Below are 228,550 nucleotides of genomic sequence, written 5' to 3'. Positions count from 1 at the left end.
GAGGTCCTCGGCATCGCCGGTGTCGAGGGCAACGGCCAGACCGAACTGGTCGACGCCCTCATCGGCCTGCGGTCCGCCGACAGCGGCACCATCCGGCTCGCCGACGAGGAGATCACCGCCTGGCCCACCCGCAGGCGCCGCGAGCAGGGCATGGGCTACATCCCCGAGGACCGGCACCGCCACGGCCTCCTCCTGGAGTCACCCCTCTGGGAGAACCGCATCCTCGGCCACGTCACGGAGAAGCCCCTCGCCAAGGGCGTCTGGCTGGACCCGAAGGCGGCCCAGGAGGACACCCGCCGGATCGTCACGGAGTACGACGTCCGCACCCCTGGCATCGACGTCACCGCCGCCTCCCTGTCCGGCGGCAACCAGCAGAAGCTGATCGTCGGCCGCGAGATGAGCCACAAGCCGCGCTTCCTCATCGCCGCGCACCCCACCCGGGGCGTGGACGTCGGCGCCCAGGCCGCCATCTGGGACCACATCCGTGACGCCCGCCGCGAAGGCCTGGCCGTGCTGCTGATCTCCGCCGACCTGGACGAGCTGATCGGCCTGTCCGACACGCTGCGCGTGATCTACAACGGCAAGCTGGTCGCGGACGCCGACCCGGCCACCATCACCCCCGAGGAGCTCGGCTCGGCCATGACCGGTGCCGCCACCGGGCACCTCGAGCACGACGAAACCCCCGAGATCTCGAAGGCCGACGCCCCCGAGTCTGGTGAAGACGAGGCCCGCTGATGAAGAAGTTCGACAAGGAGCGCGTGCTCCTCGCGGTGGCCGGACCGGTCATCGCGCTCGCCGTGGCCTTCGTCCTGAGCGCGATCGTGCTGCTCGCGTCGGGCAAGAACCCCGTCGAGCCGTTCGCCCTGATGTTCGAGCAGCTGGGCTTCTCCGACATCCAGGTGCTGATCATCAACCAGGCCTCGATGTACTACATCGCGGCCCTCGCGGTGGCCATCGGCTTCCGGATGAACCTGTTCAACATCGGTGTCGACGGCCAGTACCAGCTCGGCGCCATGATGGCCGCCGTCGTCGGCGCCCACATGAACCTGCCGGCTCCCCTCCAGGTCCCGCTGCTGCTCCTGACCGCCGTCCTCACCGGCGCCTTCTGGTCCGGCATCGCCGGTGTCCTCAAGGTCACCCGCGGCGTCAGCGAGGTCGTCGCCACGATCATGCTCAACGCGATCGCCACCTCCGTGATCGCCTACCTGTGGCTGCCGGACGTCTTCGGTGTGAAGGTCGGCAACAACAACACCACCGGCGAGATGTACGAGTCCGGCTGGATCCCCGGCATCCCCATGGGCGCGGCCGGCGAGATCTACGGCCTGGTGCTGCTCGCCGTCCTGCTCGGCATCGGCTACTGGGTCGTCCTCAACCGCACCCGCTTCGGCTTCGACCTGCGCGCCTCCGGCGCCTCCCAGACCGCCGCCGCGGCCAGCGGCGTCGACCCCAAGCGCATGGTGCTCAGCGCCATGCTGATCTCCGGCGGCATCGCGGGCCTCGCCGGCCTGCCGATCCTGCTCGGCGACACCCACACCTACAGCCTGAACTTCCCCACCGGCATCGGCTTCCTCGGTATCGGCATCGCCCTGCTCGGCCGCAACAGCCCCGTCGGCATCGCCTTCGCCGCCCTGCTGTGGGCCTGGCTCGACAAGGCCTCGCCGGAGCTGGACTTCCACGGCTACGACAAGGAGATCGCGGTCATCATGCAGGGCCTGATCGTGCTCTCGGTCGTCGTCTCCTACGAGGCCGTCCGCGAATGGGGTCTGCGCCGCCAGCAGCGTCGCGTCGGCGCCGAACTCGCCGCCGGACACGTCCTCGGCGCTCAGAACACGAAGGAGGTGGCTGGCCGATGACCACCGCGACCGACGTCAACCAGCCCACGCTGCAGCCCGCGGCGCCGACCGGCCGCCGCCTGTCGTGGCCCGTCCTGCTGCTCATCATCGCCGGAGGCCTGGCGCTCACCTCGATCGTCCGCCTCATCACCGGCGCCGACGGCATCACCAACGTCAGCCAGATGTCCACCGCGCTCCAGCTCGCCGTGCCGATCGGCCTCGCCGGTCTCGGCGGCCTGTGGGCCGAGCGCGCGGGCGTGGTCAACATCGGCCTCGAGGGCATGATGATCCTCGGCACCTGGTTCGGCGCCTGGGCCGGCTTCCAGTGGGGCCCGTGGACCGGTGTCCTGGTCGGCATCCTCGGCGGCGCGATCGGCGGTCTGCTGCACGCCCTCGTGACCGTCACGTTCAACGTCAACCACATCGTCTCCGGTGTGGCCATCAACATCCTCGCCCTCGGCGCCACCCGCTACCTCGCGCCCCTCGCCTTCGAGGGACACACCGGCGGCTCCGCCAAGCAGTCCCCGGCGGTGGACTCGCTCGGCCACTTCACCGTGCCGGGACTGTCCGACGCGCTGCGAGACCTCAACAACCAGGGCTGGTTCTTCCTCTCCGACATCGCCGGCCTGCTCGGCGGCCTGGTCACCAACGTGTCCTGGCTGACCCTGATCGCCATCGCGCTGATCCCCGCCACCTGGTGGATCCTGTGGCGCACCGCGTTCGGCCTGCGGCTGCGCTCCTGCGGCGAGAACCCGGTCGCCGCCGAGTCCCTCGGCGTCAACGTCTACAAGTACAAGTACATCGCCGTCGTCATCTCCGGCGGTCTGGCCGGCCTCGGCGGTGTCTTCCTGTCGACCGTGGCCAACCCCTTCTACCTGGAGGGCCAGGTCAGCGGACGCGGCTTCATCGGCCTCGCGGCGATGATCTTCGGCAACTGGATGCCGGGTGGCCTCGCCCTCGGCGCGGGCCTGTTCGGCTACACCGACAGCCTCAACCTGCGCGGCGGCTCCGCCAACGTCCACGCCCTGCTGCTGCTCGGCGCGCTGCTGCTCATCATCGGCGCCGTCTGGCTGGTCGTCCGCAAGAAGTACGTCCCCGCGATGATCACCGCGGTCGTCGCCGCCCTGGTGTTCGCCTGGTACGCGACCACCGACGAGGTCCCCAACCAGGTCGTCTCCGCCACGCCGTACGTCATCACCCTGGTCGTCCTCGCCCTGTCCGCGCAGCGGCTGCGGATGCCGAGGGCCAACGGCATGCCGTACCGGAAGGGGCAGGGCAAGTGACCGGCACCGGCCCGGACGTCGACTGGGAGAAGCTGCGTGCGGTGGCCCGGGACGCCATGTCCCGGGCGTACGCCCCGTACTCCGGCTACCCGGTCGGCGTGGCGGCCCTGGTCGACGACGGCCGGATCATCTCCGGCTGCAACGTGGAGAACGCCTCGTACGGCCTCGGACTGTGCGCCGAGTGCGGCCTGGTGTCCGAGCTGCACAACACCGGCGGTGGCCGGCTGACGCACTTCACCTGTGTCGACCGCGACGGTGCCACACTCGTCCCGTGCGGCCGCTGCCGCCAGCTGCTCCACGAGTTCGGCGGCCCGGACCTCCTGCTGGAGACCCCGGCGGGGATCCTGTCGCTGTCTCAGATGCTGCCCCAGGCCTTCGGCCCGGACCACCTCACCAAGTAATCCCCGTACGGCCCCCCTGAGTCGCTCACGCGACCGGCTCGGAGGGGCCGTGCGGCTTCTGGAACCCTCGGAAGGAAGCCAAGCCATGGCCATGGACGTCATCTCCGTCATCCGCACCAAGCGGGACCGCGGCGAGCTCAGCGACGCGCAGATCGACTGGGTCATCGACGCGTACACCCGCGGGGAGGTCGCCGACGAGCAGATGTCCGCTCTCGCCATGGCGATCCTGCTGAACGGCATGAACCGCCGCGAGATAGCTCGCTGGACGGCCGCGATGATCGCCTCCGGCGAGCGCATGGACTTCTCGTCCCTGTCCCGCCCGACCGCCGACAAGCACTCCACGGGCGGCGTCGGCGACAAGATCACGCTGCCGCTGGCCCCCCTGGTCGCCGCCTGCGGCGCGGCCGTCCCCCAGCTGTCGGGCCGCGGCCTCGGCCACACCGGCGGCACCCTGGACAAGCTGGAGTCGATCCCCGGCTGGCGCGCCCTGCTCTCGAACGAGGAGATGCTGTCGGTGCTGGACGGCACCGGCGCGGTGATCTGCGCGGCGGGCGACGGCCTGGCCCCCGCCGACAAGAAGCTCTACGCCCTGCGGGACGTCACCGGCACGGTCGAGGCGATCCCGCTGATCGCCTCCTCGATCATGTCGAAGAAGATCGCCGAGGGCACGGGCTCCCTGGTCCTGGACGTGAAGGTCGGCACCGGCGCCTTCATGAAGACGATCGAGGACGCCCGCGAGCTGGCTTCCACCATGGTCGGCCTGGGCACGGACCACGGTGTGAAGACGGTCGCTCTGCTCACGGACATGGCCACGCCCCTCGGCCTGACCGCCGGCAACGCCCTGGAGGTCCGTGAGTCGGTGGAGGTGCTGGCGGGCGGCGGTCCGGCGGACGTGGTCGAGCTGACGATCGCCCTGGCCCGCGAGATGCTCGACGCGGCCGGAGTGAAGGACGCCGACCCGGCCAAGGCCCTGGCCGACGGCTCGGCGATGGACGTCTGGCGGCGCATGATCGCGGCCCAGGGCGGCGACCCGGACGCGGCGCTTCCGGTGGCCCGCGAACAGCACGTGATCAAGGCCCCGGCCTCGGGCGTCCTGACCCGCCTCGACGCCTACGACATCGGCGTCGCGGCCTGGCGCCTCGGCGCGGGCCGCGCCCGCAAGGAGGACCCGGTCCAGGCGGGCGCGGGCGTCGAGATGCACGCCAAGCCCGGCGACCAGGTCACCGAGGGCCAGCCCCTGCTGACCCTCCACACGGACACCCCCGAGCGCTTCGACTACGCCCTCCGGTCGATCGAGGGCTCCTACGACATCGCCGCGCCGGGGACGGACTTCACGGCGTCGCCGGTGGTGCTGGAACGCATCGCCTGACCAGGCGGTTTCCCTTTCGGGCGAACGGGACCGGTGGACCCCCGCCGGTCCCGTTCGGCATGCTGGGACCGGTGACGCATCGATGGGAGACCGCCATGAGCGCACTCACCGTGAGCCGGGCGCTCTGCCTCCTCGTCGACCGCTGGGCTCCCCGGGGGCCGACGGCGACGCTGTACTGGGAGCCGAAGGGCGAGGTGTACCGCGTCCTGAGCGCCGTGAAGTTCGGTGATCCCCTCAAGCTGCCGGACCCGTTCGACGTGACGATCGACACCAGTGAGTTTCCGGTCGACCGACCGTCACCCCAGCACCGCCGCCACCACCACCAGCACCGGCACCGCCAGTACCGTCGACAGCAGGATCGCCTCTCTGGCCAGGACCTCGCCGACCTGGTAGCTGCTCGCGTACGTGAACAGGTTCTGGGCCGCCGGTAGTGCCGACGTCACCACCACGTCGAGCAGGGACGCCCCGTGGAGGCCGAAGACGCCCGCTGCGAGAGCCCAGGCGACCAGCGGCTGGACGACCGCCTTGAGGGCCACGGCGAGGAGGACAGGGGCCCGTTCCGCGCCGCGCAGCGGGAGCGTGCTGCCGCGCAGGGAGATGCCGAAGGCCAGGAGCACGGCCGGCACCGACATGTTGCCGATCAGGGTCAGGGGATCCATCAGAGGTCCCGGCACCGTGACGCCCGACGCCGAGACCGCCACCCCGGCCAGGGAGCCCAGGGCTATCGGATTGCGCAGCGGCGTGAGCAGCCGCTGCCACAGGGGCCGCTTCTCCCCACCGCTCGCCAGGTCCAGGACCGTCAGCGCCACCGGCGTGACCCCGACCAGCTGGAACAGCAGCACCGGTGCGACCAGCGACGCGTCGCCCAGCACGTACACGGCGATCGGGATGCCCAGGTTCCCGGAGTTGACGTAGCTCGAGCACAGCGCGCCGATCGTCGTCCGGCCCACGCCCCAGCCACGCGCCGCACCCACCGCCACGAAGACCCCGGCTGCCGCTGCCGTGCTCAACGCCGTGACCAGCAGCCGGTCGGAGAAGATCACGGACAGGTCGGCCTGCGCGAGGGTCGTGAAGAGCAGCGCCGGGGACGCCACGTGGAAAGCGAGCTTGGTCAGGACCTCGCGCCCGCCTTCGCCGAGATGGCCCCGGCGCCCGATCAGATAGCCGACGCCGATGACGACGGCGATGACCGCGAACCCGCTCAGCACCCCCTGCACGCTGCCTCCCCACCGGTGAGGAGGGCATCGGGCAGCACGGCCGGGGGAGATGGTTGGGGCATACAGCCAACCCTCCGGGGAAGGTGCTGCCCGGGTCAATGTGATCCTTACGGCGCCGACAGGACGGACAGCCGCGATGAGTTACATCCGCCCGCCCGGTCTACCGATCGTGGACGCCATGACACCGCCCGTACTCGTACTGCCCGGCCCCGTCACCCGGGACGAGGTGAGAGGGCTCAGCGACGATGTGCGGGCACTGCTGCACGGCAGCGGTGCCCGGGTCGTGGTGTGCGATGTCGCGGGCCTGGGGCCGCCGGGACTCGCCGCCGTCGACCTGCTGGCGAGGCTCCAGCTGGCCGCCCGGCGGGCCGGGGGCCGGATCCGGCTGCGCGACCCCGACCCGGCCCTACGCGCCCTGCTCGACCTGGTCGGTCTCCGCTTCGAGGTGGAGGGGGAGGTCGAAGAGCGGGAACCAGCGCTGGGTGTCGAGGAAGCAGTGGAACCCGGTGATCCGGCCCTCTGAGATCTCCAGCACCTGGACCGCCCACGGCGTGAAGCCGCCCTTCTCGGGGTCCGGCTTGTACTGGGCGAACCCCGGCAGGCCGTTGACCTGGACGGGCACCAGCCGGGAGCCCGCGCAGGGCGCGCCGAGGGTGGTCATGAAGCCGGTGATGTCCCGCGTGCCGGTCAGCCACAGGTCGAACGGCGGCATCGTCATGACGGCGTCCTCGTGCAGCAGGGCCGTCAGCGCCGTCATGTCGTAGCCCTCGAAGGCCGCCACATAGCGGTCAAGCAGCTTCTGCTGGTCCTCGTCCAGCGGGTCGGCGACGGCCGCGTCGGCGCCCGGCTCCTGCCGCTCGGCCAGGGTCGCGCGGGCCCGCTGCAGGGCGCTGTTCACCGACGCCACCGAGGTGTCCAGCAGCTCGGCGACCTCACTGGCCTTCCAGGCGAGGACCTCGCGCAGGATCAGCACGGCCCGCTGCTTGGCCGGGAGCTGCTGCAGGGCGGCCATGAAGGCGAGCCGCACGGACTCCTTCGCTATCGCCGCCTCGGCCGGGTCCTCGGTCGTGGGCAGCACACGGGCGTCCGGCATGGGCTCCAGCCAGGTGTTGTCCGGGCGGGGGGAGAGAGCTGCCCGGGCGAGCGGGGTGGACTCGGTCAGGTCCATGGGCCGGGCGCGCTTGTTGCCCGCGGTCAGCATGTCCAGGCACACGTTGGTCGCGATGCGGTAGAGCCAGGAGCGCAGACTGGAGCGGCCCTCGAACTTGTCGTAGCTGCGCCAGGCGCGGACCATCGTGTCCTGCACCGCGTCCTCGGCCTCGAAGGAGGAGCCGAGCATCCGGTAGCAGTACCCCGTCAGCTCGGTTCGGTGCGCCTCCAGCCTGATGTCCAGGTCCGTCGATGTCGCCGTGCCGTTCGCCATCTCCACCCACCCCATGTGGACGTTCTGTTCACGCGCCTTTGCGCCCCAGCACTCCGGAAGCTACCGCAGCCCACTGACAACGGCCCCTTGAGCGCACAAAGGCGCAGGTGGGAGCAGGTGATCCAGACCGGCGGCGACAGGCGTGCGGGCCTTCACACGAGCTCCTTGACCGACATGAGCAGATGCCGGTGCTCCCCGGCCTCCGCGCCCGCATCCGCCTCCCCGTCGCCCGGCACGGCGTGCAGCAGCGCCCGCTGCCCCGCCCCGAGCAGTTCCAGCCGTACCCGCGGGCTCTCGAAGGAGGCGAGCGCGTCCAGCAGGTAGGCCGGGTTGAACGCCACCGGCATCTCGTCGGCGCCGCTCAGCGTGGCGGGCAGCCGCTGGGCCGCCACGTCGTCGCCGTAGCCGGCGCGCAGCCGTACGGATCCGCCGGCCGAGAAGTCCAGCCGGACCGGGCTGTTCGCCTCCGCCACCACCGCGACCCGCCGCACCGCCTCCGCGAGGTCCTCGCGCTCCACCTCGGCGACCGCGGCCCCCGCCATGTCGAACAGCGACGTGTACGCCGGCAGCCGCCCGTCCAGCAGCCGCAGCGCGGTCCGCGTCCGCCCGCCCTCGAAGCCGACCAGTCCGCCGCCCCCGCCCGGCTCCCACCCGATCCGCACGTCCCCGCCGCGCCCCAGCGACCGCGCCACGTCCAGCAGCCGCCGCGCGGGCAGCAGCATCTCCACGACCCCGTCACCGGCGGCGGCCTCCGGCTTCCACTCCAGCCGCCGCACCGCGTACCGGTAGCGGTCCGAGGCCGACAAGGTCATCTCGCCGCCGTCGAGGCGCAGTTGTACGCCCGTCAGCAGGGGCAGCGTGTCGTCGCGTCCGGCGGCGACCGCGACCTGGGCGACGGCGGTCGCGAAGGCGGCGGCGTCGACGGTGCCGTAGGGCGCGGGCGGCCCGGGCGGGGACGGGTACTCCGCGAGCGGCAGCGTCGACAGCCCGAAGCGCGTGCCGTCCGCCTCCACGGTGAACCGGGAGGCCTCCAGCACGCAGCCCACCGGCCCGTCCGGCAGCACCCGGCAGACGTCCAGCAGCCGCCGCCCCAGGACGAGCACCCGCCCGGGCGCCGTGACCGCCGCGTCGGCCTCCACCCGGACCGCCGCCTCGAAGTCGAACCCCGTGACGGCCAGCCGTCCCGCGTCCGCCTCCAGCAGCAGCCCGCCCAGCACCGGCACCGGCGTCCGCCCGGGCAGCGCGCGTGCCGCCCGGCCCACGGCGTCGGCGAACTCCGCACGGTCGACCCGGAACTCCATGAAAACTCCCCCTGCTCGGTCCGGTGGTCAGTGGGTGCGGACGGTATCCGCACCCACTGACAACCGGCCCCGACCAGGGGGAGTGGCGTCGATGCTCAGGCAGCCGTGGCCAGTTGCCGGCGCTGCAGGCGTGCCGCCCGGGTCCCGAAGACGGTGATCGTCACGACGCCCAGGACCGCGAGGAGTCCGACCCCGACCGTCCCGGCCCAGCCGCCCGCGTGGAAGGCGATCGCGCCGACCGTGCTGCCCGCGCTGGAGCCGATGTAGTACGCGGACTGGTACAGCGCCGAGGCCTGGGCGCGGCCGTGCGCGGCCGTCTTGCTGACCGCGGAGGAGGCGACCGCGTGGCCCGCGAAGAAGCCGCCCGTGATGAGGACCAGACCCAGCAGGACCAGTGGGAGAGAGCCCGCCAGGGACAGCAGGAGGCCGGCCGCCGTCGTGCCGCCCGCCGCGTACAGCGCGCCCCGGCGGCCCAGCCGCCCGACCAGCCGGCCCGCCGTGGACGCCGACACCGTGCCGACCAGGTACACCAGGAAGACCGAGCCGATGATGCCCTGCGGCAGTGAGAACGGGGCTTCGGTCAGCCGGTAGCCGATGACCGTGTACACGCCGCCGAACACCGTCATGAACAGCGCGCCGATCGCGTACAGCCGGCACAGCAGCGGGTTGGACAGATGGTCGCGGACCGTCCGGCCCAGGACGCGCGGCCGCAGCGAACCGGCCTTGAAGTGCTTCGGGGCGGGCAGCAGCAGCCGGAAGGCCACCGCACACGCCACCGCGATCACCCCGATGACACCGACCGCGATCCGCCAGCCCCACTCCTGTGCGACCCAGCCGGTGATGACCCGGCCGCTCATCCCGCCCACGCTGTTGCCCGCGACGAACAGACCGATCGCCGTGACCAGCGCCTTCGGGCTGACCTCCTCCGCGAGATACGCGGTCGCCGACGCCGGCAGCCCGGCCAGGGCGGCACCCTGCAACGCCCGCAGTGCGATCAGCACACCGAGGGAGGGGGCGAGGGGCACCAGCAGACCGAGCGTGACGGCCACGGCCAGCGACGCGGTCATGACCGCACGGCGTCCGAAGCGCTCCGACAGGGCGCTCATCGGCAGCACGAACAACGCCAGCCCACCCGTCGCGGCGGCCACCGTCCAGCTCGCATCGCTCGCCGCCACCCCGAACTCGCCGGAGATCAGCGGGAGCAGCGCCTGGGTGGAGTACAGCAGTGCGAAGGTCGCGACACCCGCGAGGAAGAGGGCGAAGCTCATCCGGCGGTAGCCGGGGCCGCCCGGGGAGACACGTGAGTCGGCAGCAGGAGCAGAGGCATCGGCGCCCACGACGGTGGACGCCTTGGTACTGGCGGGAGACATGCCTCGAACCTACGGACGCCGTACTCATCCGTCCAATGCACGGAACGGTCATAATCGTTCCCATGGTGCATCAACCGAGCTCACAGCCCCGCCTGTCACCAAGCAGTGACACAGAAGACATGGCAGAGATGTCGAAGGTGCTGGCGCCGCGCCTCGCCTACTTCGCGGGCGTCGCCCGCACCGAGCACGTCACCCGCGCCGCCCAGGAGATGAACGTCCCCCAGTCGACGCTGTCCCGGTCCATGGTTCGCCTGGAGCAGGACCTGGGCGTCGACCTGTTCGCCCGGCACGGTCGCACGGTCTCCCTCACCCCGGCCGGCCGCACCTTCCTCGCCTCCGTCGAACGCGCCCTGGCCGAGGTCGAGCGCGCCGCCGAGGAGGTGCGCGCCGACGCCGACCCGGCCACCGGCAAGGTCGCCTTCGGCTTCCTGCACACCATGGGCGCCGAGACCGTCCCGGGTCTTCTGCACGCCTTCCGCGCCGACCACCCGCGCGTCCGCTTCAGCCTCGTCCAGAACTACGGCGAGGCCATGCTGGAACGCCTTCGCGCCGGGGAGCTCGACCTGTGCCTGACGTCACCGGTGCCGGACGCCCCCGACCTGGTGGCCCGCCGCCTGGACGAGCAGAAGCTGCGCCTGGTCGTCCCCGCCGACCATGCCCTGGCCGGTCGCCGCCGTATCCGCCTCGCCGAGGCGGCGGACGAAACCTTCGTCACCCTGGAACCCGGCTACGGCCTGCGCCGCATCACCGACGACCTCTGCAAGGAGGCCGGCTTCAAGCCACGTATCGCCTTCGAGGGGGAGGAGGCGGAGACCCTGCGGGGCCTGGTGGCGGCGGGCCTGGGTGTGGCCCTCCTGCCCCCACCGGCGGTCCCGCGCCCGGGCGTGGTGGAACTGACGGTCACGGCCCCCCGGGCCGCCCGCGAGATCGGCGTGGCCTGGCTGGAAGGCCACCCGGACACGCCCCCGGTGGCGGCCTTCAAGAAGTTCCTTCTCTCAAGGAGAGGCAGCTTGCTGCCCACCTAGGGGCGCGGGGAGCTGCGCGGCGAGCCACGAACGACCCGCACGGACTCCCTGGCAAGCACGCCAACGGCGCTACCGCCTCGAAGGGCTGAACCCCGCGGCCAGCGGCATCCGCAGCCCCAACGGCGGCGGCGCGGCGAACGCGTCCCGCACGGGCCGCGACACGGCCCGCCCGAACAGCGCCCCCATCACGAAGTCCTGGGCAAGGGCCAGAACTTCGTCCCGGTACTGACTCAACCCGTGTCCGTCCGCGTGTACTTCGAACCGGCACACGTCCCGGTTCGCCTTCTTCGCCCGCGCCGCCAGCCGGAACGACAGCTCGGGGTCCGTCCGCCCGTCGTTCGTGCCGTGCACGATCAGCACCTGGCGTCCGACCAGCTGCTTCACCGGTTCGGGTGGCGCCGCGACGTCCTCCTCCGGCAGCCAAGGGGCGAGCGCCAGCACGGAGTTGACGGCCTCGTGGCCACCCGCCCGCAACCCGGCCCGGCCGCCCATCCCGAGCCCGACGAGGCAGACCGGGACGTCCCCGTAGCGCCGTACGGTCTCGTCGGCCGCCCAGGTCGCGTCCTGCGCGAGATTGGCCTCGCTGCCGTTCCACCCACGGCAGCGGTAGTGCACCACGTGCACGGCGAGACCCTCGTCCCGGCCCGCGCGGGCCAGCCGTCGCCCGAGGCCGCGCACGGAGGCGGTCGCCAGCATGGAAGACGGTCTGCGGCCGGAGACCTCGTCGCCGCCCGGGAGCAGCAGTACCACGCCGCTCACCGCCGTCGGCTCCGGACCGAGTGCCCTGCCCAGCCGGGCCCTGCGAACCGGCGTCGCTTGGTGTGCCATGACAGAACAGTGTCAGAAGCGTGGGTGTACCCGACCCGTCCTTGGGATCACCGTTACGTATCGACGAAAACGCCAAGCATCCGGGAACGCGCCGTCTACGCGCGTAGGAGTTAGAGTGCGGAAATGACGAGCCAGACCATCGCGAACACCCCGACACCGGACCAGATCCGCCGGGCGCCCAAGGTTCTGCTGCACGACCACCTCGACGGCGGTCTGCGCCCCGGCACGATCGTCGAACTCGCCCGCGCCGGCGGCTACTCGCAGCTGCCCGACACCGACCCGGAGAAACTCGGCGTCTGGTTCCGCGAGGCCGCCGACTCCGGTTCCCTGGAACGTTACCTGGAGACGTTCTCCCACACCGTCGGCGTCATGCAGACCCGCGACGCCCTGGTCCGGGTCGCCGCCGAGTGCGCCGAGGACCTGGCCGCGGACGGCGTCGTCTACGCAGAGGTGCGCTACGCCCCCGAGCAGCACCTGGAGGGCGGCCTCAGCCTCGAAGAGGTCGTCGAGGCCGTCAACGAGGGCTTCCGGGAAGGCGAGCGGCGCGCCCGGGAGAGCGGACTGCGCATCCGCGTCGGCGCGCTGCTCACCGCCATGCGGCACGCGGCCCGCGCCCTGGAGATCGCCGAACTCGCCAATCGTCACCGCGACCTGGGTGTCGTCGGCTTCGACATCGCCGGCGCCGAGGCCGGCTACCCGCCCACCCGGCACCTCGACGCCTTCGAGTACCTCAAGCGCGAGAACAACCACTTCACCATCCACGCCGGCGAGGCCTTCGGGCTGCCCTCCATCTGGCAGGCCCTGCAGTGGTGCGGCGCCGACCGGCTCGGGCACGGCGTACGGATCATCGACGACATCCAGGTCCACGAGGACGGCCGGGTCGAACTCGGGCGGCTCGCCTCCTACGTCCGGGACAAGCGCATCCCGCTGGAGCTGTGCCCGAGCTCCAACCTCCAGACCGGAGCGGCCGCCTCGTACGCCGAGCACCCCATCGGGCTGCTGCGCCGCCTGCACTTCCGCGCCACGGTCAACACGGACAACCGCCTGATGTCCCACACCAGCATGAGCCGGGAATTCGAGCACATCGTCGAGGCATTCGGATACACGCTCGACGACATGCAGTGGTTCTCCGTCAATGCGATGAAATCAGCATTCATTCCTTTCGATGAACGGCTGGCCATGATCAATGACGTGATCAAGCCCGGATATGCCGAGCTGAAATCCGAATGGCTGTTCCGTCAGACCGCTTCCACCAGCGGTTCTGACACCTCGGAGGGCTGATCGGGGATATGCCGCGCACAGCGAGTGCGGACGGTGTTCACCATCCGTCCGCATTTCGATGTTTGCGGCGGACGGGGCCGCGTGAATACGGTCGCTGAACCGCTCACACCCGTCATCCCGTTACGAGGACGCATTTCATGAAGCAGTCTGCTGCCAAGACCCTCGGTGTCGCCGCTCTCGGTGCCGCCTTCGCCGCCGCCGGAGCGGGCTCCGCCAACGCCGCCCCGGCCCTCCCGGACACCGCCCAGGCGCTGGAGACCGTCACCGCGGCGCTCCCCGCGGAGCAGCTCTCCCAGACGCTGCCGGCGGGCTCGGGTGAGGCGGTGGGCCAGGGGCAGACCTTGGCCGGTACCGGTCTCGCCGCCGCCCAGCCGGTCGCCGGGCAGCTGCTCGCCCAGGGCCCGACCGGCCCGGCCGCCAAGCTGCTCGGCGGGCTCCCGACGCAGGGCCTGCCGGTGAACGGCGTGCCGGTCGTCTGACCCTCCCCGCCGAGGCGGACACACACGCCGATGGGGCGCACCTGCACGGGGTGCGCCCCATCGGCGTTCTCCAAGACCGGCGTTACCAGGCCGTCTGGGCCTTGCCGTGCGTCTTGTCCTCGGAGGGCAGCAGGATCCACAGCGCGATGTACAGAAGGAACTGCGGGCCGGGCAGCAGGCACGAGACCAGGAAGATCACCCGCATCGTCGTCGCGGAGGTGCCGAAGCGCCGTGCCAGCGCGGCGCACACGCCGCCGATCATGCGGCCGTGGGTGGGGCGGGCGGGGCGGGACATGTGCGACTCCTTCGTGAGGGTGTGTGGGGCCTCTTCTCCGAGTACCCCATCTGCACTCCACGCTACGGAGACGAAGGGGGCAAAGCGTCGCTCCACGGGGCGATCCCGACCCTGGGAATCGTCGGGGTCCGACCCTGAGCCGGCTCCTCCGGGGGGAGGGGCGTATGAAGCAGGCCGGTGGTACGGCGGCGCAGCCAGGAGCGGCCCGCCGGGACCAGCGCGAGATGCGCGAGGGCCACGCCCGCGGTGTTGAGGAACAGCGAGTCGACGTCGACGACCTGGCCGGGCACGCCGGTCTGGAGCAGTTCGATGCCCCACGACAGCAGGGCGGCGGCCGAGACGGTGCGCAGCAGGGACGCCAGTGGAGAGACGGCCAGCCTGCCGCTCACCATCGGCAGCAGCACGCCCAGCGGGGCGAGCAGCGCCAGCTTCTCGCCGATGTGGCGGGCCGCCTCGGGCCAGCCCAGGGCGAGATCGGCCCGGACGCCGGCGAACGGCCGCAGATTGGCGGGCATCACCCAGGGCACGTCCAGCGGACGCAGCGTGAACCAGGCGACGAACGCGAGATGGGCGACGAGGAGGACACCTCCTGTCACACGGATGCGGAACGCGGCGCTGCCGCCGATGGAGCCTTGACGCTGCACGCCCCCCTAGACGCCCCTTCCGGCCGGATCGGTTCCGGGAGGGGGCCCGGTTGGCGTGTGAGGCATGCGCCACAGCCCGGGCGGGTCACTCCCCGGCCACGTCCTTCGACGGCGGTTCCTTGCTGCCCGGCCGCGCCCGCACCTCGTCGGTGCACTCGTAGCGGCGCGGAGCCTCCGCGCCGGGTCCGCCCAGGACCACCGATCCGTCGCCCTCGGCCGCAGCCGAGTCGGAGAAGGTGCAGACGACCTGTGCGAGGGCGTACGAGGTGAGACCGGCCGGTGCCGTGCTCAGCCGCAGCGTGTCCTCCGGGTCGCCGGGACGCGGCCCGCCGACGGTGATGCCGTCGCGGACGTCCGTGCTGTAGCCGGCTTCCTTCTCGGCGGCCGACGGCGGTGTGGCGAGCTGGTCCAGCAGGCCCTGCGCGACGAGCATGCGCCGCTCGGAGTCGGCCGCGCCGTCCGGGACCCGCACGGTCCGGTCGACGGTCACCAGCGAGGACCCGCACAGCAGGAACACCTGCACCGGCAGTCCCCGGGCCGCCTGCGTCGAGACGTCCGGCTCGGAGAGCGAGCACTGCACCCGCGAGGGCGCGGGCCCGAAGTTCGTCGGCACCTCCGTGGCCCGGATGCCGCAGCCGGCCAGCAGCACGGCGAGCGCCGGTACGGCCAGCAGACGAGACACGGCCGCGACACGTGCGGTCCTCATGCGTTCCCCTTCGAGTCCTCGCCCCGCGGCCGGTCGGTGCCGCCCTCGGGCGCCGGCTCGTCCTCGGCGGGCTGCTCCTCCGCGGGGGACGTGCCCCGCGGGAGCCGCAGGGTGAACACCGCGCCCGAGTCGGGCGAATTGGCCGCGGTGATCTCGCCGCCGTGGATGTGGGCGTTCTCCAGCGCGATCGACAGCCCCAGGCCGCTGCCCTCGGAACGCGGCCGGGAGGCGCTGGCCTTGTAGAAGCGGTCGAAGACGTGCGGCAGGACGTCCTCCGGAATGCCGGGCCCGTGGTCCTGCACCTCGATGACGATCGAGTCGTCCGCCTCCCGCACGGACACCCGCACCGGGGAGCCGCCGTGCTTGAGCGCGTTGCCGATGAGGTTGGCCAGGATGACGTCGAGGCGCCGCGGATCCAGGCGGGCGTGCAGGCCGCGCTCGGCGTCCAGCTCGACCGCGTCCAGCCAGGCGCGGGCGTCGATGCAGGCGGTGATCTGGTCGGCGAGGTCGACGTCGTCCAGGACGAGCCGGGCGGTGCCCGCGTCGAAGCGGGTGACCTCCATCAGGTTCTCGACCAGGTCGTTGAGCCGCCGCGTCTCGCTGACCACCAGCCGGACGGCGGGCTCGATCATCGGGTCCATGCTGCCGGTCTCCGCCTCCAGCTCCTCCTCGAGCACCTCCGTCACGGCGGTGATCGCGGTGAGCGGCGTCCGCAGCTCATGGCTCATGTCCGCCACGAACCGCCGGGACGCGTCGTCCCGCGAGGCCATGTCGGCGACCCGCTTCTCCAGTGCCTCGGCCGCGTTGTTGAACGTCCGGGACAGATCGGCCAGTTCATCGGTCCCCGACACCCGCAGCCGGGTGTCCAGCTTGCCCTCGCCGAGCCGCCGCGCGGCCGCCCCGAGCCGCTGCACCGGCTTCAGCACGGTCGTCGCCGCGGCCTGCGCGAGCAGCGCCGAGCCGATCAGCGCGAGCCCCGTGGCGATGCCCAGCGACCAGGCCAGCGAGTTGAGATCCTTGGCCTCCGGCTCCAGCGACTTGAGCATGTAACCGGTCGGGCCGCCGCCGATCACCCGCGTACCGGCCACCAGGTACGGCGTGTCGTGGTCGACTATCCGCTGCCAGTACAGGTGGTGCGGGTGCTTGTCGGCCCCGTCGAGCTTCTGCGTCTTGTTGACCGCCGTGCGCAGCGAGACCGGCACGTCGCGCAGCGAGAAGCCGTTCAGCCCGCCGGAGCTGCCGTAGACGGTCCTGCCCTCGGTGTCGCGGCCGACCAGCAGCACGCTGAAGCGCTGGTCGCTGCCCGCCATCTGGCCCGCTGTGTGCTGCAGCTCGTCCTGCGTCGGGCGTGCGGGCAGCGCGCCCGCCCGGTTCTGCATCTCCTGCTCGAAGTCGCGCAGCACGGCGTCCTGGGTGCGGGTCAGCACGGCCTCGCGATTGAGCCAGTACGCGATCGCGGACGCGGACACGGCGGCCGTCAGGGCCACCAGGCCGAAGACGACGACCAGTCGCAGCCGCAGGCTGGTGAAGCGCAGCCGCGACAGAACTCCCTTGCGCGCCCCGGTCCAGCCGCGGGCCCCCCCTTGGTGCGCCTGGGTCACTGAGGCGCGTCCAGCCGGTAACCGACACCCCGCACGGTACGGATCAGCGTCGGGGACGACGGCACGTCCTCGACCTTGGCGCGCAGCCGCTGGACGCAGGCGTCCACGAGCCGCGAGTCGCCCAGGTAGTCGTGCTCCCACACCAGCCGCAGCAGTTGCTGCCGGGACAGCGCCTGGCCCGGCCGCCGGCTCAGCTCCAGCAGCAGCCGCAGCTCGGTCGGCGTGAGCTGGAGGTCCTCGCCGTTCTTCGTCACCGTCATCGCCGAGCGGTCGATGACGAGGCTGCCGAAGCTCGCCGCGTCGTTCGACTCCCGCTCGCCGCGCCGCAGCACGGCCCGGATCCGGGCGTCGAGCACCCGCCCCTGCACCGGTTTGACGACATAGTCGTCGGCGCCGGACTCCAGCCCGACCACCACGTCGATGTCGTCGCTGCGCGCGGTCAGCAGGATGATCGGCAACTGGTCCGTGCGCCGGATGCGCCGGCACACCTCGAACCCGTCGATGCCGGGCAGCATCACGTCCAGCACGATCAGATCCGGCCGCTGCTCGCGCAAGAGCTTCAGACCGTCCTCACCGCTGGCAGCGGTCGCCACGCGGTGACCCTGGCGCGTCAGTGAGAGCTCCAGGGCCGTCCGGATGGCGTCGTCGTCCTCGATCAGCAACAGGGAAGGCACGCGCTCATTCTGGCCCATGGAGGGCTCGGGGTTCGACCGGTGGGGCCCACTCGGTGCGGCCGGTACCGCCGACGCGTGTGCAGGACCTGTGGTCGACCTGTGGCCGACCCCTGTGACAGGTCTGTGACAGTCGGCGGACACGGCCATGAAAGTGCCGCGGCAAGCTTCTCGGCACAGGCAAGAAAGCCCGCCCGACCGGCGGGCCGCACAACGGAAGTCCACGACGGGGGGCGCGAGATGAACACGCTGCACGGCATCAGCACCAGCGCAGTTGTCACGCGTCTGCACGACGTGCACCGGGGTTCCGAGAAGTCCGGTGCCGTGAGCGGGCGGGGGTGCGCTCGCGGCACCGGGCGTCAGCACACCGCCTACATGACGGTGGTTGACGCACCCACGGGGGAGATCAACAAGGGGTCCGCGGCGGCAGCCGCCGCGGGCACCGCCGGGGGAGCAGCGTACGGGGAGGGCTCGGGGGAGCGCCGTTCGCTGACGGAGGCGGAGTTCACCGCCTACGTCCGGGAGCGCCGCGCCTCCCTGTACGCAACCGCCTACCACCTCACCGGTGACCGCTTCGAGGCCGAGGACCTGCTGCAGAGCGCGCTGTTCTCGACCTACCGGGCGTGGGACCGGATCAGTGACAAGGCGGCGGTCGGCGGATACCTCCGCCGCACCATGACCAACCTGCACATCAGCGCCTGGCGGCGCCGCAAGCTCAACGAGTACCCGACCGAGGAACTGCCGGAGACGGCCGGCGACACGGACGCGATGCGCGGCACCGAGCTGCGCGCGGTCCTGTGGCAGGCGCTGGCCCGGCTGCCCGAACTCCAGCGCACCATGCTGGTCCTGCGCTACTACGAGGGCCGCACGGACCCGGAGATCGCGGAGATCCTCGACATCAGTGTCGGCACGGTGAAGTCCAGCATCTGGCGGTCGCTCCGCCGGCTGCGCGAGGACGAGGTCCTCAGCTTCGGCCGTGACGAGGAGGACGCCTTCGGCGAGCTCGTCGCCTGAAGGCCGGGGGGGAGCACCACAAGGGGGCCCACGGGGGAACTGGGGAGACGCTGGGGGGCGTCTCCACAGGGGAGTGGGGACCAGGGGGAGGACAACGGGGGAGCACAGGAGCGGGGCTGGAGGGCCGGGGGGTCCGTCCAGTCCCGCTTTCTCTGTGCCCTGACCGACTAGGCCGCCGTACGGAGGCCCGCGCACCGGCCGGCCACCGCTGCCGCGAGCCGGCCCATCGCCTCGTCGCGGTCGCAGGCGTACGCGCCGAGCGCCGTCTGGCGGGCCACGATCGTGCGCTCCTGGCGCATCAGGCGCCAGCCGCGGCGCAGCAGGAACGGCACCGACTTGCGGCCCTCCTTCAGATCCCGCAGGAAGCGGCGGCGGAAGGTCTTCACCGGGCCGCGGCTCAGGCACAGCGCGTCGGCGAGGACCCCGAGTTCACGGCAGCGCGTGACGATCTCCGCGGCGAAGATACCCTCCGCGATGAACAGCGGGGTCCGCCCGATGTCCACCGTCTCGCCGCCGGTGCGGGCACTGAGCGAGATGTCGTAGACGGGAACTTCCGTACGGCCCGTGCGGCACAGCCGGGTGATCGCGGCGACGGCCGTGTCCGCGTCCCAGGAGTCCGGGTGGTCCCAGTCGATGTCGGAGCTCTCCGCCACCAGGGGCAGGGTCGGGTCGTCGCCCTCCTTGTAGAAGTCGTCGAGCCGCAGCACCGGGAGGCCGGAGCGGGCCGCGAGAAGGGACTTGCCGGAGCCGGAAGGGCCGCAGAGCAGCACGACTCGCGTCGGTATGGGCAGTGGAGAACTCACGGGACACCAGTGTGAGGCATCCAGCGGGGGCCGTACGCCCCGCGGGTCGCCTTTGATGCGCGCGTCACACCTCAACTACCCTGTGCGTCGATTCGATTACCCAGTGCATCAGAAGGTGGCAGCGATGGCCCGGTATGACTCTCCCAAGAACCCGACCCTCCAGCGCGTCCTGGTCGTCCTCGCGACCGCGGGAGTGGCACTGGGAGCGGGCACGGCGACGGCCGCGGCGGCCACCGACTCGGTCCTGGACGTGGTCCACACGTCCCTCGGCGAAACCGACCCCCAGACCGGCCTGCAGGCCGCGACGGACACCGTGGGCCACGCCACCGGCGCGGCCGCGGGCCTCAAGCCAAACCCCTTGGCCGGCACGGGAGTCGACCCGCTCGACAACAGCGTCGGCACCGAGGTCGCCGACTTCAAGCCGATGACGTCCCGGGAGGTGACGGGGCCGGTGGCGCAGGCCCCGTCGATCGAGAGCATGCCGGTGGTGGGGAAGGTGGCGGGGCTGCTCGCACCGTAGGTCCTCTACGGCGACAGGCGCGCACGGGAGAAGTCCCGGCCCTCCCGGACGGAGGAGGGCCGGGACTTCCGCTGTGAGGGGCGCCTGCCTAGTACGAGGAACCCGACGCGCCCAGTGACCCCGTGGGGTGCCAGACCGTTTTGGTCTCCAGGAACGCCGTCAGGCGGTCGATGCCGGGCGTCTCCGAATAATCCACAGGCTGTGGACGGAGAACGCGCTTGAGGTTGTCGGCCGCCGCGATCTCCAGTTCCTTCGCGAGGACCTCGTCGGCGCCCGCGAGGTCGATCGCGTTGACGTCCTGGTGGGCGGCGAGCGGGGTCGCGATCTCCGCCGTGCGGCCCGAGAGGACGTTGACCACGCCGCCGGGGACGTCCGAGGTGGCCAGCACCTCGGCCAGGGACAGCGCGGGCAGCGGGGCCTTCTCGCTCGCCACCACGATCGCCGTGTTGCCGGTGGCGATCACCGGGGCGAGCACCGACACCAGGCCCAGGAAGGACGACTCCTGCGGCGCCAGGACCGCGACCACGCCCGTCGGCTCGGGGGAGGACAGGTTGAAGAACGGGCCCGCGACCGGGTTGCCGCCGCCCACCACCTGGGCGATCTTGTCGGTCCAGCCCGCGTACCAGACCCAGCGGTCGATCGTGGCGTCCACGACCGCCGCCGCCCTGGACTTCGACAGGCCCTCGGCGTCGGCCACCTCGCGGGTGAACTGCTCGCGGCGGCCCTCCAGCATCTCGGCGACCCGGTAGAGGACCTGGCCCCGGTTGTACGCCGTCGCCCCGGACCAGCCGCCGAACGCCTTGCGGGCCGCGACGACCGCGTCCCGGGCGTCCTTGCGGGAGGACAGGGGCGCGTTCGCCAGCCACTTGCCCTTTGAGTCCGTCACCTCGTACACCCGGCCGCTCTCGGAACGCGGGAACTTCCCGCCGACGTACAGCTTGTAGGTCTTCAGGACGTTGAGCCGATCAGACATCGAGGTACGCCTCCAGGCCGTGGCGGCCGCCCTCGCGGCCGAAGCCCGACTCCTTGTAACCGCCGAACGGCGACGTCGGGTCGAACTTGTTGAACGTGTTGGACCAGACGACACCCGCACGGAGCTTGTTCGCGACCGCGAGGATGCGGGAGCCCTTCTCCGTCCAGATGCCGGCGGACAGGCCGTACGGCGTGTTGTTGGCCTTGGCGACCGCCTCGTCCGGTGTGCGGAACGTCAGCACCGACAGGACCGGGCCGAAGATCTCGTCCCGGGCGACCGTGTGCGCCTGGGTGACGTTCGTGAACAGCGTCGGCGCGAACCAGTAGCCGCTCTCCGGCAGTTCGCACGCCGGAGACCAGCGCTCCGCGCCCTCCGCCTCGCCCTGCTCGACGAGCGAGGTGATACGCGTGAGCTGCTCCTCGGAGTTGATCGCGCCGATGTCCGTGTTCTTGTCCAGCGGATCGCCGAGACGCAGCGTGGACAGGCGGCGCTTCAGGGACTCCAGGAGCTCCTCCTGGATCGACTCCTGCACCAGCAGGCGGCTGCCGGCGCAGCAGACCTGGCCCTGGTTGAAGAAGATGCCGTTGACGATGCCCTCGACGGCCTGGTCGATCGGGGCGTCGTCGAACACGATGTTGGCGCCCTTGCCGCCCAGCTCCAGCGTGACCTTTTTGCGGGTCCCGGCGACCGTGCGGGCGATCTCCTTGCCCACGGCCGTGGAGCCGGTGAAGGCAACCTTGTTCACGTCCGGGTGGGCGATCAGCGCCGCGCCCGCGTCGCCGTAGCCCGGGAGGATGTTGACGACGCCCTTGGGCAGGCCCGCCTGGCGGCAGATGTCCGCGAAGAACAGCGCCGAGAGGGGAGTGGTCTCGGCCGGCTTCAGCACGACCGTGTTGCCGGTCGCCAGCGCCGGGGCGATCTTCCACGCCAGCATCAGGAGGGGGAAGTTCCAGGGGATGACCTGTCCGGCCACGCCGAGCGGCTTCGGGTCGGCGCCGAAGCCGGCGTGGTCGAGCTTGTCGGCCCAGCCCGCGTAGTAGAAGAAGTGCGCGGCGACCAGGGGGAGGTCCGCGTCGCGCGTCTCCTTGATCGGCTTGCCGTTGTCCAGGGTCTCCAGGACGGCCAGCTCCCGGCTGCGCTCCTGGATGATCCGCGCGATGCGGAACAGGTACTTGGCGCGCTCCGCGCCCGGCAGCGCCGACCACTTCTCGAAGGCCCGGCGCGCGGCCTTCACCGCACGGTCGACGTCCTCGGAACCGGCCTGGGCGATCTCGGAGAGGACTTCCTCGGTCGCGGGCGAGACGGTCTTGAAGACCCGGCCCTCGGCCGCCTCCGTGAACTCGCCGTCGATGAACAGGCCGTAGGAGGGCGCGATGTCGACGATCGCGCGCGACTCGGGGGCCGGGGCGTATTCGAATACGGGTGCCATGGTGATCAGTCCACCGTCACGTAGTCGGGACCGGAGTAGCGGCCGGTGGCCAGCTTCTGGCGCTGCATCAGCAGGTCGTTCAGCAGCGAGGAGGCGCCGAAGCGGAACCAGTGGTTGTCCAGCCAGTCCTCGCCCGCCGTCTCGTTGACCAGCACGAGGAACTTGATGGCGTCCTTGGAGGTGCGGATGCCGCCGGCCGGCTTCACACCGACCTGGATGCCGGTCTGCGCCCGGAAGTCACGCACTGCCTCCAGCATGAGCAGCGTGTTCGCCGGGGTCGCGTTGACCGCGACCTTTCCGGTGGAGGTCTTGATGAAGTCCGCGCCCGCCAGCATCCCGAGCCAGCTCGCGCGCCGGATGTTGTCGTACGTCGAGAGCTCGCCCGTCTCGAAGATGACCTTCAGGCGCGCCGAGGTGCCGCAGGCCTCCTTCACGGCGGTGATCTCGTCGTACACCTTCAGGTATCGGCCCGCCAGGAACGCCCCGCGGTCGATGACCATGTCGATCTCGTCGGCACCGGCGGCGATCGCGTCGCGCACGTCGGCCAGCTTGACGTCGAGCGCGGCGCGGCCGGCCGGGAACGCCGTGGCGACCGAGGCGACCTTCACGCCACTGCCGGCGACGGCCTCCTTGGCCACGGCCACCATGTCGGGGTAGACGCAGACCGCGGCCGTGCCGGGGGTCGTACGGTCGGTCGGGTCGGGCCGGACCGCCTTCGCGCCGAGCGCCCGGACCTTGCCCGGGGTGTCCGCGCCTTCCAGCGTCGTCAGGTCGACCATCGAGATGGCGAGGTCGATGGCGTACGCCTTCGCGGTCGCCTTGATCGAACGGGTGCCGAGGGAGGCCGCACGGCCCTCCAGTCCGACCGCGTCGACGCCGGGGAGCCCGTGAAGGAAGCGGCGCAGCGCGCTGTCGGACGCGGCGACGTCCTTGAGGGGGTGAGCTGCGGTGAGTGCAGAACTGGGCATGGTCACCAGACGAGCATATCTACGCGCGTAGCGGCTGTACAGCCCTCCGAATGTCCTGGAGCCGATCCGGCGACTGCCGGCGACTGCCCTTGGGCGGATGCGGGACGTGCGGACGGGTCCGGCAGAATCGAGACATGACGAGCCCCGAATCCCAGTCACCGGCGCCGCAGCCTCCGGAGCCCGAGTCGAAGGACCGGGTGTACCGGTCGGCCCCGGCCATCGCCGGTGGCGTGCTGCTCCTCGCCATCGCCGGGTGGCTCGGCATCGACGCGGCGATCACCGGAGAGGGGCGCACGCCGTGGCTCGCGCTCGCCGTGCTGCTCCTGGTCGTCCCGCTGGTCACCGCCTTCACACTCCGGCCGGCCGTGTACGCCGGCGACGACCGGCTGCGGATCCGCAACCCCTTCCGCGTCGTCGTCGTGCCCTGGGGACAGGTCGCCTCGCTGCGCTCCTCCTACTCGAACGAGGTCCTCACCGAGTCCGGCGCGAAGTACCAGCTGTGGGCCGTGCCGGTCTCGCTGCGCGCCCGCAAGAAGGCCGCCCGGCGCGAGATGCGGGCGACGGCGCAGGCCCGGCGGGAAATGGGGCGGGAAGAGACCCGCGGCAGCGCCCTCGGGATGACCGCCGGGCTGGGGCAGGGCCTGAGCCACGAGCCCGTGTCGGACGGGCCCGCGCGGGCGGAGACCGACCGCATCATGGACGAGCTGCGTGGGCTGCACGAGGCACGGCACCAGGCGGAGTCGGCCCGGGGCGAGGTGACCGTGCGGTGGGCCTACGAGGTGCTGGCGCCGACGGCCGCGGGGGCGGTACTGGTGCTGATCCTGCTGGCGGTGGGCTGACCGCCGGGCCGGCGGGTCCGCCGCGAAAAGCGGTGGAACCGGCGCGCTCCACGAAGTCGGGCTCGGGGCGAGCACCCGTGCCACCGCGCGGAGCACGACGTCCTGCGCGTGGCCTTCAGGCCCGAGAGGGGCCTCACGTACGACGTTGCCGTGCGGCCCGCCATCGCCTTCCGCTTGCTGGACTCCCGGGAGGCCGAGGATGGCCACCTGGGAGCAGCGCGGGTACGGCTGCAAGAACCTCAGGTCCCCGCCGACGACCTCTCCCGGGCGCCTCTCGGCAAGCCGCAGCGGCGGGAGGCCGCCCGGAAGAGCACCTGGGTCATCGGCAGGGGGCGGTGCCGCGGGGCACCGCCCTCAGATGCCCGCCTCAGATGCCCGCCGCCGTCGACAGGTCGCGCTTGATCGACTCCAGGGCCTCCGTCGCCTTCGCCCGGGCCGCCGGAAGGTCCTTGTGGGACCCGACCGGGACCACGACCTCCAGGTAGCACTTCAGCTTCGGCTCGGTGCCGCTCGGGCGGACGATCACCCGGGCGCCGTCGAGGGTGTAGCGCAGACCGTCCGTGGGCGGGAGTCCGGCCGTGCCCTTGGTGAGGTCGTCGGTACGGATGACCGGCAGGCCGGCCAGCTCCGTCGGGGGCTGTTCGCGCAGGCGGCGCATCGCGGCGGCGATGAGGGAGAGGTCCTCGACGCGGACCGAGAGCTGGTCCGTCGCGTGCAGTCCGTGCTCCACCGCCAGGTCGTCCAGCAGGTCGAGGAGCGTGCGGCCCTCCTCCTTGAGCTGTGAGGCCAGCTCCGTGATCAGCAGCGCGGCCGTGATGCCGTCCTTGTCGCGCACGCCGTCGGGGTCCACGCAGTAGCCGAGGGCCTCCTCGTAGCCGTAGCGCAGGCCCTCGGCGCGGGCGATCCACTTGAAGCCGGTGAGGGTCTCGACGTGCGGAAGGCCCGCCTTCTCGGCGATACGGCCGAGGAGGGACGACGAGACGATCGACTCCGCGAACGTGCCGGTCGCTCCGCGGCGGACCAGGTGGGCGGCGAGCAGGGCGCCGACCTCGTCGCCGCGCAGCATGCGCCACTCGGCGCCTTCCTGTACGGCGACGGCACAGCGGTCCGCGTCCGGGTCGTTGGCGATGATCAGGTCCGGGGCGGACGCGGCGGCGCGTGCCGTGGCGAAGGCCAGGTCCATCGCGCCGGGTTCCTCCGGGTTGGGGAACGCGACGGTCGGGAACTCCGGGTCGGGGTCGGCCTGCTCCGCGACCAGGACCGGTTCCGGGAAGCCGGCGCGGGCGAAGGCGGCCAGGAGGACGTCCTTGCCGACGCCGTGCATCGCCGTGTACACCGTGCGGGCGGTGCGGGGGGAGCCCTCGGACAGTACGGCGTCCGTGCGCGCGAGGTAGGCGTCGAGGACGCTGTCGTCGAGGGTGTCCCAGCCTTCGGTGGGGCGCCGGACGGTGGTGAGGGACGGGACGGCGGCGATCTCCGCCGCGATGTCGACGTCCGCCGGGGGGACGATCTGGGAGCCGTCGCCGAGGTAGACCTTGTAGCCGTTGTCGCGGGGCGGGTTGTGGCTGGCGGTGACCTCCACGCCCGCGACCGCGCCGAGGTGCCTTATCGCGAAGGCGAGCACGGGGGTCGGCAGGGGGCGGGGGAGGACGGCGGCGCGCAGGCCGGCGCCGGTCATGACGGCGGCGGTGTCCTGGGCGAAGTCGTGGGACTTGTGGCGGGCGTCGTAGCCGATGACGACGAGGCCGTCGCCGTGGCCCTGCTTCCTGAGGTACGCGGCGAGGCCGGCGGCGGCGCGGATGACGACCGAGCGGTTCATGCGCATGGGGCCGGCGCCGAGTTCTCCGCGGAGGCCGGCGGTGCCGAACTGGAGGGTGCCGCCGAACCGGGCGGCGAGTTCGGTGTGGTCCCGGGCGTCGATGAGGCGGGCGAGCTCGGTGCGGGTTTCCGGGTCGGGGTCATCGGTGAGCCACGCCTGGGCCTGTGCGATGAGTTCGTCGTGCACGGTGTGGTGTCAGCCTCTCCGGTGTGGTGTGGGTGTGCCTGCGGCGGCCTGCGCGGGGTGGTGGGGGTGCGCGTTCTTGCCCGCCGCCGGTCTTGGGTCGGGGCCGCGCCGGGGGGTGTCCGTCCTCGGAACGGCGCGATGGGGTTGCGTACCGACTAACCCCCCGTTGACGCGCCAACCGCTGCGGGCGGACACCCCCCGACATGTCCCCTTCTCGCCGTACGCGGGGGCGGGAGCGCGCCGCGGCGGCTGCCTTCTCGCGCAGGCGACTGCAACCCCCTAGGGGCGCGGGGAACTGCGCGACCAGCCACCACGGGCCCGCAGGCGCCGGACGACCTGCAGAAGCGTCCCTTAGAGGCGGCCCAGGGCCTGAGCCAGCAGGGAGCCCATGCGGGTGGCGCTGTCGCGGCCCGCCTGGAGGACCTCTTCGTGGTTCAGGGGTTCGCCCGTCATGCCCGCGGCGAGGTTGGTGACGAGGGAGATGCCCAGGACCTCGGCGCCGGCCTCGCGCGCGGCGATCGCCTCGAGGACCGTAGACATGCCCACCAGGTCCGCGCCGATGACACGGGCCATGCGGATCTCGGCCGGAGTCTCGTAGTGCGGGCCGGGGAACTGGGCGTAGACGCCCTCCTCCAGGGTGGCGTCGACCTCCTTGCACAGGGCCCGCAGCCGCGGCGAGTACAGGTCGGTCAGGTCGACGAAGTTCGCGCCGATGATGGGGGAGGTGGCGGTGAGGTTGATGTGGTCGCTGATGAGGACCGGCTGGCCGGGGCGCATGCCCTCGCGCAGGCCGCCGCAGCCGTTGGTGAGGACGATCGTCTTGCAGCCGGCCGAGACCGCGGTGCGGACGCCGTGGGCGACCGCGGCCACCCCGCGGCCCTCGTAGTAGTGCGTACGGCCCAGGAAGACCAGCGCCCGCTTGTTGCCGATCCGGTACGAGCGGATCTTGCCTCCGTGGCCCTCCACCGCCGGCGGCGGGAAACCGGGGAGCTCGGTGACCTGGAACTCGGCCTCGGGTGCGCCCAGGGCGTCCACGGCCGGAGCCCAGCCGGAGCCCATCACGAGGGCGACGTCGTGGGTCTCGGCGCCTGTGAGTTCGCGCAGGCGGGCCGCGGCGGCGTCGGCGGCCGCGTGGGGGTCGCCCTGGATGTCGTCCGGAAGAAGAGATGCGTTCACGCCGATGAGGGTAGCCGGTGAAAGCCTACGCGCGTAGATGGCAGAGCTCACGGGGTGGCGATCGTTGTCTTGTCGTTTCCGACGAGGCGGCTCGCGCGGGCGGCCGTCAGCAGGGGCGCTTGCGGAGCTCCATCACGTAGTCGTGGGGGGCGCCGGCCGACTCGGCCGCGTCGGCGATCTCACCCAGGTAGCGGGCGGAGGGCAGGCCGCCCTCGTACGCGTTCAGGGTGAAGGCCCAGGCGGATTCCTCGCCGTCCAGGGTGTGGACCCGTACGCGCGTACGACGGTAGATGTCGAGGCCCACGCCCTCCCAGCGGTCGAGCGACTCCTCGTCCATCGGGGCGATGTCGTACAGCGAGACGAAGACCTGGGAGAGCGGGTCCTCCACGATCGTCGGCAGCGCGCCCTCCCAGCCCATGTGCTCGCCGCCGAAGGTCAGCCGCCAGCCGTTCAGCCAGCCGGTGGCGCGCAGCGGCGAGTGCGGGGCGCGGCGGGACATCAGCCGCGCGTCGAGGTTGCCGGCGTACGCGGCGTAGAGCGACATGGGGAGAGGGTACGGCAGGCGGCCCCGGCGTCACTGTCGTAACAACAGGCGCATCGGCGGGCCCCGGGGCGGTGGCACCTCGAGCGGTGCGGGACAATGGAGTACGTGACTCGGATCGTGATCATCGGTGGCGGACCCGGCGGATACGAAGCGGCGCTGGTGGCCGCTCAACTCGGCGCGGAGGTGACCGTCGTCGATTGCGACGGTCTGGGCGGGGCGTCGGTGCTCACCGACTGCGTGCCGTCGAAGACTCTGATCGCCACGGCCGAGGTGATGACCACCTTCGACTCCTCCTACGAGGAGCTGGGGATCATCGTCGCCGACGACACCCCGCCCATGGAGCAGGCCGCCCGGGTGGTGGGTGTCGACCTGGGCAAGGTCAACCGGCGTGTGAAGCGGCTCGCGCTCGCCCAGTCGCACGACATCACCGCCTCCGTGACGCGTGCCGGGGCGCGTGTCATGCGGGGGCGCGGACGTCTGGAGGGCATGCAGGCGCTCGACGGGTCGCGCAAGGTCGTGGTGCGCACCGCCGACGGGAGTGAAGAGACGCTTACGGCTGACGCCGTGCTCATCGCCACCGGCGGGCACCCCCGTGAGCTGCCCGACGCCCTGCCGGACGGCGAGCGGATCCTGAACTGGACCCAGGTGTACGACCTCGACGAGCTCCCGGAGGAGCTCATCGTGGTCGGGTCGGGTGTGACCGGTGCCGAGTTCGCCGGGGCCTACCAGGCGCTCGGGTCGCGGGTGACGCTCGTGTCGTCGCGGGACCGCGTGCTGCCGGGCGAGGACCCGGACGCGGCCGCCGTGCTGGAGGACGTCTTCCGGCGGCGCGGCATGAACGTCATGGGGCGTTCCCGCGCGCAGTCGGCCAAACGGGTCGGGGACCGGGTCGAGGTGACCCTGGCCGACGGGCGGGTCATCACCGGCTCGCACTGCCTCATGGCCGTCGGCGCCGTGCCCAACAGCGCGGGCATGGGGCTGGAGGACGCCGGCGTCCGGCTGCGCGAGTCCGGCCACATCTGGACGGACAAGGTCTCGCGTACGACCGCGCCGGGCGTGTACGCGGCCGGTGACGTGACCGGCGTGTTCGCCCTTGCCTCCGTGGCCGCCATGCAGGGCCGCATCGCCATGTACCACTTCCTGGGCGACGCCGTGACCCCGCTGAACCTGAAGACGGTCTCGTCGAACGTCTTCACCGACCCGGAGATCGCCACCGTCGGCTACACGCAGGCCGACGTCGACGGCGGGAAGATCGACGCCCGGTCCGTGAAGCTGCCGCTGCTGCGCAATCCCCGCGCGAAGATGCAGGGCATCCGCGACGGCTTCGTCAAGATCTTCTGCCGGCCGGGCACGGGCATCGTGGTGGGCGGTGTCGTCGTGGCGCCGCGCGCCTCGGAACTGATCCACCCCATCTCGATCGCGGTCGACAACAATCTGACAGTCGAACAGATCGCGAACGCCTTCACCGTCTATCCCTCCCTGTCGGGCTCGATCGCCGAGGTGGCACGGCAGTTGCACACCCGTAAGGAGAACGGCGACGGCTGAGGCCGAAACCGACTCCTCGCTGGTCACGGGGAGTGTTCGACCATTCGTACGGCATAGGCGGCGGGACTAGGCCTTATACCACTTCCCGCTGCACTGTGCGAACATCTTCTGCTATTCAGCGCAAACTGCTGAAAGCAGACGGTCGCTGGCGTTACTGTCAGTTTCGTGTTCGCTGCAGAACGTCGCCAATTGATCCTCGAAATGGTGCGAGCGAACGGGGCCGTGTCGCTCCGTGAGCTCGCCCGCGTCGTCCAGACCTCCGAAGTGACCGTACGGCGGGACGTGCGCGCGCTGGAGGCAGAAGGACTCCTCGACCGCCGGCACGGCGGTGCGGTACTGCCGGGCGGTTTCACGCGGGAGTCCGGCTTTCCGCAGAAGTCTCATCTCGCGACCGCCGAGAAGACCGCCATCGCCGACCTCGCCGCGAACTTCGTGGAAGAGGGGGAGGCGATCGTGGTCGGGGCGGGTACGACGACCCAGGAGCTGGCCCGCCGGCTCGCCCGGGTGCCCGGGCTGACCGTCGTCACCAACTCCCTCCTCGTCGCCCAGGCGTTGGCGCATGCCAACCGGGTCGAGGTCGTGATGACCGGCGGTACGCTCCGCGGTTCGAACTACGCGCTGGTCGGCAGCGGGGCCGAACAGTCCCTGCACGGGCTGCGGGTGTCGCGGGCGTTCCTGTCCGGGAGCGGGCTGACCGCCGAGCGCGGGCTGTCCACGTCCAACATGCTGTCGGCATCCGTCGACCGGGCGTTGGTGCAGGCCGCGGCGGAGGTGGTCGTGCTCGCCGACCACACCAAGCTCGGCACCGACACCATGTTCCAGACCGTGCCGACGGATCTCATCACGCGCCTCGTCACGGACGAGCCGCCCGCCCACGACGACCGTGCCGCCACGGAACTCCAGGCGCTTGCCGACCAGGGCGTGCAGATCGCCGTGGCCGGGGGGCAAGGGGGTTCGGCGGGGTCGGGCGCGGGGGGCCCCGGGGGTGATGCCGTCCCGGGTCGTCAGCAGCGCCGGGATGTGCCGCTGCCCGGGCCTCGGCGGCAGGTGCCGGGGGCTGGGGGGCAGTTGAGGTCTGCCTCTGCCTCGATGCTGGGTGAGCAGAGTCCCGGGGCGGAGCGGGCGCGGGTGGCTGATCTGCGGCGGCGTTGACGCCTACGGTGGGCTGAGCCGCGGTTGCTGTTCAGGCCCCCGGCGTTGTCGCTGAGGCCTGGTGGGTCCGCAGCCCGGCGGACCGGGGTGCCGCCTGCGCCCACCCGTGCCGCCCCAGGCGGCACGCATGCCCGCAGGCTACGGGGACCGGGGTGCCGCCTGCGCCCACCCGTGCGGCTGTCCTTGGCGGCACGGTTGCCCGCAGCTCGGGCGACCCGCACCCGCCGGACGACGCAAGGGGACGTGTCGGGGGGTGTCTGCCCGCAGCGGTTGGCGCGTCGACGGACGGTCAGTCGGCGTCCGACCCCATCGCGCCGTTCCGAGGACGGACACCCCCCGGCGCGGCCCCGCCCCCCGAGGGGTGGGTCTGCCGCGCCAGGGGGGGGGAACGTCAGTCCTTGATCTCGCAGATCGCCGCGCCCGACGTCACCGACGCGCCGATCTCGGCCGACAGGCCCTTGATCGTGCCCGACCGGTGGGCGTTCAGCGGCTGCTCCATCTTCATGGCCTCCAGGACGACGACCAGGTCGCCCTCCTTGACCTCCTGGCCCTCCTCGACGGCGACCTTGACGATGGTGCCCTGCATCGGGGAGGCCAGGGTGTCGCCGGAGGCCACCGGGCCCGACTTCTTCGCCGCGCGGCGCTTCGGCTTGGCGCCCGCCGCGAGACCCGTACGGGCCAGCGACATGCCCAGCGACGACGGCAGCGAGACCTCGAGACGCTTGCCGCCGACCTCGACGACGACCGTCTCGCGGCCCGGGTCCTCGTCCGCGTCCACATCGGCCGGCGCGGCGAACGGCTTGATCTCGTTGACGAACTCCGTCTCGATCCAGCGGGTGTGCACCGTGAACGGGTCGGACGAGTCCGTGAGCTCCGGCGCGAACGCCGGGTCCTTCACCACCGCACGGTGGAAGGGGATCGCCGTCGCCATGCCCTCGACCTGGAACTCCTCCAGCGCGCGGGCGGCCCGCTGCAGCGCCTCCTTGCGCGTACGGCCGGTGACGATCAGCTTGGCCAGCAGGGAGTCCCACGCCGGGCCGATGACCGAGCCGGACTCCACCCCCGCGTCCAGACGCACACCCGGGCCGGACGGCGGGGCGAACGTCGTGACCGTGCCGGGTGCCGGGAGGAAGTTGCGGCCCGGGTCCTCGCCGTTGATGCGGAACTCGAAGGAGTGGCCGCGCAGCTCCGGGTCGCCGTAGCCGAGCTCCTCGCCGTCGGCGATGCGGAACATCTCGCGCACGAGGTCGATGCCGGCGACCTCCTCGGTGACCGGGTGCTCCACCTGGAGACGCGTGTTGACCTCCAGGAAGGAGATCGTGCCGTCGAGGCCGACGAGGAACTCGACCGTGCCGGCGCCGACGTAGCCGGCCTCCTTAAGGATCGCCTTGGAGGCGGAGTACAGCTCCGCCACCTGCGCCTCGGACAGGAAGGGCGCGGGGGCCTCCTCCACCAGCTTCTGGTGCCGGCGCTGGAGGGAGCAGTCACGGGTGGAGACGACGACCACGTTGCCGTGGGTGTCGGCCAGGCACTGGGTCTCCACGTGCCGCGGCTTGTCCAGGTACCGCTCGACGAAGCACTCGCCCCGGCCGAACGCGGCGACGGCCTCACGGACCGCCGAGTCGTACAGCTCCGGCACCTCTTCGAGGGTGCGGGCGACCTTCAGACCCCGACCGCCACCACCGAAGGCGGCCTTGATCGCGATCGGCAGGCCGTGCTCCTCGGCGAACGCGACGACCTCGTCCGCACCGGACACCGGGTCGGGCGTACCGGCCACCAGCGGGGCACCCGCGCGCTGCGCGATGTGCCGGGCGGCGACCTTGTCACCGAGGTCCCGGATCGCCTGCGGCGGCGGGCCGATCCAGATCAGGCCCGCGTCCAGGACCGCCTGCGCGAACTCGGCATTCTCGGAGAGGAAGCCGTAGCCGGGGTGGATCGCGTCCGCGCCCGACTCGCGGGCGGCCTTCAGCACCTTCTCGATGTCGAGGTAGCTGGTGCCCGGGGTGTCACCGCCCAGGGCGAACGCCTCATCCGCGGCGCGGACATGCAGAGCGTCCCGGTCCGGGTCCGCGTAGACGGCCACGCTCGCGATACCGGCATCCCGGCAGGCCCGGGCCACGCGGACAGCGATTTCGCCACGGTTGGCGATGAGCACCTTGCGCACGATTGAGGCTCCCTCCTTGAAACAAGCCGAGTTTAGGGACTGCCGACACGGCACTACGACCCGTCCCCAGTGGTGAGCTTGCCCACACGGAGCGTGATGCGTGGCCGCTCAACCCGCGAAATCCCTTGTCGCACCGCGGTACGCAGTACTCCTCCGGGAAACCCTAGCCCTCTCCTGTGGTCAAGGTCTCTGTCATCACGTGCTGCGGGCCACTCGGTTTCTTTGTGGAGTCCCTACGAATGGCCCAATGATTCTTTGCCCGCGGTCGAACCCTTGTCCCGCGGTTTACCGGTTAGTAGCGTTCGCGATGTCTCATAACGGAAGAGGGTGGGCCCGGTGATACGCAGGCCGGTGGCGTGGGTCGTGGCGGTGGTGCTGTTCGCCGAGGCGTTCGGCGTCGCGGTGCTCAACTGGTTCCTGGGGGTCGTCGTCGACCGGCAGGACATGTCGCTGGCAGGGCTGGACCCGCACATGATGTCGGTGTCGTCGAAGATCGGCGGGATCGCCTTCGGCCTCTACTTCGCCCTGTGCGGCCTGGTCGCCCTGCTCGTGGCGCTGCGGGACCGGCCCCCGGCGGGCTTCGGACGCGTACTGCTGATCAGTGCGGCGGTCGTGCACGGGGTGCTGGGCGCGGTCACCTGGGGCCTGGTCGGCTGGCCCGCGTTCCTGTTCATGGTGCTGGTCCTCGCCGTGATCGTGCTGCTGCTGATGACGTACGACCGTCCGGCGGAGCCCGCCGACGCCGCGCCCGGGGGCGGGAAGAGCGGCGACGGGTCCCCGGTCACTTCTCCGCCGGCGCCCACAACTCCGTGATGCCCACGCCCAGTTCGGCCAGCAACCGGCGGACCAGGGGCAGGCTGATGCCGATGACGTTGCCGTGGTCGCCGTCGATGCCGTCGATGAACGGGGCCGAGCGGCCGTCCAGCGTGAACGCCCCGGCGACGTAGAGGGGTTCGCCCGAGGCGACGTAGGCGGCGACCTCCTCGTCGGTGGGCTCGCCGAAGTGGACGACCGTGGAGGCGGTGGCGGAGACGTAGCGGCCGGTGAGCGTGTCGTAGACGCAGTGGCCGGTCTGCAGGGTGCCGGCGCGGCCGCGCATCGACTTCCAGCGGGCGGTGGCCTCCTCGGCGTCCGCCGGCTTGCCGAGGGCCCGGCCGTCCAGGTCGAGCACCGAGTCGCAGCCGATCACGAGCGCGCCCTTGGCCTCCGGCCGGGCCGCCACGACGGAGGCCTTCGCCTCGGCGAGGGCGAGCGCCAGCTCGGCGGGGGTGGGGGCGGTGACGGCGTCCTCGTCGACGCCGCTCACGATGACCTCGGGGGCGAGGCCGGCCTGGCGGAGCAGTCCGAGCCGGGCGGGGGACTGGGAGGCGAGGACGAGTCGCCTGCGGCGCTGAGCAGTCATGCCCGTCAGGTTAGTCACCCGGGCGAGGCGGACTCACCTCACTCCGATCACGATCATCGCGAGCACCATCGCCAGGGCCAGGAGAACGCTCAGCCGCCGCAGCATGTCCTGCGTGTCACGCAGTTCTTCGGGCGGTTCGTTCTCGGGGTCGGACCACAGCATGCCTTCCATGGTCGGACGGGGGGTGGGCCGACGCCTGAGTACGCGTACTCAACTTGTCAGGCCCACCCCCACAGGTCACCCCGGCCAGTAGGTACGGCCCCATGCCGCCGGCCCCGGCTGGGGCAGGCGGTGGGCCGCGATACGGGACGGGTCGGACCAGGAGTCGCGGGTGGCCGGCGCGCCGGGCGGCGTTGCCGCCGCCGCCGCGGCGCGCGCCCTGACCACCGCCAGGGCGGCGGCCAGCTCCTCCGGGGTCGGGTTGCCCCGTACGACTTTGATCGTCATGTGGGCCTCCTGGGGGCTCGCGGGGGCTAGAGGGGGATGTTGCCGTGCTTCTTCGGAGGCAGGGATTCCCGCTTCGTACGCAGTTGACGCAGCCCCCGTACGACGTGCCGGCGGGTCTCGGACGGCATGATCACGGCGTCGACGTAGCCGCGCTCGGCTGCGACGTAGGGGTTGAGGAGGGCGTCCTCGTACTCCTGGATCAGCCGGGCCCGCACCGCCTCCAGGTCCTCACCGCCCGCCTCGGCCTCCGCGATGGTGCGGCGGTGCAGGATGTTGACCGCGCCCTGGGCGCCCATGACGGCGATCTGGGCGGTGGGCCAGGCGAGGTTCAGGTCGGCGCCCAGGTGCTTGGAGCCCATGACGTCGTAGGCGCCGCCGAAGGCCTTGCGCGTGATGATCGTGATGAGCGGGACGGTCGCCTCGGCGTAGGCGTAGATCAGCTTGGCGCCGCGGCGGATGATGCCGTCGTGCTCCTGGTCGACGCCGGGCAGGAAGCCGGGGACGTCGACGAACGTGATGACCGGGACGTTGAAGGCGTCGCAGGTCCGCACGAAGCGGGCGGCCTTCTCGCTGGCCTTGATGTCCAGGCAGCCGGCGAACTGCATCGGCTGGTTGGCGACGATGCCGACCGGGCGGCCCTCGACCCGGCCGAAGCCGGTGACGATGTTCGGCGCGTACAGCGGCTGCGTCTCGAAGAACTCGGCGTCGTCGAGGACGTGCTCGATCACCGTGTGCATGTCGTACGGCTGGTTCGCGCTGTCCGGGACGATCACGTCCAGCTCGCGGTCCTCGTCCCCGACCTCGAGGTCGGCCTCCTCCGGGAAGGCCGGCGCCTCGGAGAGGTTGTTGGACGGCAGGTACGACAGCAGCTGCTTGATGTACTCGATGGCGTCCTTCTCGTCGCCCGCCATGTGGTGGGCGACTCCGGAGGTCGCGTTGTGGGTCCTGGCGCCGCCCAGCTCCTCGAAGCCGACGTCCTCACCGGTGACGGTCTTGATGACGTCGGGGCCGGTGATGAACATGTGCGAGGTCTGGTCGACCATGACCGTGAAGTCGGTGATGGCCGGGGAGTAGACCGCGCCGCCCGCACACGGGCCGACGACCAGGCTGATCTGCGGGATCACGCCGGAGGCGTGGGTGTTGCGGCGGAAGATCTCGCCGTACGCGCCCAGCGAGGCCACACCCTCCTGGATGCGGGCGCCACCGGAGTCGTTGATCCCGATGACCGGGCAGCCGGTCTTCAGGGCGAAGTCCATGACCTTGACGATCTTCTGGCCGTAGACCTCGCCGAGGGCGCCGCCGAAGACGGTGAAGTCCTGGGAGAACACGGCGACCGGGCGGCCGTCGACGGTGCCGTACCCGGTGACGACCCCGTCGCCGTAGGGGCGGTTCTTGTCGAGGCCGAAGTTGGTGGAGCGGTGCCGGGCGAATTCGTCGAGCTCGACGAAGGAGCCCTCGTCGAGCAGGAGCTCGATCCGCTCACGGGCCGTCAGCTTGCCCTTGGCGTGCTGCTTCTCGACGGCACGAGCGGAGCCGGCGTGTGTCGCTTCCTCGATGCGTCGCTGCAGATCCGCGAGCTTGCCCGCGGTCGTGTGAATGTCGGGCTGCTGCTGCTCTTCCGGCTCGGACATCGGGATGCGGCTCCCTGCCTGCTCAAAAGGGGGGACGGTTACTCATCCGTAGAGTAGTGGGGTGCCTCCGCATCGGCAGTGCGGCGTTTACCACACCTAGGGTGGCTTGCATGACGCCGCGAGATGCATCAGAGCCGAACGGAAGCCGGTGGTCGGACCTGGACCGTCCGCCCCTCAACATCACCGCCCTGCGCCGGGGGCTGGTGCGGCAGGGCGGGCTGTGGTCGGAGGTGGAGGTGGTGCAGCGCACCGGCTCCACGAACTCCGATCTGGTGGCCCGGGCGGCGAAGGGCGAGGCGACCGAGGGCGCGGTGCTGGTCGCCGAGGAGCAGACGGCCGGCCGCGGCCGCCTCGACCGCCAGTGGACGGCACCGCCCCGCTCAGGCCTCTTCTTCTCCGTCCTGCTCACTCCGGGCGAGGTGCCGGTGGCGCGGTGGGGCTGGCTGCCGCTGCTCACGGGGGTCGCGGTGGCGACGGGCCTGTCGCGGGCGGCGGGCGTGGACACGGCCCTGAAGTGGCCGAACGACCTGCTGGTCACGGTGGGGGGAGCGGAACGCAAGGCCGGCGGGATCCTGGCCGAGCGGGCCGGCGACGACGGGGTCGTCATCGGGGTCGGCATCAATGTCTCCCTCAGGGAGGACGAGCTGCCCGTGCCGACGGCGGGTTCGCTGGGACTGGCCGGGGCGGTGAGCACGGACCGGGATCCGCTGCTGCGGGGGGTGCTGCGCTCGCTGGAGGACTGGTACGGCAAGTGGCGCGCCGCCGGGGGCGACCCGGGCGTGTGCGGGTTGCACGAGGCATATGCGGCAGGCTGCGCGACGCTCGGCCGTGTGGTCCGGGCGGAGCTGCCGGGGGACCGGGCCGTGGTGGGAGAGGCGGTGGCCGTGGACGGCGACGGACGCCTGGTGCTGGCCACCGGGGAGGGCGTGCAGGAGCCTGTCGGCGCCGGGGACATCGTCCACTTGCGGCCCGCCTGACAGGTGCTCGGCGTGGGGCGGGGGGTTGCGCAACCCGGCGGCCTTCGCAGCGCCGGTGGGCACCATCAGCCCGTCCGGCGATCGAGGACGAGGCCGTTCGGGCCGATCGGGGGTCCAGGGGGCGGAGACACCTGGGGACGGTGGGGCAACGCCGGGTGCCTCGGACACGCCGGGTACCTCACCTCACCCTCCTGCTGAACCTAACGGAGTGAGCTGGCGCACACCTGCCGTAGAGTTGAGGCCGGTCGATACATGACCGTGACAGATCGGAAGGGCAACACGCGTGACCGTCGACGACTCGGGTTCCGGCGAGGACGCGCAGGGCGCCGACTCCGGCGAGGATCCGCTCGCCCTGCGCCTCGAAGGGCTCATCCTGGGCGCCGAGCGCCGCTACACCCCGTTTCAGGCGGCCCGCAGCGCCGGTGTCTCCATGGAGCTGGCCTCCCGCTTCTGGCGGGCCATGGGCTTCGCCGACATCGGCCAGGCCAAGGCCCTCACGGAGGCCGACGTGCTCGCACTGCGGCGCCTCGCCGGCCTCGTCGAGGCGGGGCTGCTGAGCGAGGCGATGGCCGTGCAGGTGGCCCGGTCCACCGGGCAGACCACCGCGCGGCTCGCCGAGTGGCAGATCGACTCCTTCCTGGAGGGCCTGACCGAGCCGCCCGAGCCGGGCATGACGCGCACCGAGGTGACGTATCCGATCGTCGAGCTGCTCCTGCCCGAGCTGGAGGAGTTCCTGGTCTACGTCTGGCGTCGGCAGCTCGCCGCCTCGGCCGGACGGGTCGTGCAGGCGGCCGACGACGAGGAGATGGTCGACCGGCGCCTCGCCGTCGGCTTCGCCGACCTGGTCGGGTTCACGCGGCTCACCCGCCGCATGGAGGAGGAGGAGCTCGGCGAACTGGTCGAGGCCTTCGAGACCACGGCCGCCGACCTGGTGGCCGCGAACGGCGGGCGGTTGATCAAGACCCTCGGCGACGAGGTGCTCTATGCCGCCGACGACGCGGGCACGGCCGCCGAGATCGCCCTGCGGCTGATCGAGACCATGGCGCATGACGAGACGATGCCGGAGCTGCGCGTCGGCATGGCCTTCGGCACGGTGACCACCCGTATGGGTGATGTGTTCGGTACGACGGTAAACCTGGCCTCCCGGCTCACCTCGATAGCTCCGAAGGACGCCGTCCTGGTCGACACCGCCTTCGCCGAGGAACTGATCCGTACGCAGGACGCACCGGCCTCGGAGGCGGAGGCGGCCGACGAGGCCGCGGCGGCGGAGAAGGAGGGCGAGGAGCCCCCGGTGTACCGGTTCGGGCTGCAGCCGATGTGGCAGCGGCCGGTGCGTGGGCTGGGCGTCGTGGAGCCGTGGCTGCTCACGCGGCGGGACGGCGCGCCGTAACCGGCCCATGGGACGTCACCGGCGGTTGACCGGTGAGTCCACACACAGGCCGATGACCGGCAAGCACAGGCCAGGGTCGTGCGGCTTCTTCGGCTCCTCGGGTTCGGCCGCCGGGGCCGGTGCGGTCCGGCTCGGCGGTGCGGGCGGGGCCGGGGGCGTGTCGTCGCCACCCGGGTCCGCCGGCGCCGGGGCCGGCGCCGAGGCGTCCGGCGGGTTCGGTGTGTCGGGGATGGTCGTGGTCGTGGTCGCGGGGGCGGCGGCCGTGGAGGTCGCTGGGGTGCCGGTCGTGGTGGGCGGGGACGGCCGCGCGCCCTTGGTGGCCGGTGACGGGGTGAGGCCGCCCAGGGCCGTGGGCGACGTGGGGCTCGCGTCGGGAGCCGCCGGGAAGTTCGCGGCCGTGCCGGTGGCGTCGTCCGTGGCGGTGGTGACCGGGTCCGGGCGGGGCTGTGCCTCGACGGTGCCGGCGCCTGGGCCGGAGGTCAGGCGCAGGAGGCTCAGGCCGCCCGCGGCGAGGGCGAGGCCGCCGGCGGCGAGCAGGACCTTGCGGGGACGGGGCTTGCGGTGGCGGCCCCGGACCCGGGGGGCGACGGGGCCGGGTTCGGCCGGGGCCGGCTCGTGGGGCGCGGGCGGCTCAGGCCGGTGGGATGCCGTGGCGGTCCTGGTGTCCCCTTGCGGCCTCGTCGGCGTGTTCGTCGTCATCACGGTCCCTCCCCGAAACGGTCCCTCCCCGATGCACATGCGCCCCCTGTGCGCCGTGAGGGACGCACGTTATGCGCTGCCGTGGGCGGTTGGGCCGGAGTCGGGGGGTGATGTCACTCGAACGGGTGGGCGGGGGGTGGTGGGGGAACCGGACACGTCCGCCCTTTCGCGGGTGGGACGCTGCTGCGATGATCTGAGCGTCGACCTTGTTAACCCGCGTTAACCGGAGGGTGTCATGAGTGAGGAACGGTTCGGGGAGTTCGTGCTGGTGCGGCGGCATGAGCAGGGGCATGTCGCGGAGCTCGTCCTCGACCGGCCCAAGGCCATGAACGCGGTGTCGACGGAGATGGCGCGCTCCGTCGCCGGGGCTTGTACGGCGCTGGGGGAGGACAGGGACGTGCGGGCGGTCGTCCTGACCTCCACGCATGAGCGGGCGTTCTGCGTCGGGGCCGATCTGAAGGAGCGGAACTCGTTCAGCGACGCGGATCTGCTGCGGCAGCGGCCGGTGACGCGGGGGGCGTACACCGGGGTGCTGGAGCTGCCGGTGCCGACGGTGGCCGCGGTGCACGGGTTCGCCCTCGGGGGCGGGTTCGAGCTGGCGCTGGCGTGTGACGTGATCGTGGCGGACCGCACGGCGGTGGTGGGGCTGCCGGAGGTGTCGGTCGGGGTGATTCCCGGGGGCGGGGGCACGCAGTTGCTGCCGCGGCGGGTCGGGGCGGCCCGGGCGGCCGAGCTGATCTTCTCCGCACGGCGGGTGGAGGCCGTGGAGGCGGGCGAGTTGGGGCTGGTCGACCAGGTGGTGGAGGAGGGGCGGGACCGGGAGGAGGCGCTGGCGCTGGCGGGCCGGATCGCCGGGAACTCGCCGGTGGGGCTCCGGGCGGCGAAGCGGGCGTTGCGTCTCGGGCAGGGGCTGGATCTGCGGGCCGGGCTCGAGGTCGAGGACGCGGCGTGGCGGGCCACGGCGTTCTCGGGCGACCGGGCGGAGGGTGTCGCGGCGTTCAACGAGCGGCGCAAGCCGCAGTGGCCGGGGGAGTAAGGGGCCGGAGTGCCGCCGGGTGATATCGGTCGTCCCCGTTCGCGTCGTAAACAGGTCAGTCTGGCTGGAAACTCCCTAGCCTGGAGTGATGGGTGAGGACAGACGGCTGGCGGCCGTCGTCGCGTTGGCTCAGGGGATGGCGGCCGCGCACGGGTCGCGTGAGGCCTGGCGTGCCGCGGCCGCCGGGGCGTGCCGGGCGCTGGGTGGGAGTTTCGCCGCGCTGTCGGTGTGGGAGCGGGAGCTCGGGCGGCTGAGGGTCCTCGTGAACGTCGGCGAGCTGGCCGATGGCGAGGAGGAGTTCCCGGAGGACGAGGCCTACCCGGTGCACCAGTTCGCGGAGATCACCGAGTTCCTGCACGAGCAGTGGGCCGGTGGCGGGGAGCCCGACGCATGGGTGGAGACCGCCGAGGGGCCCGCCGCCGGGAGGCCCGGCTACTGCCATCAGCGGGTCGCCGCCCTGCGCCGCCGGGGCCGCGGCTGCTGCGTGGTCGCGCCCATCGTGTTGCACGGCCGGGCCTGGGGTGAGCTGTATGTCGCCCGGCCGGCCGGCGAGGCCGTCTTCGGGCGGGGCGACGCCGACTTCGCCACCGTCCTCGCCTCCGTCGTGGCCGCCGGCATCGCCCAGACCGAGCGGCTGGAGGAGGCCCGGCGGCTCGCCTTCACCGACTCCCTCACCGGACTCGCCAACCGTCGCGCCGTGGACGTACGCCTGGAACGGGCGATCGAGCGGCACCGCAGGGACGGGGCCGTCGTCAGTCTCGTCGTCTGCGATCTGAACGGGCTCAAGCGGGTCAACGACACCCACGGGCACGCCGCCGGCGACCGGCTCCTGGAGCGATTCGGATCGGTCCTGTCGCTGTGCGGAGCCATGCTGCCGGGGGCGCTCGCGGCGCGGCTCGGCGGGGACGAGTTCTGTCTGCTCGCGGTCGGGCCGGCCGCCGACCAGGTCGTCAAGGCGGCCGGTGAACTCTGCCGCAGGGCCGCCGAATTGGAGCTGGGGGACGGTGTGGCCTGCGGGGTCGCCTGCACCGAGGATCCGATCGGACCCGTGCGCTCCGCCCGGCGGCTCTTCCGGCTCGCCGACGCCGCCCAGTACCGGGCCAAGGCCGAGCGGGCGAGTAAGCCGGTCGTGGCAGGCCGGGCCGGGCCCGACGATCCCGTCGTGCGGCTCGCGGACGAGCCGTCCCAGGAGGCCGGCGGTGAGCGCCGGCGGTTCCGGGGCCGGCACGCGCCCTGACCCGGCCGGGCGGTGTGACGTATTCGGTAAGGGGTGAACGCCGCCCCCAGTGGTGACATCATCGAATTCACTGCGTACGCTCCTGAATATGGATATGCACACTGTGGTGGTGGGGACGTCCGGGGTGACCGCGTCCGACGTGCTCGCCGTGGCGCGCGGCGGCGCCCGCGTCCAGCTCTCCGAGGAGGCCGTGGCCGCCCTCGCCGCGGCCCGCGAGATCGTGGACGCGCTGGCGGCCAAGCCGGACCCCGTGTACGGCGTGAGCACCGGCTTCGGCGCCCTGGCGACCCGGCACATCAGCCCGGAGCTGCGCGCACAGCTCCAGCGCAACATCGTCCGCTCACACGCCGCCGGGATGGGCCCGGCCGTGGAGCGGGAAGTCGTCCGCGCCCTGATGTTCCTGCGGCTGAAGACCGTCTGCTCCGGGCACACCGGCGTACGGCCCGAGGTCGCGCAGACCATGGCCGACCTCCTCAACGCCGGTATCACTCCGGTCGTGCACGAGTACGGCTCCCTCGGCTGCTCCGGCGACCTCGCCCCGCTGTCCCACTGCGCGCTCGCGCTCATGGGCGAGGGGGACGCCGAGGGCCCCGACGGTGTCGTACGCCCGGCCGCCGAACTCCTCGCCGCGCACGGCATCCAGCCGGTCGAACTGCGCGAGAAGGAAGGCCTTGCCCTCCTCAACGGCACCGACGGCATGCTCGGCATGCTGGTGATGGCCCTGGCCGACCTGGACACGCTCTACCGGTCCGCAGACGTCACCGCCGCCCTGTCCCTGGAGGCCCTGCTCGGCACCGACCGGGTCCTCGCCCCCGAACTGCACGCCATCCGGCCCCACCCGGGGCAGGCCGCCAGTGCCGCCAACATGGCGGCCGTGCTGAAGGGCTCGGGCCTCACCGGGCACCACCAGGACGACGCCCCGCGCGTCCAGGACGCCTACTCGGTGCGCTGCGCCCCGCAGGTCGCCGGAGCCGGGCGGGACACCATGACCCACGCCCGGCTGGTCGCCGACCGCGAGCTGGCGTCCGCCGTGGACAACCCCGTCGTCCTGCCCGACGGGCGTGTGGAGTCCAACGGCAACTTCCACGGGGCGCCCGTCGCCTACGTCCTGGACTTCCTCGCCATCGCCGCCGCCGACCTCGCCTCCATCGCCGAGCGGCGCACCGACCGGCTGCTCGACAAGAACCGCAGCCACGGTCTGCCGCCGTTCCTCGCCGATGACGCCGGTGTGGACTCGGGCCTGATGATCGCTCAGTACACGCAGGCCGCGCTGGTGAGCGAGCTGAAGCGGCTCGCCGTACCGGCGTCGGCCGACTCGATCCCGTCCTCCGCCATGCAGGAGGACCACGTCTCGATGGGCTGGTCGGCGGCGCGCAAGCTGCGCACGGCCGTCGACAACCTCACGCGTGTGATCGCCATCGAGCTCTACGCCGCCACGCGCGCCGTCGAGTTGCGCGAGGGGCTGGCCCCGGCGCCCGCGTCGCGGGCGGTCATCGACGCCGTACGGGAGGCGGGGGTTCAGGGCACCGGACCGGACCGGTTCCTCGCCCCCGACCTCGCCGCGGCGGACGCGTTCGTGCGCGACGGGCGGCTGCTGGCCGCTGTCGAGAAGGTCACCGGACCGCTCCAGTAGGGCGGTGGGGCCCTGTCGTCCGGCGGGGCCCCCGCGTCAACGGCCGTCAGAAACCGAGGCGTTCCCGGCGTACCGAGTACACGACGAACCCGGCGCCCAGCGTGAGGCAGAAGGTCCCGCCGATCACGTACGGCGTGCTGTCGAAGCTGCCCGTGTCGGCGAGACGGGCGCCGGTGACGGAGGCGTCCGCGGTCGTGGCCGCGATCCGCGCCTGCTCCGTGACCTGCGGCGACGGGCTCGCCGAGACTGCGTCTCTCACCGGTGAGTCCGACGACGCGTTCGCGGAGGGAACGAACCACAGGGCGCCCAGCAGGGACGCCGCGGCGGTGGCGGTCAGCAACGGACGGCGAGCGGATGACACGGAATATCGATCCCCTTGTGGCGCTGGCGAATTGGCCGTGTGGAGCGATGTTAGTGAAAGTCGCGGGTCACAGGAAAGTCACGGGAGGGCCTGGACGTACGCTCCCGCCATGAGCACTCCAGAGACATCACGTTTTGTACGGCTTCGGGTGGAACTCGTTCTCGAGATCGACGACGCGGACGCGGTCACCAAGTCCGCGCTGCGCCGGATCGCCGACGAGGGTGAGATGCCGGCGGCGGAACGGGCGCACGCCGAGGGCGCTGTGACGGAAGACACCGCGGAGGCCCTCGCCTACCTCGTGGACCCCTTCGACCTGGTCAGTCAGGTGCCGGGGGTGCAGCTCCAGCAGGCCTCCTGGAGCAGCGAGCGGATCGACTACGACCCCGATTCGCCGGAGTGGGACCTCGACGAGGATGATGGCGACGACAGCGACGGCTGAGCTGTCCGGGAAACTCGTGACCCCGGGCGGCAACCGCCGCCCGGGGTCTTCGCGTCTCAAGCGGCGCACCGACCGCACCCGTATCGACCGGCCCCGTCCGTCACGGACGTGGTGATCCCCACACCTGCGCGACCTGGGGAACCGGGCGAACCGGTCGTAGCGTTGAAAGTTCCGGATGAGGACTCACGGGTCGTGACGGGGGCACTCAGTTTTCACGGGGACACTCGGGGTTTTGGGGAAATCAGCAACGATGGAGAAGCGTGTGATGACGGTCAGTAAGCGGCGCAAGGGCCTGACGGTCGCGTCCGCACTGCTCGGCGGAGTGCTGATGCTCTCGGCGTGTTCCGGAGGCGACGACAGCGCCTCCGGGAGCGACGGAGGCGACAGCTCCCAGTCGAAGGTCGACGAGGCCGCGGCGAAGAAGGCCTCCGAGGCCCAGATCAAGATCACACCCGAGGACGGCTCCGACAACGCCTCCATCAACAACTCCGCCGCCGTCACCGTGAGCAAGGGCACGCTCACCGACGTGAAGATGACGACGTCGGAGGGCGCGGAGGTCAGCGGTCAGATATCCGCCGACAAGACCAGCTGGAAGCCCACCGCACAGCTGGAGCGGTCCACCACCTACAAGCTGTCGGCCGAGGCGAAGGATTCCGACGGCCGCGTCGCCCACGAGAACGCCTCGTTCACCACCGTCTCCCCGGCCAACAGCTTCATCGGCAACTTCACCCCGGACGACGGCACCACCGTGGGCGTCGGCATGCCGGTCTCGATCAACTTCGACAAGGCGATCACCAACAAGGCCGCGGTCCAGAAGGGCATCAAGGTCAGCACGACCGGCGGCCAGGAGGTCGCCTGCCACTGGTTCAACGCCAACCGCATGGACTGCCGCCCCGAGGACTACTGGAAGGAAGGCTCCACCGTCACGCTGAAGCTCGCGCTCGACGGCGTCGAGGGAGCCAAGGGCGTCTTCGGCGTCCAGCAGAAGACGGTCACCTTCAAGATCGGCCGCAACCAGGTCTCGTACGTCGACGCGAAGACCAAGCAGATGAAGATCACGCAGGACGGCAAGGTCGTCCGCACGATCCCGATCTCCGCCGGCTCGCCCGAGAACAAGACCTACGAGGGCATCATGGTGATGTCCGAGAAGTTCAAGGAGACGCGCATGAACGGCGCGACCGTGGGCTTCACGGACGACGACGGCAAGGGCGAGTACGACATCAAGGACGTGCCGCACGCCATCCGCCTCTCCAGCTCCGGCACGTTCATCCACGGCAACTACTGGGGCGCGAAGTCCATCTTCGGCAGCGCGAACACGAGCCACGGCTGCGTCGGCCTGCAGGACGCCAAGGGTGCCGACGACCCGAACACGCCCGGCGCGTGGTTCTTCAACAACTCGATGCTCGGTGACGTCGTGGTCGTCGAGAACACCGGCGACAAGACGGTCGCGCCGGACAACGGCCTCAACGGCTGGAACATGAGCTGGGCCGACTGGAAGGCCGGTTCGGAGCTCTGACGGTCAGCCGGCTCCACTGACGAAAGGCCGCCGCCCACCCCCGACCGGGGGTGGGCGGCGGCCTTTCGGCTCTTCTCATCCATCTCCCTGACCGGCGGAAACCGCAACGCCATCACCCAGCTTCTGCCCCTGCTCGACAAGATCCCGGCCGTGGCGGGTGCCGTCGGCCGGCCACGGCGACGGCCCGACATACTCTTCGCCGACCGCGGCTACGACCACGACAGATACCGGCGACTCCTGCGGCAACGCGGCATCCGGCCCGCGATCGCCGAACGAGGACAACCGCATGGCACCGGCCTGGGCATCTTCCGCTGGGTCGTCGAACGCACCATCTCCTGGCTGCACGGCTTCCGCCGCCTGCGCATCCGCTGGGAGAGACGCGACGACATCCACGAAGCCTTCCTCGGCCTCGCCGTCTGCCTGATCAACCACCGGCACGTCCGACGCCTTTGCCAGGACCTCTTATGCGCGGCTCAAGCCCTCATCACAGACCGTCCGTGGCTTGCCGCCATGCCCTTCACCTCTCTGAGGCGCCCCTCGCCGCGAGCGTCGGCACGTGGCTGTCGGCCGTCTTCCGCGTGGCCGCGTTCCTGGTGGCGGGCCTGCTGACGTCCTCGGTGGTCTTTCGCCGGGCGCGAGTTCGGCACGCTCAAGGCACTGGGCTGGAGGTCGGGCCGGGTGACGCGGCAGGTGGTCGGAGAGGCGGTGGTCAACGGCCTGGTGGGCGGTGCGCTGGGGATCGCGCTGGGACTGGCGGGGGCGTATGCGGTGACCGCCGTGAGTCCCACGATGCAGGCACAGTTGGGCGGTGGAGGCGGAGCCGGTGGCGGCGGCTTCGGGGGCCTGAGGGGCGGTCCGGGCCGCGAGGCGGCGGCGAAGACCCTCGATGTCGCACTCACCGCCCTGGTCAGCCTGACGACCATCGCCCTCGCGGTCGCCCTGACCGTGGCGGGCTGGCTGACCGCCGGCGCGTTCGGCGGCTGGCGGGCCGCGCGGCTCCGCCCCGCGGACGCTTTGCGCCGAGTCGGACAGCGCCCCGTCAGGGGGCGTGCGCGACGAGATCATGGACGTACTGATCCGTATGTGGAACGAGCTCGGCCTCACTTTCGTGATGGTCACCCACGACTCGGCCCTCGCGGAAAGAGCCCCGCGCGTGGCGACCATCCGCAAGGGCCGGATCGCTGTCAAGAAGAACACGCGTGTGTAACCGCCCGGCCCTGTAACGGAGTTCCGGCGGCCGTGTAACAGTCGGCCGACGGAATTCCTACCTTGTTCTCATCTATTGAGCACCTGATCACCCCTCGGCATACTGCGTATTCCCGGGGGCGTACGGGCACGTGTACGAGACCACCCCCGGCCGGGTGAACGGGGAATTCACCCGGTTCTTCTGCAAGGGGGAAACTTGCGCAGACAAGTGAAAAGGGCGTGCGCGGCCACGGTCGCCACAGCGGCGGCCGTGGCCCTGGCGGCGGGTATGACCAGCCCGGCGTCGGCCAACGGCGAGCAGGCGGCAGCGGCCGCCAAGCCGGCGTCCCTCACCGCCAAGCACCGCGTCACACTGATCACCGGCGACCGCGTCGTCCTGGACGCCAAGGGCCGTGTCATCGGCCTGGAGCACGCCAAGGGCCGTGAGAACGTACCCGTCCAGATCCGCAAGGCCGACGGCCACACACTCGTCATCCCGGCCGACGCGGCCCGCCTGGTCGCCACCGGCAAGCTCGACCAGCGGCTCTTCGACGTCACCGAGCTCAACAAGTCCACGACCCGCAAGGCCCAGAAGAAGGGCCTGAAGGTCATCGTCGGCTACCGGGGCGGCGCCGCGGCCACCAAGGCCGACGTCCGCGAGGCCGGCACCCTGCGCCACGCGCTGAAGTCCGTGAACGCGGACGCGGTGCAGACTCCGCAGCAGGACACGCCCGAGCTCTGGGACGCGGTCACCAACGGCGAGAAGACCGCCTCCGGTATCGCGCACGTCTGGCTCGACGGCGTCCGCAAGGCCAGCCTCGACAAGTCCGTCCCGCAGATCGGCACCCCCAAGGCGTGGGCGGCCGGCTACGACGGCAAGGGCGTCAAGATCGCCGTCCTGGACACCGGTGTCGACGCCACCCACGACGACCTCAAGGGTCAGGTGGTGGGCGCCAAGAACTTCACCACCTCGCCCGACGCCACCGACAAGGTCGGCCACGGCACGCACGTCGCCTCCATCGCGGCCGGCACCGGCAAGAAGTCCGGCGGCAAGTACAAGGGTGTCGCGCCCGGCGCGAAGATCCTCAACGGCAAGGTTCTCGACGACGGCGGATACGGCAGCGACTCCGAGATCCTCGCCGGCATGGAGTGGGCCGCCGCCGAGGGCGCCGACGTCATCAACATGAGCCTGGGCGGCGGCGACACGCCCGCGATCGACCCGCTGGAAGCGGCGGTGAACAAGCTGTCCGACGAAAAGGGCGTCCTGTTCGCCATCGCGGCCGGCAACGAGGGCGACTTCGGCGAGCAGACCGTCGGCTCCCCGGGCAGCGCCGCAGCGGCCCTGACAGTCGGCGCGGTCGACGACAAGGACAAGCTGGCCGACTTCTCCAGCCGCGGCCCCGGCATGGACGGTGCCCTCAAGCCCGACGTGACCGCGCCCGGCGTGGACATCACCGCGGCCTCCGCCCCGGGCAACCAGATAGCCCAGGAGGTCGGCGAGAAGCCGGCCGGCTACATGACGATCTCCGGCACGTCGATGGCGACCCCGCATGTCGCGGGCGCGGCGGCGATCCTCAAGCAGCAGCACCCGGCCTGGAAGTACACCGAGCTCAAGGGTGCCCTCACCGGCTCCACCAAGGGCGGCAAGTACACCCCCTTCCAGCAGGGTTCGGGCCGCATCCAGGTCGACAAGGCCATCAAGCAGTCCGTGATCGCCGAATCGGTCTCGGTCGGCTTCGGGGTGCAGCAGTGGCCGCACACCGACGACAAGCCGGTCACCAAGGAGCTGACGTACCGCAACCTCGGTACGAAGGACGTCACGCTGAAGCTGACGTCGACGGCCACCAACCCGAAGGGCCAGGCCGTCCCGGCCGGTTTCTTCAAGCTCGGCGCCACCTCGGTGACGGTCCCGGCCGGCGGCAAGGCCTCCGTGCCGTTCACCGTCAACACCAAGCTGGGCGGCACCGTCGACGGCGCCTACTCGGCGTACGTGACGGCGACGGGCGGCGGCCAGACCGTCCGCACGGCGGCGGCGGTGCAGCGCGAGGTCGAGTCGTACGACGTGACGCTGAAGTTCCTGGACCGCGACGGCAAGGCGGCGAAGAACTACAGCGCCGACCTGACCGGCATCGCGGGCCTGGGCAAGGGCAAGGGGGCCATGCCGTACGACGCGGACGGCACCGTCACCGCCCGTGTCCCCAAGGGCACCTACGTCCTCAACACGAACATCTACGCGGGCGACGACCCGGAGACGTTCGAGGGCGTCGACTGGCTCGCCCAGCCGAAGCTGAACGTCACCAAGAACACGACGGTCACGCTGGACGCCCGCAAGGCCAAGCCGGTGGACATCACCGTCCCGGCCGCAGGCGCCAAGTCGGAGTTCGCCTCGGCCGACTACACGGTGGAGGCCGGCGACAGCAGCTACGGCTTCGGCTGGTGGCTGGACTCCTACGACAAGTTCCGCAGCGCCCACGTCGGCCCGCAGATCACCGACGGTTCGGTGACCCAGCAGTGGGACGGCCACTGGTCCAAGGGCGACAAGGAGGAGTACAACACCATCGCCGGCGGCCCGGTCAAGCAGCTCGCCACCGGATTCACCAAGCACTACAAGGCGAGTGAACTGGCCACGGTGAAGACCGGCCTCGGTGCTCCCGCGAGCGGCAAGAAGGGCGCCATCAACGCGGTGGGCTGGATGCCGTGGAGCACCGGCGCCTCCTCGATCGGCATCCAGCAGACCCTGCCCGGCACCCGGACGCTGCACCTGTCCGCCCAGGGCGGCGTGGAGTGGCAGCTCGAGTTCGCCCAGTACGGCGGTGTCGACCCGGACGGCTTCCCGGTCGACGAGGCCGCCTACTCGATGGGCACGCAGAAGTACGCGGCCGGCAAGAGCTACTCCAAGACCGTCAACACGGCTGTCTTCGGACCTCGCCTGACCGCCGACTTCGGCCTCTTCCGCGAGGGCAACGAGCTCTACGGTTCCCTGCCGCTGTTCGCCGACGGCAAGGGCAACGCGGGCTTCTCGAAGTTCTCCGCGGTGAACACGACCCTCCACCGCAACGGCACCAAGGTCGGCAGCAACGACGACCCGCTGTTCGGCGAGAAGCAGTTCAAGGTCCCGGCCGGTGACGCCGAGTACAAGCTGACGACGTCGGTCAAGCGCAGCGTCAAGGTCGCGGCGGCCTCCACCCGCATCGACGCCAGCTGGACGTTCCGCTCGAAGAAGACCACCGACATCACGAAGCTGCCCGCCTCCACGGCCCGCTTCCTCGCGACCACGGGTCTCGACAGCAAGGTCCCGGCCGACAAGACCGTCAAGATCCCGGTCACCGTCGAGGGCGCGGCCAAGGGCAGCAACCTGAAGTCGCTGTCGGTGTACGCGTCGTACGACTACGGCAAGACCTGGAAGAAGCTCACCGTCAAGGACGGCAAGGTGAGCGTCAAGAACCCGGCGAAGGGGAAGGCCATCTCCTTCCACGCCAAGATCGCCGACAAGAAGGGCAACAAGTCGACGATCTCGATCTACAACGCGTACTACGGCAAGTAAGCGGTAGCAAGCGCGTTGACGGCCCGTCGGAAGCCTCGGCTTCCGGCGGGCCCGCCGCTGTCAGTAGGGTCTTCGCATGACCGCCGCAGTGACCGCCATGATCACCGCCGTCGTGGGCGTCCTCGGCACGCTCTTCGCGCCGGTGCTCGGCCAGCGGCTCTCCGCGCGGCAGCGGGACGAGGAGACCCGGGCCGACGAGCGGCGACGGCGGTTCGAGGCGCGCAGAGACGCGTACACGGCGATGAACAGGGCCTCACGCCAGTTCCACACGCTCCTGAAGGACGCCCTGCACCGCCTGCGCGACGGGGTCTACGGCGACGCCGAGCGCGTCCAGCTCGAAGAGACCCGGCGCGACTACCGGGACCGGTACGCCGAGGCCCAGATGATCGTGCCGGAGCGGATCCTCGAGGCCTCGCGGTCCGTGAACGAGGTCCTCGCGGGCATCGACGCGGCGGTCAAGCGGCTCGACCGCGGCGTGGCCCGGGACGGCGAGAGCGCGGCGGGCGCGCTGCTGGAGCTGAAGGAGGCCGAGCCGCGGCTGTCCGCGATGCGGAGGCTGATGCGGGAGGACCTCGGCATCGTCGACTGAGGCGGGGTGGCCGAGGCGCGGCCGACTGAGACGGGGTCGACCGGTGCGGGCGCCTGTCAGTCCGACGGTGTGGAAGTCCTGGTGCCGGAGCGGGTCGCGTCCGTCCCCCAGCTCGCCAGCAGTCGCAGGGCCTCCGCCGACGGAGTGTCCGGTTCCGCGTGGTGGGTGATCAGGGACTGCTCGCCGTCGTCGACCAGGCGGAACGTCTCGAAGGAGAGAGTCAGCTCGCCGACCAGGGGGTGGCGCATGCGCTTGACGCCGTAGCTCTTCTCCTTGACGTTGTGGGCGGCCCAGAGGCGGCGGAAGTCCTCGCTCTTCACCGAGAGCTCGCCCACCAGGGCCGACAGCCGTGGGTCGTCCGGGTGGCAGCCCGCGTCCATGCGCAGGTAGCCGACCATGTCGGACGCCTTCTGCTCCCACTCCAGGTACAGCTCGCGGTACTCCGGCCGGAGGAACACCATCCGCGCCCAGTTCCGCTCCTGGGCCGGCATCTCCGCCCAGTCGCCGAAGAGGGCCGCGGCCATCCGGTTCCAGGCCAGGATGTCCGAGCGGCGCCCGACGATGTACGCGGGGACGCTCTCGATCGAGGCCAGGAGATGCCGCAGCGCCGGCCGCACCTGCTGGCTGCGCGCCACCGGCTTCTTCTTGTGCTGCTTCGGCTTCGCCAGATGCATCAGGTGCGCGTGCTCGGCGTCGCTCAGCCGCAGGGCGCGCGCGATCGCGTCCAGCACCTCCGCCGAGACGTTGTTCCCGTTGCCCTGCTCCAGGCGCGTGTAGTACGCCACGGACACCCCGGCCAGCTGCGCGAGCTCCTCGCGGCGCAGCCCGGGCACCCGCCGGCGCCCGAAGTCGGGCAGTCCCACGTCCTCCGGCTTCAGCCGGGCACGCCGGGTGCGCAGGAACTCACTGAGATCAGCGCGCCGGTCCAGGCCGCCACCGGCCGTCTGTGCGGGTTCGGGCTGTTCGTCCATGCGGTCCAGTATTCACGGTCGTACGCATACCAGCCTGACCCCGCCAGTGGTACGCACCGTGTGCGTACGCAAAAGCGTGGTCTGGGTGAGGGCTCGCGGATCGGGCAGGCTGGTGGTCGTGCCCGGTCAGAAGATCCAGAAGGCAGCCGGGCACACAACCCCGCTAGGAGAACCCCCGGCATGACCACTGCTGCTGCGTACGCCGCTCCCGCCCCCAAGGCTCCGCTGGAGCGCACCACCATCGAGCGCCGTGAGGTCGGCGAATTCGACGTCCTGATCGACATCAAGTTCGCCGGCATCTGCCACTCCGACATCCACCAGGCACAGGAGGGCTGGGGCGAGGCGATCTTCCCGATGGTCCCCGGCCACGAGATAGCCGGTGTCGTCTCCGAGGTCGGCCCGGGTGTCACGAAGTTCGCAGTGGGCGACCGCGTGGGCGTCGGCTGCATGGTCGACTCCTGCCGCGAGTGCGAGAACTGCAAGGCCGGCCGTGAGCAGTACTGCGTCCAGGGCAACGTCCCGACGTACAACGGCATCGGCAAGGACGGCGAGCCCACCTACGGTGGCTACGCGCAGAACGTCGTCGTCGACGAGAACTTCGTCGTCCGCATCCCCGACGGCCTCTCCCTCGACGTCGCGGCCCCGCTGCTGTGCGCCGGCATCACCCTCTACTCCCCGCTCCGGCGTTTCGGCGCCGGCCCCGGCAAGAAGGTCGCGATCGTCGGCCTGGGCGGCCTCGGTCACATGGGCGTGAAGATCGCCCACGCGCTCGGCGCCGAGGTGACCGTGCTGTCGCAGTCCCTGCGCAAGCAGGAGGACGGCCTGCGACTGGGCGCGGACCACTACTACGCCACCAGCGACCCGAAGACCTTCGAGGAGCTGGCGGGCACGTTCGACCTGATCGTGTCCACGGTGTCCGCCCCGCTGGACTTCAACGCCTACCTGTCGCTGCTGAAGACCGAGGGCACGCTGGCCAACGTCGGCGCCCCCGAGGAGCCCGTCTCCCTCAACCTCTTCTCGGTGATCGGCGGCGGCAAGACCCTCGCCGGTTCCATGATCGGCGGCATCGCGGAGACCCAGGAGATGCTGGACTTCTGCGCCGAGCACGGCCTCGGCGCCGAGATCGAGCTGATCCGAGGTGACCAGATCAACGAGGCGTACGAGCGGGTCCAGGCCAGCGACGTGCGCTACCGGTTCGTGATCGACACGGCGACTATCTGACGCCCGGCCTCGCCCGGCCTCCCGTGCAGCAGCCCTGAGGGCCCCGGCCGTGTGCCGGGGCCCTCAGGGCGTTCGTGATGCACGGCGGGGCGCACGCGGGTACACATGGGGGAGTGCACCAGGGGGTTCGCCAGGTACGTCAGGGGAGGCCCACCATGACCGTGCAGCTGAACCACACCATCGTCGTCGCCCACGACAAGCGCGCCTCGGCCCGGTTCCTCGCCGACCTCCTGGGGCTCGACGTGAGTCCGCCCTACGGCCCGTTCCTCCCCGTCGAGATCCCCAACGGAGTGACCCTCGACTTCATGGACATCCCCGGCGCCGTCACACCGCAGCACTACGCCTTCCTCGTCTCGGAGGAAGAGTTCGACGAGATCTTCGGCCGCATCCGGGAAGCCGGCCTGACGTACTGGGCGGACCCGTTCCACAGCCGCCCAGGCGAGATCAACCACCACGACGGCGGCCGTGGGGCGTACTTCGACGACCCCGACGGCCACCGTCTGGAGATCATCACGAGGCCCTACGGCAGCGGCGGCTGAACCGTCCGCACCCCTGCTCCGGGGGAGAAGCTGGGCTAGGAGCCCTGCCCCGACCCACCGGGCCGGTCCTGCTCCTCGAAGGTCCACACCGCGCGGGACCCCGGGCCGACCACCAGGGCCGAGTGGCCGATCCGCTCCACGTGCCGGTACGACACCGGCCGGTTCAACGACATCTCCACCTGCCTGAGGCCCACCTGGTCCAGGGGCACGGACTCGAACCGGATCGTGGTGCCGCCGCCCTTCGCGAGCCCGGCAGGGACCGGACGGCGAACCCGCCGGCCTTCAGCAACGGCACGGTGCCGGCGAGGTCGCGTGCGGTCACCGCGAGCCGGATGCCGGTCACGTCCCGCATCCGATGGTCGCGGTAGGCGTCGGGCAGGTAGCGCTCCCGGCCCACGTCACCGGAGTGGGAGGCGGGCTCGGTGTTGCCGCGCGGGTCGGCGAAGTACTCCGGCCGGTACTCCATCCCCCAGGCGCCGAAGAGGTCGTACTGGTCGGTGGTGAAGACGGCGTCGAACCAGGGCACGGGGACGCCGTCGCCGAAGTCGCGTGTCTGCCGGAACTCGACCGGGTCGGTGATCCCCGACGCGTGCAGCCGCTCGACGACCGTGGGCAGGTCCCCGGCGCGCTCGGTCGACACGCCCAGGCCGGCGGAGCCCAGGGTGCCGTCCTTGCCGGGCACGTCACCCACCCCGAACAACTCCAGGTAGGTCTCGCGTCCCATCAGATAGCGGCCGGTCCAGGTCTGCCCGCCGGAGCCGGTCGTGGTGCGGACGTGGAAGTCGGCGAAGTCCCGCAGAGAGGAGGAGTGCTCGATGGCGTCCGCGGTGGCCCGGTCGAGCACTCCGTAGGCGTGGTTGTAGAACAGCAGTTGCCGCCCGGCCGCCGTCCCGTTCTCGGCGGCCCCTGCGGTGCCCGCTCCGCCCTGGACCGCCCCCGCGAGGGCCAGAGCGATGACCATGATCAGCTGTAACGCCCGCCTGAGAACCATGTGAGGGAGCGTAGAGCGGGAGGAGACGCTTCCGCTGCGGATCGCGCCCTTGGCAGGTCAGGTCTTGGTCAGCGGGGACGCCGGCGGGGACGCCGGTGGTGAGGCGGGCGGGGGCTCCTGCCCGCCCATGTCGAGCCGGAACGGCGGGTACTGATCGGTCATGAGCGCGGAGTAGGCCGTCACCCGCGCCGCCCAGCGGGCGAGGCCGATCAGGAAGTCGAAGAGGTGCCGCGGGTAGCGGGCGGTGAAGAGCAGGATGACCACGGCGACCAGGGAGAGATAGGGCATCAGCCCGCCGCCCCGCCAGCCGTCTCCGCCGCCCCAGCCGCCACCGGCGATGATCGCGACGGCGATGTACTGGGGGATCGCCAGTAGCCACCACTTCACCAGCACCAGCCCGCGCGACAGCCGCTCGGGGTAGGCGATGTCGAAGCGCGCCGGGTAGTCGGGCACGTCGGCGAGGGTGAACGGCGGGTACCGGTCGGTGCCGAGCGCGGTGTGCGCGTAGTAGCTGACCCGCCAGTTCCAGCGCAGCACACCGACGTTGAAGCCGAAGAGGGGGCGCGGGTAGCGGGCGGTGAACAGGATGGCGAAGAAGGCGATCACGGTCACGACGGCGAACGCGATCCACAGGAACACCAGCACGATGTAGTGCGGGATGGCGAGCAGCCACTTCACCAGCCACATCCACCGGGACAGGCGAGGATCGACGGACGCCTCCAGACGCACGGGTGACGCGGTGGCAGGATTCATGGGGCGGCTCTCCCTTCGCCTGCACACTCGCAAGCGAGGCGAGGCCCCGCGACCTGAGCGGGGCCGTTCGCGCGTCGGGCCGCCCCACGGGGCGCTACGGCCGCTACGGGCCGCTATGACGGGACGGCGGCTCCGGCATCCGGTTCGCCGGCTCCCGGTGCGCCGGTCCCCGATTCATCCGCCGGGTCGACGAGTTGCTCGCGCACGTAGTTCCAGACCACCGCGATCAGCGCGGCGATCGGCACGGCGAGCAGGCTGCCCACGATGCCGGCCAGGCTGCCGCCCAGGGTCACCGCCAGCAGGACGACGGCCGCGTGCAGACCGAGGCCACGGCTCTGGATCATGGGCTGGAAGACGTTGCCCTCCAGCTGCTGCACCACGACGATGATGGCCAGCACGATCAGCGCGTCCGTCAGGCCGTTGGAGACGAGCGCGATGAGCACCGCGACGAAGCCGGCGAACAGGGCGCCGATGATCGGCACGAACGCCGAGACGAAGGTCAGCACCGCCAGCGGGAGCACCAGCGGGACGCCCAGGATCCACAGGCCCAGGCCGATCAGGACGGCGTCGAGCAGGCCGACGGCCGCCTGGGACCGCACGAAGGCGCCCAGGGTGGCCCAGCCGCGTGCGAACACGGTCGGGACGTCGGTGGCGAGCCGGCCGGGCAGCTGACGGGACAGCCACGGCAGGAACCGCGGGCCGTCCTTGAGGAAGAAGAACATGAGGAAGACCGCGAGGACGGCGGTCACGACGCCGTTCACCACGGTGCTCACCCCCGTGACGACAGCGCCCACCATGCTGCCGACGCCCTCCTGAGCGCGGGAGACCGCGCTGTCGAAGGCCTGGTTGATCTGCGCGTCCCCGATGTTCAGCGGCGGCCCGGCGGCCCACTCGCGCAGCCGCTGGATCCCCTCCACGACACCGTCGGTCAGCTCTCCCGACTGGGACGCGACCGGCACGGCGATCAGCGCCACCACACCGGCGGCGACCAGCAGGAACAGCACGGTCACGACCGACGCGGCCAGGGCGGGCGGCCACCCGCGCCGGCGCAGGAACCGGGCCGCGGGCCAGGTCAGCGTGGTCAGCAGCAGCCCGACCACGAGCGGCCACACCACGGACCACATACGGCCCAGCAGCCACAGGGTCACGGCCAGCCCGGCCAACACCAGCAGGAACTCACCGGACACCCGCGCGGATATCCGCAGCGCGGCACGGGATCTGGAGGTACTCAAGGGCGCAGTCACGAGGGCACCCTATGGGGTGCCCCGGCCCTGCCGGGTCACCCGGTGTCCGAGTCGGCTCTCAGCCGTCGGCCCTGGCCAAGCCGATCGGGCAGGAGACCCCTGTGCCGCCGATGCCGCAGTAGCCCGCGGGGTTCTTGTCCAGGTACTGCTGGTGGTAGCCCTCCGCCGGGTAGAAGGGGCGGCCCTGCGCCGTCACGATCTCCGTGGTGATGTCGCCGTAGCCGGAGGACGTGAGGACCTTCTGGTACTCCTGGCGGGAGGACCTGGCTGTGGCCTCCTGCCCGGGGGTGTGGGTGTAGACCGCCGAGCGGTACTGCGTGCCCACGTCGTCGCCCTGGCGGAAGCCCTGCGTGGGGTCGTGGGACTCCCAGAACGTCTTCAGGAGGCGCTCGTAGGAGATCTGCTCGGGGTCGAAGACCACGCGCACGACCTCGGTGTGGCCCGTCAGGCCCGAGCAGACCTCCTCGTACGTGGGGTTCTCCGTGTGCCCGCCCTGGTAGCCGACGAGGGTCGTCCAGACACCGGCCGGGAGCCGCCAGAAGGTGCGCTCGGCGCCCCAGAAGCAGCCCAGGCCGAAGTCGGCCGTCTCCAGGCCCTCGGGGTAGGGGCCGAGCAGCGGGTTGCCGAGGACGGTGTGGCGGTCGGGGACCGTGAACGCCGGCTCCGCGCGGCCGGACAGTGCCTGCTCGGGGGTGGGCAGCTGGGACGTACGGCTGTGCGGGAACATGCGGTCTCCAATCGGGGCGACGCCCTCTGCAACGAGCCCGGACGTCCCGGAATTCCGGCGGACGCGGCCCCGGCGGGGCTCAGTGCGGCAGGCTCGCCGGGCTGCCGCCGTTCGCCTCGTAGCCCGCCACCGCAAGCGCCCGGTACACCGCGAACTCCGCCGCCGGGTCGGCGGACAGGGTCCAGGGCAGGGCGCCCACGTGGCCGTCGATGTGTATCAGCTGGTTCATGGCCTCCGACCAGCGCTCGCTGCGGACCAGGAAGAACATCAGCATGTGCCGCACATGCGCCAGCATCGGGTCGTCGGGGCGGGCCGAGTGCACCGCGTGCAGCGCGCCGTGAACCGCCTTCGTGACGACCTCGCTCTGCCAGAAGCTGCCGACGAGGGTCACCTCGGGGAGATGCTCGAACACCGCGAAGAGGGGCATCGCCGAGAGAAGGGAACCTCGCGGCGCCCGGGCCGCCGCGGCCTCGGCGAACGCGTACGCCTCCGCACGGGAGCCGTGCCACTTCTCGCACCAGTAGTGCAGCGCGGCCAGGTGCGCCCCCATGTGGGCCGGGGCGCGGTCCAGGATCTTCAGCCAGACCTGCTCGAAGTCCTTCTGGGAATAGCCGAGACCACGGGCCACCGACAGTTCGACGATGTACGGGATCGGGTCACCGGGGGCCAGCAGCGCCGCGTCGCCGCACGCCGCCCGCGCCTCCTCCATGATGATCCGGAACTCGTCCGTCCCGGGCGTCGCCGTCCGCCACGCCTGCTGCACCAGGAACTCGGCGTGCACCGCCGCACCGCCCGCGTCCTTGGGCGCCTCGGCCCGCCACACGCGCAGCCACTGCCCGCCCGGCGCCTCGCTCACCCCGCCGGGCCGCTGCGACAGCTCCAGCGAGGCAGCGCCCGCGAAGGCCTGCACGCGCTGCCAGCGCCGCTCGCCCTGCGTCTCCGTGCCCGCCAGGAGCTGCTGTGCGGCGCGGTAGTCCTGCGTGCGCTGCACCACGTCCAGGACGTCCAGCAGGTCCTGGTCGGGGCCCGGCATGCGGATGTCGAGCTCCTCCTCCAGGACGAAGCCGTAGTTCGCCGGGTCCGCGGCGTCCGGGTGGTCGGGCGAGACCAGCCCTATCGCACCGCGCCTGCGCCGCAGGAAGGGGAGCAGCACGAAGCCCAGCATGACCAGCGCGATCAGGACCCAGAGAATCTCCATGCAACAAGCGAACCAGACGGCGCCGACAATTGGCCAACCTGCTCCCGGAACCTGTGGAAAACCTCGTGTCGCCCCGTCCCCCGGCACTCTTCGCGTCGGCGCACTACCCTCGGTGCTCATGAGCGACAGGCACATCAGTCAGCACTTCGAGACGCTCGCTATCCACGCGGGCAACACCGCCGACCCCTTGACGGGCGCGGTCGTCCCGCCGATCTACCAGGTCTCGACCTACAAGCAGGACGGCGTCGGCGGGCTGCGCGGCGGTTACGAGTACAGTCGCAGCGCCAATCCCACCAGGACCGCGCTGGAGGAGAACCTCGCCGCCCTGGAGGGCGGCCGCCGCGGCCTCGCGTTCGCGTCCGGGCTGGCGGCCGAGGACTGCCTGCTGCGTACGCTGCTCACCCCCGGGGACCACGTGGTCATCCCCAACGACGCGTACGGCGGCACGTTCCGCCTGTTCGCCAAGGTCGTCGCCCGCTGGGGCGTGGAGTGGTCGGTCGCCGACACCAGCGACCCGGCCGCCGTGCGGGCCGCCCTCACCCCGAAGACCAAGGTCGTCTGGGTGGAGACCCCCTCCAACCCGCTCCTGGGCATCACCGACATCGCCGCCGTCGCCCAGGTCGCCCGGGACGCGGGCGCCCGCCTCGTCGTCGACAACACGTTCGCCACGCCCTACCTCCAGCAGCCGCTGGCGCTGGGCGCGGACATCGTCGTGCACTCGCTGACCAAGTACATGGGCGGCCACTCCGATGTCGTCGGCGGCGCCCTGATCACCGGCGACGCCGGCCTGGGCGAGGAACTGGCCTTCCACCAGAACGCGATGGGCGCGGTCGCCGGCCCCTTCGACTCCTGGCTGGTGCTGCGCGGCACCAAGACCCTCTCGGTGCGCATGGACCGGCACAGCGAGAACGCGGCCAGGATCGCCGACATGCTCACCCGGCACGCGCGCGTGAGCAGCGTGCTGTACCCGGGCCTGCCGGAGCACCCCGGTCACGAGGTCGCCGCCAAGCAGATGAAGTCGTTCGGCGGCATGGTCTCCTTCCGGGTCGAGGGCGGTGAGGAGGCGGCCGTCGAGGTCTGCAACCGCGCCAGGATCTTCACCCTGGGCGAGTCCCTGGGCGGCGTCGAGTCGCTGATCGAGCACCCCGGCCGTATGACGCACGCCTCCGTGGCCGGCTCGGCCCTGGAGGTCCCCGGCGACCTGGTGCGTCTGTCCGTGGGCATCGAGAACGCCGAGGACCTGCTGGAGGACCTTCAGCAGGCACTCGGCTAGAGCGGCCCCCTCGGGGGGTCACCAGCCGGTGAGGGGTGGAGTCGTGTCGGACGGCGGCTCCACCCACGGGCGGGCCGTCAGCGCCCACACCGTGAAGGCCAGGGCCGCCGCGAACAGCAGCAGCCACATGACGCGGCGGGCGAGCGTGCGGCGCCGCAGCATGCGGCCGCCGCGGCGCACCGCCTCCGTGTGGATCTCGGTCGGCACGGGCCGTGGCGCCTGCTCCAGGAGCCGCCGTACGGCCGCCTCGCGGTCGTTGCCGCTCATGCCGCCCTCCGGTCGCCGGCCGGGTTCATGACGGCACCGCCTTCGTGGCCGTCACCGCGGGCGCAGGGCCCCGCGGCCGGTGCAGCAGGGTCGACGTCGCCCGGTGGGCGATCGCCCGTACGCGCTCCGGGGACAGGCCGAGCAGGGCCGCCGTCTGCTCCTCGGCGACACCCTCGTGGAGGTGGAGCACCAGGACCAGCCGTTCCTGCGGGGTCAGCGGAGCCATGGGGCTCGTGGAACGCGGCCGGGAGCGGCCGAGCGCGCCGAGATGGTGCCACGCGCCGCGCGCGAAGCGGGTGGCCAGGTACTGGCGGGTGCGGTCGTACGGATCCTCGCCGTGCAGCCGGTCCCAGCTCGCGTACGTGTGGGCCAGCGCCAGCGTCAGCAGGCGCCGCGCGCGGGGGTTGTCGTCGGGGGTTTCGGCGGTGAGCAGTGTGGCGGCGTGCAGCAGCCGCCCGGCCGCGCCCGCGACGAACGCCTCGAACTCCCGGGCGCGAAGGGCTGCCCGGGACGCCTGCCGCTCCAGCACCGCGCCTCCCGCCCTGACGGCGACCCTGAGGATGCGGGCACCCGGCCGTGCGCTTCGGGGCCCGGTCTCATATCAGGCCAGGGACTGCCCCGGGGTCAAGAGCCGCGCACGGCTCGGGCGGTACCGCGCACGCGTGGGGCCCCGGTCGTCGTGCCGTGCGCCGTGCGGATCCCGCGCCGTGAGGCGTTCAGGCCGTCGACTGCGCCTCCGGCCCCGGCACGCCCTGCGCCGCCATCCGGGAGGACAGCGCGGTGTTGAAGCGCGTGAGGAGGTCGCAGAACGCCTCACGCTCGTCCGGCTCCCAGTCGTGGGTCAGCTCGGCCATCAACTGCCGCCGGGAGGAACGCACTTCCTCCAGGCGGGCCTGCCCGCGCGGGGACAGCTGCAGCACCACCGCGCGCCCGTCCTCGGGGTGCGAGGTGCGCTTGACCAGGCCGGTGTCGACGAGCGGAGCCACCTGCCGGGTGACCGTCGACGAGTCGATCCCCATGCTCGCGGCCAGCGCCTTGACGCCCATCGGGCCTTCCTTGTCGAGGCGGTTGAGCAGCAGATACGCGGCGCGGTCCATGGAGTTGCGCACCTGTCCGACTCCGCCGAGCCGGGTCTGTTCGGCACGGCGGGCGAAGAGCGCCACCTCGTGCTGCAGCGTGTCGAGAAGACCGGTGTCACCGACGGTCGTCATGTCCATCGACATTTCAGGTGTTGTGGGCATGGCCGGGGGCTCACTTCGTGGAGGGCTGGCAGATTGGGGGACAGGGTACGCGGCCGGAAGGCAGGCCGTACCGGCGCTGCGCAAAGCGGGTCTCGGAGGTTGGTCACAACGGTCGTTCCCGCCTGTGAACTGCGATGCTGGAGTCATGAGCTACAGCACGGCTGACTCCTTTCGGCCCGTCACCCTCGACGACGTGCGCGGCGCGCAGAAGATGCTCTCGGGTGTGGCGCGGGTGACCGCGATGGAGGGCAGCAGGCACCTGTCCCAGATGGTCGGTGCGCCGGTGCATCTCAAGTGCGAGAACCTCCAGCGGACGGGCTCGTTCAAGCTGCGCGGCGCGTACGTGCGGATCGCCGGTCTGCTGCCGGAGGAGCGCGCCGCCGGTGTCGTGGCCGCGAGCGCCGGCAACCACGCGCAGGGCGTCGCCCTGGCGTCCTCCCTGCTCGGTGTGGGCTCCACGGTGTTCATGCCGAAGGGCGCCCCGCTGCCCAAGGTCAGCGCCACCCGGGACTACGGGGCGGAGGTACGGCTGCACGGCCAGGTGGTCGACGAGACGCTGGCCGCCGCGCAGGAGTACGCGGCCGGGACGGGCGCGGTGTTCATCCACCCCTTCGACCATCCCGACGTCATCGCGGGCCAGGGCACGGTCGGCCTGGAGATCCTCGAGCAGTGCCCCGAGGTACGCACGATCCTGGTCGGGATCGGCGGGGGCGGGCTGGCCGCCGGGATCGCGGTGGCGGTGAAGTCCGTGCGGCCGGACGTGCGGATCGTGGGTGTCCAGGCGGCGGGCGCGGCGGCCTACCCGCCCTCGCTGGCGGCGGGCCGGCCGGTGACGGTCGAGAATCCGGCGACGATGGCCGACGGCATCAAGGTCGGGCGGCCCGGCGACGTGCCGTTCGGGCTCATCGGTGAGCTGGTGGACGAGGTGCGCACGGTCAGCGAGGACGAGCTGTCCGCCGCGTTGCTGCTGTGTCTGGAGCGGGCCAAGCTGGTCGTGGAACCGGCCGGGGCGAGCCCCGTCGCGGCGCTGCTGAGCGAGCCCGGCGCCTTCGAGGGCCCGGTCGTCGCGGTGCTGTCCGGCGGCAACGTCGACCCGGTGCTGATGGAGCGGGTGCTGCGGCACGGCATGGCCGCGCAGGGCCGCTACCTGGCGGTCCGGCTGCGGCTGACGGACCGGCCCGGTGCGCTCGCCACTCTTCTGGGCGCGTTGTCAGTGGTCGACGCTAACGTCCTGGATGTGAGCCACGTGCGAACCGACCCACGGCTCGGGCTCACGGAGGCGGAGGTCGAGCTGCACCTGGAGACGAAGGGCCCGGCGCACTGCGCCGAGGTGGGTCAGGCGCTGCGCGAGGCGGGCTACGCGGTCATCGGCTGACCGGGTACCCGAGTCGGCCGAAGATCGTTTCGTCTCGCGGAGTGCACCGTGGAGAAACTCGTTGTGAGACGCGATACATCGCGTTATGGTGTGTCGGTGAGAACCTGCCGGACGCGTCTGTCCGGTCATCCCCGAAGACGTGGAGACTCATATGCCAGGCGCCATCTACGCCGAAGGTCTGGTCAAGACCTTCGGCGACGTAAAGGCCTTGGACGGCGTCGACCTCGACGTGCCCGAGGGCACGGTCCTCGGCCTGCTCGGGCCGAACGGCGCGGGCAAGACCACCACCGTCCGCTGCCTGACGACCCTGCTGCGGCCCGACAGCGGCCGGGCGGTCGTCGCGGGCCTCGACGTGCTCAAGCAGCCCGACGCGGTCCGCCGCTCCATCGGCCTGTCCGGCCAGTTCGCGGCCGTCGACGAATACCTGACCGGCCGGGAGAACCTCCAGATGGTCGGCCAGCTCTACCAGATGCGGGCGAAGGCGGCGAAGGAGCGCGCGGCCGAACTGCTGGAGCAGTTCCACCTCGCGGACGCCGCCGACCGCCCCACGAAGACCTACTCGGGAGGCATGCGCCGCCGCCTCGACCTCGCGGCCGCCCTGGTCGTCTCGCCGCCCGTGATGTTCATGGACGAGCCGACCACCGGCCTCGACCCCCGCAACCGCCAGCAGCTGTGGGAGGTCATCAAGCAGCTCGTCTCCGGCGGCACGACGCTGCTGCTCACCACGCAGTACCTGGAGGAGGCCGACCACCTGGCCCACGACATCGCGGTCGTCGACCACGGCAAGGTCATCGCCAAGGGCACGTCCGACCAGCTCAAGGCCCGTACCGGCGGCGAGCGCGTCGAGGTCGTGGTGCACGAGCGCGAGCACATCCAGGCCGCCGCCGAGGTCCTCGCCGGCTTCGGCAAGGGTGAGACCACGGTCGAGGAGCACATGCGCAAGCTCACCGCTCCCGTGACCGGCGGCGCCAAGCTCCTCGCCGAAGTCATCCGTGAACTGGACACCCGGGGTATCGAGATCGACGACATCGGCCTGCGCCGGCCGACTCTCGACGACGTCTTCCTTTCCCTCACGGGACACGTGGCCGAGGTCAAGGGCCAGGAGAACGAGAACGACAAGGAGGCCGCCCAGTGAGCGCCGTCACCGACACCGTGCGGGTCGCGCCGGCCGCGAACCCGGTCAGCCAGTCGATCCGGGACTCGATGGTCGTCGCCAAGCGCAACCTGATCCGCATGTCCCGGATCCCCGAGATGATCATTTACGGGCTGATCCAGCCGATCATGTTCGTGGTGCTGTTCACGTACGTCTTCGGCGGCTCCATGCAGATCGGCAACAGCACCAGCGCCGCCGACTACAAGAACTTCCTGATGGCGGGCATTTTCGCGCAGACCGTCACGTTCGCCACCGCCAGCTCCGGCGCCGGCATCGCCGACGACATGCACAAGGGCCTCATCGACCGCTTCCGCTCCCTGCCCATGGCACGCGGCGCGGTACTCACCGGGCGCACTCTCGCCGACTCGGTGCAGACGGCCCTGACCCTGGTGGTCCTCGCCGTGGTCGCCCTGCTGGTCGGCTGGCGCGTCGGGTCGGACGGCAGCACCAACGCCGCCAAGGTCCTCGCCGCTTTCGGCCTGCTGCTCCTGCTCGGCTACGCGTTCACCTGGATCGGCGCTCTGATCGGCATGTCCGTCCGGACCCCCGAGGCGGCCACGTCCAGCGGCCTGATCTGGCTCTTCCCGGTCACGTTCATCTCGAACGCGTTCGTGGACACCAGCCACATGACCCCCTGGCTGCGCCACATCGCCGAGTGGAACCCCTTCAGCGCCACGGTTCAGGCCTGCCGCGTGCTCTTCGCCAACCCGGGCCAGTCGCCCTCGGACGCCTGGCCCATGCAGCACCCCGTGTGGGCCTCGTTGATCTACTCGATCCTGATCCTGGTGGTCTTCCGGACCCTGGCGGTGCGCAAGTACCGCTCGGCGACGGCATGACAGTGCCCCCGGTGCCGCTGCGGCGCCGGGGGCAGATCAGGGCCCGGAAGGCCGGCCGGTCAGCTCTCGTACGGCTCGGCCTTGAGGATCTTCACCGCGGCCTTCTTGCCGTTCGGCAGTTCGTACTCGGCGTCCTCGCCGACCTTGTGGCCGATCACGCCGGTGCCCAGCGGCGACTGCGGCGAGTACGTCTCGATGTCGGAGCTCGCGTACTCGCGGGAGGCGAGCAGGAACGTCAGCGTGTCGTCCTCGTCACCGTCGAACGCGATCGTGACGACCATGCCGGGTGCCACCGCACCGTCCGCCGCGGGCGCCTCACCGACCTTGGCGTTCTCGAGGAGCTGGGTCAGCTGGCGCACACGGAGCTCCTGCTTGCCCTGCTCCTCCTTGGCCGCGTGGTACCCGCCGTTCTCACGCAGGTCGCCCTCCTCGCGCGCCGCGGCGATCTTCGCGGAGATCTCCGCCCGCGCGGGACCAGTAAGGTACTCAAGCTCAGCCCTGAGCTTGTTGTACGCCTCCTGGGTCAGCCAGGTGACGTTCTCGCTGGTCTGGGTCACAGGTGCTCCTCGTAGGTACTGGGATACAAAGCATCGCCCTACCCAGAAGAATGTTCCTTCACGGAAGGGCGAAACCACGAGCCTAACAATTCAGGGGCTAAAGGGGGAGGACATAAGCCACCAGAATCACGTCAAGGCAGGTCAGGCACTACGTATTCCAGGTGACGCCCGGTTGCCGTCAGCCGGCGTGGCAGCCGAGCAGCTCGGCCGTCGTCCCCGGGGAGGTCGTGCGGAGCGTGACCACCTTGTCGATGCGGGTCGCGTCCCCGTCGAAGCGGAAGTCGGCCCGGCCCACCTCGGCCCCGTTCTCGGCCTGTGAGCGCACGGTGCAGTAGCCGTCGGTGCCGGCGTCCTTGCGGACCTCCAGATGCACCTGCACGGACTCCTTGCCCGGCTCGAAGCTGATCACCTCGCCGCTGATCTCGCTCTTGGCCACGTAGTGGTAGCCGAACCAGCCGAGGAGCCCCAGCAGCGCCACCGCGAGGACGGCGCCCACGACCTTGAGTGTGCGGTCGGCGCGCTCGTCCGAGGAACGGCCGTATCGGCCCTCGGGCAGTCGCGTGCTCGCCGTACTCATGATCGTCCTCCAGGCCGGGCCGGGACGAAGGTCCCGGAAGGGGCTCCAGGGCCGGGCCCCGGAATTATTCGCCCCCCGATTCGGTCACTATAGAAGCCGCTGATTGCGCCGAGGCACACAGGGCGCCGACTTACTGAGGATTGAGTCTTGACTGACCAGTTGCGACTGATGGCCGTTCACGCCCACCCCGACGACGAGTCGAGCAAGGGCGCTGCGACCATGGCGAAGTACGTGTCCGAGGGGGTGGACGTGCTGGTCGTGACCTGCACGGGCGGGGAACGCGGCTCCATCCTCAATCCCAAGCTCCAGGGCGACGCGTACATCGAGGAGCACATCCACGAGGTACGCAAGAAGGAGATGGACGAAGCCCGGGAGATCCTGGGCGTCAAGCAGGAGTGGCTCGGCTTCGTCGACTCGGGCCTGCCCGAGGGCGACCCGCTGCCGCCGCTGCCGGAGGGCTGCTTCGCCCTGGAGGACGTGGAATACGCGGCCGGTGAGCTGGTGCGCAAGATCCGTGCCTTCCGTCCGCAGGTGATCACCACCTACGACGAGAACGGCGGCTATCCGCACCCCGACCACATCATGACCCACAAGATCTCGATGGTGGCCTTCGAGTCGGCGGCGGACACCGAGAAGTACCCGGAGGCGGAGTACGGCCCGGCCTACCAGCCGCAGAAGCTCTACTACAACCAGGGCTTCAACCGCCCGCGCACCGAGGCCCTGCACCAGGCGATGCTCGACCGCGGCATGGAGTCCCCCTACGGGGACTGGCTCAAGCGCTGGGAGGAGTTCGGCATGAAGCAGCGCACGCTCACCACCCACATCCCGTGCGCCGAGTTCTTCGAGATCCGCGACAAGGCGCTGATCGCCCACGCCACGCAGATCGACCCGGACGGCGGCTGGTTCAAGGTCCCGATGGAGATCCAGAAGGAGGTCTGGCCGACGGAGGAGTACGAGCTGGCGAAGGCCCTCGTCGATACCTCCCTCCCCGAGGACGACCTCTTTGCGGGCATCCGCGACAATGCCTGACATGAGCGCAAGCGCAAGCCTGGCAATGACGCACCTCGTCTCCTTCGCCAAGGAGGTCGACGAGGACAAGGTCACCCCCGGCGTCCTCGGCTTCATCGTCTTCGCGGCGATGGCCCTGGCGGTGTGGGCCCTGATGAAGTCGATGAGCCGGCACATGAACCGGGTCGACTTCACCCAGGTCCCCGACCCGAAGGCCGAGCAGCCGGAACCGTCCACGGCGGAGCCGTCCGGGACGGAAGCGGAAGCGGAGCCCTCCGGCCGGGGCGGCAAGAAGCAAGGCTGACGCCTCACCCGAGGAGACGCCACCCGTCGGTGGCCCGACACCAAGCGCCCCCGACGGGTTCCTCGCGCGTCGGGGAGCGCCGCCGACGGGTGACTTGCGCGTCGGGGACCGCCGCAGGGGGGTGCCTCGCCCATCGAGGACCGCCGCAGGGGGGTGCCTCGCCCATCGAGGACCCCGCCCACGGGTGACTTGAGCATCGCAGAGAGCCGCCGTGGGGTGGCTAGCGCGCGTTGGGGAGAGCCGCCGAGGGTGCCTCGCGCGTCGGGGACCGCCGCAGTGGGGTGCCTCGCGCGTCGGGGAGCGCCGCGGGCAGGCGGTCGGCGTGACCCGGGGAGCGCCGCCGACGGGGTTGTCCGCGTGCTCCCCAGGTCTACGCCTTCGACTCCACGGCCACGCCCATCACCTCGCGCGCGTGCCGGTTCGGCACCATGCCGAGCCGCCAGGCCTGCCAGCCCGCCTCCAGGGTCACGCCCCGCTCCAGCAGCAGCTGGTACGCGTCGAGGTAGTCGTCCAGCTTCCGGTCCCGCAGCCCATGGCTCTCGCGGGACAACTGCGTCAGCTCCTCCTGGGCCACCGCCGTACCCACCTCCATGCCGCCCGGGGCCGCGTAGGGGAGGAGGGTGCAGCGCAGGAAGCGGGCCCAGTCCTCGCCCCGGCGGTCGCCGTAGGACGCGAAGAGCTCCACCGCCTCGTCGCACAGGGCCAGAGCCTGCTGGGTGCGCGCGTTGCCCGCGTCGACGACCACCAGTTCCAGGCAGGTCCAGGCCTCGCCGTGGGCGACGCCGATGCGCTGGAAGTCGGCCCGGGCATCGACCAGCAACTGCCGTGCGAAGCCCGAATTCCGCAGGGAACCGGTCTGCGCCGCTCGCTGGTCGCGGGTGACCCGGGCCGAGTGGTGGCGGGCGCAGGCCAGACCGTAGACGTCCCGCATGCGGGAGAACATCGTGCGGGCGCGCTCCAGCTCGCGGACCGCCTGATCGAGATCGCCCGTCTCCTCCAGGGCCTGCCCGAGGTAGTACAGGGTCCAGGCCTCGCCGCGCGCGTCCTCGTTGTCGCGATGCCGGGCGGCGGCCCCGCGCAGCTCCTCCACCGCCGGGGACGCGTCACCGGCGACCAGCAGCGCACGGGCCAGCTGGGTCAGGGCCCAGGCCTCACCACGGGCGTCACGGGTGCGGCCGTACAGCTCGAGGGCCGCGCGCAGCTCGGACTCGGCGCGCGGGACGTCGCCCATGCGCAGACCCAGCTGGCCCAGCTGGAAGTGGGCCCATGCCTGGCCGTGCACGGATTCGCCGGCGCGGTGCAGCACCAGGGACTCGGTCAGCAGATCCAGCGCCTCCGCCACCCGGGCACGGTCCCGCTCCACCGCCGCGAGGGCGTGCATCGTCCACGCCCGGTCCACGGCCAGCGCGGGAGAGGCCTGCAACGCCAGGGCCTCGCGGAGCTTCGCCGACGCCTCCGTCAGGTTGCCCTGATGGTGCAGGGTGATGCCGAGGGAGCACAGCGCGCGGGCGGCCCCGGCGTCATGGTGGGCCTCCCGGTAGAGGTCCACGACCGAGGTGAGCGTCGTGCGGGCCTTGTCCAGCTCGCCCAGCTGCCGCGCGGCGATACCCGTACGCCACTGCACCGAGCGGACCAGCAGCCCCTCGTCCACCGCCTGAGCCAGCTCGCTGATCTCGCCCAGGCGGTACAGGTCGCCCCGCAGCAGGCAGTAGTCGCACAGGGCCCCGAGCAGGTTCAGCACCGCCGCCTGGTCCACACCCTCGGCGTGCCGCAGCGCCGCCGTGATGAAGCTCGACTCGTCGTCCAGCCAGCGCAGCGCCTCGTCGAGGGAGGTGAAGCCGTACGGGCTGAAGCGGTTGGTGCGGGTCGACATGTTGCCGTCGACCATCCGCAGCACCGAGTCGGCCAGCTCGGCGTAGTTCACGATCAGCCGCTCCTGCGCCGCCGTGCGCTCGGCAGGGTCCTCCTCGTCGAGCAGGCGGGCCTGGGCGAAGGAACGGACCAGGTCGTGCAGCCGGTAGCGGTCGCCCCGGACGTGGTCGATCAGCCCGGCACGGGTCAGGGTCTGCAGGTGACGCTTGGCCTCCGCCTCGTCCGTGGCCAGCAGCGCGGCGGCCGCGGCGGCGCCGAGCGAGGCCCGGCCGGCCAGGGCCAGCCGGCGCAGCAGCCGCCGTACGGTCTCCGGCTGGTCGGTGTAGCGCAGCCACAGGGCGCGCTCGACCGGTTCGACCGGGCCGTACGCCGCGAGGTCCGTGGCCAGCGCCCGCGGGGAGCGCGGGCCGAGGCACGAGCCCGCGATGCGCAGCGCCAGCGGCAGCCCGCCGCACAGCTCCCGGACCCGGTCCGCGGACTCCGCGTCGTACGGTCCGGAACGGTCCTGCGCCGCCGCGCCCAGCAGCTCCTCCGCACCGGCGGCGTCCAGCGGCGCCACCGCCAGCTGGTGCACCCGCGCGGGCAGGCCCTCCAGCTCCAGCGGGCCCCGCGCGGTCACCAGCACCAGGCTGTCGGACCGCTCCGGGATCAGGGCACGGATCTGCTCCGCGCCCGAGGCGTCGTCGAGGACGACCGTGACCGGCAGGCCCGTCAGATGCTGGTGATACAACTCGCTCAGCCGCCTGACCTGCTGGTCCGGGGAGGAACGCTCACGGAACAGCAGCTGCTCGCGGGGCGCGCCGAGCCGGTTCAGCAGATGCAGCAGGGCGTCCCGCGTGGACAGCGGGGACTCGCCCGGCCCGTCGGCGCGCAGATCGACGACACAGGCGCCGCGGAAGTAGTCCTTCAGATCGTGCGTCGCGTGCACCGCGAGCGTCGTACGGCCGCCGCCGGGCGTGCCGTGCAGCACGACCACCGTCGGCTGCGTCTCCGTGCTCGCCCGGGCCGACTGCACCCACTGCCGGATCTGCGCCAGCTCGTGCCGCCGCCCCGCGAACGGCTCCGCCGGCTCCGGGAGCTGTCCGAAGGACTGCTCCAGCACGTTGCGTCCGCGTGCCGCCGCGCTCTTGTCCGTGCCCCGCAGTCGCGGCCCGGTCTTCTTCGGCCCGGTGGAGGCCGCGAGCACCCGCTGCTGGTCCAGGAACGGCCGGATGCCCCGCACCTCCAGCGCCGTCAGCCACTGCAGCCGCAGCTGCTCCGGCCCGCCCGGCTGGCTCACGGCACCGGCGCGACGGCTCGCGGCCGGCAGATGCGACCCGACCACCTTCACCACCGTCGCGGCGGCACCCACGACACCCACCGTCACACCCGCGCCCAGCGCCGTCCCGGTGTCCGTGCCGAGTGCCATGTCGGCGACGACGGCCGCGACGGCCGCGACCCCGGCCACCAGCAGTGGCGTCCCGGCTCCCTCCCGGGCGTAACGCTGCCCGAAGGTCAGGTGCCCGGCCGCCGCCTCGTCCAGGGCGCGCGTGTAGGCCTCGTACTCCTCGCTCGCGCTCCGCGCCATCGCGTCGAGCCCTCCGCGTGCCCGCGCGAGCAGCACCTTCCCGTCGCTGCGCCCGCCAGAGCGGCGGACCTCCTCCTCCACGGCCCGCGCCAACAGCCGCTCGGCCTCCGCCCGATGACTGTCCCGCATGTCAGGTCCCCCTCCGGCGGCAACTCCTGTGCCTAAGAGTGTCCTTGGTGGGAGGCGTGAGCGCGAGGGGGCGACGATCAACGTTTGGGGTCCGGTGACCTACGAGCTGCTCGCTCGCCCGGGGGACGGGTTCCGAGGCCGGGTGGCCGCCGTGAGGCAGGATGGAAGCATGCCGAACCGACTGGCGCACGAGACGTCCCCCTACCTCCTTCAGCACGCCGACAACCCCGTCGACTGGTGGCCCTGGTCGGCCGAGGCCTTCGAGGAGGCCCGGAAGCGGAACGTGCCTGTGCTGCTCAGCATCGGATACAGCAGCTGTCACTGGTGTCACGTCATGGCTCACGAGTCATTCGAGGACCAGGAGACCGCCGAGTACCTCAACGCGCACTTCGTGAGCGTGAAGGTCGACCGCGAAGAACGCCCCGACGTCGACGCCGTCTACATGGAGGCCGTGCAGGCGGCGACCGGGCAGGGCGGCTGGCCCATGACCGTCTTTCTCACCGCGGACGCCGAGCCGTTCTACTTCGGTACGTACTTCCCGCCCGCTCCCCGCCAGGGCATGCCGTCCTTCCGGCAGGTGCTCCAGGGCGTGCACCAGGCGTGGGACGACCGGCGGGACGAGGTGACCGAGGTCGCCGGGAAGATCGTCCGGGACCTGGCCGGGCGGGAGATCTCCTACGGCGACGCGCGGACCCCCGGCGAGGAGGAGCTCGCGCAGGCGCTGCTCGGGCTGACCCGGGAGTACGACCCGCAGCGCGGCGGATTCGGCGGGGCGCCGAAGTTCCCGCCGTCCATGGTGCTGGAGTTCCTGCTGCGCCACCACGCCCGCACGGGTGCCGAGGGGGCCCTGCAGATGGCGCAGGACACCTGCGAGCGCATGGCCCGGGGCGGTATGTACGACCAGCTCGGGGGCGGCTTCGCCCGCTACTCCGTCGACCGCGACTGGGTCGTGCCGCACTTCGAGAAAATGCTCTACGACAATGCTCTGCTGTGCCGGGTCTACGCCCACCTCTGGCGCGCCACCGGCTCGGAGCTGGCGCGCCGGGTCGCTCTGGAGACCGCCGACTTCATGGTGCGTGAACTGCGCACGAACGAGGGCGGGTTCGCCTCGGCGCTGGACGCCGACAGCGACGACGGCACGGGCAGGCACGTCGAGGGCGCGTACTACGTGTGGACGCCGGAGCAGTTGCGCGAGGTGCTCGGGGAACAGGATGCCGAGCTCGCGGCGCAGCACTTCGGCGTGACCGAGGAGGGGACCTTCGAGGAGGGCGCGTCCGTCCTCCAACTTCCCGTGCGGGAGGGTGTGTTCGACGCGGAGAAGCTCGCCTCGGTCTCGGAGCGGCTGCTGGCGAAGCGGTCCGAGCGGCCCGCGCCCGGCCGGGACGACAAGATCGTCGCCGCCTGGAACGGCCTCGCGATCGCCGCGCTCGCCGAGACCGGCGCCTACTTCGACCGGCCTGACCTGGTCGAGGCCGCCGTCGCCGCCGCCGACCTCCTGGTCCGGCTGCATCTGGACGAGCAGGCCCGGCTCACCCGCACCAGCAAGGACGGCCACGCCGGCGCCAACGCGGGTGTCCTGGAGGACTACGCGGACGTGGCGGAGGGCTTCCTCGCGCTCGCGTCCGTCACCGGGGAGGGTGTCTGGCTGGAGTTCGCCGGGTTCCTCCTCGATCACGTCCTGGTGCGCTTCACCGACCCCGAGTCGGGCTCGCTGTACGACACCGCGGCCGACGCCGAGCGGCTGATCCGCCGTCCGCAGGACCCGACCGACAACGCCGCTCCGTCCGGCTGGACCGCGGCTGCGAACGCCCTGCTGAGTTACGCCGCGCACACCGGGTCCGCGCCGCATCGCGCCGCCGCCGAGAAGGCGCTCGGGGTCGTCAAGGCGCTCGGGCCGCGGGTGCCGCGCTTCATCGGCTGGGGGCTCGCCGCGGCGGAGGCCGTGCTGGACGGGCCGCGCGAGGTCGCGATCGTGGGGCCGGCCCTCGACCACGAGGGCACAAGGACCTTGCACCGCACGGCACTTCTGGGCACCGCGCCCGGTGCGGTGGTCGCCGTGGGCGCCCCGGAGAGCGATGAGTTCCCGCTGCTCGCGGACCGTCCGCTGGTCGGCGGTGAACCGGCCGCGTACGTCTGCCGTAACTTCACATGCGATGCCCCGACGACGAGGCCTGACCGGCTGCGTACGGTCTTGAGTGGCTGAAGTCACGTATCAACGGAAACATGGTCTTTATCTGAACAGCCCCCAGGCTTCACAGTTCCCCCCTAATCTCTGCACAGTGACGTGGCGGATGAGGCCGCACCGGCCCACCGTCACGATCGGGGGTTCTGGGATCTGGGGGGATCTGTTTGCTGACGTCTGTCTTCATCGCTGCCGTTTCACTGGCCCTGTTCTGGATGGCGGCCTTCACCCTGTGGTGGCAGATGCACGCCTGGCGTACGCCGGAAGTGCTCGCCTCCACCCGGTTCAGCAGTCCGGACGGGGACGAGCACGTCTCCTTCTCGCTGCTGCTGCCCGCGCGGCACGAACAGGCGGTGCTGGACCACACGATCCAGCGGCTGCTGGAGTCGAGCCACACCGACTTCGAGATCATCGTGATCGTCGGGCACGACGACCCGGAGACCACCGCGGTGGCCGAGCAGGCCGCCGCGCGTGACCCTCGGGTCCGGGTCGTCGTCGACACGCACGAGAAGAAGAACAAGCCGAAGGCCATGAACACGGCGCTGCCGCACTGCCGCGGCGACGTCGTCGGGGTCTTCGACGCGGAGGACCAGGTCCACCCCGAGCTCCTCGCCCACGTCGACCACGCCTTCCGCACCACCGGCGCGGACGTCGTTCAGGGCGGGGTGCAGCTGATCAACTTCCACTCCAGCTGGTACAGCCTGCGCAACTGCCTGGAGTACTTCTTCTGGTTCCGCTCGCGGCTCCACCTGCACGCGCAGAAAGGTTTCATTCCGCTCGGCGGCAACACCGTCTTCGTCCGCACGCACGTCCTGAGGGACGCCGAGGGCTGGGATCCGAACTGCCTCGCCGAGGACTGCGACCTGGGCGTGCGCCTGTCCAGCATCGGCAAGAAGGTCGTCGTCGCCTACGACTCGGACATGGTGACCCGTGAGGAGACCCCGGGCTCGCTGATGTCCCTGCTGAAGCAGCGCACCCGCTGGAACCAGGGGTTCCTCCAGGTCTACCGGAAGAAGGACTGGAAGCAACTGCCCACCCTCGGGCAGCGGCTGCTCGCCCGCTACACCCTGATGACGCCGTTCATGCAGGCCTTCACCGGCCTGATCATCCCGCTGAACGTGGCGATCGCGCTGTTCCTCGACGTGCCCGTCGGCATCGCCTTCATCACCTTCCTGCCGGCCGTCACCGCACTGGTCACCTTCGTCTTCGAGATCGTCGGACTGCACGACTTCGGCAAGCAGTACGGGCTGCGGGTCCGCTTCGCGCACTACCTGAAGCTGATTCTGGGCGGCCCCTTCTACCAGGTCCTGCTCGCCGGTGCGGCCGTGCGGGCCGTGTGGCGTGAGCAGCGCGGCCGCAACGACTGGGAGCTGACGACCCATGTAGGCGCGCATCTCGGCGGGACGGCCACGAGCCGCCAGGGCGTCCCCGTGACCCGAGAGGACGTGCCCGCGTGACCTCCACCCTTCCCGTGGTGACCGCTGCGAAGGTCCCCGCGCAGCGCCGGCCTGCGCCCGGCACCGGTGCGCACCGTCGCCCGGAGCCGCCGAGCCGGCTGCGCTCCTCCCGGCCCGACCTGATCCTGTGCGGTGTCCTCCTCGCGGCGATCCTCGTCGTGCAGGGCTGGAACATCGGCGACTACCCGGCCCTCAGCGACGACGAGGGCACCTATCTCGCCCAGGCCTGGTCGGTCCAGCAGGGCGACGGCCTCGCCCACTACACCTACTGGTACGACCATCCGCCGCTCGGCTGGATCCAGATCGCCGTGCTGACCTGGATCCCCGCGCTGATCAGCCCCGAGTCGATGACGGTGGGCACCATGCGCGCCGCGATGCTGGTGATCAGCGGCATCAGCGCGGTCCTCGTCTACGTCCTGGGCCGCCGCCTCGCCCTGCCCCGCTGGGCCGCCGGGCTCGGCATGGTGTTCTTCGGCCTCTCGCCGCTGGCGGTCGTCCTCCAGCGGGAGATCTTCCTCGACAACCTCGCGGTGATGTGGACGCTGCTGGCGTTCACGCTGGCCGCGTCCCCGAGCCGCCACCTCTGGCACCACTTCGGCGCGGGCATCGCGGCGGCGACGGCCGTCCTCACCAAGGAGACGATGCTCGTCGTCCTGCCCGCCCTGTTCCTCACCATGTGGCGCCACAGCCATCGGGACACCCGCAAGTTCGCCCTCACCGGAGCCGTCACGGCCTGCGTCCTGATCGGCTTCTCGTACCCCCTGTTCGCCCTGCTGAAGGGCGAGTTGCTGCCGGGCGCCGGGCACGTGTCCCTCTGGGACGGCGTCAAGTACCAGATGACCCGACCCGGTTCGGGCTTCATCCTCGACCAGGGCTCCGGCTCCTGGGGCGTGCTCCAGTCGTGGCTGTACTACGACAAGGTCCTGCCCCTCGGCGGCCTCGCGGGCGCGCTGCTCCTGCTCGTCACCTGGCGCTGGTCGGTCACCGCCCGCGCCCTGGCCGGACCCGCCCTGGCCGTGGCGATCTTCGCCGCGCTGGCCCTGCGCCCGAACGGCTACCTGCCCGCGATGTACGTGATCCAGGCTCTGCCGTTCCTCGCGCTGGTCCTCGCCGGAGGAACCGCCTCCGTCGCCCACGCGGTGCTGAGCCGCTGGCGCTCCGAGGCGGAGAAACGGTACGTCAGTGTGAGCCGGTACGCGCTCGCCGCCGTCCTCGCCCTGGCCGCCGGCGCCTACGTCGTCCCGCGCTGGTACGACGGTGCCCGCACGGCTGTCACCACCGACGCCAACGCTCCCTACAAGGCGGCGTCCAAGTGGCTGGCCACGGAGGTCGAGGACCCGGAGCGCACCCGCGTCCTGGTCGACGACGCCCTCTGGCTGGACCTGGTGCACCAGGGCTACCGGCCGGGCCTCGGCGTCATCTGGTTCTACAAGGCCGACCTCGACCCGGCGGTGACGAAGACGATGCCGCGCGGCTGGAAGGACCTGGACTACGTCGTCGCCTCACCGACGGTGCGTCGCGACGCGGCCGACCTGCCCAACGTCAAGGCCGCCATGGAGCACTCGGACCCGGTCGCCACCTTCGGCACCGGCGAGGACCGCATCGAGATCCGCCAGATCCAGACGTCCGCCGGAGGCGCGCGATGAGCCAGGAGTCCACCGTCCCCGGCGAGGTCGTCGAGACCGCCGAGATCCCCGAACCGGGCGCCGTCACCATCGTCGTACCGACGTTCAACGAGTCGGCGAACGTACGGCAGTTGCTGCGCCAGATCACCGAAGCCGTCCCCGCCCGGCTGCCCTGTGAGGTCGTCTTCGTGGACGACTCCACCGACGACACGCCCGACGTCATCGAGAAGGCGGCGCAGGACTGCCCCTTCCCGGTGACCGTGCTGCACCGGGAGGAGCCGGTGGGCGGGCTGGGCGGCGCCGTCGTCGAGGGACTGAAGGCGGCCACCTCCGACTGGATCGTCGTCATGGACGGCGACTGCCAGCACCCGCCGTCCCTCGTGCCCGACCTGGTCGCCACCGGTGAGCGGGCCAACGCCGGCCTCGTCGTCGCCTCGCGGTACATCAAGGGCGGCAGCCGGGCCGGACTCGCGGGCAGCTACCGCGTGGCCGTCTCCCGCGGGGCGACCTGGCTGACCAAGGCGCTGTTCCCGCGCCGGCTGCACGGCATCAGCGACCCGATGAGCGGCTTCTTCGCGATCCGCCGCAGCGCGGTCACGGCGGAGGTGCTCCAGCCGCTCGGCTACAAGATCCTCCTGGAACTCGCCGTCCGCAGCCGCCCGGGCAGGGTCACCGAGGTGCCCTTCGTCTTCCAGGACCGGTTCGCCGGGGAGTCCAAGTCGACCGCCCAGGAGGGCTTCCGCTTCCTGCGCCATCTGGCCGGGCTGCGCGCCGCCTCGCCGGTCGCGCGGATGATCGGCTTCGGTCTGATCGGGCTGACCGGCTTCGTACCGAACCTGCTCGGCCTGTGGGCGCTGACCGCCACCGGCATGCACTACGTACCGGCGGAGATCCTCGCCAACCAGCTCGGGGTCGCCTGGAACTTCGTGCTCATCGAGCATCTGCTGTTCCGCGAGCGGCGCCGGCACCGGCGCTGGTGGGACCGGGCCGGGCGGTTCGCGCTGCTCGCCAACGCCGATCTCGTGCTGCGCATCCCGCTGATCGCCCTGTTCGTGCACCAGTTCCACCTGGGCGTGCTGTCCGCCACCGCGCTCGCGCTGGTCACGACGTTCGTCCTGCGCTTCGTGGCGACCGAAGCGCTGGTCTACCTGCCGCGCCGGGCCGGTGAGGAGCCCGCGTGCGACGGCCGCACCGCGAGGAGAGCCGTGTGAACAAGTACCGGAGAAGGACCGCACTCGTCGGCGTGGGCGCGCTCACGGCCGGCCTCCTGCTGACCGCACCCCAGCCGGCCTCGGCCGCCAACCTCATCAAGAACCCGGGATTCGAGACCGCCGGCACCGGCGACATGCCGTACTGCTGGGAGAAGTCCGGCTGGGGCGACAACGACTTCACCTTCACCGCCACGGCCGACGCGCACACCGGCTCCAAGGCCATGAAGGTCGAGCTGACCCGCCGGGCCGAGGGCGACCGCAAGGCGCTGATCACCGAGTCCGCCGACTGCGCGCCGGTGGTGACGCCGGGCAAGCAGTACGACCTCGGGCTCTGGTACAAGACGACGACCCCGGACGCGGCGATCACCCTGTTCCGGCACGACGCCACGGCCGGCTGGCAGTACTGGACGGACCTGAAGACACTGGACATGGCCGGCGACTGGACCGAGGCCACGGTCCGCACCCCCGAGGTGCCGGCCGGCACGGACCGCATCTCCTGGGGCGTTTCCGTCTACGGCACGGGCTCCGCCACTACCGACGACTACACGATGGACCAGGTCCCCGACCCGGTCCTGCCACCGCAGTGCACCGGCACGGCCGAGCAGTGCGCGAACGGCGAGTGGGACGTACTGCCCACGCAGAACCCGGTCCGCTCCATGCACTCCGTGGTACTGCGGGGCGGCAAGGTGCTGCTCATCGCGGGCTCCGGCAACGACGAGTCGATGTTCGAGGCCGGCACCTTCACCTCCGCCGTCTACGACCCGGCGAACGGCTCCTACAAGGTCATCCCGACACCGAAGGACATGTTCTGCGCCGGCCATGTGCAGCTCCAGGACGGGCGCGTGCTCGTGATGAGCGGCAACAAGGGCTATCCCACGGCGGACGGCAGCGTCGGCTACCAGGGCTACAAGGACTCGTACATCTTCGATCCGGAGACCGAGACCTACACCAAGACCAACGACATGAACGACGGCCACTGGTACCCGTCGGCGACGATTCTCGGCAACGGTGACGTCATCTCCTTCGGCGGGCTGCGCGAGGACTCCACCGGCTCGGTCACCGCCGAACTGTTCTCCGAGGCCGAGCAGCAGTGGCAGCCGCTGTGGAAGGTCAACCAGACCTGGTCGTACTGGGGCCTGTACCCGTCGATGATCCTGATGCAGGACGGCCGCCTCTTCTACTCGGGCAGCCACGTCTTCGGCAACAACATTCCCGGCACCGGCTCGGCGATCTACGACTACGACGCCAACACCACCACCCAGGTCCCGGGCCTGCGGAACAAGGACGAGCGCGACCAGTCGGCCAGCGTGCTGCTGCCCCCGGCGCAGGACCAGAAGGTCCTCACCCTCGGCGGCGGCAACATCGACTCCAACCCGGAGGCCAACCGGCTGACCGACATCATCGACCTCAAGCAGCCCAGCCCCTCGTACGTGGCCGGGCCGCCGATCCCGCAGGGCACGGTCGACCTGGGCAACGGGCCCGTCCCGCAGACCGGGAACCAGGGCAAGATGTACGTCTCCGCGGTGCTCCTGCCCGACGGCAAGGTGCTCGAGACCGGCGGCGCGCTGCACAACCGCGCCAACCCCGTCTACGAGACGTCGATCTTCGACCCCGCGTCGGAGACCTTCGACCCGGTGGCCGTCGACCCCGAGGCGCGCGGCTACCACTCCTCGGCGTTCCTGCTGCCCGACGGCCGCGTGATGACCACCGGCGACAACCCGGGCAACGGCTCCTGGAACCACGACGTGTCGGTCTACAGCCCGCCCTACCTGTTCAAGGGCCCGCGTCCGCAGATCACTTCCGTCATCGACACCGAGTGGAACTACGGCGACACCCAGCGGATCACCGTCGACCGGCCCATCGCCAAGGCCGAACTGATCCGCCCGGCCGCCGTCACGCACTCCTCGGACCCGAACCAGCGGTTCGTGGACCTGCCGCTGTCCGTCGACGGTGACAACGTCGACCTGAACGTGACGAGCAATCCCAACCTGGCCCCGCCCGGCTGGTACATGCTCTTCGCGGTCGATGCCGACGGCGTGCCGTCGGTGGCGAAGTGGGTGCACCTCCAAGGCCCGCAGGCCCTCAGGGCGACCGACGCCTCGGCCCACGTCCACGACTTCGCCGACGCGCCCCGGGGCAAGGTCACGGGCCCCGGCAAGAAGCGGGCGGCACAGAAGGTCAGCCCGACGATCTCCGGCTGCGACCGCCACTACGGCTCGATCAACGTCTGCGTGCCGACCGACTTCCCGGCGGAGGTGAAGAAGACGACGGCAGCCCGCTGCGAGTGGCTGAAGGCGAACGACTACGGCCGCCTGAAGGTCAACGGCAAGGACGACCCACTGGGCCTGGACCGGAACCGGGACGGGACCGCCTGCGGCACGGGTGACGTGAAACGCCGCTAGCCGTTGCTGCGCGACTCCTCCAGGGCGCGCTCCACGATGGCTTCCAGCTGCTCGTGGTGCGCGCCCTTCCAATACGCCCGGCCGCACGCGGTGCACTGCGCGAACACGTCGTACGTGGCATGCGTGCCGTGCTTCAGCTGGTCCGCGACCTCGTCCTTGGTCGCCTTGCGGAGCAGCCCGTTGCACGCGGTGCAGCGCGTCCACGGAAGCAGCTCGGGCCGGAACCGGTCCAGGACATCGCGCAGCTGCTCCTCGGGACTCGTGCTGTACACGAACGCCCCCGCCCACAGCTCGCGCCTGCGCAGCAACCCCCGGTCGCGGCTCAGCAACACCCGCTGCTCGGCCGCCGAACGGGTCGCGAGGGCCGGGTCGCCGATGTCGGTCGACTCGTAGGCCGTGTCCACGCCGAGGAGCCGCAGCCGGCGGGCCAGTGTGCCGAGGTGCACGTCGAGGAGGAAGCGCAGGGGAGCGCCCGGGACCTTCTGGGGGCGCGTCACGGTCCGTACGGTCACCGACTCGCCGGCCGTCGGAACGTGCGCGAAGGGCACCTCGCGGCCGTCCACCAGCAGCGCGCCGACCTCGGTCAGCGGCACACCCAGCGACTCGATGACATGGCCGAGGCTGGAGAAGCCGTCGGTGGCGGCCCGCACGCTGCCCGCCTGCCGGGCCCGGGGCACGAACACCTGAAGCTCGGGGGCGAACTCGACATGGATCTCGGGACCGTTCACCCGGTCAGGATGCCATGGCGAAGGCGCCGGTCTCAGGGTCTTCCGGTCGGCAGGCCGACCTCCAGGACGTCCAGGGCGCGGTCGACGAGGTTCCGGATGTCGTCGCGGTGGCCGGTCTCGGCCCAGTAGTGGGAGACCTCCATCAGACCACCCATCACGGACATGGCGAAGACCCGGAGCTCCAGGCTGTCCGGGTCGAGCCCGGAGCGCTCGGCGAGGGCCTCGCGCAGCAGCCGGCCGGTCGCGGCCATGCTCTCCATCATCCGGGCGCGGACGGCCGGGACCTCGACCCCGAGCCGCGTCCGCAGCCGCGTCACCTCGGGCTCCTCGGCGAGGCTCAGGTCGAGGGCCGTGCGCATCACGTGCCGGAGGGTGTCGGCCCACGACTCGTCCAGCGGCCGGGTCCGCAGCTCCTCCATCATCACCGGGTCCCACTCGTCGGTGATGACGATGTCCTCCTTGGTAGGGAAGTACCGGAAGACGGTCGACGGCGACACCTCGGCGCGCTCGGCGATCTGCTCGATCGTCGTGGCGTCGTAGCCCTGCTGCTCGATCAGCGCGTAGGTCGCGGTGCGGATCGCCCGGCGGGTCTTGATCTTCTTCCGTTCCCGGAGTCCCGGCTGGGGGCGGTCGGCGGGGGTGGTGCGTGCGGCCGTCATGGAGGTCATTGTCGGGCATCGGCCTCGGGCCCGGCCATGGCCGGGGTGTCGTGCTCGCCGTCCGGGGCGGTCCGGGTGCCGGGCAGGAACGCCCCGGCGAGCAGCGCGGCGACCAGGGCCGCGACACCGCACACCAGCAGCACGACGCCCATGCCGTGGACGTAGGCGCTGTCCGCGGAGGTGGCCAGGCCGGCCGCGCCGGTGCGTTCGGCGACGAGGTGCGCGGCCACCACGGACTCCCCGGCGGTGTCGGCGGCCCGGGCGGGCAGTCCGGTGACGTCGAGGCGGTCCCGGTAGACGCCCGCGAGCAGGCTGCCGAGCAGGGCGATGCCGATCGCGCTGCCGACCTGGCGCAGGGTCATCAGGAGCCCGGATCCGCTGCCGGCCCGGTCGGCGGGCAGTGCGGCCAGCGCCCCGTCGATCGCCGGGACCACCGCGAAGCCGAAGCCGAGACCGGTGACGGTCAGCCACAACGCGGTGAAGCCGTAGCCGGAGTCGGGTGCCGTACGGCTGCCGAGCAGGGCGGCGAACGCCAGCACCACCAGGCCGCAGGTGATGACCGCGCGAGGGCCGAACCGGGCGACGACCGGCTGGGCGCCGCGCGCCGCGACCATCAGGCCGCCCATCATCGGCAGCAGCCGCAGCCCGGTGCCGAGGGCGTCGTGGCCGAGGACGGCCTGAAGGTAGGGCGGCAGCAGGAACAGCAGGCCCGCCAGGACGAAGGTGACCAGAGTCGCCGTGAGGGCGTTCACGAGGAAGCCGCGGTGGCCGAGGAGCTCCATGTCGAGCATGGGCCGTGCCGCCCGCCGCTCCCGCAGCACCAGCCCGGCGAGCAGGACGGCGGCTCCGGTGAGGAACCCGGCCACCAGGGGGTCGGCCCAGCCGCGGGTGGGCGCCTCGATGATGGCGCAGACCAGGGCGCCGAGACCGGCCGCGGTCAGGGCCGTGGCGATGATGTCGACCTTGGGGGAGGACGGGTCGCGCGTCTCGGGGAGAAGGAACAGGCAGGCCGCGACGCCGATGCCGACCATCGGGACGTTGATCAGGAAGACGGAGCCCCACCAGAAGTGGTCGAGCAGCCAGCCGCCCAGGACCGGGCCGAGCGGCATGCCCAGCGCGGAGGCGGCCGACATGACGCCGATCGCCTTGGAGCGCTCGTCCGGTCCGAAGAGCGCGGGCAGCACGGCCAGCGCGAGCGGCATGACCAGCGCGCCGCCGACGCCCATCACGGCCCGGGCGGCGACAACCCAGGTCACGTCCGGGGCCAGGGCGCCCATGACCGAGCCGGCCAGGAAGATCCCGAGCCCGGTGACCAGCATCAGCCGCCGCCCGAACCGGTCTCCGAGCAGCCCGGCGGGGAGCATCAGCGCCGCGAAGACGACGACGTACGCGTCCGCCGTCCACTGCTGTTCGCCCGTGCTCGCGCCGAGTTCCTCGGCCATGGTCGGCAGCGCGACGTTGAGGATCGTCATGTCGAAGCCGAGCGTGAGCATGCTCGCGACCAGGGCCGTCAGGGCCCACCAGCGGCGGGGGTCGGGCGTAATGACAGTAGCCATGAAATGAAAGTAACTATCAAAAGATAGCGACTGTCAACCTCTGGCGATCCCCGGGCATGCAAAAAGGCCACGGCTCGCAAGCCGTGGCCTTTCGCGGGCGAGAGGGGGACTACCCGTGCTGGTACGCCACCAGTGAGATCCCCACGTAGTGCGCGATGAAGGCTGCCAGGGTGAGGGAGTGGAACACCTCGTGGAAGCCGAACCAGCGGGGTGAGGGGTTCGGCCGCTTGATCCCGTAGACCACGCCGCCCGCGCTGTAGAGCAGACCGCCGACGATGACCAGGACGAGGACGGCGACACCGCCGGTCCGCATGAAGTCCGGCAGGTAGAAGACGGCGGCCCAGCCCATCGCGATGTAGCAGGGCGTGTAGAGCCAGCGCGGGGCGCCGACCCAGAAGACGCGGAAGAGGATGCCGGCCACGGCTGCGGCCCAGACGCCCCACAGCAGCCACTGCCCCTTGGTGCCGGGCAGCAGCAGCATGGTCAGCGGTGTGTACGTGCCCGCGATGATCAGGAAGATGTTGGCGTGGTCCAGCCGCCGCAGGACGCGGTCCATGCGCGGGCTCCAGTCGCCCCGGTGGTACAGCGCGCTCACGCCGAACAGCAGGCATGCCGTCAGGGCGAAGATGCCGCAGGCGATACGCCCTCTGGAGGAGTCGGCGAGGGCGGTCAGTGCCAGGCCCGCGACCAGAACGGCCGGGAACATGCCGAGGTGCAGCCAGCCGCGCAGCTTCGGCTTCACCGGGTGCGGCAGGGAGAGTGCCTGCGGACCGTGGCCGTCGGCCGCCGAGTCCGTGGGCGCGTCGGGGACGAACGCAGTCATGGCCAAATGGTAGCTACGGAACCGTAAGTGGCGTGTCGGTGCCACGGATCGACCGGCGAAGAGTGGCCATCCTCTCACTGTGACCTGACGATGGTCACGCAAACGGACTGCCAGGTGAACGCAATGTGCACGTAAAGCGGGCGCGGGAAACCGTGGCGAGCCTCACGTTGCTCACCTGTGCGCCCCTCTGGACAGATGGGCGCGAGCATCGGATGATCAAATGAGTGCGGTCGGCACCGGATGAGCGCCAAGATCTCCGTGAAGCATCCGGGTCGCAGCCCCCACGGGGCCTCCACATCACAAAAAATCCCTCATTTAGGAGCAATCGTGGCGCGCGATATCGCGGCTCCCACCGTCCCCACCACCCATCAGGGGCTGATCTCGTGGGTCAACGAGATCGCTGAACTGACGCAGCCGGACAACGTGGTCTGGTGTGACGGATCCGAGGCCGAGTACGAGCGGCTGTGCGAGGAGCTCGTCGAGAAGGGCACCTTCCGCAAACTCGACCCGATCAAGCGCCCCCACTCCTACTACGCGGCCTCCGACCCCACCGACGTCGCCCGCGTCGAGGACCGGACGTTCATCTGCTCCGAGAAGGAGGCGGACGCCGGCCCGACCAACCACTGGAAGGCCCCCGCCGAGATGCGGGAGATCTTCCAGGGCTCCGGCGGCAGTGGCGGTCTGTTCCGCGGCTCGATGCGTGGCCGCACCATGTACGTCGTGCCCTTCTGCATGGGCCCGCTCGGCTCGCCGCTGTCCGCGCTCGGCGTCGAGATCACCGACTCGGCGTACGTCGCCGTGTCCATGCGCACCATGACCCGTATGGGTCAGGCGGTCCTGGACGAGCTCGGCTCCGACGGCTTCTTCGTCAAGGCCGTGCACACCCTGGGCGCCCCGCTGGAGGCCGGCCAGGCGGACGTTCCCTGGCCCTGCAACCAGACCAAGTACATCTCGCACTTCCCCGAGGACCGCGAGATCTGGTCCTACGGCTCGGGCTACGGCGGCAACGCCCTGCTCGGCAAGAAGTGCTATGCCCTGCGCATCGCCTCCGTCATGGCCCGTGACGAGGGCTGGCTCGCCGAGCACATGCTCGTCCTGAAGCTGACCCCGCCGCGCGGCGAGGCCAAGTACGTCGCCGCGGCCTTCCCGAGCGCCTGCGGCAAGACCAACCTCGCCATGCTGGAGCCGACCGTTCCCGGCTGGACGGTCGAGACCATCGGCGACGACATCGCCTGGATGCGCTTCGGTGAGGACGGCCGGCTCTACGCCATCAACCCCGAGGCCGGCTTCTTCGGTGTCGCGCCCGGCACCGGCGAGCACACCAACGCCAACGCCATGAAGACGCTGTGGGGCAACTCCGTCTTCACCAACGTCGCCCTCACCGACGACAACGACGTGTGGTGGGAGGGCATGACCGAGGAGTCCCCGGCCCACCTGACGGACTGGAAGGGCAACGACTGGACGCCCGAGTCGGGCGTCCCGGCCGCGCACCCCAACGCCCGCTTCACCGTCCCGGCCTCGCAGTGCCCGATCATCGCGCCGGAGTGGGAGGACCCCAAGGGCGTGCCGATCTCGGCGATCCTCTTCGGCGGCCGCCGCGCCACCGCCGTCCCGCTGGTGACGGAGTCCTTCGACTGGAACCACGGCGTCTTCCTCGGCGCCAACGTGGCCTCCGAGAAGACCGCCGCCGCCGAGGGCAAGGTCGGCGAGCTGCGCCGCGACCCGTTCGCGATGCTGCCGTTCTGCGGCTACAACATGGGCGACTACATGGCCCACTGGATCGACGTGGCCAAGGACAAGGACCAGTCCAAGCTGCCGAAGATCTACTACGTCAACTGGTTCCGCAAGGACGACGAGGGCAAGTTCGTCTGGCCCGGCTTCGGCGAGAACAGCCGCGTCCTGAAGTGGATCGTGGAGCGCCTGGACGGCACGGCCGAGGGCGTCGAGACGCCGATCGGCATCCTGCCGACCAAGGACGCCCTCGACACGAACGGCCTGGAGCTGGCCGACTCCGACCTGGAGTTCCTGCTCGCGGTCGACAAGGAGGTCTGGCGCGAGGAGGCCGCCCTGGTCCCCGAGCACCTCAACACCTTCGGCGAGCACACGCCGAAGGAGCTGTGGGACCAGTACCGCGCGCTGGTGCAGCGCCTGGGGTGAAACAACCCTTCCAGAACTCCGCGGCCGGTCCACCGAGAGTGCCCTGACCAGCAACATCGTCACGGCCGGCCGCGGTGACAGCACACAGCACCACCGGGCAGGGGTCCGCACAACGGCGTGCGGGCCCCTGCTTTGGTTGTCACGGGTATGGCGGCGGTCGGCGGGGGTACCTGAAGGCTCTCACGAGGGTGATGGCGCCCGGTCCGCGCGTCGCTGCGGGTGCGCGCGGACCGGGGCCGTACGGGGGAGCCCCGAAGGGCTCAGCGGGACGCGAGTTCGCGCGGCTCCAGGGCCGCCGCGTGGGCGTCCATCCGCTCTGCGGCCAGGATCGCGGCCGCCGTGTCGGCGCGGGAGGCGGCGACGACCAGCGCGCGGCCCGCCAGGGCGTGCGCCCGCCGGTGCAGGTCCGTGGCGCTCCGCTCGCGCCGGGCGCCGGACACCCGGGCCGGGGCGGGTCCGCCCCTCAGCCGGCCGACCTGCTCCGCGAGCCGCTCCGCCGCCGCGTCCAGGTCGGCCGAGGCCTGTGTCGCGCGCAGCTCGTCCGTGACGGCGAGCAGGGCGGCGAGGTGGCCCGCGAGCTGGATGTCCAGCTCTTCCTCACGGGAACGGTGGGGGAAGTCGGGGTTGGGGCCGTCCACCGTGCTGTGGACCGACTTGGCGCGGATCGGTTCGTACATGGGAAGGCCTCCTGAGTTCTTACAGGAAACCATCCTAGCTTAGATTTCGTCTAAAGTTGAGTTGGTCACAAAATAGGACTGCCCGCGCACATAGTGTGAGCGGGCAGTCGGGTGAGGCCGGGCCTCGCGGGATCAGGGCTGGCTGTAGCCGTCCAGGAAGTGACCGATCCGCCCCATCGCGTCGGTCAGATCCCCGACCGTCGGCAGGGTCACCACCCGGAAGTGGTCCGGCTCCGGCCAGTTGAAGCCCGTGCCCTGGACGACCATGATCTTCTCGCGCCGGAGCAGGTCCAGGACCATCCGGCGGTCGTCCTTGATCTTGAAGACCTTGGGGTCGAGGCGCGGGAAGAGGTACAGCGCGCCCTTGGGCTTCACGCAGCTCACCCCGGGGATCTGGGTCAGCAGCTCGTACGCCGTGTCCCGCTGCTCGCGCAGCCGCCCGCCCGGCAGCACCAGGTCGTTGATCGTCTGCCGTCCGCTGAGCGCCGCGACGACTCCGTGCTGCCCGGGCATGTTCGCGCACAGGCGCATGTTCGCCAGGATCGTCAGACCCTCGATGTAGGAGTCGGCGTGGGCGCGCGGCCCGGAGATCGACATCCAGCCGACCCGGTAGCCGGCCACCCGGTAGGCCTTCGACATGCCGTTGAAGGTGAGGGTGAGCAGGTCCGGGGCGACGGAGGCGGTCGGGGTGTGCACGGCCTCGTCGTAGAGGATCTTGTCGTAGATCTCGTCGGAGCAGACGAGCAGGTTGTGCCGGCGGGCGATGTCGGTCAGGCCCTTGATCATCGCCTCGTCGTAGACGGCACCCGTGGGGTTGTTCGGGTTGATGATCACGAGCGCCTTGGTGCGGTCGGTGACCTTGCGCTCGATGTCGGCGAGGTCCGGCATCCAGTCGGCCTGCTCGTCACAGCGGTAGTGCACAGCGGTGCCGCCGGACAGGGACACGGCGGCGGTCCACAGCGGGTAGTCGGGCGCGGGCACGAGGACCTCGTCGCCGTCGTCCAGCAGGCCCTGCATCGCCATCACGATCAGCTCGGAGACGCCGTTGCCGATGAAGACGTGCTCGACGTCCGTCTCGATGCCGAGGGTCTGGTTGTGCATGACGACCGCCCGGCGTGCGGCCAGCAGGCCCTTGGCGTCGCCGTAGCCGTGCGCCGACGACACGTTCCGGAGGACGTCCTCCAGGATCTCCGGCGGGCACTCGAAGCCGAACGCGGCCGGGTTGCCGGTGTTCAGCTTGAGGATCCGATGACCGGCGGCTTCCAGCCTCATCGCCTCCTCGAGCACCGGGCCCCGGATCTCGTAACAGACGTTGGCGAGCTTGGTCGACTGGATCACCTGCATGTCTGGGAGCTTACGGCCCGGTAATGCCTCCCGGGCCGTGTTTTCCGCCACGTGAGACGCGGGGATTTGGGGCGATATCGCCACACGCTGTCCCACCAGCACCTTCGGTCCCTAGAATGCGCCGCCATGTCCGAGCCATTCGAGTACGCCGACGGAGTGACCGCTCGCGGGTCGCAGGACCCGCCGAACGTGTACCTGCCGCAGGCCGCCGCGCCGCCCGCCTACGACGCGTACGCGGATCCGGCGGCGGCGCACGGATGGCAGGACGTGTACGACGCGGCGGCCGCCGGCGATGCCGGGCACCCGGACGGCGCGGACGGCGCGGTCAGCTCCCGGCCCCGTGCCCGTCCCGGCGACGGTGCGGACGCCGCCGGCGCCCGTCCCGGCGACGCCCCCGGCCGCGTGCGCCTCGACGGCACGGGCGGTGCGGACGGCACCGGTGGCACGCGTGAACTGCCGTCGGTGCAGACGCGTGGCCGGTCCGGCGCGGGGCGCCGCGCCCGGCGCAAACCTGCTCCCCGGCTCGCGCGTCGTGTGGCGGTCGCCGTCGGTGCCGTGGGTGCCGTGTCTGCGGTCGCTCTGATCGCCGGGGCATCGCTCTCGGGCACGCCCTCCGGCGGGACGCGGGGCGGCGAAGGCGGCCGCAGCGCTCCGACGGCGGGGGAGTCGCCGACGGCGGAGCCCGCGAGTTCGGGCCCGGCGGACACCGCCGACGCTCCGCTCGTCGCCGGGCCGGGCGATCCTGACGACCCGTCCGGCGAGGTGTCCGCGCCGCCGTCCCCCACCGCGAGCCGAACTCCCTCCGCGTCCGCCACGGACGCCGCGTCACCCCCGGCCGGCAGCCCGACGGCCGGCGCCACGGCGGACCCCGTCCCCACCGCCACGACCTCCGCACCCGGCCGGTCCGGCGAGAAACCCGGGCGCGGCCCCGGCGGGACCAAGGGACCCAAGTGACCGGCCCGTAAGGGCGGTTGAGTAGGGTCGGACAGGACGCCGGAATTCCGGTTGTGGAACAGGTTCTTGTGTCACCCCCTCGCGACGATCACAATGCACATGACAACAGTGCAGGCGGCCGGAGGATTTCCGGTCGCCTCCGTCGCAAGAGGGGACCCCCCATGAGAAAACCTCTCGCCGCCGCGTTCTGCGCCCTGGCGATAGCCGGGGCCGGCGCGGCCCCCGCGACCGCCGCCGATGCCGCCCCCACGGGCGTCGGCAAGGTCGCGGACACGGGCTCGGCCACGTCCGCCGTCTCCGGCGTGGTCACGTCCGTGGAGCAGACGCTGTCCGGGCTCCGCGGTTCCCAGGCCAAGGCCGTGAACTTCGCCGGCACCGTCGCGCTCAGCAACTGCTCCGGCTCCGTCGTCCGCATGCCGGACGCCGAGGACAACGACCCGGCGCTCGTGATGACCAACGGCCACTGTCTGGAGTCCGGGTTCCCCGGCCCCGGCGAGGTCCTCGTCGACAAGGCCTCCAGCCGCACCTTCAGCCTGCTCAACGCCTCCGGCTCGCGCGTCGCCACCCTGCGCGCCGCCAAGCTCGCCTACGGCACGATGACCGACACGGACGTCGCGCTGTACCAGCTCACCACCACGTACGCGCAGATCAAGAGCTCGTACAACATCAACGCGCTGACGCTGAACGACGCTCACCCGGTCGCCGGCACCGCCATCAGCATTCCCTCCGGCTACTGGAAGCGGATCTACAGCTGCAACATCGACGGGTTCGTGCCCACCCTGAAGGAGGGCGACTGGACCTGGAAGGACTCCGTCCGCTACACCTCCGCCTGCAACACCATCGGCGGCACGTCCGGCTCGCCCGTCGTCGACCAGGCCACCAACAAGGTCGTCGCCATCAACAACACCGGCAACGAGGACGGTGAGCGCTGCACGGTGAACAACCCCTGCGAGGTCGACGCGAACGGCACCGTGACCGTCCGCAAGGGCATCAACTACGCCCAGGAGACCTACGGGATCCCGGCCTGTTTCGGGATCGACAGCAAGCTCGACCTGAGCGCGAGCGGCTGCACCCTGCCCAAGCCGTAAGGCAGGGTGCCGGCCGGGCGGTCACGCGGAAGGAGTCCTGCGGACCGCCCGGCCCGCCAGCACGTCCGTGCGCCGGCCGTCCTCGATCACGAACCGGCCGTCGACCAAGACGTGGGGGATGCCCGTCGGGAGGGCGCGCGGTTGCGCGAAGGTGGACCCCGCCGCGACCGTCGCCGGGTCGAAGAGCACCAGGTCGGCCCTGTAACCCTCGCGGACCAGTCCCCGGTCGGGCAGCCGGAGCCGCGCCGCCGGGCGGGACGTGAGGTGCGCGACGCACTCCTCCAGCGACAGCACCCCCAACTCCCTGACGTAATGCCCGAGGTAGTGCGGGAATGTGCCGTAGGCGCGCGGGTGCGGCTTCGCGCCCTGGAGGATGCCGTCCGAGCCGCCCGTGTGCACCCGATGGCGCATGATCTCCCGGACGTTCTCCTCGTGGCCCACGTGCTGGAGGATCGTCGGGGCCAGCCGGTCGGCCAGCAGCAGTGCGCGAGCGGTCACCCAGGGCGTCTCGCCCCGGACGGCCGCCGACTCCTCGATCGTCCGGCCGACGTAGCCGGCCAGGGCCGGGTCGTTCACGCCGGAGATCTCGATGGTGTCCCACTCGACCGGCACGCCGTGGCAGCCGTCGGACCCGGTGACCTCCAGGTCGTGGCGGATGCGTTCCGCCGTCCCCTCGTCCGCCAGCCGCCCGAGGGTCGCCTCCGGGCCACCCTCGCTCGCCCAGCTCGGCAGCACGGCCGCCAGCGTCGTACAGCCCGGGGTGTACGGGTAGGTGTCGAGGCTGATGTCGGATCCGGCCGCGAGTGCCTGGTCCAGCAGGGCCAGCAGGTCGGGTGCCCGGCCCTTGTTCACTCCGAAGTTCATGGTGGCGTGCGCGAGATGGAGGGAACAGCCCGCCTCCCGGGTCAGCGCGACCATCTCCTCGTACGCCTGAAGGGCACCGGCCCCGTAGGAGCGGTGGTGCGGGCAGTAGTAGCCGCCGTACGACGCCACCACCCGGCACAGCTCCGTCAGTTCGGCGTCCGGCGCGTACATGCCGGGCGTGTACGTCAGTCCTGACGACATGCCGACGGCGCCCTGCTCCAGGCCCTCGGCGACCAGCCGGCGCATCCGGTCCAGTTCGCCGGGTGTGGCCTCGCGGTCCTCCCAGCCGACGGCGAGCGCCCGGACCGTGCCCTGCGGGATCAGGTAGGCCGCGTTCACGGCGATCCCGCGGTCGAGCCGGTCCAGGTACTCGCCCACCGACCGCCAGTCGAAGTCGATGTCGTCCCCCGGGCCGTTCCACCCGGCGATGGCCCGCCGCACCTCGCCCAGCGTGCGGTCGTCGACCGGCGCGTACGACAGACCGTCCTGGCCGATGACCTCCAGGGTCACCCCCTGTGCGGCCTTGGCGCTGTGGTCCGGGTCGCGCAGCAGCGCCAGGTCGCTGTGGGCGTGCATGTCGACGAAGCCGGGGGAGAGGACGAGGCCCTCGGCGTCCAGTTCCCGGCGGGCCTTCGGCCGCTGGCAGCCGGCCGCGGCGGCCTCCTTGACGATCGAGACGATCCGGCCGCCGTCGACCACGACATCGGCCCGGTACGCGTCCGAGCCGGAGCCGTCGACGACGTCGGCGTCCCGGATGACGAGCTCTTCCATCGCGCCCGGCCTCCTAGAAGAACGTGCGGACGTAGTCGACGACCGTGCCGTCGGCCTCCGCGACGGGGATCAGCTGCCACTTGTCGAACGAGGTGCACGGGTGGGACAGCCCGAGCCCGACCCAGTCGCCGACCTCCAGATCCGCCTCCGGCGTGGTGGCCAGCCAGGCGTGCTGGTCGGACAGGGCGGTCACCGAGACACCGGTGGCCGGGCACTCGGCGCCGTCCCGGCGGATCACCTGGGCGAAGGGCAGGTCGAGGTCGTGAGCGGCGTCCCGCTTGCCCGCGTTGACGAAGGCCTGCTCGGCCGAAGGCCGCGACACCACCTGTGTCCACAGCCGGAACGCCGGCTCCAGGGCGCCCTCCTCGGGGACCCGGTTGAACGGGGTCAGCTTGCGGTAGTGGCCGTCGTCGTGCGAGACGTACGCGCCCGAGCGCAGCAACTTCAGCACCGGAAGGGAGAGTTCGGGGATCCCGGCGAATACCTCGGCGACCGCGTCGAACCAGGCGCTGCCGCCCGCGCTGACCACGATCCCGTCCAGCCCGGTGAAGCGACCCGCCTTGTCGAAGTCGGCGGCGAGCGCGACCAGCCGCCGCAGCCACGCCGTCACCCGCTCGGTGTCGGCCTTCGGCACCTCGCCCTCGTAGCCCGCGACACCGACGAGCCGCAGGGTGCGGGTACCCGCCACCGCGTCCGCGACCGCCGCGCACTCCGCCTCCGTACGCACTCCGGTCCGGGCGCCCTCCCCGGCGGCGAGCTCGACGACGACGTCCACGGGGCGCGTGGCGTCGGCGTCCCGCAGGGCGGCGTCCATCAGCTCGACGCCGCGCACGGAGTCGACGTAGCAGACCAGCTCGAAGTCGGGGTCGGCGTCGAGTTCGGTGGCGATCCAGCGCAGGGCCGCCGCGTCCACCAGCTCGTTCGCGAGGAACACGCGCCGCGTCCCGAAGGCCCGCGCCACCCGCACCTGGTGCGGTACGGCCAGCGTGATGCCCCACGCCCCGTGCTCGATCTGCCGCTGGAACAGCTGCGGCGCCATCGACGTCTTGCCGTGCGGCGCGAAGGCCAGGCCGTGCCGGGCCGCGTAGGTCTCCATCAGCCTCAGGTTGTGCTCCAGGCGCTCGGCGGACAGCGCGAGCACGGGCGTGGCGAAGCCGCCGGTGAAGAGGTTGCGGCGCTGCCCGGCCAGCTCGGCGACGGTCAGTCCGTCGGCGTCCGGCGGGAGGCCCTTGAAGCGGTGATCGACGCGCTCGGCGGCGAGCCGGGCGAGGGACTGGGCGGTGTCGGCCGTCATGAAGCCTCCCTGATCAGCGGTGTTGCAGTCTCTGCAACATTCATTGCGTATGGCGCTGAACGCTGTCTAACATCTCGGCCACCGCCGGTCAATGAAACCGCCACCGGCCGCCCCGACGAGGAGCTACGAGCATCGTGACCCCCACCGGACCCTGCAACGCCCCCGACGTCGTGGACGTCGTCGCGCTCGGCGAGTCCATGGTCACGTTCCTGCCCTCCCGGCCGGGGCGCCTCGCCGAGGTGCCGTCCTTCGAGCGGGGGATCGGCGGGGCGGAGTCGAACGTGGCGTGTGTGCTGGCCGCGGCCGGGCACTCCGCGCGCTGGGTCAGCCGGGTGGGGGCCGACCCGTTCGGTGACCACCTGGTCGAGGCGATCGGCGGGTACGGCGTCGACGTGGCGCACGTCCGGCGCGACCCCGGCCGCCCCACCGGCATCTACTTCCGCACCGCCGGGGACCGGGCCGGCGACGCCCACGAGGTGGCGTACTACCGGGCCGGTTCCGCGGCCTCCGCGATGACCGCGACGGACCCGGACCCGGCAGCCGTGCGCGCCGGGCGCGTGCTGCACCTCTCCGGTATCACCGCCGCGCTGTCCGGGACCTGCCTGGACCTGATGCGCGAGCTGACCGCCCGCCGCGCCGACCGCCCCCTGGTCTCCTTCGACGTCAACCACCGGCCCGGCCTGTGGCGCGACACGGCCGCCCCGGCCGTGCTGCGCGATCTCGCCCGGGGCGCGGACCTCGTGTTCGTCGGGCAGGACGAGGCGTGGGGGCTGCACAGCGCCGAAGCCGTCCGTGCCGCCCTGCCCGAACCCGAGGTGCTGGTCGTCAAGCAGGGCGCCGCCGGAGCCACCGTCTTCGAGGGGCGGCACGTCACCTTCGTGCCCGCACCCCGGGTCGACGTCGTCGCCGCCGTCGGTGCCGGGGACGCCTTCGCCGCCGGGTTCCTCTCCGCCACCCTGCGCGGACTGCCCGTCCGGCACCGGCTGCGGCACGGGCACCTGATGGCCGCCGCCGCGCTCACCGTGCCCGGCGACCTCGCCACACCGCCCGCGCGGGAGCACGCCGACCGGCTCGCCGCCCTGGACGACACGGCATGGGGGAGACTGCGACTCGGCCCGGGCTGGACCGAGCGGACACAGCGGGCCGACGAGGAGGTACGTACGCCATGAGCCAGACCGTCGACCGCGCGCTCAGCATCCTGCCGCTGCTCGCCGAGGGCCCCGCCGACCTGGGGCAGGTCGCCGACCGCCTCGGTGTCCACAAGTCCACGGCCCTGCGCCTGCTGCGCACCCTGCACGAGCACGGGCTCGTCTACCGCCAGTCCGACCAGCGCTACCGCCTGGGCGCCCGCCTCTTCGCCCTCGCCCAGGAGGCGATGGAGAACCTCGACGTCCGCGAGATCGCCCACCCCCACCTGGTCCGCCTCAACGAGAACTGCGGTCACACCGTGCACCTCGCCGTGTACGAGGAGAACGAGGTCCTCTACATCGACAAGGTCGAGAGCCGCTACCCCGTGCGGATGTACTCCCGCATCGGCAAACCCGTCGCCATCACCGTCGCCGCGGTCGCGAAGCTGCTGCTCGCCGACCTGCCCGAGCACGAGCGGCGGGCGGTCGCGGAGAAGCTCGACTACCCCACGTACACGTCCCGTTCGACACCCAACGCCGGCGCGTTCCTGCGCGAGCTGGACAAGGTGCGCGAACAGGGCTGGGCCACCGACCTCGGCGGCCACGAGGAGTCCATCAACTGCGTCGCGGCCCCCGTCCGCGGCGCCGACGGCCGGGTCGTCGCCGCGATGTCGGTCTCCGCGCCGAACGTCGTCGTCACCGCCGACGAACTCCTCACCCTCCTGCCGCTGGTGCGCCGCACGGCGGACGCCATCAGCGGCGAGTACTCCGGCAGGACACCAGTGAAGGGCACCGAATGACGGACAAGATCGCACTCACCCCGAAGACCCACACCACCCCGCCGGCGAAGTTCTCGCACGGTGTGCGGAAGGGCAACATCCTCCAGGTCGCCGGCCAGGTCGGCTTCCTGCCCGCCGAGGAGGGCAAGGCACCCACGCCCGCCGGGCCGACCCTGCGCGAGCAGACCCTCCAGACCCTCGCCAACGTCAAGGCCATCCTGGAGGAGGGCGGCGCCTCCTGGGACGACGTGATGATGATCCGCGTCTACCTGACCGACGTGGCCCACTTCGCCGAGATGAACGAGATCTACAACGCGTACTTCGAGGAGCAGGGCCTGACCCAGCCGCCCGCCGCGCGCACGACGGTCTACGTCGGCCTGCCCGCGGGTCTCCTCGTCGAGATCGACGCGCTGGCCGTCCTCGGCTGACCCTCCCCACCCCGCCTTCCCGGGGCGCGGCGCCGTTCGATGCGCCGCGCCGCGCTCCCCCCTGCCCAGAAGCCGTATGCCTTTACGCAGAGGACCCCCGAATGTCCCCTTCGCTCGCCGCGTCCGCCCCTGCCGAGACCCCACCCCACACCGGAGGACTGCTCCTCCTCGTCGACGGTACGGCCGGACTCCTGCTCACCGCCGCGCTCGGCATCGTGCTGCTGCTGTTCCTCATCATCAGGATGAGACTCCAGCCGTTCGTCGCCCTGCTCGCGGTCTCCATAGCCGTCGGCCTCGCCGCCGGTCTGTCGGTCACCGAACTCTTCGGCACGGTCCAGAAGTCGGACGCCGTCTCCACCATCGAATCCGGCATGGGCGGCATCCTCGGCCATGTCGCGATCATCATCGGCCTGGGCACCATGCTCGGCGCGATCCTCGAAGTCAGCGGCGGCGCCGAGGTGCTGGCGAAGCGTCTGCTCGGTCTGTTCGGTGAGCAGCGCGCGCCGCTCGCCATGGGCCTCACGGGCCTGATCTTCGGCATCCCGGTCTTCTTCGACGTCGGCATCTTCGTCCTGGCCCCGATCGTCTACGCCGCCGCCAAGCGCTCCGGAAAATCGATCCTGCTGTACTGCCTGCCGCTGCTCGCGGGCCTCTCCGTGACGCACGCGTTCCTGCCGCCGCACCCCGGCCCGGTCGCCGCGGCCGGCCTCCTCAACGTGGACCTCGGCTGGGTCATCCTGATGGGCATCGTCTGCGGTCTGCCGGCCGTGGTGGCCGCGTGGGGCTACGCGGCGTGGGTCGGCCGCCGCATCTTCGTGCCCGTCCCTCAGGACATGGTCGAGGCGGCCCAGGAGGCCAAGCAGGCCGTCGTCGACGAGCAGCGGGCCGCCGGGGTCGCCCCCAGCGAGCAGCCGGTCTCCCTCGGCACGGTCCTCGGCATCATCGGCACGCCCCTGGTGCTCATCCTCGCCGCGACCTTCTCCTCGATCGCCCTCGACCCCTCCACGCTCCGCTCGGTGATCGAGTTCTTCGGCAACCCGTTCGTGGCGCTGACGATCGCCCTGCTCCTCGCGTACTACCTGCTCGGCATCCGCCGCGGCTGGTCCCGCAAGTCCCTGGAGACGGTGTCGACCGCGTCCCTCAAGCCGGTCGGCAACATCCTGCTGGTGGTCGGCGCGGGCGGCGTCTTCGGCGCCGTCCTCAAGGCCAGCGGCGTCGCCCAGGCCCTCTCGGACACGTTCCACGACGTGGGCCTGCCGGTGCTCGTCCTCTCCTACCTGATCTCCGTGGTCCTGCGCGTGGCCCAGGGCTCGGCGACGGTCGCCATCGTCACGACGGCCGGCATCGTCGCCCCCCTGCTCTCCGAGGGCGACCACTCCCAGGCCTTCGTCGCCCTGGTCATCATGGCCATCTCGGCGGGCTCCATCGTCGCCTCGCACGTCAACGACGGCGGCTTCTGGATGGTGGCCAAGTACTTCGGCATCAGCGAGCGGGACACCCTCAAGACGTGGACGGTGCTGGAGAGTGCGCTGTCGGTGGCGGGGTTCGCGGTGGCGGCGGTGCTGAGCCTGTTCGTGTAGGCGTCTGATAACGAAGTCGGGGTCGACTGTGTGCGGCACAGGTTTGTCGACCATACTGCTTCGCTGTGGAGCAGCGCATAGGTTCGAACAGCCAGCCCCTGGAAGGCGCCGGATTCGACCCGGCATTCATCCCCGGGCTCACGTCACCCGCGTCCGCAGAGAAGGCGGAGGAGGACGGGCCGGAGAAGGAGCCTGAGGTCGCCGAGGCCGAGGAGGCCGCCCCCGGGCCGGGAGAGGCCGAGGAGGCGTCCCCTGCCGAGCAGGAGGAGGAGACCGACACCGACGGCCCCGTCTTCGAGGCGTCCGACCGCCGCGCGAAGATGGTCGCCGATCACAGAGGCGTACACCTGTCCCTGGACGATCAGGAGTGTGAGTTCCGCTGGGACGAGATCGGCGCGGTCGAGACGGAGACGGCCCGCTTCGGCAAGCGGTACACCGTCACCGTCCACACCCCTGACCGGCGCTGGTACCCGATCGAGATCGAGGCGCCGGCCAGGAGTCACTTCAAGGAGTGGGACGAGCAGCTGGACGCGGTGCTGGACGCCTACTTCGAGGAAGCGGAAGAAGCCGGCTAACCGCAGTACTGGCTCTCCTTGCCGATCGACCGGTACATGCAGTCCGCGTTCTCCAGCAGTTGCAGCACCGCATCGCGGTTACGGGAGGTCTCCCGCTCGATCACCTCGTCGGGCGGGTAGAACCCACCCCCACCGGACCTCGGATACATCTCGAACGTGTAGCCGAAGATCTTGTGCGCGCCCCAGAGGTAGTCGTCGATCGACCCGTCCGTGATGTACAGGTCGCTGGACTGCTCCGCCGTGTACCCGTTGCTCGCGGCCATCTTCTGCCCGACCGTCTTGAACGCCGCGTGGTCGTCGGCGGTCATCCCGGTCGTCGTGTCGGAGTACGTGTAGCCGAACGGCCACAGCACCAGCTCGCTGTACGTGTGGAAGTCGACCCCGGCCTTGATCTGCTGCTTGCCGCCGACGACCCGGCTGCGCACGAAGTCGGCGACGACCTTCACCTCGGGCGCCGACTCCGCCGACGGGCCCCGGTAGGTGTCGGAGGACGTGGAGCCCGAGGAGCCGCCGCAGCAGCCCCAGCGGTAGTTCCAGTTGCGGTTGAGGTCGGTGCCGACGTACGAACTGCCGGTGTTGGGCTGCCGGTTCTTGCGCCAGGAGCGGTACGAGCCGGTGGCGATGTCGTACTCGCCGCCGTCCGGGTTGATGTCCGGGACGATCCAGATCTCGCGGTTGTTCACCATGCTGGTGACACGCGAGTCGGAACCGTAGTCGGACGTCAGCTCGCGCAGCAGGTAGAGCGCCATCTCGACGGTCAGGTGCTCGCGGGCGTGCTGGTGGTGGGTGAACAGCACCTCCGGCTCGGACTCGTCACCGGCCACGTTGTCGCTGATCTTGATGGCGACGATGTTCCGGCCCTGGTACGACTTGCCGATCACGCGCTGGCTCGCGATGGACGGGTGGGCCGAGACGATCGAGTTGATCTCGCTCGTCATCTCCGCGTAGTTGTGGTACTTCGAGTCGGCCGACGGGAAGTCGAGGAGCCGGACGTCGTCCTCGCCGGCGGAGCGGTCGGGCACCGCGCCGAGCGGGGTGACCTCGTAGCCCAGCGCACGCAGCTTCTTGATCTGGTCCGCGCGGCCGGAGACGACGACACCGTGACCGTGCGCCTCGTCGACGGTCACGCCCGTGCGCTGAAGTGCCGTGCGGTCCTCGGCCGTCGCGTGCAGGTGGACCTCGTACTGCCGGACGTCGTCGGCCGAAGCGGCCGCTTTGCGGGCGCTGTCGGCGGTGGCGTCGCTCGTCGTCGCGGACAGGGGCGCCGCGAGGGCGAGGGCGAGGAGGCCGGCGAGGGCCGCGGTGCGTCTGCCGGTGCGGGCACCGGATGCTCGTATGCGAAGTCGCATGAAGTCTCCTTGTGGGAGGTGGGGTTGTTCCGTGCGACGTACTGGTGCGGGTGGCGCACATCGTTCTGCTAGTGGCATGAGCAGGTCAAGACTGAAAGCAGCCGCGCAGTGTACGCGCGCGGCGCCACGGTCGAGGTGTACCGGCGGAAGTACACCCACAGGTGTGGCCCCGGCGTGCATATATGTACGCACCGGGAGAGAGTGAGGGTCCGCGCAAGGGGAGCCGCAGTAACCGGGTCCCCGGACCCCCACCCCTCAGAGGACTGGCTGATCATGGGCGGATCAGCGCCACGACGGGACCACCACCTGCCGGCCGAGACGACCAGCTTCGTCGACCGGCGTGGCGAACTGACCCAGGGCCGCGAACTGCTGGCCCGCGCACGGCTGGTGACGCTGACCGGGCCGGGCGGCGTCGGCAAGACCCGGCTCGCCGCACGCATCGCGGCCCGGGTACAGCGGGCCTTCCCGGACGGCGTGCGTTTCGTGCACCTGTCCGGACTGCACGACCCGGCGCTCGTCCCGCTCGCCGCCGCCGACGCGTTGGGCCTCCACGACCGTTCCGCCCAGCCTCCCCTGGACGCCCTCGTCGACCAGCTGCGGGACCGGCGGCTGCTCCTCGTCGTCGACAACTGCGAGCATCTGGCGGGCGCGTGCGCCCGGCTGGCCGCGGCCCTGCTGCACGGCACCGAGGGCGTCCGGATCCTCGCCACCAGCCGGCACCGGCTCGGCCTCACCGAGGAGCACCTGCTGGAGGTACGGCCGCTGCCGGTGCCCGACCCGGACGGCGACCTGTCCGCCGCCGAGGGATACCCGGCCCTCACCCTCTTCGCCGACCGGGCCGCCGCCGTCGTCCCCGGCTTCCGCCTCACCCCCGCCAACCGCGCCTCCGTCGCCCGGCTGTGCCACCGCCTGGACGGGCTGCCCCTCGCCATCGAACTCGCCGCCGTCCGCATGCGCGTCCTCGACGTCGACCAGCTCCTGGACCGCCTCGACGACCGCTACCGCTTCCTCACCACCGGCAGCCCCGCCGCCCTGCCCCGCCACCAGACCCTGCGGGCGGCGGTCTCCTGGAGCCACGATCTGTGCACTCTCCCCGAGCGGACCGTGTGGGCCCGGCTGTCGGTCCTGGCGGGCGGCTTCGACCTGGAGACGGCGGAGGCGGTGTGCGCGGTCGGTACCCCGGAGGGCGACGCCCGGCCTTCCGAGGGTGACGTCCCGCCTCCGGAAGGCGGGGCCCGACACGTCGCGCTCCCGCACGCCGCCCTGCCCGCGCTGCCGGCCCGGCCCACGGACGGCTCCGGCGCACCCGCCCGGCCCGCGGCGGCGCCCACCGGGACCATCACCCTGCTCCCACCCCCGGGCCCGCGCACGGACGACGTCCTGGAAGCCGTCGCCGGGCTCGTGGACAAGTCCGTGCTCTGCCGTGAGCCCGGGCCCGGCAGCGTGCGGTACCGGCTGCTCGACACCCTGCGGCAGTACGGGCTGGAGCACTTGCGGCGGTGCGCCGGACAGGAGGAGGCCGCCCGGCGGCGGTTACGGGACTGGATGGTGCGACGGGCCGCGGAGTGCGAGCACGGCTGGTTCGGCCCCGGGCAGCCGGAGACCGTCGCCCGGCTGCGCGCCGACCGGGACAACCTGCGCGCCGCCCTCGACTTCAGCCTCTCCACCCCCGGCGAGGCCGTCGCCGGGCTGCGCCTCGCCGGCACGCTCTGGTTCTACTGGCACGCCTGCGGAGCCGCCCGCGAGGGCCTGTACTGGCTCGACCGCGCCCTGAGCGCCGCCCCCGAACCGACCCGGGAACGCGCCCGCGGCCTGTGGGTCGCCGGCCTGCTGGCCGCCGCAACCCGGGACTTCCCCCGGGGCCGCCGCCACGCCACCGACGCCCTCGCGCTCGCCCACGGCCTCGGCGACACCGCCGAGGCCGCGCACGCCGAGTACGTGCTCGGCGTCATCCGGCTGTTCGGCGACGACCTGCCCGGAGCGCTGCGGCACTTCGAGGCCACCGTCGCCCGCGGCCCCGTGCCCGGCCAGCACCTCAGCCTCTTCGGCCTCGACCAGGTCGAACTCGCCTGCGCGCTGGGCTTCCTGGGCGAGGCCGAGCGGGCCGTCGAGGTCTGCGAGCAAGCCCTGCGGCTGTGCGAGCGGCACGGCGAGCAGTGGGTCCGGTCCTACGTGCTGCGCATGCTCGCCCTCGCGCACACCGTGCTCGGCGACTGGCCCAGGGCCGAACGGCACGCCCGGGAGGCCCTGCGGCTCAAACTCGCCGTCCACGACGTCATCGGCATCGCCCTCACCCTCGACCTGCTCGCCTCGATCGCGGCCGAACGCGGCGCCCACGAGCACGCCGCCGTGCTGCTGGGCGGCGCCGACCGCGTCTGGGCCGACATCGACACCGGCCGCTGGGGCTCCCACACCCTCAACTCCGTACGCCGGGACAGCGAGGAGCGGGTGGGCCGGGCCCTCGGGCGCGAGGTGTTCGAGCGGGCCCACCGGCGGGGCGGGGCGCTCGGTCTCGCGGAGCTGGTCGGCCACGGGCTCCGCGAGCCGGGCCGCCCGCACCCCCAAGAGGCCTCCGTCCCCCCGCCGCCGCACGACGACACCACGGTCCGGCTCACCCGCCGCGAGACCGAGGTCGCCCGGCTCGTCGCCGAGGGGCTCGCCAACCAGCAGATCGCCGACCGCCTGGTGATCGCCCGCCGCACCGCCGAAGGCCATGTGGAACGCATCCTCAGCAAGCTCGGCTTCAGCAACCGCAGCCAGATCGCGGCCTGGATGACGGCACAGCGCTGACCCGCCCCGCTCCCGCCCACACCCACCCGAGGGGATCACATGACCACCGCTGAACTCAGCGCGTTCGACCACCGCATGGCCGTCTTCGACTCCGACGACGGCTTCCTGGCCGCCGCCCTGCCCTTCCTCGGCGAAGGCCTCGGCGCCTCCGGCGAACCCCCGCCGGTGGCCATCGCCGCCCCGCGCAACCTGGACCTCCTGCGCGACGCCCTCGGCCCCGACGCGAAGGACGTCACCTGCATCCCGCACACCGACTGGTACACCGGCTCCGCCGCCAACGCCGTCGCCCGGGCCGCCGCGTACCTCACCGCGCACGCCGCCCCCGGCGGCCGGATCCACCTCGTCATGGAACCCGTCTGGAGCGGCCGTGCCGGCCGCTCGGCCCGCGAGACCACCGAGTGGATCCGCTACGAGGCCCTCGCCAACCTCCTCTTCGCTCCCCTGTCCACGACCGCCCTGTGCGCGTACGACACCCGCACCGCGGGGCCCGCCGTCATCGCGGCGGCCCGCCGCACCCACCCCGACACGGAGGTGTACGAGGACCCGCTGCGGCTCGCCGCCGAGCTCGACGCCGTGCCGCTGCCGTTGCCCCCGGCCGGGGCGCGCACCCTCGCGGAGCCGCACGCCGCGGCCGTGCGGAGCTGGGCGGAGGGGCGTGGACTGCCCGTCGCGGACGCCGAGCTGTTCGCCGCCGCCGTGGCGGAGACCGCGGCCGCCCTCGCGCCCCTCGGCGGTGACGCCCTGCTGTGGGGCGAGGCACCCGCCTGCGTCTGCGAACTGCGCTCGGTCCGGCGGCTCGACGACCCGCTCGCCGGATTCGTCCCGCCGGGCGCCGGCCCGGAACCGGGCCCGGGGCTGTGGTACGCGCGTCAGGTCTGCGCGTACGTGGACATCCGCGACGACGCCGGGGGAGCGACGGTCCGTCTCCAGTACGCATAGCCCCCTGCCTGCACAAGCAGGTAGGGGATCGGGTAGTCCTCCCCCTGCGCCGGACCCCACCCCCGGATCACCCTGGACCCATGCTGCGACTCTCCGGGCGGCACCTCCCGGACCCCGACGCCCACTACGGCCCGTTCCCGCAACCACCGCTGGGAGCAGGCCATCTGAGTGTCGAGTACGCCCCGCGGCCCTCCGCCGTCCGCGAGGCACGCGCGGAGGTCCGCAGGCAGTTGGAAGGATGGGGGATCGCCGAGCGCGGTGAGGTCGCGGACGTGGCCGAACTCCTCGTCGGCGAACTGGTCACCAACGCCGTGGTGCACGCCGGGAGCCGCTTGCGGCTCACGCTCTTCGCCGCGCACGGCGTACTGCGCTGCGAGGTCGCCGACACCGAACGCCGCGTGCCGCGGGTGCTGGCCGCGGGCACCGGGGAGAGCGGCCGTGGAATGTTCCTGGTGGACGCGCTCGCCCAGCGCTGGGGCTGCCACCGGGACGGGCCGGGCAAGACCGTGTGGTTCGAGCTCGGCACGTGCGGGGCGGACGGCTGTGGTCGGCGACAGCCGTGACGCTCCGCCGGGTGGGCCCTGGCGGAGCGTCCTGCCCGCCTGGGCCCGTCCACCGGCCGCGGGTTCGTGTGGTTGATCGCGCAGTTCCCCGCCCCCCCCACGAGTGGGACGACTCCTGCGCTCTTGCCGGTTGGGGCTCTTTGCGGTTTCTTGATCTGCATGGCGGACACCACGGGCAACACCACGAACCACGAGGCCACACCGCAACCCCCGATGCGCAAGTCGAGTTGGAAGTACATCGGGCCGGGGATCGTCGTCGCGGCGACCGGGGTGGGGGCCGGGGACCTCGTCGCCACACTCATCGCGGGCAGCAACTTCGGCTACACCCTCCTGTGGGCGGCGATCATCGGCTGCCTGGTGAAGATCTCCCTGGCCGAGGCGGCGGGCCGCTGGCATCTGTCCACGGGCCGCACCCTGTTCGACGGCTGGGCGAGCCTCGGCCGCTGGACGACCTGGTTCTTCGCCGTCTACGTCGTGGTCTGGGGCTTCGTCTACGGCGCGGCGGCGATGTCGTCGAGCGCGCTGCCGCTGCAGGCGCTGTTCCCCGACGTGATGGACCTCAAGTGGTGGGGCATCGCCTGCGGTCTGGTCGGTCTGGTCTTCGTCTGGTTCAACAAGTACGCGGTGTTCGAGAAGGTCATGACGGTCCTGGTGGGCGTCATGTTCGTGGTGACGGTGTACCTGGCGATCCGGGTCACGCCGAACCTCGCCGACGCCTTCGCCGGTCTCCTCCCGGTCCTGCCCGACGAGAAGGACTCGATCCTCAACACGCTGGGCCTGATCGGCGGCGTGGGCGGCACGATCACGCTCGCGGCGTACGGCTACTGGGTCAACGCCAAGGGCTGGACCGACTCCGGCTGGATGAAGGTCATGCGGCTGGACAACCGCGTCGCCTACGCCACCACCGGCATCTTCGTCATCGCCATGCTGTTCGTCGGCGCGGAGTTGCTCCACTCGGCGAACGTCGCGATCGCGAGCGGTGACAAGGGCCTGATCCAGCTGGGCGACATCCTGGAGGACGAGTACGGCCCGGCGACGGCGAAGTTCTTCCTGATCGGCTTCTTCGCCACGTCCTTCACCTCGCTGATCGGCGTCTGGCACGGCGTGAGCCTGATGTTCGCCGACTTCGTGGCCCGCCTGTCCGGCAAGGGGCAGGCCAAGGGCGAGGAGGTCGCCTCGGGGACACGCGAACGCTCCTGGCCGTTCCGCGTCTACCTGCTCTGGCTGACCTTCCCGCCGATGATCCTGCTCTTCGAGGGCCAGCCCTTCCGCCTGATCATCATCTACGGCGTCCTCGGCGCGGCCTTCCTGCCCTTCCTCGCCGCCACCCTGATCTGGCTCCTCAACTCCTCCCGTACACCCCCCGAGTGGCGCAGCGGCCCCCTCAGCAACGCGATGCTCGCCATCGCGGGCCTGCTGTTCCTGACCCTGTGCGTGAAGCAGATCTGGGACCAGCCGTGGGGGGAGTTCTTCTAGGGGAGGGGGCCGGGGCAGGGAGAATGTCTCACCGCAGTACCGAGACGTTCCCAGCGAGCACGAGGACCGAGGACCCGACGGATGAGCCAGCAGTACCCACCACCCGGCCCCGGTCCCGGCTTCGGCCCGCCCCCGCCGCAGTACGCGCCCGCGCCGCCCCCGTACGGGCCCGCACAGCCTTCGTACGCCCAGGCTCCACCGCAGCCGGTGGCGGGCGGACCGGACTTCCTGGCCGTCGACAAGCGCAACGCGGTCGTCGTCGACGCGTCCGGCGTCGCCTTCGAGTCGTCCGGTCTCTCGATCGAGTTCCGCTGGCCAGAGATCCGCAGCGTCCACTACCGGGCGAGCCCGGACGGCAAGGCGCTGATGGTCGCCGTGGTCCACGTGGACGGCCGGTTCTTCGAGTGCGTGGTGGTGGCCAAGCCCCGGTCGCGGCTCCAGGAGTGGTTCCCGCAGCTGGCGTGGGTGCTCGGCCACTACCGGCCGACGGGGTGAGGGGAACGTCCCTCACCCCACGGTGATGTCGGCCCCGGCTACGGCAGCCCGTGCACATGCGGTCCCACCGCGTTGGACCACGCGTTGCCCGCCGTCGCGTCCCAGTTGGTCGACCAGGTCATCGCACCCCGCAGGTCGGGGTACGTCCGGGGCGGCTTGAAGGAGCCGCAGCCGGTGCCCTTGGCCAGGCAGTCCAGGGCGTCGTTGACCACGGTCGGAGAGACGTAGCCGCTGCCCGCCCCGCGTGGCGAGGCCGGGAGGCCCAGGCCCACCTGGGACGGGGCGAGGCCGTTCTCCAGCTGGATGCAGGCCAGGGCCGTCAGGAAGTCGACCGAGCCCTGGCTGTAGACCTTGCCGTCGCAGCCGAGCATGGAACCGCTGTTGTAGTACTGCATGTTGACGACCGTGAGGATGTCCTTCACGTTCAGCGCGGTCCGGAAGTACGCGTTGGACGTCGACTGCATGTCGATCGTCTGCGGAGCCATCGTGAGGACGAGCGACGGGCCCGCCTTCGCGGCCAGGGCGCGCAGCGCCTGCGTCATGTACGTCGCGTTCAGGCCGTTCTCCAGGTCGATGTCGACGCCGTCGAAGCCGTACGTCTGCATCACGGAGTACACGCTGTTCGCGAAGTTCGCCGCCGACGTCGCGTCGTTGACCGACACCGTGCCGCGCTCGCCGCCGACCGAGATGACGACCTTCTTGCCGGCGGCCTGCTTCGCCTTCACGTCCGCCTTGAACTGGTCGACGGTGTAGCCCTTCAGCCCGGCCGAGTCCAGGGTGAAGGACACTGCCCCGGGCGTGCCCGTCGCGTCGGCGAAGGCCACCGCGATGATGTCGTAGGCGGCGGGGACGTCCGAGATGCGCTGGACCGTCGCGCCGTTGTCGAAGTTCTGCCAGTAGCCGGTCACCGCGTGCTTGGGCAGCGCGGGGCCCGGACCGCTGGGCTTGTTCGTGGTACCGGTCACCGCCGCCGACTTCGGCGACTCACCCGCCGCGTTCGTCGCCGTGACCTGGAAGGAGTACGACGTAGAGGCCGCGAGCCCGGTCACCGTCGCCGACGTGCCGGAGACGGCCGTCCCCTTCGTGCCGTCGCGGTACACGGTGTACCCCGTCGCTCCCGGCACGGTGTTCCAGGCGAGGGACACCGAGGAGGACGTCGTCCCCGAGACGTTCAGGCCGCCCGGCGCGGAGGGGATCGTGGGGCCCGGGTCCGTGCCCCCGCCGCCGTCGGGGCCGAACACCGACACGTCGTCCGCGTGGTACGCCGCCTGCCCGTACCAGCCGTGCGTGTAGACCGTCACCGAGGTCGTCGAGGATCCCGTGGTGAAGGTGGTCGACAGCTGCTTCCAGGAGGAGGAGCCGGGCGTCCAGGTGGACACGTCCGTCGTGCCCGTGCCCGTCACGCCGAGGTAGGCGTACCCGCCCTGGACCCAGGCGCCCAGCGTGTACGTCGAGCCGGGCTTCACCCGTACCGTCTGGGCGCACCGGGCGTTGTCCTGCCCCGACGGGGTCGCCCGCAGCGCGGCCGTGCCGGTGTGAACCGGGGAGGAGACCGTCGCGCCGCTGCCCGCCGAGCAGGCCCAGTCGCCCAGGCCCGACTCGAAGCCGGCGTTCCTGGCGTTGTTGACGTCGGCGGCGCTGGCCTGGCCGACGGTCGTGACAGTGAGGGCCAGGGCAGCCGTGAGGGCACCCGACCACAGCCGCAGGGATCGTCTGTGTCTGGACATGACAAGAAAATGGTCCAGACCAGAGGTGGTGTCAAGAGGTCCAGACCAAGCTGTCGAGCGGCGGTCCCACCGCACCCCGTCGGCGGCACACCCGCGCCGCCGCCCTCGCCCGGGAACCGCCGAGCCCGCCGCGGCGACCGGCAAGATGCTCAACCTGCCCCGTTTTGACGCATCTTGTGCAACGGCAGTTGCTCCTCAGCTACACAAACGCTGTTCTCCGGTCACAGAGCCGTGGATACAGTGCTGAGGTAGTCACGCAGTGAAGTCGACACGGTGCGCCGGAGTGACACCCGGCGTTCCGGTGGGCATGGGGAAACGGGGAGCTGCGCGTGCCAACTGCCATTGCCGTGACCAGCGCCGACATGGCGCTGCCACCACAGGACGAACGCACCCTGCCCGCCGTCGTGCTGCGGGACGTCGAACGACGCCCTCTGGATCAGGCACTGGCGGAGATGCAGGCGCTGGTCGAACACCACGGCCATGTGATCGTGGTCTGCTCAGAGGCCGCGCCCACCGCGGTGCGGCGACGGCTGCACACCCTGCGCTCCCTCATGGAGAGCGACCGGATCGCCCTGTTCCGGCCGGACCTGCCGCCCCTCGGACTGGCCGTCCTGGCCCGCCAGTTACGGCAGCTCGCCTCCTGCGACATCAGCCCCGGCGTACTCGCCTCGGCCGGCCGGCTGCTCGTCCACTACATCCACGCCGGGGCGCTGCTGGGCTCCGTCGCCCGCCTCGACCGCGTCCCCGTCGGCCTGAAGTCGCACGCCAAGTCCTGGATGCCCGGGAGCCAGTTCGGCGTCCTCGCCCATCCCGAGCCGCACCTCGTCCGCATCACCCCCGAGGCCCACCTGCCCGGCCCCGAGTTCGGCACCTGGATGCTGGTCGCCAAGGGCCAGCTCCAGCCCGACTGGGTCACGGGCACCCTCGCCCCCTCCTGGAAGGTGCAGGGACTGCGCGAGACCCCGCTCCCGGCCGAGTCGCCCGGCTGGTGGGGCACCGGCAAGCTCATCGAGTTCTGCAGCTACCTGCCCGACCTGTCCGTCCTCTACCAGCTGGTCACCTCCGTCCGGCGCAGCCAGTGCCACTGGTGCGGCATCGACGTCATCGGCGACCGCTGCGTCTTCTGCTCGGCCACGCCACCCGTCCACGACAGCCCGCCCCGCAGACAGCTCGAGAGCCGAACGGCCGTCGGGTGAGGCCTGACACCGCTCGTCAGCACTGTTCCGATCCCGCTCGACCGATATCCACAACGAGGTTGTCCGGTTCATGAACTCCCGTCAGCGCCGCGGCGTGATTCTCCTGCTCCTTTCGGTCGTCTGCGCCCTCGGCGCCTTCGCCGGCGTGCTCTCCGTCATCAGCGACGTGAAGTCGAAGGTCGGCCCCGAGGTCACCGCCTACCGGCTCACCTCCGACGTGCCGCCCTACACCACCCTCAGCACGGGCCAGTTCGAGAAGATCAAGATGCCCGAACGGTGGCTGTCCGACAACGCGGTCACCGATCTGCGGGAGATCCAGGGCAAGATCGCCGTGACCACGCTGCGCGCGGGCTCCCTGCTCCAGTCCGACATGATCGTCCGCCGGCCGGCCCTCCAGCCCGGCCAGCAGGAGGTCGCCATCATGATCGACGCGGCTACCGGCGTGGCCGGCAAGATCACGCCCGGGGCCTCGGTCAACGTCTACGCCACGTTCGAGGGCGCGCGCGAGGGCGACCCCGACCAGTCGAAGATCATCATCACCGAAGCCAGGGTCCTCGACGTCGGCGAGATCACCGCCCTCAAGCCCGACGAGGGCAACCGCACCCAGCAGCCCACCGACGCAGTCCCCATCACCTTCGCGCTGTCCGCCCTGGACGCCCAGCGCATCACCTACGCCGAGTCGTTCGCCAAGCGGGTCCGGCTCGCCCTCGTCGCGCCCGGCAGCGACACCACCGTCCCCGAGCGGGACCGGACGTACGAACTCGCGAAGGACAAGTGAGAGGCTGCCATGCCCACGAGGATCCTCCCGGCAGTCGGTGACGCGGACGCGGTCCGGTCCGTCACGACACTGCTCAGCCAGCTCCCGGACGCCGAACCCGTCACCCCCGTGGTCGACTCCACCCAGCTCATCGACACCCTCGCGCGGCTGGCCGCCGAATCGGTCGACGAGCTGCCGGAGGTCGTGATCGTCCACGAGCGCATCGGCCCCGTCCCCGCGCTGGAACTGATCCGCGAAGTGGCCCTGCGCTTCCCGGCCGCCGGCGTCATCCTCATCACCTCCGACGCGAGCCCCGGCCTCTTCCAGGCCGCCATGGACTACGGCGCCCGCGGCCTGGTCGCCCTGCCCCTCAGCTACGAGGAACTCGCCAGCCGCGTCCAGGCGGTCGCCCAGTGGTCCGCCGGCGTACGACGGCACCTGGGCGCCGGCGGCGACGTGTTCACCGGCGTCGGCGGCACCGTCGTCACCGTCAGCGGCGCCAAGGGCGGTACCGGAGCCACCCTGACCGCGATCCAGCTGGCCCTGGCCGCCCAGGCCTCCGGCCGCAGCACCGCCCTGGTCGACATGGACCTCCAGACCGGCGACATCGCCTCCTACCTGGACGTCCAGTTCCGCCGCTCCGTCGTCGACCTGGCCGCCATCACCGACATCTCCCCGCGCGTCCTGGCCGACGCCGTCTTCCGCCACGACACCGGCCTCGCCCTGCTGCTCGCCCCCGCCGAAGGAGAACGCGGCGAGGACGTCACCGACCGCGCCGCCCGCCAGATCGTCAGCGCCCTGCGCTCCCGCTACGAGGTCGTCGTCATCGACTGCGGCGCCCAGCTCGGCGGCGCCGGGGCGGCGGCCGTGGAGATGGCCGACCGGGCCCTGCTGATCACCACCCCGGACGTGGTCGCCGTACGGGGCGCCAAACGAGCCGTGCGGATGTGGGACCGGCTGCAGATCCGCAAGGCCGAGGAGACGACCGTCGTCGTCAACCGGCACTCGCGCGCCACGGAGATCCAGCCGCCCCTGATCCAGAAGATCACCGGCACGGCGGTCGCGTCGACCGTGGTCCCCGCCAACTTCAAGGAACTGCAGAGCGTCGTGGACGCGGGCCGGGTCCACGAACTGGAGAGCAAGAGCTCGGTGAAGCAGGCCCTGTGGGGCCTGGCGGGCGAACTGGGCCTGGTCAAGGCCGCGGAGGGTGGCCAGAAGGGGGGCCGGTTCCGGGGCGGGGACCGGGGGTCGGTGAGCTTCCGACGGCGGAGGGAGGGGTGAACGTGCCTTCACGAGAGCGGGACGAGGGCCAGGTGACCATCGAGTTCCTCGGGATGATGCCGACGATCATCGTGACGCTGATCGCGCTGTGGCAGGTCGTTCTCGTCGGCTACACCTTCATTCTCGCGGGGAACGCCGCGGACGAGGCGGTACGGCAGGCGACGGCGGCCGAGCCGGGAGCACGGCAGGCCGCGTGCGAGGCGGCCGGGCTCAAGCACCTGTCGGAGGCGTGGCGCTCGGGTGCCGACGTGACCTGCGGGGGCTCCGGCTACGTCACGGCCGACGTGAACCTCCAGGTCCCGATTCTCTTCCCGGGCACGCTGTCCTTCCCCTTCACGGTCCACGGCCACGCCGGCGCGGTCGAGGAGGCGGACTGAGATGCCGTACACACGCAGAGCCCGCGACCGCGGCCAGGTCGCCATCGAGTTCATCGGCTTCCTGCCGATCCTGCTGCTCGTCGGCCTCGCGGCCGTGCAGCTCGGCCTGATCGCCTACACGGCCCAGCAGGCCGGGACAGCGGCCCGGACCGGAGCGCGCAGTGCCTCACTGGACGGACCGCACGAGGCGGACTGCCGGGCAGCGGTGAGCAGTTGGCTCGCCGACGGGACGAGCTGCCCCGCCTCGCTCGGCGCTGACGAGGTCACCGTCACGGCCACGGTGCAGATCCCGTCCCTGGTGCCGGGCTGGGACTTCGACCCGGCCGTCAAGACCGCGACGATGCCGCGCGACCACTGAACGGAGCACGGACTCATGAGCCTGCGAGCACGGATCAACACCCCCGAGGAGAACGGCAACCGGGGCGAGGACGGCCACATGGTCGCCTCCTACCGGGCCAAGCTCCTGGAGGAGATCGACCTCGCGGAGATGAGTTCGCTGGCCGCCGCCGAGCGCAGGGCGCGGCTGGAGCGGGTGCTCGGGCACATCATCAGCCGCGAGGGTCCGGTCCTGTCGACGGTGGAGCGCTCGCAGCTGATCCGCCGGGTGGTCGACGAGGCGCTGGGCCTCGGCATCCTGGAGCCGCTCCTGGAGGACGCGTCCATCACCGAGATCATGGTCAACGGACCCGACGCGATCTTCGTGGAACGCGGCGGCCGCGTCGAGCAACTGCCCCTGCGCTTCGCCTCCAACGACCAGCTCATGCAGACCATCGAGCGCATCGTCTCGACGGTCAACCGCCGGGTGGACGAGTCGAACCCCATGGTCGACGCCCGCCTGCCCTCCGGAGAGCGCGTCAACGTCATCATCCCGCCCCTGTCCCTGACGGGCGCCACCCTCACCATCCGCCGCTTCCCGCGCTCCTTCACCCTCCAGGAACTGATCGGCCTCGGCTCGCTCGACGAGCACATGCTGTACCTGCTGGCGGGCCTGGTGCAGGCGAAGTTCAACATCATCGTCTCGGGTGCGACGGGCACCGGAAAGACGACCCTGCTGAACGCCCTGTCGGGACTCATCCCCCAGGGCGAACGCATCATCACCATCGAGGACTCCGCCGAACTCCAGCTCCAGCAACCCCACGTGATCCGCCTGGAGTCGCGGCCCCCGAACGTCGAAGGCAAGGGACAGATCACGATCCGCGACCTCGTCCGCAACTCCCTGCGCATGCGCCCCGACCGGATCGTCGTCGGTGAGGTCCGCGGCGGCGAGTCCCTCGACATGCTCCAGGCGATGTCCACGGGCCACGACGGCTCACTCGCCACGGTCCACGCCAACAGCGCCGAGGACGCGCTGATGCGGCTCCAGACCCTGGCGTCCATGTCCGACGTGGAGATCCCCTTCGTGGCGCTGCACGACCAGATCAACAGCGCGATCGACGTCATCGTGCAGCTGACGAGGTTCGCGGACGGCGCCCGCCGCATCACCGAGATCGCCCTGATGGACAGCCACGGCAGCGACCCCTACCGCCTGGTCACCGTCGCCCGCTTCAACGCCCGGCCGATGAGCTCCGACGGCCGTATCCACGGCGCCTTCGAGTACTACCCCCTCCCACGCCGCACCGCCGACCGCCTCTACATGGCGAGCCAGCCCCTCCCGCAGGCCTTCGGCATCGCCCGGTCCGCGGACCAGCTAGCCACCCGAGAAGCCAGGTAGGACCGACCGATGGAACTGCAACAGCTCATCACGCTCACCACCGGCATCACCCTGCTGACCTGCGTCCTCGCGGTCGTCGGCCTGCACTCCTACGCCATGGGCAGGGCACAGCGGCAGGCACTGGTGGAGCGCCTTTCCGCCACCGGTCAGATCCCGGCGGGTGGCCGGCGCCGCAACTTCCGCGGGATCGACCGCCGTCTGCGGCGCACCAAGCTCGGCAAGAAGCTGGAACTGCGCCTGGCGGCGACCGGACTGGACATCACCCCGGGTGAGTTCTTCGTCTACATGCTCGCCACGGTCGCGGGTCTGTGGCTGATCGGCCAGGCGGCCCTGGCTCCGTTCTTCGGGCCGCTGGCAGGTCTGCTCGGCATCGGGGTCGCCGTCCAGTTCCTCAACTGGCAACGCCAGAAGCGCATCGAGAAGTTCATCAACCAGCTCCCCGAAATGGCCCGCATCCTCGCCAACGCCACCCAGGCAGGCCTCGCCCTGCGCACGGCGATCGGCATGGCCGCGGAGGAGATGGAGGCCCCGGCCGGTGAGGAACTCGGCAAGGTGTCCAACCAGCTGGCGGTCGGCGCTTCCATGGACGACGCCCTGGGGGAACTCGCCGACCGCCTCCCGTCCCGTGAACTGGTCGTCCTCGTCACCACCCTCGTCCTCTCGAACCGGGCCGGCGGTCAAGTGGTGAGCGCCCTGCGCAACCTCACGGAGACCCTGGAGGAACGCAAGGAGACCCGGCGCGAGGTCCGCACCCAGCTCTCCCAGGTCAACATGACGTCGTACGCCGTCCCGGTTCTGGGCGTCGGTTCGCTCTTCCTCATGAACGGGGTGAAGGACGGCGCCCTGGACCGCATGACCGGCTCCTCCTTCGGCCAGGCGGCGGTCATCATCGCCTTCTCGCTCTACGCCGTCGGCTTCGTCCTCATCCGCCGCCTGTCCCGCATCGACGTCTGAGAGCCCGGAGGCAACCATGGGACTGCTCCTCGCCCTGCTGATGGGTCTCAGCGTCTGGGGTGTCTTCGCCGGCCTCCGCATGTACCGCGCGGAGGCCAAACTGCCCGGTGATCTCGCCCTGGCCCTGGAGGTCGGCTCCACCCGCACCGGCGCGGTCGACTCGCTCATCGACCGCATGGGCATGCGCTACGCGCCCGTCGTCCTGCGCCTGATGGGCCCGAAGCAGGTGGCGAAGTACCGTCGCAAGATCGACCTCGCGGGCAACCCCGGCGGCCTGACGATCGACAGATACGCGGCGCGGCGGGCGGTCTACGGCTTCCTCGGGACCGTGGGCTTCCTGGTCTTCCTCATGCGGGGCCAACTGCTGGTCGCCCTGCTCCTGCTGGCCTTCGGGGCGTTCTGGACGGAGGTCGGCATCTGGTCGGCGATCCGCATCCGCAGGGACGTCATCGAACGGACCCTGCCGGACTTCCTGGACGTGCTGGCGGTCGTGGTGAGCGCGGGCCTCGGCTTCCGCCAGGCACTGGACCGGGTCGCGTCCCGTTACGAGGGTCCCTGGGCCGACGAACTGCGCATCACCCTGCGCCAGATGGACCTCGGCATGAGTCGCCGCCAGGCCTTCGCGGAACTGCGCCGCCGCAACGACTCCGAGCAGGTGGCGATGTTCGTGACGGCGCTCCAGCAGGGCGAGGAACTGGGCGCGCCCATCGTCGACACGCTGGTGTCCCTCGCGAAGGACATGCGCCGTACGGACGCGCAGAACGCCCGCCGCAAGGCGGCCCGGGCCGTCCCCAAGGCCACGATGATGATCACGACCTTCATGGTCCCGGCCACGATGCTGCTGCTCGGCGCGGGCCTGATCCTCGGCTCGGGCACCGACTTCGGCTCGGTGACGGGGAAGTAGGGGAGGGGCGACGGCATGCCGATGACAGGGGAACGGACGGGGCTGCTGGCGCGTCGCCGCCGCCGGGCCGAACAGACACCGGAGATCACGACGCCTCCGGCGGGGACGGTGCTGCCGGCTCATGTCCGCACGGGTGCGCCGGACGTCCCGGTGACGTCCGTGACGCCCGCGCTGCCGCCGGGGTGGGAGGCGGCCGGGGCCCTTGCCGGTGGGGAGCCGACCCTGCGGATCAAGGGGGGTGGGCGCAGAAAGGCGGGGCCGCCTCACGCGGATGCGGCAGCCTCTGCTCAGAGCCTGGTGCCGACGGCCGAGAACAGCGGACCGGCCGGAAACGGGACACGCGGTCCGGCAAGGCGGGCGAAGGACGGTCAGGCATCGCGGGCCGACTCCGGGCCGCAAGGGCCTGCGGACAGCCGGTGGGCCGGCGCCGCGCCCCCACAGGGCCCAGCCGCACCCGTCGACGACGGCGGCGCGGCCGGCGCGGCCGGGCACCCGGCCCCGACCGAAGGCAGGGCGAACGGCACGCCCGCCAACCCCGCGATCGACATCCAGGTCAACGCCCTACAGGCCATGTGCCGCCAGGTGTTCGGCTTTCGCCTTGCCATGATCGCCCTGGCCACCCCCACCGCCCTCGTCAACGCGAACGACGGCCTGCCCACCCGCCTCGTCGGCGCGGCCGTGGTCGTCACGTTCATGACCTCCTACGTCCTCTTCAGAGACTGGGAACGCTTCGGCCCCCTCCTTCTGCGCCACCCCTCCCTCCTCGCCGCGGACACCCTCTTCGGAGCCCTCCTCCTCATCGCCGCCGGCCACGACAGCACCCTCGCCTACGTCAGCGTCTGCACCCCCCTTCTGGCAGGCCTGGTCTACGGCTGGCGTGGCGCAGCGGTCTTCGCCTCGCTCCAGGCGCTCCTCCTGCTCCTCATCCACGCGGCGCAGGAGAACCCGGCCCCCGGCATCGCCGAGTCCGCCCTCCTGCCCGGCCTCTGCGTCATCGCCGGAGCCGTCGGCTCCAGCCTCCGCAACCTCATGCTCCGCTTCGGCGCGGCCACCCAGGCCCTCACCACCGTCCAGGCCCGCCTCGCCGTGACAGAGGCGGTCAGCGCCGAACGCGCCCGCCTGGCCCGCGAGATGCACGACTCCGTCGCCAAGACCCTGCACGGCGTGGCCCTGGCCGCCGACAGCCTGACCGGCTCGGCCGGTGCCGACCGCATGGACCCGGCCTTGATCAGGCAACAGGCGGCACTGGTCGCCCGTTCGGCCCGCCGAGCCGCGGCCGAATCCCGCGAACTCCTGGCCGACCTGCGCCGCGAATCGGACCCCACCCAGGCCACGGACGTCCTGGTCGAACTCGCCGCCCGCACCCGCGACTTCAGCACCCGCACCGGCCTGCCGGCGGTCTACCGCCCCACCGGCGCCCACGCCGTGCCCCCGGTCCCACCGGCGGTGGCCCGCCAACTGCTCACCATCGCGTCCGAAGCCATGGAGAACGCCCACCGCCACGCACACCCCACCCGCGTCGACGTCAGCGCCGGCGTCCACGGCGACCTGCTCCGCATCAGCGTCTACGACGACGGCCGCGGCCTCCCACCCGGCACCACCCTCGAACAGCTGCGCCGAGCCGGCCACTTCGGCCTGGTCGGCATGGTCGAACGCGCCGCCTCGGTCGGCGCCCGCATCCGCATAGGCCGCGGCGGCCACCCCCAGGGCACGGAGGTCCGCGTGGAACTTCCCCTGGCCGCCCTGACCACCCCCACCGCATGACCCCACGACCCGAGAGGAGGCCCCTGATGCCGGACCACACGCCCCACCCCACCGGTGCCCCGCAGCCGCCCCCGCACCCGCCCTTCGCCGACCTCCCGCTCCCGCAGCCGGCCCAACCGGCCCGCCGCCTGCGGGTCGTCGTGGCGGACGACAACCCCGTGGTCCGCGCCGGTCTCACCGCCCTGCTCTCCGGCCGCGCGGACATCGAGGTGGTGGCGGAGGCCGCCGACGGCCACCAGGCCTATGAGGCCGCCCACCAGCACCGCCCGGACGTCGTCCTCCTCGACGTCCGCATGCCCGGCGTGGACGGCATCTCGGCGCTCCCGTACCTGGTGGGGATCGCCCCGGTGGTGATGCTGACCTACAGCAGGGAGTCGGAGATCGTCCAGGAGGCCCTGCGCAGGGGAGCGGGCGGCTACCTGGTCCACGGCGAGTTCACGGCCGAACAACTGGTCGAAGCCGTACGGGACATCAAGGAGGGCCGGGCCCACTTCACCCCCACGGCGGCGGGCGCCCTGCTGGCCCGACTCCGCCAGGACCGGTCGCCGGCCCCACCCCTGCCGGAAGGCCTGGGCACGTCATCGAGTGCGACTGCATACGGAATTTCCGCCTCCGCGCAATCGTATAAGCAACCTCAACCACCCACTCCACCAGCGTATTTCGCTCCCCCCTTCACCTCACGCCCGCCCACTTCTCCGGAAAACCTTTCGCAAGTGCAACCGCATATGGGACAGTCTTCGTCTGAGTGGACGAGTGGCCGTCCGGCCGCTCCCGACAGGTCGCGGTTCCAACTGAGCACGAGGGAGGCGGAAATCATGGACCTCATCGCCTCCGGCATGAACAACCAGCAGATCGCCGCCACGTGCTTCATCAGCGAGAAGACCGTCAAGAACCACATCAACCGCATCTTCGCCAAACTCCACAGCACCAGTCGTTCCGAGGCCGCCGCGAAGTGGATCGGCACGGCGCCGGACGCACAGCGGGGACTGGGGTGACCTTCGGTGACGCCATGGAGGAACAACCAGTCGGGCCCGGGCGATTGGGCCCGGAATTGGGCCCAGGGGCCCTCTGGCGGACAGGGCGTTCCGCCGTACGTTCCTCGTGTCGAAAGCGACACAGCCGAACCCGGAGGGGAACACCATGAGCGACCTGATGCTGAAGACCGCCGTCGCGACCAAGGTCCGCGTGAACGGCTGGAAGAACACGACGGCCGCGGCGATGCAGCGCCGCGCCGGCGACAAGGGGCAGACGGCGGTCGAGTACCTGGGCATCATCGCGGTGGTGGTGGCGATCGTGTTGGCGATCACCGGCACGAACATCGGTCAGACGATCCTCAACAAGATCCAGGAGAAGATCAACGAAATCACCTGATGCCTCCGCGCAGGTGCGGTGACGCAGGGCAGGCCTTCCCCATCTACATCACGATGGTGGCAGGTCTGCTCTTCCTTGCGTTTGCGTACTTTGCGGTCGGTCAGGCCGCTGTGAATCGAAACGGTGCCCAGACAGCCGCCGATGCGGCGGCCCTCGCGGCAGCTCAGGACACCCGGGACAAGCTCGCAGGTGAGTGGCTTGAGAAGGTGCTCGATCCCGCTACGTGGCAGGACATCTTCGACGGCGATGGTGCAGAGCTGGACGGGTGCGGACACGCGGACCAGCTTGCGGCGCAGAATGACGCCGAAGTGCGGAACTGCGGGGCGGGTCCCTGGCCCTTGAGCTACAAAGTTGATGTCCAGTCCAGCGAACCTGTCGGAGAGTCCATCGTCCCGGGCACGGAGAACCAGTACGCGGCAGCCTCCGCTACAGCGGTGATCGAGAAGCGTTGCAGCGTCGAGTTGCCTGCGGAGAACGCCCCGGACGATTCGCTGCCTACGCTCGACTGTGCGGGTCAGAAGTGGAATCTCAACCCCGACGACCTCACAGATCTCCCAGAGCCCCAAGACCTTTTCGACGTCCACCTGGCCGACTGACTAGCGAACGACGAGTGATGAAGGAAGCCTACAGATGAGCATTCGGTTCACTGGGAACGCCCGCAGGGGGATCGTCGCGATGGCTGTAGTGGCCGGACTGGCCCTCGGTGCGGCCGGCTGTGGCGGGGGTGGTGACGGTGAAGACAAGAAGCCGAACTCTTCGGCGTCAGCTTCCAAGGGAGACGGATCCCAGCCCAGTGCTCAGGAGGGACAGTCCGAGACGCCCTTGGCCGAGCTCAAAGGTACTGAAGGACTTCTCCTGCAGATCACCTCCGCAGCCAGGGACGCGGGTGGGTTCATCACTGTGAGCGGGAACCTGAAGAATGATGGGGCAAAGTCGGTGGTCATCCCGTCCCAGATGAGTGGTGATGAAACGGAAGTCATCAAACACGGCCCCTCCCTGGGCGGCGCAACGCTCGTGGATTCCAAGGGCAAAAAGCGCTATTACGTGCTACGCGACACGGATGGGCGGCCGTTGACGACAACCGGATTCGGAACACTCGATGCCGGCCAGAATCTTCCGGTGTTCATGCAGTTCCCTGCTCCGCCGGCCGAAACGGCTGACGTCACCCTCCAAATCCCCACGTTCTCCAGCGGCACCATCAAGATCTCCGGGTGAGGCCGGCCATGACGACCCGCACACGTACCCGACCGGCGACTCCACGCCTGGCCCTCGTCCTCACCGCCGCAGGCCTCATGGTCGCCGCGAACCTCTACGGCGCCGTCTCGGCCCATGCCGACGAAACCCCCGGCGTCCCCCCTGGCACCGAGGCCTCCGCCTCTCCCCCCGTCGAGGTCGACCCCAACGACCCGGACCTCAAGCTGCCCGAAGGCGCCACCCTGGCCAGCGCCAAGGTCCTGGACATCAAACAGGTCGTGGAAGACCAAAGCGGCGACGAACGCCGTGAAGACACCAACGCCGACGTCAAGTTCGCCCTCCAGGCCGAGGTCCTCTTCGGCAAGGACAGCGCGAAACTCGGCGCCGAGGCGAAGGCCCGGATTTCCGCGATCGCCGAGGAGATCAAGACGCAGAACGCGACGAAGATCCGTGTCTTCGGCTTCACGGACAACCTCGGTTCCTCCGCCCACGGAGACGTCCTGTCCCGGAAGCGAGCCGACGCCGTACAGAACGTCCTCGACCAGGAACTGACCGACTCCAACGTCACATACGAGGTCCGTGGCTACGGCGAGCAGTACCCGATCGCCGACAACTCCACGGAAACCGGCCGTAAGAAGAACCGCCGGGTCGAGGTCTCCTTCCCCCGCTCGGAGGGCTGACCGGCGCCACCCCACCCCGCGTCTCCCTCGACCCGTTGGGCCTGCCCCTTGGGCCCCGATTTGGGGCCACGGACCCATCTCGCCCCGCCCGCCCCTCCCTACTCTCGGGCGGTGTCATAGACCGAGGGAGGGGGCGGGGGCATGGCCTGGAGCGGGCAACCATCGAACTCGGGGGCCGCAGCGGCGTGGCACCCGCCGGGCCCCGGCGGCCGCCGTCCGATGCCGGCCTCACTCGCGACGGCCCTGGTCCTCGTCCACACCCTCTTCGCGATCACGGTGCTCGGCGGTCTAGGCCTGCTGCTCACCGCGGCCTCGTACGACGCCGTCGACGGTCACCTCCTCGCCCTGACCGCCTACGCGGCAGCCCCGGGCACCCTTGGCTGGTGGCTCGCCCGCCGCACCCGGCAGGGCGGGACCAGGACCCGGGCCGCGCTGATCGCCGTACAGGCATGGCTGATCCTCGGCGCGTGCACGAATATCACCGACGGATCACCCCGCGGCTGTACCCAGCTCTTCCTCCCGGCGTTGGTCCTCTACTTCCTCACCCGCGAGGAAAGCCGCGGCTGGTACCGCCTCCCCGACAGGGAGCGCGCCGAACGCCGCCCCTTCTCTTTGCCCCGCATGATCCGCCGGCGCCGGGACGAGGGCCAGACGGCGGTGGAGTACGCCGGTCTCATCGCGGTCGTCGCCGCCGTCATCGCGGCCCTCGTCGTCAGCGGCCTGGGCCCCCAGATCTACGGCGGTCTCCAGTCGGCCGTCTGCAAGGTCACGGGAACGGCCTGCCACGAGACGTTGATGGGACGCGCGGATGAGTGAGTCGGGCCCGGAGCCGAATGCCGAGGAGACGTGGGATCCGCAGGTGGCGCGGTGGCGCGACCCGGAGGGGGACTACGTCCTGCCCCGCGCGCTGCGGTCCCTGCCCCAGCCCTGGGACGCGAGCGACTGGAGGCGGGTCGTGAAGTTGCCGCGCACCGGCGAGCGGTTGGCCGAAGCCCGGCGCGTGCTGACCGTGCTCCTGGAGGATCCGGCACTGGCTCCGCAGGTGCCCCAGCCCCCTTCACCCGGCCTGTTGTGGCACGTGTGGGAGGAATTCCACCAGGCCGTCGGGGAGACCATGCCCCGGCCGAGCCAGGTGACATGGTCCGGCGTCGACGAGCTGGTCCGCGCCTGGCGGGCTCGATCGCAGCTGTATCCGCTGCAGCGGCACGTCGTGCGGCATGTCGAAGCGGCGATGCTGGCCATGATTCCGTCGCTGCGGGACGACATCGCCGATTCGGTGTTCCGCTGGCTGGCTCTCGACCCTGCTCCGGGGCGCTTCGCCCCCTGGGCGGTAGACCTGGCCGAGCGTTGCGTCATCGAGGACATCGGTGCCGACCCGGCCGTGGAACTGCTGGGCGCGATGGGGGGCCCGGAGGCCAGGGCGGCACTGGAGCGCCTGTCGGTGAAGCCGGGCGGGCCGGCACGTTGGGAGAACGCGGACGCGGCACAGAGCGCGCTCTTCGACCTGGGGAGCGAAGGAACGAGCCACTGACAGCGCCACTCGGGTCCGAGATGCCGGGGCTGACCGATGCTCTGTGACCCCCTGCACGACGCCCTATCCGCCCTCCGCCGGCACGACCACCTCCACCCGGGCCCCTTTCCGCATCCCCCACTCGGCCATCGCCCCGGCCCCCGCCTCCACCACATGCCGGGCCCGCAGCCGCGGCATCCCCAGCCGCCCCGGCGGCATGGTCCGCACGGCGATGACGCGCAGGTGACGGTCCAGGTAGGCGACATCGATCGGGATGCGCATACGGAAGGTGTGCACGCTGTTGGCGGGGGAGAGCAGGATCGCCCCGTCGATGGAGTCCCGCCCCAACAGCCCCTTGGTACGGGCCCGATAGGAGGTGGCGATCTCCAGCGGCACTGTGACGGACGGCTCCCCGCCGCCCGCGTGCACGACCAGCTCCCCACGTCCGTCCCGCCCATGCCGCCCCATCCGGAACCCACCTCCGACCGTGCCGCCTGCCCATGGCTCTCCGGCCCCGAACGTACCGGCAGAGGGCAGTCCTCACATGGGCCCACAGACCCATGCCCTTTGCTCGTTCCTGACTGAAACGCCCCACACGGCACCACTGTCGGCGCCCGGCCTTGACGCGTTATGCAACCGTTATGGCTGGAACGGGACGACGAATCGCCGATTCCTCCCCATACGGCCCGCCAGTTGACAACCTCCACCCTGGTGCGGCCGCACCCCGCTGGATAGCTTTGGTTCGCTCAAGAGAAGCCTCGCCTCTGACCGGGAGCCGACCGTGAACCGCCGCCCCACCCTCCTCGCAGCGCTCACGCTGACCGCCGCTGCGGCCCTGACGCTGTCCGCGTGCGGGAGCGACGACAGCTCCAAGGACAAGGACAACGACAAGATCGCGGGCGCCGGCACGGGGAGTGAGGCCTCGGCATCCCCGACCGCTTCCGACCTCGCACCGGCCGAACGGCCGAAGATCGACCTGCCGTCCGACCTCTCCTACACCTTCGACTGGCCCAAGACCGGAGACAAGGAGAAGGACGCGATCCTGGCCGACGGCGAGCAGTCGATCAAGGCCGTCGACCTCGCGATCGTCAACCAGGATGCGCTCGACAAGCCGTACCTCTTCTACTACGAGGGCGAGGCCGCTGCCGGCACACAGAAGTTCGTCCAGAACTACGTCGACCACAAGGCGGCCGTCACCGGCGCATACCGCTTCTACGCTCCGCAAGTGGCTGTCGACAAGGACGGCACGGCGTCCTTCAGCTACTGCGAGGACCAGGGCAAGGCGTATGTGAAGGACCTCAAGACCAACAAGGCCAAGAAGACCGAGGTCACCGCCAAGAGTTACGTCATCTACCACACGTCGCTCAAGAAGAACGACAAGGGTGTATGGGTGATCCAGAAGATGGTGTCGCAGAGTGGGAGCCCCAAGTGCCAGCCCTGAAGCGCCCGGTGAGGACGTTCTCTTCGGTGGTCATGGCCGGCACGTGCTGGTCGCTCCTCGCCTCTACTGGAGTGGCGTACGCCGACGACACCCTCGGCGGCGCCACCCAGGGCACGAATCAGGAAGCCGACGCCGGTGAGGACGGCACCGTCTCCGTCACCGTGGGCGGCGTCGTCTTCGACCGTTCCAAGAACGGCAGCGGCAAGTCCGCCGGCGCACTCACCTCGTCCACCTCCTGGACCCCGCCCCCCTGCTGGTACGCCCCGAAGTACACCCCGGAACAGCTTCAGAAGTACCTGGAGCCGACCTGGGAGGCCGGTTCCACGGGCCACGAGTGGGACGCCGAGCAGCGGGACCGTTACGTCAACGGGCACCCCTACAAGGACTTCAACAAGGACAAGACCGGCAAGGGCTACTTCTGGGACTCGTTCGTCAACAGGGACTTCCCCCCGGGCTGGGACTCCTGCGACAAACCCGTCTTCTGGGTGGACCAGGGCGACCCCCCGCCCGCGAACATCGAGAACGCCGTCACTCCGAAGGTCCTGGCCGAACTCGCCTACGCCGAGATCCGCGTCCCCAGCACCGAGGTCACCCTCGCGCCCGCCGCCGCGACCAAGGTCAACCTGCCGACCTGGGCGTGGCTGGACGTCGCGGACTTCAAACCGGTGTCCGTCACCGCGTCCGTACCCGTCATCGGCATCACCGCGACCGCGACCGCGCGACCGGTGTCGCTCAGGGTCGAACCGGGCACCGAGGACGCCGTGACCTACCCGGCCTCCGGCGTCTGCGAAGTCGACGACGACCGCATCGGCGAGCCCTACGCCAAGGGCAAGGCCGACCAGGCCCCGCCCTGCGGAGTGAGGTACCTGCGTTCCTCGGGCAACGGCACGTACCCCCTCCAGGCCACCGTCACCTGGGAGATCGACTGGACCGGCACCGGCGGCGCAGGCGGCGACCTCCCCGACGGCACGTTCGGCGCGACCCAGGACGTGGTCGTGCAGGAGATCCAGGCCGTCAACCGCTGAGCCGACTGCCGACTCGGGCACAGCTCATAAGTGTGTTGCCCGGCACTCCCATTCCCGGGTAGGAAGCCACCATGACCACACTAGGCGCGGTCTTCCGCCCCCAACTCGCCCCCGAGCGACTCCGATCCGTGGCTCGGCTGGCCGATGAGGCCGGGCTCGAAGAGCTCTGGCTCTGGGAGGACTGCTTCAGAGAAGGCGGCATCTCCACCGCCGCCGCTGCCCTCGCGTGGACCGAGCGGGTGCGGGTGGGGGTCGGGCTGCTGCCGGTGCCCTTGCGGAACGTCGCCATCACGGCCATGGAGATCGCCTCGCTGCACCGGATGTTCCCGGGGCGGGCGATCCTCGGTGTGGGGCACGGCGTGCAGGACTGGATGGGGCAGGTCGGCGCCCGGGCCGAGTCGCCCGTCACCCTGCTGCGGGAGCATCTCCTCGCGCTTCGGGCCCTGTTGGGCGGCGAGCGGGTCACCGTCGACGGGCGGTACGTCAAGCTCGACGACGTTGCCCTCGACTGGCCGCCGGAAGGGCCCCACGGCGGGGTGCTGGCCGGGGCCACCGGGCCGCGGTCGCTGCGGCTCAGCGGCGAGGCCGCCGACGGGACCGTTCTCACCGCCTCCACGAACGCCGAGGGTGTGCGCAAGGCGCGGCAGCTCGTGGCGGAGGGGCGGGCGGCCGCCGGACGTGGGGACGGGCCGCACCCCGTCGTCGTCTATCTGCTCACCGCCACCGGGCCCGACGCCGCCGCCCGGCTGCGCGCGGAGATCGCGGACGAGGGGCTCGAAGCCGTTCCGGACCTCGGGGTCGCCGGAGACGCCGGGGCCGTAGCCAAGGCCGTCGGGCGGCTGGTCGAGGCCGGGGCCGACAGCGTCGTACTGCAGCCGACCGCGGACGAGCCCGACCCCGAGGGGTTCGTGCGGTTCGCGGCCGAGGAAGTGCGTCCCCTGGTTCCCTGAGGGGCCGTTGTCGGTGGTGGCCGCGAGCTCGCCCGGGAAGCCCTGGCCGGTGGCCGTCCGGCCGGGGCGTCCTCGTCGGTGGAAAATACCGGGCGTTCGCGCCCACCCCTCTGCCACCATCCCCTCCATGGCAGAGCACCCGGAAGGCCACCCCCCGCACCCCGCCACCTTCGAGGACCTCCTGGCCGAAGGCGCCTCCGTCCCGACGGACGGCTGGGACTTCTCCTGGTTCGAAGGGCGGGCGACGGAAGCACGCCCCTCCTGGGGCTACGCCGTGTCGATGGCCGAGCGGCTGGGCAGGGCGTGTGCCGTGCTCGATGTGCAGACCGGGGGAGGGGAGGTGCTGGACTTCGTCCTCGCCGAGGCCACGGACAGTGCCGCCGAAACCGCCGGGAGCGCCCCAGCGAAGCCACCCCTCCTCACCATCGCCACCGAAGGGTGGCCCCCCAACGTCGCCAAAGCCACCGCCCTGCTCCGTCCGCGCGGCGTCGCGGTCGTCGCGGCTGCCGAGGACGACCCGCTGCCCTTCGCCGACGGTGCCTTCGACCTGGTCGTCAGCCGTCATCCCGTCCGTCCGCACTGGGACGAGATCGCCCGCGTCCTCCAGCCCGGCGGGACGTACTTCGCCCAGCACGTGGGTCCGGGCAGCGTCTTCGAACTGGTCGAGTTCTTCCTCGGGCCTCAGCCGGACGACGTACGCAGCGCCCGCCATCCCGGCCGTGAGCGTGCCGACGCCGAGGCCGCCGGGCTCGAGGTCGTCGGGCTGCGGGCGGAGCGGCTGCGCATGGAGTTCCGTGACATCGGCGCGGTCGTGCACTTTCTGCGCAAGGTGGTCTGGATGGTGCCCGGCTTCACCGTCGAGGCGTACGAGCCGCGGCTCCGGGAGCTGCACGAGCGCATCCGGGCCGAAGGCCCCTTCGTCGCCCACAGCACCCGCCACCTCTTCGACGTGCGCAAGCCGGGTGGTCGCACACCGAGCTCGTGATCACGCGTGCGGGCCCACCGTCACCTCTCCCACCACCAGCTCCGCCGTCGCCTCCAGCACTTCACCCACGCGTTCCGCCTGCTCGCCCAGCTCCCGTTCCTGCCGTGCCGTCAGCCGGACGAGCGGCTCGACCGTGACGGTCGTACGGCGGCCCCGGCGGCGCTGGTGCCACACGCCCGCCACGACACCGTCGACGAGCAGCACCGGGTAGTTGCCCGCCTGGCCGCCGCCGAGGGCGCGTTGGTACGCCTTTCCGGGGAACAGCCGTTCGCGGGGTTGGCCGGCGACGACGTAGGCGTCGAAGTAGGGGAGCAGGCGCACACCGCGTGCCGGGCCGTCCGGGAAGTCGGTGTCGCCCGCCGCCACCCACGCGGGTGTCCCCTCGAAGCGGACCTCCTCGATACGGCCCGCCGCGGCCAGTCGGCCGAAGAGGGCCGTGGCCCAGCCGGGCGGCGCCGCCAGCCAGCGCGCGAAGTGCTGCGGTGTCGCCGGGCCGTACGCGTGCAGATAGCGGTGGACGAACGCGGACAGCGCGTCGCCCCCTTCGTCCCCGGCCTCCGCCCCTGGAACCCCGTACGCCGGGCGCGTGTACGTCGCCTTGCGGCCGCGGTTCGGGCCGAAGCACAGCGAGCCCGCCCAGCCGGCCCGGTGCACCACCTGGCGCCAGCGCGGCCACAGGTCCTGGAACGCCGGCATCACGCGGTCGCCGGCCCAGGGGCCCGTGCGGGCGACGACCTCCTCGGACAGCTCGTCGAGCGTCAGGCACCTGCCGTCGAGCGCTTCACCGATCGCCGTCACGACCTGGCCGGCCTGCTCCTCGGTGAGCCGTACGTCGGGCGGGAACCCGCCCGGTCCGGTCGGCACCGCGGTCAGCGCCGCCGAGAAGAGGGGGAGTTCACGGGCGGGGAGAAGGTGGACCGTGCCGCGTGGGCCGTACGTCTTGATCAGGGACCGGTCGTCCCAGAGCGCGGCCCGTACGTCCGCCCGTGTCACCCCGTCCGCCCGCATCCCCACCGATACCTCGGCCGCGGAGATCACCTGCGCGTGCGCGCCCAGCATCGCGCCGACCACCTCGTCGACCGGTGTGCCGGTCCCGGCCGGCCCGGCCAGGAACTGCCGCTCCGCCCGGCGTGCGCTCGCCGCTTCCCACGTGATGCCCACGGTCGTCGTCATGGCTCGACGCTAGAGGGGAAAGAGGACGGACCTTGTCCTAGATCCCGGAGCCGATCCCTTGCGGCGCCGGGTCACTCCTGTCACTCACTGCACTTGCGCATCTTCCGACGGGAGTTTTCACATCGTTATCGCCTGCGACTCGCCTCCGCGCCGCCACTCACGTAAATTCGGACCGAGGCGATTCGCGTGAGCAAAGCTGCGCGGGCGGTACCGCGCAGTGGAGGGGGCTGCGCGGTGCCAGGGCTTTCCCGCCGAGCCGGGCAGCGGCGATGTCGAGGCGGCAAAGCGGCGAATCGGAGACGGCCCGGTGGCGGCTCCGGGTCAAGTGAACGCTCGGGCCCGGTTCACCCGTCGGGGGGATGCCGGGACAAGTCACCCGACCGGCCCCCAAGGTGCGGCAAATCCTCCGGATCCTGCCCCAGGACGCCCGATTCCCCAGCGTATGCGCCATGTTTCGGCCAGAAGCGAGCCCTGAACGCGGGCCTCCGCGGGCATCGCGGCGTTGCCGGGCGGCTCCGGAGAGTAGTTGTGGCACGCCGATGCACGCAGCATCACTTACAAAGGGTTATGGTGGAAACCCCCCCTCGGGCCGGTCCGTCTCCCCCCCACGGACCGGCCCGTTTTTCTTGCTCCGCCCCGGCGGCTCGAACCACCGACCGGAACCGCGCGTTCCGCCCCGGTTGGCGGCCCGCGGGCGCAGCGGGGGTAGGCTTCGCCCCCGGGGACCGCCATACGGGCAGGGACCGCCCGCGGCCACGACCGGGCCGCACGCCGCGGCCTGTCCGATCCGTACGGAGGGGCTGACGATCACGTGAACCTGCGCGACAAGCTGCGCGGCCTGCTGGTCAGGCTGTACGCACGCCGGGTGGAAGGTCACCTGGACCACGCTCAGGTGCCCAAGCACATCGGCGTCATCATGGACGGCAACCGGCGCTGGGCGAAGGCCGCCGGATCCAGCACCGTCGACGGTCACCGGGCCGGTGCCGGAAAGATCGAGGAGTTCCTCGGCTGGTGCTCGGAGACCGATGTCGAGGTCGTCACGCTCTGGCTGCTGTCCACGGACAACTTCGACCGGCCACAGAACGAGCTCGGCCCCCTGCTCGGCATCATCGAGGACGTCGCCCGCACCCTGGCCGCCGACGGCCGCTGGCGCGTGCGCCACGTCGGCACGCCGGACCTGCTGCCCTCCGGGATGCAGACGGTCCTCAAGGAGGCGGAGGAGTCCACCGCACACGTCGACGGGATAGTGGTCAACGTCGCCATCGGCTACGGCGGCCGCCAGGAGATCGCCGACGCCGTGCGCTCGATGCTGCTCGACGCCCGGGACAAGGGCACCTCGATGGAGGAGCTCGCCGAGGCGGTCGACATCGAGATGATCGGGCGTCACCTCTACACGAGCGACCAGCCCGACCCCGACCTGGTGATCCGCACCAGCGGCGAGCAGCGGCTGTCCGGATTCATGCTCTGGCAGACCGCGCACTCCGAGTACTACTTCTGTGACGTGTTCTGGCCGGCGTTCCGCAAGGTCGACTTCCTGCGCGCCATGCGTGACTACGCGGCCCGCCACCGGCGCTACGGCGGCTGAACCACCCGTCCGCGGACCCCGCGGACGCGGGACGTCCCACGTCGCGACCCCTCCCGGTACCCCTTCGCAGACGCGCGTAACACGGAGTTCACCGGCTTGCCGTCATATGCCGTGGCATGGCGACGCTCGTTCGAGGGCATAACCCAGACAGGTCGACGCCCGAACCACGGGTGTCGGATCTCAGCGGACGGCACGGGGCCGTCCGCCCGGGAGGCCCTTTGCACCAGCCCGATCGTGCGGTCACAGCACGGACGAAGAGGCGGAGGGCCGGTTTTCGGCCCGCGCAGGGCGGCCGACGACCGGTCCAGCTCCATACCGTCGCTCCCCGACCTCATCCGAGGGGGTACGTCCTTCCGTGGTGACCAGCACAAAGCGCCACAAGCCCGACCGGCGCACCTATGTTCTCGACACCAGCGTCCTGCTGGCCGACCCGAACGCCCTGAACCGCTTCGACGAGCACGAGGTCGTGCTCCCCATCGTCGTGGTCACGGAGCTGGAGGCCAAGAGGCACCATCCCGAACTCGGCTACTTCGCCCGGCAGGCCCTGCGCCTGCTCGACGAGTTCCGCGTCCGGCACGGCCGCCTCGACGCCCCCATCCCGATCGGGGATCTGGGCGGGACCGTCCGTGTCGAGCTCAACCACTCGGACCCCAGCGTGCTGCCCAGCGGCTACCGCCTGGGGGACAACGACTCCCGCATCCTCGCGGTCGCCCGCAATCTGCAGGCCGAGGGGTTCGACGTCACCGTCGTGTCCAAGGACCTCCCGCTCAGGATCAAGGCCTCCTCCGTCGGACTCCTCGCCGAGGAGTACCGTGCGGAACTCGCCATCACGGACTCCTCCGGCTGGACCGGAATGTCCGAACTGACCCTGCCCGGCGAGCAGGTGGACATCCTCTTCGAGGAGGGGCACGTCTACGTCCCCGAGGCCGCCGGCCTGCCGGTGCACACGGGCCTGATGATCCAGTCGGAGCGCGGCAAGGCGCTCGGGCGGGTCACGCCCGAGGGCACCATTCGTGTCGTGCGCGGGGATCGTGAGGTATTCGGCATCAAGGGCCGCAGCGCCGAGCAGCGGATCGCGCTGGACCTGCTGCTCGATCCGGACGTGGGGATCGTGTCCATGGGCGGCCGGGCCGGCACCGGCAAGTCGGCGCTCGCGCTGTGCGCGGGGCTGGAGGCGGTGCTGGAGCGGCGTCAGCACCAGAAGGTGATGGTCTTCCGTCCGCTGTACGCGGTGGGCGGGCAGGAGCTGGGCTATCTGCCGGGTTCCGAGGCCGAGAAGATGAGCCCCTGGGCGCAGGCCGTGTTCGACACGCTGTCGGCGGTCACGTCCCGGGAGGTCATCGAGGAGGTCACCGCACGCGGCATGCTGGAGGTCCTGCCGCTCACCCACATCCGCGGACGTTCGCTGCACGACGCGTTCGTGATCGTGGACGAGGCCCAGTCGCTGGAACGGAACGTACTTCTCACCGTTCTGTCCCGGATCGGGGCCAATTCACGGGTGGTTCTCACCCATGACGTGGCCCAGCGGGACAACCTCAGGGTCGGCCGGTACGACGGTGTCGTCGCCGTCGTCGAGAAGCTGAAGGGGCATCCGCTCTTCGCGCACGTGACCCTGACGCGGTCCGAGAGGTCTCAGATCGCCGCCCTTGTGACCGAAATGCTCGAAGACGGTCAGATCTGACCGTCCCGATCAAATAGTGGCGGTTACACGACAGTTGGCGCCGTCCGGAAAAGGCGAAGAGCCTAGCCGGGCGGCGCCTTCGCATGTGGACCTTTCTGTGAATCTCCCGCGCCAAACGGGATGTGAGCTTTCACACGCGACTCGGAATTGCCTTGCCCCGTCGGGTTACGGCAGAGTCTCACTCCTGTCAGGCCCCGCATACGACACACCTGTACCCCCAGCGGTACGGCACCACAAAGCAACAGCATCAACTGCATAGCGATGTCGTATGCCGCCCGAGCAACACACGGCGCTCCCCCCGGGGGAGTTGCCCACCGGGCCCGCGCCTCCCGTGACCCCGCAGTTGGGGAGGCCTGTGCCAGGGGCACGATTGCGTCCGCGAGGGTCACCGAAGCGGGCGATGCTGGAAGGAAAACCGTGTGAGCCGGATCTCGGTCCGGGGATTCGCAGTGGCTTCGGCCACAGCGGTCACCGCTGTCGGAAGCGTCGTCGGCGTTGCCTCGGGCAGCACCGCGCAGAACAACGACGCCGAAGCGACGGCAAGCGGCGCGACGCTGCTCGCGGACATCCCCGCGGGCCAGCAGGCCCAGGTGCAGACCGCGTCGCTGACGCAGCAGGCCGACGCACAGGCCATCCAGGCGGACGCGAGCGCGAAGAAGGACGCCGAGGAGGCTGCCCGCAAGGCCGCCGCCGAGACGGCCGTCGCCAAGAAGGAGGCCGCCGAGAAGGCGGCCAAGGCGGCGAAGGAGGCCAAGGAGCGCGCCGCGGAGGTCAAGGCAGCCGCCGCCAGCCGCTCCAAGGACATCTCCGACTTCCCCGTCGCGAACTCCTACAGCATCGCGCAGCTCCAGGCGATGGCACGGCAGATCGTGCCGTCGGGTCAGTTCCAGTGCTTCAGCAACATCGTGGACCACGAGTCCGACTGGAACTACAAGGCGGTCAACCCCTCCTCCGGTGCCTACGGCATGTTCCAGGCGCTGCCCGGTTCCAAGATGTCGTCCGTGGGCGCCGACTGGCGGACCAACCCGGCCACCCAGATCAAGTGGGGCCTGAACTACATGAACGACCGCTACGGCAGCCCCTGTGAGGCCTGGTCGTTCTGGCAGGCCAACAACTGGTACTGAGCCGGCCGGCCCACGGCCCACCCCGTCCTTCGCGCGAGCCCCGCACCGTCGTCCGGTGCGGGGCTCGCGCGATGTACGGTCGGACGGACGGCTCCCCGGGGGGAGTGGTGCGCCAAGACGGGGGAAAAGGACGGATCATGTCGCGAGTGCCAGGGTGGCTCGGCCGGCTCGGTGCCGGGCTGACGGAAATGAACGAGCGGTACAACCAACGCCGTGCCGAGGCCGAACGGGATCAGGACGACTCCGAGTCCCGGACGCTCGCCGACGAACACGTGCCGCCGCCCCCGGACTACGCGCCCGACGTCCCCGCCCGCCCCGACCCCGCGCTGGCCGTGCCGTGGGGGGTGCGGGTCGCCGCCGAGGCCGGCTGGCGGCTCCTCGTTCTCGCGGGCACCCTGTGGGTGCTGATGCGGGTCATCAGCGCCGTCCAGCTCGTGGTGCTCTCGTTCGTCATCGCGCTGCTCATCACGGCGATGCTGCAGCCGACGGTGGCGCGGCTGCGGCGCCGCGGCGTGCCGCGCGGCCCGGCCACCGCGCTGACGGCGATCCTCGGCTTCGTCGTCATGGGCCTCATCGGCTGGTTCGTGACCTGGCAGGTCATGGAGAACATCGACGACCTCTCGGGCCAGATCCAGGACGGCATCGACGAGTTGCGGAACTGGCTGCTGAACAGCCCCTTCCACGTCACGGACAAGCAGATCAACGAGATCGCCAAGAACCTGCGTGAGGCGGTCGGGGCGAACACCGACCAGATCACCTCGGCGGGCCTGGAGGGCGTGACGGTCGTCGTCGAGGCGCTGACCGGGATCCTGCTCGCCGTCTTCTGCACGCTGTTCCTGCTCTACGACGGCAAGCGGATCTGGCAGTGGACGCTGAAGCTGGTGCCGTCGGCGGCGCGGCCGGGGGTGGCCGGGGCCGGTCCGGCGGCGTGGCGGACGCTGACGGCGTATGTGCGGGGCACGGTGATCGTCGCGCTGATCGACGCGACCTTCATCGGGCTCGGCATCTACTTCCTCGATGTGCCGATGGCCGTGCCGCTGGCGGTGTTCATCTTCCTGGGCGCGTTCATCCCGCTGGTGGGCGCGGTGGCCTCCGGGGCGCTGGCCGTGGTCGTCGCACTGGTCACCCAGGGGGTGTTCACGGCGGTCATGACGCTGGTGGTGGTGCTCGCGGTGCAGCAGATCGAGGGGCACATCCTGCAGCCGTTCATCCTGGGACGAGCCGTGCGGGTGCATCCGCTGGCGGTGGTGCTGTCGGTCGCGGCCGGCGGGATGGTGGCCGGGATCGGGGGTGCGGTCGTGGCCGTGCCGCTCGTGGCGGTGACCAACACGGTCGTGGGGTATCTGCGGTCGTACTCGCAGAAGGCGGCGCTCCGGCATTCGGTGCGGCCGCGCGGCGCCACGGCGGTGACTGCGGAGCCGGTCCCTCAGACGCCGTCGGAGTAGCCGGGCCCGCAACACCAACAGAGCCCCGCCCACCGGTCAGGTGGGCGGGGCCCTGTCGTACGGGCGTGCGGCCGGGGATTACTCGGCCAGAACCGCCTCGGCGTCCAGCGTGACGCCGACCGCCTGGATCACGGAGGCGATCTTGAACGCCTCCTGGACGACCTCGCGGTCGAGGCCGGCCTTGCGCAGCACCTGCTCGTGGGAGTCCAGGCACATGCCGCAGCCGTTGATGGCCGAGACGGCGAAGGACCACAGCTCGAAGTCGACCTTGTCGACGCCCGGGTTGCCGATGACGTTCATCCGCAGGCCGGCGCGCAGGGTGCCGTACTCGTGGTCCGACAGGAGGTGACGGGTGCGGTAGAAGACGTTGTTCATCGCCATCACCGCGGCGGCGGCCTTGGCGGCCGTGTACGCCTCCGGCGACAGGTTCGCCTTCGCCTCCGGCTCCAGCTCGCGCAGCACGATCGGGGAACGCGAGGCGATCGCCGTCGACAGCACCGTGCCCCACAACTGCTGGGCCGGCAGGTCGGAGTTGCCGATGACCGAGCCCAGGTTGAGCTTCAGGTCCTTGGCGTAGTCCGGTATGGCGGACTTCAGGGCATCCAGCGACATGTCAGATCACTCCCCGGAGAGCAGCGCGACCGGGTCGAGGGTCTCGTCGCCCTTCGACCAGTTGCAGGGGCAGAGCTCGTCCGTCTGGAGCGCGTCCAGGACCCGGAGGACCTCCTTCGGGTTACGGCCGACCGAGCCCGCGGTCACCATCGAGAACTGGATCTCGTTGTTCTGGTCCACGATGAACACCGCGCGCTTGGCGAAGCCGTCCTCGCCCTCGATGCCGAGGTCGCGCATCAGCTCGTGCTTGGAGTCGGCCATCATCGGGAACGGCAGGTCACGCAGGTCGTCGTGGTCCTTGCGCCAGGCGTGGTGGACGAACTCGGAGTCGCCGGAGAAGCCGAGGACCTGCGCGTCGCGGTCCGCGAACTCCTCGTTCAGCTTGCCGAAGGCGGCGATCTCGGTCGGGCACACGAAGGTGAAGTCCTTGGGCCACGCGAAGATGACCTTCCACTGACCCTCGTAGGTCTTGTGGTTGATCTGCTGGAACTCCTTGCCCTTCTCCAGCGAGACGCAGGCGGTCAGGTCGAACTCGGGGAACTTGTCACCGACGGTGAGCACACACACTCCTTGCAGCGAAGAAACACCCGGATTGCGGGGGTTTCCCATGGGTTGGACTGTGTTGATGTTGGCACAGGCTCGATTGATTACGGAAATAGCTACACTCGGTCGAGTTGATCGGAGGTAGTTATCAGTGACTGTCGGTAATAAGCGCAGGCAGCCCAGCCTGGCCCAGCTCCGCGCCTTCGCGGCGGTGGCCGAGCACCTTCATTTCCGGGACGCGGCCGCGGCGATCGGTATGAGCCAGCCCGCCCTCTCGGGCGCCGTGTCGGCCCTGGAGGAAACACTCGGAGTGACGCTCCTCGAGCGTACGACGCGCAAGGTGCTGCTCTCACCCGAGGGTGAGCGGATCGCCGTACGCGCCAAGGCCGTTCTGGGGGAGGTGGGTGCGCTCCTGGAGGAGGCCGAGGCGGTCCGGGCGCCCTTCACCGGGGTGCTGCGGCTCGGTGTGATCCCGACGGTCGCGCCCTATCTGCTGCCGACCGTCCTGCGGCTCGTCCACGAACGCTATCCGCACCTCGACCTCCAGGTGCACGAGGAGCAGACCGGCAGCCTGCTCGACGGCCTCGCCGGCGGCCGGCTCGACCTCCTGCTGCTCGCCGTGCCCCTGGGCGTACCGGGCGTGATCGAACTGCCGCTGTTCGACGAGGACTTCGTGCTCGTCACCCCGCTCGACCACCGGCTCGGCGGCCGCGAGGGCATTCCGCGCCAGGCGTTGCGCGAGCTGAATCTGCTGCTGCTGGACGAGGGACACTGCCTGCGGGACCAGGCCCTCGACATCTGCCGGGAGGCCGGCCGCGACGACGTGCCGGTCACCACCACCGCGGCCGGGCTGTCCACGCTGGTGCAGCTCGTCGCGGGCGGACTCGGCGTCACACTGCTGCCGCGCACCGCCCTCAAGGTCGAGATCTCCCGCAGCAACCAGCTCCTCACCGGGTACTTCGCCGACCCGGCCCCCACCCGGCGGATCGCCCTGGCGATGCGGATGGGGGCCGCGCGCGGCGCGGAGTACGAGGAGCTCGCGGCCGCCCTGCGCCAGGCGCTGTGCCCGCTGCCCGTACGGGTGCTGGAGCAGGACGCCTGACGCGTACGGGCTGCGGGACCCGCTACTCGGTGCGCAGCCCGTCCGGCCGCATCAGCCTCACCAGCGGGGGCAGGCTCAGCAGCGTCACCACGAGGACGACACCGGCGCCGATGCCGGTCATCGACAGCACGCTCGGCCAGTCCACCCGGACCGAGGTGTTGGTCATCCGCAGCAGGACCGCGCCCAGGGCCGTGCCCACCGCCGCGGCGAGCAGCAGACCCAGACCGATCGGGATCGCCGTCTGCCACAGCACCGACAGGCTGAGGGTGCGGCGGCGGGTGCCGAAGGCGACCAGGGCCGACAGCAGCTTGCGGCGCTCGCGCAGCTGCTCCAGCTGCGAGACCAGCAGGCTCGCCCCGATCAGCGCCAGCACGCAGGCGGCGCCGACGGACAGGCCGGTGCGGATGGTGGCGTAGCGGTCGTTGCTCTCGATGCTCTGCCAGGTCATCGGCTGGACCGCCGGGTCGAGCCGCGCGGCCGTGTTGCGCACGTGGTCGTACGCGTCCGGTATCGAGCTGTCCAGGCTCAGGAAGAGCTGCGGGGAGGTGAACGCCGCGAGCTTCTCGGGCAGCGCGCCGGGGGTGACCAGGAGGCCGCCGCGCTGGTACCCGGTGGGGTCCTCCCGGGACTGGGCCTGCCGGAGTTTCTGCGGCACGGTGAAGGAGGCCCGGCGGTCGCCGGAGCGGCCGGAGTCCTCCGGGTCGGCCCACAGGGTCGTGCCGGGCTTGGCCAGGTGGGCGCCCTCGGTGTCGTCCTCCGAGCCCTGGACGGCGAAGACCTCGCCGTCGCGGCAGGAGGGGAGTGTGGCCACCTCGCGCAGCGACGCGCAGTCGGCCACGGTGATCTGGATGTAGGAGTCCGCCTCGCCGCGCCGGTCGCCGAGATAGACGTCGGACAGTGCGGTGACCTTGCGTACGCCCTCGGTGTCGCGGTACTTCCCGATGACGGCCGAGGCGTCGGCGTCGTTCGGCAAGTCCACGCTCATCTGGGCCCGGGAGACGTCGTACTGCGACGCCCTGGTGTAGTTGCCCTCCACTCCGGCGAACAGCATCTGCAGCGCGATCGCCCCGGCCACCGCCACCGCGATGCCGTTGACCATCCGGGCCGCCGCACCACTGCTCAACTGGAGCCTGCGCACGGCGAGTTGCCAGGCGATCCCGCCCGAGCCGAGCCGGGCAACGACCGTCTCCACCACCCAGGGCAGCAGGGTCGTGACGCCGACCAGCAGGAGCATCACGCCGCCGACGACGCGGTACTGATTGAACTCCCCGCCGTCGTCGCCCTGCCCGACCATCGGGAAGAGCAGCGCGAGCCCGCCCAGCGGCAGCAGCAGCCGCCACCACAGCCGGCGCCGCGCGGGCTTGGCGGTGCGCACCACGCCGAGCGGCTCGATGACCACCCCGCGCAGGGCGAGGATCGTCACCACGACCGCGGCCGCCGGCACCGCCAGGGCGACCAGGACGGCCAGCACGGGCGAGGGGTTCAGATAGCTCGGGAACACGCTGACGTGGAACACCTCGGCGGACGCCGCCAGTTGCCGTCCGAGCAGGAAGAACCCGGTGCCGAGGACGAGCCCCAGCACCGAACCGGCGAGCGCCTCGCCGGCGGCGATCCGCCGGGTCATCCGGCTGTCGGAGCCGACCAGCCGCAGCGCCGCCAGGCGGCGGTCACGCCGCTCGCCGCCGAACCGCACGGCCGCGGCGATGAACACGGCGACCGGCATCAGCAGCACCACGAAGACGACCAGCACCAGCAGGAGCAGCACCGGGTCCCATGGGTCGGCCGACCCCAGGTCCGGATTGCCGAAGCTGTCGATCCGGGCCCCGCTGGCGAGGCCCTCGAGCCGTTCCGCGAGTCCCGTGCCGCCCGCGAAGTAGGCGAGTTCCCGTGGGCCGACGAGCCCCTCCTCGCCGATGGTGCCCGCAACGCGGTAGTCCAGCCGTTCCCGCAGCAGCTTGCCCTCGTCGGAGGCGAGCAGTTCCTTCAGCGCGGGGGAGACGACCATCTCGCCCGCGGCCGGGAACTGCGCGACCCCCGGGGGCAGCGGAGCCCGCGGGCCCTCCGCCTCCAGCATCCGGCCGCGCACGTCCTGGTCCCGGAACGTGGTGTCCGAGTCGAGGACGATCAGGGTGTCCTCGGCCTTCGGTATCTTCTGCTGGCTGAAGGTGTGGTCGCTGCGCGCCTCCTCCCGCCGGTCCCGCTCCGCCAGCGCGTTCGGGATGGCGGTGGTGAGCAGCAGCAGCGCGACACCGAGCCCGACGCCGACGGCCGTGAGCAGCGCCCGGGTCCAGCCCTCACGTCCGCCGGCGAAGGCGAACCGGGCCCCCATCGCCAGGTCCCGGGTCCACTGACCGACGCTCATACGACGCGCTCCATGTCCCGGGACCTGCCGTCCCGTACGACGATCTCGCGGTCGGAGTAGGCGGCCACCCGCGCCTCGTGCGTGACGAGCACCACGGCCGTGCTGGCGGACCGGGCGGCGTCCGTGAGCAGGTCCATCACGCGCTCGCCGTTGAAGGAGTCGAGCGCGCCGGTCGGCTCGTCGGCGAACACCACCCGCGGGTTCGTCACCAGCGACCGGGCGACGGCGACCCGCTGCCCCTGACCGCCGGAGACCTCGCCGGGCCGCTTCTTTCGCAGGTCGTCGACCTCCAGCCGTTCCATCCACGCCAGCGCGGTCCGTTCGGCCTCCTTGCGGGACGACCCGTTCAGCCGCAGCGGCAGCGCGACGTTCTCCACGCAGGTGAGTTCCGGTACGAGCTGCCCGAACTGGAAGACGAACCCGAACTCGGAGCGCCGCAGCGCACTGCGCTCGGCGTCGCTCATCGCGGTCACCTCACGCCCGTTGTACGTGATCGAGCCCGAGTCGGGCATGACGATCCCGGCGAGACAGTGCAGCAGCGTCGACTTGCCCGACCCGGACGGGCCCATCACGGCGACGACCTCGCCGGGGTGGATGGAGAACTCGGCGCCGTCGAGCGCGGTCGTCGGCCCGTACGTCTTGCGCAGGTCCTGGGCGGTGAGGAGCGAACCAGCGGGAATGGTCACCGGGTCACCGCCTCGCGGAGCTTGTCCAGACGCGCCGCGGTCAGCTCCAGCCAGCGCAGGTCCGCCTCCAGGTGGAACAGCGCGTGGTCGCAGATGAGCTGGTCGGCCAGATCGCCCTTGCGCTTGCGGTCGGTGAGGATCCGCATGCTGCGCAGGTGCTCCGAGCGCTGGGTGTCGAGGATGTCACCGGCGTCGCGGCCGGTGAGCAGCGCGAGGACGACCTTGGTGTAGAGGGTCGACTGGAGGTACGGCTCCGGCTTCTCGGGCGTGGCGAGCCAGCGCGCGACGTCGGTGATGCCGGCTTCGGTGATGGCGTACCGCTTGCGTTCGGGCCCGCCGCCCGCCTCGATGCCGTCGACCTCGACGAGCCCGTTCTTCAGCAGACGGGACATCGTCGAGTAGACCTGGCCGTAGTGGAGCGGCCGGTCGTGACCGAACTTCTCGTCGAAGGCCCGCTTCAGGTCGTAACCGTGGCGCGGGCCGGACTCCAGGAGCCCCAGGAGAGTGTGACCGATGGACATGACCAGGACTGTACTCGGGGTGTATACGCGGCATGTATACGCCGGGTGTGTAGAGCGGGGCGGACGGTACGGCTGCGCAGGTGGGGACGTGTTGTCACGGTTCCGCAACAGCCGTGATGTCCGTGCGTTCAGGTCGGCGGCGGTCCGGGGGCGGAACCTCCGGGAGAGCCGGGCGGCCGCCCGCGCCGGGGCAGCGGCCCGGTCTCCCGCGGCAGCCGCCCCGCCTCCGCCAGCGCCCTGCGCAACAGGAACTCGATCTGCGCGTTCGCCGACCGCAGCTCGTCGCCGGCCCACCGCGCGAGCGCCTCGTGCACCGCCGGGTCCAGCCGCAGCAGCACCTGCTTGCGCTGCTGCTGCGGCCGGCGCTGCGGGCCCGGACCTTCGGGAGGGACCGTCACTGGTAGAGGGACCCGGTGTTGAGGACCGGCTGCGCGGCCCGGTCACCGCACAGCACCACCATCAGGTTCGACACCATCGCCGCCTTCCGTTCGGAGTCCAGCTCCACGATGTCCCGCTCGGTGATGCGGGCGATCGCGGCCTCCACCATGCCCACCGCGCCGTCCACGATCTGCCGCCGCGCCGCGACCACCGCTCCGGCCTGCTGCCGCTGGAGCATCGCCGAGGCGATCTCGGGGGCGTAGGCGAGGTGCGTGAAGCGGGACTCGATGATCTGCACCCCCGCCGCCTCCACGCGCGCGTGCAGTTCGACGGCGAGCTTCTCGGTGATCTCCTCGGCGTTGCCACGCAGCGAGAGGCCGTCCTCCTCGTGGGCGTCGTAGGGGTACTCGATGGCGATGTGCCGCACCGCCGCCTCGGTCTGGGTGGAGACGAACTCGATGTAGTCGTCGACCTCGAAGGTGGCCTGGGCGGTGTCCTCGACGCGCCACACCACGACCGCGGCGAGTTCGATCGGGTTGCCGTAGGCGTCGTTGACCTTGAGGACGGCGGTCTCGTGGTTGCGGACGCGCGTCGAGATCTTGGTGCGCGAGGTGAAGGGGTTCACCCAGCGCAGGCCGTCCTGGCGGATGGTGCCCCGGTAGCGGCCGAAGAGCTGGACGACCCGGGCCTCGCCCGGCGCCACCATGTTCAGTCCGCACATGGCGAGGAACGCCGCGAGCGCGACCAGGATGCCGCCGATGATCAGCCCGGCCTTGGCGCCGTCCCCGTCGACCGAGGTGGCGAGCGCGATCAGCCCCGCTCCGGCCAGCAGCCCGAGCAGGCCGAGCAGCAGGGCGAGCCCGCCGCCGATGCTGTGCGCGGTGAACTCCCGCACGCGTGGCGCCGGCATCTCGGGCACGTCGGCGGTGACCTGCGTGTCGTGTGTGGACATGGGTGGTCCCCCGTTCTTCTGTCGAAGCCACTCCTGCATAGCTTCTGTCTAGCTAAGTGATATCACTTTATTGCGTCATGGCAACCCTGCGCGTGTCTCGTACGTCGGTTCCGTTGGGATGGGTGCTGATTGTCACGTCCGCAAAGGGCCGGATCGGCAGCCCTATCTCTTATCTCCCGGTGTTAGCTTTCTGAGCTGACCTGAGCGGCGAACCTGTGTGACATGTGAGCACACATGAACGAAGCGGAGCGGATCGGACCCATGGGACGAGCGGAAGAGAGACGCGCCCGACAGCGCGGTGGGCGCCGGGCGGCACCCAAGCGCCGCCGTTCGTCGGGCGCGGCCGGGAAGAGCGGCATACGCCGGCTCTTCACCTGGAAGAAGATTCTCGGCACCTTCCTCGGCCTGTGCCTGCTGGGCATGGGTGCCTTCATCGTGCTGTACATGATGATCGGCATCCCCGAGGGGAACGCCGACGCCAAGCGCCAGAGCAACATCTACAAGTACAGCGACGGTTCGATCATGGCCCGCGACGGCAAGGTCAACCGCGAGGTCGTGGACCTGTCCAGGGTCTCCAAGAACGTGCGGCTGACCTTCGTGGCGGCCGAGAACAAGACGTTCTACAAGGACGCCGGCGTCGACCTGAAGGGCACGGCCCGCGGTCTGCTCAACACCGTCACCGGCAAGGGTGCGCAGGGTGGTTCCACGATCACCCAGCAGTACGTCAAGAACTACTACCTGACGCAGGAACAGACCGTCTCGCGCAAGCTGAAGGAACTGGTCATCTCGCTGAAGCTGGACCGCGAGAAGTCCAAGGACTACATCCTCGCCGGCTACATCAACACCAGCTACTACGGCCGCAACGCCTACGGCATCCAGGCCGCCGCCCAGGCCTATTACCGCACCGACGCCGAGAAGCTCACGGTCGCACAGGGCGCCTACCTCGCCGCGCTGCTCCAGGCGCCGAGCCAGTACGACTGGGCCGTCGCCTCCGAGGACGGCAAGAAGCTGGTGAAGGCGCGCTGGAACTACGTCCTGAACAACATGGTCGACGAGGGCTGGCTGAGCCGGTCCGAGCGAGCGGACATGAAGTTCCCGGTGCCGAAGGAGCCCAAGCCCGCCCCCGGCATGGAGGGCCAGAAGGGCTACCTGGTCAACGCGGCCAACTCCGCGCTGGAGAAGCAGCTCGTCGCCGAGGGCACCGCCGACAGCACCAAGGAAGCCGAGGCGATGGTCAACGCCGGCGGCTGGACCCTCACGCTCAACATCGACAAGAAGAAGCAGGCGGCGCTGGAGAAGTCCGTCAAGCAGCAGCTGACCGGCAAGCTCGACCCCGCCAAGCGCAAGGTCGACGGGAACGTCCAGGCCGGTGCCGCGTCCGTGAACCCCAAGACCGGCGCGGTGGTCGCGATGTACGGCGGCGAGGACTACTTCAAGCACTACACGAACAACGCCACCCGCTCCGACTACCAGCCGGCCTCCACCTTCAAGCCGGTCATCCTGGCCGCGGCCCTGGAGGAGCAGGCGAAGACGCAGGACGGCAAGCCGATCACCGCGAACACGGTCTACGACGGCACGAGCAAGCGCCAGGTCATGGAGGGCGGCACCAAGGTCGGCTTCGCCCCCGAGAACGAGGACGACCGGAACTACGGACCGATCTCCGTCCAGACGGCGATGAACAAGTCCGTCAACTCCGTCTTCGCGCAGATGGGCGTCGACGTCGGAATGACCGACGTGGTGGACGTCGCCGGCAAGCTCGGCATGGACACCGAGAATATGGAGGCCGTCCCCGCGCAGACCCTGGGCAGCATGGGCGCGAGCCCCCTGCAGATGGCCGGTGTCTACGCGACCCTCGACAACCACGGCAAGAAGGTCACCCCGGCGCTGGTGAAGTCGGCCGAGCATCTCAACCGGACGGTCACCATGCCCGACGCGGTCGGCGACCAGGTCATCAGCCGCGAGGCCGCCGACTCGGTCACCTCGGTACTGACCGGCGTGGTCGACGACGGCACCGCCCAGGCTTCCGTACGGGACAACCCCCGGCGCGACGGCCAGCAGGTCGCCGGCAAGACGGGCACGTCCGACAACAACAAGTCGGCCTGGTTCACCGGCTACACGCCGGACCTGGTGACCTCCGTCGGCCTGTTCGGCGAGGACGCCAAGACCCACGCCCAGGTCCCGATGTACAAGGCGGGCGGCAAGCCCCGGGTCGACGGCGGTGGCTTCCCGGCGCAGATCTGGGCGGCGTACACCTTCGGCGTGATGGACGACGTCAGAAAGTTCGACCTGGACACCCAGCAGGGCGCGGCCGTCCAGCCGACCTGGACGCCGCCCCCGACGCGGGAACCGACCAAGGAACCCACCCAGGAGCCGACGACCGAGGAGCCGTCGTCCTCCCCGCCGCCGACCACGGAGGAGCCCTCGTCGTCCCCGCCGCCGAGCCCGTCGACGACACCGCCCACCTTCACCCCGCCCACAGCCCCGCAGACGACACCGCCGGGCGACGGCGGTGACCCGTTCGACCCGATCAAGCCGGGCGACGACGACCAGTAGGAGACGCCGAAGGGCGCCCGGTGCACACCGGGCGCCCTTCGGCTTGTTCGTACGCGGCTGAGTCAGCTGCGGTTGAGCTCGAACCAGACCACCTTGCCCGTGCTGAGCCGGGTCGCGCCCCAGCGCCGGGCCAGCCGGTTCACCAGGTACAGCCCGCGCCCGCCCTCGTCGGTGGCGCGTGCCTGACGCAGCCGCGGCAGTTGCGGCACGTCGTCGCCGACCTCACAGCGCAGCACGTCTGTGCGCAGCAGCCGCAGGGTCACCGGCCGGGACGCGTACCGCACGGCGTTCGTCACGACTTCGCTGACCAGCAGCTCGACGGAGTCGCTGAGCTCTTCCAGGCCCCAGCGCTGCAACGCGCGCCGGGCGAGGCGGCGGGCCCGGCCGGGGGCGGCGTCCTCCGGCTCCAGGAACCAGTACGCCACATCGCTGGGCGCGATCCCGTCGAAGCGGGCGGCGAGCAGCGCGATGTCGTCGTCCCGGTCGCCCGGGCCGAGCATGTCGAGCACCTCGTCGCACAGCGCTTCCAGGGGCGGCGGATGGTCCGGCCCGGTGAGCTGCGCGACCGCGGCGAGCTTCTCCCGCAGCTGCTCGATGCCGGTCCACACGTCGCGCAGCCGGGACTCGACCAGGCCGTCGGTGTAGAGCAGCAGGGTCGCACCGGCGGGCGCGTCCAGCTCCACCGCCTCGAAGTCCACGCCGCCGACCCCGATCGGGGCGCCGGCGGGCACCCGCAGCACCTCGGCGCGGCCGCCCAGGTGGAGCAGGACGGGCGGCGGATGACCGGCGTTGGCGATGGTGATGCGGTGCGATACCGGGTCGTAGACCGCGTAGAGGCACGTCGCCATGCGGTCCACGCCCAGGCGCTGGGCCTGCTCGTCGAGGTGGTGCAGGACCTCCTGCGGCGGCAGGTCGAGGCCGGCGAGGGTCTGGGCCGTGGTGCGCAGCTGGCCCATGATGGCGGCCGACGTCATGGAATGCCCCATGACGTCACCGACGACCAGGGCGACCCGGCTGCCGGGCAGCGGGATCGCGTCGTACCAGTCGCCGCCCACCCGGGCCGTCTCCGCGGCCGGCAGGTAGCGGGAGGCCAGCCGCACACCCGTCGGGCGGGGCAGCGTCTCGGGCAGCATGGTGCGCTGCAGCTCGTCCGCGATGTAGGCCTCGCGGCCGTACAGCACGGCCTTGTCGATGCCGAGGGCGCTGTGCGTGGCGAGCTGGGCTGCCACGAGCAGGTCGTCCGGCTCGAAGGCCATGCGTTCGGGCCGGCGCAGGAACAGCGCGGCACCGATGACCCGGCGCCGGCCGCGCAGCGGCGCGAGGATCGCGCGCTGCCCGTCCGGCACGGCGAACTCGCCGCCCTCACCCAGCAGTTCCGGCAGCGCGGCGCGAGCCGCGGGGGCGTCGGTGAACACCGGGCGCACGCCCCGCAGGACTTCGGCGAGCGCGCTGCCGGGCCGCACCTCGCACAACTCGGCGCCGACCGTGTCCAGCTCGTTCGGCTCGGGCTGTGCGGCCGGCAGGAAGCCGTTCTCGGTGTCGCGCTCCGCCGGTATCCGGTCGGTGCGGCGCAGCCGCAGCACCAGCGGGCCCATGGGTCGCTCGTCGCCGACGGGCAGCGGGTCGCGCAGATAGACCAGGATCGCGTCGGAGAAGGTGGGCACGGTGGCCCGGCACAGCCCCATCACGATCTCGTCGAGATCGATGCCGCGGGCGATCCGCCGGGTGGCGGCCCCCACGAACCTCAGCCGGTCGCCGTCCCGCCGCATGGGCGTGGGGCGGCCGGGCGGCAGGCTCTGGCCGCTGCGGCGCTCCTGTCCGTCGGAGTTCACCACCGGCCGGTCCTGTTCGTCGGCCGGCTGGACCGGAATGCCCTCGGGGGCGGGGCGCGGCCGAGGGGTCTCGCGCTCGGCTGTCTGCTCGGCACCCGGCTGGGAGTGCTCGGAGGCGGGGTCGCTCACGGTGTCCTTGCCCTTGCCGAACGGCGTGGAGGTGCCCGGCTCCGACGTGCCCGGCGTGCTGTGTGCCGTCGTGACCGGAACGGTGACGTCGCCGCCGGGGCGGCCCTGTACCGGTAAGGCGCCCGCACCGGGCGCACGCGCCGGTGTCGGGGTATGCGCGAACGCCCCGCGGGGATCCGCGGGGTCGACGCCCGTCTGGGGGCGTTCGAACGAGGTCGGCTGCTCCGTCACGCGTGTCGAATCCATCCGTCCGGGGCTGCGCGCCGCGCGCGCAGTTGGTCCCGCCGAAACTCCGATACCCGGAATACGTGTCCCAGGAACGGAATTCCCGCGTGGTCAGAGGTTGTTCCTGTGCCACCGGCCGGCCGTCTGCGGCTCAGGGGGCCTGTGGCGCAGGCCCTGCCGGTGTTGCCCTCGTACCCCTCGCTCACGTCCTGCCGCCCCTCGGTGACGATCGGTCAAGCCCAGCGCGTGCTCCGGTAGTTGCCGCCGCGCGCCCTTGCGGAGGACGATCCTACGTTTCTTGCCCGGGGGCGCATCAAGGGTCTCATGAGGACACTTGCGCAGGCGTACGATCCCAGTCCTCCGGCAGTGACGGTACCGCCCAGGACGGATCCGGGCGCCAGTGCTGCCAGCCTTCCGAGAACGGCGGCCCCCAGGCACGGATCAGCTCGACCGCCTCCCGCCCCGCCTCCCGTACCCTTTCCGCCCGCTGGTCGTCCATCAGCCCGTCCCGCAGGGCCTGGGCGAACTCGTCCTCGTCCCGCCAGTGCCAACTCCGGTCGGGATGGACGGAGATGTCCAGGTAGTGGTCGATGGAGTCGACGCCGCCCGCCCAACGGGCCAGCGGCTCCTCCAGGTTCACGTACCAGTTCTTGAACTGCCAGCCCGGCTCCCAGAACAGCCACACCGACCAGGGTTCGCCGGGCCGGGCCAGCTTCAGCACACCCGTGCCGAACCACCGGTCGCGCTGCACGGTCCGCGGCTTGGTGTAGCGCGACTCCAGCGGTTCCAGGTGCACGGGCGTGCCGTCGGCGAGCACGGGCTTCACGCACTCGGTGCCGGGCGCCAGCCACACGGCGAGCAGGTCGGCGTCGTCCTGGACGACGGTGACGGGACGCGCGATGTGCACGTGCGTGCCGCCGTTCTCCCGGTACCGCCACAGGATCCGGCTCCCGGGTGCCCAGAAGCCCGCCGCACCACCCGTTTCCACGCGTCTCATCGCTCCACCGTCCGCCATGAACAGATATTAGGTGCCGTAGGCATACGACGCTGCGGCGCGTGTCACGGTTCACGCGCCGGTCACACGTCGCGTTCCCTCGTCACGGGTGTGTCATCCGCAGGACGTCGAGCGCCTCGTCGAGCTGCTCCGCGGTCAGGTCCCCTCGCTCCACATACCCGCCGTCCAGCACGACCTGACGGATCGTCTTCCGTTCGGCCAGCGCCTTCTTGGCGACCTTCGCGGCCTCCTCGTAGCCGATGTACTTGTTGAGCGGGGTGACGACCGAGGGGGAGGACTCGGCGTACTCCCGCGCCCGCTCACGGTCGGCGGTGATGCCGTCCACGGTCCGGTCGGCGAGCAGCCGCGTCGCGTTGGCGAGCAGCCGGATCGACTCCAGCAGGTTCTTCGCGATGACGGGCAGCATGACGTTGAGCTCGAAGTTCCCGGCGGCGCCCGCGGTGGCGACGGTGGCGTCGTTGCCCACGACCTGCGCGGCGACCATCAGCACGGCCTCCGGAATGACCGGGTTCACCTTGCCCGGCATGATCGAGGAGCCGGGCTGGAGGTCGGGCAGGGCGATCTCGGCGAGGCCGGTGCGCGGCCCGGAGGACATCCACCGCAGGTCGTTGGCGATCTTCGTCAGCCCGACCGCGATGGTCCGCAGCTGCCCGCTGGTCTCGACGACGCTGTCCCGGGCGCCCTGCGCCTCGAAGTGGTTCCGGGCCTCGGTGAGGGGCAGTCCCGTCGTGCGGGCGACCTCCTCGATGACGGCGGCGGAGAAGCCGGGCGGGGTGTTGATGCCCGTGCCGACGGCCGTACCGCCGAGGGGCAGTTCGGCGAGCCGGGGGAGGGAGGCCTCCAGCCGCTCGATGCCGTACCGCACCTGGGCGGCGTACCCGCCGAACTCCTGGCCCAGCGTCACGGGCGTGGCGTCCATGAGGTGCGTCCGCCCGGACTTCACGACGTCGGCGAACTCCTCGGCCTTGCGCTCCAGGGAGGCGGCGAGGTGGTCCAGGGCGGGGACGAGGTCGCGCGTCACGGCGGCCGTGGCGGCGATGTGGATCGAGGAGGGGAAGACGTCGTTGGACGACTGGGAGGCGTTGACGTGGTCGTTCGGGTGCACGGCCCGCCCGAGCCGCTCACCGGCCAGGGTGGCGATGACCTCGTTGGTGTTCATGTTGGACGAGGTCCCGGACCCGGTCTGGAACACGTCGACCGGGAAGTGCTCGTCCCACGTCCCCTCGGCGACCTCCCCGGCCGCCTCCTGGATCGCCTGGGCGATGTCCTTGTCCAGGACTCCCAGCTCGGCGTTGACCTTGGCCGCCGCCCCCTTGATCCGGGCCAGTGCCTCGATGTGCGCGCGCTCGATGCGCTGCCCGGAGACCGGGAAGTTCTCCACGGCGCGCTGGGTCTGGGCACGCCACTTGGCGTGGGCGGGCACCCGCACCTCGCCCATGGAGTCGTGCTCGGTGCGGTACTCGGTCCTGTCCTGCTCGTCGGTCATCGACGATCACCTCCACGTGTCACAGCGTCAGCGCCGCGACCACTGTTCCCCGTGGAGGTGAATCGTCACCGCCCTTCTCAGGCGAGTCCCGGACCGCGTACCGGAATGGAGGTGAACGTGGGCGCCGGCGCGGGGTCCTGGAAGAAGTCGTTGCCCTTGTCGTCGACCACGATGAACGCCGGGAAGTCCTCGACCTCGATCTTCCAGACGGCCTCCATGCCGAGCTCCTCGTACTCGACGACCTCGACCTTCTTGATGCAGTCCTGCGCCAGGCGCGCGGCCGGGCCGCCGATGGAGCCGAGGTAGAAGCCGCCGTGGGCGTCACAGGCGGCCGTGACCTGCTTGCTGCGGTTGCCCTTGGCCAGCATCACCTTGGAGCCGCCCGCCGCCTGGAACTGCTCCACGTAGGAGTCCATCCGGCCGGCCGTGGTCGGGCCGAAGGAGCCCGACGCGTAGCCCTCGGGCGTCTTGGCCGGACCGGCGTAGTACACCGGGTGGTCCTTCAGGTACTGCGGCATCTCCTCGCCCGCGTCCAGCCGCTCCTTGATCTTGGCGTGCGCGATGTCGCGGGCCACGACCAGCGGGCCGGTCAGGGACAGGCGGGTCTTCACCGGGTACTTGGTGAGCTCGGCGAGGATCGTCTCCATCGGCTGGTTCAGGTCGATCCTGACGACGTCGCTCTCGTCGAGGTGCTCGTCCGTCGTCTCCGGCAGGAACCGCGCCGGGTCCGTCTCCAGCTGCTCCAGGAAGACGCCCTCGGCGGTGATCTTCGCGACGGCCTGGCGGTCGGCGGAGCAGGACACCGCGATGGCGACCGGGCAGGACGCGCCGTGCCGCGGCAGACGCACCACCCGCACGTCGTGGCAGAAGTACTTGCCGCCGAACTGGGCGCCGATGCCGATCTTCTGCGTCAGCTCGAAGACCTTCTCCTCCAGCTCCTTGTCCCGGAAGCCGTGCCCGAGCTCGGAGCCCTCGGCCGGGATCTCGTCCAGGTAGTGCGCGGAGGCGTACTTGGCGGTCTTGAGCGCGTACTCGGCGGACGTACCACCGACCACGATCGCCAGGTGGTAGGGCGGGCAGGCCGCCGTGCCCAGCGAACGGATCTTCTCCTCCAGGAACTTCATCATGGAGGACTCGTTCAGGACGGCCTTCGTCTCCTGGTACAGGAACGACTTGTTGGCCGAGCCGCCGCCCTTGGCCATGAACAGGAACTTGTAGGCGCCGCCGTCGGCCGCGTACAGCTCGATCTGCGCGGGGAGGTTGGAACCGGTGTTCTTCTCCTCCCACATGGTGAGCGGAGCCATCTGCGAGTAGCGCAGGTTCAGGTTCTGGTACGCGTCGTAGATGCCGCGGCTCAGCGCCTCCTCGTCGCGGCCGGCCGTCAGCACGTTCTGCCCGCGCTTGCCCATCACGATCGCCGTGCCCGTGTCCTGGCACATCGGCAGCACACCGGCCGCCGCGATGTTCGCGTTCTTCAGCAGGTCCAGCGCCACGAACTTGTCGTTGCCCGACGCCTCGGGGTCGTCGATGATGCGGCGCAGCTGCGCGAGGTGGGCCGGGCGCAGGTAGTGCTGGATGTCGTGGACGGCCTCCTCGGCGAGCTTGCGCAGCGCCTCCGGCTCCACCTGGAGGAAGGTCCGCCCGTCCGGCCCCTCGACCGTGGAGACACCCTCGGAGGTCACCAGCCGGTAGGGGGTGGTGTCCTCTCCCTGGGGGAGCAGATCGGTGTACGCGAACTCAGGCATCTCAGCCCATTCCTCACTCGACGGACGGCGGCCCGCCTCCGTTGGCGGGCGTCAACCAGCGTAGAACCTGCCGCTGACGGCGAGCTTGTGAGGTAAGGCTCAGTTCGTCACACAGCAAGGATCGTGGGGGTGTCGCGATCTATCGTGTTTCGGTACCCTGCTGCCGTGGACCTTCACAAGCAGGACCTTCAGAAGCAGGGGCCCGCCGTCTCAGCGCCCCGCGCCTCCGACACGGAGCTCCGCGCCTCCGACGCCGAGCGCGACCGCATCGCCGACATCCTGCACGACGCCCTGGCCGAGGGCCGCCTCACCGCGGACGAGCACGCCGAGCGCGTCGACGGGGTGCTGCGCGCCAAGACCGTCGGCGAACTGGAGGTCTTCATACGGGACCTGCCCGCGGCCCATCGCCAGGGCCCCGGCCCCGGCCATGCCCCGGCCCCCCAGCGCCCCACGGCCGGCGCCATCCCGATCGACCCGGACGACAACGTGGTCGCGGTCTTCAGCGGCGCCGTCCGCAAAGGCCGCTGGCGCGCCGGCCGCCGCATCCACGCGTACGCGATCTTCGGCAGCGTCGAGATAGATCTCAGCGAGGCCCTCTTCGATCACCAGCAGGTCGTCGTCAAGTCGTTCGCGATCTTCGGCAGCGTCGACATCCGCGTCCCGGAGAACGTGTCGTTGCGCGGCATGGGCGGCGGAGTCCTCGGCAGCTTCGAGGTGGCCACGCTCGACTCGGGCGAACCGGAGGCCCCCATCGTCTACGTCGACGGTTGGGCGATCATGGGCAGCGTCGAGGCGCGGCCGAAGCGGGGCAGGGTGGTGGCGGACATCCTGGACCGGGTGCAGCGCAAGGTGGACAGGAGTTTGCGCAAACACCTGGGACATTGACAGTCGCGAATCACTCGAATCCGGCGGTTCGGAACTCAGTGCATAGGCGCGCGTACAGCGGGTAGGCCTTGCTGCATCGTCTCTCGCTCGCGAAGCCGTCGTCAGGAGTAGACCGTGCTGCAACCGCCGCATTCGTCCCTGCAGGTCGCTGCCGTTCCGGCCCCGCGGGTGCCAGCGCGAGACAGGGACCAAGACGCCCCGTGGCACACCGAGGCGGTGTGCCGGCGTGACGAGGCCGGCCTGTTCTTCGCCCCCTCCAAGGAACCGACCGCCGCGCGGCTGTCCCGGGAGGAAGCGGCGAAACGGGTCTGTGCCCGCTGCCCGGTGATGGTCGAGTGCCGGGAACACGCCCTGCTCCAGCCCGAGCCCTACGGCGTCTGGGGCGGCCTCACCGCCGCGGAACGCCGCGTGGTCCTGGCCCGGCGCCGCCGCCGCGACATGGAGCTGAAGAAGGCGGCCCGCCCGGCGAACCAGATAGCGGCGGCAGGCTGACGGCCGAGCAGTACGGCAAGGGCGTCCCCACCGCACCGGGGACGCCCTTTCGCTGTGCCGGCCTGCTTCTCCTCGGGGCTACTTCCCCTTGTCGAAGTCGATCGCGCTGTAGGCCCGCAGCTTGCTCAGCCGGTGCTCGGAGGAGATCCGGCGGACCGTGCCCGACCGCGAGCGCATCACGATCGAGTCGGTCGTGGCGGTCTCCGCCCGGTAGCGAACCCCCCGCAGCAGCTCCCCGTCGGTGATGCCGGTGGCCACGAAGAACACGTTCTCCCCGGTGACCAGGTCCTCGGTGGTCAGCACCCGGTCGAGATCGTGCCCCGCGTCGATCGCCCGCTGCCGCTCCTCGTCGTCCTTGGGCCACAGCTTGCCCTGGATCGTGCCGCCCAGGCACTTCACCGCGCACGCCGAGATGATGCCCTCCGGCGTACCGCCGATGCCGAGCAGCAGGTCGACGCCCGTGCCCTCGCGCAGCGCCAGGATCGAGCCGGCCACATCGCCGTCGGAGATCAGCCTGATGCGGGCCCCGGTGTCCCGGATCTCCTTGATGATGCCCTCGTGCCGCGGGCGGTCCAGGATCACCACCGTCACGTCCTCCGGCGCGGACCGCTTCGCCTTGGCGACCCGGCGGATGTTCACCGAGACCGGGGCGTTGATGTCGACGAAGTCGGCCGCCTCGGGCCCGGTGACGAGCTTGTCCATGTAGAAGACGGCGGACGGGTCGAACATGGACCCGCGCTCGGCGGCGGCCAGCACCGCGATCGCGTTGGTCATGCCCTTCGCGGTCAGCGTGGTGCCGTCGATCGGGTCGACGGCGATGTCGCACTCGGGCCCGGTCCCGTCGCCCACGCGCTCCCCGTTGAACAGCATCGGGGCTTCGTCCTTCTCGCCCTCGCCGATGACGACGACGCCGTTCATCGAGACGGTGGAGACGAGAGTGCGCATGGCACGCACCGCGGCGCCGTCGGCGCCGTTCTTGTCACCCCGCCCGACCCAACGGCCCGCGGCCATCGCCGCCGCCTCGGTGACCCGGACCAGTTCCAGGGCGAGGTTGCGGTCGGGGGCCTCGGAGGGCACATCGAGTTCGGACGGCAAGTGATGATGCTCGGTCATCGGAGCGCACCTTTCTGTACGACGACGGCCGGATGAGGGTTGCGTCGCCCGACTCTATCGCCGACCCCGCAAAATGAGCAGGGGCCCCCACGGATGAGCGCGGCAGGGACCTGCGACGATAGGGGCGTGGCAGGCACGAACGGCAAGCAGAAGACGGCGCGGGACATGATCCTCTCCATGGGAATCATCGTCCTGGTGGCGGGCTTCGTGTACCTCTTCATCCCGCACGACGACAGTGCGCCCGACGTCAAGCCCGTCGACTACCGGGTCGAGCTGCTCACGGCACGCCGCGCCGCCTCCTACCCGGTGGCCGCGCCCCAGGGCCTGCCCGGCGCGTGGAAGGCCACCTCCGTCCGCTTCGAGGGCGACCGGTTCGACGCCTGGCACCTCGGCTTCCACGATCCCGAGGGGGAGTACGTGGCGGTCGAGCAGTCCACTCAGCGGCGTCCCGTCTTCCTCGACGAGGCGACGCAGGGCGCGCGGGAGACCGGCAAGACCGAGAAGATCGGCGACGAGACCTGGATCCGCTACGAGGGCGGCCGGTACGACGCGCTGGTCCTCGAGGGCACCAAGGGCTCGACGACGGTCGTGACGGGCACCGCGTCGTTCGCACAGCTGACGAAGATGGCCGAGGCGCTGCGGACGAAGTGAACGCGCAGGAGAAAGGCCCCCGGCGGGTGCCGGGGGCCTTTGTCGTGTCCGTCGCTCAGACGGTCGAGACGACCTGGTCGAACTCCAGGCGCGGGGAGCGCGGGTGCCAGGCGTCCGGGCCGGGGCGGCCGATGTTGACGACCATCAGCGGGGTGTGGTCGTCGTCCAGGAACTCCTTGCGGATGCCCTCCAGGTCCGCGCCCGTCATCGGACCGGCGGCCAGGCCGGCCGCGCGCACGCCGATGATGAAGTAGGCGGCCTGCAGGCCGGCGTTCATCGCGGCGGCGCTCTCACGCACCGGGCGCTCGGTGAAGAAGGCGTCCCTGGCCTGCGGGAAGGCCGGGAACAGGTGCGGCAGCTCCTCGTGGAACTCGTTGTCCGCGGAGAGGATCGCCACCAGCGGGGCGCTCGCCGTCTTGGCCCGGTTGCCTTCGGCCATGTGCGCGAGCAGGCGCTCGCGGGCCTCCGGGGAGCGGACCAGGGTGATGCGCAGCGGGGTCTGGTTGAAGGCGGTCGGACCGTACTTGACCAGGTCGTAGATCGCCTGCACCTGCTCGTCGGTCACCGGCTCGTCGGTGAAGGTGTTGGCGGTGCGGGCCTCGCGGAACAGGAGGTCCTGGGCGGCGCGGTCAAGAGCGAGGGACATGGATGTACTTTCTCGTGTCCGGTCCGGAAGATCGGCTGACGGCTTCGACCGTACGCGAATGAAGTTCAACGTTCAACCAAAGTGGGGGTGTCATGTGCCACTCCCCGACCGACCGGTCCGGGTTACTCCGCGTCCTCGTGCTCCGCGGCCTCCTCCGCCAGCGCCGCGTCCAGCCGCGCCCGGGCCCCCTCCAGCCAGCGCCGGCACACCTTGGCCAGTTCCTCGCCCCGCTCCCAGAGCGCGAGGGACTCCTCCAGCGTCGTACCGCCCGCCTCCAGCCGCCGGACGACCTCGATCAGCTCGTCCCGCGCCTGCTCGTACCCGAGCGCCTCGCCGGCGCCCGGTGTCTCATCAACCTCGCTGGTCATCCACCCACCCTATGTGTCCACTCGTACGGAGAACTCACCCTCGGAGACCCGCGCGCGCAGGGCCTCGCCGGCCGCCACCTCGCCGGGGTCGCGGACCGCGTGCCCGTCCGCCTTCTGCAGCACCGCGTACCCGCGCTTCAACGTCGCGGCGGGGGAGAGGGCCACCACGCGCGCGTGCGTGTGCGTCAGCTCCGACTCGGCGCGGTCGAGCTGGTGCCGCAGGCAGCGCCGGCCCCGGTCGAGCAGGTCCGCCACCTGGTCGGCGCGCACGTCGATCATCCGGTGCGGATCCTCTATGGACGGCCGCGCGAGCGCGTGCGCCAGCCCGCGCTCCTCCCTGTCCACCAGCGCCGCCACGCACCGCCGCGCCCGGTCCCGCAGCAGCCGCACCCGCTCGTACTCCTCGCCGACGTCCGGCACGACCTTCTTGGCGGCGTCGGTCGGGGTGGAGGCGCGCAGGTCGGCGACGTGGTCCAGCAGCGGGTTGTCCGGCTCGTGCCCGATGGCGGACACCACGGGCGTACGGCACTGCGCGACCGTGCGGATCAGCTGCTCGTCGGAGAACGGCAGCAGGTCCTCCACGCTGCCGCCGCCCCGCGCGACGATGATCACGTCCACGTCGTCGATCGCGTCGAGCTCCTTCACGGCCTGCACGACCTGCGGCACGGCGTGCACGCCCTGCACGGCGACGTTGCGCACCTCGAAGCGCACCGCGGGCCAGCGGTGCCGGGCGTTCTCCAGCACGTCCCGCTCGGCGGCCGAGGCCCGTCCGCAGACCAGCCCGACCAGCTGCGGCAGGAACGGCAGCGGCTTCTTCCGCTCCGGCGCGAACAGCCCCTCCCGCGCAAGGGACTTCTTCAGCTGCTCCAGACGCGCGAGCAGTTCCCCGACCCCGACGGGCCGTATCTCGGCCGCCCGCAGCGACAGCTGCCCCCGCGGGGCGTACCACTCGGGCTTCGCGAGGACGACGACCCGGGCACCCTCGCTCACCACGTCCGCGACGGCGTCGAACACCTGCCGGTAGCAGGTGACGCTCACCGAGATGTCGTACGACGGGTCCCGCAGCGTCAGGAACACCACACCCGCACCCGGCCGCCGCGACAACTGCGTGATCTGCCCCTCGACCCACACCGCCCCGAGCCGGTCGATCCAGCCCCCGATGAGCCGCGACACCTCGCCGACGGGCAGCGGGGCTTCCGGAGTCGTGTTCACAGCCATGCCCGCGAGAGTAGTGGCCGTCGCTGACATCGCCGGACACCCGCCCGCTGCCGCATCACGCCCGGCCCCGGCGAGCGCGCCGCAGCGGCCGCCGTCCCGGTCGCGGATGTCGTGCCTCCGCTCCCGCCGTACGTCACTCGCGTCACACCATCTCGGTCTTCCCGGGGACTTCACCCACACACGATCTTCGACCCGCCGGACGCGGCCTTACGATGGGACGCATGTCTGCTTCGCCTGGCCGCCGTGTCCTGCTCGCCGCCCCCCGTGGCTACTGCGCGGGTGTGGACCGCGCCGTGATCGCCGTCGAGAAAGCCCTGGAGCAGTACGGCGCTCCGGTGTATGTCCGGCACGAGATCGTCCACAACAAGTACGTCGTGCAGACCCTGGAGAAGAAGGGCGCGATCTTCGTCGAGCGGACGGAGGAGGTCCCCCCGGGCAACATCGTGATGTTCTCGGCGCACGGGGTCGCCCCCGTCGTCCACGAGGAGGCCGAGCGCGGTCGCCTCGCCACCATCGACGCCACCTGCCCCCTGGTCACCAAGGTCCACAAGGAAGCCGTCCGCTTCGCGAGCGAGGACTACGACATCCTCCTGATCGGCCACGAGGGCCACGAAGAGGTCATCGGCACCTCCGGCGAGGCCCCCGACCACATCCAGCTCGTCGACGGACCGGGCGATGTGGCGAAGGTCGAGGTCCGTGACCCGTCCAAGGTCGTCTGGCTCTCCCAGACCACACTGTCCGTCGACGAGACCATGGAGACCGTCGACGCCCTGAAGGACAAGTTCCCGCAGCTCATCTCCCCGCCCAGCGACGACATCTGCTACGCCACGCAGAACCGCCAGCTGGCCGTGAAGCAGATGGGCGCCGAGTCGGAGCTGGTCATCGTGGTCGGCTCGCGCAACTCCTCCAACTCCAAGCGGCTCGTCGAGGTCGCCAAGATCGCCGGCGCCCGTGAGGCCTACCTCGTGGACTACGCCGACGAGATCGACGAGGCCTGGCTGGAGGGCGTGAGCACCGTCGGCGTCACCTCGGGCGCCTCCGTCCCGGAGGTCCTGGTCGAGCAGGTCCTGGAATGGCTGTCCCAGCGCGGCTACGAGGACGTCGAGATCGTCAAGGCGGCGGAGGAGTCCATCACGTTCTCCCTGCCCAAGGAGCTGCGCCGCGACCTGCGCGAGGAGGCCGTGGCCCTGGCCGCCGAGCGCGGCGGCGCCGGGACCGGTGAAAATTCCGGGCAGTGATCGGGAACAGGCCGGGCAGCACCGCCGTCCGGCCTGTGACCGTCAGTCGTTCGTCGTAGCGTAGGGCCATGCAGATCTTCGGAGTGGACATCGGCGGATCCGGGATCAAGGGTGCGCCGGTGGACCTGGACAAGGGCGACCTGGCGCAGGAGCGCCACAAGGTCCTCACCCCCCACCCGGCCACGCCCGACGCGGTGGCCGACGGCGTCAAGCAGGTCGTCGACCACTTCGGGTGGACGGGCCCGGTCGGGGTCACCTTCCCGGGCGTGGTCACCGACGGAGCCACGATCCGCACGGCGGCGAACGTCGACGACGGCTGGATCGACACCGACGCCCGCGCGCTGCTCGGCGAGCGGCTCGGCGGGCTGCCGGTGACGGTGGTCAACGACGCGGACGCGGCGGGTGTCGCCGAGATGCACTTCGGCGCCGGCCGCGACCGCCGGGGCACGGTGATCCTGCTGACCCTCGGCACGGGCATCGGCAGCGCGGTCTTCGTCGACGGTGTCCTCGTCCCCAACACCGAGCTGGGCCACTTGGAACTCGACGGGCACGACGCGGAGAAGCGGGCCTCCAGCAAAGCCCGTGAGGACCACGACATGACGTGGGAGCACTGGGCGGTACACCGCGTGCGCAAGTACCTCGCCCACGTCGAGATGCTGTTCTCGCCGGAGCTGTTCATCATCGGCGGCGGCGTCAGCCGCAAGTCCCACAAGTTCCTGCCCAGCATCGAGGGCATCAAGGCCGAGATCGTCCCGGCGCAGCTGCAGAACAACGCGGGCATCGTGGGCGCGGCGATGCGGGCGGCCGAGCGGTAGGGGCCGTTTCGTACGGGGTGTGTCACACCGGCGGCCGGGCCCCGGCCGTCCGCCGCCGGTGCACCAGCCGGATCCGCCGGACGATCACGATCAGCCCGGCGATCAGAGTCCCGGCGTACAGCCAGCCGGCCTGCGTGGCGAGCGCCGTCACCAGGCCCATCAGCGTACCGCCGGCCCCTCCCTCACCGTCGGCCACCGGCAGCAGCCCCACGACGAACGCGATCGGCACCACGACCGGCGCGGTCATCAGGTCACCCCGGCGCACCCAGAGGGCGGTCAGCACGCACACCGGCAGGAACAGCACGCCGTAGGCCGTCATGGACGCCCCGAACAGCGCCGAGCAGAGCGCGCCCAGCAGGAACATCACCACCGCGCAGAACAGCCCGCCGCCCAGGCCGGTCAGCCGGGGGTTCGGCAGCCGGCCGGCGGCGGGCGCCGGTGCGGGCAGGGGCCGTCGCACCTGCGCCGGGCGGCGCCGCGGCCCGGGCGCTCGCGCCGCACGCACGGGCTCGCCCCCCGCTCCCCGCCCCGCCTGGGACGGCACGGGTTGGCGGGGAGGCCCGGGCGGCCGGTCCCGTCGCGGTCCGTACTGGGGAGATCGCGTCCTGTATTGCTCCACCGCACCAACTTAGGTCGTTCAATATGCCGAATAGCCCTTCTGACACGCCGTCGGCCGCAGCTTGGCCAAGCGTTCGACACATCGCCGGGGCGGTTCCGGACACGCCGTAGACTGGTGGATCGGCCGGTCCCCTGGCCCCCTGGCCCTCCACTCACGGGAAGTCGCAACGTGTCGCTCACGATCGGAATCGTCGGTCTGCCGAATGTCGGCAAGTCGACCCTGTTCAACGCCCTGACCAAGAACGACGTGCTGGCGGCCAACTACCCGTTCGCCACGATCGAGCCCAACGTCGGCGTCGTCGGCGTGCCCGACCCCCGCCTGACGAAACTGGCGGAGATCTTCTCCTCGCAGCGGGTCCTTCCGGCCACGGTCGACTTCGTCGACATCGCCGGCATCGTGCGCGGCGCCTCCGAGGGGGAGGGCCTGGGCAACAAGTTCCTCGCGAACATCCGCGAGTCCGACGCGATCTGCCAGGTCATCCGTGCCTTCAAGGACGAGAACGTCGTGCACGTGGACGGCAAGGTCTCGCCCAAGGACGACATCGAGACGATCAACACCGAGCTGATCCTCGCCGACCTGCAGACCATCGAGAAGGTCCTGCCGCGCCTCCAGAAGGAGTCGCGCATCAAGAAGGACATCGCGCCGAAGGTCAAGGCCGTCGAGGAGGCCAAGGAGATCCTGGAGAAGGGCGACACGCTCTTCGTCCACGGCCTCGTCCAGGGCAGCGAGCGCGCCGAGCTCCTGCACGACCTGCACCTGCTCACCACCAAGCCGTTCCTCTACGTCTTCAACGTCGACGAGGACGAGCTGACCGATGAGGACTTCAAGAACGAGCAGCGGGCCCTGGTCGCCCCCGCCGAGGCGATCTTCCTCAACGCCAAGCTGGAGGCGGACCTCGCCGAGCTCGACGAGGACGAGGCGCTGGAACTCCTCCAGTCCGTCGGCCAGGAAGAGCCGGGCCTGGCGACCCTGGCCCACGTCGGCTTCCGCACGCTGGGGCTCCAGACGTACCTGACCGCCGGCCCCAAGGAATCCCGCGCCTGGACCATCAAGAAGGGCGCCACGGCCCCCGAGGCCGCCGGCGTCATCCACACCGACTTCCAGAAGGGCTTCATCAAGGCCGAGGTCATCTCCTTCGGCGACCTGGTGGAGACGGGCTCGGTGGCGGAGGCCCGCGCGAAGGGGAAGGCCCGGATGGAGGGCAAGGAGTACGTCATGCAGGACGGGGATGTGGTGGAGTTCCGGTTCAACGTGTGAGCGGATGAAACAACACCACGTTGGCGACCTGGCAAACATGCAGGTCAAGTGGGGTCGGCTCCTCCGGGTGCCGGCCCCTTGCTGTTTCCCGTGCTGGGATGGTGCTGGGTTTTTTGGTTGTCCGTCACCTTATTGGCTCTGTTTGAGGCGGCCGTGAGTGGTGCGTTATCCGGTACCACTTGAGGTAGGGAGCCGGCTTATGTCGGTTACTCGAGCGAAGCCCGCAAGGCTCACTTTCCGCTGATCAAGAAGGTCAACGACGACCACGAGGCCATCGAGATCGTCTCCAAGCATGGCAACGCAGTGCTTGCCTCGGCCGAGGACTACGCGGCGCTGCGCGAGGGCTCGTACCTGCTGCGCTCGCCTGTGAACGCACGGCGACTGCTCAAGGCGTACGAGAATGCCCTCAACGTCAATGTGTCGGAGCGCGAGCTGATCGATCCAGATGTGGCGGATGTTGCTACCGGTGCCGCGTGAGGCTTGTCTTCGAGGATCAGGGCTGGGAGGACTACACGTCTTGGCTCAAGGGCGACCCCTCCACGGGGATCGGCAAGCCCGAGTCCTTGAAGTACTTCTTGCCAGGGGCGTGGTCGAGACGGATCGACGATGAACACCGCCTTGTGTACCTGGTCACGGACAAGTAGATAGTGATCCTCGCGGCTCGCCCTCAGTACTGAACGCAGGTGTCCGTTGTGCATTGCCGGTCTCGGCGTTCCGTGCAGACGAGGGTGAGTGGATCACACGGCAGCGAGGCTAGCGGTCGCACTGGTCAGCTCCCGCAGCTTTTCGCGTGTCTCGGCATCGGTTGAGTACACCACCGTGCCGATCATTCCCCGCGTCAGCAGCACCTTGTACGTGTTGCGGATCAGCCGGTCCACATCGGCGTCCGGGGTGGACTTCTTGAAGACCGGATCCTTGGACGCTGAACGATCGGTGACCCAGCGGTCGCCGCGCCACACCAGGTCGGGACCTATAATGACGCCACTCCAGTCGTATTCGAAGCCCTGCGCGGTGTACACGCAGCCCACTTGCCCGAAACCGGCCGGATCGGTTGCCCACAGCGCGGCCGGAGGCGCGCCCCCGACGGACCGATCACCGAAGACGTTCCAGGGCCGTTCCCACTCCCCGATGACGACGTCCGCGGGCAGTGCCTGCCCGGGTGGCACCTTCTTCGTCCACTTCCAGCAGTAGCCTGCGGACATACGCGCGCTGTACCCCTGCGAGCGGCGGTTGTCGAGGAACGCCTCCAACTCCTGAGGGCTGTCTGCGACCGTGAGGTGCATCTTGTCGTCGGGTTCCCATTCCACCGGGCCGCCTGGCTCAAGGCCCAACAGCCGTACCACCCAGCGCAGATATGCGTCGCTGCCACCGCAACGGAACTGGCTGTCCAGCGGCACCACCCGACATTGGAGCCCCTTCTGCGCGGCGGCTGCCTTGATCTCCGCGACCGTGCCCATTTCGCCGGGCCGAACGACCTGATGCTCGTCGAGTAGGAAGACCGGTACGCGTGCCGCGTCGATAAGTTCCTCGATCTGGGCTTTGCCGGTGCGGTTCGACGCCGGTGTGTAGCGGTTGGCCGATGTCTCCCGGATGCGATGGGCCTCGTCGCAGATCAGGACATCGAGGCTGTTGCGCTCGGCGGTCATGAAGCTGTTGAAGTATTTGAAAAGGTCCTGCACCTCACGCTTCCGGGCCCCAGCGACCTTCCTCATGGTCGTCGTGAACGAGTTGGAGCCCGTCGCGTGCAGCGCGGTGGTGCCCTGCCGGTACAGCTCACCGAGGAGCGACAAGGCGATGACACTCTTGCCGGTGCCGGGCCCGCCGGTGACGATCACGACCTCCTTGTGGTCGGATTGCTTGGCGCGGCGGACGGCATTCAGGACAGTGCGGTACGCGATCTGCTGCTCGTCCAGCAGGACGAACTGCTCGCGTTCACGAACCTCTTGGGCAGCCACCGCCATGAGTTGCTTGGATGGCCCGATCTTCCCGTTGACGAGCTCGTCCGCGGCCGGAGCACCTGACTTCGGCGCCAGCTTCGCACGCAGATAGGCGATGAACTCGCTGCGTCGCGCACCGATGAAGAGCTGGCCGTACTGGTCTTGCTCCGCCTCGAAAAGCCCACCGACGCCAAACTCGGTGGCGTTGTGCAGGTATGCGGCGCCGTTGACGCGTTCCGGGTGCTTGGCCAGGGCTTCGTTGAAGGAGACGAGGTACTCGCAGTAGCCGCGTACCTGGTCGACTGGATTCAGTACCGCCCGAGCGTAGGAGTCGATGCGGCACAGCGACGGATCGTCGTCGTCCGGCTCCGCGCTGCTCCACTGCTTCAGCTCCACGATGACGTAAGACGGCAGCCCGGTCTTGGGGTGCACACCGGCCAGCACGGCATCGGCCCGCTTGCTGTTCAGCGGCAGTCCGTATTCCAGGAGCACCTCCACCTGCCCGAGACCGGCATCGTTGAGCGCGCTCGCGAGCACGGGGATGCTCCGCTCCCACGAGCGGACTTCGGACGGACCGGGCTTGTGGCCGTGCACGTGCACGAACTGCTCCGTCAAGCGGAAGAAGAGGGCACCGGAGTGGCACTCGGCGGCGACCGCTGCGGCAGAGTCGCGGAACAGCAAGACAGGCCCCCAGGCAGCACGAAGAATCTCGTGCGGGTGGGGGCATGTCCTTCGTGACTCCGCCAGGCGGAGCGGAAGCCCGGCGGGCCGCAGCTACGTCGGGATCAAGGTTACCCGTGCCGTCTGCGGTAGGCAGGTGGCAGCTGTGATCCTTCAGCGGTGAGCTTCGGCTGGGCGCCGTCGTAGTGCTGCATGCCGATGGCGCCTGTGATGAGCCGGCGCAGTTCGTTGTGTGTCGCCGGGTCGACCGCGTAGACCACGGTGCCGACCACGCCGCGGGTGAGGAGCACGTGGTAGGCGTTGAGGACGCACCGGGTGACGATCGCGTCGTCGATTGGGCTCCGGAAGGCGGGATCGCAGGAAGCACTCCGGTCCACCTTGAACTTCCCCTCACGGAAGAGCAGATCGGGTCCGATGATGACGCCGTTCCAGTCGTACTCGAAGGTCTGTGCTGTATAGACGCAGCCGATCTGGTCGACACCACGGCGATCGGTCGACCACAGGTCCGACCGTGGTGCGTTCGGGACGCTGTGCTCCGGCTTCACGTTCCAAGGCCGGCGCCAGTCCCCGATGTGTACGTCGTCGACAAGCTGTTCTCCGTCCGGGTTGCTCCACGGCCAGCAGAAGCCCGCGGTGATACGGGCCGTGGCCCCTTCCCAATGGCGCTCCCGGATGAACCGCTCCATCTGCTCGGGGGAGTCGGCGACCGTCAGCGTCATCCTCCCGTCCGGTCGCCAGGCCACCGGATCGGAGGCGTCAAGGCCCAGCAGTTGTTGGACCCAGCGCTGGAACCGCTTGCTGCCGCCGGCTCGGAACGTGCCCTCCAGATCGGTCACTTCGACATCGCAGCCCATGTCCTCGGCGAGCTCTTTGAGATACGTGGCAGTGCCCACCTCGTCCGGGCGGATCGACTGATGATCGTCGAGCAGGAAGATCGGTACTTTCGCGGCTCTTATCAGCTCGGTTGCCTGCGGCCGGTCGTCGTCTCGCAGATTCCTCGGCATCCAACGGTATGTCGAGCTGCGTCGCATGCGGTGCGCCTCGTCGCAGATGAGGACATCGATGCTGTCCGGTGGGCTCTCGCTGAAGCTGTTGAAATAGCGGTACAGCCTGTTGGCTGCGCGGCGCTTGTCCGCTGTCCGCCCTCGGCGGGCCGTGCTAAGCATGATCTCGCGCAGAGTCTCCGTGTAGGCGTGAGAGCCGCTTGCCAGCACGGCTTCGCGGCCCTTGAGCCCGAGGGCACGCTGCAACTCGAGGGCCACTGCGCTCTTGCCGCTGCCAGGGCCGCCCCGCAGGATGTAGACGCGCTTGACGCCCGCATCGGGAGCCGGGCTGTGGGCGGCTTCGGCGTCGTAGAACAACCCGACGTCGAAGCCGGTGAAGTGGGTGGTCTTCTCCAGGTGCCGGGTGATCCGGTCGACCGCGACGTACTGTTCGTCGAGGAGCGTAAGACCGCCACCGACGACAGAGCGCTGACGGGCCACATCGGTGACCTTGAGTAACGGGTCCTGACGGGCCTGCTCCAGTGCGGATGCCGCTCGTTTCCCGGACGCGGCAGCGAATCTCGAAGTAAGTACTCGTCGGAAGCGCGCCAGATCATCGAGCGTGTAGAGGAAGCCGTGGTCGGTCTCGGGCAGACCGAACAGCGCCTCCACGTCCGCGTCACGTGCGTTGTGGAGTAATGCCACACCCATCAACTGGTCCTCGTTCTCACGAAGATGGGGTAGGTAGCGCACCATGTACTCGCAGTAGCGCTGGACCTGCCGCACCGGATGCAGCTTGTTCTTTCCGTCGCCGAACCCGAGATCGACGGCGATGGGGCACAGAGGGTCCACCGTGGCGTGCCGTACCTGCTTCAGCTCAACCGCAAGGTAGGAATCCGTCCCCGTGCCGGGGTGTCGGCCGCACAGCACCAGGTCGACGGCGGAGTTGGTGTGCGGCAGGTCGACCTCGACCTGCACCTCGACTTCGTCGAGGCCGCAGTCCAGCAGAGCCTTGACCACTACGGGGACGCTGTTGTTCCAGGAAGCGATGTCTCCCTGGCCGGCCGCTCCTCCCTTGAGCCGGGAATGCTCGTGAATCAGTTGCTCGGTGAGCGGAAGGTGCGAAGATCCGGCTCGGGCCACGATGAGTCGGCCGAGCTCGGCTGCGGACAGTTGCAGGAGCACGAAGGGTCCCCAGGCACGAAATGACTCGTGCGGGTGGGGGCATGTCCTTCGTGACTTCGCCGAAGCGGAGCGGAAGCCCGTCGGGCCGCAATGACGTTCTGCAGATTACCCGGCCGCAAATGAAGGTGGGCGGGCCCCTGGAGGCCCGCCCACCGCCCGGCTCAGCCGAGGCGGTGCACCACGACCTGTGCCAGAGCCCACGTCAGGTTCGAGCCGAGGCCCGCCGCGATGCCAACCAGGACATCACGGACCCAGGTGCGGCGCTTGGGCATGTACTCGACGGCAACCACAGGAATGCGTCCCCTTCGGTTTGATCGGTGACGGCGCCGGATGGCTCCCGCCGGGAGCACACCATGGAGCTGCGTCACCGAACCGAAGGGCATTGCGTACTCCCCGGGTCACGTCGCGTACACCCTCCGGGGAGGGCACGCGGTGCATGGCAACGGTAGTCCACAACTGGGCAGCGTGGGCAGGGAGTTAACACACAGGCATAGTAGGCGTACGTGTTCTGTGCCCGGCCGAGCCACTCCTCGATGGAGGAGGACTCAGGCGGCATCAGGGGCTCGCGGGAGAACACCAGGGTGGACAGGACGCGGGACATGCGTCCGTTGCCGTCCTTCCACGGGTGGATCTTGACGAGGTTGAGGTGGGTCCCAGCGGCGCGGACGTGGACGGGGGCGTCGAGGTCGCCTTCGTTGAGCCAGTCGATGAACTCTGACATCACGGGCCCGTCACGCCAGTGGGCGGGGTGCTTCCGCCGCGCGGCCGGAGAGCTGGGATGCCGCGTTCGATGTGCTGGCCGCGGCGCTGCCCGCCGACCGCGCCAGCGTGCTGGTCATCGACGAGGTGCCGTATCTGATGGATACCGATGGCGTCTTCGAGGGGATGCCAACGGGCCTGGGACCGGGTGCTGGAAGCCAAGCCCGTGCTGCTGGTCCTCATCGGCTCCGATCTGTCGATGATGGAGGCGTTGAACAGCTACGGGCGGCCCTTCCACCAGCGCGGCCGGGAGATGGTTCTGGGACCGCTCAACCCCGCCGAGGTGGGGCAGATGCTCGGGCTGGATCCGGCGGAAGCCTTCGACGCCGCGCTGGTCACCGGCGGGCTGGCGCGTACGGTGTTGGCGGCCATCGACAGTGGCGAGCGGACCTTCACCAACATCGCCCGTGCCGCCGGCGGGATCGGGGCCACGCCCCTGCAGCGGGCGCTGGAGCTGCTCACGGACAAGCGGATCGTCTCCGCGGAGCTGCCCGTGTCGCTGCGTCCGTCGAACGATCGCCGCTACCGGGTGACAGATCCCTACCTGCGGTTCTGGCTGCACCTGCTCGGCCCGTCCATGGAGGAGATCGAGCGGGGGGCGGGGCGGTCTGACCTCGGCGCGTATCCGGGAGAACTGGACCAGCTGGCGCGGCCGAGACGTCGAGCCCCTTGTCCGCGAGGCCCTGGCGCGGCTACTGCCCGATGACAGGCTGCCCGTGGCCCCCGCGGTGGGCGGCTACTGGACGCGTACCAACGACGTCGAGATCGATATCGTCGGGGCGGACCGCGCCCCCATCGCCAAGGAGCTGCTCTTCGTGGGCTCCATCAAGTGGCTGGAGCAGTCCCCCTTCGACCGGCACGACCTGGCAGCTCTCCATCGCCACCGGGCCGCCCTCACCGGCGAACCCGTTCCGGTCGTGGCGGTTTCGCGCAGCGGCGTCGATTGTCCGGGTCTCGATGCCGCATGCGGCCCCGGTGATCTGCTCACCGCCTGGCCGTTGTGAGTGGCGGATCGCGGGTGAGGCGCGGGAGTCGGTGGGCTCCGTCTCCTCCGGGGGGCGGCTCGCCTTCCTGCCTGCCCCTGTACATCGAGCCGCGCTCACGTCCTGCGTGAGCGCTCGTGCCGGGACCAGCGGGTGGCGGCCATGGCGGTGGCCGCGGCCAGAGCGAGCAGGGCGAGGAGTGCTCGTTTTCTGCGGTCCGGGGCGTGTGGGGGGTGTCGGGGTGGGTCCGGCCGGCGGGAGAGGTCACGGCTGATCCGCTGCCAGACGCGTTCCGGGGGTGTCGTCGGCAGGTCCACGAGCTGCGCGGTGCGGGCCGCCGTCACCAGGCGGGCCAGTGCACGGAGTTCGTCGTGGCAGCGGTCGCAGTGCTGGATGTGACGCAGGGCCTCGGTGTCGGCGTCGGTCGGGGTGGCGTTGCGCAGCGCCAGTTCCACGAGGTGCGCGCGCTCTACGTGGGCCACTGCGCCCTCCGGGGTTCGACGGGCTCCGCCGTGACGGCGAGGTTCCGGCGCAAAGGCGGGGGTGGAAGGTCGTCCTTCGGTACGGTGACCTGGGAGGCGACGTGGTGGTTCACCGGCTCGCCCCCCGCTCGGCGCACCGCGACGCGGCCTTCGCGCCGCGCGTCGTGCAGCGCCGGGAACTCACCGAGGCCTCCGGGGCCCGGGTCGACGTGCGCGACGGGCGCGGACGATCCCCGGCTACCGCCCGGCACGGGGCCGCAGCCGTACCGGCCGACCGCGGAAGGGGCGTCGGGGACGGCCCTGCCCGCCTGGTCCGTCACACGCACCAGGCAGATCCGGGCGTCGCGGGCGGTGTGGGGAACGGGAACGAGCACGCGCTGGGGCGGTGGATGGTCCGCTGCGCCGGGTGCTGATGTCGGGCCCGCTGTGTCCCCGCGTTGCGACGGCGCGGCCGCGAAGTCGGCCCGAAGTGCGGCCGGTTGGTACGACCGGCCCGGAGAACCGAGGACGGCTGCCGGAGCGGCAGCCGCCACGATCGGTCCGGGCAGCCGTCGCGTGCCGTCAGCCACGCCGGCGGGCGACGCGGCGGGCGACCCGGCGGGCCGCCGGCACGCCCGTCACCGCGACCGCTCCGGCCCCGGCGGCCCAGGCCGGCCCCAGGTCGGAGGAGTTCGGCGCGACGGCTGCACCGCTGCCGCCCGCGGAGACGCCACGGGGTGACGACGCCGTGCCGCTGAACGTCTGGGTCGCCAGGGCCAGGTTCTTGTCCTCGGCGCTGCCCCAGGCGTAGACGACGGTGCCGGTGCCCTCGCCGAGCTTCAGGTCGGCCGGGCCGATGGCCACGGTGTCCGTACCGGCGAGCACCACATCGGTGTTGACCGTGCCCGCGTCGACCTCGGCGGTGGCCTCCTTCGGGTTGGTCAGGCCGGTGAAGACCGGCTGTCCGCCGGCCCGGACGTCGACGGCGGGCGCGGCAGCGACATGGCGGACCGTCAGACGGGACGTGCCGGCATCGACCCGGGAGACGTCGTTGGTGAAGGCCGTCAACTCCGGTGAGCCGTCGGCGGAGAGGTGGGCGGCGACCGTGGCGTTCGCACCCTCGGGCACCTCGATCTTCTTCTCCAGGGCGGCAGTTCCGCCGGGGCCCTGGCCCGCTTCGAAGATCTGGATGTCGTAGGTCCCGGCGGTGAGGGACAGGGGGTCCGTCACCGTGCCGGGCTTGAAGTCGCCGATCAGTTCGTCGCCGTTGGCGTACACGTCCACGGTCATGCCGGGGATGCCGTGGAAGACGGACACCTCGGCCGTGTCCTGCTGACCGGCCAGGGCGGGCGCGGACACGCCGAGGGCCAGAGCGAAGGCACCGGCCGAGGCGGCGAGGGCGAGGCGGGTGTGGGAGGTCATGGGAATCATCCCTTCGAAATCCCTTTGAAGGGGGCTCCGTACGGTGCGGAGTCTCGGTGCTGTTTCAGGTGTGGGGGCCGCCGTGGATGCGCGTACGGCGGCACCGCTACAGGTCCGTGTCGGGGGCCGGGGGCTGCTCGATCACCATGCGCAGCCGGTGCAGGCCGCGGCGGGCGTGGCTCTTGACGGTCCCCAGGGGCATGCCGGTCTGTTCCGCGATCTGCGCCTGGGTCAGGTCCTCGTAGAAGGCCATGCACAGCACCTCCCGTTGGTGGCGCGGCAGCCGTGCCAGGGCGTCGACTAGCAGCACCCGGTCCAGGACGCGGTCCGGGGCCGCCTCGTCGGGCCCGGTGGTGTCCGCGTCGCGGCCGGCCGAGTCGATGAGCGTCAGGCGCCTCGTCCGGGCGGCCAGGGCGTCGACGATCTTGCGGCGCGTGATGCCGACCAGCCAGGCGCCGAGCGGACCGCGTTCGGGGCGGAACCCGGCCCGGCCGTGCCAGGCGCCGAGGAAGACCTGCTGGGTCACGTCCTCCGCCTCGTAGGTGTCGCCGAGCACTCGGGTGGCCATGGTGTGGACGAGCGTGCCCCAGCGCCGGTAGATCGCGGCGAACGCCTCCTCGTCGTCGGCGGCGAGGCCACGGGCCAGTTCCTCCTCGTACCGCGTCTCCTCCGCGGGTGCGGCGGGGGCGGTGAGTGGCGTGTTCGTGATCATGGCCTGGTTCCTCCTGCAGTGCGTCGTGCGGGGACGGAAGGCCGTCTGCCGAACCGCACCGGTCGCGCTGTGCCGAGCCGCGACCATGCGCTCGAAACCAGTGTTCGGCGCACAAACGACGCACCTCAACATGCGTCGTTTGTGCGTCGTACAGTCGGGGGTATGGGAGTACACGAACGGGACAGTCAGGGCCCCCGGCGCGCGAGCGCATCTGCCGGTGGCGGGCTGACCACCGGGGAGGTGGCCAGGCGGCTGGGGGTCGCTCCCACCACGGTCCGCACCTGGGACCGGCGCTACGGCCTCGGGCCCGACGCGCACACCGGTGGCCGGCACCGGCGGTGGGCCCCCGCGGACGTGGCCAGGCTGGAGCGGATGTGCGCCCTGACGGCGACCGGGATACCGCCCGCCGAGGCGGCGCGCACGGTGCTCGGCGAAGCGACGCCGCAGGCCGCCCCGGCCGGGCGGACGCCTGGGCCTGCCCGAGCCCGCGAGGAGGCGACCGCAGAGGCGGCCGCGGGCCGGCGGGCCGCCGGCCCGTCGCCGCGACCGTCCGCCCGTGCCCGCAGCCGGGCGGGCAGCGGGCTGCGCCTCGGTGATGTGCGTCAGGAGTGCAAGGGCATCGCCCGTGCCGCCCTTCGCCTCGACGCCGCCGCCTTGGACGAACTGCTCGAGACCGCGATCGACGAGCACGGGCTGGTCGCCGCCTGGACCGAGGTGATCATGCCGACTCTCCAGGCGGTCGGCCGCAAGTGGGAGGGCTCGGGCGAGAAGTACGTCGAGGTCGAGCACTTCCTGTCCTGGCACGTCTCCGGCGCGCTGCGGCGCGGCGCCCCGCCCGCGGCGGCCGACGGCCCGGGCACGACCACCGTGCTCGCGTGCGTGCCGGGGGAGAACCACACGCTGCCCCTGGAGGTGCTGGCCGCCGCGCTCGCCGAACGCGGGCTGCCGGTGCGCATGTTCGGCGGCGCCCTGCCCGTGGAGTCACTGGTCACGGCCGTCCGCAGAACGGGACCGGCGGCGGTGGGTCTGTGGGCACAGTCCCGGACGACCGCCAGCCGGCCGCTCGCCCAGCACGTGGCCGCGATGGAGTGGGGAGTGCGGGGCGCCCGCCGCAAGCCGGTCGTCCTGACGATCGGACCCGGCTGGACCGGCCGGACCGTCACCGGCCTGCCGCGTCCGACGGGACTGGCCGAGGCCGTCGCGGTCCTGGAGTCGGTCGTGTCGCGGTAGCTCCGGCAGGCTGCATCCGAACACGGCCGTCACCCCGAAACGGTGAACGGAACACAGGACACAGCCGAGCGGGTGGCCGGGAGCGGAGAGCGGATGAGCGGCGCGTGGTGGGCCCGGTGACCCCGGAACCTGTCGGCACGCCGGACGTGGTGATCGTCGGGGGCGGTGCCGCCGGCCTCAGTCTCGCCTACCGGCTGGCCGAGACCGGCGCCGCGACCGTGACCGTCGTGGAGCCGCCGGACGGCCCCGCACGTCCGGCGGAGCGGACCTGGTGCTACTGGGACCAGGGCGACGGCGACTTCGACGAAGCGGTCACCGCAAGCTGGCCCCTGCTGCGGGTGCACGGCCCCGACGGCAGCCCGCTCACCGTCGATCCGGCCCCCTCGCGCTACCGCATGGTCCGTTCCGCGGCGTTCGAACGGCTCGTGCACGCACGGCTGGCGCGTTCCCCCGGCGGGCGGCTGCTGCGCGCGACGGCGGACACGGTGCGCGACGTGCCCGGAGGCGCGGAGGTCCGCTGCACGGCACCCGGCGGCAGGACGCTGACGCTGCGCTCCCGGTACGTGTTCGACTCGCGGCCGCTGCCCGCCCTGCCGCCGGCCCGGACGCACCTGCTGCAGCACTTCCGCGGCTGGTTCGTGCGCACCCGCGCCGACCGGTTCGACCCGGCGGTCGCCGACCTCATGGACTTCCGGGTGCCCCAGCCGCGGCACGGGCTCGCCTTCGGCTACGTCCTGCCGCTGGGCCCGGACCGGGCCCTCGTCGAGTACACGGAGTTCTCCCGTGCCCCGCTGACCACCGCGGCCTACGAGGCGGCGCTCGGCCACTACGCCCGCGGGGTGCTGCGCCTGGGTGGGTTCAGCGTGGAGAGGGCCGAGCAGGGCGTCATTCCCATGACCGACGCCCGCTTCCCCCGGCGGGCCGGGGCGGCCGTCTTCCGCATCGGGACGGCGGGCGGTGCGACCCGCCCCGCCACCGGCTACACCTTCGCGGCGGTACAGCGGCACAGCGGGGCCATCGCGGCCGCCCTGCGGGACGGCCGCGCCGCCGTGCCCGCACCGCACGGGAGGCGGGCGCTCGCCATGGACGCGGTGCTGCTGCGGGCCCTGGACACCGGGCGGATCGACGGCCCCGCGTTCTTCACCGGCCTGTTCCGCCGGACCCCGGCACAGCGCCTGCTGCGTTTCCTCGACGGCGCCACCTCGGTCCGGGAGGAGTGGGGCATCGGACTGCGCACCCCGGTGGGCCCGATGCTCCGCACCGCGCTCGAAGTGCCCTTCCTGCCCCGCCGCACCCACCCCGCCCCAGGAACCGGAGAGAACCCCCGATGACCCTGCTGCGCGACCACGACCTGGCACGCGCCTTCGACCACGCGTCCCGCACCTACGACCGCCTCACCGGCCTCAACCCGGGCTACCGCGCGGACCTGCTGCGCTCGGCCCGCCGGCTCGGGCTCCCCGGGGACGGGGCCGGCCTGCACCTGCTCGATCTCGGCTGCGGCACCGGCGCCTCCACCCGGGCCCTGCTGCGGGCCGCACCCCGCGCGCGGATCACCGCCGTGGACGCCTCGGCGGGCATGCTGCGCCGGGCGCTCGCCAAGCCGTGGCCCGACGGAGTGCGCTTCCTCCACCTGAGCGCCGAGGAACTCGACGCGGCCGCGGAAGGGCCCTTCGACGCGGTCTTCGCCGCCTACCTGTTCCGCAACGTCTCCGATCCGGACGACGTCCTCCGCACGGTGCGGACGCTGCTGCGCCCGGGCGGGCGGCTCGCCGTCCACGAGTACAGCCTCGGTGGCTCCCCGGCGCACCGGGCGCTGTGGACGGCCGTGTGCCGGGGAGTGATCATCCCGGCGGGCACGCTCACCGGTGACCGGGCCCTGTACCAGCACCTGTGGCACAGCGTCCTCGACTTCGACACCGCTCCCGTCTTCACCGGGCGGCTGACGCGGGCCGGATTCACGGGTGCGCGGGCCCTTCCCCTCGCCGGATGGCAGACCGGCATCACGCACACGTTCGTCGCCCTCGCCGGATCCGCCGACGCCGTGGAGACCACCCGATGAGCACCCGCATCGCCGCCCGCGGAGGCGGAGAAGGCCGCCCGCTGAGCACCCGCCCGGCCGCCCGCCGCGGGCGGGACCGCAAGGCCGAGGTCCTGATGCCCGTGCCCGGCCGGGACCGGTTCGCGCGCGGGGACGCCCCGTCCGTCGCCGTGGTGGGCGGCGGCATCGCCGGTCTCGCCGCCGCCACCGGACTGGCCGAACGCGGCGCCCGGGTGACCCTCTACGAACGGGAGGAGTCCCTCGGCGGCCGCCTCGCCGGTCACCGCACCCGGCTGGCCGACGGCTCCGAGGTGACCATGAGCCGCGGCTTCCACGCCTTCTTCCGCCAGTACTACAACCTGCGCGGCCTGCTGCGGCGCACCGACCCCGCCCTCGCCCGCCTCACCCCGCTGCCCGACTACCCCCTGCGGCACAGCGGCGGACTGACCGACAGCTTCGCCCGCGTCCCGCGCACCCCACCCCTCAGCGCCCTCGGCTTCGTCGCCCTCAGCCCCACCTTCGGCCGGCGCGACCTCGCCGCCCTGGACGCCCGGGCGGCACTGCCCCTCCTGGACGTGCGCGTACCCGACGTGTACGCACGCTTCGACCAGGTCAGCGCGACCGCCTTCCTCGAACGCGTCCGCTTCCCCGAGGCCGCGCACCACCTGGCGTTCGAGGTGTTCTCACGCAGTTTCTTCGCCGACCCGCGCGAACTCTCCGCCGCCGAACTGATGGTGATGTTCCACATCTACTTCCTCGGCTCCTCGGAGGGACTGCTCTTCGACGTGCCCGACGAACCCTTCCCGCAGGCCCTGTGGGAGCCGCTCGCCGACTACCTCCGGCGCCTGGGCGCGACCGTCCGCACCGGCACTCCCGTGCAGGGCGTGGAGCCCTCCGGCACCGGGGGAGCCGAGGTGCGCACCGGCACCGGCACCGGCCGGCACGACGCGGTGGTGCTCGCCCTCGACACCGCAGGACTGCGCCAGGTCGTCGCCGCCTCGCCCCGCCTGGGCACCGCCCCCTGGCGCGAGGACGTCGCCGCCCTGCGCACCGCCCCGCCGTTCCTCGTCTCGCGGCTCTGGCTCGACCGGCCGGTCCGCGCCGGCCGGCCCGGCTTCCTCGGCACCAGCGGCTACGACGGCCTGGACAACATCAGCGTCCTGGAACGCTACGAGGGCGAGGCCGCCCGCTGGGCCGCGAAGAACGGCGGTTCGGTCGTGGAACTGCATGCCTACGCCGTCCCCGCCGGCACGGACCCGGAGACCGTGCAGGACGCGCTGCTCGGGCAGTTGCGGCGGGTGTACCCGGAGACCCGCCTGGCGCGCGTCGTCGACGCCCGGCACGAGTGGCGCTCGGACTGCCCGCTCTTCCCGGTCGGCACCCACCACCGGCGCCCCACCGTACGGACCCCTCACCCGTGGCTGATGCTGGCCGGCGACGGACTCCGCTGCGACCTGCCGGTGGCCCTGATGGAACGCGCCACCACCACCGGCTTCCTGGCGGCCAACGCACTGCTCGCCGGGTGGGGAATCCGCGGCCAGGTGCTGTGGAGCGTGCCCCGGGCGGGACGCTCCCGGGTGCTGCGGGCACTGGGCGCGCTCGCGGAACGTCCGCCGCGCCGGTGACGCCCGGCCACAGGACGGGCCCGGGACGACCCCCAAGGGCACCGGACAGGCCGGGGACGACCCCCAAGGGCACCGGACAGGCCGGGGACGACCCCCAAGGCCCGTCCGGCGGGGTCGCCTCACCCGGGGAACCGTCCGGTGCTGCGCAGCGCCCAGCGCCTCTCGGCGTAGGCCAGGTCGTCGCGCCACAGACGCCCGGCCGTGGCCCGCATCAGGGGGCGCAGCACGGGGGCCGCCGCCCGGGCCAGCGCGAAACCGCGCCGGTCCGACGCGGCGACGACCGCCTCGATCACGGCCGTCCGCGGCCGCTGGGCGGCGGCCGCGGTCAGCGGCGTGGCATGGGTTTCCACCACGGAGGTGGCGCCCTCGCCGTCGGTGATGCGCATGACGACGGTTCGCGGCTCCGGCGCGGTGAACTCGGCCCGGACGGGCACCACCAGACGGCCCGCCACCCGGAAGGAGACATCGACCACGAAGGCGTCGTCGGCGTCATCCCCCTCGTCGCCCCGCGGTTCCCGGGCGACCGTCAGATCGACGAAGGAGTACGGGTGGAACCAGGATCCGTGCCACGGGTCGAGCCGGTTGGCGACCACGTCCTGCGGCTCGCACCGCCCCACCGCCGTGAACACGGCGTCCACCCCGGTGCCCGGTGCCGGACGCGCCGGAATCACGGGCCGCTCCGCGGGTTCCTCACCGCCGGCCGCGTCGAGCCGTACCCACACCAGCACCCCGTCGTCGTGGACGGGGTACGGCTGCCAGCCGGCGAAGGCGGAGCCGTCCAGGGCCAGCCCGTGCCAGTGGCACACCAGCGTGCCGCACACCACCCGGCTGTCCCGCAGCGGTGCACCGAGGTGCGGGCAGATGCCGGGGCCCGCCCGGAGGCCGCCCGACTCCGAGCGCCACAGCACCACCTCGACACCGCCGACGGTCCTGCCGTAGGGGCTGCCGGGGCGCACGTCCCGGGAGGCACCGACCACGAACCAGTTGCCGGAGGGCCGGGCGGACGCCCGTTTCAGGGCGTCGGCGATCAGCGGCGGCCGTGCCGCGCGCCAGGTCGGGTGCTGGTCCGCCCAGCCGGGGCCGCGGCGCCGCCGCAGCGGTGATGTCCAGCGTGCTTTGTCCGCGCGGTCAGCCACGACCGGGTCCTTTCCGTTCCAGTACGGCGTGCTCCGCCGCGGGCGCCGCGTGCCACCGCGCGCGGGCCACCTTCAGGACACCGGCCGCGGCGGTGGCCGCCCGCCGGCGGCGGGGCACCACCGCTCGGCGGTGCAGCACGGTGTAGTCGTGCCGCGCGATCGCGTCGAGGATCCCGCCGTACAGCGTGAACGCGGTGCGGATGCACGGGCGTACCCGCGGGTCGAGCATCGCGATGCCCGGCTCTGCCGTCCGGTACACGCCCCTGGTCAGGACCTCGGCCGCGACGAGTGCCGCCCGGATGCGCGGATCGCGGCGGCCGCTTCGCCGGCTCCACTCCAGCAGCGGCCGGTCCACGCCGTGGGCGGCGAGCAGATCCGCGGGCAGGTAGACGCGGCCACGGTCCAGGTCCTCGCCCACGTCCCGCAGGAAGTTGGTCAGCTGGAACGCCACCCCGAGGGCCGCCGCGTGCGGTGCCGCCTCCTCGCGCGGGACGACCGTGCCGAGCACGGGCAGCATCTGCAGGCCGATCACCGCGGCCGAGCCGTGCATGTAGGCCCGCAGGTCGGCGTAGGTGGGGTAGTCCGTGACGGTCAGGTCGGCGCGCATCGAGGCGAGGAAGTCGGCGAACAGGGTCACGTCGATGCCGAAGCGGCCGGCGGTGTCGGCCACGGCCCGGACCACCGGTTCGGCCCCGGCCTCGCCGCTGGTGCGCAACCCGTGGGCGAGATCGCCCTCCAGCCGCTTCAGCAGCAGGTCCCGCTCGTCGGGTGTCAGGCGCCGGTCCAGGTCGTCGACGATGTCGTCGGCCCAGCGGGCGAAGCCGTACAGCGCGTGCACCGCGGAACGGCGTTCCAGCGGCAGCAGGCGCGTGGCCAGGAAGTAGGTCCGGCCGTGCCGGGCGTTGAGCTGCCGGCACCGGCCGTAGGCGGCGCGCAGGCCGGGCTCGGTGATCCCGGCGGCGTCCAGTTCACGTCGGGTCATGGGCACCTGCTGCGGTCGGGGGGGACGGGCGGCAGTCCGGGAGCCGGCCCGCCCGGGGCGCCCGGGTACGGCCCCCGGTGACGCGGGCGGCGGCGAGTTTCCCGCTGATGAGCACGGTCGGTACGCCGACACCGGGGGTGGTCCCGCAGCCGGCGAGCACCACGTTGTCCAGTCCGCGTACCAGGTTGCGCGGCCGGAAGGGCCCGGTCTGGGCGAAGGTGTGGGAGACGGAGAAGGGACTGCCCGCCGCGTGGCCCCGGGCCGTCCAGTCGAGCGGGGTCACCAGCAGTTCCGCCTCGACGCTGCCGGCGAACCCGTCGAGGCCGCGGCGTTCCAGCTCGGCGACCAGGCGGTCGCGGTAGCGCGGGCCCAGGTCCCGCCAGGCGGCGGCGGAGGGGCCGACGGCGGTGTTGGGGCAGGGCGCCAGGACGTAGTGGAGGTGGCGGCCGGGCGGCGCCAGCGAGGCGTCGTGCGTGGTCGGACGGGTGATCAGCAGCGAGGGGTCGCTCATCAGCGCTCCCGAGCGGGTCAGTTCGTCGAAGGTGCGCTCCCACGCGGCGCCGAACGACAGCGTGTGGTGGGCGAGCTGGGGCCAGGTGCGGTCGGTCCCGGCGTGCAGGACGACCGCGGACGGCGAGTGCCGCAGCCGTACCGGGCGGCGGGGCGCCCGGCCCAGGAGCCGGTGCGCGGCGGGCAGTTCACAGGTCAGCACCACCGCGTCGCACGGGATGCGCTCACCCGAGGCCAGCCGGACGGCCCGCACCCGGTCCGCGGAGCGCTCCAGCGCGCTCACCTCGGCCGACCACCGCAGCTCGGCACCGGCACCGGCCGCCACGTCCGCCATCGCCCGGGGCAGGGCGTGCATGCCGCCCTTGGGGAACCAGACGCCGGCCACCGTGTCCATGTAGGCGATCACCGCGTAGGCCGCGAGCGCCCGGGCCGGCGCCACTCCGGCGTACAGGGCCTGGAAGGAGAAGACGCGGCGCAGACGGGCGTCGGAGAGGAAGCGGCCGATCCGGCCGTCGAGGCGCCCGAAGCCGCCGAGCGCCGCCAGCCGGGCCAGATCCGGGTGCGCGAGCTGGAGGGGCGAGTCGAAGTTGGTGTCGATGAACCGTCGCATCTGCGCCCGGTACAGCCGTTCCAGCCACTCCCGCAGCCTGCGGTAGCCCGCCGCCTCCGCCGGTCCGGCGAAGCGCCGCACCTCCGCCTCCATGGCGTCGCCGTCGGTGTGCACGTCGAGCGAGGTCCCGTCCGCGAAACCGGCCCGGTAGGCGGGGTGCAGGGGCATCAGCTCGACGTGCCGGCCGAGGCTCTCGCCGACGGCGGCGAACGCCTCGTCGGCCAGATGCGGCATCGTCAGCACGGTCGGCCCGGTGTCCAGCAGGTAGTCGCCGAGCCGTACCCGTCCGGCCCGGCCGCCCGGTCCGGCGTCCTGTTCGACGAGCGTGACCCGGCGGCCGGCGCCCAGCAGATGCAGGGCGCACGCCAGCCCGGACAGGCCGGCGCCCACCACCACGACATGGTCCGTCGGTCCGGTCACCGTCCTCATACGAGTTCCTCCGCGTGGTGCGGGGCGACGCCCGAGGCCCGCCTCACCAGTGCGGCGAACTCCCGCCGTACGCCGGGGGCGGCGCCGGTCGCCCCGAAATGCCGCAGACCGGCGGCCGCCAGGTCCGCGATCCTCGTCTCCACCTCGGCCCGGGCGCCCGTGCGTTCCAGCGCCGTCCGCATCCGCTCCACGGTGTGCCCCGGACGGGCGCCCGCGTCCGGGGCGAGCACGGCGGCGGCGTCCTGGTCGCCGGTGGCTTCCGCGAGCCGGACGGCGGCGGCGAGGAGAAGGGTGAGCTTGCGGGAGCGCAGGTCCTCGTCGGCCGGTTTGCCGGTCGACGCCGGGTCGCCGAAGGCCCCGAGGAGGTCGTCGCGCAGCTGGAAGGCCAGCCCCGCGCACCGGCCCGCGGCCCGCAGCGCGCCCAGGGTGCGGGCGTCCGCGCCGGCCAGCGACGCACCCAGCGTCAGGGGCCGCGCGACCGTGTACCGGGCGCTCTTCAGGACGGCGATGGTCAGCGCCTCCTCGGCGCCGGACGAGCCGCTCACCTGCGCGCGCAGGTCGCGGTACTGCCCGGCGACCATCTCGGTGCGCATGGCCCGCCACTCGTCGTACAGCCGCGCGCCGTGCGGAGAGGAGAGTGCCGTCTCCGTCACCAGATCGTCCGCCCACGCCAGCGCCAGGTCGCCCGCGAGGACGGCGGCCGACGTCCCGAACGACCCGGCGGCCCCGCCCGTCCGGCCGGCGGTGTGTCCCCGGGCGAAGTCCACGTGCATCGCTGGCGCGCCCCGGCGCAGCGGTGATCCGTCCATCACGTCGTCGTGGACGAGGGCGCAGGCCTGGAGAAGTTCCAGGGCGGCCCCCGTGCGCAGCACCGCGCCCGCGTCGCCCGAGCCGCCGGCGGCCCGCCAGCCGCACCACACGAACGCGGTACGCAGCCGCTTGCCGCCCCGCCGGACGAACCCGGCGACGCGATCGGCCATCTCGCGGGCGAACACCGTGTCGGTGTCGCGGGCTTGCCGCAGCCGCGCCTCGAGCACCCGATCGAGGACCGCTTCCATGGCGCGCGTGGCCCCGGGAGCGGTGAGCGGGACAGGGTTCGTGTCCGCCGGTCCGGCCACCGTCGGCCGCGGTCCAAGCATGCGCAACCCCTTCTCGCTTCCGGTCATCCGCACTTCAGTGCTTCCGCGCGGAGCGGTGATTCGGATGCGCCGCGGTGCGGGGCGCTCAGTCGCGGCCCCGGGCCTGCCGGAAACGGGCCAGGCCCTCGCCGAGGTCGAGGAGCGGCGCGGGATAGCGGAGCCGGGCCCGGTCGTCCTGCGGCAGCCGCCACGGCTCGTGCACCGCGGCGCCGCCGACGTCCGCCAGTTCGGGCACCCAACGGCGCACGTACGTGCCGTCCGGGTCGTGGCGTTTTCCCTGGAGCACGGGGTTGAGGACACGGTGGGGACGGGTGTCGGTGCCGGTGCCGGCGACCCACTGCCAGTTCAGCTGGTTGTTGACGAGGTCGCCGTCCACCAGGAACCGGAGGAAGTGCCGGGCGCCGATCCGCCAGTCCACGTACAGCGTCTTGGTGAGGAAACTCGCCACCAGCAGCCGGGCCCGGTTGTGCATCCAGCCCTCGTGGCGCAACTGGCGCATGCCCGCGTCGACCACGGGGTAGCCGGTGCGGCCCTCCCGCCACGCGGCGATGTCCTCGGCGGCCTCTTCCTCGCCGCGCCACCGGTCGCCCCGGGTGCGGTAGTCCTGGACGGACGCCTCGGGCCGGGCCGCGAGAACCTGGTGGTGGAAGTCGCGCCAGCACAGCTGACGGACGAACGCGTCCGCCCCGGCGCCGCCCCTCTCACGGGCTCGCCGGACGACCTCCACGGGTGAGAGAGCCCCGAAGTGGAGGTACGGCGACAGGCGCGAGGTCGCGTCACGGGCCAGGTCGTCGTGCCGTTCCTCGTACCGGGGCAGGCCGGTGTCCGCCCACCGCGCGAACCGGTCGCGGCCCGCCGACTCCCCGCCGGCCGGGAGCTCCGGTGACAGGTCCGCCACCCTCGCGCGGGACGGCGGCTGCTCGCCGCGCACCGCTTCGGGGACGCGTACCGCACGCGGCGCGGGCAGGGGGTCGCGCAGCGGCTCCTCGGACCAGCGGCGCAGGTACGGGGTGAACACGGCGAAGTGGTCCGAGCCGGACGGTGTCACAGCCCCCGGCGCGACGGCGGTGACCACACTGTCGTGCACCCGCAGCGCGACACCGCAGGCGTCGAGTTCCTTGCGCAGCCGCTCCTCCCGGCGGTGGGCGTAGCCGGTGACCCCCGCGGCCATGTGCACCTCCCTGGCACCGCACGCGTCGGCGACCGCGCGGACCTCCCGGGCGACCGGCCCGGTGCGCACGACCAGCCGTCCGCCGCGCCGGCGCAGCGAGGCGTCGAGGTCGGCCAGGCAGTCGGCGAGGAAGGCGGCGCGGTTGGGCACGTCGAATCCGGCGGCGTGGACGGCGGGGTCGCGGACGAACAGGGGCACCACCTCGGCCGCGGTGTCCAGCGCGGCGCGCAGGGGCGGATGGTCGTGCAGGCGCAGGTCCGAGGTGAACAGGACGACCGCGACGGTCATGGCGTCACTCCAGGTGCGGTGGTGCGGGTTTCGTGCGTTGCTCCCGCCTGCTTCGCCGCTCGCGGGCCCGCCGGATGCGCGCGGCGCTCCGGCGTCCGCTCGTGCCGTCGGACGCGGCCCGGGCGATGTTGCGCGCCATGCCGCCGAACACGACGGAGTGGAACGGGGCGACGCTCCACCAGTAGGCGTGGCCCAGCAGGCCGCGGGGATGGAACAGGGCGCGCTGCCGGTAGCGGGTGCGGCCCTCGTCGTCGGTCTCGGCGTACATCTCCAGCCAGGCCAGTCCGGGCAGCCGCATCTCGGCGCGCAGCCGCAGCAGATGACCGGGTTCGATCTCCTCGACCCGCCAGAAGTCCAGTGAGTCGCCGACCCTCAGGCGCTCGGTGTCCCGCCGTCCGCGGCGCAGCCCGACCCCGCCCGCGAACCGGTCCAGCCATCCCCGGACCGCCCAGGCCAGGGGGGAGGAGTACCAGCCGTTGTCGCCGCCGATGCCCTCGATGACCTTCCACAGAGCCGCCCGGGACGCTTCGACCGGCCGGTGCCGTTCGTCCTGGTAGAGGCTGCCGCCCGCCCAGTCCGGGTCGGTGGGCAGCGGATCGCTGGGCGCCCCGGGCACCGAGGCGGAGGACCAGCGCGTGGAGACCTGCGCCTGACGCACCCTGCGCAGCGCCAGGGTCAGCGCCTCGTCGAACGGCAGCGGACGGCCGGGGGTGTCCGGCACGTACCGGGCGATGTCGTGTTCGCGGCAGACGACCTCGTACCGCAGCGACTCGGTCAGCGGCCGGGCGAGGGAGGCGGGCACGGGCGTGACGAGTCCGACCCAGTGGCTGGACAGCCGCGGGGTGAGGACCGGGACCGGCACGATGAGCCGCCGCGGGAGTCCGGCGACGGCGGCGTAGCGGAGCATCATGTCCCGGTAGGTGAGGACGTCCGGCCCGCCGATGTCGAAGGCCCGGTCGACGTCGTCCGGCATGGTGGCCGACCCGACGAGGTAGCGCAGCACGTCCCGTACGCCGATGGGCTGGGTGCGGGTGTGCACCCAGCTGGGGGTGATCATGACGGGGAGGCGTTCGGTGAGGTAGCGCAGCATCTCGAACGAGGCCGATCCCGAGCCGATGACGATGGCGGCCCGCAGCACGGTCGCGGGGACGGGCGAGTCGAGGAAGATCTCTCCCACCTCGGCCCGGGACCGCAGATGCGGGGAGAGCGACCGCTCGGGGACGTCGCGCGGCGTGAGCCCGCCGAGGTAGACGATCCGCCGTACGCCGGCGGCCCGGGCCTGTTCGGCGAAGGTCCGGGCGGCGGCGCGGTCGGTGTCCTCGAACCGGGAGCCGGAGCCGAGGGCGTGCACCAGGTAGTAGGCGACATCGACACCGCGCATCGCGGAGGCGAGCGACTCGGGGTCCGTGACGTCCCCCCGGACCGTCTCCGCGTGCGCCGCCCAGGGGTGGTCGCGGAGTTTGCCGGGGGAGCGGGCGAGGCACCGGACGCGGTGGCCTTCCCGCATCAGCTCGGGCGCCAGGCGCCCGCCGATGTATCCGGACGCCCCGGTGACCAGGCAGTGCAGCTGCGGCCCGTCCGTGGCCATGGTCGTGCCTCCGTCCTCCGGCGTCGTCGCGTGCCGCCGGGTCACGGCTCGGGCCCCGGCGCGAACACTTCCCGCCGGGGCCCCTCGACGGATGCACGGCCCCGTCCGCGCTCCGGTGGACCGGGGCGCTCGGTCACCGCCCCGGCGGCCGACGCAGCGGCCGGGGGCCGGGCTGTCGGCAGCCCGGCCCCCGGTTACGCGGTACGGGTCAGAACTGGAGCGCCCAGGCGTCGATGCGCCCGGTGTCGTAGCGGGCGTTGTCGCTCACGCGCAGCTTCCATGTGCCGTTCGCGGCCTCCGAGGAGGCGTTCACGGTGTACGTGGTGTCGATGTTGTCCGCGCTGCCGCCGGTGCCGTACGACTTCAGCGTGTAGGCCGTGCCGTCGGGGGCGACCAGCTGAACTTGCAGGTCACCGATGTAGGTGTGGGCGATGTGCACCTCGACGGCGAGGGCCGACGGGGCGTTGCCGGAGACGCCGGAGACCGTCACCGGGGACTCGGCGGTGGCGTTGTCGGCGATGGCCTGGTCGGCGGTGTTCTCGAAGCGCGGGCCGGGCGGGGTGGTCGTACCGCCGCCGACGTACAGGAGCCGGTTGGGTGATCCGGTGCCGGGGCCGGTGACGACGCCGGTGGTGGCGGCGGACGTCAGCGCGGCGGAGACCTGCGCGGGCGTGGCCGTGGGGTTGGCGGCCAGGTGCAGGGCGGCGGCGCCGGCGACGTGCGGGCTCGCCATCGACGTACCGGAGATGGTGTTGGTGGCCGAGTCGCTGGTGCTCCAGGCCGAGGTGATGGACGAGCCCGGTGCGAACAGGTCCAGGGCGGTGCCGTAGTTGGAGTAGCTCGCCTTCGCGTCGCTCGACGTCGTCGCGCCGACCGTGACGGCCTCGGTGACGCGGGCCGGGGACCGGGTGGAGGCGTTGGTGGACTCGTTGCCGGCTGCGACCACGAAGGTGACGCCGGAGGTGATGGCGTTGCGGACGGCCGTGTCGATGGCCGTGTCGCCGGGGCCGCCGAGGGACATGTTGGCGACGGCGGGCTTGACCGCGTTGCGGGCGACCCAGTCGATGCCGGCGACGACCTGGGCGGTGGTGCCCTGGCCGGAGTTGTTCAGCACGCGGACGCCGACGACCTCGGCCTTCTTGGCGACGCCGTAGGCGCTTCCGGCGACGGTGCCGGCGACGTGCGTGCCGTGGCCGTGGCCGTCCTGGGCGGTGTTGTCGTTGTCGACGGCGTCGTAGCCGTAGGAGGCGCGGCCGCCGAAGTCGCCGTGCGTGATGCGGACGCCGGTGTCGATGACGTACGCCGTGACGCCTTCGCCGGCCGCGTCCGGGTAGGTGTACGAGCTGTTCAGCGGCAGGCTCTTCTGGTCGATGCGGTCCAGGCCCCAGGAGGGCGGGCCGGGTTGTGTGCCGGTGATGGAGAACGTCCGGTTCTGCACGACGGAGGCGATCGCCGGGTCGGCGGCGAGACGTTTCGCCTCGGACTCGGAGGCCTCGACTTCGTAGCCGTTCAGGGCCTTGGTGTACGTCCGCTCGATGTCGGCGCCGTACTTGTGCGCGAGCGCGCGGCCCTCGGCGGAACCGGCCTTCTCGGTCTTCAGGGTGACGATGTAACTGCCGGCGACGGCGTTCGCGGCGCCCTCGTAGCGGACGTGCCCTTCCGCCGCGACCGGGGCCGCGGCGGCGGGGAGGGCGGAGACGAGGCTCGCGACGAGCGCCGCGGTGGCCGTCGCGCCGAGCGCGGCCAGTCTGCGCCGGGAGGGTCTGTGGGGAGTACGCATCACTGCCATCTGAGGGGTCCTCCTCAATCGGTGGTGCGCTGTGGGGTGTGGTGCACGCCCGTCGGTCGCCGCCGATGAAGCCAAAGGTCATGACCATGTCAAATCAGCGGCTACTCCTGTGCGTCAGCGAAAGATTGAGGCCTCCACAGGAATTGCACAAGGGCCCTGCACGGAACGGCAGGGCCCTTGTGACGGCCCGTCAGTCGCCGAAGACGCTCCGCGGGAGGCCGTCAGCCCGCCGAGGACTGCTCCAGCACCTCCGCGGGCAGCGCACCGCCGGCACCGATCACCTCGATGCCGAGCAGCCGCCCCGACGCGTCCACGTCGAGGAACACCTCGGCGTCCGCCCCGACCCCGTCGACGGGGATCTGCCGGACGGCGGCGCCGTCCGCGATGTGCGCGACGAGAGAGACATACGCGGTGTCGTTCTCGCGGTCGTACTCGATGTGCATGCTTCGCCTCTCCGGAACGGGCTCAGTTGCGGCCGACGGACACCACGTTGCCGGCCTTGTTGATCACGACCCAGACCTTGCCGGTGCTGTACTTCCACGTGCCCGGCGACTTGCCCTTGGTCTTCTTGCCGGTCTTCACCGTACGCGCGACCATCTCCTGGCTGATGCCGCGCTGGGCCATGCGCTGAGCCGCGTGCTTGGAGATGCTCTTGACGCCCTGGGAGAGCAGCAGCCGCCCGGCGACGATCGCGATCGGGATGAACCACGCCGGGTCCGCCACCACCGGGAAGGCCGTACCCGGCCCGGGCCGCACGGTCTGCACGAGGGCGCCGCCCTCGACGCGGTACTCGGTCGGCACGGCCTCGCCGCGCGCGTCCTTCGCCCAGGGCGCGTCGAACGTGCCGAGGTACTCCTCGCCGCGGGTGACCAGGACGGAGCCGTCCTCGAGGGTCTCGGTGGCCGCGTCCGCCGGCAGGCCGAGCGGGAACCGGAACTCGGTCGGGGCGTTCGCGTCCTTGAGCGTGATCAGGGTGCGCACACCGTCCCGGTTGGGCTGCACGGCCAGGTCGACGTCCTCGGCCGCGCCCGGGTAGACGATCGTGCCGTTGGCACCGGCCGTGGCCTGCGCGTCGGCGCTGCCGGGCAGGGTCAGGCGCAGCACGTCGGAACCGTGGGCGAACTCCACGGCGCCGTCGGCGGTGGCCGGAGCGGTGATGCGGGCGGCGGACGTCCCGGTGCCGACCTCCGCGCGGGTGGCTCCCCCGGCGACGGGGGTGCCGGGGACGAGGTCGGACGTCCCGGTGACGCGCTCGACGGTCTCGGCCGCCCGGACGGCCGGGGACGACGGGGTGCCGGCGCCGCCGGGCTCGGCGTGCGCGCCCGCGGCGGTCAGCAGCACCGCTCCGGCGGTGCAGCACGCCACCAGGAGGCGGGCGTGGGTGCGGCGGCGTCTGGCGGGGCGGTCCTGGGTGTGGTGCATGTGCGTCCTTGCGTGGTGCTGACGGCCCGTCCGGCGGGCCCGTGGTGATCGGCGACCCGACGAATCGTGGCAGCGGGGCATGGCCCGGCGGCATCCGCCCGCGGGCGGGAACCGCCCCCGCCGACCGGCGGGGTACGGCCGGTCGTGTGGCAGGTGGCACACGGCCCCGGCGCAACGCCGGTCGGGCGAGGACCGTCGTAACGAACGGTGTTCGCGATGCGTGGGGGGACGGAAGTGATACGAGTCGCGGTGGTGGACGACGAACCGCTGGTACGCACCGGACTGCGCGTGATCCTCGGTTCGGCGCGGGACATCACCGTCGTCGCCGACTGCGCCGGAACGGGCGCCGTGAAGGCCGTGCGGGACGGGCGGGCGGAGGTCCTGCTGCTCGACATCCGGATGCCGGTCGTGGACGGGCCCGCCGTCCTGCGGCAGGTCGCCGCCCTCCCGAAGCCCCCGGCGGTGGCGATGCTGACCACCTTCGACGCCCGTGAGCACGTGGACGAGGCGCTGCGCCTGGGAGCCGCCGGGTTCCTGATGAAGAACACCGCGCCGGAGCAACTGATCGACGCCGTACGGGCGCTGGCCGCCGGCCGCCGGGTGCTGGCGCCCGAGGCGGTGGGACAGGTGATCGACGGCTACCTGCTCTCCGGCCGTGACGAGGAGGCCGTACGGCGGGTGCGGGCGCTCACCGGCCGGGAGCGGCAGGTGCTCGCCCTGGTGGGAGCAGGGCTCAGCAACCGGGCCATCGCGGCCCGGCTGCACCTGGCGCACGGCACGGTCAAGGACCATGTGAGCGCCCTGCTGGCGAAGCTGGGAGGGCTCAACCGCGTACAGGCGGCGGTGGTCGCGGACCGGGCGAACCTGGTCGACGCGGAACCGGAACGACGGTGAGCGGGGTGGCGGCGTCCGGGGCGGCGCACGGGGTGCCTTCGACCGGGGAACGGGACAGCGGGCCGCCGGCCACCGCAGCCGTACGGCGGGCCGCCTCCCGGGCGCTTCCGGTGCTGGTCGCCCTGGTCGACGGACTGGTGGTCAACGGCCTGACCGCCGGGCACGGCATGTGGCTGGCCCTCGTCGCCGCCGGCGCGCTGCTGCTGCGGCGCCGGGCCCCCGAGGCGGCGGTGCTCGCCGGCCTGCCGGGGCTGTACCTCGGGCACATCGCCTTCGCCCCGCTGATCGCGCTCTACTGCGTCGCCGTCCGGCGCGGCCCCGTCCTCGCCGGCGCGACGTGCGCGGCAGCGGTCGCGGTGGCGTGGTTCCTGCCCCACCCGGCGACCGGCGTCTCCTCCCTCGCCCTCGACCGGGAGACCGCGCTGCTGGCCCTGGACTGCTGCGGGGTGGCGGCGGGCGTCGTCGTGCTCGGCCGGTCGGTCCGGTCGCGGCAGGAGCGCCTTCGGGCGGCGACGGCCCGGCGGGCCTGGGAGAACCAGGTCCTGACCGAGCGGGTGCTGGCCACCGAACGCAACCGGCTGGCCCGGGAGATGCACGACGTCGTCGCCCACAAGGTGAGCCTGATCAGCCTCCAGGCCGGTGCGCTGCAAGTGGGCGGGCCGGGGGACGCGGACGTGCGGGCGACGGCCCGCACGATCCACGAACTGTCGGCCCAGACCCTCACCGAACTGCACCACCTCGTGGGGGTGTTGCGCACGACCGGGGACCCGGGCGCGCAGGGCGCCCCACGGGCCGGACTGGCCGGCCTCACCGACCTGGTCCGCGACAGCGGCCTCCCGGTGGACCTCGACGTCTCCATCCCCCCGGCCCCGTTGCCCGAACCGGTCGAACGCGCCGCGTACCGCACGGTGCAGGAGGCGCTGACCAACATCCGCAAGCACGCCCCGGGCTCCCGCGCGACGGTACGGGTCCACTGCGCGGCCGGCCTGCACGTCGAGGTGCACAACACCGCCCCCGAGCGCGTCGCCGCCCGGCCGCCCCTCCCCGGCGGCGGCCACGGCCTGGTGGGCCTGCGCGAACGCGCCCACCTGCTGGGCGGCGACTTCCACGCGGCCCCGGCGACCGACGGCGGCTTCACGGTGAGGGCGGTCTTCCCGGTGGGGTGGACGGCCATACGCCAGTCCGCCGACACGTCCGTCGGCTAGGCGCCCCGCCCTCCGGAAACGGCATGGGATCACGGACCCACCCGGCCGCGAGGACCAGTCCGCTCTCACGGTGAACCGCCAGAACCCCGAAGGGACGCTCGAAGCAGCCCGTCGCTCTGGTCGTCTCACCCCTCCGCTTACGATGCGCGCAGCCGTACGACGGATTCCCGCCCACCGCCTCAGCCAGGAGCACCGTACCCGTGTCGATACCCCCGCCCCCTGGGAGCCGGCAGCCCCAGGGCCCGTACGGCCCGCCCCTCGCCGACCGGCCACAGGCATACCGCCCTTACGGCACTCCCGTCTCCGTCAACGCCCTGGCCGTCGCCGCCCTCGTGCTCGGTGTGCTCTGCTTCCTGCCCGTCGCGGGGCTCGTGCTCGGCCTGGTCGCGCTGCGGCAGATCCGGCGGTCCGGGCAGAGCGGACGGGGCATGGCGATCGCGGGGGCCGTGCTGTCCTGCGTAGGGATCGTGCTGTGGGCGGTGGTGCTGTCCACGGGAGCCGCGCACAAGGTCTGGGAGGGCTTCAAGGACGGCGCGCAGGGCAACGAGAGCCTCTCGCTGGAGAAGGGCGACTGCTTCGACGCGCCCGGCGGGCTGGAGGGCGACACCTACGACGTCGACCGGGTGCCGTGCAAGGGCGGGCACGACGGTGAGGTGTTCGCGGTCGTCACGCTGCCGGGCGGCGCCTTCCCGGGCGACACGAGGATCACCGGCATCGCCGACGAGAAGTGCTATGCCCTCCAGGACCAGTACGCGATGGACACCTGGGCGATGCCGGCCGATGTCGACGTGTACTACCTGATGCCGTCCCGGGAGAGCTGGCGCTACGGCGACCGCGCGATCACCTGCCTCTTCGGCAGCACCGAGGCCGGGACCAAGCTGACCGGCTCCCTGCGCGGCGACCCCACCACCCTCGACACCGACCAGGTCGTCTTCCTGTCGACGGCCGACGCCCTCGACACGGCGCTCTACGAGGAGCCCGAGAAGACCCCCGACGACGATCTCGCCGCCCACCGGGCCTGGGCCACCCAGGTCCACGACGTGCTCGGCGAACAGATCGAGGCCCTGCGCGGCCACTCCTGGCAGGCCGGTGCCCGCAAGCCCGTCGCCGACCTGGTCGACGACCTGGAGGACTCCCGGGAGGAGTGGCGGAGGGCGAGCACCGCCGGTGACGTGGACACGTACTACACGCACTACGACAAGGCGTACGGGGCCGTGGACGGGCCGGCGACCGTCACGGCGCGCAAGGCCCTCGGACTGGCGGCGACCCCGCCGGCCTCCGAGGAGCGCGAGAGTTCAGACTCCGAAGCGCAGGTGTGACGGCGGCTATAGCGGGGAGAAACCGCCTGCGTAAAGCCCCCAGGGCCATCGTGTCATCACATCGAGTGATTCTCTGGCCTTTGCTTGCACCGCACAACCTAGGGTTGCCACGCTGTTGCTGTCTGTACAACCTGATGGGAGCGGCCAGTGACATTCGGTGAGCAGCCGGCGTACCTGCGCGTCGCGGGTGATCTCCGCCAGAAGATCGTCGACGGTCAGCTGCCACCGCACACCCGCCTCCCCTCCCAGGCCAGAATCCGCCAGGAGTACGGGGTCTCGGACACCGTCGCGCTGGAGGCCCGCAAGGTGCTCATGGCGGAAGGCCTGGTCGAGGGCCGCTCCGGCTCGGGGACGTATGTGCGTGAGCGGCCCGTGCCCCGGCGCATCTCCCGCTCCGGCTACCGCCCGACCGGCGGGGCCACCCCGTTCCGCCAGGAGCAGGCCGACGGTGAGGGCCGCGGCACCTGGGAGTCCAGCAGCGAGCAGTCCGAGGCGAGTGTCGCGGTCGCCGAGCGGCTGGACATCGAGCCGGGCGAGCGGGTCATGTGCACGCGCTACCTCTACCGCGAGGGCGGCGAGGCGATGATGCTCTCCACCTCCTGGGAGCCTCTCGCCGTGACGGGGCGTACGCCCGTGATGCTGCCCGAGGAGGGGCCGGTCGGCGGCATGGGCGTCGTCGAGCGCATGCGTGCCATCGACGTGATCGTGGACAACGTCACGGAGGAGGTCGGCGCCCGGCCCGGCCTCGCCGAGGAGCTGCTCGTCCTGGGCGGCGTCCCGGGGCACGTGGTCCTGGTCATCCAGCGCACGTTCTACGCCTCCGGCCGCCCGGTGGAGACGGCCGACGTGGTCATCCCGGCCGATCGGTACCGGGTCGCCTACCACCTTCCGGTCAAGTAGCGAACGCTCACATCCGCCCCGCGGCGCGCTCCCCGCGCTCCGCGCGCGCCCCGCTTCCACGGTCGCCGTGCGGACGGTCGCGGGCCCGGGTGCCGCGTGGCCCGGGGCCGGTCGTCGTTCGCGCAGGTCGGCGTTCGTGTATGCGGTATGCCTCCGGTTGGTTGCGCCGAGGTACACCGACGGCGCGTTCGTCGGCGTGCGCCCCCTGTGTTCTGGCTGGTTGCGTACCTCTTTGTGAAAAGCCGTATTCGCTCCGTGAAGGTTAGGCGTAGGCTCGGGCATATGCGCATTGCGGTTTCCTTAGCGGGTGGGGCACGGCACAGGCCGCGGGTGGGAAGTGGAGGGGCGCGATGAACGACAGCACGGTCACTCTTCCCTGGCTCGTGATACGAGAGGACGACAACGGCAACCGCTACCGAGTGGGCCGGTACGCGACCCGGGCGGAGGCCCAGAAGATCGCGGACAGCCTCGACGGTCGCGGCCACAAGCAGCTGTACTGGGTCGAGCGGCTCGGTCAGAACGGGTCGGCCGTGGCGCACGACTGACCGTCGGCGGGCCCCGGGGAGTGGCCCGGAGGTCGGTGGGGCTCCCGTAGGCTCCCCGCATGAGTGAGCGGATCGTCGTAGGTGCCGCGCTGGTCGAGGACGGGCGGCTGCTGGCCGCCCGGCGCAGCGCGCCCGCCGAGCTGGCCGGGCGCTGGGAGCTTCCCGGCGGCAAGGTCGAGCCCGGGGAGACGGCCGACGCGGCGCTCGTGCGGGAGCTGCGCGAGGAACTCGGCGTCGACGCCGAGGTGAGCGGGCGCGTCCCGGGGGAGTGGCCCCTCAGGGCGCCCTACGTCCTTCAGGTGTGGACCGCCCGGCTGCGACCCGGCTCCGCCGCCCCCGAGCCCCTGGAGGACCACGACGCACTGCGCTGGCTCGGCCCCGACGAGATCTGGGATGTCCACTGGCTCGACCAGGACGTCCCGGCCGTACGGCAGGCGCTCGCGCACCTGGGAGCCGTGGAAGGCCTCCGCTCCCGCGGCCCCGGCTCCGGCGGGTTGGAAGAGCCCGGCGCCTGAAGCGGGCCGGGGGCGTGCGGCCTCAACGCAGTGCTGTAGCGGCGCCCGCTACGCCTTTCGTGCCACAGTGCGCCGCATCGCGCGATACTCCGCCCCAGATATCGGGTATGTGCCCATTAACCCCATGAAACCGGACATGGGCGGGGCTCCTGCCTGGGAAGTGATCGGCGTGATCGACACCGAAGGTGACTGCGCCGACTGGATCTTTCCCGCCGACCCGGGCGCCGTGCGAACCGCCCGCCAGGCCGTCCGCGGCCGGCTCCGCGACTGGGGCCTCGACAGCCTCGCGGACCTCGCGGCACTGCTGGTCAGTGAGTTGGTCACCAACGCCCTGCGGCACGCCACGGGCCCCATCGGGGTCCGCCTGGTCCGCCCCTCCGGCCTGGGCGGCGTCCTCCTGGTCGAAGTCTCCGACCCCCTGCCGGACCCGCCCCGCGAGCGCCCCGCCCGCCTCGAGGACGAGAGCGGCCGCGGACTGCACCTGGTGGCCTCCTCCTCCCGCCGGTGGGGCACCCGGCCCGGCGTCACGGGCAAGACGGTCTGGTTCGAACTCGCGGTACCGGAGTGAAAATCCGGTGTACGTACGTCCTACCGCTGTAGAGCGATTGGTTCAGGCCAGTGGCGGTTGCCGGCGGACGGGGTTCGACGACGTGTCCCCTGGTTAGAAGACTGGAAGTGTTGTCACGGTCCGGACCGAAAACCATCGGGACCGTGCTGTGATCGTGAACACCGTGTTGTGCGGCACCGTAGTGCTGGATACTGCGGGCAGCCGCCCCCGGTGACCGGTGCCGGACGCGGTGAGCTGGAGGGGACGGTTCGCGTGAGCGAGATACCAGCGAAGGCCACGGAGTCGGAGGACCCGTCGGAGGGCGCGAGGGCGAGGGCTGCCGACGGCCTGGCCTTCGCGGTGGGAGGTGCGCTCGCGGTCGACGGGGTCCCGCACGGGGACGCCATGTGGCAGAGCAGTCCCCCCGGATCCATCTACGACTACATCAAGGTCGCGTCCTTCTCCATCGGCCCCGACGGGCTGGTCGAGCAGTGGAGCCTGCGCGCCGAGCACCTCTTCGGCATCCCCGCCGGCCGCGCCGTCGGCATGGATCCCATCGAGGCGTTCATCGACCCGCGCCACCGCGAGCGCGGCATGCGCAAGATGGCCGAGATCCTCGACGGCCGCGAGTGGACCGGCGTGGTGCCCTTCCGGATGCCGAAGGGCGTCGAGGGGGAGTGCGGCCGCGAAGGGCTCGCCGAGGTGTACGTCATGCCGACGCGCACCGAGGAGGGCGACAAGGCGGCCGTCTGCATCGTCGTCGACGTGCGCACACTGCGCAGCATCGAAACCGACCTCGCCGCTTCGCAGGCCATTTTCAGTCAATCCCCGTTCGGCTTCCTGCTGATCGACCCCGACCTGCGGGTCCGCCGGGCCAACCAGCGGTTCGCGTCCATCTTCGGCGGCACGCCCGACGACCACCGCGGCAAGGGCGTCCACGACTACCTCCAGCGCGGCGAGGCCGAGCGGGTCGCCGCGACCCTGCGCCGCGTGCTGGAGACCGGCAACTCCATCACCGACATGCACGTCACGGGCTTCGTGCCGGGCTCTGACGAGCGCCGCCACTGGTCCGTCAACCTCTACCGCGTACACAGCGGTTCGGGTCGCCCCATCGGCATCGCCTGGCTGGGCACCGACATCACCGCCCGTCGCGCCGCCGCCCGCGAGGCAGCCGCCGCCCGGCGCAATCTCGCCCTGCTGAACGAGGCCGGTGCCCGTATCGGCAACTCCCTCGACCTGGAGACCACGGCCCGGCAACTCCTCGACGTCGTCGTCCCCGGCTTCTGCGACCTGGCCACGGTCGACCTCTACCAGGGCCTGCTGGCCGGCGACGAGACCCCGCCCGGACTCGCCGACGGCAGCGCCGAGCTGCGCCGCGTCGCCTTCGCCAGCGCCGTCTCCGACGCGCCCTTCACCGGCACCGGCGTGCCCGTCGCGGTCGGCGCCGTCCACCACTATCCGTTCAACTCGCCCTGCGCGGACGCCCTGCGCACGGCCCGCCCGCAGACCGTCCCGGGCGAGGACGGCGGGCTCGTGCAGTCCACACTCGCCGTGCCGATGGTCGCCCACGACACCGTCGTCGGGCTCGTGCAGTTCGCCCGGACGAAGGGCAGCGAGCCGTTCGGCGACCGGGACCGCGACCTCGCCGTGGAACTGGCGGCACGCGCAGCCGTCTGCATCGACAACGCCCGCCTCTACCGCCGCGAGCACGAACGCGCGTTGATACTGCAGCGGTCCCTGCTCCCGCCCGGCGACCCGGAGGCCTCCGGCCTCGACATCGCCTGCCGCTACCTGCCCGGCACCGTCAACACCGGCCGGCCCAGCGAGGTCGGCGGCGACTGGTTCGACGTCATCGAACTGCCCGGGCACCGCACCGCGCTGGTCGTCGGCGACGTCATGGGCCGCGGCCTGCGCGCCGCCGTCGCCATGGGCGAACTCCGCACGGCGGTCCGCACCCTGGCCCAGCTCGACCTCGAACCGGCCGAGGTGCTCTCCCAGCTGGACGAGATCGCCCGCGGCCTCGGCGCCCCCGGCGGGGTGCAGCAGGCGACCCGGGCGGCCCGCCGCCCCCGGGAGGCAGACCTCTCGGAGGTCTACCTCGCCACCTGCGTCTACGCCGTCTACGACTCCGTCACCCGGCGCTGTACGTTCGCCAACGCGGGCCATCTGCCGCCCGCGCTGGTCGAGCCGGGCGAACCGGCGCTGATGCTCGACGTACCGCCGGGCCTGCCGCTCGGCGTCGGCGGCGAGCCCTTCGAGGAGGTCGAGGTCGAACTGCCCGAAGGCGCCCTGCTCGCGCTCTACACGGACGGACTGGTCGAAAGCCGCGACCACCCCCTGGACGAGGGCCTGCAGGCCTTCGTCAGCGCCCTCTCCGATCCCACCCAGCCGCTGGAGGACGTCTGCGACCACGTCCTCAACACCCTCGACACCCACCACGGCGAGGACGACATCGCGCTGCTGATGGCACGTGTACAAGGGCTGCCCACGGAATCCGTCGGTGACTGGACCCTGCCGCGCGAGCCGCGCAGCGTGGGCCGGGCCCGCGAGTACGCGCGCACCCAGCTGCTCGCCTGGGACATGGAACCCCTGGTCGACACCACGGAGCTCCTGGTCAGCGAACTCGTCACCAACGCCCTGCGCTACGGCGAGGGCGAGATCCGCCTGCGCCTCCTGCTCGACCGCACCCTGGTCTGCGAGGTCTGGGACTCCGGCCTGGTCCAGCCCCGCCGCCGCCGCGCCCGCGACACCGACGAGGGCGGCCGCGGCCTCCAGCTCGTCGGCCTCCTCAGCGCCGCGTGGGGCTCCCGCCGCACGCCCCGGGGCAAGACGGTGTGGTTCGAACTGCCCCTGCCCGGAGGCGACACGAGCCTGACGGACCCGGCGGAGGCCCTGCTGAGCCTGTTCTGAGAGCGCCCGGCGACCACCGTACGATCGCCTTGTGCCCGAGATCACGACCCGGCTCGAGGTGGCCGCGACACCGACGGCCCCCGCCCTGGTCCTGCGTCCGTGGAGCCCCGCGGACGCGGCCGGGCTATCCGCCCTGAGCGGCGACGAGGCCCTGCGCCGCTGGACGTCCTTCGCCATCGACGACGAGCCGAGTGCGGCGCGGTGGCTGCGGGAGCAGCGGCATGGGTGGGAGCGGGGCCGCCGCTTCGCGTTCGCCGTCGAGGAGGTCGGTCCCTCGGTGGGCGGACTGCCGGCCGGTCACGTGGTGCTCAAGGACGTCGTCCCCGGCGCCGCGTCCGCAGAGGTCGGCTACTGGACGGTGGCGCGCGCACGCGGCCGGGGAGTCGCGCCGCGCGCCCTGGACGCACTGTCCGACTGGGCCCGCGCGACGTTCGCCTGCGACGGCCTGATCCGCCTCGTCCTCCGCCACAAGGCCGACAACACCGCCTCCTGCCGGGTGGCGGAGAAGTGCCGTTACGCACTCACCGCCGTCCTGCCGGCGCAGCCGCCCGCGTGGCCCCTGGAGGGGCACCTGCACACACGGCACCTGGCGGAACGCGCCGGCTGATCGCAACCGAACGGGCGTGCTGATCGTCATCCCCGGCAATACCCACCGCACCACCGGGGGAGACGGCATGGTCCATGCGGACGGCACCACCTCGAACGAAGCCACGGACGCCGATGGTGAGACGGCCCCGCCGGAGGCTTCCGCACCCGGCGGTGAAGGAAGCGGGAAGCGCCGGCGCTGGGTCAGACGCACGGCCATCGCCCTCCCTCTGCTCCTCCTGCTCCCTCTTCTCTCCGTTCTGACAGCCCTGCGTGTCACCTACATGGGCGACCCGGCCGACGGCACCCACACCCGCAACCGCGACGCCCTCTGGCTGGGCCACGCCTGGGTCGACGGGCGCAAGAAGGACGCCGACGTCACCGCCCTGGCCCGCCGCCTGCAAGGCACCGGCATCCGGGACCTGTACGTCCACTCGGGCCCGCTGGAGCACGACGGCACACTGCCCGAGTCGGTGTATCCGAAGGCACGTTGGTTCATCGACGCCGTCCACGAGAAGCTCCCCGGGGTGCGGGTGCAGGCCTTCCTGGGTGACGTCCTGGCCGACGAGGACTCCGACGGCATGCGCATCGCGGACCGGGACACCCGCTCCGCCGTCGTCCGCTCCGCCCGCCAGGTCCTGGACACCGGCTACGAGGGCATCCACCTCGACCTGGAGCCCATGCCGTCCGACGACCGCGACTACCTCACCCTGCTCGACGCCCTGCGCCGCGAGACCCGCTCGCGCGACGCCCGGCTCTCCGTCGCCGCGCACCAGATCGACCCGCTTCCCGCCCTGCACACCGTGTTCGGCCTGTTCACCGAACACCCCAAGTGGTGGTCGCAGGAGTTCTTCGGCCAGGTCGCCCGCCGCGTCGACCAGATCGCCGTGATGTCGTACGACACCGCGCAGCCGCTGGAGGGCACCTACGGCGGCTACGTCGCCCAGCAGACCTCCCTCGCCCTGGAGGTCACCCCGAAGTCCACCGACCTGCTCATGGGCCTGCCCTTCTACTACGAGAGCAACTTCGACCACTGGGGCCACGCCGAGACGGTGCCCGCGGCGGTCCGGGGCGTCCGCCTCGGCCTGTCCCGCACGGACGCGGACCGGGCCAACTTCGGTGTGGCGCTGTACATCGACTTCGCCGCGACCGAAGCCAACTGGCGTGCCTACAAGGAGGACTGGGTGCGCTGACCAGGCCCGAGCCGCACTCTCAGCCCGCTGAAGAGCGCCTCCTGATCTTCGAGCCCAGCCACACCAGCGGATCGTACTTGCGGTCGGCCGCCCGCTCCTTCAGCGGGATCAGCGCATTGTCCGTGATCTTGATGCCCTCCGGGCAGACCTCCGTGCAGCACTTGGTGATGTTGCAGTAGCCCAGGCCGTGCTCGTCCTGGGCGGTGGTCTTGCGGTCCAGGCCCGACTCCGCCGCCGCGTCCAGCGGGTGCATGTCCAGCTCCGCCACCCGCATGAGGAAACGGGGCCCGGCGAACGCCTGCTTGTTCTCCTCGTGGTCGCGGACCACATGGCAGGTGTCCTGGCACAGGAAGCACTCGATGCACTTGCGGAACTCCTGTGAGCGGTCCACGTCCTCCTGCATCATGCGGTACTCGCCGGGAGCGACCCCGGCCGGCGGTACGAACGCCGGGACCTCCCTGGCCTTGGTGTAGTTGAAGCCGACGTCGGTGACGAGGTCGCGGACGACCGGGAACGCCCGCAGCGGCGTCACCGTGATCGTCTCCTCCCGGTCGAACACCGACATGCGCGTCATGCACATCAGCCGCGGCCGGCCGTTGATCTCGGCCGAGCAGGAACCGCACTTGCCGGCCTTGCAGTTCCAGCGCACGGCGAGGTCGGGCGTCTGGGTGGCCTGGAGGCGGTGGATGATGTCGAGCACCACCTCGCCCTCGTTGACCTCGACCTCGAAGTCCTCCAGGCCGCCGCCGCTCACGTCTCCGCGCCACACCTTGAAGTGGGCCGTATAGCCGCTCATTCGTAGAGCTCCTCTTCGGAGAGGTACTTGACCAGCTCCTCCTTGTCGAACAGGGCGAGCAGGTCGGCACGGACGGGTTCGGTGGTCTCGCGGGCGAGGGTGATCTGGCCGCGGACCGGGTCCGTCGCCGCCAGAGTGCCCGTCGGGTCGGTGAGCGCGCACAGCAGGTTGATCCGCCGCCACGTGCGGTCCATCCCCGGATGGTCCTCACGGGTGTGGCCGCCGCGCGACTCGGTGCGCTCCAGCGCGGCCCGCGCCACGCACTCGCTGACCAGCAGCATGTTCCTGAGGTCCAGCGCGAGGTGCCAGCCCGGGTTGAACTGCCGGTGCCCCTCGACCCCGGCCCGGCGCGCCCGGAGCCGCAGCTCGGCCAGCTTCTGCAGGGCCTGCTCCATCTCCGGCTCACGGCGGATGATGCCGACCAGGTCGTTCATCGTCTGCTGGAGTTCCTGGTGCAGGGTGTACGGGTTCTCCGGCGGGCCGCCCGCCGGCTCCTCGATCTCCGCCTCCGCCGAGAAGGGCCGCAGGGCCTCCGCAGCCGCCGAGTCGATCTGGCCGTCGTCCACGACGGGCCGGACCCCGGCCAGTTCCGCCGCGTACTCGGCCGCGTGCCAGCCCGCCCGGCGGCCGAACACCAGGAGGTCGGACAGGGAGTTGCCGCCGAGCCGGTTGGAGCCGTGCATGCCACCGGCCACCTCACCGGCCGCGTACAGCCCGGGCACCCCGCGCGCCGCCGCCGTGTCGGACTCGACCGCGATCCCGCCCATCACGTAGTGGCAGGTGGGCCCGACCTCCATGGCCTCGGCGGTGATGTCGACATCGGCCAGCTCCTTGAACTGGTGGTACATCGACGGCAGCCGGCGCTTGATGACCTCGGCGGGCATCCGGGTCGACACGTCGAGGAACACGCCGCCGTGCGGCGAGCCGCGCCCCTCTTTCACCTCGGTGTTGATCGCCCGCGCGACCTCGTCGCGGGGGAGCAGCTCGGGTGGGCGCCGGTTGTGGTCCGGGTCCTCGTACCAGCGGTCGCCCTCCTCCTCCGTCTCGGCGTACTTCTCCTTGAAGACGTCGGGGATGTAGTCGAACATGAACCGCTTGCCGTCGGAGTTGCGCAGCACCCCGCCGTCGCCGCGCACCGACTCGGTGACGAGGATGCCCTTCACCGAGGGCGGCCAGACCATGCCGGTCGGGTGGAACTGCACGAACTCCATGTTCAGCAGGGGCGCGCCCGCGAGGAGGGCCAGCGCGTGGCCGTCGCCGGTGTACTCCCACGAGTTCGACGTCACCTTGAAGGACTTGCCGATGCCGCCGGTGGCGATCACCACGGCGGGTGCCTCCAGCACGAAGAAGCGGCCCGACTCGCGCTCGTAGCCGAAGACGCCGGACACGCGTCCGTCCTCCTTCAGTACGCGCGTGACCGTGCACTCCTGGAAGACCTTCAGCCGGGACTCGTAGTCGCCGGTCTCCTCGTGGTCCTCCTGCTGGAGGGAGACGATCTTCTGCTGGAGGGTGCGGATCAGCTCCAGGCCCGTGCGGTCGCCGACGTGTGCGAGGCGCGGGTACTCGTGGCCGCCGAAGTTGCGCTGGGAGATCCGGCCGTCCTTGGTGCGGTCGAACAGCGCCCCCCAGGTCTCCAGCTCCCACACCCGCTGCGGCGCCTCCTGCGCGTGCAGCTCGGCCATCCGCCACTGGTTGAGGAACTTCCCGCCGCGCATGGTGTCGCGGAAGTGGACCTGCCAGTTGTCGTTCTCGTTGGCGTTGGCCATCGCCGCCGCGATGCCGCCCTCGGCCATCACCGTGTGCGCCTTGCCGAACAGCGACTTGCAGATCACGGCCGTACGGGCGCCCCGCTCGCGGGCCTCGATGGCGGCGCGCAGTCCGGCACCGCCCGCGCCCACCACGACGACGTCCCACTCCTGCCGGTCGACCACGGACATCAGAACGCACCCCTCATCAGAAGAACCGCGGATCGTCGAAGGCACCGGAGGCGACCAGGTAGACGTAGAAGTCGGCGAGCGCCACGCTCACCAGCGACGCCCAGGCGAGCTGCATGTGCCGGGCGTTGAGCTTTCCCGCCCACTGCCACATCCGGTAGCGCACGGGATGCTTGGAGAAGTGCTTGAGCTTGCCGCCGACGATGTGCCGGCAGGAGTGGCAGGAGATCGTGTACGCCCAGATCAGCACGATGTTGGCCAGGAACACGAGGGTGCCGAGACCCATGTGGCCCCACGCGTAGGTCTCGTCGCGGAAGGCGAGCACGGTGTCGTAGGTGAGGATCCCGGCGACCACGATCGCGGCGTAGAAGAAGTACCGGTGGATGTTCTGCAGGATCAGCGGGAAGCGCGTCTCACCGGTGTACTTCTTGTGCGGCTCGGCCACCGCGCAGGCCGGCGGGGACGCCCAGAAGCCCCGGTAGTAGGCCTTGCGGTAGTAGTAGCAGGTCAGGCGGAAGCCGAGCGGGAAGATCAGGATGATGATCGCGGGGGAGATCCCCCACCAGTTTCCGAAGATCTCCCAGTTGGGGCCGGCCTTCATCGGCTCGCAGTTCTCCGCCAGACAGGGCGAGTAGAACGGGGAGACGTACGGCGCCGCGTAGTAGTCCGCGCCGGCGAAGGCACGCCAGGTCGAGTAGACGATGAAGGCCAGCAGGCCCGCGGCCGTGCCGGCCGGGGCCAGCCACCAGCGGTCCGTGCGCAGGTGCGGGGCGGTGATCGCGGCGCGGGTACCGCCCCGCACACCGCCGCTCTCAGGTCTGGGTTCGGTGGCAGGGGGTTCCGTACCAGTGGCCACGTGACGACTCCGGTCGGGTTCGGGGGAGGTGCCGGTCGCGCTCGACTCCTCCCCGGGTCAGGGAGCGCGCCGGTCCCGGGCGCCGAGCCCCTCGTCGTCCGAGTCGCTCCACAGGGCGGAGTCGTACGGCGTGTCGGAGATGGTGACGAGCTCGGGGCGTTTCGGTGCGGCCGGTGACGCGGCGGCGTCGCGCAGCAGGGCGACGCTCTCGCGCAGGTGGTTGGCGTCGGCCCGGACGCGGCGCATCTCCAGGCCGCCGGTGCCGAGCTGCTTCTCCAGGCGCCCCAGCGACCGGAACAGGTCGTCGAGGGTGCGCTGGACTGACGTCAGTTCGTCGTGAACGGACATGACTTGCCCTCACTTCCACGGGTCCTTCGCGGCCCAAGGCGGCAACGTTCATGCGCCTGCGAGTGTTGCGCGTCACACCTTGTGCTGTGAAGGGATGTGCATCGATTGGCCGAGGCGTGTGGGTGCACCGTGCGGTGTGCATTACGCCGCACGGGTGACTTCCCACCCGTGACCGCCGTGTCGCTCTATGTTGCCGAACCCTTTCCTCTTCAGTGGCCGCATACATCAGATGAACACCAAATACCGCCAAAAGTGATCATAACGCCCGCGGCTTCCCGGAGGTAGCACAGATGTCCCAGCACGGCGTCGGCCCGCGTGCGGTCACGCGCTCGGTCGCCTTCCTCACCGCCGGAGTGCTCGCGGTGCCCGCGCTCGCCGGATGCGGCTCCGAGGACCCGTCCGGCAAGCCGCTCGCCGGGCAGGACATCCAGCCCGCCCCCCGCGCCCGGATCACCGACGGCGGCACCCTGCGCTGGGCCGTCGACTCCGTACCCGACACGCTGAACACGTTCCAGTCGGACGCCGACGCCACCACCACCCGCGTCGCCCAGGCCGTCCTGCCGTCGATGTTCCGCATGAACGCCTCCGGCCGCCCCGAGCGCAACCCCGACTACCTGGAGTCCGCCAAGGTCGTCGACACCGAGCCCAAGCAGGTCGTCCTGTACAAGCTCAACCAGCAGGCCGTGTGGAGCGACGGCCGGGAGATCGGCGCCGCCGACTTCGCCGCCCAGTGGCGCGCCCTGTCCGGCAAGGACACCGCCTACTGGACCGCCCGCAACGCCGGCTACGACCGCATCCAGAAGATCGAGCGCGGCGACAACGCCCTGGAGGTCCGGGTCACCTTCAGCCGGCCCTACGCCGACTGGCGCTCGCTGTTCTCGCCGCTGTACCCGAAGGACGTCATGGGCACCCCGGACTCCTTCAACGACGGGGCCCGCAAGAAGCTCAAGGTCACCGCCGGCCCCTTCACGGTGAAGAAGGCCGACCGAGAGGACGGGAAGATCACCCTCGCCCGCAACCCGCGCTGGTGGGGCGAGCCGGCCAAGCTCTCCGAGATCGTGCTGCGCACCGTCCCGCGCGACAAGCGGGCCACCGAACTGGCCGCCGGCACCCTCGACCTGGCCGAGATCGACCCCGCCGCTGCCCGCCGCATCACCGTCGCCGCCCGCCCGCACAGCTCCGGCAGCCCGCTGATGGGCCCCGGCGCCGACCGGTCCGCCGCGGACTCCCTGCGCTCCTGGGCCGTCGCCAACGGCTCTGACGACGACGCCGCCGACGAGGAGACCGTCGCCCGCAAGAAGCTGCGCAAGGCGGTTGCCAAGTACGCCCGGCAGCAGCAGGCCCTCAGCGGCTTCGAGGTCCGCAAGTCCCTGGAGCCCGCCTTCACCCAGCTCGCCCTGAACGGTGCCGAGGGCCCGCTCACCGATGAACGCGTGCGCAGGGCCGTAGCCCGCGCACTGGACCGCAAGGAACTCGCCCAGGTCGTCCTCAAGCCCCTCGGCCTGCCCGCCGTCCCGGTCGGCAGCCACCTCGCCCTGTCCGGCCAGGCCCACTACGCCGACAACAGCGGCGCCCTCGGCGGCCAGGACACCAAGGAGGCCCAGGCGCTGCTCGCGGACGCCGGGTGGGTGCGCGGCGGTCCGGTCAAGGAGCAGAAGAAGAAGGAGAAGGCGGCCGGCCCGGAGGGCGAGAAGGCCACCGGCGACTCCGAGGAGAAGGCGGACGACGACGGCACGTACGTCGTCGGCGAGGACAACAAGGCGCACCGCGGGCCGGACCCCGCCGGTCACCTCGCCCAGGACGGCAAGCAGTACAAGCCGCCGCACCAGGGTGGCGCCCCCGGCGCGTACGCCCCCAAGGGCACCGCCGCCCCGGCGAACCAGGAGGCCGCCCCGCTCGCCAAGAACGGCAAGCCCCTCACGCTCCGCTTCGTGCTCCCCTCCGGGCCCGGCTCCCAGACGCTGCGCACGGTCGCGGACCGCATCTCCCGCATGCTGGAGCGCGTCGGCATCGGCACGGAGATCTCCAAGGTCTCCGACGAGTCCTACTTCAAGGACCACATCGCCTCCGGCCAGTACGACCTCGCTCTGTACTCCTGGCCCGCCACGGCGTTCCCCGCCACCGACGCCCGCCCCGTCTACGCCAAGCCCGTCCCGGCCGCCGACGGCTCCCTGAACGTCGAGCAGAACTACACGCGCGTCGGCACCGACCAGGTCGACCAGCTTTTCGACGAGGCCGTGGCCACCCTCGACGAGGGCGAGTCCCGCTCCCTGATCCGCAAGGCCGACTCCCGCATCTGGGCAGCCGCCGGCTCGATTCCCCTCTTCCAGCGCCCCCAGCTCCTGGCGGCCCGCAAGAACCTGGTCAACGCCGGCGCCTTCGGCTTGGGCACGCCGGTCTACGAGGACATGGGCTTCCTGAAGAAGGGCGCGAAGCCCGCGTCGGGCCCCTCGGCGAAGGACTCGGGCGCCCGGTAGCTCAGGGAACGCTCAAACGCCTTGCCGTTCCCCGCCCGGCGTCCGCACCATGACATCAGCAGCGATCATGGTGCGGACGCCGGGCGTCCGCACACGGGGGGACAGGAGCCGACGGATGCGCGGCACGAACCGGCGGGCCCGCACGGCCGGGCTGGTCATCGGGGCACTGGTCACGGGGCTGACGGCGTGCACGGGGGGCGCGGGCGGCGACCGGGCCGACCAGGGCCGCAAGGCCGGCCAGGCCGTGACGAAGGCGTGCGCGGACGGCACGTTCACCTGGTCCCATGTCACGGAGCGCGACCGGCTGACGGGCGTCTCCGGCCCCGAGCGGCTCGGCAGGGGCGGTGGCGCCCTGCAGAACCCGGTGCGGCGGGTGCACACCCCCAGCCCCTCGGTACGCGCCGACGGACCGGCCCCGCCCGCCGCGGAGATCCTCTTCTCGCTCGGCAAGAGGACCGGCGAGATCGACTCCGACGCGCGCACCCTGGCCGAGGCGGGCGGCGACACCTGGTCGTTCACCGACGTCCGGCAACCGGCCCCGGAGCTCGACGACGACCGCGTCACGCCCCGCGCGGCGGGTGAGTTCGTCCAGTACGCCGGAGTGAGGGAGGTGTCGGCGGACTTCCGCTACACGTGCCCGGACGGCAGGACGGTCTCCGGCCACGCCCGGAACTGGACGGTCGACCTCGCGGGCCTGACCGACTGCGACGAGCGCCCGGACTCGGCTCTGGCCAGGGAGGTCACCCGGCGCTCCTGCGCCTGATCAGCCCCTCGAAACAGGGCCTGACCTGCACCGGCATAGCCCGGCTAACCCCTGCGGCCGCGGCCCCGTACCATGGGGTGAGGCCGTGGCATGTTGAGCCCGGCAGGGCCCGCGCACCACCGATGTACGCGCAGGGCATTCCTCACACTCCGGGAGTACGCCTTCTTATGGCCACGCGCCACGACATCCGCAACGTCGCCATCGTCGCCCACGTCGACCACGGCAAGACCACCATCGTCGACGGCATGCTGAAGCAGGCCGGTGCCTTCGCCGCGCACCAGCTCGAAGGCGTCGACGACCGCATGATGGACTCGAACGACCTGGAGCGTGAGAAGGGCATCACGATCCTGGCCAAGAACACGGCGGTGAAGTACCACCCGAAGGACGGGGGGGACGTCATCACCATCAACATCATCGACACCCCCGGTCACGCCGACTTCGGTGGCGAGGTCGAACGCGGTCTGTCGATGGTCGACGGTGTCGTGCTGCTCGTGGACGCCTCCGAGGGCCCGCTGCCGCAGACCCGCTTCGTGCTGCGCAAGGCGCTCCAGCAGCGGCTGCCCGTCATCCTGTGCATCAACAAGACGGACCGCCCGGACTCCCGGATCGACGAGGTCGTCAACGAGACGTACGACCTCTTCCTCGACCTGGACGCCGACGAGGAGCAGATCGAGTTCCCGATCGTCTACGCCTGCGGCCGCGACGGCATCGCCTCGCTGACCAAGCCGGACAACGGCACGGTCCCCGCCGACTCCACCAGCCTGGAGCCGTTCTTCTCCACCATCCTGGAGCACATCCCGGCGCCGACGTACGACGAGGCCGCCCCGCTCCAGGCCCACGTCACCAACCTGGACGCCGACAACTTCCTCGGCCGTATCGCGCTGCTCCGCGTCGAGCAGGGCGAGCTGCGCAAGGGCCAGACGGTCGCGTGGATGAAGCGCGACGGGTCCGTCAGCAACGTCCGCATCACCGAGCTGATGATGACCGAGGCGCTCACCCGCAAGCCGGCCGAGATGGCCGGCCCCGGTGACATCTGCGCGGTCGCCGGTATCCCGGACATCATGATCGGCGAGACCCTGGCCGACCCGGAGAACCCGGTCGCGCTGCCGCTGATCACGGTCGACCAGCCCGCGATCTCCATGGTCATCGGCACCAACACCTCCCCGCTGGTCGGCCGTGGCGCCACCGGCAAGGGCGCCGACAACAAGGCGGCCGTCAAGGACCGCAAGGTCACCGCCCGCCAGGTCAAGGACCGCCTCGACCGCGAGCTGATCGGTAACGTCAGCCTCCGGGTGCTGGACACCGAGCGGCCGGACGCCTGGGAGGTGCAGGGCCGCGGTGAGCTGGCGCTGGCCATCCTGGTCGAGACGATGCGCCGGGAGGGCTTCGAGCTGACCATCGGCAAGCCGCAGGTCGTCACCAAGGACATCGACGGCAAGGTCCACGAGCCGGTCGAGCGCATGACGATCGACGTGCCCGAGGAGCACATGGGCGCCGTCACGCAGCTCATGGGTGTCCGCAAGGGCCGCATGGACAACATGTCCAACCACGGCTCCGGCTGGGTCCGCATGGAGTTCGTCGTACCCTCGCGCGGTCTCATCGGCTTCCGGACCGAGTTCCTGACCCAGACCCGCGGCACGGGCATCGGCCACTCCATCCACGAGGGCTTCGAGCCCTGGTTCGGCACGCTCCAGACCCGTAACAACGGCTCCCTGGTCGCCGACCGCTCCGGTGCGGTCACCGCGTTCGCGATGACCAACCTCCAGGAGCGGGGCGTGCTGTTCGTGGAGCCGGGCACCGAGGTGTACGAGGGCATGATCGTCGGCGAGAACTCCCGCGCCGACGACATGGACGTCAACATCACCAAGGAGAAGAAGCTCACCAACATGCGGTCGTCCTCGGCCGACTCGTTCGAGGCGATCGTCCCGCCGCGCAAGCTGTCGCTGGAGCAGTCCCTGGAGTTCTGCCGCGACGACGAGTGCGTCGAGGTCACCCCGGAGGCCGTGCGCATCCGCAAGGTGAACCTGGACGCCCGCGAGCGCGCCCGCGCCGCGAGCCGCGCCAAGCACGGCTGACGCCTTACTCAACGGCACCGGGCACCCCGCATGGGCGGGGTGCCCGGTGCCGTTGTCTTAAGGGGAGGCAACGCAGAGGAAAGGGGTAGGGAAAACCCTCGATTTGCCGGTGACAGCCGTCAGGGGCGGTTTTCTCCCATTACCCTGCTCCGGAAGCGCCACGCCTCCCCAACCTCGGGGAACGCGCAACGGCCTTACCGCGCAAGCTTCTTGAGCGCGCGACAGACTCCGGTGGCACCCTGCACGGGACCCACGGTACGTCGCAAGCGGTTTATCTCACTCTCGCGTCCGGAATGCGGACAGCCGGCACCGATAGATGTGTAACAAGTCCGTTTCGCAGGGATCTTTCACCAAACCCTTTGTCCGGATTTTGGAAGATGTAGGCGAGAGCTGTGATCGAACCGAGACCTCGAGAGTGTGGTTCGGTCTCGGCGTTTGGCAGATAGTTAGGCGCGTAGAGCTCGGATGAACGGGTCACTCGCTGGAGGCGGCGCCGACTCACGAGCGCGGGGGCACCTGACAATTTCCGGCACCGGCGACGGGCGGTGGCGGTGGTCTGTCTGTGCTCCCTTTGCGGTGAACCAATGACTTCATAGGAGGAACCCATGCGCGGTGCCAAGAGCGCCAAGTGGGTCGCGGGGGCGATAGTCGTCGCCCTGGCCGCCACCGCCTGCGGCGGCGGCGACGACAGTGCCGGCGACGACATGAACAAGGGGAAGGCCGACCCGAACGGCATCGTCACTGCGCAGCTGAGCGAACCGCAGAACCCGCTCCAGCCGGCCAACGCCAAGGAGAGCCAGGGCAGCCGTGTCCTGCGCACGATCTTCGCGGGTCTGGTCGACTACGAGCCCGGCACCGGCAAGCTCGAGTACGTCAACGCCGAGTCGGTCACGCCGAACAAGGACTCGTCGGAGTGGACCGTCAAGCTCAAGCCGGGCTGGAAGTTCCACGACGGCACCCCGGTCACCGCGAAGTCCTACGTGGACTCCTGGAACTGGTCCGCCAACATCAAGAACAACCAGACCAACTCCAGCTGGTTCTCGGACATCGTCGGCTTCGCGGACGTGCACCCGGAGAAGGGTGACCCGAAGGCCGACAAGATGTCGGGCCTGAAGGTCGTCGACGACAACACCTTCACGATCAAGCTGACGCAGCCGGTCTCGTACTTCGCGTACAAGCTGGGCTACGACGTGTGGGCGCCGCTGCCCGAGGCCTTCTTCAAGGACCCGAAGGGCTTCGGCGAGAAGCCGGTCGGCAACGGCCCGTACAAGTTCGTGTCGTGGGAGCACAACAAGCTCATCAAGGTCCGCAAGTTCGCGGACTACAAGGGCCCGAACGTCGCCAAGAACGGCGGTATCGACTTCAAGAACTACACGACCGCCGACGCCGCGTACTCGGACCTGCGCTCCAACAACGTGGACTGGATCGAGCAGGTCCCGACCACCGCGCTGACGAACTACAAGTCGGACCTCGGCGACCGTGCCATCGACGAGCCGTACTCGGCCGTCCAGTCGATCGTCCCGGCGTTCTACACCAAGCAGTTCAAGGACATCGACCCCAAGGTCATCCAGGGTCTGTCCATGGCGATCGACCGCCAGACGATCACCAAGACCGTCCTCCAGGGCACGCGTACCCCGGCCGACTCCTACGTCGCCCCGGGCGTCCTCGGCTACAAGAAGGGCGCGCTCGGCGACATCGTCAAGTTCGACCCGGCCCAGGCCAAGAAGCTCATCCAGGAGGGTGGCGGCGTCCCGGGCAACAAGATCCAGATCCAGTACAACGCCGACCAGGACCACAAGCCGTGGGTCGACGCGGTCTGCAACTCGATCCGCAAGTCCACCGGCGTGGAGTGCACCGGCGACCCGAAGCCGACCTTCCAGGCCGACCTCGACGCCCGTGACAAGGACCAGGTCAAGTCCATGTACCGCGGTGGCTGGGTGCTCGACTACCCGGTCAACTCGAACTTCATGCGCGACCTGTACGGCACCACGGCGGCCGGCAACACCAGCGGCTACTCCAACAAGGAGTTCGACAAGCTGAGCTCCGACGCCGACAAGGCCAGCTCGATCGACGAGACCGTGAAGATGTACCAGCAGGCGGAGCAGCTCCTCGCCAAGGACATGCCGGCCATTCCGCTCTGGTTCTACAAGGTCAACAGCGGTCAGTCCACCAACATCCTGGGCAAGATCGAGTACGGCCAGGACGGTGACCCGATCTTCGACACCATCCAGGTCAAGCAGAAGTAACAAGACGACCGCAGGCCGGTGCCGCCCCTCCCGGAAGGGGAGCGGCGGCACCGGTCCGTAGGCACAGGCCTCCACCTCACCCCCCTCACCTGCGGTAGATGAGTGCGCAGGCCTCGCCGACCCCCTCACGGCATGGAGGCGCAAGATGGGGCGCTACGCCGCCAGGCGACTGCTCCAGATGATCCCGATCTTCATCGGGACAACTCTGTTGATCTTCCTGATGGTCCACATTCTGCCGGGCGACCCGGTCCGGGCCATCTACGGGGACAAGGCTCCCGATCCCGCACAGATCGCGCAGATCAAGCGCGAGTACGGCTTCGACAAGCCCGTCCTCGAACAGTACTTCCACTACATGCTGAATCTCCTCAAGGGAGACTTCGGCAGCAACCTCGCCGGACGCCCGGTCGCCGACCTGATGGCCGAGGCCTTCCCGGTGACTCTGCGGCTGACGCTGCTGGCCATCACCATCGAGATCATCATCGGTGTCGGCCTGGGCGCGTGGGCCGGTCTGCGGGCCGGCAAGGCCGCCGACACCGGCGTGCTGGTCTTCACCCTGACGGTGATCTCCATCCCCGTGTTCGTGCTGGGCTTCATCGCCCGGTTCGTCTTCGCCGACGAACTCGGCTGGCTGCCGCCCAACGTGCAGGACTCCACGAGCTACTCGCAGTTGTTCCTGCCGGCCTTCGTCCTGGCCATGCTGTCCATGGCCTACGTGGCCCGGCTGACCCGGACGACCTTCGCCGAGAACCTGCGCGCCGACTACATACGCACCGCGCTCGCCAAGGGCCTGCCCCGGCGCCGCATCATCGGTGTCCACCTGTTGCGCAACTCGCTGATTCCCGTGGTCACCTTCGTCGGCACCGACGTCGGCGGCTTCATCGGCGGCGCGGTCATCACCGAGGGCATCTTCAACATCCAGGGTGTCGGCAACCTCCTCTACAGGGCGATCCAGACGAGCGAGGGCTCGACGGTCACGGGTGTGGTGACGGTGCTCGTCCTCGTCATCCTCCTGATCAACCTGCTCATCGACCTGCTGTACGCGGTCCTGGACCCGAGGATCCGGTATGCCTGACGTGACCAAGGCCCAGACCACCGACGCCGCGGCCGTGGACGCCGTGGCCCCGCCGGCCGTCGCCGCCCCCGGCAAGGAGAGCGCGCAGAAGAGGGAGAAGCCCCGCTCCCTGTGGGGCGACGCCTGGTACGACCTGCGGCACCGGCCCATGTTCTGGATCTCCTCGGTGCTGCTGGTCCTGCTGCTCGTGATCGCCGCGTTCCCCGGCATGTTCACCAGCGTCGACCCGCGTGACGGCGACCTGGTCCACCACTACCTGGGCAAGCCGGAGCTGGGTCACTTCTTCCAGCCCGACTGGTTCGGCTACGACCAGCAGGGCCGCTCCATCTACGCCCGCGTCATCTACGGCACCCGCGCCTCGATCCTCGTCGGCGTCTGCGTCACCGCGGCCGTCACGCTGCTCGGCGGTCTGCTCGGCATGCTGGCGGGCTACTTCGGCGGCTGGATCGACTCGATGATCTCCCGGATCGTCGACATCTTCTTCGGCCTGCCGTTCCTGCTCGGCACCATGGTCGTCCTGAACGCCTTCACCGAGCGCAAGGTGTACGTGGTGATCCTGGCCCTGGCCTGCCTGGGCTGGACCTCGATCGCCCGCGTGACCCGAAGCTCCGTCATCACGGCCAAGCAGGCCGACTACGTGACGGCGGCCCGGGCGCTGGGCGCCGGCACCACGCGGATCCTGTTCCGCCACGTGATGCCGAACGCCGTCGCGCCGACCATCGTCGTGGCCACGATCGCCCTCGGCGGTTACATTTCGGCGGAGGCGACGCTGTCGTTCCTCGGCCTCGGCCTCAGCGACCCGACGATCTCGTGGGGCATCGACATCTCCGAGGGCAGCAAGGTGATCCGGGACAACCCGCACACGCTGCTGTTCCCGGCGGGCATGCTCAGCCTCACGGTCTTCGCGTTCATCATGCTCGGCGACGCGGTCCGCGACGCCCTTGACCCGAAGCTGCGCTGAGGAGGGCGTACGTGACCACCATCGACAAGACCAGGAACGTGCCCGAGCCGCGAGGCGCGGCCGAGGGCGATGTTCCCCTGCTCGAAGTGCGCGATCTGCACGTCGAGTTCCACACCCGTGACGGTGTGGCCAAGGCCGTCAACGGCGTCAACTACACCGTGAGCTCCGGCGAGACCCTCGCCGTGCTCGGCGAGTCCGGCTCCGGCAAGTCCGTGACCGCCCAGGCGATCATGGGCATCCTCGACATGCCGCCCGGGCGGATCCCGCAGGGCCAGATCCTGTACCGGGGCGAGGACATGCTCACCATGTCGGGCGACGCCCGGCGCAAGATCCGGGGCAGGAAGATCGCGATGATCTTCCAGGACGCGCTGTCCGCGCTGAACCCGGTGCTGTCCGTCGGCTACCAGCTCGGCGAGATGTTCCGCGTCCACCAGGGCCTGAGCAAGAAGGACGCCAAGGCCAAGGCCATCGAGCTGATGGACCGCGTGAAGATCCCGGCCGCGAGGGAACGCGTCGGCGACTATCCGCACCAGTTCTCCGGCGGTATGCGCCAGCGCATCATGATCGCCATGGCGCTCGCCCTGGAGCCGGACCTGATCATCGCCGACGAGCCGACCACGGCCCTCGACGTGACGGTCCAGGCCCAGGTGATGGACCTGCTCGCGGAGCTGCAGCGCGAGTACAACATGGGCCTCATCCTGATCACCCACGACCTCGGCGTGGTCGCCGACGTCGCGGACAAGATCGCGGTGATGTACGCCGGCCGGATCGTGGAGACCGCGCCGGTGCACGAGCTGTACAAGCGGCCCGCGCACCCCTACACCAAGGGGCTGCTCGAGTCGATCCCGCGCCTGGACCAGAAGGGCCAGGACCTGTACGCGATCAAGGGGCTGCCGCCCAACCTGACGCGCATCCCGCCGGGTTGCGCGTTCAACCCGCGGTGCCCGCAGGCGCAGGACATCTGCCGTACGGACGTCCCGCTGCTGCACCCGGTCACCGAGCGGGACGGCGGCGAGCTGGCCGGCCGCGGCAGTGCGTGCCACTTCTGGAAGGAGACGATCCATGGCTGAGCTGGACAAGACGGACGAGTCCATGGACGCCACCCCCAACGTCACCGAGGTCGAGACGGTTGACGCGGCCACCGACGAAGAGGCCGTCGCGGCGATCGAGGCCCCGGTCGAGCGCGGTGAGCCGATCCTGCAGGTGCGCAACCTGGTCAAGCACTTCCCGCTGACCCAGGGCATCCTGCTCAAGCGTCAGATCGGCGCGGTCAAGGCCGTGGACGGGGTCTCCTTCGACCTCTACCAGGGCGAGACGCTCGGCATCGTGGGCGAGTCCGGCTGTGGCAAGTCCACGGTCGCCAAGCTGCTGATGATGCTGGAGAAGGCGACCGCGGGCGAGATCTTCTACAAGGGCCAGGACATCACCAAGCTGTCCGGGCGTGCGCTGAAGGCGGTCCGCCGGAACATCCAGATGGTGTTCCAGGACCCGTACACCTCGCTCAACCCCCGTATGACGGTGGGTGACATCATCGGGGAGACCTTCGAGATCCACCCCGAGGTGGCGCCGAAGGGCGATCGCCGCCGCAAGGTCCAGGAGCTGCTGGACGTCGTCGGCCTCAACCCCGAGTACATCAACCGCTACCCGCACCAGTTCTCGGGCGGTCAGCGCCAGCGCATCGGTATCGCCCGCGGCCTGGCCCTGAACCCCGAGATCATCATCTGCGACGAGCCGGTCTCCGCGCTGGACGTGTCCGTCCAGGCGCAGGTCATCAACCTGATGGAGAAGCTGCAGGACGAGTTCAACCTCTCGTATCTCTTCATCGCGCACGACCTGTCGATCGTCCGGCACATCTCGGACCGGGTGGGTGTGATGTACCTCGGCAAGATGGCCGAGATCGGCTCGGACACGGAGATCTACGAGCACCCGACGCACCCCTACACCCAGGCGCTGCTGTCGGTGGTTCCGGTGCCGGACCCGGCGGCCCGTGAGGGCCGCGAGCGGATCATCCTGACCGGCGACGTCCCGTCCCCGGCCAACCCGCCCTCGGGCTGCCGTTTCCGCACGCGCTGCTGGAAGGCCCAGGACAAGTGCGCCCAGGAGGTCCCCCTCCTGGCCATCCCGGAGCGCTTCCAGGGCTCGGACACCCCGGCGGCCCACGAGTCGGCCTGCCACTTCGCGGAGGAGAAGGACGTGGTCCACGCGGCCTGACCTCGTCGCCTCGTTTCCCGGCATCCCCCAGGGGGGCCGGGAAACGCCGCTGTCCGGCCCCGGCCCACACCCCCCGAACCCCTGCCAACTGCGTTAACACCCAGGCAACTTCGCCGACCCGGTTCCGATATACGGACGCGTCAGGCTGGTCAGCGTACGGCCGTGCGGGTGCCGTAGACGGGCCGGGGCGCCGTGAGGCGCCCCGGCCCGTTGCCGTGCTCAGACGGTGGTGATGCCCAGGGAGCGCTTCAGGAAGTCGACCTGGAGGAGGAGCAGGTTCTCGGCGACCTGTTCCTGGGGAGTGATGTGGGTCACGCCGGACAGCGGCAGCACCTCGTGGGGGCGGCCGGCCGCCAGCAGGGCCGAGGACAGGCGCAGGGCGTGGGCGACCACGACGTTGTCGTCGGCCAGGCCGTGCACGATCATCAGGGGCCGGTGCGGCTCGGCGGGGGAGGACAGGCCCTCGGCGGTGATCAGCGAGCTCTTCGCGTACGACTCCGGGTCCTCCGCCGGCGTGCCCAGGTAGCGCTCCGTGTAGTGGGTGTCGTACAGGGTCCAGTCCGTCACCGGCGCGCCCGCGATGCCCGCGTGGAAGACGTCCGGGCGGCGCAGCACCGCGAGGCCCGCCAGCCAGCCTCCGTAGGACCAGCCGCGGATCGCCACCCGGGACAGGTCCAGGGGGTGGCGCTTGGCGAGGTCTTCCAGTGCGTCCACCTGGTCGTCCAGCGACAGCGTGAAGTCGTGGTGGACCGCCTTCTCCCAGGCGGGGGAGCGGCCCGGCGTGCCGCGGCCGTCCGCGACCACGACCGCGAAGCCCTGGTCCGCGAACCACTGTGACGTGAGGTGGGCGTTGTGCGCGGCGACCACCCGCTGGCCGTGCGGCCCTCCGTACGGGTCCATGAGCACCGGCAGGGGGGTGTCACCGTCGTAGTCCCGAGGCATAAGCACGGCGCACGGAATGCGGCGTGCGCCCCCCTCGGTGAGCGTCACGCGGGGGGACATACCGGGATCTTCTGCATGCGAAGGGACAGTCCTGGTCGGTTTTCCGTCGCGCAGAACCCGCACCAGCGAACCTGGCCGGTTCAGAGTCGCCGAGACCAGCACCGTCACCTCACCGGCCCGCACCGCCGCGTGCACGCCCGGCTCCTGCGACACCCGCTCCAGGCCCAGCTCGTTCACCCGGTACACGTGCACCTGACCCGTCTCGGCGTCCGCGGCCTCCGCACCCGCCGACGCCGAGACCAGCACGTCGTGGTCGGAGACGTCCAGCACGGCCCGGACATGCAACTGCGCTCCCGTGAGCGGCCGTTCCCCCACCGCCAGCACCCGCGCACCGCCCTCGTCGGCGATCCGCACCAGCTGCCCGGACGGGCTCCAGCACGGCACCCCGGGGAAAAGATCAAGCCATGTTCGATCTTCGTCGGCGTGCACCATCCGCGTCGCGCCCGAATCCGGATCCACGGCCAGGATCAGCTGACTGCGCTGGTCGCGCGCCTGTACGAGCAGCAGCGGCGCCCCCGCCGCTGACCAGTGGACATGCGCCAGGTACGGGTAGCGCGCCCGGTCCCACGCGACCTCCGTGCGCACCCCGTCCAGACCGATCACGAACAGCCCTACGTCCGCGTTGCCGGTGCCCGCCGCCGGATACGCCACCCGCTGCGGCTCGCGTTCCGGATGCGCGGGGTCGGAGATCCACCACCGGTCCACCGGCGTGTCGTCCGCGCGCGCCACGAGCAGCCGGTCCGACTCCGGAGCCCACCAGAAACCGCGCGACCGCCCCATCTCCTCGGCCGCGATGAACTCGGCCAGTCCGTATGAGACATTTTCCGACTCCGGCTCGGCGAGCGCCCGGTCGCCCTCCCCCTCCGCGCCCACGACCCGCAGCGCACCCTGCGCGACGTAGGCGACATACCGCCCGTCGGGCGACGGACGCGGGTCGATCACCGGCCCGGGCGTGGGCAGTTCACGCGCCGTCCCGGCCCGCAGCTCGGCCGCGAAAAGCCGCCCTGACAAGGCGAAAGAGGCCAACTCGACGGCTGTGTCGGTGGCGTACCCGACGATGCCCGCCCCGCCCTCGCGGCTGCGTTCGCGCCGGGCCCGTTCCTCGGGTGAGAGGTCCTCCGAGGCGCCGCCCAGCAGGGCGCGCGGGTCGGCGGCCACACGCTCCCCGCCCTCCTCCACGTCGAGGACCCAGAGCGAATTCGCCCGGTCCGTACCGGAACCGGAGCGCAGGAACACGACACGCGAACCGTCGGGCGCCACGGTGAACGAACGCGGCGCGCCGAGTGTGAAGCGCTGGGTACGGGCGTGCCGTCGGGGGAAGGAGCGAGGCTCGGTCGTCATGCCCTGACCATATTGGCCATGCGCCCCCTTGTGCGGCCGTGCGCCGATCGATGCGCGCAGCCGGATAGTTATGATCAATGTCGCATAGTGGGTATGAACCTGCTGGCTGCTGTACGGATTTGATGCCCCCATAGTCCGACCCCCCCGCGCCCTTGTGGATCTTTGGAGGTGAGCCGCCGTGGCACTCTCGATTTCGGCGGTGGTGCTGCTGGCGATCATCGTCTTCCTGCTCATCAAGAAGTCGGGGCTGAAGGCGGGGCACGCGATCGTCTGCATGCTGCTCGGCTTCTACCTCGCCTCCTCGACGGTCGCTCCCACGATCAACGAGCTGACGACGAACATCGCGGGCATGATCGGCAGCATCAAGTTCTGACCGCCGTGGGACCTCGTAGGCTGGTCCCATGACGGAACTGCCCTCCCCCAGGCTCTCCGAGCAGGGGGGACCCCCACCTCGCTCCGCGAGGCGTCTGCTGCTGGTGCACGCGCACCCGGACGACGAGTCGATCAACAACGGCGCGACCATGGCCAGGTACGCGGCCGAGGGTGCCCACGTCACCCTGGTCACGTGCACCCTCGGCGAGCGCGGCGAGGTCATCCCGCCCGAGCTCGCGCACCTGACGGGTGCCGCCCTGGGCCAGCACCGCCGCAGCGAGCTCACCGCCGCCATGGCCGGGCTCGGCGTGACGGACTTCCGCCTGCTCGGCGGCGCCGGGCGCTACAGCGACTCCGGGATGATGGGCCTGCCCGACAACGACGACCCGGCCTGCTTCTGGCAGGCCGACGTCGACGAGGCCGCCGCACACCTCGTCGAGGTGATCCGCGAGGTACGCCCCCAGGTCCTCGTCACCTACGACGACAACGGCGGCTACGGCCACCCCGACCACATCCAGGCCCACCGCGTCGCGATGCGTGCCGCGGACCTGTCCGCCGACGCCGGCCTGCCGATCCCCAAGGTCTACTGGAACCGGGTCCCCCGGCCGGTTGTGGAGGAGTCCTTCGCACGGCTCCGGGAGGATTTGCCCGGCACGCCCTTCGCCAAGGCCGCCGACGTCGACGACGTACCGGGTGTCGTGCCCGAGGAGCGGATCACCACCGTGATCGATGGCACCGCCCACGCCGCCGCCAAGGCCGCCGCGATGCGCGCCCACGCCACGCAGATCACCGTCGCCGAGCCGTACTTCGTGCTGTCCAACGAACTCGCCCAGCCGATCCTCACGACCGAGTACTACGAACTGGTGCGAGGCGAGCGGGGCCCCGGCGAGCGGGAGACGGACCTGTTCGCCGGTGTCGAGGAGACCTCATGAGCGACCGGACGTCCATGCTCGCCCAGCCGATGCGGCCGCCCACCGCCGGACGCGTCGGCGCCTGCCTGGGGTTCTTCGTGCTCGGCGCCGTGACCGGCGTGGCCGGGGCGCTGGTGCAGCCCGGGTGGTTCCCGGGCGGACTGCTGCTCGCGCTGGCCGGTGAGGCCGGAGCCGTCCTGGGCGCCACGCGCGTCATCCGCGGCCGGGCCGGGGGCGTCGCGGCCGCCGCGGGCTGGATGCTCGCCGTCGTCCTGCTCACCGCCAGCCGCCCCGAGGGTGACTTCCTCTTCGCCGCGGGGAGCGGCTCCTATCTCTTCCTGCTCGGAGGCATCGCCGTGGCTGTGATCTGCGCCACCCTCGCCCCCGGGCGGCAACCGGACGGCGATCCCGTCCGACTTGCCAAGTGACGTACCACTTCGCCAGGACGTGGCCGTGGGGGTCCGGTGTGAGTTTCCCCGGCGGTCACGGGATACGGGCGAGAAGTGGCCAGTATGGTGGTGCGCGCCGCCGAGCTGCCCGCGTGAGGTCGTGTCGGGCGGCGGAGCCAACCGGGAGAACCTGCCTTGAGTCGTGAAACTGACACTCCGTCCTCCGGGCCCAACGGGCGCGGCGGAGCCGCCTACCCGTCGGGTACGCCGCCGTACGGGACCCCGACGGTCTCCGACGCCGGTACGGACGCGGGCCGTTCCGCCACGCGGCCGGAGGAACGCAAGACCGAGACCACGCTGACGACCCGGATCCGGATCAACATCCCCGGGTCGCGGCCCATTCCGCCCGTGGTGGTGCGCAAACCCGTCGCGGAGGCGGAGGGCTCGGCCGACACCGACACGCACGGTGAGCCCTCGACGGCGCCGGGCGCCGCCCCGTCCACGCGAACGGGCACGGGCACGGGCACGGTCGAGCCTCCCGCCGACCCCGCGCAGCCGGGCGACGACAAGCCGGCCAGCGACTGGTTCGCACCCCGCAAGTCCGGCGGAGGCAAGGGCGGTCCGGGCAGCGGGTCCACCAACGGGGCCGGGCTGACGGGCGGTTCGGGTCCGGCGGACGGTGCCGGTGCCGGTACGTCCGGTGGGGCCCGGCCGGGTGCCGGGCGGCCCGGAGGCGTGGTCGGCTCCATGGGCGCGCCGGGCGGCTCCCGGTCCGGCGGTACGAACGGCGCCGGGCTCCCCGGCGGCGCGACCGGTGGCCCCGTCGCGCCCGGGCACGGCGGCGGCACCGGCTCCTTCGACGTCACCGAGGCCCTGGCGGCGGGCCCGCTGGGCAACGGCTCGCGTCCCGCCCCGGGCGGCGGCGAACAGCGCCGCGACGACCTGCCGTACTTCTCCGAGAACGGCCAGAACGGGCCGGACGGCTACGACGGCCGGTCCGGCGGCCCGGGCACCGCCAACGGCTACGGGGGCCCCGGATCCCAGGGCCCGGCCGGCCCGACGGGCGGACCGGTCACGGGTGACGGCCCGATGGCGCCGGCGGCGGGCGGAACGGGCGGCTTCAACGAGCAGGGCGGGCCCGGTGGCCCAGGGGGCCCGGGCGGCTTCAACGCACCCGCGGGTCCGGGCGGACCCGGAGCTTTCAACGCACCCGGTGGCCCCGGCACCCCGGGCGCCCCTGGCGGCTTCGGCAATGAGCCGGGCGCCCCTGGAGCCTTCAACGAGTCCGGCGGCCCCGGCGGCCCTGGTGCCCCCGGCGGCTTCGGCGCCCCGGGCAGGTCCGGTGGCCCGGAGGCCTTCCACGAGTCCGGCGCTCCCGGTGCCCCCGGCGGCCCTGGAGCCCCCGGTGCTTTCAACGACCCCGGCCGACCGGGAGGCCCGGGCGCACCCGTCGGCCCCGGAGCCATAGGCGGCGGCCCGGGCGGCCCCGCCGGTACGGGCGTGCCCGGAGCCCCTGGCGGCCCCGCGGGCCCGGCCGGGCAGGGCGGCGCCACCGCTCCCGGCGCCGCGGGCCCCGGCCCCGGTGGCGGCATGAGCGACGACACCGCCATCCTCACCCCGCAGAAGCCGGCCCCGGACGGCCAGGGCTACGGCCCCCGGCACGACAACGTCTCCGGGCACACCGTCACCAGCGGCATCCCCGTCGTACCGCCCGGCGCGGCCTCGCCGTTCGGCCCGGGCGCACCCGGTGACGGCCCGGTGCCGCACACGGCCCCGAAGCTGCCCGAGCCGGTCTCCCCGCCCCCGGCCGGCTCCTCGAAGGCGCCGAAGAAGAAGGGGCGCAGCAAGCTGGTGCTGCTGGCCGTCGGCGTGGTCGTCCTCGCCGGTGGCGTCTACGGCGCCGGCCTGCTGATGAACCGCACCGACGTGCCCAAGGGCACCAGCGTGCTCGGCGTCGACATCGGCGGCACCACCCGCGACGGCGCGGTCCGCAAGCTCGACGAGGCTTTCGACGGCAATGCCGGCAAGCCGCTGAAGCTGTCGGTGGGCGGCAAGACCGTCGCCCTCGACCCGGACAACGCGGGCCTGCAGTTCGACATGGACGCCACGGCCGACGCGGCGGCGAAGAGCGACTACAACCCGGTCTCCGTGATCGGCTCCCTCTTCGGCAACCACCGTGTCGTCACGCCGGTCATGCCCGTCGACGAGGAGAAGCTGCACGCCTCCCTGGAGGACGCCGCGGGCGGCTCCGGCGCGTCGACCGACGGCACGATCGAGTTCAAGGGCGGCAAGGCCGTCCCCGTGTACGGCAAGGTGGGCAAGGGGATCGACCTCGCCAAGGCGACGACAACGGTGGAGGAGGCGTACCGCACCCAGGTGGAGACCGGCACGGCCGGCACGGTGAACCTGCCGACCACCACCCGGCAGCCGACGGTGTCGAACGCCGAGGTCGACCGGGTGCTGAAGGACTTCGCCCAGCCGGCGATGTCGGCCAAGGCCATCGTGCAGACCGACGCGGCGCACAGCATCCCGTTCGGCGAGTTGTCCCTCCCGAAGATCCTGAGCTTCAAGGCCGTCGACGGCAAGCTCGTGGACACGTACAACCTCAAGGCGCTCCAGGAGGCGTACGGCCAGACCTTCGAGGGCGTGCAGATCGAGGGCGCGAGCGGCAAGCGGGACGTCACCCCGCAGGACGTCGTCACGGCGCTGCGCAAGGCCCTGCGCGGCAAGACGCCCGCGGAGCGCATCGGAGTCATCGACACCAAGCCGAACTGACCTCCGGCCACCCGCCGCACGAGAGCCCCTGCCCGGTGAGGGTGGGGGCTCTCGTCGTCACTCCGCAGACATGACAACTGTCATGCGGTACTGCGGACGCCCGGCACTGCCCCCGCCCGCACCCCCGAAGCCACGATGGCCGCATGACAACGACAGCCTCCGTGGTGGCGTTCGACCAGGTGAGCAAGGCATACGACGCGGTCCGGGCCGTGGACGGACTGACTCTCGACCTCAGCCCTGGGCAGACCGTCGCCCTGCTCGGCCCCAACGGCGCCGGCAAGTCCACCACCCTCGACCTGCTGCTCGGCCTCAAGACGCCCGACAGCGGCACGGTCCGGCTCTTCGGCACCAGCCCCCGGGACGCCATCGTCGCCGGACGCGTGGGTGCCATGCTGCAGAGCGGCGGCCTCATGGACGAGGTCACGGTCGCCGAACTCGTGCGGCTCGCCTGCGACCTGCACCCCAAGCCGTACCGGCCCTCCGAGGTCCTGTCCCGGGCGGGCATCGAGCAGATCGCCGACCGCAAGGCCGACAAGCTCTCCGGTGGCCAGGCACAGCGCGTCCGCTTCGCCCTGGCCACCGCAGGCGACAGCGACCTCATCGTCCTGGACGAGCCCACCACCGGCATGGACGTCACCACCCGCCAGGCCTTCTGGGCCACCATCCGCGAACAGGCCGGCCAGGGCCGGACCGTCCTCTTCGCCACCCACTACCTCGAAGAGGCCGACGCCGTCGCCGACCGGGTCCTCGTCCTGCACCGCGGCCGGCTCCTCGCCGACGGCACGGCCGCCGAGATCAAGGCCAGGGCGGGCGCCCGCCGGGTCTCCTTCGACGTGGAGGGCGCCATCGACGAGCCCGCCCTGCGCGCCCTGCCGTTCCTGACCGGGATCGACATCTCCGGCCGGACCGTGCGCATCCAGTCCGCCGACGCCGACGCCACCGTCCACGCCCTGTACGGCCTGGGCGTCTACCCCCGCAACCTCGAAGTCGCCGGGCTCGGCCTGGAGCAGGCCTTCGTCGCCATCACCACCGCCGAGGAGGCGAAGTCCCGGTGAACAGCCTGATCAAACTGGAACTCACCCGCGCCCTGCGCAACCGCAAGTTCCTCTTCTTCTCCGTGATCTACCCGTCGGTGCTGTTCCTGATCGTCGCGGGCAACGCCGACAGCACCGCCGAGGTCCCCGGCACCGGCCTGACCCTCCCGACCTACATGATGGTCTCCATGGCGTCCTTCGGCGCCCTCACGGCCGTCCTCATGGGCAACAGCGAGCGCATCGCCAAGGAGCGCGAGGGCGGCTGGGTGCGGCAACTGCGCCTGACCACGTTGCCGGGCCGCGGCTACGTCCTCGCCAAGACCGCGAGCGCCGCCGTCGTCAGCCTGCCGTCCATCGTCGTCGTGTTCGCCGTCGCGGCGGCCGTGAAGGACGTACGCCTGGACGCCTGGCAGTGGCCCGCCCTCACCGGCGCGATCTGGGCCGGCAGCCTCGTCTTCGCCGCGCTCGGTGTCGCCATCGGCTACCTGGCCGGCGGGGACGCGGTCCGCCCGATCACGATGATCACCTACTTCGGCCTGTCCCTGCTGGGCGGCCTGTGGATGCCCACGACGACCTTCCCGGACTGGCTCCAGGACATCGCGAAGTGGCTGCCCACCCACGCGTACGCTGCTCTCGGGCAGGCCATCGAGCAGAGCCGCGCCCCGCACGTCCAGGACCTCGCCGTCCTCGCGGTGTCGTTCGTCCTGTTCGCGGGCGGCGCGGCCTGGCTGTACCGGAAGGACACCCTGAAGGCGTGAGCGGCGTCGGGTTCGGTATCGGGCAGCGCCCGGTGAACCGCCGGCAGCGGGCGGTGAAGTCGCTGTGGACCGGCATCTGGCTGGTCTACCTCGGCGCACCCGTCTCCGACCTGCTGCACGGCGGCCACAGCACGGGCGTCCGGATCCTCGGCTGGCTGGCTCTGGCCGCCTTCGTCACCTGGTACATGCTGCTGGTCTTCCGCACCGGGCGCGGCGAGCGCAACGCCCTGGTGCTCGGCTCGCTCGGGGTCCTCGCGGCCCAGTCCACGCTCCTCGCCCTCACCCTGGGCCGCGAGTGGCTGGTGCTGTTCGTGTACGTCTCGATCGCGTCCGGGGCGGCTCTGCCCCTGCGCATGGCCCGCTGGACGATCCCCGCCGCGTGCGTCCTGCTGACCGTGGTGGGGCTCGCTACGCACGACGGTCTGTCCTACCTGGGCGGGCTCCTCATCCCGGCCCTGCTCGGCGGTTTCGCGATGACCGGCGTACGCGAACTCGTCCGGACGGCCATCGCCCTGCGCGAGGCCCGCGCCACCGTCGCCCAGCTCGCCGCCAACGAGGAACGCCTGCGTCTGGCCAGGGACCTGCACGACCTGCTCGGCCACTCCCTCTCCCTCATCACGCTCAAGAGCGAGCTCGCCGGCCGGATGCTGCCGGCCCGCCCCGACGAGGCGGCCCAGCAGGTCGCCGACATCGAACAGGTCAGCCGCCAGGCCCTCGTCGACGTACGAGAAGCCGTGACCGGCTACCGCCGCCCGCGTCTGAGCGCCGAACTCGCCGGTGCCCGGGCCGCCCTGACCGCGGCCGGCGTCACCGCCGCACTCCCCGCCGGGCCCGGCCTCGCCGACGTGCCTGAGGAGAGCGAGTCGGCCCTCGCCTGGGCGCTGCGCGAGGCGGTCACCAACGTCGTACGGCACAGCGGCGCCCGCCACTGCACGGTCGGACTGCAGCGCCGCGAGACCCTCGACGGCCCGGTGCTGGAACTCACCGTCGAGGACGACGGCCCGGGCGGCCCGGGCACCGGCCCCGGAAACGGCCTCACGGGCCTCACCGAACGGCTCACCAAGGCCGGCGGCACCCTGGAGGCGGGCCCGCTCAAGCACGGCTTCCGCCTGGTCGCCCGGGTGCCGACGGCCGGACCGGCGGACGTAGGATCCCCGGCATGAGCCGCACGATCAAGGTCCTGCTCGCCGAGGACCAGTCGATGGTCCGCGAGGCCCTGGCCGCTCTGCTCGGCCTGGAGGACGACATCGAGGTCGTCGCCCAGGTGGCCCGCGGCGACGAGGTCCTTCAGGCGGCCCGCGCACACGCCGTGGACGTGGCCCTCCTGGACATCGAGATGCCCGGCGCGACGGGCATCGAGGTCGCGGCCCGCCTGCACGCCGAGCTTCCGGCCGTGAAGCTGGTCATCCTCACCACCTTCGGCCGCCCCGGCCACCTCCGCAGCGCCATGGAGTCCGGCGCCGACGCCTTCCTGGTCAAGGACGCCCCCGCCGCGCAACTCGCCGAGGCGATCCGCAAGGTCCTCACCGGCGAACGCGTCATCGACCCGACGCTGGCGGCAGCGGCACTGGCGGAAGGCGCCAATCCGCTGACGGACCGCGAACGAGAAGTCCTCCGGGCGGCGGCGGACGGCTCCACCAACGCCGAACTGGCCACCACCCTGCACCTCTCCCAGGGCACCGTCCGCAACTACCTCTCCACGGCGATCCAGAAACTGGCGGTACGCAACAGGGCGGAGGCGGTCCGGGTGGCACGGGAAAAGGGCTGGCTGTAGACCGGCGCCGGAAGGGGCGCGGGGAAACTGCGCGACCAGCCCCCACGCACCGGCACACGCAAGATCACGGAACACCTACGGCGAGAAGGCGTCAGTTGAGCATCGCCCTGGCCGCGTGAGCCTCCCCCCGCACCCGCTCCGCGGCCCCCTCATCCACCGCCGAGACAACCTCCGCATAGGCCTCCAACTCCGAGGCTCCGCCCAGGAACTCCCCACGCTGCACGAGCAACTGCGCCCGTTCGTACCGCAACCGGGCCGGATGCGACGGCAGCAGCAGCGACAACTCGACCGCCCACAACGCCACATCCGACCGCTCGGGGCGGGCCGCGGCCCACGCCCGCACGTTGTTCAGGATCCGCAGCACCACATCCAGCGGATCCGCCGGCCGCAGCATCGCCGCATCCAGCCGCGCCCCCGTCGCCCCGGCCACCAGCAGTTCCGCATCCGTTCCGGTCAGCACCCGCCCCCCGTCGAACGGGTCGGCCAGCACCCGCCCCTCGTCGGGCCCGAACCCGACCACGAAATGCCCCGGCAGGGCCACCCCGCACACCGGCGCCCCCGCCCGCCGGGCCACCTCCAACCACACCACGGACAGCAGGATCGGCAGCCCCCTGCGCCGCGCCAGCACCTCATGCAGCAGCGAGGACTCCAGGCGCTGATAGTCGCCGGGGGTGCCGTGAAACCCCATACGCTCACCGAGCAGTTCCCGCAGGGCGTCCGCCCAGGCCCGGGGCCCGGCGGGCCGGTAGGGCAGCAGCCCGGCCAGCCGGTCCAGCTCGACCTGAGCGGCGTCCAGGCCCGCCTCGTCCAGCTCCCCGTCCGCCTCCGCGCCCACCAGCAGGCACAGCGTCGACAGATCGGGCCGCTCGGACCGGGCCTCTTCGGCGAAGCGCCGCCGCAGCTCGGCGGAACGCTCGGGGGACGGGGGATACGGGGGACGCATCACTGGCTCGTGCCCTCTCACGGCGAATCGGTCACCGGCCGGTGCCGGCGTCGTCCGGCGCCCGGTAGTGGTGGTAGGCGTGGTGCGCGGCGAAGCCCATCCCGGCGTACAGCGCCCGCGCTCCCGCGTTGTCGGCCTCGACCTGGAGCCACGCGGCCGACGCGCCCTCGTCGAGCGCCTGCCGGGCCAGCGCGGCCATCACGGCCGTGCCCAGCCCCCGCCGCCGCCGGGCCGGATCGACCTCGACGGCGGCGAACCCGGCCCACCGCCCGTCGACGACACACCGCCCGATGGCGGCCGGAGGCGCCTCCTCGGTCTCCCCGGCCACGGTCGCGAACCACACGGAGGGCCCGCTGCGAAGCACCCGCAGCGCCACCTCGCTCACGCCCTTGCGCTGGTACCGGGCGAGCCACCCCTCACCGGCCTCCCGGGACAGCACGACCCCCGCCGGATCACCCCGGTCGGCGATCGGCGCCAGCGGCCCCACCCACAGCTCGGCCGTCACCTCCCGCACCCAGCCCCGCTGCTCCAGCTCGGCGCAGAGCAGCTCCTGCGTGCCCTCGGCACCGGTCGCGGTCTGGACGTAGGCCGGCAGTCCGCGTTCGCCGTACCACCGCCGCACGGCGCCGAGCGCCTCGTCCAGCGGCACGTCCGGCGCGCCCAGCGGCAGCACCGAGTTGGCCCGCCGCGTGAACCCGGACGCGGCCCGCAGCTCCCATGTGCCGAGCCGCTCGCTCTCCACGGGCCGCCAGGCCCGCGCGGCGACCCGGGCCAGCTCCTCGTAGGCGGCGGCCGGGCCGCGGTGACGCGCCGGTGCGGCGGGCACGGTCTTGCCCGCGACCAGCGCGGATTCCGCGATACGGACGCTCTTGCCACTCTTGGGTGTGATCAGCAGCACACCATTGTCCCAAAATGTGAGAACGCCGACCGTATCGGTGAACTTCTCACCTGGAGCCTCATGTTCGATCAAGCTCCGCACCGATACCCGTTTGCCCACGTCAGCAGCGGTGATCCGGACCTCGAGTCGCCCGGCGGCAAAGAATTCCACAGGTCAGTTCACCCCTCCTGTTCGGATCATGCCCAAGAACGGAGATACTAGGGGCGGGCATCGACGACGCCGCGCTCCCGCGCGCCAGGCGGCGGAGCCTGAGGAGGCCCGCCAGCGCCCTATCGAGGAGGAACGACAGCGTGACCTACGTCATCGCGCAGCCTTGTGTCGACGTCAAGGACAAGGCGTGCATCGAGGAGTGCCCGGTCGACTGCATCTACGAGGGCCAGCGGTCCTTGTACATCCACCCGGACGAATGCGTCGACTGTGGTGCCTGTGAGCCGGTCTGCCCGGTCGAGGCGATCTTCTACGAGGACGACACTCCCGAGGAGTGGAAGGACTACTACAAGGCGAACGTCGAGTTCTTCGACGAGCTCGGTTCGCCCGGCGGAGCCAGCAAGCTGGGGCTGATCGAGCGCGACCACCCCTTCGTCGCCGCGCTGCCGCCGCAGAACCAGTAAGAGCGGCCCGCACCAGCGCCGCCTCGGTCCCGTACGGCCCGATCAGCCCGCTGATCGCCGTACGGGGCCGAGGCGTTTGCCGTAACGGGCTCGTCGGACCAGAAAGTGAGCCAGAACCCGTGTCCGCAGTCTCCGACCGCCTCCCCGCCTTCCCCTGGGACAAGCTGACCCCGTACAAGGCCACGGCCGCCGCCCACCCGGACGGCATCGTCGACCTGTCCGTCGGCACCCCGGTCGACCCGGTACCCGAGCTGATCCAGAAAGCGCTGGTGGCCGCGGCCGACTCACCGGGCTACCCGACCGTCTGGGGCACGCCCGAGCTGCGCGACGCGATCACCGGCTGGGCCGAGCGCCGCCTCGGCGCCCAGGCCGTCACCCACCGCCACGTCCTGCCGATCGTCGGCTCCAAGGAACTCGTCGCCTGGCTCCCGACCCAGCTGGGCCTCGGCCCCGGAGACCGGGTGGCCTACCCGCGCCTGGCCTACCCGACGTACGAGGTCGGCGCGCGGCTGGCCCGGGCCGAGTACGAGGCCTATGACGACCCGACGGAACTGGATCCCGAGGGCCTGAAGCTCCTCTGGCTGAACTCCCCGTCGAACCCCACGGGCAAGGTCCTCTCCAAGGAGGAGCTGACCCGGATCGTCGCCTGGGCCCGCTCGCACGGCATCCTGCTCTTCTCCGACGAGTGCTACCTGGAGCTGGGCTGGGAGGCCGCCCCGGTCTCGGTGCTGCACCCGGACGTCAACGGCGGCTCCTACGACGGCATCGTCTCCGTCCACTCCCTCTCCAAGCGCTCGAACCTCGCCGGCTACCGCGCGGCCTTCCTGGCCGGCGACCCGGCGGTCCTCGGCCCGCTCCTGGAGATCCGCAAGCACGGCGGCATGATGACGTCGGCTCCGACGCAGGCTGCGGTGATCGCCGCCCTCGGCGACGACGACCACGTCCGCGTCCAGCGCGAGCGTTACGCGTCCCGCCGCGAGCTCCTGCGCGAGGCCCTCCTCACCCACGGCTTCCGCATCGAGCACAGCGAGGCCAGCCTCTACCTGTGGGCCACCAGGGGCGAATCGTGCTGGGACACGGTCGCCCACCTCGCGGAACGCGGCATCCTCGTCGCACCGGGCGACTTCTACGGCCCTGCCGGCGCGGAGTTCGTCCGCGTGGCTCTGACGGCGACGGACGAGAGGGTGGCGGCGGCGGTACGGCGTCTGTGACCGCCGCCGCGGTGAGCGCACACCGACGGGGCCCAGGGAAGCTTCCCTGGGCCCCGTCGGCCGTCGTACCCGGCGTCAGCCGACCGGCAGGCCCTTCGTCGGCAGGGTGCCCGTGGACGGCACGCCACCCTTCGCCAGGGAGTCCGTCGGCAGACCACCCTGGGCGGAACCAGCGGCCTCACCGACGAGCTGCCCGGCGGAGCCCGCCGCCTCACCGGCCGCCTTCTGCGCGACGGGCGTGGCCTTCTTGACCGTCTTGCCACCGAGCTTGCCCGCGGCCGGCACGGCCTTCTTGACGGTCTTGCCGCCGGTGTCACCCGCGGTCCTGGTGGCGTCCGTCACCGCGCCGTCGACGGTCTTGCCGACGTTCGCCCCGTCCAGGGCGGTCAGCCCGCCGAGGTTCGGGTTGGCCGGCAGCTCGGGGGCCGCACTGGCGGAGCCGGCCGCACCGACCCCGGCAGCCGCTCCCGCAGCGACGATCAGCGCGGCACGGGCGATCCGGCGGGTCAGGGGGAGGGACATGGTGCTCCTTCGACGGGAGAGAACAGAGGTTCGTGAAGTGTCCGACCGGCACCGGAAGTTGATCGACTGGCTGTGATCGCCCCGGCTCGGACGCAGTGACTACCGCTTGAAACCCGCGAAGGTTGCGGCGCCGCAACGTAAAGAGTTGGTAATGCGTCGCATAATCGGCTACGGACAAACGGGCAAAAAGGTCCTCGCGAGAAAGCGTGCCGAATCCTTCCAGCCCTGTGCGCCCAAGGGATTTCCGGAGTTTCCGGGCGTGGACACGAAACCTGCGCACACCGTCGGAGCCGAGCCGTACGGGTAACCCCCAAGGGTGAGTCCCCGTACCCCTGCGCGATCTAGCGCATCGTGACAATACGGACGGCGTCCGCATCACGTTCCGCACCCGCGGTGCCCTGCTCCGCAGCGGTACGCCATTCGCCGGCGGTATTTCCGGCGAACCACTCCCGCCCCGCGTAGGTGACGCGCGCGATGTGCAGCTCGGAGGCGTTGGCCACGGCCCAGTGCGCCAGCTGCCAGCCACGCTGGTCCAGGCTCCGCCCGGCCGCGGAACTGGTGTCGGCGGTCACCGGCAGGGTCACCGTCCGCCCGCCGGTCCCGCCCGTGGCGCTCGGGGACGGTGCCGGCGTGGCCGTCGACGAGCCGCCCACCTCTGCACCGGCCGGCTCCAGCACATCCCGCCCGAAGTCCCGCACGAGCGCGGCACGCACCCCGTCCGGACCCGAGGCCCGGGTCGCGGCCGGGCGGCCCTCGCAGGTCAGCGTGGCCGCGGACTGCCCGGTGAGGGCCGCGGCGAGCAGCGCCGCGTCCGGCTCGTGCTTGGCGTAGGCCTGCGGGAAGCCGCTGCGCTGCACGCGCTGCGCGGCGACGGTGAGCGGCAGCCGGGTGTAGCCGGGCACCTTGACCAGGTGGTCGTAGAACTCACCGGCCGAATATGTCGGGTCCATGATCTCCTTCGGCGTTCCCCAGCCCTGCGAGGGCCGCTGCTGGAACAGGCCGAGGGAGTCCCGGTCGCCGTGCTTGATGTTGCGCAGGGCCGACTCCTGCAGCGCGGTCGCCAGCGCGATGGTCACGGCTCGCTCGGGCAGCCCGCGCGCGGTGCCCACGGCGCTGATCGTCGCCGCGTTCACCGCCTGCTCCGGCGTGAACTCGTACGACGCCCCGTCGCCGTCGCCGGAGACCACCTTGCAGCCCGGTCCGCCCGAGCCACCGGTGACGTACTGCACGACGAGGTAACCGGCGACCGCGAGCAGGGCCACGAAGGCGGCTCCGCATCGAAAGAGGCGGCCACGACGCTTGGGAGAGGACGGCTCTGGCACGCGGTACAAGGTACTGGAGAGTACGGAGTGGCATGCGCAGGGTGTGGACAGTGAGGCCACGGCCTGGCGCGTTAGGGTCGACGGCATGGCCGACACCTCGCTTGACCTCACGCTGGACGCCGCGGAGCTCACCGCCCGGCTCGTCGACTTCCGCTCCGAGAGCGGCACCGAGAAGCCCCTCGCCGACGCGATCGAGACCGCGCTGCGCGCGCTGCCCCACCTGACGGTCGACCGGTACGGCAACAACGTCGTGGCCCGCACGAACCTGGGCCGCGCGGAGCGGGTGATCCTGGCCGGCCACATCGACACCGTCCCGATCGCGGACAACGTCCCCTCCCGGCTCGACGAGGACGGCGTCCTGTGGGGCTGCGGCACCTGCGACATGAAGTCGGGCGTGGCCGTGCAGCTGCGCATCGCGGCCACGGTCCCGGCCCCCAACCGCGACCTGACCTTCGTCTTCTACGACAACGAGGAGGTCGCCGCGGAGCTGAACGGCCTCAAGCACGTCTCCGAGACGCACCCCGAGTGGCTGGAGGGCGACTTCGCGGTGCTGCTGGAACCGTCGGACGGCCAGGTCGAGGGCGGCTGCCAGGGCACCCTGCGGGTGCTGCTGAAGACCACGGGTGAGCGGGCCCACTCGGCGCGCGGCTGGATGGGCTCCAACGCGATCCACGCCGCGGCCCCGATCCTCGCCCGCCTGGCCTCCTACGAGCCGCGATGGCCGGTCATCGACGGCCTGGAGTACCGCGAGGGCCTCAACGCGGTCGGCATCACCGGGGGAGTGGCCGGCAACGTCATCCCCGACGAGTGCGTGGTCACCGTCAACTTCCGCTATGCGCCCGACCGCACGCCCGAGGAGGCCGTCGCCCACGTCCGGGACGTCTTCGCGGACTGCGGGGTCGAGGAGTTCGAGGTGGTCGACCACAGTGGCGCGGCGATGCCCGGTCTGTCCCATCCGGCGGCCAAGGCGTTCATCGAGGCGGTCGGCGGCACCCCGATGCCGAAGTACGGCTGGACCGACGTCTCCCGCTTCTCGGCGCTCGGCGTACCGGCGGTCAACTACGGCCCCGGGAACCCCCACTTGGCGCACAAGCGGGACGAGCGCGTGGAGATCGCGAAGATCCTCGCGGGCGAGGAGCGCCTGAGGAACTGGCTGACCGCCTGACCCCGCCGGGACGCCCTCGTGTTTACGGCGCTCCATCGCGGACATGCTCACGTCCCTCGTTCGTAACCCGCGTAGATCTACGCTGAGGTGGAAAGACAGGCACGACGGAGGGAGCGCACATGGCGACCGGCAACCCCGAGGGGAAGAAGCAGCCGCCGGAGGAAAAGCGCCTGGGCCCGGTCCTCCAGCGGCGGGACCAGGTGCAGGCCAGCACGACCGACCAGCGGCTGCTGGACGAGCGAGCCCCCTCCGACTGGGTCCACACCGACCCCTGGCGCGTGCTGCGCATCCAGTCGGAGTTCATCGAGGGCTTCGGCACGCTCGCCGAACTCCCGCCCGCGATCAGCGTCTTCGGCTCGGCCCGGACCCCGGCGGACTCACCCGAGTACGAAGCGGGCGTGCGACTGGGGCAGGGCCTGGTCGACGCGGGTTTCGCCGTCATCACGGGCGGCGGCCCGGGCGCGATGGAGGCGGCCAACAAGGGCGCCGTCGAGGCGAAGGGCATCTCGGTCGGCCTCGGTATCGAGCTGCCGTTCGAGCAGGGCCTGAACCCGTACGTCGACATCGGCCTGAACTTCCGCTACTTCTTCGTCCGGAAGATGATGTTCGTCAAGTACGCCCAGGGCTTCGTCGTCCTGCCCGGCGGCCTCGGCACCCTCGACGAGCTCTTCGAGGCCCTCACCCTCGTCCAGACGCAGAAGGTCACGCGCTTCCCGATCGTCCTCTTCGGCAGCGACTACTGGGGCGGCCTGGTCGACTGGCTCCGCGGCACGGTGATCGCCCAGGGCAAGGCGGCGGAGAAGGACCTGCTGCTGTTCCACGTGACGGACGACGTGGACGAGGCGGTGGCCCTGGTGTCGAAGGAGGCGGGCAGGTAGAAGGCGGTTCAAGCCGGGCTTCCTGTCCCTGCGCTTCGGGCGGGCGAGCCGGGCTTCTCGTCCGAGCGATTCGGGTGGCGGATGGGCAGAGGCCGGGGGTCCAGGGGGCGGAGTCCCCTGGACCCGGGCTAGGCCAACCCCCGCCGCGCCACGGCAGGAGCCCGATGCCCCGCGATCGTCGCCACCATGTCCAGCACCTGCCGCGTCTCGGTGACCTCGTGCACCCGGTACACCTGCGCCCCCAGCCACGCGGACACCGCCGTCGTCGCCAACGTTCCCACGACTCGTTCCTTCACGGGCCGGTCCAGCGTCTCCCCGACGAAGTCCTTGTTGGACAGTGACACCAGCACCGGCCACCCCGTGGCGACCATCTCGTCCAGCCGCCGCGTCGCCTCCAGGCTGTGCCGCGTGTTCTTCCCGAAGTCATGCCCCGGGTCGATCATGATCGACTCCCGCGGCACCCCCAGCGCCAGCGCCCGCTCGGCCAGCCCGACCGTGACGTCCAGGATGTCCGCCATGACATCGTCGTACGTGATCCGGTGCGGCCGTGTCCGCGGCTCCGCCCCGCCGGCGTGCGTACACACCAGGCCCACCCGATACCGCGCGGCGACCTCCGCCAGGCCCGGATCGACACCGCCCCAGGCGTCGTTCAGCAGATCGGCCCCGGCCTCGCACACGGCCCGGCCGACCTCGGCCCGCCACGTGTCCACACTGATGATCACGTCCGGGAACCGCCGTCGCACCTCCGCCACGAACCCGACCGTCCGCCGGGCCTCCTCCTCGGCCGTGACCTCCTCGCCCGGCCCGGCCTTGACCCCGCCGATGTCGATGATCGCGGCGCCCTCGGCCACGGCCTGCTCGACGCGCGCGAGGGCCGGCTCGTCGCGGAAGGTGGCGCCCTGGTCGTAGAAGGAGTCCGGGGTGCGGTTCACGATCGCCATGATCACCGGCTCGTGCGTCCCGAATTCTCGCTTGCCCAGCCTGAGCATCCCCTGTGACCTTCCCTGGTGCGTCCCGTCTTCCGCCGCCTGCGACCCTAACCGCCGGACTCGCATGGCACGATCGGACCCTGACAACATGCGACTCGGAGGACTTCCGAGGAGTCCGATCCGTCCGACCGTGGGGGCCCCGCGATGGTTATGTTCCTGTTCCTGGTCGTCGCGCTCGCCGTCGTGGTCGCCGCGGTGACGCTCGCCGTGGTGGGCGGCGGCGAGAACGGGCCGCTGCCCGAGGCCGTCCCCGAGCGGCTGCGGGATCCGCTGCCCCCGGACCGCCCGGTCGACCGCGCGGACGTCGAGGGCCTGCGCTTCCCGCTCGCCGCCCGCGGCTACCGGATGGCGGACGTGGACGACGCCCTCAGCCGCCTGGGTGCCGAGCTCGCCGAGCGCGACGCCCGCATCGCCGACCTGGAGTCGGCCCTGGCCGGCGCCCGGTCGAGCTCCGCCCGCGGGCCGGTGCACGCGTCCGGGGAGAGCCACGTGTCCATGGACAAGCCCGCCCCGGGGCAGGAGGACCGGCCGTGAGCGACGGCGCCGCCCTGGCCGGCCCGGACGGCGTGCTGCGCTGCCCCTGGGCCCTGTCCGCCCCGGAGTACGTGGCGTACCACGACGAGGAGTGGGGCCGCCCGGTCCACGGTGACGACGCGCTCTTCGAGCGCCTCAGCCTGGAGGCCTTCCAGTCCGGCCTGTCCTGGATCACGATCCTGCGCCGCCGCCCCGGCTTCCGCGCCGCCTTCGCCGACTTCAAGATCGCATCGGTGGCCGCCTTCACCGACGAGGACCGCGAACGCCTCCTGACCGACACCGGCATCATCCGCAACCGCGCCAAGATCGACGCGACCCTTGCCAACGCGCGTGCGCTGACCGAATGGTCCCCGGGCGAACTGGACGCCCTGATCTGGTCCCACGCCCCCGGACCGGCCGGCCGGCCGGTCCCGAAGACCCTCTCCGACGTCCCGCCCGTCACGCCCGAGTCGACGGCCCTGTCCAAGGCCCTCAAGAAGCGCGGCCTCCGCTTCGTGGGCCCGACGACGGCGTACGCGCTGATGCAGGCGTGCGGCCTGGTGAACGACCACCTGGAGGCATGCGGGGCGAGAAGCGCCCCGTAGGGGGCGCCCCGGCCTACCGTCCCAGATACTTCGGCTTCTCCTTGTCGACGAAGGCCCGCACCGCGATCGCGTGATCCTCGGAGGAGCCGGCCCGGGTCTGGAGCTCGTCCTCCTTCTCCAGGGCCTCCTCCAAGGAGTGCGTCAGCCCGTACGCCACCGACTCCTTCAGCGCCGCGTACGCCACCGT

Annotated in this window: 211 protein-coding genes and 7 pseudogenes (2 of these 218 cut by a window edge); 126 read left to right on the top strand and 92 right to left on the bottom strand. The window is 71.4% G+C overall.

All coding sequences use genetic code 11. The features are described from left to right. The 6 genes and pseudogenes from IO24_RS0106580 to IO24_RS46210 all read left to right on the top strand — a co-directional run. A protein-coding gene (locus IO24_RS0106580) for an ABC transporter ATP-binding protein (protein ID WP_031132844.1) crosses the window boundary here: on the top strand, positions 1-735 show its 3' end. The gene continues 837 nt to the left of window position 1, outside the view; the window shows 735 of its 1,572 coding nt (coding positions 838-1,572); its start codon lies off the left edge, out of view; it ends in the stop codon at positions 733-735. Then, positions 735-1,853, top strand: a complete 1,119-nt coding sequence (locus tag IO24_RS0106575) for an ABC transporter permease (RefSeq protein WP_031132842.1) — start codon at positions 735-737, stop codon at positions 1,851-1,853. Before IO24_RS0106580 ends, IO24_RS0106575 begins: the two co-directional genes overlap by 1 nt. Further along, positions 1,850-3,115 carry an ABC transporter permease gene (locus IO24_RS0106570; protein WP_031132840.1) on the top strand — a complete coding sequence of 422 codons (1,266 nt, stop codon included), beginning with the start codon at positions 1,850-1,852 and terminating at the stop codon, positions 3,113-3,115. The genes IO24_RS0106575 and IO24_RS0106570 overlap by 4 nt, the downstream gene beginning before the upstream one ends. Beyond that, positions 3,112-3,516: a cytidine deaminase gene (locus IO24_RS0106565; protein ID WP_031132839.1), complete on the top strand. Its 405-nt coding sequence runs from the start codon at positions 3,112-3,114 to the stop codon at positions 3,514-3,516. Before IO24_RS0106570 ends, IO24_RS0106565 begins: the two co-directional genes overlap by 4 nt. An 85-nt stretch (positions 3,517-3,601) precedes the next feature. Next, a complete protein-coding gene (locus tag IO24_RS0106560; protein ID WP_031132837.1) occupies positions 3,602-4,885 on the top strand; it encodes a thymidine phosphorylase in 1,284 nt (427 codons plus the stop codon). Positions 4,886-5,007: 122 nt separating this feature from the next. Continuing rightward, a pseudogene (locus IO24_RS46210) lies at positions 5,008-5,169 on the top strand (Uma2 family endonuclease); the annotation flags it as partial. 12 nt (positions 5,170-5,181) lie between these two features. Here IO24_RS46210 and IO24_RS0106555 read toward each other — a convergent pair. Continuing rightward, positions 5,182-6,102: an AEC family transporter gene (locus IO24_RS0106555; RefSeq protein WP_031132835.1), complete on the bottom strand. Its 921-nt coding sequence runs from the start codon at positions 6,100-6,102 to the stop codon at positions 5,182-5,184. A 136-nt stretch (positions 6,103-6,238) separates the two neighbouring features. Between IO24_RS0106555 and IO24_RS42725 the strand changes: the two genes are divergently transcribed. After that, entirely contained in the window at positions 6,239-6,625 is a 387-nt protein-coding gene (locus tag IO24_RS42725) for an STAS domain-containing protein (RefSeq protein WP_157851237.1), read from the top strand. Here IO24_RS42725 and IO24_RS0106550 read toward each other — a convergent pair. The 3 genes from IO24_RS0106550 to IO24_RS0106540 form a co-directional block, all read right to left on the bottom strand. Then, the gene (locus IO24_RS0106550; protein WP_031132833.1) at positions 6,509-7,525 is read right to left on the bottom strand and encodes a sigma-70 family RNA polymerase sigma factor; all 1,017 of its coding nucleotides are present in this window, start codon (positions 7,523-7,525) and stop codon (positions 6,509-6,511) included. The genes IO24_RS42725 and IO24_RS0106550 overlap by 117 nt on opposite strands. A gap of 152 nt (positions 7,526-7,677) precedes the next feature. Beyond that, a complete protein-coding gene (gene dnaN, locus IO24_RS0106545) occupies positions 7,678-8,826 on the bottom strand; it encodes a DNA polymerase III subunit beta (RefSeq protein WP_031132831.1) in 1,149 nt (382 codons plus the stop codon). 95 nt (positions 8,827-8,921) lie between these two features. Beyond that, complete coding sequence (locus tag IO24_RS0106540) at positions 8,922-10,196, bottom strand: MFS transporter (RefSeq protein ID WP_031132829.1); 1,275 nt, start codon at positions 10,194-10,196, stop codon at positions 8,922-8,924. A 62-nt stretch (positions 10,197-10,258) separates the two neighbouring features. On the opposite strand from IO24_RS0106540, the gene IO24_RS0106535 reads away from it, so the two are divergent. After that, the gene (locus tag IO24_RS0106535) at positions 10,259-11,221 is read left to right on the top strand and encodes a LysR family transcriptional regulator (protein WP_031132827.1); all 963 of its coding nucleotides are present in this window, start codon (positions 10,259-10,261) and stop codon (positions 11,219-11,221) included. A gap of 69 nt (positions 11,222-11,290) precedes the next feature. Here the strand turns inward: IO24_RS0106535 and IO24_RS0106530 are convergent, their stop codons facing one another. Continuing rightward, a complete protein-coding gene (locus IO24_RS0106530; RefSeq protein ID WP_031132825.1) occupies positions 11,291-12,049 on the bottom strand; it encodes an alpha/beta hydrolase in 759 nt (252 codons plus the stop codon). A 123-nt stretch (positions 12,050-12,172) separates the two neighbouring features. Between IO24_RS0106530 and IO24_RS0106525 the strand changes: the two genes are divergently transcribed. Further along, complete coding sequence (locus IO24_RS0106525; protein ID WP_031132822.1) at positions 12,173-13,330, top strand: adenosine deaminase; 1,158 nt, start codon at positions 12,173-12,175, stop codon at positions 13,328-13,330. Between the two features lie 137 nt (positions 13,331-13,467). Next, entirely contained in the window at positions 13,468-13,809 is a 342-nt protein-coding gene (locus IO24_RS0106520; protein WP_031132821.1) for a hypothetical protein, read from the top strand. Positions 13,810-13,891: 82 nt separating this feature from the next. Here IO24_RS0106520 and IO24_RS0106515 read toward each other — a convergent pair whose 3' ends face one another. From IO24_RS0106515 to afsQ1, 5 genes are all read right to left on the bottom strand, one after another. Further along, positions 13,892-14,104: a PspC domain-containing protein gene (locus IO24_RS0106515; RefSeq protein ID WP_031132820.1), complete on the bottom strand. Its 213-nt coding sequence runs from the start codon at positions 14,102-14,104 to the stop codon at positions 13,892-13,894. A 62-nt stretch (positions 14,105-14,166) separates the two neighbouring features. Continuing rightward, positions 14,167-14,748, bottom strand: a complete 582-nt coding sequence (locus IO24_RS0106510; protein WP_031132818.1) for a VanZ family protein — start codon at positions 14,746-14,748, stop codon at positions 14,167-14,169. A gap of 85 nt (positions 14,749-14,833) precedes the next feature. Next, a complete protein-coding gene (locus tag IO24_RS0106505) occupies positions 14,834-15,454 on the bottom strand; it encodes a hypothetical protein (RefSeq protein ID WP_031132816.1) in 621 nt (206 codons plus the stop codon). Next, positions 15,451-17,055, bottom strand: a complete 1,605-nt coding sequence (locus IO24_RS0106500) for a sensor histidine kinase (RefSeq protein ID WP_031132814.1) — start codon at positions 17,053-17,055, stop codon at positions 15,451-15,453. Before IO24_RS0106500 ends, IO24_RS0106505 begins: the two co-directional genes overlap by 4 nt. Continuing rightward, positions 17,052-17,729, bottom strand: a complete 678-nt coding sequence (afsQ1, locus tag IO24_RS0106495; RefSeq protein ID WP_053675520.1) for a two-component system response regulator AfsQ1 — start codon at positions 17,727-17,729, stop codon at positions 17,052-17,054. The genes IO24_RS0106500 and afsQ1 overlap by 4 nt, the downstream gene beginning before the upstream one ends. Before the next feature lie 237 nt (positions 17,730-17,966). Between afsQ1 and IO24_RS0106490 the strand changes: the two genes are divergently transcribed. Next, positions 17,967-18,740, top strand: coding sequence for a SigE family RNA polymerase sigma factor (locus IO24_RS0106490; protein WP_031132810.1), 774 nt, complete (start codon positions 17,967-17,969; stop codon positions 18,738-18,740). Positions 18,741-18,907: 167 nt separating this feature from the next. On the opposite strand, the gene IO24_RS0106485 is transcribed toward IO24_RS0106490, so the two are convergent. After that, entirely contained in the window at positions 18,908-19,543 is a 636-nt protein-coding gene (locus IO24_RS0106485; protein ID WP_234335151.1) for a uridine kinase family protein, read from the bottom strand. Positions 19,544-19,667: 124 nt separating this feature from the next. On the opposite strand from IO24_RS0106485, the gene IO24_RS0106480 reads away from it, so the two are divergent. Then, positions 19,668-20,063, top strand: a complete 396-nt coding sequence (locus tag IO24_RS0106480) for a hypothetical protein (protein ID WP_031132806.1) — start codon at positions 19,668-19,670, stop codon at positions 20,061-20,063. Positions 20,064-20,151: 88 nt separating this feature from the next. Here IO24_RS0106480 and IO24_RS0106475 read toward each other — a convergent pair whose 3' ends face one another. The 3 genes from IO24_RS0106475 to deoC are packed head-to-tail and all read right to left on the bottom strand — an operon-like array spanning position 20,152 to position 23,433. Beyond that, complete coding sequence (locus IO24_RS0106475) at positions 20,152-21,036, bottom strand: aldehyde dehydrogenase family protein (RefSeq protein WP_031132805.1); 885 nt, start codon at positions 21,034-21,036, stop codon at positions 20,152-20,154. Continuing rightward, the gene (locus IO24_RS0106470) at positions 21,029-22,465 is read right to left on the bottom strand and encodes an aldehyde dehydrogenase family protein (protein ID WP_031132803.1); all 1,437 of its coding nucleotides are present in this window, start codon (positions 22,463-22,465) and stop codon (positions 21,029-21,031) included. The genes IO24_RS0106475 and IO24_RS0106470 overlap by 8 nt, the downstream gene beginning before the upstream one ends. 5 nt (positions 22,466-22,470) lie before the next feature. Further along, positions 22,471-23,433, bottom strand: coding sequence for a deoxyribose-phosphate aldolase (gene deoC, locus IO24_RS0106465; protein ID WP_031132801.1), 963 nt, complete (start codon positions 23,431-23,433; stop codon positions 22,471-22,473). Positions 23,434-23,567: 134 nt separating this feature from the next. Between deoC and IO24_RS0106460 the strand changes: the two genes are divergently transcribed. Beyond that, positions 23,568-24,272, top strand: coding sequence for a PH domain-containing protein (locus IO24_RS0106460; RefSeq protein ID WP_031132794.1), 705 nt, complete (start codon positions 23,568-23,570; stop codon positions 24,270-24,272). A 108-nt stretch (positions 24,273-24,380) separates the two neighbouring features. After that, the gene (locus IO24_RS47325) at positions 24,381-24,674 is read left to right on the top strand and encodes a hypothetical protein (RefSeq protein WP_420823200.1); all 294 of its coding nucleotides are present in this window, start codon (positions 24,381-24,383) and stop codon (positions 24,672-24,674) included. Here the strand turns inward: IO24_RS47325 and IO24_RS0106455 are convergent. The 3 genes from IO24_RS0106455 to IO24_RS0106445 all read right to left on the bottom strand — a co-directional run bounded on the left by IO24_RS0106455 (position 24,640) and on the right by IO24_RS0106445 (position 27,997). Then, the gene (locus IO24_RS0106455) at positions 24,640-26,277 is read right to left on the bottom strand and encodes a phospho-sugar mutase (protein WP_031132792.1); all 1,638 of its coding nucleotides are present in this window, start codon (positions 26,275-26,277) and stop codon (positions 24,640-24,642) included. The genes IO24_RS47325 and IO24_RS0106455 overlap by 35 nt on opposite strands. Positions 26,278-26,628: 351 nt before the next feature. After that, positions 26,629-27,453 (bottom strand): purine-nucleoside phosphorylase, encoded by an 825-nt coding sequence (locus IO24_RS0106450; RefSeq protein ID WP_031132790.1) that lies wholly within the window; start codon positions 27,451-27,453, stop codon positions 26,629-26,631. A 106-nt stretch (positions 27,454-27,559) separates the two neighbouring features. Continuing rightward, entirely contained in the window at positions 27,560-27,997 is a 438-nt protein-coding gene (locus IO24_RS0106445; protein ID WP_031132788.1) for a gamma-glutamylcyclotransferase family protein, read from the bottom strand. A gap of 96 nt (positions 27,998-28,093) precedes the next feature. Between IO24_RS0106445 and IO24_RS0106440 the strand changes: the two genes are divergently transcribed. Together IO24_RS0106440 and IO24_RS0106435 are read left to right on the top strand one after the other, a co-directional pair. Further along, positions 28,094-29,542 (top strand): NAD(P)H-quinone dehydrogenase, encoded by a 1,449-nt coding sequence (locus tag IO24_RS0106440; protein WP_031132786.1) that lies wholly within the window; start codon positions 28,094-28,096, stop codon positions 29,540-29,542. Between the two features lie 165 nt (positions 29,543-29,707). Continuing rightward, positions 29,708-30,694, top strand: a complete 987-nt coding sequence (locus IO24_RS0106435; protein WP_078898880.1) for a DeoR/GlpR family DNA-binding transcription regulator — start codon at positions 29,708-29,710, stop codon at positions 30,692-30,694. A gap of 391 nt (positions 30,695-31,085) precedes the next feature. Here the strand turns inward: IO24_RS0106435 and IO24_RS0106430 are convergent, their stop codons facing one another. Next, positions 31,086-32,858, bottom strand: a complete 1,773-nt coding sequence (locus tag IO24_RS0106430) for an acetyl/propionyl/methylcrotonyl-CoA carboxylase subunit alpha (protein WP_031132783.1) — start codon at positions 32,856-32,858, stop codon at positions 31,086-31,088. 336 nt (positions 32,859-33,194) lie between these two features. Between IO24_RS0106430 and IO24_RS0106425 the strand changes: the two genes are divergently transcribed. Next, complete coding sequence (locus tag IO24_RS0106425) at positions 33,195-33,671, top strand: hypothetical protein (protein ID WP_037667498.1); 477 nt, start codon at positions 33,195-33,197, stop codon at positions 33,669-33,671. Here IO24_RS0106425 and IO24_RS0106420 read toward each other — a convergent pair. From IO24_RS0106420 to IO24_RS0106405, 4 genes are all read right to left on the bottom strand, one after another. Continuing rightward, the gene (locus IO24_RS0106420; RefSeq protein ID WP_031132779.1) at positions 33,640-34,260 is read right to left on the bottom strand and encodes a Maf family protein; all 621 of its coding nucleotides are present in this window, start codon (positions 34,258-34,260) and stop codon (positions 33,640-33,642) included. The two genes, IO24_RS0106425 and IO24_RS0106420, sit on opposite strands and share 32 nt — an antisense overlap. 33 nt (positions 34,261-34,293) lie before the next feature. Next, positions 34,294-34,422 carry a morphogenic membrane protein MmpB gene (gene mmpB, locus IO24_RS47100; protein WP_107062905.1) on the bottom strand — a complete coding sequence of 43 codons (129 nt, stop codon included), beginning with the start codon at positions 34,420-34,422 and terminating at the stop codon, positions 34,294-34,296. Positions 34,423-34,497: 75 nt separating this feature from the next. Further along, positions 34,498-34,707 (bottom strand): acyl-CoA carboxylase epsilon subunit, encoded by a 210-nt coding sequence (locus IO24_RS0106410; RefSeq protein ID WP_031132777.1) that lies wholly within the window; start codon positions 34,705-34,707, stop codon positions 34,498-34,500. A gap of 26 nt (positions 34,708-34,733) precedes the next feature. Beyond that, positions 34,734-36,338 (bottom strand): acyl-CoA carboxylase subunit beta, encoded by a 1,605-nt coding sequence (locus IO24_RS0106405; RefSeq protein ID WP_031132775.1) that lies wholly within the window; start codon positions 36,336-36,338, stop codon positions 34,734-34,736. A gap of 110 nt (positions 36,339-36,448) precedes the next feature. On the opposite strand from IO24_RS0106405, the gene IO24_RS0106400 reads away from it, so the two are divergent. Together IO24_RS0106400 and IO24_RS0106395 are read left to right on the top strand one after the other, a co-directional pair. Next, a complete protein-coding gene (locus IO24_RS0106400) occupies positions 36,449-37,315 on the top strand; it encodes a biotin--[acetyl-CoA-carboxylase] ligase (RefSeq protein WP_031132773.1) in 867 nt (288 codons plus the stop codon). A gap of 283 nt (positions 37,316-37,598) precedes the next feature. Further along, entirely contained in the window at positions 37,599-38,705 is a 1,107-nt protein-coding gene (locus IO24_RS0106395) for an adenylate/guanylate cyclase domain-containing protein (protein WP_031132771.1), read from the top strand. Positions 38,706-38,720: 15 nt separating this feature from the next. Here IO24_RS0106395 and IO24_RS0106390 read toward each other — a convergent pair whose 3' ends face one another. Beyond that, positions 38,721-39,404, bottom strand: a complete 684-nt coding sequence (locus tag IO24_RS0106390) for a hypothetical protein (protein ID WP_051905862.1) — start codon at positions 39,402-39,404, stop codon at positions 38,721-38,723. A 235-nt stretch (positions 39,405-39,639) separates the two neighbouring features. On the opposite strand from IO24_RS0106390, the gene IO24_RS0106385 reads away from it, so the two are divergent. The 3 genes from IO24_RS0106385 to hutH all read left to right on the top strand — a co-directional run bounded on the left by IO24_RS0106385 (position 39,640) and on the right by hutH (position 43,310). Then, positions 39,640-40,440 (top strand): enoyl-CoA hydratase/isomerase family protein, encoded by an 801-nt coding sequence (locus IO24_RS0106385; RefSeq protein ID WP_031132767.1) that lies wholly within the window; start codon positions 39,640-39,642, stop codon positions 40,438-40,440. 88 nt (positions 40,441-40,528) lie between these two features. Further along, complete coding sequence (locus tag IO24_RS0106380) at positions 40,529-41,677, top strand: GGDEF domain-containing protein (RefSeq protein ID WP_031132765.1); 1,149 nt, start codon at positions 40,529-40,531, stop codon at positions 41,675-41,677. 94 nt (positions 41,678-41,771) lie between these two features. After that, the gene (hutH, locus tag IO24_RS0106375; protein WP_031132762.1) at positions 41,772-43,310 is read left to right on the top strand and encodes a histidine ammonia-lyase; all 1,539 of its coding nucleotides are present in this window, start codon (positions 41,772-41,774) and stop codon (positions 43,308-43,310) included. Positions 43,311-43,356: 46 nt separating this feature from the next. Here the strand turns inward: hutH and IO24_RS0106370 are convergent, their stop codons facing one another. Then, positions 43,357-43,671, bottom strand: a complete 315-nt coding sequence (locus tag IO24_RS0106370; RefSeq protein WP_199808806.1) for a hypothetical protein — start codon at positions 43,669-43,671, stop codon at positions 43,357-43,359. A gap of 109 nt (positions 43,672-43,780) precedes the next feature. Between IO24_RS0106370 and IO24_RS0106365 the strand changes: the two genes are divergently transcribed. The 7 genes and pseudogenes from IO24_RS0106365 to IO24_RS0106340 all read left to right on the top strand — a co-directional run bounded on the left by IO24_RS0106365 (position 43,781) and on the right by IO24_RS0106340 (position 50,944). Next, positions 43,781-44,110 carry a hypothetical protein gene (locus IO24_RS0106365; protein ID WP_031132760.1) on the top strand — a complete coding sequence of 110 codons (330 nt, stop codon included), beginning with the start codon at positions 43,781-43,783 and terminating at the stop codon, positions 44,108-44,110. A gap of 265 nt (positions 44,111-44,375) precedes the next feature. Continuing rightward, the gene (locus IO24_RS0106360) at positions 44,376-45,626 is read left to right on the top strand and encodes a L,D-transpeptidase (protein WP_031132758.1); all 1,251 of its coding nucleotides are present in this window, start codon (positions 44,376-44,378) and stop codon (positions 45,624-45,626) included. A 78-nt stretch (positions 45,627-45,704) separates the two neighbouring features. Then, positions 45,705-46,073 (top strand): annotated as a pseudogene (locus IO24_RS42715) (transposase); the annotation flags it as partial. Positions 46,074-46,162: 89 nt separating this feature from the next. Then, positions 46,163-46,652, top strand: a pseudogene (locus tag IO24_RS42710) (ABC transporter permease); the annotation flags it as partial. Positions 46,653-46,674: 22 nt separating this feature from the next. After that, positions 46,675-46,833 (top strand): annotated as a pseudogene (locus tag IO24_RS42705) (ABC transporter ATP-binding protein); the annotation flags it as partial. A gap of 207 nt (positions 46,834-47,040) precedes the next feature. Further along, the gene (locus IO24_RS0106345; RefSeq protein WP_031132754.1) at positions 47,041-50,355 is read left to right on the top strand and encodes a S8 family peptidase; all 3,315 of its coding nucleotides are present in this window, start codon (positions 47,041-47,043) and stop codon (positions 50,353-50,355) included. 76 nt (positions 50,356-50,431) lie between these two features. After that, a complete protein-coding gene (locus IO24_RS0106340; protein WP_031132751.1) occupies positions 50,432-50,944 on the top strand; it encodes a hypothetical protein in 513 nt (170 codons plus the stop codon). 56 nt (positions 50,945-51,000) lie between these two features. On the opposite strand, the gene IO24_RS0106335 is transcribed toward IO24_RS0106340, so the two are convergent. Continuing rightward, positions 51,001-51,915, bottom strand: a complete 915-nt coding sequence (locus IO24_RS0106335; protein WP_031132749.1) for a helix-turn-helix transcriptional regulator — start codon at positions 51,913-51,915, stop codon at positions 51,001-51,003. 180 nt (positions 51,916-52,095) lie between these two features. Between IO24_RS0106335 and IO24_RS0106330 the strand changes: the two genes are divergently transcribed. Together IO24_RS0106330 and IO24_RS0106325 are read left to right on the top strand one after the other, a co-directional pair. Next, positions 52,096-53,136: an NAD(P)-dependent alcohol dehydrogenase gene (locus IO24_RS0106330; protein ID WP_031132747.1), complete on the top strand. Its 1,041-nt coding sequence runs from the start codon at positions 52,096-52,098 to the stop codon at positions 53,134-53,136. Between the two features lie 155 nt (positions 53,137-53,291). Beyond that, positions 53,292-53,675, top strand: coding sequence for a VOC family protein (locus IO24_RS0106325; protein WP_031132744.1), 384 nt, complete (start codon positions 53,292-53,294; stop codon positions 53,673-53,675). Positions 53,676-53,710: 35 nt separating this feature from the next. Here IO24_RS0106325 and IO24_RS40395 read toward each other — a convergent pair. The 5 genes and pseudogenes from IO24_RS40395 to IO24_RS0106300 all read right to left on the bottom strand — a co-directional run bounded on the left by IO24_RS40395 (position 53,711) and on the right by IO24_RS0106300 (position 58,588). Beyond that, positions 53,711-54,642, bottom strand: a pseudogene (locus IO24_RS40395) (DUF5829 family protein). Between the two features lie 81 nt (positions 54,643-54,723). Beyond that, a complete protein-coding gene (locus IO24_RS0106315; RefSeq protein ID WP_031132742.1) occupies positions 54,724-55,419 on the bottom strand; it encodes a DUF4389 domain-containing protein in 696 nt (231 codons plus the stop codon). Between the two features lie 113 nt (positions 55,420-55,532). Next, complete coding sequence (locus tag IO24_RS0106310) at positions 55,533-56,663, bottom strand: AI-2E family transporter (protein WP_045295953.1); 1,131 nt, start codon at positions 56,661-56,663, stop codon at positions 55,533-55,535. A gap of 58 nt (positions 56,664-56,721) precedes the next feature. Further along, positions 56,722-57,390: a peptide-methionine (S)-S-oxide reductase MsrA gene (gene msrA, locus IO24_RS0106305; RefSeq protein WP_031132737.1), complete on the bottom strand. Its 669-nt coding sequence runs from the start codon at positions 57,388-57,390 to the stop codon at positions 56,722-56,724. A 79-nt stretch (positions 57,391-57,469) separates the two neighbouring features. Continuing rightward, positions 57,470-58,588: a hypothetical protein gene (locus IO24_RS0106300; protein ID WP_031132735.1), complete on the bottom strand. Its 1,119-nt coding sequence runs from the start codon at positions 58,586-58,588 to the stop codon at positions 57,470-57,472. 118 nt (positions 58,589-58,706) lie between these two features. Between IO24_RS0106300 and IO24_RS0106295 the strand changes: the two genes are divergently transcribed. Beyond that, positions 58,707-59,861, top strand: coding sequence for a cystathionine gamma-synthase (locus IO24_RS0106295; RefSeq protein ID WP_031132733.1), 1,155 nt, complete (start codon positions 58,707-58,709; stop codon positions 59,859-59,861). Between the two features lie 18 nt (positions 59,862-59,879). Here IO24_RS0106295 and IO24_RS0106290 read toward each other — a convergent pair whose 3' ends face one another. From IO24_RS0106290 to IO24_RS0106280, 3 genes are all read right to left on the bottom strand, one after another. Beyond that, positions 59,880-60,128 (bottom strand): hypothetical protein, encoded by a 249-nt coding sequence (locus tag IO24_RS0106290; RefSeq protein ID WP_031132732.1) that lies wholly within the window; start codon positions 60,126-60,128, stop codon positions 59,880-59,882. A gap of 25 nt (positions 60,129-60,153) precedes the next feature. Then, positions 60,154-60,657, bottom strand: a complete 504-nt coding sequence (locus IO24_RS0106285) for a sigma factor-like helix-turn-helix DNA-binding protein (protein WP_031132729.1) — start codon at positions 60,655-60,657, stop codon at positions 60,154-60,156. Positions 60,658-60,844: 187 nt separating this feature from the next. Continuing rightward, entirely contained in the window at positions 60,845-61,351 is a 507-nt protein-coding gene (locus IO24_RS0106280) for a MarR family winged helix-turn-helix transcriptional regulator (protein ID WP_031132727.1), read from the bottom strand. 163 nt (positions 61,352-61,514) lie between these two features. Between IO24_RS0106280 and ilvA the strand changes: the two genes are divergently transcribed. From ilvA to IO24_RS0106265, 3 genes are all read left to right on the top strand, one after another. Beyond that, on the top strand, positions 61,515-62,744 hold the full coding sequence (ilvA, locus tag IO24_RS0106275) for a threonine ammonia-lyase (protein ID WP_031132725.1): 1,230 nt from the start codon (positions 61,515-61,517) through the stop codon (positions 62,742-62,744). Positions 62,745-62,895: 151 nt separating this feature from the next. Continuing rightward, positions 62,896-63,879 carry a daunorubicin resistance protein DrrA family ABC transporter ATP-binding protein gene (locus IO24_RS0106270; RefSeq protein WP_031132722.1) on the top strand — a complete coding sequence of 328 codons (984 nt, stop codon included), beginning with the start codon at positions 62,896-62,898 and terminating at the stop codon, positions 63,877-63,879. After that, positions 63,876-64,733 carry an ABC transporter permease gene (locus tag IO24_RS0106265; RefSeq protein ID WP_031132720.1) on the top strand — a complete coding sequence of 286 codons (858 nt, stop codon included), beginning with the start codon at positions 63,876-63,878 and terminating at the stop codon, positions 64,731-64,733. The genes IO24_RS0106270 and IO24_RS0106265 overlap by 4 nt, the downstream gene beginning before the upstream one ends. Before the next feature lie 59 nt (positions 64,734-64,792). Here IO24_RS0106265 and greA read toward each other — a convergent pair whose 3' ends face one another. Continuing rightward, positions 64,793-65,290 (bottom strand): transcription elongation factor GreA, encoded by a 498-nt coding sequence (gene greA, locus IO24_RS0106260; RefSeq protein WP_031132718.1) that lies wholly within the window; start codon positions 65,288-65,290, stop codon positions 64,793-64,795. Between the two features lie 178 nt (positions 65,291-65,468). Further along, a complete protein-coding gene (locus tag IO24_RS0106255) occupies positions 65,469-65,867 on the bottom strand; it encodes a DUF4307 domain-containing protein (protein WP_031132716.1) in 399 nt (132 codons plus the stop codon). A gap of 147 nt (positions 65,868-66,014) precedes the next feature. Here IO24_RS0106255 and mca point away from each other — a divergent pair, with 147 nt between their 5' ends. After that, positions 66,015-66,896 (top strand): mycothiol conjugate amidase Mca, encoded by an 882-nt coding sequence (gene mca / locus IO24_RS0106250; RefSeq protein ID WP_031132714.1) that lies wholly within the window; start codon positions 66,015-66,017, stop codon positions 66,894-66,896. Beyond that, positions 66,889-67,179 carry a hypothetical protein gene (locus IO24_RS0106245; RefSeq protein WP_045295954.1) on the top strand — a complete coding sequence of 97 codons (291 nt, stop codon included), beginning with the start codon at positions 66,889-66,891 and terminating at the stop codon, positions 67,177-67,179. The genes mca and IO24_RS0106245 overlap by 8 nt, the downstream gene beginning before the upstream one ends. Positions 67,180-67,549: 370 nt before the next feature. On the opposite strand, the gene IO24_RS0106240 is transcribed toward IO24_RS0106245, so the two are convergent. Continuing rightward, a complete protein-coding gene (locus IO24_RS0106240) occupies positions 67,550-70,747 on the bottom strand; it encodes a tetratricopeptide repeat protein (protein WP_031132710.1) in 3,198 nt (1,065 codons plus the stop codon). Positions 70,748-70,916: 169 nt separating this feature from the next. Between IO24_RS0106240 and IO24_RS0106235 the strand changes: the two genes are divergently transcribed. The 5 genes from IO24_RS0106235 (at position 70,917) to IO24_RS0106215 (ending at position 79,624) form a co-directional block, all read left to right on the top strand. Then, complete coding sequence (locus IO24_RS0106235) at positions 70,917-72,950, top strand: thioredoxin domain-containing protein (RefSeq protein ID WP_031132708.1); 2,034 nt, start codon at positions 70,917-70,919, stop codon at positions 72,948-72,950. Between the two features lie 146 nt (positions 72,951-73,096). Then, entirely contained in the window at positions 73,097-74,386 is a 1,290-nt protein-coding gene (locus tag IO24_RS0106230; RefSeq protein WP_031132706.1) for a glycosyltransferase, read from the top strand. Then, positions 74,383-76,032 (top strand): ArnT family glycosyltransferase, encoded by a 1,650-nt coding sequence (locus IO24_RS0106225; RefSeq protein ID WP_031132705.1) that lies wholly within the window; start codon positions 74,383-74,385, stop codon positions 76,030-76,032. The genes IO24_RS0106230 and IO24_RS0106225 overlap by 4 nt, the downstream gene beginning before the upstream one ends. Then, positions 76,029-77,222, top strand: coding sequence for a glycosyltransferase (locus tag IO24_RS0106220; RefSeq protein ID WP_031132704.1), 1,194 nt, complete (start codon positions 76,029-76,031; stop codon positions 77,220-77,222). Before IO24_RS0106225 ends, IO24_RS0106220 begins: the two co-directional genes overlap by 4 nt. Then, positions 77,219-79,624 carry a galactose oxidase family protein gene (locus tag IO24_RS0106215; RefSeq protein WP_031132702.1) on the top strand — a complete coding sequence of 802 codons (2,406 nt, stop codon included), beginning with the start codon at positions 77,219-77,221 and terminating at the stop codon, positions 79,622-79,624. The genes IO24_RS0106220 and IO24_RS0106215 overlap by 4 nt, the downstream gene beginning before the upstream one ends. Here IO24_RS0106215 and IO24_RS0106210 read toward each other — a convergent pair. The 4 genes from IO24_RS0106210 to trhA all read right to left on the bottom strand — a co-directional run bounded on the left by IO24_RS0106210 (position 79,621) and on the right by trhA (position 83,390). Continuing rightward, complete coding sequence (locus IO24_RS0106210) at positions 79,621-80,352, bottom strand: Mut7-C RNAse domain-containing protein (protein WP_031132700.1); 732 nt, start codon at positions 80,350-80,352, stop codon at positions 79,621-79,623. The two genes, IO24_RS0106215 and IO24_RS0106210, sit on opposite strands and share 4 nt — an antisense overlap. Positions 80,353-80,384: 32 nt before the next feature. Then, a complete protein-coding gene (locus tag IO24_RS0106205; protein WP_037667419.1) occupies positions 80,385-81,011 on the bottom strand; it encodes a TetR/AcrR family transcriptional regulator in 627 nt (208 codons plus the stop codon). Positions 81,012-81,016: 5 nt separating this feature from the next. Beyond that, complete coding sequence (locus tag IO24_RS0106200) at positions 81,017-82,567, bottom strand: MFS transporter (protein ID WP_031132695.1); 1,551 nt, start codon at positions 82,565-82,567, stop codon at positions 81,017-81,019. A 109-nt stretch (positions 82,568-82,676) separates the two neighbouring features. Beyond that, a complete protein-coding gene (gene trhA, locus IO24_RS0106195) occupies positions 82,677-83,390 on the bottom strand; it encodes a PAQR family membrane homeostasis protein TrhA (protein ID WP_031132693.1) in 714 nt (237 codons plus the stop codon). A 327-nt stretch (positions 83,391-83,717) separates the two neighbouring features. Between trhA and IO24_RS0106190 the strand changes: the two genes are divergently transcribed. After that, on the top strand, positions 83,718-85,547 hold the full coding sequence (locus IO24_RS0106190) for a phosphoenolpyruvate carboxykinase (GTP) (protein WP_031132691.1): 1,830 nt from the start codon (positions 83,718-83,720) through the stop codon (positions 85,545-85,547). 260 nt (positions 85,548-85,807) lie between these two features. Here IO24_RS0106190 and IO24_RS0106185 read toward each other — a convergent pair whose 3' ends face one another. Further along, positions 85,808-86,224 carry an SCO4983 family protein gene (locus IO24_RS0106185; protein ID WP_031132688.1) on the bottom strand — a complete coding sequence of 139 codons (417 nt, stop codon included), beginning with the start codon at positions 86,222-86,224 and terminating at the stop codon, positions 85,808-85,810. A 132-nt stretch (positions 86,225-86,356) separates the two neighbouring features. Continuing rightward, positions 86,357-87,568, bottom strand: coding sequence for a pyridoxal phosphate-dependent aminotransferase (locus IO24_RS0106180; RefSeq protein ID WP_031132686.1), 1,212 nt, complete (start codon positions 87,566-87,568; stop codon positions 86,357-86,359). A gap of 126 nt (positions 87,569-87,694) precedes the next feature. Between IO24_RS0106180 and IO24_RS0106175 the strand changes: the two genes are divergently transcribed. Both IO24_RS0106175 and IO24_RS0106170 read left to right on the top strand, forming a co-directional pair. Further along, positions 87,695-88,522, top strand: coding sequence for a hypothetical protein (locus IO24_RS0106175; protein WP_031132684.1), 828 nt, complete (start codon positions 87,695-87,697; stop codon positions 88,520-88,522). Positions 88,523-88,683: 161 nt separating this feature from the next. Next, positions 88,684-89,610, top strand: a complete 927-nt coding sequence (locus IO24_RS0106170; protein ID WP_031132682.1) for a S1 family peptidase — start codon at positions 88,684-88,686, stop codon at positions 89,608-89,610. A 21-nt stretch (positions 89,611-89,631) separates the two neighbouring features. Here the strand turns inward: IO24_RS0106170 and IO24_RS0106165 are convergent, their stop codons facing one another. Together IO24_RS0106165 and IO24_RS0106160 are read right to left on the bottom strand one after the other, a co-directional pair. Next, on the bottom strand, positions 89,632-91,245 hold the full coding sequence (locus tag IO24_RS0106165) for an N-acyl-D-amino-acid deacylase family protein (protein WP_031132681.1): 1,614 nt from the start codon (positions 91,243-91,245) through the stop codon (positions 89,632-89,634). A 13-nt stretch (positions 91,246-91,258) separates the two neighbouring features. After that, positions 91,259-92,539 (bottom strand): amino acid deaminase, encoded by a 1,281-nt coding sequence (locus IO24_RS0106160; RefSeq protein ID WP_031132680.1) that lies wholly within the window; start codon positions 92,537-92,539, stop codon positions 91,259-91,261. Between the two features lie 134 nt (positions 92,540-92,673). Here IO24_RS0106160 and IO24_RS0106155 point away from each other — a divergent pair, with 134 nt between their 5' ends. The 5 genes from IO24_RS0106155 to IO24_RS0106135 all read left to right on the top strand — a co-directional run bounded on the left by IO24_RS0106155 (position 92,674) and on the right by IO24_RS0106135 (position 97,028). Continuing rightward, positions 92,674-93,708, top strand: a complete 1,035-nt coding sequence (locus IO24_RS0106155) for a sugar kinase (RefSeq protein ID WP_031132678.1) — start codon at positions 92,674-92,676, stop codon at positions 93,706-93,708. Further along, positions 93,705-94,466 carry an IclR family transcriptional regulator gene (locus IO24_RS0106150; protein ID WP_031132676.1) on the top strand — a complete coding sequence of 254 codons (762 nt, stop codon included), beginning with the start codon at positions 93,705-93,707 and terminating at the stop codon, positions 94,464-94,466. Before IO24_RS0106155 ends, IO24_RS0106150 begins: the two co-directional genes overlap by 4 nt. Beyond that, a complete protein-coding gene (locus IO24_RS0106145; RefSeq protein WP_031132674.1) occupies positions 94,463-94,873 on the top strand; it encodes a RidA family protein in 411 nt (136 codons plus the stop codon). Before IO24_RS0106150 ends, IO24_RS0106145 begins: the two co-directional genes overlap by 4 nt. A 101-nt stretch (positions 94,874-94,974) precedes the next feature. Next, on the top strand, positions 94,975-96,453 hold the full coding sequence (locus tag IO24_RS0106140) for a GntP family permease (protein WP_031132672.1): 1,479 nt from the start codon (positions 94,975-94,977) through the stop codon (positions 96,451-96,453). A 65-nt stretch (positions 96,454-96,518) separates the two neighbouring features. After that, positions 96,519-97,028: a hypothetical protein gene (locus IO24_RS0106135; RefSeq protein WP_031132670.1), complete on the top strand. Its 510-nt coding sequence runs from the start codon at positions 96,519-96,521 to the stop codon at positions 97,026-97,028. Here the strand turns inward: IO24_RS0106135 and IO24_RS0106130 are convergent. Next, positions 97,025-98,377, bottom strand: a complete 1,353-nt coding sequence (locus IO24_RS0106130) for a M14 family metallopeptidase (RefSeq protein WP_031132668.1) — start codon at positions 98,375-98,377, stop codon at positions 97,025-97,027. The genes IO24_RS0106135 and IO24_RS0106130 overlap by 4 nt on opposite strands. A 273-nt stretch (positions 98,378-98,650) precedes the next feature. On the opposite strand from IO24_RS0106130, the gene IO24_RS0106125 reads away from it, so the two are divergent. The 5 genes from IO24_RS0106125 (at position 98,651) to IO24_RS0106105 (ending at position 104,640) form a co-directional block, all read left to right on the top strand. Beyond that, complete coding sequence (locus IO24_RS0106125; protein ID WP_031132666.1) at positions 98,651-101,167, top strand: ATP-binding protein; 2,517 nt, start codon at positions 98,651-98,653, stop codon at positions 101,165-101,167. A 39-nt stretch (positions 101,168-101,206) separates the two neighbouring features. Then, positions 101,207-102,106 (top strand): MEDS domain-containing protein, encoded by a 900-nt coding sequence (locus tag IO24_RS0106120; protein ID WP_031132664.1) that lies wholly within the window; start codon positions 101,207-101,209, stop codon positions 102,104-102,106. Between the two features lie 80 nt (positions 102,107-102,186). Continuing rightward, on the top strand, positions 102,187-102,669 hold the full coding sequence (locus tag IO24_RS0106115) for an ATP-binding protein (RefSeq protein WP_031132662.1): 483 nt from the start codon (positions 102,187-102,189) through the stop codon (positions 102,667-102,669). 159 nt (positions 102,670-102,828) lie between these two features. Further along, on the top strand, positions 102,829-104,145 hold the full coding sequence (locus IO24_RS0106110; protein ID WP_031132660.1) for an Nramp family divalent metal transporter: 1,317 nt from the start codon (positions 102,829-102,831) through the stop codon (positions 104,143-104,145). An 81-nt stretch (positions 104,146-104,226) separates the two neighbouring features. After that, the gene (locus IO24_RS0106105; RefSeq protein WP_031132658.1) at positions 104,227-104,640 is read left to right on the top strand and encodes a hypothetical protein; all 414 of its coding nucleotides are present in this window, start codon (positions 104,227-104,229) and stop codon (positions 104,638-104,640) included. 38 nt (positions 104,641-104,678) lie between these two features. Here IO24_RS0106105 and IO24_RS0106100 read toward each other — a convergent pair whose 3' ends face one another. Beyond that, positions 104,679-106,367 carry a chitinase gene (locus IO24_RS0106100; RefSeq protein WP_031132656.1) on the bottom strand — a complete coding sequence of 563 codons (1,689 nt, stop codon included), beginning with the start codon at positions 106,365-106,367 and terminating at the stop codon, positions 104,679-104,681. 362 nt (positions 106,368-106,729) lie between these two features. Here IO24_RS0106100 and IO24_RS0106095 point away from each other — a divergent pair, with 362 nt between their 5' ends. From IO24_RS0106095 to IO24_RS0106020, 16 genes are all read left to right on the top strand, one after another. Then, on the top strand, positions 106,730-107,563 hold the full coding sequence (locus tag IO24_RS0106095; RefSeq protein WP_078898921.1) for a hypothetical protein: 834 nt from the start codon (positions 106,730-106,732) through the stop codon (positions 107,561-107,563). Between the two features lie 70 nt (positions 107,564-107,633). Further along, the gene (cpaB, locus tag IO24_RS0106090) at positions 107,634-108,341 is read left to right on the top strand and encodes a Flp pilus assembly protein CpaB (RefSeq protein ID WP_031132654.1); all 708 of its coding nucleotides are present in this window, start codon (positions 107,634-107,636) and stop codon (positions 108,339-108,341) included. 9 nt (positions 108,342-108,350) lie between these two features. After that, entirely contained in the window at positions 108,351-109,601 is a 1,251-nt protein-coding gene (locus tag IO24_RS0106085; RefSeq protein ID WP_031132653.1) for a CpaE/TadZ family protein, read from the top strand. A 53-nt stretch (positions 109,602-109,654) separates the two neighbouring features. After that, positions 109,655-109,978 (top strand): hypothetical protein, encoded by a 324-nt coding sequence (locus tag IO24_RS0106080; RefSeq protein ID WP_045295965.1) that lies wholly within the window; start codon positions 109,655-109,657, stop codon positions 109,976-109,978. A gap of 1 nt (position 109,979) precedes the next feature. After that, a complete protein-coding gene (locus IO24_RS0106075) occupies positions 109,980-110,336 on the top strand; it encodes a TadE/TadG family type IV pilus assembly protein (protein ID WP_031132650.1) in 357 nt (118 codons plus the stop codon). Between the two features lie 15 nt (positions 110,337-110,351). Further along, positions 110,352-111,689, top strand: a complete 1,338-nt coding sequence (locus IO24_RS0106070) for a TadA family conjugal transfer-associated ATPase (protein WP_031132648.1) — start codon at positions 110,352-110,354, stop codon at positions 111,687-111,689. 9 nt (positions 111,690-111,698) lie between these two features. Continuing rightward, positions 111,699-112,643, top strand: coding sequence for a type II secretion system F family protein (locus tag IO24_RS0106065; RefSeq protein WP_031132646.1), 945 nt, complete (start codon positions 111,699-111,701; stop codon positions 112,641-112,643). A gap of 16 nt (positions 112,644-112,659) precedes the next feature. Beyond that, on the top strand, positions 112,660-113,547 hold the full coding sequence (locus IO24_RS0106060; RefSeq protein ID WP_031132644.1) for a DUF5936 domain-containing protein: 888 nt from the start codon (positions 112,660-112,662) through the stop codon (positions 113,545-113,547). Between the two features lie 15 nt (positions 113,548-113,562). Further along, a complete protein-coding gene (locus tag IO24_RS0106055; RefSeq protein WP_338055526.1) occupies positions 113,563-115,311 on the top strand; it encodes a sensor histidine kinase in 1,749 nt (582 codons plus the stop codon). 26 nt (positions 115,312-115,337) lie between these two features. Further along, positions 115,338-116,306, top strand: a complete 969-nt coding sequence (locus tag IO24_RS0106050) for a response regulator transcription factor (RefSeq protein WP_031132640.1) — start codon at positions 115,338-115,340, stop codon at positions 116,304-116,306. A 145-nt stretch (positions 116,307-116,451) separates the two neighbouring features. Beyond that, positions 116,452-116,682 carry a hypothetical protein gene (locus IO24_RS40390; protein ID WP_031132638.1) on the top strand — a complete coding sequence of 77 codons (231 nt, stop codon included), beginning with the start codon at positions 116,452-116,454 and terminating at the stop codon, positions 116,680-116,682. Continuing rightward, positions 116,682-117,278, top strand: coding sequence for a pilus assembly protein TadG-related protein (locus IO24_RS0106040; RefSeq protein WP_031132636.1), 597 nt, complete (start codon positions 116,682-116,684; stop codon positions 117,276-117,278). The genes IO24_RS40390 and IO24_RS0106040 overlap by 1 nt, the downstream gene beginning before the upstream one ends. Positions 117,279-117,312: 34 nt before the next feature. Further along, positions 117,313-117,897: a hypothetical protein gene (locus tag IO24_RS0106035; RefSeq protein WP_031132634.1), complete on the top strand. Its 585-nt coding sequence runs from the start codon at positions 117,313-117,315 to the stop codon at positions 117,895-117,897. An 8-nt stretch (positions 117,898-117,905) separates the two neighbouring features. Next, positions 117,906-118,556: an OmpA family protein gene (locus tag IO24_RS0106030; RefSeq protein WP_031132632.1), complete on the top strand. Its 651-nt coding sequence runs from the start codon at positions 117,906-117,908 to the stop codon at positions 118,554-118,556. A 219-nt stretch (positions 118,557-118,775) separates the two neighbouring features. Beyond that, positions 118,776-119,372 carry a hypothetical protein gene (locus IO24_RS0106025; protein WP_031132630.1) on the top strand — a complete coding sequence of 199 codons (597 nt, stop codon included), beginning with the start codon at positions 118,776-118,778 and terminating at the stop codon, positions 119,370-119,372. Beyond that, positions 119,365-120,087: a hypothetical protein gene (locus IO24_RS0106020; RefSeq protein WP_031132628.1), complete on the top strand. Its 723-nt coding sequence runs from the start codon at positions 119,365-119,367 to the stop codon at positions 120,085-120,087. Before IO24_RS0106025 ends, IO24_RS0106020 begins: the two co-directional genes overlap by 8 nt. A 63-nt stretch (positions 120,088-120,150) precedes the next feature. Here IO24_RS0106020 and IO24_RS0106015 read toward each other — a convergent pair whose 3' ends face one another. Continuing rightward, complete coding sequence (locus IO24_RS0106015) at positions 120,151-120,534, bottom strand: DUF192 domain-containing protein (RefSeq protein ID WP_031132626.1); 384 nt, start codon at positions 120,532-120,534, stop codon at positions 120,151-120,153. Between the two features lie 313 nt (positions 120,535-120,847). Between IO24_RS0106015 and IO24_RS0106010 the strand changes: the two genes are divergently transcribed. The 4 genes from IO24_RS0106010 (at position 120,848) to IO24_RS0105995 (ending at position 124,467) form a co-directional block, all read left to right on the top strand. Beyond that, a complete protein-coding gene (locus IO24_RS0106010) occupies positions 120,848-121,507 on the top strand; it encodes a hypothetical protein (RefSeq protein WP_031132625.1) in 660 nt (219 codons plus the stop codon). Further along, positions 121,495-122,532 (top strand): hypothetical protein, encoded by a 1,038-nt coding sequence (locus IO24_RS0106005; RefSeq protein ID WP_031132624.1) that lies wholly within the window; start codon positions 121,495-121,497, stop codon positions 122,530-122,532. Before IO24_RS0106010 ends, IO24_RS0106005 begins: the two co-directional genes overlap by 13 nt. A 71-nt stretch (positions 122,533-122,603) precedes the next feature. Further along, positions 122,604-123,482 (top strand): LLM class flavin-dependent oxidoreductase, encoded by an 879-nt coding sequence (locus IO24_RS0106000; protein WP_031132622.1) that lies wholly within the window; start codon positions 122,604-122,606, stop codon positions 123,480-123,482. Between the two features lie 127 nt (positions 123,483-123,609). Further along, positions 123,610-124,467, top strand: a complete 858-nt coding sequence (locus IO24_RS0105995) for a methyltransferase domain-containing protein (protein ID WP_037667407.1) — start codon at positions 123,610-123,612, stop codon at positions 124,465-124,467. On the opposite strand, the gene IO24_RS0105990 is transcribed toward IO24_RS0105995, so the two are convergent. Continuing rightward, complete coding sequence (locus IO24_RS0105990) at positions 124,468-125,640, bottom strand: winged helix DNA-binding domain-containing protein (RefSeq protein ID WP_031132618.1); 1,173 nt, start codon at positions 125,638-125,640, stop codon at positions 124,468-124,470. Between the two features lie 811 nt (positions 125,641-126,451). On the opposite strand from IO24_RS0105990, the gene IO24_RS0105985 reads away from it, so the two are divergent. The 4 genes from IO24_RS0105985 (at position 126,452) to IO24_RS0105970 (ending at position 131,475) form a co-directional block, all read left to right on the top strand. Beyond that, complete coding sequence (locus tag IO24_RS0105985) at positions 126,452-127,225, top strand: isoprenyl transferase (RefSeq protein ID WP_031132616.1); 774 nt, start codon at positions 126,452-126,454, stop codon at positions 127,223-127,225. Positions 127,226-127,580: 355 nt separating this feature from the next. Beyond that, a complete protein-coding gene (phoH2, locus tag IO24_RS0105980) occupies positions 127,581-128,906 on the top strand; it encodes an RNA 5'-3' helicase PhoH2 (protein WP_031132614.1) in 1,326 nt (441 codons plus the stop codon). A gap of 419 nt (positions 128,907-129,325) precedes the next feature. Further along, positions 129,326-130,030 carry an aggregation-promoting factor C-terminal-like domain-containing protein gene (locus IO24_RS0105975; RefSeq protein ID WP_031132612.1) on the top strand — a complete coding sequence of 235 codons (705 nt, stop codon included), beginning with the start codon at positions 129,326-129,328 and terminating at the stop codon, positions 130,028-130,030. A 137-nt stretch (positions 130,031-130,167) separates the two neighbouring features. Further along, complete coding sequence (locus IO24_RS0105970) at positions 130,168-131,475, top strand: AI-2E family transporter (RefSeq protein ID WP_031132610.1); 1,308 nt, start codon at positions 130,168-130,170, stop codon at positions 131,473-131,475. Positions 131,476-131,553: 78 nt separating this feature from the next. Here IO24_RS0105970 and IO24_RS0105965 read toward each other — a convergent pair whose 3' ends face one another. Further along, positions 131,554-132,087: an alkyl hydroperoxide reductase gene (locus IO24_RS0105965; RefSeq protein ID WP_031103031.1), complete on the bottom strand. Its 534-nt coding sequence runs from the start codon at positions 132,085-132,087 to the stop codon at positions 131,554-131,556. 6 nt (positions 132,088-132,093) lie between these two features. Next, a complete protein-coding gene (locus IO24_RS0105960; RefSeq protein WP_031132607.1) occupies positions 132,094-132,648 on the bottom strand; it encodes a peroxiredoxin in 555 nt (184 codons plus the stop codon). A 133-nt stretch (positions 132,649-132,781) separates the two neighbouring features. On the opposite strand from IO24_RS0105960, the gene IO24_RS0105955 reads away from it, so the two are divergent. Continuing rightward, entirely contained in the window at positions 132,782-133,732 is a 951-nt protein-coding gene (locus IO24_RS0105955) for a LysR substrate-binding domain-containing protein (RefSeq protein ID WP_037667403.1), read from the top strand. A gap of 22 nt (positions 133,733-133,754) precedes the next feature. Here the strand turns inward: IO24_RS0105955 and IO24_RS0105950 are convergent, their stop codons facing one another. From IO24_RS0105950 to IO24_RS0105930, 5 genes are all read right to left on the bottom strand, one after another. Beyond that, positions 133,755-136,094, bottom strand: a complete 2,340-nt coding sequence (locus tag IO24_RS0105950) for an ABC transporter permease (protein ID WP_031132603.1) — start codon at positions 136,092-136,094, stop codon at positions 133,755-133,757. Beyond that, positions 136,091-136,780: an ABC transporter ATP-binding protein gene (locus IO24_RS0105945; RefSeq protein WP_031132602.1), complete on the bottom strand. Its 690-nt coding sequence runs from the start codon at positions 136,778-136,780 to the stop codon at positions 136,091-136,093. Before IO24_RS0105945 ends, IO24_RS0105950 begins: the two co-directional genes overlap by 4 nt. Continuing rightward, on the bottom strand, positions 136,777-137,301 hold the full coding sequence (locus tag IO24_RS0105940) for a PadR family transcriptional regulator (RefSeq protein WP_031132600.1): 525 nt from the start codon (positions 137,299-137,301) through the stop codon (positions 136,777-136,779). Before IO24_RS0105940 ends, IO24_RS0105945 begins: the two co-directional genes overlap by 4 nt. Positions 137,302-137,429: 128 nt before the next feature. Further along, entirely contained in the window at positions 137,430-137,699 is a 270-nt protein-coding gene (locus tag IO24_RS0105935) for a type II toxin-antitoxin system antitoxin (protein WP_031132597.1), read from the bottom strand. Next, positions 137,696-138,631 (bottom strand): SPFH domain-containing protein, encoded by a 936-nt coding sequence (locus tag IO24_RS0105930; protein ID WP_031132595.1) that lies wholly within the window; start codon positions 138,629-138,631, stop codon positions 137,696-137,698. The genes IO24_RS0105935 and IO24_RS0105930 overlap by 4 nt, the downstream gene beginning before the upstream one ends. A gap of 261 nt (positions 138,632-138,892) precedes the next feature. On the opposite strand from IO24_RS0105930, the gene IO24_RS0105925 reads away from it, so the two are divergent. After that, entirely contained in the window at positions 138,893-141,184 is a 2,292-nt protein-coding gene (locus IO24_RS0105925) for a transglycosylase domain-containing protein (protein WP_031132594.1), read from the top strand. 62 nt (positions 141,185-141,246) lie between these two features. Here the strand turns inward: IO24_RS0105925 and IO24_RS0105920 are convergent, their stop codons facing one another. The 4 genes from IO24_RS0105920 to IO24_RS0105905 all read right to left on the bottom strand — a co-directional run bounded on the left by IO24_RS0105920 (position 141,247) and on the right by IO24_RS0105905 (position 147,616). Beyond that, positions 141,247-143,391: a SpoIIE family protein phosphatase gene (locus IO24_RS0105920; RefSeq protein ID WP_031132592.1), complete on the bottom strand. Its 2,145-nt coding sequence runs from the start codon at positions 143,389-143,391 to the stop codon at positions 141,247-141,249. A 301-nt stretch (positions 143,392-143,692) separates the two neighbouring features. Continuing rightward, positions 143,693-144,385: a cytidylyl-2-hydroxypropylphosphonate hydrolase gene (fomD, locus tag IO24_RS0105915; protein ID WP_078898886.1), complete on the bottom strand. Its 693-nt coding sequence runs from the start codon at positions 144,383-144,385 to the stop codon at positions 143,693-143,695. Positions 144,386-144,467: 82 nt separating this feature from the next. Further along, positions 144,468-145,871, bottom strand: coding sequence for a class II fumarate hydratase (locus tag IO24_RS0105910; protein WP_031132588.1), 1,404 nt, complete (start codon positions 145,869-145,871; stop codon positions 144,468-144,470). 77 nt (positions 145,872-145,948) lie between these two features. Next, a complete protein-coding gene (locus tag IO24_RS0105905) occupies positions 145,949-147,616 on the bottom strand; it encodes a fumarate hydratase (protein ID WP_031132585.1) in 1,668 nt (555 codons plus the stop codon). A 165-nt stretch (positions 147,617-147,781) separates the two neighbouring features. Between IO24_RS0105905 and IO24_RS0105900 the strand changes: the two genes are divergently transcribed. Next, complete coding sequence (locus tag IO24_RS0105900) at positions 147,782-148,501, top strand: DUF1707 SHOCT-like domain-containing protein (RefSeq protein ID WP_031132583.1); 720 nt, start codon at positions 147,782-147,784, stop codon at positions 148,499-148,501. Positions 148,502-148,615: 114 nt separating this feature from the next. Next, a complete protein-coding gene (locus tag IO24_RS40385) occupies positions 148,616-148,993 on the top strand; it encodes a WhiB family transcriptional regulator (protein ID WP_031132581.1) in 378 nt (125 codons plus the stop codon). 78 nt (positions 148,994-149,071) lie between these two features. Here the strand turns inward: IO24_RS40385 and glpX are convergent, their stop codons facing one another. Continuing rightward, positions 149,072-150,106: a class II fructose-bisphosphatase gene (gene glpX / locus IO24_RS0105890; RefSeq protein ID WP_031132579.1), complete on the bottom strand. Its 1,035-nt coding sequence runs from the start codon at positions 150,104-150,106 to the stop codon at positions 149,072-149,074. A 126-nt stretch (positions 150,107-150,232) separates the two neighbouring features. On the opposite strand from glpX, the gene IO24_RS0105885 reads away from it, so the two are divergent. Further along, positions 150,233-150,757 (top strand): DUF4245 domain-containing protein, encoded by a 525-nt coding sequence (locus IO24_RS0105885; protein WP_031132577.1) that lies wholly within the window; start codon positions 150,233-150,235, stop codon positions 150,755-150,757. A 55-nt stretch (positions 150,758-150,812) separates the two neighbouring features. On the opposite strand, the gene IO24_RS0105880 is transcribed toward IO24_RS0105885, so the two are convergent. From IO24_RS0105880 to xseA, 3 genes are all read right to left on the bottom strand, one after another. Beyond that, a complete protein-coding gene (locus tag IO24_RS0105880) occupies positions 150,813-151,403 on the bottom strand; it encodes a malonic semialdehyde reductase (protein WP_031132575.1) in 591 nt (196 codons plus the stop codon). Between the two features lie 122 nt (positions 151,404-151,525). Then, a complete protein-coding gene (locus IO24_RS0105875) occupies positions 151,526-151,771 on the bottom strand; it encodes an exodeoxyribonuclease VII small subunit (RefSeq protein ID WP_031132573.1) in 246 nt (81 codons plus the stop codon). Between the two features lie 9 nt (positions 151,772-151,780). Then, positions 151,781-152,989: an exodeoxyribonuclease VII large subunit gene (xseA, locus tag IO24_RS0105870; RefSeq protein WP_031132570.1), complete on the bottom strand. Its 1,209-nt coding sequence runs from the start codon at positions 152,987-152,989 to the stop codon at positions 151,781-151,783. Positions 152,990-153,201: 212 nt separating this feature from the next. On the opposite strand from xseA, the gene IO24_RS0105865 reads away from it, so the two are divergent. After that, positions 153,202-154,227 (top strand): 4-hydroxy-3-methylbut-2-enyl diphosphate reductase, encoded by a 1,026-nt coding sequence (locus IO24_RS0105865; protein ID WP_078898888.1) that lies wholly within the window; start codon positions 153,202-153,204, stop codon positions 154,225-154,227. Between the two features lie 68 nt (positions 154,228-154,295). Beyond that, entirely contained in the window at positions 154,296-155,042 is a 747-nt protein-coding gene (ppgK, locus tag IO24_RS0105860; RefSeq protein WP_031132566.1) for a polyphosphate--glucose phosphotransferase, read from the top strand. A gap of 22 nt (positions 155,043-155,064) precedes the next feature. On the opposite strand, the gene IO24_RS0105855 is transcribed toward ppgK, so the two are convergent. After that, complete coding sequence (locus IO24_RS0105855) at positions 155,065-155,661, bottom strand: DUF6542 domain-containing protein (RefSeq protein ID WP_031132564.1); 597 nt, start codon at positions 155,659-155,661, stop codon at positions 155,065-155,067. Between the two features lie 168 nt (positions 155,662-155,829). Between IO24_RS0105855 and ychF the strand changes: the two genes are divergently transcribed. The 3 genes and pseudogenes from ychF (at position 155,830) to IO24_RS42695 (ending at position 157,562) form a co-directional block, all read left to right on the top strand. After that, a complete protein-coding gene (gene ychF / locus IO24_RS0105850; RefSeq protein WP_031132562.1) occupies positions 155,830-156,918 on the top strand; it encodes a redox-regulated ATPase YchF in 1,089 nt (362 codons plus the stop codon). Between the two features lie 210 nt (positions 156,919-157,128). Next, positions 157,129-157,395, top strand: a pseudogene (locus tag IO24_RS0105845) (type II toxin-antitoxin system Phd/YefM family antitoxin); the annotation flags it as partial. Further along, positions 157,392-157,562 carry a Txe/YoeB family addiction module toxin gene (locus IO24_RS42695; protein ID WP_078898890.1) on the top strand — a complete coding sequence of 57 codons (171 nt, stop codon included), beginning with the start codon at positions 157,392-157,394 and terminating at the stop codon, positions 157,560-157,562. The pseudogene IO24_RS0105845 and the gene IO24_RS42695, both read left to right, overlap by 4 nt. A 93-nt stretch (positions 157,563-157,655) precedes the next feature. Here IO24_RS42695 and IO24_RS0105835 read toward each other — a convergent pair whose 3' ends face one another. From IO24_RS0105835 to IO24_RS47320, 4 genes are all read right to left on the bottom strand, one after another. Further along, positions 157,656-159,536 carry a DUF2075 domain-containing protein gene (locus IO24_RS0105835; protein WP_031132558.1) on the bottom strand — a complete coding sequence of 627 codons (1,881 nt, stop codon included), beginning with the start codon at positions 159,534-159,536 and terminating at the stop codon, positions 157,656-157,658. A 110-nt stretch (positions 159,537-159,646) separates the two neighbouring features. Continuing rightward, the gene (locus IO24_RS0105830) at positions 159,647-161,704 is read right to left on the bottom strand and encodes a DUF2075 domain-containing protein (protein WP_031132556.1); all 2,058 of its coding nucleotides are present in this window, start codon (positions 161,702-161,704) and stop codon (positions 159,647-159,649) included. A gap of 161 nt (positions 161,705-161,865) precedes the next feature. Further along, a complete protein-coding gene (locus tag IO24_RS46205) occupies positions 161,866-161,994 on the bottom strand; it encodes a DUF6408 family protein (RefSeq protein WP_234335152.1) in 129 nt (42 codons plus the stop codon). A gap of 74 nt (positions 161,995-162,068) precedes the next feature. Then, positions 162,069-162,425, bottom strand: a complete 357-nt coding sequence (locus tag IO24_RS47320) for a Fic family protein (RefSeq protein WP_338055529.1) — start codon at positions 162,423-162,425, stop codon at positions 162,069-162,071. Between the two features lie 32 nt (positions 162,426-162,457). Here IO24_RS47320 and IO24_RS40380 point away from each other — a divergent pair. Continuing rightward, a pseudogene (locus IO24_RS40380) lies at positions 162,458-163,467 on the top strand (ATP-binding protein); the annotation flags it as partial. A gap of 95 nt (positions 163,468-163,562) precedes the next feature. Here IO24_RS40380 and IO24_RS41950 read toward each other — a convergent pair. From IO24_RS41950 to IO24_RS0105795, 4 genes are all read right to left on the bottom strand, one after another. Then, entirely contained in the window at positions 163,563-163,928 is a 366-nt protein-coding gene (locus IO24_RS41950; protein WP_051905861.1) for a hypothetical protein, read from the bottom strand. Further along, the gene (locus IO24_RS41945) at positions 163,916-164,302 is read right to left on the bottom strand and encodes a sortase family protein (protein WP_051905860.1); all 387 of its coding nucleotides are present in this window, start codon (positions 164,300-164,302) and stop codon (positions 163,916-163,918) included. The genes IO24_RS41950 and IO24_RS41945 overlap by 13 nt, the downstream gene beginning before the upstream one ends. A gap of 187 nt (positions 164,303-164,489) precedes the next feature. Beyond that, positions 164,490-165,329, bottom strand: a complete 840-nt coding sequence (locus IO24_RS0105800) for a DUF4397 domain-containing protein (RefSeq protein ID WP_031132551.1) — start codon at positions 165,327-165,329, stop codon at positions 164,490-164,492. Between the two features lie 106 nt (positions 165,330-165,435). Continuing rightward, positions 165,436-166,041 carry a sigma-70 family RNA polymerase sigma factor gene (locus IO24_RS0105795; RefSeq protein ID WP_031132549.1) on the bottom strand — a complete coding sequence of 202 codons (606 nt, stop codon included), beginning with the start codon at positions 166,039-166,041 and terminating at the stop codon, positions 165,436-165,438. A 162-nt stretch (positions 166,042-166,203) separates the two neighbouring features. Here IO24_RS0105795 and IO24_RS0105790 point away from each other — a divergent pair, with 162 nt between their 5' ends. The 4 genes from IO24_RS0105790 to IO24_RS0105775 all read left to right on the top strand — a co-directional run bounded on the left by IO24_RS0105790 (position 166,204) and on the right by IO24_RS0105775 (position 170,934). Continuing rightward, positions 166,204-167,271 carry a MerR family transcriptional regulator gene (locus tag IO24_RS0105790; protein ID WP_031132547.1) on the top strand — a complete coding sequence of 356 codons (1,068 nt, stop codon included), beginning with the start codon at positions 166,204-166,206 and terminating at the stop codon, positions 167,269-167,271. A 116-nt stretch (positions 167,272-167,387) separates the two neighbouring features. After that, positions 167,388-168,602, top strand: a complete 1,215-nt coding sequence (locus IO24_RS0105785; protein ID WP_031132544.1) for an FAD-dependent oxidoreductase — start codon at positions 167,388-167,390, stop codon at positions 168,600-168,602. Further along, positions 168,599-169,330 (top strand): class I SAM-dependent methyltransferase, encoded by a 732-nt coding sequence (locus IO24_RS0105780; protein ID WP_031132542.1) that lies wholly within the window; start codon positions 168,599-168,601, stop codon positions 169,328-169,330. The genes IO24_RS0105785 and IO24_RS0105780 overlap by 4 nt, the downstream gene beginning before the upstream one ends. Then, positions 169,327-170,934 (top strand): FAD-dependent oxidoreductase, encoded by a 1,608-nt coding sequence (locus tag IO24_RS0105775; protein WP_078898892.1) that lies wholly within the window; start codon positions 169,327-169,329, stop codon positions 170,932-170,934. Before IO24_RS0105780 ends, IO24_RS0105775 begins: the two co-directional genes overlap by 4 nt. 119 nt (positions 170,935-171,053) lie before the next feature. On the opposite strand, the gene IO24_RS0105770 is transcribed toward IO24_RS0105775, so the two are convergent. The 9 genes from IO24_RS0105770 to IO24_RS41940 all read right to left on the bottom strand — a co-directional run bounded on the left by IO24_RS0105770 (position 171,054) and on the right by IO24_RS41940 (position 181,998). Further along, the gene (locus tag IO24_RS0105770; RefSeq protein ID WP_031132538.1) at positions 171,054-172,070 is read right to left on the bottom strand and encodes a Rieske (2Fe-2S) protein; all 1,017 of its coding nucleotides are present in this window, start codon (positions 172,068-172,070) and stop codon (positions 171,054-171,056) included. Continuing rightward, positions 172,063-173,052: a phytoene/squalene synthase family protein gene (locus tag IO24_RS0105765; protein WP_031132536.1), complete on the bottom strand. Its 990-nt coding sequence runs from the start codon at positions 173,050-173,052 to the stop codon at positions 172,063-172,065. The genes IO24_RS0105770 and IO24_RS0105765 overlap by 8 nt, the downstream gene beginning before the upstream one ends. Beyond that, positions 173,039-174,601: a phytoene desaturase gene (locus tag IO24_RS0105760; protein ID WP_031132534.1), complete on the bottom strand. Its 1,563-nt coding sequence runs from the start codon at positions 174,599-174,601 to the stop codon at positions 173,039-173,041. The genes IO24_RS0105765 and IO24_RS0105760 overlap by 14 nt, the downstream gene beginning before the upstream one ends. Next, positions 174,598-175,740, bottom strand: a complete 1,143-nt coding sequence (locus IO24_RS0105755) for a polyprenyl synthetase family protein (protein ID WP_031132532.1) — start codon at positions 175,738-175,740, stop codon at positions 174,598-174,600. Before IO24_RS0105755 ends, IO24_RS0105760 begins: the two co-directional genes overlap by 4 nt. An 85-nt stretch (positions 175,741-175,825) precedes the next feature. Continuing rightward, on the bottom strand, positions 175,826-177,199 hold the full coding sequence (locus IO24_RS0105750; RefSeq protein ID WP_031132530.1) for a cryptochrome/photolyase family protein: 1,374 nt from the start codon (positions 177,197-177,199) through the stop codon (positions 175,826-175,828). A gap of 4 nt (positions 177,200-177,203) precedes the next feature. After that, positions 177,204-178,787, bottom strand: coding sequence for an SDR family oxidoreductase (locus IO24_RS0105745; protein WP_037667481.1), 1,584 nt, complete (start codon positions 178,785-178,787; stop codon positions 177,204-177,206). Between the two features lie 208 nt (positions 178,788-178,995). Then, on the bottom strand, positions 178,996-180,576 hold the full coding sequence (locus tag IO24_RS0105740) for a S8 family peptidase (RefSeq protein WP_031132527.1): 1,581 nt from the start codon (positions 180,574-180,576) through the stop codon (positions 178,996-178,998). A gap of 221 nt (positions 180,577-180,797) precedes the next feature. Then, on the bottom strand, positions 180,798-181,019 hold the full coding sequence (locus IO24_RS0105735) for a DUF2283 domain-containing protein (protein WP_031132526.1): 222 nt from the start codon (positions 181,017-181,019) through the stop codon (positions 180,798-180,800). A 22-nt stretch (positions 181,020-181,041) separates the two neighbouring features. After that, complete coding sequence (locus tag IO24_RS41940) at positions 181,042-181,998, bottom strand: DUF4258 domain-containing protein (RefSeq protein WP_051905859.1); 957 nt, start codon at positions 181,996-181,998, stop codon at positions 181,042-181,044. A gap of 234 nt (positions 181,999-182,232) precedes the next feature. Between IO24_RS41940 and IO24_RS0105725 the strand changes: the two genes are divergently transcribed. The 10 genes from IO24_RS0105725 (at position 182,233) to IO24_RS0105680 (ending at position 192,611) form a co-directional block, all read left to right on the top strand. After that, a complete protein-coding gene (locus IO24_RS0105725; RefSeq protein ID WP_031132521.1) occupies positions 182,233-182,892 on the top strand; it encodes a response regulator in 660 nt (219 codons plus the stop codon). A gap of 32 nt (positions 182,893-182,924) precedes the next feature. Continuing rightward, on the top strand, positions 182,925-184,097 hold the full coding sequence (locus IO24_RS0105720; protein ID WP_031132519.1) for a sensor histidine kinase: 1,173 nt from the start codon (positions 182,925-182,927) through the stop codon (positions 184,095-184,097). A gap of 200 nt (positions 184,098-184,297) precedes the next feature. Continuing rightward, positions 184,298-185,416 carry a DUF4190 domain-containing protein gene (locus tag IO24_RS0105715; protein WP_031132517.1) on the top strand — a complete coding sequence of 373 codons (1,119 nt, stop codon included), beginning with the start codon at positions 184,298-184,300 and terminating at the stop codon, positions 185,414-185,416. A 147-nt stretch (positions 185,417-185,563) separates the two neighbouring features. Beyond that, positions 185,564-186,316, top strand: a complete 753-nt coding sequence (locus IO24_RS0105710; RefSeq protein WP_031132514.1) for a GntR family transcriptional regulator — start codon at positions 185,564-185,566, stop codon at positions 186,314-186,316. A gap of 350 nt (positions 186,317-186,666) precedes the next feature. Continuing rightward, positions 186,667-186,861, top strand: a complete 195-nt coding sequence (locus IO24_RS0105705) for an SPOR domain-containing protein (RefSeq protein ID WP_031132511.1) — start codon at positions 186,667-186,669, stop codon at positions 186,859-186,861. Between the two features lie 59 nt (positions 186,862-186,920). After that, a complete protein-coding gene (locus IO24_RS0105700; protein WP_031132509.1) occupies positions 186,921-187,376 on the top strand; it encodes a (deoxy)nucleoside triphosphate pyrophosphohydrolase in 456 nt (151 codons plus the stop codon). Between the two features lie 124 nt (positions 187,377-187,500). Continuing rightward, entirely contained in the window at positions 187,501-187,944 is a 444-nt protein-coding gene (locus IO24_RS0105695; RefSeq protein WP_107062900.1) for an ATP-binding protein, read from the top strand. Positions 187,945-188,196: 252 nt separating this feature from the next. Further along, positions 188,197-190,833: a SpoIIE family protein phosphatase gene (locus tag IO24_RS0105690; protein WP_031132505.1), complete on the top strand. Its 2,637-nt coding sequence runs from the start codon at positions 188,197-188,199 to the stop codon at positions 190,831-190,833. Between the two features lie 31 nt (positions 190,834-190,864). Further along, positions 190,865-191,440, top strand: a complete 576-nt coding sequence (locus IO24_RS0105685) for a GNAT family N-acetyltransferase (RefSeq protein ID WP_031132503.1) — start codon at positions 190,865-190,867, stop codon at positions 191,438-191,440. 67 nt (positions 191,441-191,507) lie between these two features. Continuing rightward, the gene (locus IO24_RS0105680; protein WP_045295970.1) at positions 191,508-192,611 is read left to right on the top strand and encodes a glycoside hydrolase family 18 protein; all 1,104 of its coding nucleotides are present in this window, start codon (positions 191,508-191,510) and stop codon (positions 192,609-192,611) included. 19 nt (positions 192,612-192,630) lie between these two features. Here the strand turns inward: IO24_RS0105680 and IO24_RS0105675 are convergent, their stop codons facing one another. Genes IO24_RS0105675 through IO24_RS0105660 form a run of 4 tightly spaced genes read right to left on the bottom strand, consistent with a single transcriptional unit; the run spans position 192,631 to position 196,545 of the window. Continuing rightward, positions 192,631-193,407: a succinate dehydrogenase/fumarate reductase iron-sulfur subunit gene (locus IO24_RS0105675; RefSeq protein WP_031132499.1), complete on the bottom strand. Its 777-nt coding sequence runs from the start codon at positions 193,405-193,407 to the stop codon at positions 192,631-192,633. Further along, on the bottom strand, positions 193,404-195,344 hold the full coding sequence (locus IO24_RS0105670; protein WP_031132498.1) for a fumarate reductase/succinate dehydrogenase flavoprotein subunit: 1,941 nt from the start codon (positions 195,342-195,344) through the stop codon (positions 193,404-193,406). The genes IO24_RS0105675 and IO24_RS0105670 overlap by 4 nt, the downstream gene beginning before the upstream one ends. A 16-nt stretch (positions 195,345-195,360) precedes the next feature. Continuing rightward, complete coding sequence (locus IO24_RS0105665) at positions 195,361-196,197, bottom strand: hypothetical protein (RefSeq protein ID WP_031132496.1); 837 nt, start codon at positions 196,195-196,197, stop codon at positions 195,361-195,363. A gap of 57 nt (positions 196,198-196,254) precedes the next feature. After that, the gene (locus tag IO24_RS0105660) at positions 196,255-196,545 is read right to left on the bottom strand and encodes a hypothetical protein (RefSeq protein ID WP_031132495.1); all 291 of its coding nucleotides are present in this window, start codon (positions 196,543-196,545) and stop codon (positions 196,255-196,257) included. Positions 196,546-196,835: 290 nt separating this feature from the next. Between IO24_RS0105660 and IO24_RS0105655 the strand changes: the two genes are divergently transcribed. From IO24_RS0105655 to IO24_RS0105620, 8 genes are all read left to right on the top strand, one after another. Continuing rightward, on the top strand, positions 196,836-199,022 hold the full coding sequence (locus tag IO24_RS0105655) for an ABC transporter family substrate-binding protein (RefSeq protein ID WP_031132493.1): 2,187 nt from the start codon (positions 196,836-196,838) through the stop codon (positions 199,020-199,022). A gap of 115 nt (positions 199,023-199,137) precedes the next feature. Further along, the gene (locus tag IO24_RS0105650) at positions 199,138-199,785 is read left to right on the top strand and encodes a hypothetical protein (protein ID WP_031132491.1); all 648 of its coding nucleotides are present in this window, start codon (positions 199,138-199,140) and stop codon (positions 199,783-199,785) included. 167 nt (positions 199,786-199,952) lie between these two features. Further along, entirely contained in the window at positions 199,953-201,860 is a 1,908-nt protein-coding gene (gene typA / locus IO24_RS0105645; RefSeq protein WP_031132489.1) for a translational GTPase TypA, read from the top strand. A gap of 605 nt (positions 201,861-202,465) precedes the next feature. Next, positions 202,466-204,106, top strand: coding sequence for a peptide ABC transporter substrate-binding protein (locus IO24_RS0105640; protein WP_031132487.1), 1,641 nt, complete (start codon positions 202,466-202,468; stop codon positions 204,104-204,106). 145 nt (positions 204,107-204,251) lie between these two features. Beyond that, the gene (locus tag IO24_RS0105635; RefSeq protein ID WP_031132484.1) at positions 204,252-205,178 is read left to right on the top strand and encodes an ABC transporter permease; all 927 of its coding nucleotides are present in this window, start codon (positions 204,252-204,254) and stop codon (positions 205,176-205,178) included. After that, positions 205,171-206,139 carry an ABC transporter permease gene (locus tag IO24_RS0105630; protein ID WP_031132483.1) on the top strand — a complete coding sequence of 323 codons (969 nt, stop codon included), beginning with the start codon at positions 205,171-205,173 and terminating at the stop codon, positions 206,137-206,139. Before IO24_RS0105635 ends, IO24_RS0105630 begins: the two co-directional genes overlap by 8 nt. An 11-nt stretch (positions 206,140-206,150) precedes the next feature. Next, the gene (locus IO24_RS0105625) at positions 206,151-207,209 is read left to right on the top strand and encodes an ABC transporter ATP-binding protein (RefSeq protein WP_031132481.1); all 1,059 of its coding nucleotides are present in this window, start codon (positions 206,151-206,153) and stop codon (positions 207,207-207,209) included. Beyond that, positions 207,202-208,350, top strand: coding sequence for an ABC transporter ATP-binding protein (locus IO24_RS0105620; protein WP_031132479.1), 1,149 nt, complete (start codon positions 207,202-207,204; stop codon positions 208,348-208,350). The genes IO24_RS0105625 and IO24_RS0105620 overlap by 8 nt, the downstream gene beginning before the upstream one ends. Positions 208,351-208,569: 219 nt before the next feature. On the opposite strand, the gene IO24_RS0105615 is transcribed toward IO24_RS0105620, so the two are convergent. After that, the gene (locus tag IO24_RS0105615) at positions 208,570-210,693 is read right to left on the bottom strand and encodes a S9 family peptidase (RefSeq protein WP_031132477.1); all 2,124 of its coding nucleotides are present in this window, start codon (positions 210,691-210,693) and stop codon (positions 208,570-208,572) included. A 178-nt stretch (positions 210,694-210,871) separates the two neighbouring features. On the opposite strand from IO24_RS0105615, the gene IO24_RS0105610 reads away from it, so the two are divergent. The 8 genes from IO24_RS0105610 to IO24_RS0105575 all read left to right on the top strand — a co-directional run bounded on the left by IO24_RS0105610 (position 210,872) and on the right by IO24_RS0105575 (position 218,706). Further along, entirely contained in the window at positions 210,872-211,066 is a 195-nt protein-coding gene (locus IO24_RS0105610) for a hypothetical protein (RefSeq protein ID WP_030842840.1), read from the top strand. Positions 211,067-211,094: 28 nt separating this feature from the next. After that, positions 211,095-211,997, top strand: a complete 903-nt coding sequence (mshB, locus tag IO24_RS0105605; protein ID WP_045295958.1) for an N-acetyl-1-D-myo-inositol-2-amino-2-deoxy-alpha-D-glucopyranoside deacetylase — start codon at positions 211,095-211,097, stop codon at positions 211,995-211,997. Continuing rightward, a complete protein-coding gene (locus tag IO24_RS0105600; RefSeq protein ID WP_031132472.1) occupies positions 211,994-212,404 on the top strand; it encodes a DUF6113 family protein in 411 nt (136 codons plus the stop codon). Before mshB ends, IO24_RS0105600 begins: the two co-directional genes overlap by 4 nt. 156 nt (positions 212,405-212,560) lie before the next feature. Continuing rightward, positions 212,561-215,140 carry a hypothetical protein gene (locus IO24_RS0105595; RefSeq protein ID WP_031132470.1) on the top strand — a complete coding sequence of 860 codons (2,580 nt, stop codon included), beginning with the start codon at positions 212,561-212,563 and terminating at the stop codon, positions 215,138-215,140. 143 nt (positions 215,141-215,283) lie between these two features. Beyond that, positions 215,284-216,195, top strand: coding sequence for an ABC transporter ATP-binding protein (locus tag IO24_RS0105590; protein ID WP_031132468.1), 912 nt, complete (start codon positions 215,284-215,286; stop codon positions 216,193-216,195). Then, the gene (locus IO24_RS0105585) at positions 216,192-216,932 is read left to right on the top strand and encodes an ABC transporter permease (RefSeq protein ID WP_031132465.1); all 741 of its coding nucleotides are present in this window, start codon (positions 216,192-216,194) and stop codon (positions 216,930-216,932) included. The genes IO24_RS0105590 and IO24_RS0105585 overlap by 4 nt, the downstream gene beginning before the upstream one ends. Continuing rightward, entirely contained in the window at positions 216,929-218,095 is a 1,167-nt protein-coding gene (locus tag IO24_RS0105580) for a sensor histidine kinase (RefSeq protein WP_031132463.1), read from the top strand. The genes IO24_RS0105585 and IO24_RS0105580 overlap by 4 nt, the downstream gene beginning before the upstream one ends. Next, complete coding sequence (locus IO24_RS0105575) at positions 218,092-218,706, top strand: response regulator transcription factor (RefSeq protein ID WP_031132461.1); 615 nt, start codon at positions 218,092-218,094, stop codon at positions 218,704-218,706. The genes IO24_RS0105580 and IO24_RS0105575 overlap by 4 nt, the downstream gene beginning before the upstream one ends. A gap of 91 nt (positions 218,707-218,797) precedes the next feature. Here IO24_RS0105575 and IO24_RS0105570 read toward each other — a convergent pair whose 3' ends face one another. Together IO24_RS0105570 and IO24_RS0105565 are read right to left on the bottom strand one after the other, a co-directional pair. Beyond that, on the bottom strand, positions 218,798-219,649 hold the full coding sequence (locus IO24_RS0105570) for a transglutaminase family protein (protein WP_031132459.1): 852 nt from the start codon (positions 219,647-219,649) through the stop codon (positions 218,798-218,800). Between the two features lie 31 nt (positions 219,650-219,680). Next, on the bottom strand, positions 219,681-220,697 hold the full coding sequence (locus tag IO24_RS0105565) for a GNAT family N-acetyltransferase (RefSeq protein WP_031132457.1): 1,017 nt from the start codon (positions 220,695-220,697) through the stop codon (positions 219,681-219,683). Between the two features lie 140 nt (positions 220,698-220,837). Between IO24_RS0105565 and fdxA the strand changes: the two genes are divergently transcribed. After that, on the top strand, positions 220,838-221,158 hold the full coding sequence (gene fdxA / locus IO24_RS0105560; protein ID WP_003973842.1) for a ferredoxin: 321 nt from the start codon (positions 220,838-220,840) through the stop codon (positions 221,156-221,158). Between the two features lie 119 nt (positions 221,159-221,277). Further along, positions 221,278-222,369: a bifunctional succinyldiaminopimelate transaminase/glutamate-prephenate aminotransferase gene (locus IO24_RS0105555; RefSeq protein ID WP_031132452.1), complete on the top strand. Its 1,092-nt coding sequence runs from the start codon at positions 221,278-221,280 to the stop codon at positions 222,367-222,369. Between the two features lie 75 nt (positions 222,370-222,444). Here IO24_RS0105555 and IO24_RS0105550 read toward each other — a convergent pair whose 3' ends face one another. Both IO24_RS0105550 and IO24_RS0105545 read right to left on the bottom strand, forming a co-directional pair. Next, on the bottom strand, positions 222,445-222,891 hold the full coding sequence (locus IO24_RS0105550; RefSeq protein WP_031132450.1) for a hypothetical protein: 447 nt from the start codon (positions 222,889-222,891) through the stop codon (positions 222,445-222,447). Positions 222,892-223,232: 341 nt separating this feature from the next. Next, entirely contained in the window at positions 223,233-224,213 is a 981-nt protein-coding gene (locus IO24_RS0105545) for a VldE C-terminal domain-containing protein (RefSeq protein ID WP_078898915.1), read from the bottom strand. A gap of 85 nt (positions 224,214-224,298) precedes the next feature. Between IO24_RS0105545 and dapE the strand changes: the two genes are divergently transcribed. Together dapE and IO24_RS0105535 are read left to right on the top strand one after the other, a co-directional pair. Next, entirely contained in the window at positions 224,299-225,378 is a 1,080-nt protein-coding gene (gene dapE, locus IO24_RS0105540) for a succinyl-diaminopimelate desuccinylase (RefSeq protein WP_031132447.1), read from the top strand. A 119-nt stretch (positions 225,379-225,497) separates the two neighbouring features. Further along, the gene (locus IO24_RS0105535; RefSeq protein ID WP_031132446.1) at positions 225,498-226,256 is read left to right on the top strand and encodes an LOG family protein; all 759 of its coding nucleotides are present in this window, start codon (positions 225,498-225,500) and stop codon (positions 226,254-226,256) included. 128 nt (positions 226,257-226,384) lie between these two features. Here the strand turns inward: IO24_RS0105535 and folP are convergent, their stop codons facing one another. Continuing rightward, positions 226,385-227,245: a dihydropteroate synthase gene (folP, locus tag IO24_RS0105530; RefSeq protein ID WP_031132445.1), complete on the bottom strand. Its 861-nt coding sequence runs from the start codon at positions 227,243-227,245 to the stop codon at positions 226,385-226,387. Positions 227,246-227,389: 144 nt separating this feature from the next. Here folP and IO24_RS0105525 point away from each other — a divergent pair, with 144 nt between their 5' ends. Together IO24_RS0105525 and IO24_RS0105520 are read left to right on the top strand one after the other, a co-directional pair. Further along, positions 227,390-227,779, top strand: coding sequence for a DivIVA domain-containing protein (locus tag IO24_RS0105525; RefSeq protein WP_107062899.1), 390 nt, complete (start codon positions 227,390-227,392; stop codon positions 227,777-227,779). Continuing rightward, on the top strand, positions 227,776-228,363 hold the full coding sequence (locus IO24_RS0105520; protein ID WP_031132441.1) for a DNA-3-methyladenine glycosylase I: 588 nt from the start codon (positions 227,776-227,778) through the stop codon (positions 228,361-228,363). Before IO24_RS0105525 ends, IO24_RS0105520 begins: the two co-directional genes overlap by 4 nt. A gap of 13 nt (positions 228,364-228,376) precedes the next feature. On the opposite strand, the gene chcB is transcribed toward IO24_RS0105520, so the two are convergent. After that, positions 228,377-228,550, bottom strand: partial view of a 2-cyclohexenylcarbonyl CoA isomerase gene (gene chcB, locus IO24_RS0105515; protein ID WP_031132439.1) — the 3' end only. The gene runs 630 nt beyond the window's last position; 174 of the gene's 804 nt are visible here — the last part of the coding sequence; the start codon falls outside the window, past its right edge — the gene reads right to left on this strand; it ends in the stop codon at positions 228,377-228,379.

The sequence above is a fragment of the Streptomyces flavovariabilis genome (genome assembly GCF_000725785.1).
GTDB classification, from domain to species: domain Bacteria; phylum Actinomycetota; class Actinomycetes; order Streptomycetales; family Streptomycetaceae; genus Streptomyces; species Streptomyces hawaiiensis.
This window is presented reverse-complemented; position numbering and strand designations above follow the sequence as displayed.

Coding starts and splice junctions, on each gene's coding strand:
- IO24_RS0106575 (WP_031132842.1), top strand. CDS start 735: ATGAAGAAGTTCGACAAGGAGCGCGTGCTCCTCGCGGTGGCCGGACCG.
- IO24_RS0106570 (WP_031132840.1), top strand. CDS start 1,850: ATGACCACCGCGACCGACGTCAACCAGCCCACGCTGCAGCCCGCGGCG.
- IO24_RS0106560 (WP_031132837.1), top strand. CDS start 3,602: ATGGCCATGGACGTCATCTCCGTCATCCGCACCAAGCGGGACCGCGGC.
- IO24_RS42725 (WP_157851237.1), top strand. CDS start 6,239: ATGAGTTACATCCGCCCGCCCGGTCTACCGATCGTGGACGCCATGACA.
- IO24_RS0106550 (WP_031132833.1), bottom strand. CDS start 7,525: ATGGCGAACGGCACGGCGACATCGACGGACCTGGACATCAGGCTGGAG.
- dnaN (WP_031132831.1), bottom strand. CDS start 8,826: ATGGAGTTCCGGGTCGACCGTGCGGAGTTCGCCGACGCCGTGGGCCGG.
- IO24_RS0106540 (WP_031132829.1), bottom strand. CDS start 10,196: ATGTCTCCCGCCAGTACCAAGGCGTCCACCGTCGTGGGCGCCGATGCC.
- IO24_RS0106535 (WP_031132827.1), top strand. CDS start 10,259: ATGGTGCATCAACCGAGCTCACAGCCCCGCCTGTCACCAAGCAGTGAC.
- IO24_RS0106530 (WP_031132825.1), bottom strand. CDS start 12,049: ATGGCACACCAAGCGACGCCGGTTCGCAGGGCCCGGCTGGGCAGGGCA.
- IO24_RS0106525 (WP_031132822.1), top strand. CDS start 12,173: ATGACGAGCCAGACCATCGCGAACACCCCGACACCGGACCAGATCCGC.
- IO24_RS0106520 (WP_031132821.1), top strand. CDS start 13,468: ATGAAGCAGTCTGCTGCCAAGACCCTCGGTGTCGCCGCTCTCGGTGCC.
- IO24_RS0106515 (WP_031132820.1), bottom strand. CDS start 14,104: ATGTCCCGCCCCGCCCGCCCCACCCACGGCCGCATGATCGGCGGCGTG.
- IO24_RS0106505 (WP_031132816.1), bottom strand. CDS start 15,454: ATGAGGACCGCACGTGTCGCGGCCGTGTCTCGTCTGCTGGCCGTACCG.
- IO24_RS0106490 (WP_031132810.1), top strand. CDS start 17,967: ATGAACACGCTGCACGGCATCAGCACCAGCGCAGTTGTCACGCGTCTG.
- IO24_RS0106480 (WP_031132806.1), top strand. CDS start 19,668: ATGGCCCGGTATGACTCTCCCAAGAACCCGACCCTCCAGCGCGTCCTG.
- IO24_RS0106475 (WP_031132805.1), bottom strand. CDS start 21,036: ATGTCTGATCGGCTCAACGTCCTGAAGACCTACAAGCTGTACGTCGGC.
- IO24_RS0106470 (WP_031132803.1), bottom strand. CDS start 22,465: ATGGCACCCGTATTCGAATACGCCCCGGCCCCCGAGTCGCGCGCGATC.
- deoC (WP_031132801.1), bottom strand. CDS start 23,433: ATGCCCAGTTCTGCACTCACCGCAGCTCACCCCCTCAAGGACGTCGCC.
- IO24_RS0106460 (WP_031132794.1), top strand. CDS start 23,568: ATGACGAGCCCCGAATCCCAGTCACCGGCGCCGCAGCCTCCGGAGCCC.
- IO24_RS0106445 (WP_031132788.1), bottom strand. CDS start 27,997: ATGTCGCTCTACGCCGCGTACGCCGGCAACCTCGACGCGCGGCTGATG.
- IO24_RS0106440 (WP_031132786.1), top strand. CDS start 28,094: ATGGAGTACGTGACTCGGATCGTGATCATCGGTGGCGGACCCGGCGGA.
- IO24_RS0106420 (WP_031132779.1), bottom strand. CDS start 34,260: ATGACTGCTCAGCGCCGCAGGCGACTCGTCCTCGCCTCCCAGTCCCCC.
- mmpB (WP_107062905.1), bottom strand. CDS start 34,422: ATGCTGTGGTCCGACCCCGAGAACGAACCGCCCGAAGAACTGCGTGAC.
- IO24_RS0106410 (WP_031132777.1), bottom strand. CDS start 34,707: ATGACGATCAAAGTCGTACGGGGCAACCCGACCCCGGAGGAGCTGGCC.
- IO24_RS0106405 (WP_031132775.1), bottom strand. CDS start 36,338: ATGTCCGAGCCGGAAGAGCAGCAGCAGCCCGACATTCACACGACCGCG.
- IO24_RS0106400 (WP_031132773.1), top strand. CDS start 36,449: ATGACGCCGCGAGATGCATCAGAGCCGAACGGAAGCCGGTGGTCGGAC.
- IO24_RS0106390 (WP_051905862.1), bottom strand. CDS start 39,404: ATGACGACGAACACGCCGACGAGGCCGCAAGGGGACACCAGGACCGCC.
- IO24_RS0106385 (WP_031132767.1), top strand. CDS start 39,640: ATGAGTGAGGAACGGTTCGGGGAGTTCGTGCTGGTGCGGCGGCATGAG.
- IO24_RS0106380 (WP_031132765.1), top strand. CDS start 40,529: ATGGGTGAGGACAGACGGCTGGCGGCCGTCGTCGCGTTGGCTCAGGGG.
- hutH (WP_031132762.1), top strand. CDS start 41,772: ATGCACACTGTGGTGGTGGGGACGTCCGGGGTGACCGCGTCCGACGTG.
- IO24_RS0106365 (WP_031132760.1), top strand. CDS start 43,781: ATGAGCACTCCAGAGACATCACGTTTTGTACGGCTTCGGGTGGAACTC.
- IO24_RS0106360 (WP_031132758.1), top strand. CDS start 44,376: ATGACGGTCAGTAAGCGGCGCAAGGGCCTGACGGTCGCGTCCGCACTG.
- IO24_RS0106340 (WP_031132751.1), top strand. CDS start 50,432: ATGACCGCCGCAGTGACCGCCATGATCACCGCCGTCGTGGGCGTCCTC.
- IO24_RS0106335 (WP_031132749.1), bottom strand. CDS start 51,915: ATGGACGAACAGCCCGAACCCGCACAGACGGCCGGTGGCGGCCTGGAC.
- IO24_RS0106330 (WP_031132747.1), top strand. CDS start 52,096: ATGACCACTGCTGCTGCGTACGCCGCTCCCGCCCCCAAGGCTCCGCTG.
- IO24_RS0106325 (WP_031132744.1), top strand. CDS start 53,292: ATGACCGTGCAGCTGAACCACACCATCGTCGTCGCCCACGACAAGCGC.
- IO24_RS0106315 (WP_031132742.1), bottom strand. CDS start 55,419: ATGAATCCTGCCACCGCGTCACCCGTGCGTCTGGAGGCGTCCGTCGAT.
- msrA (WP_031132737.1), bottom strand. CDS start 57,390: ATGTTCCCGCACAGCCGTACGTCCCAGCTGCCCACCCCCGAGCAGGCA.
- IO24_RS0106300 (WP_031132735.1), bottom strand. CDS start 58,588: ATGGAGATTCTCTGGGTCCTGATCGCGCTGGTCATGCTGGGCTTCGTG.
- IO24_RS0106295 (WP_031132733.1), top strand. CDS start 58,707: ATGAGCGACAGGCACATCAGTCAGCACTTCGAGACGCTCGCTATCCAC.
- IO24_RS0106290 (WP_031132732.1), bottom strand. CDS start 60,128: ATGAGCGGCAACGACCGCGAGGCGGCCGTACGGCGGCTCCTGGAGCAG.
- IO24_RS0106280 (WP_031132727.1), bottom strand. CDS start 61,351: ATGTCGATGGACATGACGACCGTCGGTGACACCGGTCTTCTCGACACG.
- ilvA (WP_031132725.1), top strand. CDS start 61,515: ATGAGCTACAGCACGGCTGACTCCTTTCGGCCCGTCACCCTCGACGAC.
- IO24_RS0106270 (WP_031132722.1), top strand. CDS start 62,896: ATGCCAGGCGCCATCTACGCCGAAGGTCTGGTCAAGACCTTCGGCGAC.
- IO24_RS0106255 (WP_031132716.1), bottom strand. CDS start 65,867: ATGAGTACGGCGAGCACGCGACTGCCCGAGGGCCGATACGGCCGTTCC.
- IO24_RS0106245 (WP_045295954.1), top strand. CDS start 66,889: ATGCCTGACATGAGCGCAAGCGCAAGCCTGGCAATGACGCACCTCGTC.
- IO24_RS0106240 (WP_031132710.1), bottom strand. CDS start 70,747: ATGCGGGACAGTCATCGGGCGGAGGCCGAGCGGCTGTTGGCGCGGGCC.
- IO24_RS0106235 (WP_031132708.1), top strand. CDS start 70,917: ATGCCGAACCGACTGGCGCACGAGACGTCCCCCTACCTCCTTCAGCAC.
- IO24_RS0106220 (WP_031132704.1), top strand. CDS start 76,029: ATGAGCCAGGAGTCCACCGTCCCCGGCGAGGTCGTCGAGACCGCCGAG.
- IO24_RS0106205 (WP_037667419.1), bottom strand. CDS start 81,011: ATGACGGCCGCACGCACCACCCCCGCCGACCGCCCCCAGCCGGGACTC.
- IO24_RS0106200 (WP_031132695.1), bottom strand. CDS start 82,567: ATGGCTACTGTCATTACGCCCGACCCCCGCCGCTGGTGGGCCCTGACG.
- trhA (WP_031132693.1), bottom strand. CDS start 83,390: ATGACTGCGTTCGTCCCCGACGCGCCCACGGACTCGGCGGCCGACGGC.
- IO24_RS0106185 (WP_031132688.1), bottom strand. CDS start 86,224: ATGTACGAACCGATCCGCGCCAAGTCGGTCCACAGCACGGTGGACGGC.
- IO24_RS0106180 (WP_031132686.1), bottom strand. CDS start 87,568: ATGCAGGTGATCCAGTCGACCAAGCTCGCCAACGTCTGTTACGAGATC.
- IO24_RS0106175 (WP_031132684.1), top strand. CDS start 87,695: ATGTCCGAGCCATTCGAGTACGCCGACGGAGTGACCGCTCGCGGGTCG.
- IO24_RS0106170 (WP_031132682.1), top strand. CDS start 88,684: ATGAGAAAACCTCTCGCCGCCGCGTTCTGCGCCCTGGCGATAGCCGGG.
- IO24_RS0106165 (WP_031132681.1), bottom strand. CDS start 91,245: ATGGAAGAGCTCGTCATCCGGGACGCCGACGTCGTCGACGGCTCCGGC.
- IO24_RS0106160 (WP_031132680.1), bottom strand. CDS start 92,539: ATGACGGCCGACACCGCCCAGTCCCTCGCCCGGCTCGCCGCCGAGCGC.
- IO24_RS0106150 (WP_031132676.1), top strand. CDS start 93,705: ATGAGCCAGACCGTCGACCGCGCGCTCAGCATCCTGCCGCTGCTCGCC.
- IO24_RS0106145 (WP_031132674.1), top strand. CDS start 94,463: ATGACGGACAAGATCGCACTCACCCCGAAGACCCACACCACCCCGCCG.
- IO24_RS0106140 (WP_031132672.1), top strand. CDS start 94,975: ATGTCCCCTTCGCTCGCCGCGTCCGCCCCTGCCGAGACCCCACCCCAC.
- IO24_RS0106130 (WP_031132668.1), bottom strand. CDS start 98,377: ATGCGACTTCGCATACGAGCATCCGGTGCCCGCACCGGCAGACGCACC.
- IO24_RS0106125 (WP_031132666.1), top strand. CDS start 98,651: ATGGGCGGATCAGCGCCACGACGGGACCACCACCTGCCGGCCGAGACG.
- IO24_RS0106120 (WP_031132664.1), top strand. CDS start 101,207: ATGACCACCGCTGAACTCAGCGCGTTCGACCACCGCATGGCCGTCTTC.
- IO24_RS0106115 (WP_031132662.1), top strand. CDS start 102,187: ATGCTGCGACTCTCCGGGCGGCACCTCCCGGACCCCGACGCCCACTAC.
- IO24_RS0106110 (WP_031132660.1), top strand. CDS start 102,829: ATGGCGGACACCACGGGCAACACCACGAACCACGAGGCCACACCGCAA.
- IO24_RS0106105 (WP_031132658.1), top strand. CDS start 104,227: ATGAGCCAGCAGTACCCACCACCCGGCCCCGGTCCCGGCTTCGGCCCG.
- IO24_RS0106100 (WP_031132656.1), bottom strand. CDS start 106,367: ATGTCCAGACACAGACGATCCCTGCGGCTGTGGTCGGGTGCCCTCACG.
- IO24_RS0106095 (WP_078898921.1), top strand. CDS start 106,730: ATGGCGCTGCCACCACAGGACGAACGCACCCTGCCCGCCGTCGTGCTG.
- cpaB (WP_031132654.1), top strand. CDS start 107,634: ATGAACTCCCGTCAGCGCCGCGGCGTGATTCTCCTGCTCCTTTCGGTC.
- IO24_RS0106085 (WP_031132653.1), top strand. CDS start 108,351: ATGCCCACGAGGATCCTCCCGGCAGTCGGTGACGCGGACGCGGTCCGG.
- IO24_RS0106080 (WP_045295965.1), top strand. CDS start 109,655: ATGATGCCGACGATCATCGTGACGCTGATCGCGCTGTGGCAGGTCGTT.
- IO24_RS0106075 (WP_031132650.1), top strand. CDS start 109,980: ATGCCGTACACACGCAGAGCCCGCGACCGCGGCCAGGTCGCCATCGAG.
- IO24_RS0106070 (WP_031132648.1), top strand. CDS start 110,352: ATGAGCCTGCGAGCACGGATCAACACCCCCGAGGAGAACGGCAACCGG.
- IO24_RS0106065 (WP_031132646.1), top strand. CDS start 111,699: ATGGAACTGCAACAGCTCATCACGCTCACCACCGGCATCACCCTGCTG.
- IO24_RS0106060 (WP_031132644.1), top strand. CDS start 112,660: ATGGGACTGCTCCTCGCCCTGCTGATGGGTCTCAGCGTCTGGGGTGTC.
- IO24_RS0106055 (WP_338055526.1), top strand. CDS start 113,563: ATGCCGATGACAGGGGAACGGACGGGGCTGCTGGCGCGTCGCCGCCGC.
- IO24_RS0106050 (WP_031132640.1), top strand. CDS start 115,338: ATGCCGGACCACACGCCCCACCCCACCGGTGCCCCGCAGCCGCCCCCG.
- IO24_RS40390 (WP_031132638.1), top strand. CDS start 116,452: ATGAGCGACCTGATGCTGAAGACCGCCGTCGCGACCAAGGTCCGCGTG.
- IO24_RS0106040 (WP_031132636.1), top strand. CDS start 116,682: ATGCCTCCGCGCAGGTGCGGTGACGCAGGGCAGGCCTTCCCCATCTAC.
- IO24_RS0106035 (WP_031132634.1), top strand. CDS start 117,313: ATGAGCATTCGGTTCACTGGGAACGCCCGCAGGGGGATCGTCGCGATG.
- IO24_RS0106030 (WP_031132632.1), top strand. CDS start 117,906: ATGACGACCCGCACACGTACCCGACCGGCGACTCCACGCCTGGCCCTC.
- IO24_RS0106025 (WP_031132630.1), top strand. CDS start 118,776: ATGCCGGCCTCACTCGCGACGGCCCTGGTCCTCGTCCACACCCTCTTC.
- IO24_RS0106020 (WP_031132628.1), top strand. CDS start 119,365: ATGAGTGAGTCGGGCCCGGAGCCGAATGCCGAGGAGACGTGGGATCCG.
- IO24_RS0106015 (WP_031132626.1), bottom strand. CDS start 120,534: ATGGGGCGGCATGGGCGGGACGGACGTGGGGAGCTGGTCGTGCACGCG.
- IO24_RS0106000 (WP_031132622.1), top strand. CDS start 122,604: ATGACCACACTAGGCGCGGTCTTCCGCCCCCAACTCGCCCCCGAGCGA.
- IO24_RS0105995 (WP_037667407.1), top strand. CDS start 123,610: ATGGCAGAGCACCCGGAAGGCCACCCCCCGCACCCCGCCACCTTCGAG.
- IO24_RS0105990 (WP_031132618.1), bottom strand. CDS start 125,640: ATGACGACGACCGTGGGCATCACGTGGGAAGCGGCGAGCGCACGCCGG.
- IO24_RS0105970 (WP_031132610.1), top strand. CDS start 130,168: ATGTCGCGAGTGCCAGGGTGGCTCGGCCGGCTCGGTGCCGGGCTGACG.
- IO24_RS0105965 (WP_031103031.1), bottom strand. CDS start 132,087: ATGTCGCTGGATGCCCTGAAGTCCGCCATACCGGACTACGCCAAGGAC.
- IO24_RS0105950 (WP_031132603.1), bottom strand. CDS start 136,094: ATGAGCGTCGGTCAGTGGACCCGGGACCTGGCGATGGGGGCCCGGTTC.
- IO24_RS0105940 (WP_031132600.1), bottom strand. CDS start 137,301: ATGTCCATCGGTCACACTCTCCTGGGGCTCCTGGAGTCCGGCCCGCGC.
- IO24_RS0105930 (WP_031132595.1), bottom strand. CDS start 138,631: ATGTCCACACACGACACGCAGGTCACCGCCGACGTGCCCGAGATGCCG.
- IO24_RS0105925 (WP_031132594.1), top strand. CDS start 138,893: ATGGGACGAGCGGAAGAGAGACGCGCCCGACAGCGCGGTGGGCGCCGG.
- IO24_RS0105920 (WP_031132592.1), bottom strand. CDS start 143,391: ATGGATTCGACACGCGTGACGGAGCAGCCGACCTCGTTCGAACGCCCC.
- fomD (WP_078898886.1), bottom strand. CDS start 144,385: ATGGCGGACGGTGGAGCGATGAGACGCGTGGAAACGGGTGGTGCGGCG.
- IO24_RS0105910 (WP_031132588.1), bottom strand. CDS start 145,871: ATGACCGACGAGCAGGACAGGACCGAGTACCGCACCGAGCACGACTCC.
- IO24_RS0105905 (WP_031132585.1), bottom strand. CDS start 147,616: ATGCCTGAGTTCGCGTACACCGATCTGCTCCCCCAGGGAGAGGACACC.
- glpX (WP_031132579.1), bottom strand. CDS start 150,106: ATGACCGAGCATCATCACTTGCCGTCCGAACTCGATGTGCCCTCCGAG.
- IO24_RS0105880 (WP_031132575.1), bottom strand. CDS start 151,403: ATGTCCCTCGCTCTTGACCGCGCCGCCCAGGACCTCCTGTTCCGCGAG.
- IO24_RS0105875 (WP_031132573.1), bottom strand. CDS start 151,771: ATGACCAGCGAGGTTGATGAGACACCGGGCGCCGGCGAGGCGCTCGGG.
- xseA (WP_031132570.1), bottom strand. CDS start 152,989: ATGGCTGTGAACACGACTCCGGAAGCCCCGCTGCCCGTCGGCGAGGTG.
- IO24_RS0105865 (WP_078898888.1), top strand. CDS start 153,202: ATGGGACGCATGTCTGCTTCGCCTGGCCGCCGTGTCCTGCTCGCCGCC.
- ppgK (WP_031132566.1), top strand. CDS start 154,296: ATGCAGATCTTCGGAGTGGACATCGGCGGATCCGGGATCAAGGGTGCG.
- IO24_RS47320 (WP_338055529.1), bottom strand. CDS start 162,425: ATGTCAGAGTTCATCGACTGGCTCAACGAAGGCGACCTCGACGCCCCC.
- IO24_RS0105800 (WP_031132551.1), bottom strand. CDS start 165,329: ATGACCTCCCACACCCGCCTCGCCCTCGCCGCCTCGGCCGGTGCCTTC.
- IO24_RS0105795 (WP_031132549.1), bottom strand. CDS start 166,041: ATGATCACGAACACGCCACTCACCGCCCCCGCCGCACCCGCGGAGGAG.
- IO24_RS0105790 (WP_031132547.1), top strand. CDS start 166,204: ATGGGAGTACACGAACGGGACAGTCAGGGCCCCCGGCGCGCGAGCGCA.
- IO24_RS0105780 (WP_031132542.1), top strand. CDS start 168,599: ATGACCCTGCTGCGCGACCACGACCTGGCACGCGCCTTCGACCACGCG.
- IO24_RS0105775 (WP_078898892.1), top strand. CDS start 169,327: ATGAGCACCCGCATCGCCGCCCGCGGAGGCGGAGAAGGCCGCCCGCTG.
- IO24_RS0105765 (WP_031132536.1), bottom strand. CDS start 173,052: ATGACCCGACGTGAACTGGACGCCGCCGGGATCACCGAGCCCGGCCTG.
- IO24_RS0105760 (WP_031132534.1), bottom strand. CDS start 174,601: ATGAGGACGGTGACCGGACCGACGGACCATGTCGTGGTGGTGGGCGCC.
- IO24_RS0105755 (WP_031132532.1), bottom strand. CDS start 175,740: ATGCTTGGACCGCGGCCGACGGTGGCCGGACCGGCGGACACGAACCCT.
- IO24_RS0105750 (WP_031132530.1), bottom strand. CDS start 177,199: ATGACCGTCGCGGTCGTCCTGTTCACCTCGGACCTGCGCCTGCACGAC.
- IO24_RS0105745 (WP_037667481.1), bottom strand. CDS start 178,787: ATGGCCACGGACGGGCCGCAGCTGCACTGCCTGGTCACCGGGGCGTCC.
- IO24_RS0105740 (WP_031132527.1), bottom strand. CDS start 180,576: ATGGCAGTGATGCGTACTCCCCACAGACCCTCCCGGCGCAGACTGGCC.
- IO24_RS0105735 (WP_031132526.1), bottom strand. CDS start 181,019: ATGCACATCGAGTACGACCGCGAGAACGACACCGCGTATGTCTCTCTC.
- IO24_RS41940 (WP_051905859.1), bottom strand. CDS start 181,998: ATGCACCACACCCAGGACCGCCCCGCCAGACGCCGCCGCACCCACGCC.
- IO24_RS0105705 (WP_031132511.1), top strand. CDS start 186,667: ATGAACGACAGCACGGTCACTCTTCCCTGGCTCGTGATACGAGAGGAC.
- IO24_RS0105700 (WP_031132509.1), top strand. CDS start 186,921: ATGAGTGAGCGGATCGTCGTAGGTGCCGCGCTGGTCGAGGACGGGCGG.
- IO24_RS0105695 (WP_107062900.1), top strand. CDS start 187,501: ATGAAACCGGACATGGGCGGGGCTCCTGCCTGGGAAGTGATCGGCGTG.
- IO24_RS0105680 (WP_045295970.1), top strand. CDS start 191,508: ATGGTCCATGCGGACGGCACCACCTCGAACGAAGCCACGGACGCCGAT.
- IO24_RS0105675 (WP_031132499.1), bottom strand. CDS start 193,407: ATGAGCGGCTATACGGCCCACTTCAAGGTGTGGCGCGGAGACGTGAGC.
- IO24_RS0105670 (WP_031132498.1), bottom strand. CDS start 195,344: ATGTCCGTGGTCGACCGGCAGGAGTGGGACGTCGTCGTGGTGGGCGCG.
- IO24_RS0105660 (WP_031132495.1), bottom strand. CDS start 196,545: ATGTCCGTTCACGACGAACTGACGTCAGTCCAGCGCACCCTCGACGAC.
- IO24_RS0105655 (WP_031132493.1), top strand. CDS start 196,836: ATGTCCCAGCACGGCGTCGGCCCGCGTGCGGTCACGCGCTCGGTCGCC.
- IO24_RS0105650 (WP_031132491.1), top strand. CDS start 199,138: ATGCGCGGCACGAACCGGCGGGCCCGCACGGCCGGGCTGGTCATCGGG.
- typA (WP_031132489.1), top strand. CDS start 199,953: ATGGCCACGCGCCACGACATCCGCAACGTCGCCATCGTCGCCCACGTC.
- IO24_RS0105640 (WP_031132487.1), top strand. CDS start 202,466: ATGCGCGGTGCCAAGAGCGCCAAGTGGGTCGCGGGGGCGATAGTCGTC.
- IO24_RS0105635 (WP_031132484.1), top strand. CDS start 204,252: ATGGGGCGCTACGCCGCCAGGCGACTGCTCCAGATGATCCCGATCTTC.
- IO24_RS0105630 (WP_031132483.1), top strand. CDS start 205,171: ATGCCTGACGTGACCAAGGCCCAGACCACCGACGCCGCGGCCGTGGAC.
- IO24_RS0105620 (WP_031132479.1), top strand. CDS start 207,202: ATGGCTGAGCTGGACAAGACGGACGAGTCCATGGACGCCACCCCCAAC.
- IO24_RS0105615 (WP_031132477.1), bottom strand. CDS start 210,693: ATGACGACCGAGCCTCGCTCCTTCCCCCGACGGCACGCCCGTACCCAG.
- mshB (WP_045295958.1), top strand. CDS start 211,095: ATGACGGAACTGCCCTCCCCCAGGCTCTCCGAGCAGGGGGGACCCCCA.
- IO24_RS0105600 (WP_031132472.1), top strand. CDS start 211,994: ATGAGCGACCGGACGTCCATGCTCGCCCAGCCGATGCGGCCGCCCACC.
- IO24_RS0105590 (WP_031132468.1), top strand. CDS start 215,284: ATGACAACGACAGCCTCCGTGGTGGCGTTCGACCAGGTGAGCAAGGCA.
- IO24_RS0105575 (WP_031132461.1), top strand. CDS start 218,092: ATGAGCCGCACGATCAAGGTCCTGCTCGCCGAGGACCAGTCGATGGTC.
- IO24_RS0105570 (WP_031132459.1), bottom strand. CDS start 219,649: ATGCGTCCCCCGTATCCCCCGTCCCCCGAGCGTTCCGCCGAGCTGCGG.
- IO24_RS0105550 (WP_031132450.1), bottom strand. CDS start 222,891: ATGTCCCTCCCCCTGACCCGCCGGATCGCCCGTGCCGCGCTGATCGTC.
- dapE (WP_031132447.1), top strand. CDS start 224,299: ATGGCCGACACCTCGCTTGACCTCACGCTGGACGCCGCGGAGCTCACC.
- IO24_RS0105535 (WP_031132446.1), top strand. CDS start 225,498: ATGGCGACCGGCAACCCCGAGGGGAAGAAGCAGCCGCCGGAGGAAAAG.
- folP (WP_031132445.1), bottom strand. CDS start 227,245: ATGCTCAGGCTGGGCAAGCGAGAATTCGGGACGCACGAGCCGGTGATC.
- IO24_RS0105525 (WP_107062899.1), top strand. CDS start 227,390: ATGGTTATGTTCCTGTTCCTGGTCGTCGCGCTCGCCGTCGTGGTCGCC.